221 protein-coding genes, 1 tRNA gene, 1 pseudogene, 1 riboswitch and 4 other annotated features (2 of these 228 cut by a window edge) are annotated in these 230,686 nt (G+C 36.7%); of the genes and pseudogenes, 173 read left to right on the forward strand and 50 right to left on the reverse strand.

Annotation, left to right across the window (positions count from 1 at the left end):
- The 5 genes from IGL48_RS02740 to IGL48_RS02760 all read right to left on the reverse strand — a co-directional run.
- On the reverse strand, positions 1-194 hold the 5' portion of the coding sequence (locus IGL48_RS02740; RefSeq protein WP_002383054.1) for a DUF3955 domain-containing protein. The gene continues 31 nt to the left of window position 1, outside the view; 194 of the gene's 225 nt are visible here — the first part of the coding sequence; it begins with the start codon at positions 192-194; the stop codon falls past the left edge of the window.
- Between the two features lie 96 nt (positions 195-290).
- Positions 291-734 carry a hypothetical protein gene (locus IGL48_RS02745; RefSeq protein ID WP_002355676.1) on the reverse strand — a complete coding sequence of 148 codons (444 nt, stop codon included), beginning with the start codon at positions 732-734 and terminating at the stop codon, positions 291-293.
- A gap of 176 nt (positions 735-910) precedes the next feature.
- Positions 911-1,744: an amino acid ABC transporter substrate-binding protein gene (locus IGL48_RS02750; protein ID WP_430601656.1), complete on the reverse strand. Its 834-nt coding sequence runs from the start codon at positions 1,742-1,744 to the stop codon at positions 911-913.
- A gap of 10 nt (positions 1,745-1,754) precedes the next feature.
- Positions 1,755-2,390 (reverse strand): amino acid ABC transporter ATP-binding protein, encoded by a 636-nt coding sequence (locus IGL48_RS02755; RefSeq protein WP_002355681.1) that lies wholly within the window; start codon positions 2,388-2,390, stop codon positions 1,755-1,757.
- Positions 2,391-2,402: 12 nt separating this feature from the next.
- Positions 2,403-3,047, reverse strand: coding sequence for an amino acid ABC transporter permease (locus tag IGL48_RS02760; protein WP_002383057.1), 645 nt, complete (start codon positions 3,045-3,047; stop codon positions 2,403-2,405).
- 54 nt (positions 3,048-3,101) lie between these two features.
- Positions 3,102-3,344: a binding site (T-box leader), on the reverse strand.
- Positions 3,345-3,499: 155 nt separating this feature from the next.
- Positions 3,500-3,732: a binding site (T-box leader), on the reverse strand.
- 147 nt (positions 3,733-3,879) lie between these two features.
- Here IGL48_RS02760 and IGL48_RS02765 point away from each other — a divergent pair.
- The 6 genes from IGL48_RS02765 (at position 3,880) to IGL48_RS02790 (ending at position 12,039) form a co-directional block, all read left to right on the forward strand.
- Positions 3,880-5,511, forward strand: a complete 1,632-nt coding sequence (locus IGL48_RS02765; RefSeq protein ID WP_010709260.1) for a peptide ABC transporter substrate-binding protein — start codon at positions 3,880-3,882, stop codon at positions 5,509-5,511.
- Between the two features lie 106 nt (positions 5,512-5,617).
- Entirely contained in the window at positions 5,618-5,866 is a 249-nt protein-coding gene (locus IGL48_RS02770; protein WP_002355684.1) for a GlsB/YeaQ/YmgE family stress response membrane protein, read from the forward strand.
- 376 nt (positions 5,867-6,242) lie between these two features.
- Positions 6,243-7,982 (forward strand): DUF2264 domain-containing protein, encoded by a 1,740-nt coding sequence (locus IGL48_RS02775; RefSeq protein ID WP_048949529.1) that lies wholly within the window; start codon positions 6,243-6,245, stop codon positions 7,980-7,982.
- Between the two features lie 3 nt (positions 7,983-7,985).
- Positions 7,986-8,813, forward strand: a complete 828-nt coding sequence (locus IGL48_RS02780; RefSeq protein ID WP_048949530.1) for a hypothetical protein — start codon at positions 7,986-7,988, stop codon at positions 8,811-8,813.
- 271 nt (positions 8,814-9,084) lie between these two features.
- Positions 9,085-10,248, forward strand: coding sequence for a glycoside hydrolase family 88 protein (locus IGL48_RS02785; RefSeq protein WP_048949521.1), 1,164 nt, complete (start codon positions 9,085-9,087; stop codon positions 10,246-10,248).
- A 12-nt stretch (positions 10,249-10,260) separates the two neighbouring features.
- A complete protein-coding gene (locus IGL48_RS02790) occupies positions 10,261-12,039 on the forward strand; it encodes a glycoside hydrolase family 35 protein (protein ID WP_048949520.1) in 1,779 nt (592 codons plus the stop codon).
- A gap of 24 nt (positions 12,040-12,063) precedes the next feature.
- Here the strand turns inward: IGL48_RS02790 and IGL48_RS02795 are convergent, their stop codons facing one another.
- Positions 12,064-12,771 (reverse strand): GntR family transcriptional regulator, encoded by a 708-nt coding sequence (locus IGL48_RS02795; protein WP_002366233.1) that lies wholly within the window; start codon positions 12,769-12,771, stop codon positions 12,064-12,066.
- Positions 12,772-13,031: 260 nt separating this feature from the next.
- Between IGL48_RS02795 and IGL48_RS02800 the strand changes: the two genes are divergently transcribed.
- From IGL48_RS02800 to IGL48_RS02815, 4 genes are all read left to right on the forward strand, one after another.
- The gene (locus tag IGL48_RS02800) at positions 13,032-13,925 is read left to right on the forward strand and encodes a PTS mannose/fructose/sorbose transporter subunit IIAB (RefSeq protein ID WP_002383065.1); all 894 of its coding nucleotides are present in this window, start codon (positions 13,032-13,034) and stop codon (positions 13,923-13,925) included.
- 48 nt (positions 13,926-13,973) lie between these two features.
- Entirely contained in the window at positions 13,974-14,765 is a 792-nt protein-coding gene (locus IGL48_RS02805) for a PTS mannose/fructose/sorbose/N-acetylgalactosamine transporter subunit IIC (RefSeq protein WP_002358771.1), read from the forward strand.
- Positions 14,758-15,558, forward strand: coding sequence for a PTS system mannose/fructose/sorbose family transporter subunit IID (locus IGL48_RS02810; RefSeq protein ID WP_002383066.1), 801 nt, complete (start codon positions 14,758-14,760; stop codon positions 15,556-15,558). The genes IGL48_RS02805 and IGL48_RS02810 overlap by 8 nt, the downstream gene beginning before the upstream one ends.
- Before the next feature lie 114 nt (positions 15,559-15,672).
- Positions 15,673-18,687 carry a polysaccharide lyase 8 family protein gene (locus tag IGL48_RS02815; protein ID WP_010824440.1) on the forward strand — a complete coding sequence of 1,005 codons (3,015 nt, stop codon included), beginning with the start codon at positions 15,673-15,675 and terminating at the stop codon, positions 18,685-18,687.
- 69 nt (positions 18,688-18,756) lie between these two features.
- On the opposite strand, the gene IGL48_RS02820 is transcribed toward IGL48_RS02815, so the two are convergent.
- Together IGL48_RS02820 and IGL48_RS02825 are read right to left on the reverse strand one after the other, a co-directional pair.
- Entirely contained in the window at positions 18,757-19,080 is a 324-nt protein-coding gene (locus tag IGL48_RS02820) for a DUF960 domain-containing protein (protein ID WP_002355697.1), read from the reverse strand.
- A gap of 251 nt (positions 19,081-19,331) precedes the next feature.
- Entirely contained in the window at positions 19,332-19,940 is a 609-nt protein-coding gene (locus tag IGL48_RS02825) for a 50S ribosomal protein L25/general stress protein Ctc (protein ID WP_002358773.1), read from the reverse strand.
- Positions 19,941-20,270: 330 nt separating this feature from the next.
- Here IGL48_RS02825 and IGL48_RS02830 point away from each other — a divergent pair, with 330 nt between their 5' ends.
- A complete protein-coding gene (locus tag IGL48_RS02830; protein WP_002361308.1) occupies positions 20,271-21,053 on the forward strand; it encodes a pseudouridine synthase in 783 nt (260 codons plus the stop codon).
- Positions 21,050-21,730, forward strand: a complete 681-nt coding sequence (locus IGL48_RS02835; protein ID WP_010712054.1) for a YjjG family noncanonical pyrimidine nucleotidase — start codon at positions 21,050-21,052, stop codon at positions 21,728-21,730. Before IGL48_RS02830 ends, IGL48_RS02835 begins: the two co-directional genes overlap by 4 nt.
- Positions 21,731-21,765: 35 nt before the next feature.
- Here IGL48_RS02835 and IGL48_RS02840 read toward each other — a convergent pair whose 3' ends face one another.
- A complete protein-coding gene (locus IGL48_RS02840; protein ID WP_010712055.1) occupies positions 21,766-22,221 on the reverse strand; it encodes a GNAT family N-acetyltransferase in 456 nt (151 codons plus the stop codon).
- A gap of 174 nt (positions 22,222-22,395) precedes the next feature.
- Here IGL48_RS02840 and udk point away from each other — a divergent pair, with 174 nt between their 5' ends.
- From udk to cshA, 21 genes are all read left to right on the forward strand, one after another.
- Positions 22,396-23,025: a uridine kinase gene (gene udk / locus IGL48_RS02845; protein WP_002355702.1), complete on the forward strand. Its 630-nt coding sequence runs from the start codon at positions 22,396-22,398 to the stop codon at positions 23,023-23,025.
- A 168-nt stretch (positions 23,026-23,193) separates the two neighbouring features.
- The gene (locus IGL48_RS02850) at positions 23,194-23,535 is read left to right on the forward strand and encodes a type II toxin-antitoxin system PemK/MazF family toxin (protein WP_002355703.1); all 342 of its coding nucleotides are present in this window, start codon (positions 23,194-23,196) and stop codon (positions 23,533-23,535) included.
- Between the two features lie 102 nt (positions 23,536-23,637).
- Entirely contained in the window at positions 23,638-24,603 is a 966-nt protein-coding gene (locus IGL48_RS02855; RefSeq protein WP_010824441.1) for a Gfo/Idh/MocA family protein, read from the forward strand.
- Between the two features lie 369 nt (positions 24,604-24,972).
- Positions 24,973-26,892, forward strand: a complete 1,920-nt coding sequence (locus IGL48_RS02860) for a BglG family transcription antiterminator (RefSeq protein WP_010824442.1) — start codon at positions 24,973-24,975, stop codon at positions 26,890-26,892.
- Positions 26,858-27,181 carry a PRD domain-containing protein gene (locus IGL48_RS02865; RefSeq protein WP_161797703.1) on the forward strand — a complete coding sequence of 108 codons (324 nt, stop codon included), beginning with the start codon at positions 26,858-26,860 and terminating at the stop codon, positions 27,179-27,181. Before IGL48_RS02860 ends, IGL48_RS02865 begins: the two co-directional genes overlap by 35 nt.
- A gap of 14 nt (positions 27,182-27,195) precedes the next feature.
- Positions 27,196-27,552, forward strand: a complete 357-nt coding sequence (locus IGL48_RS02870) for a glycine-rich SFCGS family protein (protein ID WP_002355707.1) — start codon at positions 27,196-27,198, stop codon at positions 27,550-27,552.
- Positions 27,553-27,582: 30 nt separating this feature from the next.
- On the forward strand, positions 27,583-27,939 hold the full coding sequence (locus tag IGL48_RS02875) for a DUF4312 family protein (RefSeq protein WP_002355708.1): 357 nt from the start codon (positions 27,583-27,585) through the stop codon (positions 27,937-27,939).
- A 15-nt stretch (positions 27,940-27,954) separates the two neighbouring features.
- The gene (locus IGL48_RS02880) at positions 27,955-28,734 is read left to right on the forward strand and encodes a DUF4311 domain-containing protein (RefSeq protein ID WP_002355709.1); all 780 of its coding nucleotides are present in this window, start codon (positions 27,955-27,957) and stop codon (positions 28,732-28,734) included.
- 19 nt (positions 28,735-28,753) lie between these two features.
- Positions 28,754-29,449, forward strand: a complete 696-nt coding sequence (locus IGL48_RS02885) for a DUF4310 family protein (RefSeq protein ID WP_002361314.1) — start codon at positions 28,754-28,756, stop codon at positions 29,447-29,449.
- 130 nt (positions 29,450-29,579) lie between these two features.
- Positions 29,580-30,893: a PTS sugar transporter subunit IIC gene (locus IGL48_RS02890; protein WP_002358780.1), complete on the forward strand. Its 1,314-nt coding sequence runs from the start codon at positions 29,580-29,582 to the stop codon at positions 30,891-30,893.
- Between the two features lie 25 nt (positions 30,894-30,918).
- Positions 30,919-31,218 (forward strand): hypothetical protein, encoded by a 300-nt coding sequence (locus IGL48_RS02895; protein ID WP_002363233.1) that lies wholly within the window; start codon positions 30,919-30,921, stop codon positions 31,216-31,218.
- An 8-nt stretch (positions 31,219-31,226) separates the two neighbouring features.
- Complete coding sequence (locus tag IGL48_RS02900) at positions 31,227-32,315, forward strand: DUF871 domain-containing protein (RefSeq protein ID WP_010827206.1); 1,089 nt, start codon at positions 31,227-31,229, stop codon at positions 32,313-32,315.
- Positions 32,316-32,323: 8 nt separating this feature from the next.
- Positions 32,324-33,433 (forward strand): amidohydrolase/deacetylase family metallohydrolase, encoded by a 1,110-nt coding sequence (locus IGL48_RS02905; RefSeq protein ID WP_002373486.1) that lies wholly within the window; start codon positions 32,324-32,326, stop codon positions 33,431-33,433.
- A complete protein-coding gene (locus IGL48_RS02910; protein WP_010824445.1) occupies positions 33,423-34,529 on the forward strand; it encodes a DgaE family pyridoxal phosphate-dependent ammonia lyase in 1,107 nt (368 codons plus the stop codon). The genes IGL48_RS02905 and IGL48_RS02910 overlap by 11 nt, the downstream gene beginning before the upstream one ends.
- A 3-nt stretch (positions 34,530-34,532) precedes the next feature.
- Positions 34,533-35,276 carry a 2-dehydro-3-deoxy-phosphogluconate aldolase gene (gene dagF / locus IGL48_RS02915; RefSeq protein ID WP_010824446.1) on the forward strand — a complete coding sequence of 248 codons (744 nt, stop codon included), beginning with the start codon at positions 34,533-34,535 and terminating at the stop codon, positions 35,274-35,276.
- A gap of 9 nt (positions 35,277-35,285) precedes the next feature.
- Positions 35,286-36,296, forward strand: coding sequence for a sugar kinase (locus IGL48_RS02920; protein ID WP_002358787.1), 1,011 nt, complete (start codon positions 35,286-35,288; stop codon positions 36,294-36,296).
- Positions 36,297-36,389: 93 nt separating this feature from the next.
- Positions 36,390-37,418: a hypothetical protein gene (locus IGL48_RS02925; protein ID WP_002363239.1), complete on the forward strand. Its 1,029-nt coding sequence runs from the start codon at positions 36,390-36,392 to the stop codon at positions 37,416-37,418.
- Positions 37,415-37,861 carry a YaiI/YqxD family protein gene (locus tag IGL48_RS02930; protein ID WP_010775653.1) on the forward strand — a complete coding sequence of 149 codons (447 nt, stop codon included), beginning with the start codon at positions 37,415-37,417 and terminating at the stop codon, positions 37,859-37,861. Before IGL48_RS02925 ends, IGL48_RS02930 begins: the two co-directional genes overlap by 4 nt.
- 140 nt (positions 37,862-38,001) lie before the next feature.
- On the forward strand, positions 38,002-39,072 hold the full coding sequence (locus IGL48_RS02935; RefSeq protein WP_002355721.1) for a D-alanine--D-alanine ligase: 1,071 nt from the start codon (positions 38,002-38,004) through the stop codon (positions 39,070-39,072).
- A gap of 78 nt (positions 39,073-39,150) precedes the next feature.
- Positions 39,151-40,524 carry a UDP-N-acetylmuramoyl-tripeptide--D-alanyl-D-alanine ligase gene (locus IGL48_RS02940; protein ID WP_002366255.1) on the forward strand — a complete coding sequence of 458 codons (1,374 nt, stop codon included), beginning with the start codon at positions 39,151-39,153 and terminating at the stop codon, positions 40,522-40,524.
- Positions 40,525-40,826: 302 nt separating this feature from the next.
- On the forward strand, positions 40,827-42,374 hold the full coding sequence (gene cshA, locus IGL48_RS02945) for a degradosome RNA helicase CshA (RefSeq protein ID WP_048949310.1): 1,548 nt from the start codon (positions 40,827-40,829) through the stop codon (positions 42,372-42,374).
- A gap of 60 nt (positions 42,375-42,434) precedes the next feature.
- Here cshA and IGL48_RS02950 read toward each other — a convergent pair whose 3' ends face one another.
- On the reverse strand, positions 42,435-42,701 hold the full coding sequence (locus IGL48_RS02950) for a hypothetical protein (RefSeq protein WP_430601657.1): 267 nt from the start codon (positions 42,699-42,701) through the stop codon (positions 42,435-42,437).
- A gap of 304 nt (positions 42,702-43,005) precedes the next feature.
- On the opposite strand from IGL48_RS02950, the gene acpS reads away from it, so the two are divergent.
- The 7 genes from acpS to lepB all read left to right on the forward strand — a co-directional run bounded on the left by acpS (position 43,006) and on the right by lepB (position 48,344).
- Entirely contained in the window at positions 43,006-43,359 is a 354-nt protein-coding gene (gene acpS, locus IGL48_RS02955; protein WP_002355727.1) for a holo-ACP synthase, read from the forward strand.
- A 29-nt stretch (positions 43,360-43,388) separates the two neighbouring features.
- Positions 43,389-44,504: an alanine racemase gene (alr, locus tag IGL48_RS02960; RefSeq protein WP_002355728.1), complete on the forward strand. Its 1,116-nt coding sequence runs from the start codon at positions 43,389-43,391 to the stop codon at positions 44,502-44,504.
- 15 nt (positions 44,505-44,519) lie between these two features.
- Positions 44,520-44,897 (forward strand): type II toxin-antitoxin system PemK/MazF family toxin, encoded by a 378-nt coding sequence (locus tag IGL48_RS02965; protein ID WP_002355729.1) that lies wholly within the window; start codon positions 44,520-44,522, stop codon positions 44,895-44,897.
- 317 nt (positions 44,898-45,214) lie between these two features.
- Positions 45,215-45,910, forward strand: a complete 696-nt coding sequence (locus IGL48_RS02970) for a hypothetical protein (protein WP_002378072.1) — start codon at positions 45,215-45,217, stop codon at positions 45,908-45,910.
- A gap of 24 nt (positions 45,911-45,934) precedes the next feature.
- A complete protein-coding gene (locus IGL48_RS02975) occupies positions 45,935-47,230 on the forward strand; it encodes a hypothetical protein (protein WP_010824448.1) in 1,296 nt (431 codons plus the stop codon).
- Positions 47,211-47,537, forward strand: a complete 327-nt coding sequence (locus IGL48_RS02980) for a hypothetical protein (protein ID WP_002366259.1) — start codon at positions 47,211-47,213, stop codon at positions 47,535-47,537. The genes IGL48_RS02975 and IGL48_RS02980 overlap by 20 nt, the downstream gene beginning before the upstream one ends.
- A gap of 57 nt (positions 47,538-47,594) precedes the next feature.
- A complete protein-coding gene (gene lepB, locus IGL48_RS02985; RefSeq protein ID WP_016630533.1) occupies positions 47,595-48,344 on the forward strand; it encodes a signal peptidase I in 750 nt (249 codons plus the stop codon).
- 52 nt (positions 48,345-48,396) lie between these two features.
- Here lepB and IGL48_RS02990 read toward each other — a convergent pair whose 3' ends face one another.
- Positions 48,397-49,875 (reverse strand): helix-turn-helix domain-containing protein, encoded by a 1,479-nt coding sequence (locus tag IGL48_RS02990; RefSeq protein ID WP_010824450.1) that lies wholly within the window; start codon positions 49,873-49,875, stop codon positions 48,397-48,399.
- Between the two features lie 173 nt (positions 49,876-50,048).
- Here IGL48_RS02990 and IGL48_RS02995 point away from each other — a divergent pair, with 173 nt between their 5' ends.
- The 5 genes from IGL48_RS02995 (at position 50,049) to IGL48_RS03015 (ending at position 57,441) form a co-directional block, all read left to right on the forward strand.
- Positions 50,049-50,801 carry a tyrosine-protein phosphatase gene (locus IGL48_RS02995; protein ID WP_010824451.1) on the forward strand — a complete coding sequence of 251 codons (753 nt, stop codon included), beginning with the start codon at positions 50,049-50,051 and terminating at the stop codon, positions 50,799-50,801.
- Positions 50,802-50,879: 78 nt separating this feature from the next.
- Entirely contained in the window at positions 50,880-51,110 is a 231-nt protein-coding gene (locus IGL48_RS03000) for a hypothetical protein (RefSeq protein ID WP_002355737.1), read from the forward strand.
- A 120-nt stretch (positions 51,111-51,230) separates the two neighbouring features.
- On the forward strand, positions 51,231-53,930 hold the full coding sequence (locus IGL48_RS03005) for a YhgE/Pip domain-containing protein (RefSeq protein WP_010824452.1): 2,700 nt from the start codon (positions 51,231-51,233) through the stop codon (positions 53,928-53,930).
- A 220-nt stretch (positions 53,931-54,150) separates the two neighbouring features.
- Positions 54,151-55,320: a cation diffusion facilitator family transporter gene (locus IGL48_RS03010; protein WP_002386999.1), complete on the forward strand. Its 1,170-nt coding sequence runs from the start codon at positions 54,151-54,153 to the stop codon at positions 55,318-55,320.
- 297 nt (positions 55,321-55,617) lie between these two features.
- Positions 55,618-57,441, forward strand: coding sequence for an APC family permease (locus IGL48_RS03015; protein ID WP_002379167.1), 1,824 nt, complete (start codon positions 55,618-55,620; stop codon positions 57,439-57,441).
- A 34-nt stretch (positions 57,442-57,475) separates the two neighbouring features.
- Here the strand turns inward: IGL48_RS03015 and IGL48_RS03020 are convergent, their stop codons facing one another.
- The 6 genes from IGL48_RS03020 to IGL48_RS03045 all read right to left on the reverse strand — a co-directional run bounded on the left by IGL48_RS03020 (position 57,476) and on the right by IGL48_RS03045 (position 62,950).
- On the reverse strand, positions 57,476-57,940 hold the full coding sequence (locus IGL48_RS03020) for a GNAT family N-acetyltransferase (RefSeq protein ID WP_430601658.1): 465 nt from the start codon (positions 57,938-57,940) through the stop codon (positions 57,476-57,478).
- 71 nt (positions 57,941-58,011) lie between these two features.
- On the reverse strand, positions 58,012-58,674 hold the full coding sequence (locus IGL48_RS03025) for an ABC transporter permease (protein ID WP_002363261.1): 663 nt from the start codon (positions 58,672-58,674) through the stop codon (positions 58,012-58,014).
- A 3-nt stretch (positions 58,675-58,677) separates the two neighbouring features.
- Entirely contained in the window at positions 58,678-59,598 is a 921-nt protein-coding gene (locus IGL48_RS03030; protein ID WP_002355743.1) for an osmoprotectant ABC transporter substrate-binding protein, read from the reverse strand.
- 2 nt (positions 59,599-59,600) lie between these two features.
- On the reverse strand, positions 59,601-60,236 hold the full coding sequence (locus tag IGL48_RS03035; protein WP_002355744.1) for an ABC transporter permease: 636 nt from the start codon (positions 60,234-60,236) through the stop codon (positions 59,601-59,603).
- 3 nt (positions 60,237-60,239) lie between these two features.
- Positions 60,240-61,433 (reverse strand): betaine/proline/choline family ABC transporter ATP-binding protein, encoded by a 1,194-nt coding sequence (locus tag IGL48_RS03040; protein WP_002397965.1) that lies wholly within the window; start codon positions 61,431-61,433, stop codon positions 60,240-60,242.
- Positions 61,434-62,059: 626 nt separating this feature from the next.
- Entirely contained in the window at positions 62,060-62,950 is an 891-nt protein-coding gene (locus tag IGL48_RS03045) for a ring-cleaving dioxygenase (RefSeq protein WP_002366267.1), read from the reverse strand.
- Positions 62,951-63,115: 165 nt separating this feature from the next.
- Here IGL48_RS03045 and queA point away from each other — a divergent pair, with 165 nt between their 5' ends.
- Positions 63,116-64,147, forward strand: a complete 1,032-nt coding sequence (gene queA, locus IGL48_RS03050; RefSeq protein WP_002355747.1) for a tRNA preQ1(34) S-adenosylmethionine ribosyltransferase-isomerase QueA — start codon at positions 63,116-63,118, stop codon at positions 64,145-64,147.
- Positions 64,148-64,490: 343 nt separating this feature from the next.
- On the opposite strand, the gene IGL48_RS03055 is transcribed toward queA, so the two are convergent.
- Positions 64,491-64,796: a helix-turn-helix transcriptional regulator gene (locus IGL48_RS03055; RefSeq protein ID WP_002355748.1), complete on the reverse strand. Its 306-nt coding sequence runs from the start codon at positions 64,794-64,796 to the stop codon at positions 64,491-64,493.
- An 822-nt stretch (positions 64,797-65,618) separates the two neighbouring features.
- On the opposite strand from IGL48_RS03055, the gene IGL48_RS03060 reads away from it, so the two are divergent.
- Complete coding sequence (locus IGL48_RS03060) at positions 65,619-68,264, forward strand: calcium-translocating P-type ATPase, PMCA-type (RefSeq protein WP_002355749.1); 2,646 nt, start codon at positions 65,619-65,621, stop codon at positions 68,262-68,264.
- 333 nt (positions 68,265-68,597) lie between these two features.
- On the forward strand, positions 68,598-70,604 hold the full coding sequence (locus IGL48_RS03065; RefSeq protein ID WP_010712076.1) for a KUP/HAK/KT family potassium transporter: 2,007 nt from the start codon (positions 68,598-68,600) through the stop codon (positions 70,602-70,604).
- Between the two features lie 69 nt (positions 70,605-70,673).
- On the opposite strand, the gene IGL48_RS03070 is transcribed toward IGL48_RS03065, so the two are convergent.
- On the reverse strand, positions 70,674-71,372 hold the full coding sequence (locus IGL48_RS03070; RefSeq protein ID WP_010712077.1) for a helix-turn-helix domain-containing protein: 699 nt from the start codon (positions 71,370-71,372) through the stop codon (positions 70,674-70,676).
- A 125-nt stretch (positions 71,373-71,497) separates the two neighbouring features.
- Between IGL48_RS03070 and IGL48_RS03075 the strand changes: the two genes are divergently transcribed.
- The 16 genes from IGL48_RS03075 to IGL48_RS03150 all read left to right on the forward strand — a co-directional run bounded on the left by IGL48_RS03075 (position 71,498) and on the right by IGL48_RS03150 (position 92,474).
- Complete coding sequence (locus tag IGL48_RS03075) at positions 71,498-73,642, forward strand: heavy metal translocating P-type ATPase (RefSeq protein WP_002361337.1); 2,145 nt, start codon at positions 71,498-71,500, stop codon at positions 73,640-73,642.
- A gap of 123 nt (positions 73,643-73,765) precedes the next feature.
- On the forward strand, positions 73,766-75,190 hold the full coding sequence (locus tag IGL48_RS03080; protein WP_010712078.1) for a helix-turn-helix domain-containing protein: 1,425 nt from the start codon (positions 73,766-73,768) through the stop codon (positions 75,188-75,190).
- Between the two features lie 68 nt (positions 75,191-75,258).
- Positions 75,259-76,170 carry an aldo/keto reductase gene (locus tag IGL48_RS03085; RefSeq protein WP_002355754.1) on the forward strand — a complete coding sequence of 304 codons (912 nt, stop codon included), beginning with the start codon at positions 75,259-75,261 and terminating at the stop codon, positions 76,168-76,170.
- A gap of 187 nt (positions 76,171-76,357) precedes the next feature.
- Positions 76,358-79,006, forward strand: coding sequence for a DNA polymerase I (gene polA / locus IGL48_RS03090; RefSeq protein ID WP_002355755.1), 2,649 nt, complete (start codon positions 76,358-76,360; stop codon positions 79,004-79,006).
- 99 nt (positions 79,007-79,105) lie between these two features.
- Positions 79,106-79,948, forward strand: coding sequence for a DNA-formamidopyrimidine glycosylase (gene mutM, locus IGL48_RS03095; protein WP_002355756.1), 843 nt, complete (start codon positions 79,106-79,108; stop codon positions 79,946-79,948).
- The gene (gene coaE / locus IGL48_RS03100; protein ID WP_002385031.1) at positions 79,945-80,544 is read left to right on the forward strand and encodes a dephospho-CoA kinase; all 600 of its coding nucleotides are present in this window, start codon (positions 79,945-79,947) and stop codon (positions 80,542-80,544) included. The genes mutM and coaE overlap by 4 nt, the downstream gene beginning before the upstream one ends.
- A 179-nt stretch (positions 80,545-80,723) precedes the next feature.
- Positions 80,724-81,206 (forward strand): transcriptional regulator NrdR, encoded by a 483-nt coding sequence (nrdR, locus tag IGL48_RS03105; RefSeq protein ID WP_002381296.1) that lies wholly within the window; start codon positions 80,724-80,726, stop codon positions 81,204-81,206.
- A 15-nt stretch (positions 81,207-81,221) separates the two neighbouring features.
- Complete coding sequence (locus tag IGL48_RS03110) at positions 81,222-82,631, forward strand: replication initiation and membrane attachment family protein (RefSeq protein ID WP_010712079.1); 1,410 nt, start codon at positions 81,222-81,224, stop codon at positions 82,629-82,631.
- Positions 82,631-83,560 (forward strand): primosomal protein DnaI, encoded by a 930-nt coding sequence (dnaI, locus tag IGL48_RS03115; protein WP_002355760.1) that lies wholly within the window; start codon positions 82,631-82,633, stop codon positions 83,558-83,560. Before IGL48_RS03110 ends, dnaI begins: the two co-directional genes overlap by 1 nt.
- An 81-nt stretch (positions 83,561-83,641) precedes the next feature.
- Positions 83,642-84,850: a hypothetical protein gene (locus IGL48_RS03120; protein WP_002385036.1), complete on the forward strand. Its 1,209-nt coding sequence runs from the start codon at positions 83,642-83,644 to the stop codon at positions 84,848-84,850.
- 13 nt (positions 84,851-84,863) lie between these two features.
- Positions 84,864-86,384, forward strand: coding sequence for a hypothetical protein (locus IGL48_RS03125; RefSeq protein ID WP_010712080.1), 1,521 nt, complete (start codon positions 84,864-84,866; stop codon positions 86,382-86,384).
- The gene (locus IGL48_RS03130; RefSeq protein WP_002355763.1) at positions 86,374-87,957 is read left to right on the forward strand and encodes a hypothetical protein; all 1,584 of its coding nucleotides are present in this window, start codon (positions 86,374-86,376) and stop codon (positions 87,955-87,957) included. The genes IGL48_RS03125 and IGL48_RS03130 overlap by 11 nt, the downstream gene beginning before the upstream one ends.
- Positions 87,954-89,216: a glycosyltransferase gene (locus IGL48_RS03135; RefSeq protein WP_002355764.1), complete on the forward strand. Its 1,263-nt coding sequence runs from the start codon at positions 87,954-87,956 to the stop codon at positions 89,214-89,216. Before IGL48_RS03130 ends, IGL48_RS03135 begins: the two co-directional genes overlap by 4 nt.
- A gap of 14 nt (positions 89,217-89,230) precedes the next feature.
- Positions 89,231-91,297 carry a cellulose biosynthesis cyclic di-GMP-binding regulatory protein BcsB gene (locus IGL48_RS03140; protein ID WP_002373524.1) on the forward strand — a complete coding sequence of 689 codons (2,067 nt, stop codon included), beginning with the start codon at positions 89,231-89,233 and terminating at the stop codon, positions 91,295-91,297.
- Positions 91,287-92,147 carry a hypothetical protein gene (locus tag IGL48_RS03145; RefSeq protein WP_002385041.1) on the forward strand — a complete coding sequence of 287 codons (861 nt, stop codon included), beginning with the start codon at positions 91,287-91,289 and terminating at the stop codon, positions 92,145-92,147. The genes IGL48_RS03140 and IGL48_RS03145 overlap by 11 nt, the downstream gene beginning before the upstream one ends.
- 15 nt (positions 92,148-92,162) lie before the next feature.
- The gene (locus IGL48_RS03150) at positions 92,163-92,474 is read left to right on the forward strand and encodes a hypothetical protein (protein WP_002355767.1); all 312 of its coding nucleotides are present in this window, start codon (positions 92,163-92,165) and stop codon (positions 92,472-92,474) included.
- Between the two features lie 46 nt (positions 92,475-92,520).
- Here the strand turns inward: IGL48_RS03150 and IGL48_RS03155 are convergent, their stop codons facing one another.
- From IGL48_RS03155 to IGL48_RS03165, 3 genes are read right to left on the reverse strand one after another with little or no spacing between them, the layout of a single operon-like run.
- Complete coding sequence (locus tag IGL48_RS03155) at positions 92,521-93,675, reverse strand: pyridoxal phosphate-dependent aminotransferase (protein ID WP_010824456.1); 1,155 nt, start codon at positions 93,673-93,675, stop codon at positions 92,521-92,523.
- Positions 93,676-93,690: 15 nt separating this feature from the next.
- Positions 93,691-94,413 carry an amino acid ABC transporter ATP-binding protein gene (locus IGL48_RS03160; RefSeq protein ID WP_002355769.1) on the reverse strand — a complete coding sequence of 241 codons (723 nt, stop codon included), beginning with the start codon at positions 94,411-94,413 and terminating at the stop codon, positions 93,691-93,693.
- Positions 94,406-95,869, reverse strand: coding sequence for an ABC transporter permease subunit (locus IGL48_RS03165; protein WP_010712083.1), 1,464 nt, complete (start codon positions 95,867-95,869; stop codon positions 94,406-94,408). The genes IGL48_RS03160 and IGL48_RS03165 overlap by 8 nt, the downstream gene beginning before the upstream one ends.
- A 170-nt stretch (positions 95,870-96,039) precedes the next feature.
- Here IGL48_RS03165 and IGL48_RS03170 point away from each other — a divergent pair, with 170 nt between their 5' ends.
- The 5 genes from IGL48_RS03170 to adhE all read left to right on the forward strand — a co-directional run bounded on the left by IGL48_RS03170 (position 96,040) and on the right by adhE (position 102,231).
- A complete protein-coding gene (locus tag IGL48_RS03170; RefSeq protein WP_430618661.1) occupies positions 96,040-97,146 on the forward strand; it encodes an iron-containing alcohol dehydrogenase family protein in 1,107 nt (368 codons plus the stop codon).
- A gap of 158 nt (positions 97,147-97,304) precedes the next feature.
- A complete protein-coding gene (gene tgt / locus IGL48_RS03175) occupies positions 97,305-98,450 on the forward strand; it encodes a tRNA guanosine(34) transglycosylase Tgt (protein ID WP_002373528.1) in 1,146 nt (381 codons plus the stop codon).
- Positions 98,451-98,510: 60 nt separating this feature from the next.
- Positions 98,511-98,909 (forward strand): preprotein translocase subunit YajC, encoded by a 399-nt coding sequence (gene yajC / locus IGL48_RS03180; protein WP_002383336.1) that lies wholly within the window; start codon positions 98,511-98,513, stop codon positions 98,907-98,909.
- A gap of 261 nt (positions 98,910-99,170) precedes the next feature.
- Positions 99,171-99,476: a post-transcriptional regulator gene (locus IGL48_RS03185; protein WP_025189321.1), complete on the forward strand. Its 306-nt coding sequence runs from the start codon at positions 99,171-99,173 to the stop codon at positions 99,474-99,476.
- Positions 99,477-99,633: 157 nt separating this feature from the next.
- Positions 99,634-102,231, forward strand: a complete 2,598-nt coding sequence (adhE, locus tag IGL48_RS03190) for a bifunctional acetaldehyde-CoA/alcohol dehydrogenase (protein ID WP_002388933.1) — start codon at positions 99,634-99,636, stop codon at positions 102,229-102,231.
- Between the two features lie 44 nt (positions 102,232-102,275).
- Here adhE and fni read toward each other — a convergent pair whose 3' ends face one another.
- The 6 genes from fni to IGL48_RS03220 form a co-directional block, all read right to left on the reverse strand.
- Complete coding sequence (gene fni, locus IGL48_RS03195) at positions 102,276-103,319, reverse strand: type 2 isopentenyl-diphosphate Delta-isomerase (RefSeq protein WP_002381302.1); 1,044 nt, start codon at positions 103,317-103,319, stop codon at positions 102,276-102,278.
- Positions 103,303-104,409 carry a phosphomevalonate kinase gene (locus tag IGL48_RS03200; protein ID WP_002355777.1) on the reverse strand — a complete coding sequence of 369 codons (1,107 nt, stop codon included), beginning with the start codon at positions 104,407-104,409 and terminating at the stop codon, positions 103,303-103,305. Before IGL48_RS03200 ends, fni begins: the two co-directional genes overlap by 17 nt.
- Positions 104,410-104,411: 2 nt before the next feature.
- Positions 104,412-105,407 carry a diphosphomevalonate decarboxylase gene (mvaD, locus tag IGL48_RS03205; protein WP_002355778.1) on the reverse strand — a complete coding sequence of 332 codons (996 nt, stop codon included), beginning with the start codon at positions 105,405-105,407 and terminating at the stop codon, positions 104,412-104,414.
- Positions 105,407-106,351, reverse strand: a complete 945-nt coding sequence (gene mvk / locus IGL48_RS03210) for a mevalonate kinase (protein WP_002397947.1) — start codon at positions 106,349-106,351, stop codon at positions 105,407-105,409. The genes mvaD and mvk overlap by 1 nt, the downstream gene beginning before the upstream one ends.
- Before the next feature lie 269 nt (positions 106,352-106,620).
- Entirely contained in the window at positions 106,621-107,256 is a 636-nt protein-coding gene (locus tag IGL48_RS03215) for a pentapeptide repeat-containing protein (protein WP_002397946.1), read from the reverse strand.
- Positions 107,253-108,326: an FUSC family protein gene (locus IGL48_RS03220; RefSeq protein ID WP_002355782.1), complete on the reverse strand. Its 1,074-nt coding sequence runs from the start codon at positions 108,324-108,326 to the stop codon at positions 107,253-107,255. The genes IGL48_RS03215 and IGL48_RS03220 overlap by 4 nt, the downstream gene beginning before the upstream one ends.
- Before the next feature lie 243 nt (positions 108,327-108,569).
- Here IGL48_RS03220 and opp1A point away from each other — a divergent pair, with 243 nt between their 5' ends.
- Positions 108,570-110,240 (forward strand): oligopeptide ABC transporter substrate-binding protein Opp1A, encoded by a 1,671-nt coding sequence (opp1A, locus tag IGL48_RS03225; RefSeq protein WP_010816372.1) that lies wholly within the window; start codon positions 108,570-108,572, stop codon positions 110,238-110,240.
- Positions 110,241-110,318: 78 nt separating this feature from the next.
- Here the strand turns inward: opp1A and IGL48_RS03230 are convergent, their stop codons facing one another.
- Positions 110,319-110,669 (reverse strand): DUF3899 domain-containing protein, encoded by a 351-nt coding sequence (locus tag IGL48_RS03230; RefSeq protein WP_002355784.1) that lies wholly within the window; start codon positions 110,667-110,669, stop codon positions 110,319-110,321.
- A 90-nt stretch (positions 110,670-110,759) separates the two neighbouring features.
- Here IGL48_RS03230 and opp1B point away from each other — a divergent pair, with 90 nt between their 5' ends.
- The 17 genes from opp1B (at position 110,760) to IGL48_RS03315 (ending at position 131,755) form a co-directional block, all read left to right on the forward strand.
- Positions 110,760-111,701, forward strand: a complete 942-nt coding sequence (gene opp1B / locus IGL48_RS03235) for an oligopeptide ABC transporter permease Opp1B (protein WP_002381304.1) — start codon at positions 110,760-110,762, stop codon at positions 111,699-111,701.
- A complete protein-coding gene (gene opp1C, locus IGL48_RS03240; protein WP_002355787.1) occupies positions 111,701-112,753 on the forward strand; it encodes an oligopeptide ABC transporter permease Opp1C in 1,053 nt (350 codons plus the stop codon). Before opp1B ends, opp1C begins: the two co-directional genes overlap by 1 nt.
- A 9-nt stretch (positions 112,754-112,762) precedes the next feature.
- Positions 112,763-113,821, forward strand: coding sequence for an oligopeptide ABC transporter ATP-binding protein Opp1D (opp1D, locus tag IGL48_RS03245; RefSeq protein WP_002355794.1), 1,059 nt, complete (start codon positions 112,763-112,765; stop codon positions 113,819-113,821).
- Positions 113,821-114,777, forward strand: a complete 957-nt coding sequence (gene opp1F / locus IGL48_RS03250) for an oligopeptide ABC transporter ATP-binding protein Opp1F (RefSeq protein ID WP_002355795.1) — start codon at positions 113,821-113,823, stop codon at positions 114,775-114,777. Before opp1D ends, opp1F begins: the two co-directional genes overlap by 1 nt.
- A 40-nt stretch (positions 114,778-114,817) precedes the next feature.
- Positions 114,818-115,888, forward strand: coding sequence for an RNA-guided endonuclease TnpB family protein (locus IGL48_RS03255; RefSeq protein WP_010824459.1), 1,071 nt, complete (start codon positions 114,818-114,820; stop codon positions 115,886-115,888).
- Between the two features lie 213 nt (positions 115,889-116,101).
- Positions 116,102-116,233: a sequence feature (ribosomal protein L20 leader region), on the forward strand.
- Between the two features lie 54 nt (positions 116,234-116,287).
- Positions 116,288-116,809 (forward strand): translation initiation factor IF-3, encoded by a 522-nt coding sequence (gene infC, locus IGL48_RS03260; protein ID WP_002355797.1) that lies wholly within the window; start codon positions 116,288-116,290, stop codon positions 116,807-116,809.
- A 113-nt stretch (positions 116,810-116,922) separates the two neighbouring features.
- On the forward strand, positions 116,923-117,123 hold the full coding sequence (gene rpmI, locus IGL48_RS03265; RefSeq protein WP_002355798.1) for a 50S ribosomal protein L35: 201 nt from the start codon (positions 116,923-116,925) through the stop codon (positions 117,121-117,123).
- 60 nt (positions 117,124-117,183) lie between these two features.
- Positions 117,184-117,543, forward strand: a complete 360-nt coding sequence (gene rplT / locus IGL48_RS03270; RefSeq protein WP_002355799.1) for a 50S ribosomal protein L20 — start codon at positions 117,184-117,186, stop codon at positions 117,541-117,543.
- Positions 117,544-117,903: 360 nt separating this feature from the next.
- Positions 117,904-118,584: a class B sortase gene (locus tag IGL48_RS03275; RefSeq protein ID WP_010819806.1), complete on the forward strand. Its 681-nt coding sequence runs from the start codon at positions 117,904-117,906 to the stop codon at positions 118,582-118,584.
- Complete coding sequence (locus IGL48_RS03280) at positions 118,547-119,200, forward strand: hypothetical protein (protein ID WP_010824460.1); 654 nt, start codon at positions 118,547-118,549, stop codon at positions 119,198-119,200. Before IGL48_RS03275 ends, IGL48_RS03280 begins: the two co-directional genes overlap by 38 nt.
- A 63-nt stretch (positions 119,201-119,263) precedes the next feature.
- Positions 119,264-128,632: a DUF6531 domain-containing protein gene (locus tag IGL48_RS03285; RefSeq protein ID WP_430601663.1), complete on the forward strand. Its 9,369-nt coding sequence runs from the start codon at positions 119,264-119,266 to the stop codon at positions 128,630-128,632.
- Positions 128,633-128,657: 25 nt separating this feature from the next.
- The gene (locus IGL48_RS03290; RefSeq protein WP_025190687.1) at positions 128,658-128,882 is read left to right on the forward strand and encodes a hypothetical protein; all 225 of its coding nucleotides are present in this window, start codon (positions 128,658-128,660) and stop codon (positions 128,880-128,882) included.
- Positions 128,883-128,919: 37 nt separating this feature from the next.
- Positions 128,920-129,351 (forward strand): DUF4279 domain-containing protein, encoded by a 432-nt coding sequence (locus IGL48_RS03295; protein WP_010824463.1) that lies wholly within the window; start codon positions 128,920-128,922, stop codon positions 129,349-129,351.
- 120 nt (positions 129,352-129,471) lie between these two features.
- Positions 129,472-130,326: a hypothetical protein gene (locus IGL48_RS03300; RefSeq protein ID WP_010824464.1), complete on the forward strand. Its 855-nt coding sequence runs from the start codon at positions 129,472-129,474 to the stop codon at positions 130,324-130,326.
- A 19-nt stretch (positions 130,327-130,345) separates the two neighbouring features.
- Positions 130,346-130,687, forward strand: coding sequence for a hypothetical protein (locus IGL48_RS03305; RefSeq protein WP_430601659.1), 342 nt, complete (start codon positions 130,346-130,348; stop codon positions 130,685-130,687).
- Positions 130,688-130,703: 16 nt separating this feature from the next.
- Entirely contained in the window at positions 130,704-131,009 is a 306-nt protein-coding gene (locus IGL48_RS03310; RefSeq protein ID WP_010824466.1) for a DUF6980 family protein, read from the forward strand.
- Between the two features lie 323 nt (positions 131,010-131,332).
- Positions 131,333-131,755: a hypothetical protein gene (locus IGL48_RS03315; RefSeq protein ID WP_010824467.1), complete on the forward strand. Its 423-nt coding sequence runs from the start codon at positions 131,333-131,335 to the stop codon at positions 131,753-131,755.
- A 143-nt stretch (positions 131,756-131,898) separates the two neighbouring features.
- On the opposite strand, the gene IGL48_RS03320 is transcribed toward IGL48_RS03315, so the two are convergent.
- The gene (locus IGL48_RS03320; protein ID WP_002385048.1) at positions 131,899-132,279 is read right to left on the reverse strand and encodes an MmcQ/YjbR family DNA-binding protein; all 381 of its coding nucleotides are present in this window, start codon (positions 132,277-132,279) and stop codon (positions 131,899-131,901) included.
- A gap of 67 nt (positions 132,280-132,346) precedes the next feature.
- Here IGL48_RS03320 and IGL48_RS03325 point away from each other — a divergent pair, with 67 nt between their 5' ends.
- From IGL48_RS03325 to IGL48_RS03335, 3 genes are all read left to right on the forward strand, one after another.
- Positions 132,347-132,706, forward strand: coding sequence for a DUF1304 domain-containing protein (locus IGL48_RS03325; RefSeq protein ID WP_430601660.1), 360 nt, complete (start codon positions 132,347-132,349; stop codon positions 132,704-132,706).
- Between the two features lie 65 nt (positions 132,707-132,771).
- Complete coding sequence (locus IGL48_RS03330) at positions 132,772-133,266, forward strand: GNAT family N-acetyltransferase (RefSeq protein WP_002364710.1); 495 nt, start codon at positions 132,772-132,774, stop codon at positions 133,264-133,266.
- 17 nt (positions 133,267-133,283) lie between these two features.
- A complete protein-coding gene (locus tag IGL48_RS03335; RefSeq protein WP_002378095.1) occupies positions 133,284-133,799 on the forward strand; it encodes a GrpB family protein in 516 nt (171 codons plus the stop codon).
- A gap of 15 nt (positions 133,800-133,814) precedes the next feature.
- On the opposite strand, the gene IGL48_RS03340 is transcribed toward IGL48_RS03335, so the two are convergent.
- Both IGL48_RS03340 and IGL48_RS03345 read right to left on the reverse strand, forming a co-directional pair.
- Positions 133,815-134,990 (reverse strand): SulP family inorganic anion transporter, encoded by a 1,176-nt coding sequence (locus IGL48_RS03340; RefSeq protein WP_048949308.1) that lies wholly within the window; start codon positions 134,988-134,990, stop codon positions 133,815-133,817.
- A gap of 229 nt (positions 134,991-135,219) precedes the next feature.
- Positions 135,220-136,248: a YeiH family protein gene (locus IGL48_RS03345; protein WP_002355805.1), complete on the reverse strand. Its 1,029-nt coding sequence runs from the start codon at positions 136,246-136,248 to the stop codon at positions 135,220-135,222.
- A 112-nt stretch (positions 136,249-136,360) separates the two neighbouring features.
- Between IGL48_RS03345 and IGL48_RS03350 the strand changes: the two genes are divergently transcribed.
- The 9 genes from IGL48_RS03350 to IGL48_RS03390 all read left to right on the forward strand — a co-directional run bounded on the left by IGL48_RS03350 (position 136,361) and on the right by IGL48_RS03390 (position 145,444).
- Positions 136,361-137,191 (forward strand): LysR family transcriptional regulator, encoded by an 831-nt coding sequence (locus IGL48_RS03350; protein WP_048949355.1) that lies wholly within the window; start codon positions 136,361-136,363, stop codon positions 137,189-137,191.
- Between the two features lie 64 nt (positions 137,192-137,255).
- The gene (locus IGL48_RS03355; protein WP_048949354.1) at positions 137,256-138,128 is read left to right on the forward strand and encodes a VOC family protein; all 873 of its coding nucleotides are present in this window, start codon (positions 137,256-137,258) and stop codon (positions 138,126-138,128) included.
- A gap of 274 nt (positions 138,129-138,402) precedes the next feature.
- Positions 138,403-138,627 (forward strand): hypothetical protein, encoded by a 225-nt coding sequence (locus IGL48_RS03360; protein ID WP_002368169.1) that lies wholly within the window; start codon positions 138,403-138,405, stop codon positions 138,625-138,627.
- A gap of 88 nt (positions 138,628-138,715) precedes the next feature.
- The gene (gene sapR, locus IGL48_RS03365; protein ID WP_002355809.1) at positions 138,716-139,390 is read left to right on the forward strand and encodes a two-component system response regulator SapR; all 675 of its coding nucleotides are present in this window, start codon (positions 138,716-138,718) and stop codon (positions 139,388-139,390) included.
- Between the two features lie 13 nt (positions 139,391-139,403).
- A complete protein-coding gene (gene sapS / locus IGL48_RS03370; RefSeq protein WP_002355810.1) occupies positions 139,404-140,429 on the forward strand; it encodes a two-component system sensor histidine kinase SapS in 1,026 nt (341 codons plus the stop codon).
- A gap of 147 nt (positions 140,430-140,576) precedes the next feature.
- A complete protein-coding gene (locus tag IGL48_RS03375; protein ID WP_002355811.1) occupies positions 140,577-141,440 on the forward strand; it encodes a GRP family sugar transporter in 864 nt (287 codons plus the stop codon).
- Positions 141,441-141,480: 40 nt separating this feature from the next.
- Entirely contained in the window at positions 141,481-142,872 is a 1,392-nt protein-coding gene (locus IGL48_RS03380; protein WP_002364708.1) for an amino acid permease, read from the forward strand.
- A 187-nt stretch (positions 142,873-143,059) separates the two neighbouring features.
- Positions 143,060-145,069 carry a methionine--tRNA ligase gene (gene metG / locus IGL48_RS03385; protein ID WP_002355813.1) on the forward strand — a complete coding sequence of 670 codons (2,010 nt, stop codon included), beginning with the start codon at positions 143,060-143,062 and terminating at the stop codon, positions 145,067-145,069.
- A gap of 99 nt (positions 145,070-145,168) precedes the next feature.
- Positions 145,169-145,444 (forward strand): hypothetical protein, encoded by a 276-nt coding sequence (locus tag IGL48_RS03390; RefSeq protein WP_002361374.1) that lies wholly within the window; start codon positions 145,169-145,171, stop codon positions 145,442-145,444.
- Positions 145,445-145,502: 58 nt separating this feature from the next.
- Here IGL48_RS03390 and IGL48_RS03395 read toward each other — a convergent pair whose 3' ends face one another.
- Positions 145,503-146,108 (reverse strand): hypothetical protein, encoded by a 606-nt coding sequence (locus IGL48_RS03395; protein ID WP_002383359.1) that lies wholly within the window; start codon positions 146,106-146,108, stop codon positions 145,503-145,505.
- A 120-nt stretch (positions 146,109-146,228) separates the two neighbouring features.
- A complete protein-coding gene (locus tag IGL48_RS03400; RefSeq protein ID WP_025190688.1) occupies positions 146,229-148,451 on the reverse strand; it encodes a HelD family protein in 2,223 nt (740 codons plus the stop codon).
- Positions 148,452-148,585: 134 nt separating this feature from the next.
- Here IGL48_RS03400 and IGL48_RS03405 point away from each other — a divergent pair, with 134 nt between their 5' ends.
- The 4 genes from IGL48_RS03405 (at position 148,586) to IGL48_RS03420 (ending at position 151,588) form a co-directional block, all read left to right on the forward strand.
- The gene (locus IGL48_RS03405) at positions 148,586-149,356 is read left to right on the forward strand and encodes a TatD family hydrolase (protein ID WP_002358846.1); all 771 of its coding nucleotides are present in this window, start codon (positions 148,586-148,588) and stop codon (positions 149,354-149,356) included.
- The gene (gene rnmV, locus IGL48_RS03410; RefSeq protein ID WP_002358848.1) at positions 149,353-149,937 is read left to right on the forward strand and encodes a ribonuclease M5; all 585 of its coding nucleotides are present in this window, start codon (positions 149,353-149,355) and stop codon (positions 149,935-149,937) included. Before IGL48_RS03405 ends, rnmV begins: the two co-directional genes overlap by 4 nt.
- 18 nt (positions 149,938-149,955) lie before the next feature.
- Entirely contained in the window at positions 149,956-150,843 is an 888-nt protein-coding gene (rsmA, locus tag IGL48_RS03415; RefSeq protein WP_002358849.1) for a 16S rRNA (adenine(1518)-N(6)/adenine(1519)-N(6))-dimethyltransferase RsmA, read from the forward strand.
- A gap of 127 nt (positions 150,844-150,970) precedes the next feature.
- Positions 150,971-151,588 carry a hypothetical protein gene (locus tag IGL48_RS03420; RefSeq protein WP_002355821.1) on the forward strand — a complete coding sequence of 206 codons (618 nt, stop codon included), beginning with the start codon at positions 150,971-150,973 and terminating at the stop codon, positions 151,586-151,588.
- Between the two features lie 50 nt (positions 151,589-151,638).
- Here the strand turns inward: IGL48_RS03420 and IGL48_RS03425 are convergent, their stop codons facing one another.
- On the reverse strand, positions 151,639-152,742 hold the full coding sequence (locus tag IGL48_RS03425) for an ABC transporter ATP-binding protein (protein ID WP_002355822.1): 1,104 nt from the start codon (positions 152,740-152,742) through the stop codon (positions 151,639-151,641).
- A 185-nt stretch (positions 152,743-152,927) separates the two neighbouring features.
- Between IGL48_RS03425 and mgsA the strand changes: the two genes are divergently transcribed.
- Positions 152,928-153,350, forward strand: coding sequence for a methylglyoxal synthase (gene mgsA / locus IGL48_RS03430; RefSeq protein WP_002355823.1), 423 nt, complete (start codon positions 152,928-152,930; stop codon positions 153,348-153,350).
- A gap of 66 nt (positions 153,351-153,416) precedes the next feature.
- Positions 153,417-153,584, forward strand: a riboswitch (THF riboswitch).
- 30 nt (positions 153,585-153,614) lie between these two features.
- Entirely contained in the window at positions 153,615-154,163 is a 549-nt protein-coding gene (locus IGL48_RS03435; protein WP_002385065.1) for a folate family ECF transporter S component, read from the forward strand.
- 51 nt (positions 154,164-154,214) lie between these two features.
- Here the strand turns inward: IGL48_RS03435 and IGL48_RS03440 are convergent, their stop codons facing one another.
- Positions 154,215-155,981: an ABC transporter ATP-binding protein gene (locus tag IGL48_RS03440; RefSeq protein ID WP_010824470.1), complete on the reverse strand. Its 1,767-nt coding sequence runs from the start codon at positions 155,979-155,981 to the stop codon at positions 154,215-154,217.
- Entirely contained in the window at positions 155,971-157,698 is a 1,728-nt protein-coding gene (locus IGL48_RS03445; RefSeq protein ID WP_002363303.1) for an ABC transporter ATP-binding protein, read from the reverse strand. The genes IGL48_RS03440 and IGL48_RS03445 overlap by 11 nt, the downstream gene beginning before the upstream one ends.
- A gap of 125 nt (positions 157,699-157,823) precedes the next feature.
- Here IGL48_RS03445 and IGL48_RS03450 point away from each other — a divergent pair, with 125 nt between their 5' ends.
- The 3 genes from IGL48_RS03450 to IGL48_RS03460 all read left to right on the forward strand — a co-directional run bounded on the left by IGL48_RS03450 (position 157,824) and on the right by IGL48_RS03460 (position 160,717).
- On the forward strand, positions 157,824-158,591 hold the full coding sequence (locus IGL48_RS03450; protein WP_002387023.1) for a putative ABC transporter permease: 768 nt from the start codon (positions 157,824-157,826) through the stop codon (positions 158,589-158,591).
- Between the two features lie 248 nt (positions 158,592-158,839).
- Positions 158,840-160,057 carry a 3D domain-containing protein gene (locus tag IGL48_RS03455; protein ID WP_025190689.1) on the forward strand — a complete coding sequence of 406 codons (1,218 nt, stop codon included), beginning with the start codon at positions 158,840-158,842 and terminating at the stop codon, positions 160,055-160,057.
- Positions 160,058-160,153: 96 nt separating this feature from the next.
- Entirely contained in the window at positions 160,154-160,717 is a 564-nt protein-coding gene (locus IGL48_RS03460) for a GNAT family N-acetyltransferase (RefSeq protein WP_002355832.1), read from the forward strand.
- A gap of 45 nt (positions 160,718-160,762) precedes the next feature.
- On the opposite strand, the gene IGL48_RS03465 is transcribed toward IGL48_RS03460, so the two are convergent.
- Positions 160,763-161,287: an LURP-one-related/scramblase family protein gene (locus IGL48_RS03465; protein WP_002355833.1), complete on the reverse strand. Its 525-nt coding sequence runs from the start codon at positions 161,285-161,287 to the stop codon at positions 160,763-160,765.
- A gap of 51 nt (positions 161,288-161,338) precedes the next feature.
- Entirely contained in the window at positions 161,339-162,208 is an 870-nt protein-coding gene (locus tag IGL48_RS03470; RefSeq protein WP_002383369.1) for a Cof-type HAD-IIB family hydrolase, read from the reverse strand.
- A gap of 133 nt (positions 162,209-162,341) precedes the next feature.
- Here IGL48_RS03470 and IGL48_RS03475 point away from each other — a divergent pair, with 133 nt between their 5' ends.
- From IGL48_RS03475 to IGL48_RS03495, 5 genes are all read left to right on the forward strand, one after another.
- Entirely contained in the window at positions 162,342-163,022 is a 681-nt protein-coding gene (locus tag IGL48_RS03475; RefSeq protein WP_002363309.1) for a uracil-DNA glycosylase, read from the forward strand.
- Positions 163,023-163,177: 155 nt separating this feature from the next.
- A complete protein-coding gene (pta, locus tag IGL48_RS03480) occupies positions 163,178-164,161 on the forward strand; it encodes a phosphate acetyltransferase (protein WP_002355836.1) in 984 nt (327 codons plus the stop codon).
- A gap of 141 nt (positions 164,162-164,302) precedes the next feature.
- On the forward strand, positions 164,303-164,797 hold the full coding sequence (gene tsaE / locus IGL48_RS03485) for a tRNA (adenosine(37)-N6)-threonylcarbamoyltransferase complex ATPase subunit type 1 TsaE (protein WP_002387026.1): 495 nt from the start codon (positions 164,303-164,305) through the stop codon (positions 164,795-164,797).
- Positions 164,790-165,311, forward strand: coding sequence for a GNAT family N-acetyltransferase (locus IGL48_RS03490; protein ID WP_002366315.1), 522 nt, complete (start codon positions 164,790-164,792; stop codon positions 165,309-165,311). Before tsaE ends, IGL48_RS03490 begins: the two co-directional genes overlap by 8 nt.
- A gap of 169 nt (positions 165,312-165,480) precedes the next feature.
- A complete protein-coding gene (locus IGL48_RS03495) occupies positions 165,481-165,690 on the forward strand; it encodes a hypothetical protein (protein WP_002355840.1) in 210 nt (69 codons plus the stop codon).
- A gap of 73 nt (positions 165,691-165,763) precedes the next feature.
- On the opposite strand, the gene bopD is transcribed toward IGL48_RS03495, so the two are convergent.
- Genes bopD through IGL48_RS03515 form a run of 4 tightly spaced genes read right to left on the reverse strand, consistent with a single transcriptional unit; the run spans position 165,764 to position 170,750 of the window.
- Positions 165,764-166,774, reverse strand: a complete 1,011-nt coding sequence (gene bopD / locus IGL48_RS03500) for a LacI family transcriptional regulator BopD (protein ID WP_002358859.1) — start codon at positions 166,772-166,774, stop codon at positions 165,764-165,766.
- Positions 166,775-166,797: 23 nt separating this feature from the next.
- Positions 166,798-167,805, reverse strand: a complete 1,008-nt coding sequence (locus IGL48_RS03505; RefSeq protein WP_010777460.1) for an aldose epimerase family protein — start codon at positions 167,803-167,805, stop codon at positions 166,798-166,800.
- Positions 167,795-168,463, reverse strand: coding sequence for a beta-phosphoglucomutase (pgmB, locus tag IGL48_RS03510; protein WP_002355844.1), 669 nt, complete (start codon positions 168,461-168,463; stop codon positions 167,795-167,797). The genes IGL48_RS03505 and pgmB overlap by 11 nt, the downstream gene beginning before the upstream one ends.
- Positions 168,456-170,750, reverse strand: a complete 2,295-nt coding sequence (locus IGL48_RS03515) for a glycoside hydrolase family 65 protein (protein WP_010824471.1) — start codon at positions 170,748-170,750, stop codon at positions 168,456-168,458. The genes pgmB and IGL48_RS03515 overlap by 8 nt, the downstream gene beginning before the upstream one ends.
- Before the next feature lie 280 nt (positions 170,751-171,030).
- On the opposite strand from IGL48_RS03515, the gene IGL48_RS03520 reads away from it, so the two are divergent.
- Positions 171,031-173,199, forward strand: coding sequence for a PTS transporter subunit IIBC (locus IGL48_RS03520; RefSeq protein ID WP_048949353.1), 2,169 nt, complete (start codon positions 171,031-171,033; stop codon positions 173,197-173,199).
- Between the two features lie 65 nt (positions 173,200-173,264).
- Entirely contained in the window at positions 173,265-174,089 is an 825-nt protein-coding gene (gene mapP, locus IGL48_RS03525; protein ID WP_002355847.1) for a maltose 6'-phosphate phosphatase, read from the forward strand.
- A 59-nt stretch (positions 174,090-174,148) separates the two neighbouring features.
- On the opposite strand, the gene proC is transcribed toward mapP, so the two are convergent.
- Complete coding sequence (gene proC, locus IGL48_RS03530) at positions 174,149-174,964, reverse strand: pyrroline-5-carboxylate reductase (RefSeq protein ID WP_002355848.1); 816 nt, start codon at positions 174,962-174,964, stop codon at positions 174,149-174,151.
- Between the two features lie 126 nt (positions 174,965-175,090).
- Here proC and IGL48_RS03535 point away from each other — a divergent pair, with 126 nt between their 5' ends.
- From IGL48_RS03535 to IGL48_RS03615, 17 genes and pseudogenes are all read left to right on the forward strand, one after another.
- On the forward strand, positions 175,091-176,053 hold the full coding sequence (locus IGL48_RS03535) for a helix-turn-helix domain-containing protein (protein ID WP_010777464.1): 963 nt from the start codon (positions 175,091-175,093) through the stop codon (positions 176,051-176,053).
- Complete coding sequence (locus IGL48_RS03540) at positions 176,034-176,333, forward strand: hypothetical protein (RefSeq protein ID WP_002358867.1); 300 nt, start codon at positions 176,034-176,036, stop codon at positions 176,331-176,333. The genes IGL48_RS03535 and IGL48_RS03540 overlap by 20 nt, the downstream gene beginning before the upstream one ends.
- Positions 176,326-176,643, forward strand: a complete 318-nt coding sequence (locus IGL48_RS03545; RefSeq protein WP_002361393.1) for a nucleotide pyrophosphohydrolase — start codon at positions 176,326-176,328, stop codon at positions 176,641-176,643. Before IGL48_RS03540 ends, IGL48_RS03545 begins: the two co-directional genes overlap by 8 nt.
- A gap of 144 nt (positions 176,644-176,787) precedes the next feature.
- Positions 176,788-177,219: a VOC family protein gene (locus IGL48_RS03550; RefSeq protein ID WP_002355856.1), complete on the forward strand. Its 432-nt coding sequence runs from the start codon at positions 176,788-176,790 to the stop codon at positions 177,217-177,219.
- A gap of 452 nt (positions 177,220-177,671) precedes the next feature.
- Entirely contained in the window at positions 177,672-178,073 is a 402-nt protein-coding gene (locus IGL48_RS03555) for a hypothetical protein (RefSeq protein ID WP_010824475.1), read from the forward strand.
- 343 nt (positions 178,074-178,416) lie between these two features.
- Positions 178,417-178,818 carry a hypothetical protein gene (locus IGL48_RS03560; protein WP_025190690.1) on the forward strand — a complete coding sequence of 134 codons (402 nt, stop codon included), beginning with the start codon at positions 178,417-178,419 and terminating at the stop codon, positions 178,816-178,818.
- A gap of 270 nt (positions 178,819-179,088) precedes the next feature.
- A complete protein-coding gene (locus tag IGL48_RS03565) occupies positions 179,089-179,502 on the forward strand; it encodes a hypothetical protein (RefSeq protein ID WP_025190692.1) in 414 nt (137 codons plus the stop codon).
- Positions 179,495-179,770: pseudogene (locus tag IGL48_RS03570) on the forward strand (hypothetical protein); the annotation flags it as partial. The gene IGL48_RS03565 and the pseudogene IGL48_RS03570, both read left to right, overlap by 8 nt.
- Positions 179,771-179,851: 81 nt before the next feature.
- A complete protein-coding gene (locus IGL48_RS03575) occupies positions 179,852-180,217 on the forward strand; it encodes a hypothetical protein (RefSeq protein WP_025190693.1) in 366 nt (121 codons plus the stop codon).
- Positions 180,218-180,229: 12 nt separating this feature from the next.
- Positions 180,230-181,786, forward strand: coding sequence for a cutinase family protein (locus tag IGL48_RS03580; protein WP_010824480.1), 1,557 nt, complete (start codon positions 180,230-180,232; stop codon positions 181,784-181,786).
- Positions 181,787-181,805: 19 nt separating this feature from the next.
- On the forward strand, positions 181,806-182,090 hold the full coding sequence (locus IGL48_RS03585; protein ID WP_010824481.1) for a hypothetical protein: 285 nt from the start codon (positions 181,806-181,808) through the stop codon (positions 182,088-182,090).
- A 7-nt stretch (positions 182,091-182,097) separates the two neighbouring features.
- On the forward strand, positions 182,098-182,403 hold the full coding sequence (locus IGL48_RS03590) for a hypothetical protein (RefSeq protein ID WP_002373607.1): 306 nt from the start codon (positions 182,098-182,100) through the stop codon (positions 182,401-182,403).
- Between the two features lie 177 nt (positions 182,404-182,580).
- On the forward strand, positions 182,581-183,636 hold the full coding sequence (locus IGL48_RS03595) for a lipoprotein (protein WP_010824482.1): 1,056 nt from the start codon (positions 182,581-182,583) through the stop codon (positions 183,634-183,636).
- Between the two features lie 687 nt (positions 183,637-184,323).
- Positions 184,324-185,319, forward strand: a complete 996-nt coding sequence (locus IGL48_RS03600) for a tyrosine-type recombinase/integrase (RefSeq protein WP_048949476.1) — start codon at positions 184,324-184,326, stop codon at positions 185,317-185,319.
- Between the two features lie 180 nt (positions 185,320-185,499).
- A complete protein-coding gene (locus IGL48_RS03605) occupies positions 185,500-186,786 on the forward strand; it encodes a hypothetical protein (RefSeq protein ID WP_231420049.1) in 1,287 nt (428 codons plus the stop codon).
- 264 nt (positions 186,787-187,050) lie between these two features.
- A complete protein-coding gene (locus tag IGL48_RS03610) occupies positions 187,051-187,623 on the forward strand; it encodes a tyrosine-type recombinase/integrase (RefSeq protein WP_010776240.1) in 573 nt (190 codons plus the stop codon).
- Between the two features lie 48 nt (positions 187,624-187,671).
- Complete coding sequence (locus tag IGL48_RS03615; protein WP_048949478.1) at positions 187,672-188,319, forward strand: EcsC family protein; 648 nt, start codon at positions 187,672-187,674, stop codon at positions 188,317-188,319.
- A gap of 19 nt (positions 188,320-188,338) precedes the next feature.
- Here IGL48_RS03615 and IGL48_RS03620 read toward each other — a convergent pair whose 3' ends face one another.
- Together IGL48_RS03620 and IGL48_RS03625 are read right to left on the reverse strand one after the other, a co-directional pair.
- Entirely contained in the window at positions 188,339-189,265 is a 927-nt protein-coding gene (locus IGL48_RS03620; protein ID WP_311921538.1) for a hypothetical protein, read from the reverse strand.
- 541 nt (positions 189,266-189,806) lie between these two features.
- Positions 189,807-190,667 (reverse strand): leucine-rich repeat domain-containing protein, encoded by an 861-nt coding sequence (locus tag IGL48_RS03625; protein ID WP_282853322.1) that lies wholly within the window; start codon positions 190,665-190,667, stop codon positions 189,807-189,809.
- 347 nt (positions 190,668-191,014) lie between these two features.
- Between IGL48_RS03625 and IGL48_RS03630 the strand changes: the two genes are divergently transcribed.
- From IGL48_RS03630 to IGL48_RS03670, 9 genes are all read left to right on the forward strand, one after another.
- Complete coding sequence (locus IGL48_RS03630; RefSeq protein ID WP_002364685.1) at positions 191,015-191,587, forward strand: recombinase family protein; 573 nt, start codon at positions 191,015-191,017, stop codon at positions 191,585-191,587.
- 199 nt (positions 191,588-191,786) lie between these two features.
- Positions 191,787-192,011 (forward strand): hypothetical protein, encoded by a 225-nt coding sequence (locus IGL48_RS03635; protein WP_016615348.1) that lies wholly within the window; start codon positions 191,787-191,789, stop codon positions 192,009-192,011.
- 17 nt (positions 192,012-192,028) lie between these two features.
- A complete protein-coding gene (locus tag IGL48_RS03640; protein ID WP_048949481.1) occupies positions 192,029-192,949 on the forward strand; it encodes a hypothetical protein in 921 nt (306 codons plus the stop codon).
- A gap of 9 nt (positions 192,950-192,958) precedes the next feature.
- Positions 192,959-193,195, forward strand: a complete 237-nt coding sequence (locus IGL48_RS03645) for a hypothetical protein (protein ID WP_002364680.1) — start codon at positions 192,959-192,961, stop codon at positions 193,193-193,195.
- A 475-nt stretch (positions 193,196-193,670) separates the two neighbouring features.
- Positions 193,671-193,913 carry a hypothetical protein gene (locus IGL48_RS03650; RefSeq protein WP_010776247.1) on the forward strand — a complete coding sequence of 81 codons (243 nt, stop codon included), beginning with the start codon at positions 193,671-193,673 and terminating at the stop codon, positions 193,911-193,913.
- Positions 193,914-193,915: 2 nt separating this feature from the next.
- A complete protein-coding gene (locus IGL48_RS03655) occupies positions 193,916-195,850 on the forward strand; it encodes a hypothetical protein (RefSeq protein WP_002364678.1) in 1,935 nt (644 codons plus the stop codon).
- Between the two features lie 1,404 nt (positions 195,851-197,254).
- Entirely contained in the window at positions 197,255-198,550 is a 1,296-nt protein-coding gene (locus IGL48_RS03660) for a hypothetical protein (RefSeq protein WP_048949482.1), read from the forward strand.
- Complete coding sequence (locus IGL48_RS03665) at positions 198,507-199,028, forward strand: hypothetical protein (RefSeq protein WP_002364676.1); 522 nt, start codon at positions 198,507-198,509, stop codon at positions 199,026-199,028. Before IGL48_RS03660 ends, IGL48_RS03665 begins: the two co-directional genes overlap by 44 nt.
- A complete protein-coding gene (locus tag IGL48_RS03670) occupies positions 199,025-199,588 on the forward strand; it encodes a hypothetical protein (protein WP_002364675.1) in 564 nt (187 codons plus the stop codon). The genes IGL48_RS03665 and IGL48_RS03670 overlap by 4 nt, the downstream gene beginning before the upstream one ends.
- Before the next feature lie 956 nt (positions 199,589-200,544).
- Here the strand turns inward: IGL48_RS03670 and IGL48_RS03675 are convergent.
- Positions 200,545-200,618: transfer RNA gene (locus IGL48_RS03675), tRNA-Arg, on the reverse strand.
- A 172-nt stretch (positions 200,619-200,790) separates the two neighbouring features.
- Positions 200,791-200,866, forward strand: a sequence feature (ribosomal protein L21 leader region).
- Between the two features lie 19 nt (positions 200,867-200,885).
- Here IGL48_RS03675 and rplU point away from each other — a divergent pair.
- From rplU to psiE, 4 genes are all read left to right on the forward strand, one after another.
- Positions 200,886-201,194 carry a 50S ribosomal protein L21 gene (rplU, locus tag IGL48_RS03680; protein ID WP_002355866.1) on the forward strand — a complete coding sequence of 103 codons (309 nt, stop codon included), beginning with the start codon at positions 200,886-200,888 and terminating at the stop codon, positions 201,192-201,194.
- 32 nt (positions 201,195-201,226) lie between these two features.
- The gene (locus IGL48_RS03685; RefSeq protein ID WP_002355867.1) at positions 201,227-201,571 is read left to right on the forward strand and encodes a ribosomal-processing cysteine protease Prp; all 345 of its coding nucleotides are present in this window, start codon (positions 201,227-201,229) and stop codon (positions 201,569-201,571) included.
- 12 nt (positions 201,572-201,583) lie between these two features.
- Positions 201,584-201,871, forward strand: a complete 288-nt coding sequence (gene rpmA, locus IGL48_RS03690; protein ID WP_002355868.1) for a 50S ribosomal protein L27 — start codon at positions 201,584-201,586, stop codon at positions 201,869-201,871.
- 199 nt (positions 201,872-202,070) lie between these two features.
- Positions 202,071-202,523, forward strand: a complete 453-nt coding sequence (gene psiE, locus IGL48_RS03695) for a phosphate-starvation-inducible protein PsiE (protein ID WP_002355869.1) — start codon at positions 202,071-202,073, stop codon at positions 202,521-202,523.
- A 70-nt stretch (positions 202,524-202,593) separates the two neighbouring features.
- Here psiE and IGL48_RS03700 read toward each other — a convergent pair whose 3' ends face one another.
- On the reverse strand, positions 202,594-203,409 hold the full coding sequence (locus IGL48_RS03700) for a metallophosphoesterase (RefSeq protein WP_010824483.1): 816 nt from the start codon (positions 203,407-203,409) through the stop codon (positions 202,594-202,596).
- Between the two features lie 171 nt (positions 203,410-203,580).
- Here IGL48_RS03700 and IGL48_RS03705 point away from each other — a divergent pair, with 171 nt between their 5' ends.
- From IGL48_RS03705 to recN, 11 genes are all read left to right on the forward strand, one after another.
- A complete protein-coding gene (locus tag IGL48_RS03705; protein ID WP_010824484.1) occupies positions 203,581-204,645 on the forward strand; it encodes a M24 family metallopeptidase in 1,065 nt (354 codons plus the stop codon).
- A 13-nt stretch (positions 204,646-204,658) separates the two neighbouring features.
- Positions 204,659-204,979 (forward strand): MazG nucleotide pyrophosphohydrolase domain-containing protein, encoded by a 321-nt coding sequence (locus tag IGL48_RS03710; protein WP_002355872.1) that lies wholly within the window; start codon positions 204,659-204,661, stop codon positions 204,977-204,979.
- A 332-nt stretch (positions 204,980-205,311) separates the two neighbouring features.
- Positions 205,312-205,743 (forward strand): Asp23/Gls24 family envelope stress response protein, encoded by a 432-nt coding sequence (locus IGL48_RS03715; RefSeq protein WP_002355874.1) that lies wholly within the window; start codon positions 205,312-205,314, stop codon positions 205,741-205,743.
- The gene (nusB, locus tag IGL48_RS03720; RefSeq protein WP_002355875.1) at positions 205,736-206,188 is read left to right on the forward strand and encodes a transcription antitermination factor NusB; all 453 of its coding nucleotides are present in this window, start codon (positions 205,736-205,738) and stop codon (positions 206,186-206,188) included. The genes IGL48_RS03715 and nusB overlap by 8 nt, the downstream gene beginning before the upstream one ends.
- 103 nt (positions 206,189-206,291) lie before the next feature.
- Positions 206,292-207,137 (forward strand): bifunctional methylenetetrahydrofolate dehydrogenase/methenyltetrahydrofolate cyclohydrolase, encoded by an 846-nt coding sequence (locus tag IGL48_RS03725; RefSeq protein ID WP_048949282.1) that lies wholly within the window; start codon positions 206,292-206,294, stop codon positions 207,135-207,137.
- A 9-nt stretch (positions 207,138-207,146) separates the two neighbouring features.
- The gene (gene xseA, locus IGL48_RS03730; protein WP_048949281.1) at positions 207,147-208,493 is read left to right on the forward strand and encodes an exodeoxyribonuclease VII large subunit; all 1,347 of its coding nucleotides are present in this window, start codon (positions 207,147-207,149) and stop codon (positions 208,491-208,493) included.
- A gap of 1 nt (position 208,494) precedes the next feature.
- Positions 208,495-208,725, forward strand: a complete 231-nt coding sequence (locus IGL48_RS03735; protein WP_002355878.1) for an exodeoxyribonuclease VII small subunit — start codon at positions 208,495-208,497, stop codon at positions 208,723-208,725.
- Positions 208,725-209,606, forward strand: a complete 882-nt coding sequence (locus IGL48_RS03740; RefSeq protein WP_002355879.1) for a polyprenyl synthetase family protein — start codon at positions 208,725-208,727, stop codon at positions 209,604-209,606. The genes IGL48_RS03735 and IGL48_RS03740 overlap by 1 nt, the downstream gene beginning before the upstream one ends.
- Positions 209,607-209,619: 13 nt before the next feature.
- The gene (locus IGL48_RS03745; protein WP_048949280.1) at positions 209,620-210,435 is read left to right on the forward strand and encodes a TlyA family RNA methyltransferase; all 816 of its coding nucleotides are present in this window, start codon (positions 209,620-209,622) and stop codon (positions 210,433-210,435) included.
- A 138-nt stretch (positions 210,436-210,573) separates the two neighbouring features.
- A complete protein-coding gene (locus IGL48_RS03750) occupies positions 210,574-211,023 on the forward strand; it encodes an arginine repressor (protein ID WP_002355883.1) in 450 nt (149 codons plus the stop codon).
- 17 nt (positions 211,024-211,040) lie between these two features.
- Complete coding sequence (recN, locus tag IGL48_RS03755; RefSeq protein ID WP_010823474.1) at positions 211,041-212,714, forward strand: DNA repair protein RecN; 1,674 nt, start codon at positions 211,041-211,043, stop codon at positions 212,712-212,714.
- 91 nt (positions 212,715-212,805) lie between these two features.
- On the opposite strand, the gene IGL48_RS03760 is transcribed toward recN, so the two are convergent.
- Both IGL48_RS03760 and IGL48_RS03765 read right to left on the reverse strand, forming a co-directional pair.
- Positions 212,806-212,916 carry a DUF4044 domain-containing protein gene (locus tag IGL48_RS03760; RefSeq protein WP_002383399.1) on the reverse strand — a complete coding sequence of 37 codons (111 nt, stop codon included), beginning with the start codon at positions 212,914-212,916 and terminating at the stop codon, positions 212,806-212,808.
- 67 nt (positions 212,917-212,983) lie between these two features.
- On the reverse strand, positions 212,984-213,949 hold the full coding sequence (locus tag IGL48_RS03765) for a magnesium transporter CorA family protein (protein WP_002383400.1): 966 nt from the start codon (positions 213,947-213,949) through the stop codon (positions 212,984-212,986).
- 244 nt (positions 213,950-214,193) lie between these two features.
- On the opposite strand from IGL48_RS03765, the gene IGL48_RS03770 reads away from it, so the two are divergent.
- From IGL48_RS03770 to ileS, 17 genes are all read left to right on the forward strand, one after another.
- Positions 214,194-214,586: a DUF3397 domain-containing protein gene (locus tag IGL48_RS03770; protein ID WP_002383401.1), complete on the forward strand. Its 393-nt coding sequence runs from the start codon at positions 214,194-214,196 to the stop codon at positions 214,584-214,586.
- Between the two features lie 233 nt (positions 214,587-214,819).
- Positions 214,820-215,305, forward strand: a complete 486-nt coding sequence (gene mraZ, locus IGL48_RS03775; RefSeq protein WP_002383402.1) for a division/cell wall cluster transcriptional repressor MraZ — start codon at positions 214,820-214,822, stop codon at positions 215,303-215,305.
- Between the two features lie 14 nt (positions 215,306-215,319).
- Entirely contained in the window at positions 215,320-216,276 is a 957-nt protein-coding gene (rsmH, locus tag IGL48_RS03780; protein WP_002355891.1) for a 16S rRNA (cytosine(1402)-N(4))-methyltransferase RsmH, read from the forward strand.
- A gap of 16 nt (positions 216,277-216,292) precedes the next feature.
- A complete protein-coding gene (gene ftsL, locus IGL48_RS03785; protein ID WP_002358883.1) occupies positions 216,293-216,700 on the forward strand; it encodes a cell division protein FtsL in 408 nt (135 codons plus the stop codon).
- The gene (locus IGL48_RS03790; protein ID WP_010777493.1) at positions 216,700-218,928 is read left to right on the forward strand and encodes a penicillin-binding protein; all 2,229 of its coding nucleotides are present in this window, start codon (positions 216,700-216,702) and stop codon (positions 218,926-218,928) included. The genes ftsL and IGL48_RS03790 overlap by 1 nt, the downstream gene beginning before the upstream one ends.
- Before the next feature lie 27 nt (positions 218,929-218,955).
- Complete coding sequence (gene mraY / locus IGL48_RS03795) at positions 218,956-219,921, forward strand: phospho-N-acetylmuramoyl-pentapeptide-transferase (RefSeq protein WP_002368238.1); 966 nt, start codon at positions 218,956-218,958, stop codon at positions 219,919-219,921.
- Positions 219,922-219,943: 22 nt separating this feature from the next.
- Entirely contained in the window at positions 219,944-221,314 is a 1,371-nt protein-coding gene (murD, locus tag IGL48_RS03800) for a UDP-N-acetylmuramoyl-L-alanine--D-glutamate ligase (protein WP_010777494.1), read from the forward strand.
- A gap of 4 nt (positions 221,315-221,318) precedes the next feature.
- Positions 221,319-222,410 carry an undecaprenyldiphospho-muramoylpentapeptide beta-N-acetylglucosaminyltransferase gene (gene murG, locus IGL48_RS03805; RefSeq protein ID WP_002355896.1) on the forward strand — a complete coding sequence of 364 codons (1,092 nt, stop codon included), beginning with the start codon at positions 221,319-221,321 and terminating at the stop codon, positions 222,408-222,410.
- A gap of 8 nt (positions 222,411-222,418) precedes the next feature.
- On the forward strand, positions 222,419-223,543 hold the full coding sequence (locus IGL48_RS03810) for a cell division protein FtsQ/DivIB (RefSeq protein WP_002368241.1): 1,125 nt from the start codon (positions 222,419-222,421) through the stop codon (positions 223,541-223,543).
- A 173-nt stretch (positions 223,544-223,716) separates the two neighbouring features.
- Entirely contained in the window at positions 223,717-225,039 is a 1,323-nt protein-coding gene (gene ftsA / locus IGL48_RS03815) for a cell division protein FtsA (protein WP_002355898.1), read from the forward strand.
- Positions 225,040-225,065: 26 nt separating this feature from the next.
- Positions 225,066-226,298: a cell division protein FtsZ gene (gene ftsZ, locus IGL48_RS03820; RefSeq protein WP_002355899.1), complete on the forward strand. Its 1,233-nt coding sequence runs from the start codon at positions 225,066-225,068 to the stop codon at positions 226,296-226,298.
- Between the two features lie 16 nt (positions 226,299-226,314).
- The gene (locus IGL48_RS03825) at positions 226,315-226,992 is read left to right on the forward strand and encodes a YggS family pyridoxal phosphate-dependent enzyme (protein ID WP_002358890.1); all 678 of its coding nucleotides are present in this window, start codon (positions 226,315-226,317) and stop codon (positions 226,990-226,992) included.
- A 13-nt stretch (positions 226,993-227,005) separates the two neighbouring features.
- Positions 227,006-227,650, forward strand: a complete 645-nt coding sequence (locus IGL48_RS03830; RefSeq protein ID WP_002358891.1) for a cell division protein SepF — start codon at positions 227,006-227,008, stop codon at positions 227,648-227,650.
- A gap of 28 nt (positions 227,651-227,678) precedes the next feature.
- A complete protein-coding gene (locus IGL48_RS03835; protein WP_002355902.1) occupies positions 227,679-227,936 on the forward strand; it encodes a YggT family protein in 258 nt (85 codons plus the stop codon).
- Positions 227,937-227,962: 26 nt separating this feature from the next.
- On the forward strand, positions 227,963-228,745 hold the full coding sequence (locus IGL48_RS03840) for an RNA-binding protein (RefSeq protein ID WP_002355903.1): 783 nt from the start codon (positions 227,963-227,965) through the stop codon (positions 228,743-228,745).
- 151 nt (positions 228,746-228,896) lie between these two features.
- A complete protein-coding gene (gene divIVA, locus IGL48_RS03845) occupies positions 228,897-229,598 on the forward strand; it encodes a cell division protein DivIVA (protein WP_002355904.1) in 702 nt (233 codons plus the stop codon).
- Between the two features lie 310 nt (positions 229,599-229,908).
- A protein-coding gene (gene ileS / locus IGL48_RS03850; protein ID WP_010824487.1) for an isoleucine--tRNA ligase crosses the window boundary here: on the forward strand, positions 229,909-230,686 show its beginning. It continues 2,003 nt past the right edge of the window; only the first 778 of its 2,781 coding nucleotides appear in the window; its start codon is at positions 229,909-229,911; its stop codon lies off the right edge, out of view.

The raw sequence follows: 230,686 nt of genomic DNA on the forward strand, positions 1-230,686 counted from the left end.
ATATGTTCTTTACATGTGATTGTTATAACTGAAAGCAAGGCAATGAAGAGAAAAAAGTAACCGAGCGGCGTACAGAAAAAGGCGGGTTCTTTTAAAAGTCCATCGCTAGATAATGTTGATCCAACTAAAATAGAGATCATAAATAATAAAAGACTAATCAAGCCAAGAAATAAGCTAATACGATATTTTTTCAACTTCAGTTCCTCCTTTAATGAACTATCACTAAGATAAATCAAAAAGGTTAACTTTTTTTTAGGCAACTGTTAAAACTTAGATAAGAAATCTATTTTCTAAGTTTGTCGTTGTTGGTAATTGGTTAAGATCATACGTGAAAAGGGACCGACAATCAGCAATTGATAAGGAAGGGCAACAATAAAGTTCAGGCCCCAAGCTTGGAAATACGCACTTAGTGACAACGTCTGGCCTTCCATTAATAAGCCAAATAAAGACATACAAGTCACCATGCCGATAATCATGAGACTCGAAATGGTCAGAATAAGTAATAGCCGTTTTTCTTTATTAAAGGGTAAAGAAAAAGCGATTTTCTTAGCTAAGACACCAACGATGAAAACGTCTAAAATAAAAGCAACGATAAATCCAGGAAGCAAACCTTTTGATAAGGCGTACAATGAAAATTCTCCGTGCAATAATAAATTATAGGTGCTCATTCCGAAAACCATCAGAAAGCACATTAACGTAGTAAAAAGCATTCCTTCTTTTTTATTAGTAGGCATTTTTTTCTCCTTTCATTTATTGAGAGTAATGATTGTTCTAGGCAGAAAAAGGACAAATTCTCTCGACTTTTACTAGTGTAGCAAAAATAAAAGTTCTTCATAAGTTAGAATTTGCTAAGAATTTGATTCAAATAAAAAGGTGTACTAAGTCAGCAGTACACCTTTTTATTCGTTATTTAGTTTATTTTTGTGTTATTTGTAACATCCTCTCCAAACCATTTTTGAGAAATTTTACTAAGGGTGCCATCTTTTCGTAACGTTTCAAAGGCAGTATTGATTTTTTTGACTAATTGATTGTCTGATTTGCGGACGCCCACAGCAAAATCTTCATTGTCATAGCCGACATGAGAAATAGTATAGTTTTTTAAATTATCTTCGTGGGAAAGATAGTAGTTGGCGTAGACGCGATCAATTAGGAGCCCATCAATTCGGCCAGATTTTAAATCTAAGAAAGCTTCATTAAAGCCGTCATATAAAATAGGTGTTTGGTCTTTAACAAATTTTTTCAAAACGTCAGGCTGACTTTCGAAGCCATCATAGCCAGAAGAGCCATTTTGAACCCCTAAAATTTTGCCTTGCATGTCGCTCGCTGTTGCAATGTTTTTTTCTTTTAAAGAAACAAGTACTTGGTCGTTCGTCATGTAAGGTTGTGTGAATTGAACTTTTTCGGCCCGCTCGCTCGTTTTAGTGTAGCCGTTCCAAATAAGATCAATGGTTTGATTTTGTAATTCTGTTTCTTTCATAGACCAATCAATCGGTTGGAAGTCAACGGAAATGCCATAAAGTTTAAAAACCGCTTTGGCTAAGTCGACATCAAAGCCGACAATTTTGCCTGATTTATCTTGAAAACCCATGGGCACAAAGGAGTCATCTAAGCCAATAATAATCCGTTTTTCTTCGTTAATCCGTGTCCATTGATCTTCGTTGCTTTTTCTTCTACCACAACCTGCAAATAGGAGTAAACTACAACAGATAACCAGCAAGGCTAAAGAATATTTCTTTTTCATCATAAACTCCTTTCTATTGGACGGGGGCAACCGTCAAAAGATTGTCTGCAATTTTTTCAGCGAAAGCCATATCGTGGGTCACGACAATCTGTGTCATGCCTTGTTTCCGTAAATCTAAAATAACTTCTTCCACTTGTTGGCGTAAAGCTGGATCTAGCGCGCTCGTTGGTTCATCGTACCCAAGAACTTTTGGCTTCATTGCTAAGGCACGAGCAAGTGCAACTCGTTGTTTTTGTCCACCGGAAAGTTGGTACGGATAGAGTTTTTCTTTACCAGCCAAGCCCAATTTTTCCAGTAATTCTAAAGCTTCTTGCTGACTTTTTGCTTTTTCTTCTTTTAGTACTAATGTAGGTGCTAAGGTAATGTTTTCTAAAACTGATAAGTGAGGGAAAAGTTGGAAATCCTGGAAAACGACCCCAACCACTTGATCGGCATTGTCCATTTCAGCAGGATTGAAAGGAACACCATCCAACAAAAGCTCACCAGAATCAATGGTTTCTAAACCAGCCAAACAACGAAGTAAAGTGGTTTTTCCGCCGCCTGAAGGACCAACAATCGTTAAAATTTTACCCTCTGGAATTTCTAAATTTAAGTGATCAATAATGGTCCGGTTGTCAAAATGTTTGGTTAAATTTTTAATAGTTAACATGGTAGAGTCCTCCTATTTATAATATTGATAGAATTTTTCAATTTTCTTAGAAGCAACAGTCAAAATTGCCGTAAAGAGTAAATAAATCACTCCCACTAAAGCTAATGGCACTAATGTAACATCGCGGCTCATCGCAATTTTACCAGCACGTAAAAGATCGCCTAAGCCAAGAACATAAATAAGAGAAGTATCCTTGACCAAATTGATAATTTCATTTCCTACGGAAGGCAGCACGATTTTAACAACTTGTGGCAAAATAATCCGCGTGACTGTTTGAAAACGTGTTAAACGTAAAACCTTAGCAGCTTCATATTGACCTTGGGGAATTGCTTGAATCCCCCCGCGGAAAATTTCAGCAAAGTACGCAGCATAATTTAAAATAAATGCGAATAAGGCCGCATCGTAACGTTCAAAGACAATACCAATTAATGGTAAGCCGTAAAAAACAAAAATTAATTGTAACAATAGCGGAGTGCCGCGCATTAACCAAATGTAGAGGTTAATTAAGTAACGTAAAGGTTTAAACGAACTTTGTAAAATAAAGGCAATGATGATCCCCAGTGGAATCGAGCCAAGGAGCGTAAAGAAAAAGACTTTCAGTGTCATGCCAGCTCCGCTAACTAAAGCAGGTAAAATTTCTAAAATATAATCCATCATTTTTTCCTCCAACAATTTTTATTAAAAAAACAAAAAAGCCTCTTGGCTGTGAGCCAAGAGGACGAATCGCATTCGTGGTGCCACCTCAATTTACTTATCTTTCACAAGATAAGCCTTATGTAGTTGCGTTGACAACTACTCTCTGTTAACGATAGAGTCACCGGTTTTTCTTACTAAAGGATTCAGAAAAACATCTTTTAGGTGTGAGTAAAGAAGAATCCATCTTTTTCTTTCAGCCAATGAAAAAGTCTCTGTAAAGGAAGAGCTAAATTACTATGTCCTAAGCCTTGATTGTAAGTATGAAATTGTTCGAACGGAACAGAAAACCTGTTGCTTTTCTAGCTTATCCCATTAAGCATATAGAAAAGAGGACAACAGACTTGAGCAGTTGAGGCACTCTCTCAGGTTGAAAAGCGCATCTAAAAAAACAAAAAAGTCCTTTGGCTGAATAGCCAAAGGACGAATAATCAATTATCGTGGTTCCACCTTAGTTTATTCGTGTTTCGCAACACGAACCTTATGAAGTTCATAACTTCGCCTGTTAACGAGTGGTCCCGGACTTTCCTACTAAGGGTTCAAAAAGTCAACTCCCAGATGTGGTTCGCTGTTTCTTTACGTCTTTTTCCACCAACCAAAGACTCTCTTCACTAAAGGAAACAGTTACTCTTCTGTTCTCTGTTTTTCAATACTTTACCACCAGAAAAAATATCTGTCAACTCTTATTATTAAAAAAATATTTTTCTTTCAAAAAGTAAGTGCTGAAAAAGGACAAATGTATGGAAAATCATGTAAAATGTAGGTAAGTTGTTTGAACAGAAGGAGGAGTTTTGGTATGAAACAGAAAAAGTGGTTAATCGGACTTGTTGCACTGGGCTTGGTTTTAGCAGCATGTGGAAGTGGCGGTTCGAAAACGACCTCAAACGAACCAGCTACACAGAAAATTAACGTCGCATCTGGTGGTGAACTCTCGACATTAGACAGCGCTCATTATACAGATGTCTATAGTTCCGATATGATTGGTCAAGTAGTTGAAGGCTTGTATCGACAAGATAAAAACGGAGATCCTGAGCTAGCTATGGCGAAAGCAGAGCCACAAGTTAGTGAAGACGGGTTAGTCTATACATTCAAGTTACGAGAAGCAAAATGGACAAACGGGGATCCAGTTAAAGCAGGGGATTTTGTAGTTGCGTTTAGAAACGTGGTCGATCCAGCATATGGTTCAAGTAGCAGTAATCAAATGGATATTTTTAAAAATGGGCGTGCGGTGCGGGAAGGACAAGCCACGATGGAAGAATTTGGTGTCAAAGCAATCGATGACCAGACACTAGAACTAACATTAGAAAATCCAATTCCTTATTTAGCCCAAGTCTTAGTTGGAACACCTTTTATGCCTAAAAATGAAGCCTTTGCCAAAGAAAAAGGTACTGCCTATGGGACTTCTGCAGATAATTTTGTTGGCAATGGACCGTTTGTAATTTCAGGTTGGGATGGCAATTCCGAAACTTGGAAATTGAAGAAGAATGATCATTATTGGGATAAAGAACACGTAAAATTGAATGAAATTGATGTTCAAGTAGTGAAAGAAATTGGCACAGGAGCCAATCTTTTTGATAATGGCGACTTAGATTACACTGTTTTAGCAGATACTTATGCACTTCAGTATAAAGAGTCAAAACAAGCGCATTTTGTGCCTAAAGCCATGGTGGGTTATTTAAGCCCAAATCATCGCCGTGAAATTACCGGCAACGAGCATGTTCGAAAAGCTTTTTTACAAGCGATTGACAAAGAAACTTTTGCAAAAGAAATTTTAGGAGATGGCTCGACAGCTTTAAATGGTTTTGTACCAGCTAATTTTGCAAAAAATCCAGACACAGGTGAAGATTTCCGTAAAGAAAATGGTGATTTATTGCCATATAATATTAAAGAAGCCCAAGCTAACTGGAACAAAGCGAAAGAAGAGTTGGGCAAAGATAAAATTGAATTGGAACTAATCTCAGCGGACTCAGCGATTGCCAAGAAAACCATTGAATTTGTTCAAGGGCAATTGCAACAAAATTTACCAGGTTTAACAATCAAATTAAAATCATTGCCTTTGCAAAATCGTTTGGATTTACAAACAGCAGGTAATTACGATTTAGCCTTTGGAACATGGACGCCTGATTATGCTGACCCCATTAACTTTTTAGAATTTTATGACTCAAAAAGTGGCTTAAATACTTCTGGTTATAACGATTCAGCGTATGATGCGGGTCTCCAAAAAGTTAGAAAAGATTACGCTAATGAACCTGAAAAACGCTGGAATGAATTACTAAGTTTAGAAAAAACATTAATTGAAAAAGATGCCGGTGTTTTACCCTTATTCCAAGGAGCCATTGGTTACTTGAAATCAGATCGCTTACAAGGTTTGCAAGTATTTTCTTTTGGTCGCACAGTATCCTATCGTTTAGCTTATGTAGAAGAATAAATTGACTTCTGAAAAGTCCTATCTTTTGAAAAAGTCTGCTTTCTGTTTTATCCTTAAAGTAGGAAAATTAACTAAAAAAATCAACTATGAAAGGTAGGTTTTTCAAATGTTTAGCTTTCTATGGGCATTAATTGTCGGAGGAATTATTGGCGCAATTGCTGGCGCAATTTTAGGAAAAGACGTGCCAGGTGGCATTATTGGAAATATTATCGTGGGCTTTTTAGGAAGTTGGGTAGCATCACTCTTGTTGCCTTCTTTAGGACCAGTCATCGGCGGTTTTCCAATTATCTCAGCGTTGCTAGGAGCGATTATCTGTATCGCTATTTACTCTTTTATTGTAAATCGCAAGGCGTAAAATTGTATTAAAATGATATCTTAAAGCATCATAAAACTTGTGAAGGTTGATCAAACCATTACTTTTGATGTCTTTTCTCTCATATTTTAAGTCTATGACAAAAATCTCTTTGGATTTTTGTCATAGACTCTTTTTTTAAAAAATATTTATTATGAGAATTTCCTGCGTTAGACTGCTTATTTTTCATTTATTATTCATTTTTGATAATGGAAGTTTTGTTGGATAAAGTGAATAGCTCAAGGCTCAACAAAAATAAAGAAAAAATTAATATGTTAAGTTTGGGGAAGGTGAAATGCTGCTCTCATAATATGCCGTTTTATTCATTAAACGATAGTTGAAAAAAATATGTGCCCTTGTTATTCTTTGAATTAAACTAATGGAGGCGAAAAGCATGGAATCGTTAAAAAGTAATCTTTTTTTGACCAGAGAAGCATATTTGGAAGCTTTTGAAACAATCATGACACCTTTAAAAACGGCTATTTTAACATCAGAAAAACCTGGCGTGAATTTCGGGTCCAGTGGTGCTGTCTATGATCAGCAACATGCTGAAATGGAAGCGCTCATTCGACCATTATGGGGAATTGGACCGTATTGGGTTACTTGTAAAGATGATGTTTTAAGAGATGCTTATGTGGAAAAATTAATCGCAGGAACTGATCCGTCATCCCCAGACTATTGGGGCGATATTGTTGATTATGATCAATATATTGTGGAAGCAGCAGCATTATCTTTAACTTTATTGCTTCATAAGACATATTTTTGGTCCTGTTTTTCTGAGAAACAGCAAGAAAATATCATGGTTTGGTTAAATAAGGCACTTGGTTGTAAAATTCCTAAAAATAATTGGACGTTTTTCAAAGTGCTCATTCGTTTGGCACTCGAGGGATGTGGACAAGTGATTAACCAAGCGGAACTAGAGGAAGAATTGGCGTTGATTGAACGCATGTATTTAGGTGATGGTTGGTATATGGATGGTAAAACTACGCAAAGAGATTATTATATTTCGTTTGCTTTTCATTATTATAGTTTGATTTATGTCAAATTTATGCGAGAAAGAGATCCTGTTCGTGCGAAACGTTTTACAGAACGAGCCGTTATGTTCGCGCAGGACTATCTGTACTATTTTGATGAGGAAGGCGAAGCGTTACCTTACGGACGTAGTCAAACGTATCGGTTTGCTCAAGGAGCGTTTTTCGCAGCTTTGATATTTGCAGAAGTAGAGGCGTTACCTTGGGGACAAATAAAAACGCTGTTAGCAAAACATTTACACTGTTGGATGCAACAGACTATTTTCACTTATGATGGTCGGTTGTCCATTGGCTATCATTACGAAAATTTAGTAATGGCAGAAGGCTATAACGCACCAGGCTCTCCGTATTGGGCTTTTAAAACATTTTTGTTGCTCGCAGTGGATCAAGACCATCCGTTTTGGCGTGCTGAACCGCTGGCGATAAAACGAGAAGAAAAGCGTTTGATAGAAAAGGGAAACATGTTATTAATCCATCCTAAAATGAAAACGCATGTCCTCGGCTATCCTGCAGGACTATGGCTTGAAAATCAAGCGCATGCCGCGGCTAAATATAGTAAATTTGTCTATTCTAGCCGCTTTGGTTTTAGCGTTCCCAAAGCTGGTGCGCGTTATGAGGAGGGGGCTTTTGACAACGTATTGGCTGTTTCTCGTGATGGTGAATATTTTCGTGTTAAAGGGAAAGTTCATGATTTTTATTTAACAGAGGAGCAAGTTTATTATAAATGGCTACCATTTCAAGAAGTAGAAATTGAAACAACCATTTATCCTTTTGGAGAATGGCATGTTAGAGTACATGAAATAGTGACATCGGTTCCATTAAAAGTGCGCGAAGGAGGATTCAGTCTACCGTTACTTGGAAAATTTTCAGAAAAAGAACTTGGTAAAGAGTGGGCTAGAGTCGATTCAGGAGAATTGTGTTCGCAAATAGTTACAATTGAAGGGTATGACCACGCAGGTATTCTTCAACCTGAACCCAATACATCGTTGTTTTTCCCAAGAACAAGTTTACCTTATTTGCAAAAAGAGCTACCAATAGGAACGCATCGCCTGATTTGTTTGGTAGGTGGTGTGACAAGGGAGGAATAAAAAATGATAAAAATCGAATTGAAAAATAAAGACAATCAGATTATTACTGGCCGAATCGATCACGAGAAGCCAGAAGCGCCATTCATGGCGGAGGGAGACACGTTAGCGGTATTAGCAATTAAACAGTACCTTTATCAAATTGGAGATAAAATTGTAGTGACTTATACAGGGGCTACCCCTTATTTGATGGTTCAATTAGATGAAACTTTGGCTCCTTCATTGATTTATCTAAAAGAAAAAGTTTGGGAATATCAAATTCCATTAGAAGAATCTGCTCGAAAAGCTTTTGTTGATACGGCCTTTCATTCAGCAAGGCACCAAATAATGGTTCGACAAGCGCACACGTTTGAAAAAGACAATTATCAAAATCTTTCTATGAATACACATGACCAAAAAGAATATTCAGGAGCCTATCCTCATGCGTATGCAAACGTTGAAACGAGAGACGATGCTGTTTTCTTTGCGAAAAATGCTATTGATTCTAAGTTTGGTAACCTTTCTCATGGCTCGTATCCATTTGCTTCTTGGGGAATTAACCAACAAAAGGAGGCACAGTTAACGATTGACTTTGGCAGACCTGTAGAAACGGACTGGATCCGCTTGCTATTTCGGGCGGATTACCCACATGATAGCTATTGGGAGGAAGTCACTTTAGCCTTTTCAGATGGAGAGGAACGAGTAGTTGCCACAACGAATACCGCTTGTTTTCAAGAAATAAAGTTCCCAATGAAAACAACACAAACTTTGACATTAAAATGCTTACGAAAAGCGCTGGACTCTTCTCCATTTCCAGCGTTGACCCAAATTGAAGTATTCGGTCGGAATAAATAACAAGAGGTCGGGACAGAACCGTTTAGCTCCGAGAAATAAGAAGAAATTTCCGAAAATTGATCTTTGATTTTTGGAGAATTTCGGCTTATTTCCGAAGGAGTTGGTTCTGTTCCCGCCGTTTATCAGTTTTTGAGCGTGGAGCAAAAATCCAAAGTGATTTTTGTCCCACGCTCTTGTTTTTAAGAGAAATAATCAAGAAAGGTCGCTTTTTATTTTCTTTTACGTTATAATACAATAAGTTAATATGTTAACAAGTTAAGGAGTGGTGGAGATGTGTAGTCAAGAAAATAAACAAAGACTGATCTCTCTAGGAGAAAATGTCACAGATGAATGGATTCAAACGCAATTAAATGAATGCGTTTCAAAAATTGCTAAAAATATGCAGCGTTTCGGAACACAGTTTCCTTCAGCTTGTGCTACGAATGGTCGATATCGTCTCAAAGCTAACGATGATTGGACCAATGGCTTTTGGACAGGCATGCTTTGGCTGGCATATGAGTGGTCTCACCAAGAAAAATTTCGTTTACTGGCAATGGAAAATATTGACAGCTTTAAACAACGATTAGAGGAGCATTTTGTTTTGGACCACCATGACATTGGTTTTTTATATAGTCTATCGGCGGGTGCTGGGTATAAAATTACCGGTGATGAGCGCTGTAAACAAGAAGTGCTAGCTGCCGCTGAAGTATTGTCAGCACGATTCCAAGAAAATGGCTCCTTCATCCAAGCGTGGGGCCATTATGGTGATCCCAAAGAATATCGATTAATTATCGACTCATTAATGAATTTACCGCTTTTATTTGAAGCAACTAAATTATCTGGAAATAGGGTTTATGAGGAAATTGCCTCACGTCACTATCATACGTTAATGAAAACGGTGATTAAATCCGATGCGACAACTTATCATACCTATTATTTTGATCCAGAAACAGGCAAATCAAAACATGGAGCTACGCATCAAGGACATAGTGATACTTCCATTTGGGCACGAGGCCAAAGTTGGGCAATTTTAGGGATTCCCCTAAACGAAACATTTCTCCATTCCCAACCATTTCCAGAAATGTATCCACAAATAGTGGAGGTTTTTCTAGCTCATTTGCCAGCAGATTTAATTCCCTATTGGGATTTTGATTTTAATGACCAAATGCCATCTGACAAAGATAGCTCGGCACTGGCAATTGCGGCATGTGGTTTATTGGAAGCAGACAAACTACAGGCTTTTCCTCAAGCAAAAGAGCTTGCCAAAGGAATGATTTATCAATTAGGAGAATATTATCGTACGAAAAATGATTCCGAAAATGAAGGACTGCTACTCCATGGTGTTTACGCACATGCAGAAGGAAAAGGGATTGATGAACCCAACTTATGGGGCGATTATTTTTACATGGAAGCCTTAATGCGTTTAGCAAAACCATCATGGCAAAGATACTGGTAAAGGGGAAAAATGATGCAAACGTTTGAGATTAAAGAAGACTTTTTATTAAATGGACAACCAATAAAAATTATTAGCGGGGCGATTCATTACTTTCGAATGACACCTAGACAATGGGAAGATAGCCTCTATAATCTGAAAGCTTTAGGAGCTAATACAGTAGAAACCTACATTCCTTGGAATATTCATGAACCAGAAGAAGGCGTATACGATTTTGAAGGAATGAAAAACATTGAAGCATTTGTCCGCTTGGCAGAAAAACTGAATTTACTAGTTATTCTGCGTCCTTCGGCTTATATTTGTGCAGAATGGGAGTTTGGTGGCTTACCAGCATGGCTTTTGAAAGAAAAAGGTGTGCGATTACGTTCGACAGATCCTATTTTTATGACTAAAGTTCGTAACTATTTTCAAGTATTATTGCCTAAACTAGCACCGCTGCAGATAACACAAGGTGGACCAGTGATCATGATGCAGGTTGAAAATGAATATGGGTCCTATGGCATGGAGAAAGCGTACTTGCGACAAACCAAGCAGATAATGGAAGAACTGGGGATTGAGGTTCCTCTTTTTACATCTGATGGCGCTTGGGAAGAGGTTCTGGATGCGGGGACGTTAATTGAAGAGGATGTTTTTGTGACAGGAAATTTTGGCAGTCATTCGAAAGAAAATGCTGCTGTTTTGAAAAAATTTATGACTCGTCATGGTAAAAAATGCCCATTGATGTGCATGGAATACTGGGATGGGTGGTTCAATCGTTGGGGCGAACCAGTGATTCAGCGAGAAGGTACCGACTTGGCGAAAGAAGTAAAAGATATGCTGGCAGTGGGTTCTTTAAATCTCTATATGTTTCATGGAGGAACAAATTTCGGCTTTTATAACGGGTGTTCGGCGCGAGGTGCAAAAGATTTACCTCAAGTCACTAGCTATGATTATGATGCTTTATTAACAGAAGCAGGAGAACCAACAGAAAAATATTATGCCGTTCAAAAAGCAATTAAAGAAGTATGTCCAGAAGTTTGGCAAGCACAACCACGCACGAAAAAACTGGGGAATTTAGGAAGCTTTCCAGTAACTGCTAGCGTATCCTTATTCGCAGTAAAAGATCAAATGATGACACCGAAGACCACCGCGTATCCATTAAGTATGGAAGAAGCTGGCTCAGGCTATGGCTACTTGCTTTATTCGTTTGATTTAAAAAATTATCATCATGAAAATAAACTAAAAGTGGTCGAGGCCAGTGATCGTTTACACATTTATGTAGATGGAGATTTAGCTGCTACCCAATATCAAGAGACAGTGGGAGAAGAGCTACTGATTTCAGGGCAAACTGAAAAAGACACACTTGCGTTAGATATCTTAGTGGAAAATTTAGGTCGCGTTAATTATGGCTTTAAATTAAATAATCCGACACAAAGTAAAGGAATTCGAGGTGGAGTGATGCAAGACATTCATTTTCATCAAGGCTATCAACACTATCCCTTAACTTTTTCACAAGAGCAATTAGCCAAGATTGATTACACAGCTGGAAAAAATCCATTGCAGCCTTCATTTTATCAAGTAACATTTGAATTAGAACAGCTAGCAGACACGTATATTGACTGTCGAGGCTACGGCAAAGGATTCATTGTGGTCAATGGTCATCATCTAGGTCGTTATTGGGAAATAGGACCCATTCATTCGCTGTATTGTCCCAAAGAATTTTTACAGCAAGGACAAAATGAAGTAGTAATTTTTGAAACAGAAGGAATTAACATTGAGTACTTGAAATTTACGAATCAAGTAATCATAGATTAAAAAAATAGAAGTAGAAGCTGAAATTTATTCGGCTTCTACTTCTATTTTGGTTTTGAAATATTTCCAATGTTTATAACTAATAATATATTCAGCAACACTACCATCTGCGAGATAGGAATGTTTAACTTGTTTAACAGCGGGTTCACGAAAACTTAATTGAAGTAAATTCAATAACTCAGCATCTTCGGGAAAGACAATTTCATTTGTTTCTACAGAAGCCAACGAGAAGAGGTCTACTGAAAAATCTTTACGGACTCGTTCATACACACTTGCATAAGCTGTGAGGTCCTTTGAGAGCGGCTCTTTAACAAGCTTTTTGGGAAGATGTGTGATATGTACGAGAAAGGGTGTATCTTCAGAATAGCGTACACGCTTGATTCTATAATAAGAAGCGTTAGCTGGTAAGCCTAATTCCTTTAAAATTTCGGCTTGATTTTCTTCTTCAATTGAAAGGACTTTAACTTTTTCAGAGTCTAAAGAATGCAACTCGATATCAGAAAATTTTACATTTTGAGAAACTTTTGATTTCGAAACAAAGGTCCCTTTTCCTTGGATACGATACAAGTAACCTGCACTGGTCAGCTCATTCAGTGCTTTGACAGCTGTGATAGAGCTAACAGCATATTTTCGTTTAATATCGGCTTCAGAATAAAATTTATCACCAGGAATAAAGGTATGATTTTTTATTTCACGTAAAAGGTCTTGTTTAATTTGTTCATATTTAGGTAACATGCGATTGCCTCCATTCTAGTAATCGAATGAATTAAGCATAACATGTTAACTAGCCTTTAGCAAACACTTTGAAAAAGAGGAAAGACAATTTTTATTTAAAGAATTCAAAAAAATAAATTCAATATATTAAGATATTAGGTTTACGGATAACTTAGTATGTGTTATAGTAAGTTCGTAGAGAACATAACATGTTAAGTAGGGTCACCTACATCTAGGGAGGGAAATTCGTGGAAAACATTGTATTAATTAGTCATGGTAGCATGGCTGAAGGCGTCAAAGTTAGCTTAGAAATGATCGTTGGTCGGCAAGAACACGTGCATACAGTCTCATTACGACCAGATAGTGACAATCTTCAATTTGAGAAAGAGCTAAATGAAAAAATGAAAGCCCTTAACGGTACGACACTGATTATTGCTGATTTACTAGGAGGAACGCCATGTAACGTGGCAACTAAGAATTATTTGAACGTTGACGGAGTGGAAATTATTGCAGGGATGACACTCTCTGTTGTGATTGAAGCAGTGGTTAATCAACAGGCTTCGATTAAAGAATTAGTTTGTTTAGCACAAGAAAATATTGTTGATGTAAAGGCTGGAATGAATCAAGCAGAACAAGAGATTTCAGAAGCCAGCAAAGAAAAAGAATTAAGTAACTATAGTCAATATGCTGGAAAAGAAAATATTGTAAACACACGGATTGATGAACGGTTAATTCATGGACAAGTAGCGGGAATTTGGTCGACAAGTCTTAGTACACAGCGAATAATTGTAGCCAATGATGAGGCGGCTACAGATCCTTTACAAAAATCATCTTTGAGAATGGCAGCGCCTTCTTCGATGCGTTTATCTGTTCTTGGAGTAGAAGCTGCCGCTAAAAATATTCAATCAGGAAAATATGGTAAACAGCGTTTATTTTTATTATTTAAAAATCCGAAAGATGTGCTCCGCTTTATCGAAGCGCAAGGACCTATCAAAACTGTAAATGTTGGGAATATGAGTTACAAAGAAGGAGCACGCGAAGTAACAAAAAGTATTCAAGTTTTACCAGAAGAAGAACAAATTTTTGAAACAATCGCTTCAAAAGGCGTCACGGTGACAGCCCAATTAGTTCCAAACGATCCAGTCGTTGATTTTATGAAAAAATTACGCGGCTAAAACAGTCAGACTAAGAAAGAATATTTTTAAATTTAGGAGGAAATTTCAATGCATTTAGCAGCGTATCAAATTATTTTAATTACTATTTATGCGTTTATTGCTATTAATGACTCACTTATTTCAAATACGTTGACGCAACCAGCTATTGCTGGAATGATTTCTGGAATGATTATGGGAGATTTAAAAACTGGTTTAATGGTTGGCGGCACTCTTCAATTAATGCGTTTAGGAATTGCTGCTTTTGGTGGAGCATCGGTACCTGATTATTTCACAGGGGCTGTTTTAGGAACCGCTTTCGCTGTAATCTCTGGAAAAGGAGCGGAGTATGGTATTGGCTTAGCTGTTCCTGTTTCTCTGTTGATGTTGCAACTAGATGTAGTGGCCCGTTTTTGTAATGTCTTTTTACTTCATAGTGTCGATAAAGCGATTGATAAGATGCAAGTAAAACGGATTCCACGCTTAGTTTTATCTGGTTCTGTTCTATGGGGACTGTCTCGTGCCATTCCGATTTTATTAATGTTATTAGCGGGGGATGCTGTAGTAACAACGATTACCGATAACATGCCAGAATGGCTAATGACGGGCTTAAAAACAGCTGGAGGGGTATTACCTGTTGTCGGTGTAGGAATTTTATTACGTTACTTGCCAACGAAGCAATATATCCCCTATTTACTATTAGGCTTTTTCTTAGCGGCTTATTTAAAAGTTCCAATGTTAGGTGTTTCGATAGTTGGGATGGTAGCAGCGATGCTTGTATTTAAACGTGATGGGGCAAAAAGCACGACGCAAGCAACAACAGGAAATGGTGATTTTGAAGGAGGATATGACGGCGATGAGTAAGCATAAACTGACAAAAAAAGAATTAAATGCAATTAGCTGGCGTTATATTTTAGGAAGCCAATTAAACTGGAACTATGAACGTATGATGAGTTCAGGATATTTATACGGCATCTTACCTGTTTTAAAAAAATTCTATGGTCATGATGAAGCACAATTTCAAGATATGATGCGCACACACAATCAATTTTTTAACACCAATGCTATTTTTGGGAATTTAATTATGGGGATTGATGTTGCGATTGAAGAGCAAGATGGCTATAAAGCGAAAGAAACAATTATTGCGCTAAAAACAGCTCTGATGGGTTCTTTGGCAGGCGTTGGAGACTCTTTATTCCACGTTATTTGGGGGACGATTTTCGGCTCTGTTGCAGGGACACTGGCTCAAAATGGTTCGGTGGTGGGCTGTGTTATTTGGATTATTGCAAATATTGCACTATTGTTTGGTCGGGCCGCGCTCTTACCACTTGGTTATAAGCAAGGGGTCAAACTAGTGACGACCTTAAAAGACAAGTTATCTGCCTTTACGAATGCAGCAACTGTTCTTGGTGTGACTGTGATTGGTGCCTTAATTCCTTCAGTTATCAAGGCGACAGTTCCTTTTGTTTATAAAAAGAACGGGGTCGAATTAGTTATTCAAGATACGTTAGATGCGATTTTGCCTTCCTTAGTTCCAATCTTACTTGTTCTTTTGACTTATTGGATGTTAGGTCAAAAGAAACTAAATTCCACACGAGTGATTTGGATTATTTTAATTTTATCGATTGTTTTGAGTGCCTTTGGTATTTTGGCGTAAAAAGTATATTAAGTGATTTTCAGAGAGTCGGAGAGTGTAGAAAGTATTTTTCTTCACTCTTTTTCTCTAATTTGGATGTAAGCGTTTTACAATAATTTTTTAGGAGGAGAAAGAATGAAAAACAGGAAAATATGGTTAATGCTGGTCGGACTGTTTACTGCTTTGACGAGCGGATTTATGGGAACCACTCTTACTTTTGCAGAAGAAAACGAAGCGAGCCAAACGATTGAGCAACCCTCTTACATTTCAGATTTCCCCAATCAAGTTGGAAATTGGCAAGATTTGGTGGGAACAGCAGAAAAAAAGAATGATTCTGCTGGTTTATGGATCGCAAACACGAAGCAAGGGGCAAACCTCGAATCTGTCTCTATCAATCTTGATGCACGCGAACAATCTTCAGGAGATCTTGAACTAACCTTTTTATATGAAGGGCAAAGTAACTTCGGATTGGTTTTTCGCGGAGATAAACAAAAGACGAGTCAATGGCAATCTTTTGCTTATAATCGTGACGGCCGCTGGCAATTAGGACAACCAGGCGGTAAATGGCTAACTAATATTCCGGGACCAACATTACTAAGTGGCCAACAATATAAACTGCTGGTTCGCTATGATGGGAAAAAAATTCAGACATTCCTGAATGATCAATTATTTTATGAAAATGAAGAGGTTCATTATCCTGATGGTACGTCCATTAATGATGACTGGACGGGTGCTGTAGGAATTAGACTATTTGGTAATCTTTCAAAGCTGAATATCATTTCTATGAAAAGTGGCTCCGTTGGTAGCATTCCTGTTATCGATTCATCTGCAGAGTACCGAGAATTAAAAGAAAAATGGCGAAATCAGCTTGTTTCAAAAGAATATGATTCAACTAACCAAGCGCTTGTAGACTACGTCCAAAAAATCTCCAATGAAGCAACAGAACTCGATCAAACGATGAATAAAGAGCCGAACCGCAACTATTTATGGCCACTAGAGCCTGGCAATACGCCATCGGCTGATTTAACGACTCAATTTACCAAATTGCAAAAATTAGCGTTAGCCTATGGAACGAAGGGGAGTACGCTTTACCAAGATGACAAATTGGCAGCAACCATTATTGATGGCTTAGATTTTATGGTAACGCAAAAAGGATATGATGGGAAAAAGTACCACGGAAATTGGTGGGACTGGCAAATTGGTGTGCCACAGAAGTTTCTTAATATTCTAATGATTTTAGAGGATAAAGTTTCTCCGGAAAAGCAACAAATCTATACAAATGCGCTGAGCAGTTATGTCCCAGATCCGTTTAAACAGTTGTATACAAAACCACAAGGAACGTTTGTGGATTTAGCTTTTATCCCAAATTTTGTGACATCAGGAGCGAACCGAACGGACTTAGCTTTAACTGTTTTGGGGTTAGGAATTTTACAAAAGGATAGCGGGAAAATTAACCAAGCATCCAGTAGTATCGTCGATGTATTTAAATTAGTCACAAAAGGTGATGGTTTTTACCAAGATGGTTCTTTTATCCAGCACAATAACATTCCTTATACAGGTTCGTATGGCAATGTTTTGGTGAAAGGGGTTGGACAAATTTTGGCCATTACAGCAGATTCATCTTTTCAAATGGATGCAACTCTTGTGACAGAATTTGTTGAAAATGTTGATCGTGCCTTTTTTCCTTTGATTTATAAAGGTGAAATGCTACCAACTGTGAATGGCCGTTCCATCTCAAGAGCCCCAGCAGTTGGAAAAACAGGCTATGGCTCAACTACCATGTATAATTTATTAATTGTGGCTAAATTTGCCCCTAATAATTATCAAAAGAAATTTCAAGAAGCCGTTAAATATTGGATGAAGGAGAACCCAGATTATTATTTGACAAATGCTCGTGATTTTAATGATTTACAGATGACTATGCAACTTTTAACTAATCCAGAAATTACGGGAGGGCAACTTCCTTTTACAGGCACGAAACTTTATGCTTCGATGGATCGATTTGTCCAACGAACACCTAGTTATATGTTTGGGCTAGGCTTGTATTCAAAGCGCACTGCATCTTTTGAAGCAGGGAATAAAGAAAATAAACGTGGCTGGCACACTGGTGACGGAATGATGTACGTATATAATGATGACGAGGTTCAATTTAATTCCAGCTATTGGCCAACTGTAGATCCCTATCGATTACCAGGAACAACGGTAGATACCATTTCTTTGGCAGATGAAGTTTCAGCATTTACAACAATCACATCGAAAGAGCAATGGGTTGGTGGAGTAACGTCAGACAATCAGGCAGTAGTAGGAATGGCTCTTAATAAAGACGGGACCAAAAATAATGGGAAACTTTTACCTATGAACCTACAAGCTAAAAAATCTTGGTTTGTATTAAATGGGCAAATTATCGCATTAGGCGCAGGAATTAAAGGAGATACAGAGGCTTCGATTGAGACAGTTGTTGATAATCGTTTGTTAAATGATGCGTATCAGTATCAAGTGCTATCAAATATTGGGGAGATTCATGAGAAAAATGAAACGAGTAAAAAACAATGGTTATTACTAAAGTCGGATCATTCCAATGCTAATATGGGTTATTATTTTCCAGAAGAAACAACGGTTAATGTTAAAAGTGAAACTAGAAAAGGAACCTATAAAGCAATTAATGAAGCATTTCCAAGTGATAAAGAATATGTAGGTGATTATCGAACATTTACGATTCAACATGGTCAACACCCAACGAACGAGCATTATGCTTATGTAGTTTTACCAGGAATCGATGAAACTGATTTAAAAACATATGCGGCCAAAAAAACAGTAGAAGTTCTCTCAAATACAGAAGAAATTCAAGCAGTTAAGCAAGAAGAAGAAGGCTATCTTGGGGTTAACATTTGGTCAGAAACTGGCGGTACAATAGCAGGGATTACCTCAAATAAAGCTATTTCTTTAATGAGAAAGACACAACAACACCAAAAAACGTATACTTTCTCTGATCCCACACAAACAACTAAGACACTGACTTTAAAAATACCAAAAGATTACAGCACAGTAATTAGTCAAAGTGACGGAATCACTTATGATGATGCAACAGAAACCTTTACTATTAATTTTGAAAATGCCGCAGGAAGTAGTAAACAAATTATTGTAGAATAACTCAAAGAAATTAAAGTAGCCTCAAATTCCGATTAAAACTGGAATTTGAGGCTACTTTGTAGAAATTATTTAAGATTCTAACATTTCTGCAGGTAATAAAATCGTTTCACGATGGCCATCATCAAAAGCAAAAATTCGCGACGGATATGCCGTAGAATAACTAAATGGTAAGTCGATGGCCATTTCTACTGAACTATTTTCTTGAGAAAAATGGACAGTCACTTTGCCATTATTGTTCAACAAATCAAAGTGAAGTAAGTCGTTTAAAGGGATAACCCCTTTTAGATTTAAGTCAATAATCAACCAAATACTATCAATTAAGCCACTAGGTAAGCTAGAAACAACACCTAATGAAGCATAGCGGCTACGGTCACTATCAAAACGTTCAAACATATGGATGACCTCCTTTTTGTTTACTTACTTTTAGTATACTGCAAATTTTAAAAAAAGAAATTGTTTCGTTTGAAAATATTGCGTAGATTAGCAAAAATTTAATATTCCTCTGTAGCTTCCTAGCTTTGCAGGTGTCATCATTTATGTGAAGAAATCAAGACATGCAGTAAAAAGAAAATGGGACGTACGTTGTTTCAACGCACATCCCATTTCTAAAACGTAAGAGAATCAGCTGAACAAAAGTGTACTCTTTATTCGGCTAATTCTGGTTCAGTCGTTTCAGCAGCTGTTCCTTCTTCTTCTTCAGGAGCAGTTTGTGCTTCAACAATAGCAACTAGTTGTTCTTCTGGATCAGTTAAAATTTCATAGTCTTTGTGTTCAGGTAAATCAGCGATTGTAAGAGCATCACCAATTTCTAAGTTTGTAATATCTACTTCAATTGATTCTGGCAATTTATCTGGTGTGGCTGCCACTAAAACAGTGTACAAGTTTTGAGCTAAGGTACCCCCAGCTTTCACACCTGCAGATTCACCAATTAATTGAACTTCTGCTTCGACTTCTGTTGTTTCTTTCATATTTACAGATAAGAATTCAACATGAAGCATTTGACCAGTAAAGGTATCTAATTGTGCTTTAGACATTAATGTGTTGATGTTTTTGCCATCAACTGTCATTTTAATAACGGTGTTAGCACCATGTTCGCGTAAAATTTTTGATAAGTCTTTTTCTTCAAAATAGATTGGTGTACTTTCAATTTGGTAACCGTAAACAATGGCAGGTACTTTCCCTTCGTGACGTAGCTGATTTCTTAGTGAACGTGGACGGATAGCTCTTTCTTTAACTTCTAATTGTACTGACATAACCTAATTCCTCCTTGAAATAATGAGTGATTTGGTTAAACTCAGAAACAAAACATAATGGAAAAAAGAAACTCTTTTTTCAGTTGTTCTTGTCTAGAAAAATGCTAACAATAATCAAAAAATCCCCACAAATATTGCCAGGCAACACTCATGGGAATGGTTCATTGTTATCGTTGTTCTCTCCCAGGTCATTACGCTGTTTTTGAGAAACCTTTATTTACTTTACTTATTAACCGTAACACTTATATTTTTATACGTCAAGGAATTACCTTTTTCCACTTTTCATCTTTAACGGATTCCACTATACTAATACCAGAATGGAGCGGAACAATGCGATTAGATAAATTACTAGAAGAACTTCAGTTTGGATCACGCAAAACGGTGAAACGATTAATCAAAGGCAAGCAGGTCACTGTGGATGGCATCGTGACTTTAAATGAAAGTCAAAATGTCGATGCGCAATTACAAATGATTAAAGTAAAAGGACAATTAATTTCGCATAAGACACATGTGTACTACATGTTGAATAAGCCAAAAGGTGTGGTTAGCGCTGTCTCAGATGCATCTAAAAAAACAGTCATTGATTTGATTGCGCCGCAAGACAGACGCCCTGGTCTTTATCCAGTGGGAAGACTCGATGGCGATACGGAAGGGTTACTTCTATTAACAGATAATGGACAATTAGGGTATCAATTAATTCGGCCAAATAAAGAAGTAGCGAAATGTTATGAAGTGAAAGTCAATGGTTTGGTCTCTGCAGAAGATTGTGCTAAATTTAAAGATGGGATTGTTTTGCAAGGAGGCATTCAATGTAAGCCGGCAAAAATAACTGTTCTTGCAGCGACTGAAACGGAGAGTCATGTTTTCCTGACTATTCAAGAAGGAAAATTTCACCAAGTGAAAAAAATGTTTTTATCTGTGGGGAAAAAAGTGACTGCTTTAAAACGCCAAACTATGGGGCCGTTGCGGCTAGATCCGCAATTACCTTTAGGTGCTTATCGTTCATTAACAAGAGAAGAGTTACAATTGCTATTGCCTTATTTTTTTATTGAAAAACAACAAACAAGCAAAGCGTTACCGAGTAATTTGAAAAGAGAAGAGGAACGGAAATGAAAACATTGCTTTTTGATGTTGATGATACATTGTTAGATTTTAAATTGGCTGAAAAGAAGGCGCTCCATGCCTTATTTGAAGAAGAAAATGTACCATTTACATCTGAAGTCGAGTCAACATACCACCGAATTAATCAAGGATTATGGCGTTCATTTGAAGAAGGAAAAATAACAAAAGATGTTCTCCTTGATACACGGTTTGGTTTATTGTTTGACGCGTTTAATCGAGAAGTTGATAGCGTTAAAATGGGAGAAAACTACCGAGAATATTTAAGTCAAGGACATGACTTGCTTGGCAATAGTCAACGTATCTTGGAAAAATTAGCACCCCATTATGATTTATATATTGTGACAAACGGAGTGGCAAAAACACAGTATCGTCGGTTGGAAGAGTCGAAATTAATGCCTTATTTTAAAGATATTTTTGTTTCAGAAGAAGTGGGTTATCAAAAACCGATGAAAGAGTATTTTGATTTTGTTTTTGAGCGGATTCCTAATTTTAGTCGAGAAAAAACAATGATTATTGGTGATTCTTTGCATTCAGATATTCAAGGAGGCCAACAAGCGAAAATTCAAACTGTTTGGCTCAATCCGACCTCCGCTCCAGCAACACCAACCATTCAACCCAATTATACGATTCAACAGCTAGATGAGTTGTTATCAATTCTTGGGCATTAAAAAACAACATTTCCTGTACAGGAAATGTTGTTTTTTTAACTTAAATGTAACCGTAAGCGAACCATATCCTTTAAAGGCAAGCCGTTTTCTATAATGGGCTCATCATAATGATGGATAAAAAAATCTGATTCAATATGTGTCATTCGAAAACCGACTTTTTGGTAGAGATATAGCTGTTGAAAGCCTGTGCTCCCAGTCCCAATCTCCAAGTAATCATACTTTTCTTTTTTGGCAAAATCAATGGCAAAATGTAATAATTCTTGCCCGATGCCCCGCCCGCGGCTTTCTTCTGAGACAGCGATGTTTACGATTTCCAATGTCCGTGGGTGAGTCGGCAACAGGACTAAAATTCCTTGAAGTTCTTCAGTCTGATAGTCAAAGCAAATACCGCGGGTAATGTAATCTGCCACCATTTTTTTTGATGGATCTGCCTCATAAAGAAGAGCGTAATGCGCAGTTGTAAGTGCTTCTTTTTTGACTTTTTTAATCATAGGTAGGATTCTCCTTTTATTGATAAGTATACTGTAATTGAAAGAAGTGTGGGCAGATTTTTCATAAGAAGATAAAAATCACATGAAAAGTCTTGGAAAAGGTCTGGCATTCTTCAGAGTTTTCATTATAATAGTAAAAGACAATGAAGTTTTTGAAAAGAAAGAGGTTTATACATGAAAGATAGTCAGCCAATTATCATTGGTGTTACTGGCGGATCAGGAAGCGGAAAAACCAGTGTTAGCCGTGCGATTTTTAATAATTTTCCCGATCATTCAATTATGATGTTAGAACAGGATTCTTATTATAAAGATCAGAGCCATTTGAGTTTTGAAGAACGTTTAAATACCAATTATGATCATCCTTTTGCGTTTGATACAGATTTATTGATTCAACATGTTGAACAACTGTTAAACTATCAAGCCATTGAAAAGCCAGTTTATGACTACGTTGCGCATACAAGAAGTACAGAAACGGTGATACAAGAACCGAAAGAAGTAATTATTCTTGAAGGGATTTTAATTTTAGAAGATCGCCGCTTAAGGGATTTAATGGATATTAAAGTGTATGTGGATACAGATGATGACATCCGTATTATTCGTCGAATCAAGCGTGATATGGAAGAACGTGGCCGTACGTTGGATTCTGTGATTGAACAATATTTGACAGTCGTGAAGCCCATGTATCACCAATTTATTGAACCTACGAAACGTTATGCAGATATCATTGTGCCAGAAGGTGGCGAAAACCACGTAGCTATTGATTTAATTAATACAAAAGTGGATAGTATTTTAACAAAAATGTAATAGTCAGCTTAAATAGCCGTCTCTATATCAGAGTCGACTGTTTAAGCTTTTTTTGACTTTTAAAGGGTGGTTTTATCAAATATTTTAAGGGATAGCTAAAAAGTTGAAAATATTGCAAGAAACAATATGCTATAATTTTTTAAAGGAAAAGGAGGGAAGGGAATCTGAATGATAAAAAGAGGTGAGGTTTTTTATGCGAATCTCTCACCAGTTGTTGGTTCCGAACAAGGTGGGATTCGACCTGTCCTGATTATTCAAAATAACAAAGGTAACTTATTTAGTCCAACGTTGATTGTTGCACCGATTACCCGTAACGTAAGCAAGCGGCTGCAACCAACGCAAGTCCTCATCGAAATTCCCCATAACGAGTGCAGGACGCCATCACTTATTTTGTTAGAACAAATTCGAACATTGGATAAAGAACGAATGCTACACAAGGTTTGTCAACTTTCTCGTGAAGAGATGGAACAGGTCAATCAAGCTTTAAAAGTTAGCGTTGGTATCCGTTAATTTACATATAAAGAAATCGTTTTGGGGAAACGGTTTCTTTTTTTTGTTGAAATGGTTTCCAAATATTCGTTTTTCTCGTATAGTGAAAGAGGAGGCGATCACATGGATAAAATTCGTTATGGAATTATGAGTACTGCCCAAATTGTCCCAAGATTTGTAGCAGGGCTTCGAGAAAGCGCGCAAGCTGAAGTGCGCGGGATTACATCAAGGCGTTTAGAGAATGCTCAAAAAATGGCTAAAGAATTAGCGATTCCGGTGGCTTATGGCAGTTATGAAGAGTTATGTAAGGATGAAACAATTGATATTATTTATATTCCCACCTACAATCAAGGACATTACTCAGCAGCTAAGCTTGCGTTATCACAAGGAAAACCCGTCCTACTGGAAAAACCATTTACATTAAATACTGCTGAAGCAGAAGAACTCTTCGCAATCGCACAGGAGCAAGGGGTTTTTCTAATGGAAGCTCAGAAGTCTGTCTTTTTACCAATTACCCAAAAAGTAAAGGCGACAATTCAAGAAGGGAGATTGGGAGAGATTTTATGGGTTCAGTCAGTTACTGCCTATCCCAATGTGGACCATATTCCCTGGTTTTACTCGAGAGAAGCGGGTGGTGGAGCGCTTCATGGCTCAGGAAGTTATCCATTACAATACTTACAATACGTATTAGGGAAAGAGATTCAAGCGGTTACGGGAACCGCAACATATCAGCAAGGGGCGACGGATAGTCAATGTAATTTAGCTTTGAAATTTGCTGAAGGGACGCTGGGCAATATTTTTATTAATGTTGGTTTAAAGATACCTAGTGAAATGACCATCTGTGGGACAAAAGGGCAAATCGTTATTCCTAATTTCTGGAAAACAGACTGTGCTTATTATACAGATGCTCAAGGCAACACTGTCAAATGGTCTGAACAATTCACTAGTGAATTTACCTATGAAATCAATCATGTGAATCAATGTTTACAAGATAAAAAGTTAACTAGCCCCGTAATGACGAAGGAATTAACGATAGCAACCGTTAAAATTGTTGAAAGTTTTTATCAAGAATGGTTTGATAACGAATAATTACCATCACTTGCTATCCAAACTATTCTGTGTTAAAGTGTGTTTTATGCGACGAGTTGACTCAATCAGATAGCTTCGGCTATTCCGTTTTGACGGCTAGTGATTGTCAAACACAACGACACCAGATAGTACGGCTATCAGTTACCGGATTTGTAACGTGTCGGACAGAATACTTTTGTGGAGAAGGTTTCTGTCTATTTATGCAAATAAATAGTGTGGTATCCCTTAACAGTTACTACTGTTAAGGGATTTTTTTGTATGAGAAGAGAAGTGTTGCACTTTTATAAGTGCAACTTTTTTGTGTTGTGGAACAGATAAAATAACGCTATAGTTTTAAGTGTAAAGGGAAAAGAAAAGAGGTGACAAGGTATGACCGTGTTGTTGTCCAAAAGAGCGATAAATATTTTATTGATGCTTTTGGATTTGGAAGGGAGTATTACCACGCAAGAATTAGCTGAGAACTTTACTGTCAGCGTTCGAACAATTAAGTATGATTTAGAAGATATTCGTGCTTGGTTTGAACAGCACGATGAGACACTTTATTCAAAACGAAATAAGGGAATCTGGCTAGATTTACCTGACTCTAAACGCTTACTGTTAAAAAATGAAATTATCGATGTCGATCGATTTGAAACCTATCCTGATCAAAAAAGACGAGTCAATGTATTGATTTTTCAGTTATTGTCAGTCAAAGGGTACTTAACGGCACAGCAGCTAGCAGATGAATTATTAGTGAGTCGAAACACAATTGTCAGTGATTTGGAACAGGTCGAACGGTTGCTGAAAGCATATGATTTAACCTTAATTCGCCAAGCACGGCAAGGGTTTACAATTAGTGGTGAAGAAAGCAATGTACGATTACTGATGGAATTTATCACTCAAAAAGAACTTACAGAATACGATATTTACCAAATTATGAACTATGTGACAAAGACAAAAGGGGCTGAAAAGATCCCTAAAATTAAATTTGGGTCAGGGACATTGTTTCAAGGTTGTTATCGTAGTGCATTGAAAAAAATGCGAAATTTAATTAATCCACTCGATCAAAATCAATTTGATTATGCCGAAATATTATCTATTACGTTGAGAGTGGCAATTGCCGCAGCACGTATGCAGATGGCACATACAATTGGGACTTACCGAGTATTATCGCAAAAAACACGCTTTGAACAACGGAACGAAGTACCACTTTTACTTTTACAAGAGGTGTTTGAACGGTATGACTTGCCTTTATTAGCGGATGAATATTTTTATATTTATAGTGATTTATTCGGAACCCATCAACGGCAAGATATGGTTCAATTAACAAAGCAAGTGATTGAAAGCGTTTCAAAAGAGCTGGATTATCCTTTTGTAAATGATCGCCAATTATTTACGAACTTGTTTGCACACCTGTCCTTACGTTTTACAAAGAAACATTTATTTATTAATGAATACAATCCGTTTTCTGAAGAAATCAAAGGAAAACACCCAGCGTTATTTTTAGCTATTCAAAGTGCCTGTAAACAATTAATTCAACGTTCTGTTTTGTTAGTCAACGATTCTTTCTGCGCATATATTGCGTTGCATTTTTTGGCAGCTCAGGAACGACAACAGCAGGAAGCTAAAGTTGTTAGGATTGTGTATGTTTGCTCGACGGGCTTAGGTGTGACCAGTTTAATTGAACAAAAAATTTTAGAGGAAGTACCAAACGTTGAACTCGCAGGATTTGCTTCTGTTTTAAATGCAACTGAAGTGATTCAAGCAGAAAAGCCCGATTTGGTATTGAGTATTTTCCCAATTGAAGAAATGACATACCCATTTATTAAAGTTAGTCCATTGTTGACGGACACAGACTTAAGTTTGATTCGGGAAGAGGTCGATAAAATTTTATTAGGGAAACGTCAAGGGAAAGGTACCGCTCGCTCCACGAAATCTGATGTAATTGAAAAAAATGAACGGATACAAAGCCAAGATTTGTTAGTAAAAGCGTATATTATTTATGAAGAGTTAAAACGAATGTTTCAAACAAAGTTACTGAGCGAATATCAAGAAGCCTTTTTACTGCACGTTTTATTAATGACACATCGGATTACGTTTAATAAACAATACGAAGAGATTCCTTGTAATAGAGAAGTATCTCATGAAAGGCAAGAAGAAATTCGGCAAATTGAATGTTTATTTGCTAAAAATGAGTTACCTGTCAATCATGCTGAAATTTCAGCATTACTTAATTATTTAGAACAACCAAAGGAGGAAGAGGATGGAACTAGCAATGGAAGCACAGGAGATCATTCAACAAAGTGCTGAACCAGAAAAGCTACAATCGATTATCAAACAAACCAGTGCGCGATTAGCAGAAGCACAAATTGAACCAACGGAATTACAGTGGACGATTTTGATTAACCATCTCAATGAGATGCTGAATCGTTCAAGAGAAGGAACGACATTATCTGGTGTTGATCGGACGTTATTTACGGAACTAACACCAGAAACGTTGAAAATTGCACAAGAAACAACAGAAGCAATTGGTCAGTTATCAGAAGATGAATGGTATGTTTTAGCTGTTCATTTTGAAGTTGCTAAACAAAACAATTAATAGGAGGAAAAGTTATGATTACAGTAGTTATCGCAGATCGTTTAGGAAAAGGACAAAATGTTGCAAAAGGAGTGGAGCAAGCCGGTGGTCGCGCGGTTGTTGTTCCAGGAATGGGCGCTGATATGCGTTTAGGAGATGTGATGCAACAAGAAAAGGCTGATTTAGGCATTTCTTTCTGTGGCAGTGGTGGTGCAGGAGCGTTAACGGCTGCTACCAAATACGGGTATCCCGAAAGACATGGCATGCGATCAATCGAAGAAGGGGTAACAGCAATTAACGATGGGAAAACTGTTCTTGGATTTGGTTTTATGGATCAGGAAGAACTTGGTAAACGAGTAACTGAAGCATTTATTAAGAAACACGGAGCATAGAAAGTAGTAACTTAGAAAGGAGCGGTAATTATGGATGCCACAAAACGGTCAACACAAACCGTGATTGTTTCTGGAAAAGGTAATAAGAAGAATGAAGCTTTTGCAAGTGCATTGAATGATGTTTCAAAAAAAGTATTAAAAGAAACAACAGAGGTTCTCATCCGGATTGAACCGAAAGAAGTAACTATTCGTCAGGCAAAAGAACAAGTTTATACAGAAAAATTTCTGTTCTTCTTCTTTCCTAGAAAGAGAGTGATTTATCATGTCGAACTAGCTGTAGAAGTGGAAATCCAAGCCATTGCAGTCGAAGAAGTTGATTTTTTAACGGAAACAATTAAAGAACCGAACGCAGTAGTAGTTCCGTTTCTTTCAAAAAGAGGCGTATAAAGGGAGGAAGAAGGAATGGAATTTGTAATCATTTTGCTGAAGTCATTGCTTATTGGTGGTTTACTAGGTTTTGCAGCTGGCGCAGGCGCTGCTCGGATGTTTCATGCACCACAAACGCAAGGGTTAGGGGCATTTAGAACATTAGGAGAAATGAACGCGGCACAAGGAGATCCAGCATCACACTTTTCTTTTGGTTTAGGTTTTTTCTTTAATGCTTGGGCTTCGGCCGTCGGAGCAGGGGCTTTTACACAAGATGTGACCCACCGGATTGTGCCTAACTGGGCTGCAGCAATTTTATTGGTAAAGGATAAAGATGTCACTAAAACGATGCATAATCCCAAAAAAATGGGGATTGTCGGGGCCTTTGTAGGAATGGCGACTGTGGCTTTCTTAAATAGTACAGCTGCAGCAATTCCAGAATCGCTACAAGTAACAGCAGTTGCGGTGTTGGTACCTGCAGCAACGATTTTAATCAATACTGTGATGCCCGTTTTATTCTGGCTAGCGGCTTTAGATGCAGGAAAACGGACGGGTTTCTGGGGAACGTTATTTGGCGGATTATCTCAATTAGTCATGGGCAATGCTGTCCCAGGAGTTGTATTAGGGATCTTAATCGGTAAAGGTGTCGATGATTTAGGGTGGACCCGAATGACACGCGGCATGCTTGGTGCCATTATCTTATTATTTATTTTAAGTGGCTTCTTCCGAGGGTTCGACTTAGAAATGATCGAAAGTTTCCGCTTGTCTATTCCTCAATGGTTAAATAATTTACACAATGTCTTCACCGTTAAATAGAAAAAAGGAGGTCTCATAGATGGAACAGCAAGAAAAAAATGAATGGGCACAACAAGAACAAGAAATTCAAGAAGGTTTAAAAGGCAAAAGTTTTTGGTATGCTGATTGGGGCTTTCCCATTTTAGTCGGGATTATGTCAGCGGCAATTTTTGCAGGAACACATATGTATGTAGTTTATGGTGTGGGCGCCTTTAATGAAGTTTCAATTGTTGCGATGCTAAAAGCTGGTTTAGATGGTGGTTCTTATGGCGCTGCCGCAGCATTTGGTGCAAGTTTCCTGTTTGCACGAATTTTAGAAGGTTCTTTAGTCGGGATTTTAGATTTAGGTGGCTCAATTTTAACGGGGATTGGGATTGGCGTACCTGCAATTTTCCTCAGCATGGGTATTAAAGCACCTGTAGAAAACTTTGGCTTAGCACTTTTAACAGGTGCGCTACTAGGATTAGCAGTTGGTGGCGTAATTGTGTTGATTCGGAAATTTACTATCAATCAAGGAAATTCCACTTTTGGTGCGGATGTGATGATGGGTGCTGGTAATGCCTCAGGACGTTTCTTAGGCCCGTTAATTATTTTGAGTGCGGCGGGTGCTTCGATTCCTATTGGGATTGGTGCCACATTAGGAGCTTTAGGTTTTTACATTTGGAAAAAACCAATCGCTGGGGGCGCAATTTTAGGCGCAATGATTTTTGGTGCAATATTTCCGGTTTCTTTATAATAAGAAAAAGCCTTTTGATTTGCACTTTCTCTGTCACAAATAAGAATAAGCGTTTACATTATAATGTTACTATGTTATTATAAATGCGAAATAATTATTATTTTTATTAGTTGAACGGAGGAATTAACAAATGAATGGTTTTGTACAGTGGATGGAAGTTAAGTTAATGCCGATTGCGAATAAATTTGGTTCGCAACGCCATATGACAGCGATTAGAAAAGGATTAATTGCAACGATGCCTTTAACAATTGTGGGCTCATTCTTTACAATTTTTCAAAATATTCCAATTGAGGCATACACAAAATTGATTGAACCTTATCAAGCAATTTTAGATATTCCTTCCCGCTATACGATGGGGTTACTTGCACTTTATGCAACATTTGGGATTGCTTCATCATTGGCCAAAAGTTATAAGCTTGACTCTTTGACGTGCGGAATTTTAGCATTAATGGCCTTTTTAGTAACAGCGGCACCACCAACACGTGTCTTTGAAGATGTTGACAACGTCATTACAGCAGGGCGCTATATTAATTTAGCAAATTTAGGTTCAGCTTCTTTATTTGGTGCGATTGTAACAGCGCTGTTATCTGTTGAAATTTATCGCTTCTTTATTGAAAAAGATATTATGATTAAGATGCCAGATGGCGTACCGCCTGAAGTGTCAAATTCATTTATTGCGTTAATTCCAGGAGCAGTTATTCTTTTATTATTCTGGGTTATTCGCCACGTAATTGGTTTTGATTTGAATGGTTTCTTGAGTACGTTATTAATGCCACTTAAAGGTATCCTTGCTGGTAACAGTTTATTTGGCGGCTTACTAACAGTCTTCTTAATCTGTTTCTTCTGGGTTTTAGGGATTCATGGTCCAGCGATTATGGGCCCAGTTATTCGTCCTTTCTGGGATATGTCGATTGCAGAAAACCTTGAAGCTTTTACCAATGGCGCAAACGTTCATCAGTTACCTAATATTTTTACAGAACAGTTTTTACAATGGTTTATCTGGATTGGTGGCGCTGGAACTACGCTTTCTTTAGTTGTTTTAATGATGTTTTCTAAATCAACGTATCTGAAAAGTCTTGGCCGTTTATCGTTCTTACCAGGCTTGTTTAATATTAATGAACCAGTTATTTTTGGAACGCCTATCGTAATGAATCCTATTTTAGGTATTCCGTTTATCGTGGCACCGTTAATTACCACAACGTTATCTTATTTCTTAACAGTCGCTAATATAATTCCGATGATGGCTGCACGCTTAGCGTTTGCAATTCCAGCACCAATTGCTGCTTGGATGAGTACCAATTGGAGTTTCTCGGCCGCAGTATTAGTGATTGTTAACTTCTTAATTACAATGGCTATCTACTATCCATTTTTCAAAGTTTATGAAAAACAACAATTGGATAAAGAAGCAGAAGAATTAGCAGCTGAACAAGCAGCAAAAAATTAAAAAATGTTAGGGCGGGTGTTCTGATATGAATATCCTGCCCCTTCTAAGTCAGAGAAGAAAGTCAGGAGCGTATAAGATGATTATTTGGTTCATTTTCTTTTTTATCGTTAGTCAAATTATTATAGAAAAAGGGCAGTTGCCTACTGTTGTTTATCAATTTGGTTTGGTAAAGACGTTGGTTTTTACGGCAGTTTGTATTACTCTTTCCATGATAATTGGCGGATTTCTAAATCAACCAGTATTGCTCGTTGGCTCTACAACAATCTTGTGTAGCTCGGTGATTGCTTGGAAATTTCGAAATAAATTTGAAAATAGCGGAGTGTGAGAACGAAGATGAAAAGAGCATTAGGTGTATCAGTTTATCCAGATCATAGTGATATCAATCAAGATAAAGCGTATTTAAAAAAAGCCAGCGAATGTGGGTTTACTCGAATTTTTATGAGTATGTTAGAAGTGACCGATGGCAAAGAAGCGGTTCAGAAAAAATTTAAAGAATTAATTAGTTATGCGAAAAATTTAGGATTTGAAACAATTTTAGATGTCGTTCCAAGTATCTTTGATGAATTGGAAATTTCATATGATGATTTGACTTTTTTCAGCGAATTAGGAGCTGATGGGATTCGGTTGGATACAGGGTTTGATGGAAATAAAGAAGCCATGTTGACGTTTAATCCATTCGGCGTGGCTATTGAGTTGAATATGAGTAATGATGTTGCTTATCTTGATAACATTTTGACGTATGAAGCGAATCGACCTTTCTTATATGGTTGTCATAACTTTTATCCACAAGCGGGAACTGCATTGCCGTATGATTTCTTTGAAAAATGTAGCATCCGCTTTAAAAAGGAAGGGATTCGGACAGCTGCTTTTATTTCATCACAGGTAGGTGAAATTGGTCCTTGGGATGTGAATGATGGGCTACCTACTTTAGAAATGCATAGACAGTTGCCAGTCACTGTTCAAGCTAAACATTTATTTGCAACAAATTTAATTGATGATGTTGTTATTGGAAATGCTTATGCTTCCGATGAAGAATTGGAAGCGCTGGGTCAGTTGAATCGTTATCAAACAGAATTGACCATTGTTTTTGAAGAAGCGACTTCTGAAATTGAAAAAGAAATCGTAACAAAAAATCAACATTTTCGCCGTGGAGATATCACTCAGCAGATGATTCGTTCCACAGAAGTGCGTAAAAAATATAAGAATGAAGCTAATCCCCCACATGATAATCAAGCAATGCTACAACCTGGAGATGTTGTTGTGGGAAATGATGCATTTGGAAAATACAAAAATGAATTACAAGTCGTTTTAGAACCACATCAAGACTCACGCAAAAACCGAGTAGGGCGTATTATAGAAGAAGAACTTGTATTATTAGAATTCATTAAGCCTTGGACAAAATTTAGATTTATAGAAAAGTAGGGAAGAATATGGACTACGATTTACTTATAAAAAATGGACAGACAGTAGATGGTATGCCTGTTGAAATTGCAATTAAAGAGAAAAAAATAGCTGCTGTTGCAGCAACTATTTCAGGTTCTGCAAAAGAAACTATCCACTTAGAACCAGGTACTTATGTATCCGCAGGCTGGATAGATGATCACGTTCATTGTTTTGAAAAAATGGCTCTTTATTATGATTATCCAGATGAAATTGGGGTCAAAAAGGGTGTTACGACAGTGATTGATGCTGGGACAACAGGTGCTGAAAACATTCATGAATTTTATGACTTAGCGCAGCAAGCAAAAACAAATGTTTTTGGATTAGTCAATATTTCTAAATGGGGCATCGTTGCTCAGGATGAACTCGCAGATTTAAGTAAAGTACAAGCGAGTTTAGTCAAAAAAGCGATTCAAGAATTACCAGATTTTGTTGTAGGGATTAAAGCCCGTATGAGTAGGACCGTTATTGGCGATAACGGCATTACGCCTTTAGAATTGGCCAAACAGATTCAGCAAGAGAACCAAGAAATTCCCTTAATGGTTCACATTGGATCAGCACCACCTCATCTAGATGAAATTTTAGCCTTGATGGAAAAAGGGGATGTCCTAACCCATTGTTTTAATGGGAAAGAAAATGGCATCTTAGACCAAGCAACGGATAAAATAAAAGATTTCGCTTGGCAAGCGTACAACAAAGGGGTCGTATTTGATATCGGGCATGGTACGGATAGTTTCAATTTTCACGTAGCTGAAACAGCGTTGCGCGAGGGAATGAAAGCTGCATCAATTAGCACAGATATCTACATCCGTAACCGAGAAAATGGTCCTGTTTATGATTTAGCCACAACGATGGAAAAACTCCGTGTGGTCGGCTATGATTGGCCAGAAATTATTGAAAAGGTAACCAAGGCTCCTGCTGAGAATTTCCATTTAGCTCAAAAAGGCACGTTGGAAATAGGTAAAGATGCTGATTTAACGATTTTCACGATTCAAGCAGAAGAAAAAACATTGACTGATTCTAATGGATTGACACGAGTAGCCAAAGAGCAAATTCGCCCAATCAAAACAATTATTGGAGGACAAATCTATGACAATTAGTTACGAAAAATTTCACTTAAAAGAAGTCATCAATGCTTCTGGGAAAATGACCATTCTAGGTGTCTCCAAAGTTTCGGAGGCAGTCCTCGCGGCGCAACGATTCGGCGGCGAACATTTCTTTGAAATGAGTGAACTTAGTCTGCAAACAGGGGCCTTTTTAGCCAACTTATTGAAGGTAGAAGATGCCCAAATCGTTTCCTCGGCTTCGGCGGGGATTGCCCAATCGGTGGCTGCCTTGATTGGAAAAGGCAGCTTGTACCACGCGTATCATCCCTATACAGAAAAAATTGAACAGCGGGAGATTGTTTTACCTAAAGGGCACAACGTGGACTACGGCACGCCTGTAGAAGTCATGGTAGCGCAAGGCGGCGGCCAAGTGGTGGAAGCTGGCTACGCCAACATGTGCAGTCCAGAACACGTGGAAATGATGATTTCCGAAAAAACAGCGGCCATTCTATACATCAAAAGCCATCATACCGTGCAAAAAAGTATGCTGACGGTGGCCGAAGCGGCCAAAGTGGCGCAACGCCACAAGGTGCCGCTAATTGTTGACGCGGCAGCAGAAGAAGATCTTTTCAAATACACCGAAGCAGGCGCTGATTTGGTGATTTACAGCGGCGCCAAAGCCATTGAAGGGCCAAGTGCCGGTTTAGTGGTCGGGAAAAAAGAATACATTGACTGGGTGCGCCTACAAGGAAAAGGCATTGGTCGAGCAATGAAAATTGGCAAAGACAATATCCTGGGCTTTACCCAAGCAGTGGAAGAATACTTGGCGCATGGCAGTGAATCAGGGTCTTCGATGCAAGAGCGCTTAAAACCGTTTGTTGAAGCCATCAACAACTTGTCAGATTTAACCGCCAAAATCGTCCAAGATGGCGCCGGACGAGACATTTATCGCGCCAGTGTCAAAGTGGACGGCAGAAAAACCGCTAAGGAAGTCATCCAAGCATTAAAAGCAGAAAGTCCGGCCATTTATACGCGTGAATATCAAGCCAACAATGGCATTATTGAGTTTGACATTCGTTCTGTCAATCAAGAAGAAATGAACAAAATCGTGCAACGATTACAAGAAATTATGGACACAAAGGAGAAATAAGTCATGTCATTAAAACCTAATTATTTAGAAGAACGCATTTGTTTAAACGTCTTAGCCAATTCAGTAGAAAATGCCCAAGCCTGTTATGAAGCAGCAGAAGGGCATGTTGTGTTAGGCGTTCTTTCAAAAAACTATGAAACCGATGAAGCAGCCATTGACGATATGAAAAAATACCAAGCAGCAACCAACAACGCTTTATCTATCGGCTTAGGAGCTGGTGATCCAAATCAAAGTCAAATGGTGGCTCGCTTATCAGAAGTTTTACAACCGCAACACGTGAACCAAGTCTTCACAGGTGTCGGCGCTTCGCGGGCCTTACTTCGTCAAGACGAAACAGTAATTAATGGCTTGGTTTCACCCACAGGCAAAGTTGGCTATGTCAACATTGCGACAGGTCCGTTAAGCTCGGGTGCGCCAGCGGCGGAAGTACCTATCGAAACCGCCATCAAATTGTTGAAAGACATGGGAGGCAGTTCCATTAAATATTTCCCGATGAAAGGCTTGGCTCACAAAGAAGAATACCAAGCAGTAGCAGCAGCTTGTGCCAAGTATGACTTTTATTTAGAGCCAACAGGGGGCATTGATTTAGAAAACTTTGAAGAAATTGTTCAAATTGCGGTGGATGCCGGCGTTAAAAAAATCATTCCTCATGTTTACAGCTCAATTATCGATCAAGAAACAGGGGACACTAGAACAGAAGACGTGAAAACGTTACTAACCATGATGAAAAACACATTGAATAAGTAGGTGGCAAAGATGAAAATTGCTGCGTTTGGTGAAGTCATGCTTCGTTTCACTCCGCCAGAGTATCTAATGTTAGAACAAACAGAGCAGTTAAGAATGAACTTTGTAGGGACTGGCGTAAATCTCTTAGCAAATTTGGCTCATTTTCAACTAGAAACAGCATTGATTACGAAATTACCTGCCAATCGTCTTGGTGAAGCTGGCAAAGCAGCGTTAAGGAAGTTAGGAATTTCAGATCAATGGGTAGGAGAAAAGGGCGACCATATTGGTAGTTTTTTTGCAGAAATGGGTTATGGAATCCGCCCCACACAAGTAACTTATCAAAATCGCCATCAGAGTGCTTTTGGCATCAGCGAGGCGAAGGACTACGATTTTGAGGCCTTTTTAGCGGAAGTAGATATGGTGCATATTTGTGGTATTTCGTTAAGTTTAACTGAAAAAACTCGTGATGCTGCTTTGATACTTGCGCAAAAGGCGCATGCCTGTCAAAAGAAAGTTTGTTTTGACTTTAATTATCGACCTAGTTTGAATACAGCAAATAGCGCACTCTTTATGCGTCAACAGTACGAACGCATTTTACCTTATTGTGATATTGTTTTTGGCAGTCGACGTGATTTGGTCGAGCTATTAGGTTTCATTCCGCGAGAAGATTTAGAAGGTGAGGCACAAGAAACTGAACTGATTCAGCGTTTCATGTCTCAATACAATTTGGAATGGTTTGCTGGGACAACGAGAAGTCATTCCCAAAATCAAAACTACTTAAGTGGGTATTTATATACCCAAAATGAGTACCAACAGAGTGAAAAAAGACCGCTTCTTAATCTTGATCGAATTGGCGCTGGTGATGCTTATGCGGCGGGAATTTTATATGGCTATAGCCAAAATTGGTCGTTAGAAAAGGCAGTTACCTTTGCCACAGTCAATGGGGTCCTTGCACATACGATTCAAGGAGATATTCCTTTGACAACGGTCAAACAAGTGAATCACGTTCTTGAACATCCGAATCTTGATTTAATTCGTTAAAGAAGAAAACCAGAAGAAAAGTCGTGTGTGGCTTTTCTTCTGGTCTTTTTTTCATTATAATTAAAAGAAACAGATTGCAAAGGAGGCAGCAGGATGAGTGTTGCACATCTTTTAACAGTTTTAGAAAATGATGAATTTATTGAACGGATTCAAAAACGACCAGAAGCGTTCATTGGAACGACTGGCTTAGTCGGCTTAGAAAATTTACTTGTTCAGACAATTAACGGTTTATTAGAGTTTTTCATTGAAAAGAATCAAGGGAAAATTGCTATACAGTTATCGCGTCAACAAATCTCTTTTCAGGTATCTTCCACACGACCGCTTGTTTTTGAACAAAAGCAAGTCGATTTAGAACCACCTTTTCTGTATTTATCTGTTTTACAAGCCTTCTCAAAACAAGTAGGAATCAGTATCGATCAAGAAAAACAGCGGACTATTTTTATTTATCATCAAGGGCAATTGAAAAAACGATTATTATTACCTATTGAAGAAACCCAGGAACGAATTGAAGTCTTGTTTTGGCCAGATACGCAAATTTTTGGTACAGAATCACTTTCTTATATGCGTGTTTTACAACAATGTCAACAGATTGCCATGTTGAATCCAGGCTTAAAGATTCTCTTAACACAAGAAGAGGAACAAAAAAATCTTTGTTATTACCCTAAAGGTTTAAGTAATTATTTATTTGAAAAAGATAACCCATTAACTAGAAAAGCCGCACCGATTATTCAAGCCAAGCAAACAGAATTGGCCCTTGTTCAATTTATTTTGAGTAAAAATCATGCGCCGCAAGTGCAAAAAACATTTGTTAATGGGCATTATCCCAGTCTTGGCGGAACCCACTATGAGGGCTTTCTTGATGGCGTAGTGGCCGCCTTCAATCAATTTTTAGAGGAGCAACATTATTCATTATCTGTGACAGCAGATAGTTTTTTAGCAGAATTTGATTTTGTTTTAGCCATTACGATACCAAAGCCCCGCTACACGGATGCAACGAAAACCATTTTAAGAAATACAGAGTTATATGAAGTGGTTAAAGAAGTCGTTTTTGACGAATTACAACACTACTTTCAACGTCATCCCAAATGGTTAGAGCAAGGAAGAATCGAGGGAAATGAATGAAAATTTTTGTCGATGGCGATGGTTCACCTGTGAAAGAGACGGTTATTGAAGTCGCTGTAGAGAAAGCTTTGGATGTGGTGATTGTTACTAGTGTAGATCATTATTCCTTAAAAGATTATCCAGAAAATGTCTCTTTTGTGTATGTTGATAAAGGAGCGGATGCTGCTGATTTTAAAATTGTGCAGTTAATAAAAAAAGGGGATCTTTTAATTACACAAGATTATGGCTTAGCTTCCTTGGTTTTGCCAAAAGGAGTGTCAGTTTTACATCAACTAGGTTATCAATATACGAAAGAAAATATTGATGGCTTGTTAGAACAACGCTATTTTAGTGGCCAAATTCGGCGAAAAGGTGGCCGAACGAAAGGACCTAAACCTTTTACAGACAAAGATAGAACAACGTTTAAACAAGCCCTTATTGAGCTGGTGGAACGGAGTCTTTAGTAAGGAAAAGGCAAGCAAAGAATTTTTCCTTCACTAAATTTGCTTCTATTATGAAACTGGGTTTTATGCTAAAATAAGTAAGGATAATTTGAAAAATAATTTTTTCTAAAAGACAGGAAAGAAACTAGGAGGACAAGCATTTGAAGATTATTTTGTTGTATGGCGGCAGAAGTGAAGAGCACGATGTGTCTGTTTTGTCTGCATATTCCGTTTTAAATGCAATCTATTATAAATATTATCAAGTACAGTTAGTCTTTATTAGTAAAGACGGTCAATGGGTAAAAGGCCCTCTCTTATCTGAACGACCACAAAATAAAGAAGTTTTACATTTAACTTGGGCACAAACGCCTGAAGAAACAGGCGAATTTTCAGGAAAACGAATCAGTCCTTCGGAAATTTATGAAGAAGAAGCGATTGTTTTCCCTGTTTTACATGGGCCAAATGGTGAAGATGGAACAATTCAAGGATTCATGGAAACCATTAATATGCCTTATGTAGGCGCAGGTGTCTTAGCTAGTGCTAACGCAATGGACAAAATCATGACGAAATATCTTTTACAAACTGTTGGCATTCCACAAGTACCATTCGTGCCAGTTTTAAGAAGTGATTGGAAAGGAAATCCAAAAGAAGTCTTTGAGAAATGTGAAGGTTCTTTAATTTATCCGGTCTTTGTTAAACCTGCCAATATGGGTTCTAGTGTCGGAATTAGCAAAGCGGAAAATCGTGAAGAATTGCAAGAAGCATTGGAAGAAGCTTTCCGTTATGATGCCCGAGCAATTGTTGAACAAGGGATTGAAGCACGTGAAATTGAAGTAGCCATTTTAGGAAATGAAGATGTCCGTACGACTTTACCTGGTGAAGTGGTGAAAGATGTCGCTTTCTATGATTATGATGCAAAATACATCAATAACACGATTGAAATGCAAATCCCAGCGCATGTTCCAGAAGAAGTAGCTCATCAAGCGCAAGAATACGCTAAAAAAGCGTATATTATGTTAGATGGAAGTGGCTTAAGTCGCTGTGATTTCTTCTTAACAAGCAAAAACGAATTATTCCTGAATGAATTGAACACCATGCCTGGTTTTACTGACTTTAGTATGTATCCTTTACTGTGGGAAAATATGGGCTTGAAATACAGTGATTTAATTGAGGAACTGATTCAGTTAGCTTTGAATCGTTTTAAACAACGCCAAGAATTTTATAATAACTAAGAAGAAAAAATCACACAAGACTGGGACATGCCAAGACTTTGGCATGTCCCAGTCCCTGTGTCAGAGGAGCAAAAAATAATGAAATTAACCTTCTGGGAAGTAGCGCAAGCGGTTGAAGCCAGTAATGATTGGCAACAATGGCCTGATTTTCCTTTAACAGGCATTGAATTTGATAGTCGTAAAATTGTGAAAGGAAACCTCTTTGTTCCTTTACAAGGTGAAAATGATGGTCATCGTTTTATTGAGAGTGCCATGGCTAATGGCTGTCAGGCCGCTTTTTGGGGACAGGATTTAGTCGATGCGCCGCAACAATTGCCTGTTTTGCATGTTACTGATCCACTGGTTGCTATGCAAAAATTAGCTACCTATTATTTAAATAAAATGCAACCGAATGTCATCGCTGTGACTGGCAGTAATGGAAAAACCACCACTAAAGATTTAATTGCTGCTGTGTTATCTGAAAAGTTTGTGACTTACAAAACGCAAGGCAATTACAATAATCAAATTGGCTTACCCTATACTATTTTACACATGCCTGATGAAACAGAAAAACTGATTTTAGAAATGGGCATGGATCATGCTCAGGAAATTTCTTTCCTTTCCAATCTGGCTCAGCCAGAAGTTGCCGCCATCACAATGATTGGCGAAGCCCATGTGGAAAATTTAGGCTCACGAGCAGGCATTGCACAAGCAAAAATGGAAATCGTAGATGGTTTAGCCAAAGACGGTAGTTTATTTGTGCCAAGCGATGAACCTTTGCTAGAACCATTGGTGGAAAAAGTCACGCAACAAGTGATTACTTTTGGTTTTAGCCAGGAAAGTCAACTTCAAGGAATCGTCACAAATGAAGCCAAAGAGCAAACCTCATTCAAAATCAGTGATACACAAATGACGTTTACGATTCCAGTGCCAGGAACCTATAATGTCACCAATGCATTAATCGCAATTGGTATTGGTCGGTATTTCCAATTAACGGATAGTGAGATTCAAAAAGGGTTGGCTACAGCGGAACTAACAAAGAATCGGACAGAATGGCTGAAAGCAGCGAATGGTGCCGAAATTTTAAGTGACGTGTACAATGCCAATCCGACAGCTATGGGTCTTGTTCTGGACAGTTTTAGCAAAATGTCCAAAGTAGGAAAACGAATTGCTGTTTTAGGAGACATGCTGGAATTAGGTCCTGATTCTGCTAGCATGCATCAAGCAATGGCGCAGCATTTAGCCCCAGATGCGATTGAAGAAGTCTTTTTATATGGTTCTGAAATGGCTTATTTAGCTGATAAATTGCAAGAAACCTATGCACCAGCTAACATTCATTCTTTTAAAAAAGAAGAAAAAAATGAGTTGATTGAAGCTGTCAAAAAAGTCTTACAGCCAGAAGACATGGTGGTTTTAAAGGGAAGTAACGGGATGGGACTTCGTGAAGTCATCGATGCACTTTTGGAAAAGTAAATAAGTTTCATAAAACTTGCTGAAAATAGGATTCTATGATAGAATGACCTATTGCCGGAAGATGACGAGAAAAATTGAATCGTAGTAAATAAAATAGATCTATTTCTATGTTTAATAATAAATGTGAAGCTGAACGACCACGTTTGGCTTTTCTAATGCCATAAGGTGAATTTTTCGGTGAAATCAGGAAAGAAGAAATAGTTGGCACACTATAATGGATTTCTTTTTAACAACTGAAAGTGAAGACACCTGAAACTAGGAAGAAATCGTTCTTTCCGAAACAAAATCTAGGAGGATATCATTTGAAATTTAAAGAACTTGGTTTAGCGCCAGAATTATTATCAGCGGTAGAACGCGCAGGCTTCGAGGAAGCAACCCCTATTCAATCAGAAACAATTCCGTTAGCGTTAGCAGGAAAAGACGTAATCGGACAAGCACAAACAGGAACAGGGAAAACCGCTGCTTTTGGCTTACCAATGCTTAACAAAATTGACGCAGACAACCGCGTTATTCAAGGATTAGTCATTGCACCAACCCGTGAGTTGGCTATCCAAACACAAGAAGAGTTATTCCGTTTAGGCCGCGATAAAAAGATTCGCGTCCAAGCCGTTTACGGTGGGGCTGATATCGGTCGCCAAATCCGTGGACTAAAAGATCGTCCACATATCGTTGTAGGTACACCAGGACGTTTACTAGACCATATTAACCGTCGTACCTTGAAATTAGAAACTGTTGAAACATTAGTTTTAGACGAAGCAGATGAAATGTTAAACATGGGCTTCTTGGAAGACATTGAAAAAATCATCTCACAAGTGCCAGAACAACGTCAAACACTTCTATTTTCAGCAACTATGCCGCCAGCAATCAAGAATATTGGCGTGAAATTCATGAAACAACCAGAACATGTGAAGATTAAAGCCAAAGAAATGACGGCTGATTTAATTGATCAATATTATGTACGTTCAAAAGACTTTGAAAAATTTGACATTATGACACGTTTACTAGACGTGCAAACCCCAGAATTGACCATTGTCTTTGGTCGGACAAAACGCCGTGTTGATGAACTTGCCCGCGGGTTAGAAGCGCGTGGTTACAAAGCAGAAGGCATCCATGGCGACCTATCACAACAAAAACGGATGAGCGTTTTACGTTCATTCAAAAATGGTAACTTAGATATCTTAGTGGCAACAGATGTAGCAGCACGTGGGTTAGATATTTCAGGTGTCACCCATGTCTATAACTACGATATTCCACAAGATCCAGAAAGTTATGTTCACCGTATTGGTCGGACAGGTCGTGCTGGTAAAGGTGGTATGTCTGTGACGTTTGTAACACCAAACGAAATGGGTTACTTACATGTCATCGAAAACCTAACGAAAAAACGGATGACACCATTACGTCCACCAACCGAAAAAGAAGCATTTAAAGGACAATTAAGTGCAGCTGTTGAAACCATCGAAAGTGATCTAGAAGAAAATGGTTTAGACAAATATCTAGAATCTGCTGAAGCATTATTAGAAAAATATTCAGCGACAGACTTAGCTGCGTTATTATTAAAAACAGTAGCGAAAGATCCAGCAGATGCGGTTCCTGTAAAAATTACCCCAGAACGACCATTGCCTTCAAATAAAAAAGGCTTTAACAAAAATGGCCGTGGTGGTGGCGGTGGGAACAACCGTAATCGCAACCGTGGTGGCAATGGTAAAGGTGGCAGCTATCGTGGCAACAAAAACTATAAAGATGGCGACCGTAATTACAAAAATAGCGACCGCAAAAATAAAGATCAACGTGGCGGCAAACGTCATAACGATAAAAAACGTGGTTTCGTCATTCGCGAAAACGCCAAATAATCAAAAGAGCGAGTGTTCCGTCTATGAACGGAACACTCGCTCTTTTTTTGTAGATAATCGTTAAATAGAAAAACTCAAAAAAAGTAAAAAAGGCATCAAAATGATATAAAAAAAGAAAAACGCCAAAATTATCCAAGTTTTCAACGGGGAAGTTAGATTGAAGAGTTTCATTTTTTGTTGTAGCAAATGAATGGTTACGATCCAAACGAGTTGCAAGAGAAAAAATAGGCTGGGATTTTTAAAGAAGATTGGAAATATGTAGAGCAACAAAGCAAAAATAAACAGGGCGCAACGAAGTAACTTTTTTTGCCGAGAAGTTAAAGTCATACGTTTTTCTCCTTTTTCTTTTTATTCTCCCATAAGTAGCCAAAATTTGCTATAAAATATCAGAACATCCACTTAGTTTCCTGCTTTTTTTCCGATACTTCTTAGTTGTTTTCTTACTTTTATAAAAATTCAGAAAAATTTTATAAAAATGTAAATAGGAAGAAAACGTATGGTACTTCAATTTGTGTGAGGATCTTGTAAAACATTCTTTATTTTTTTAGCGAATCAGTGGAAAAATTTTGAAATTTTGTTAAAATGAAAGGTAATTCGGAGTAACTATATTAAATAGGAAGTAAGGCGGAAAATGATAAAGGGAATTGGTATTGACGCAGTAGAATTAAGTCGGATAAAACCGATTGTTGAAAAACAAGGATCATTTATTCAACGGGTTTTAACACCTAACGAATTGACCCTTTTTGAAAAGTTATCTACAAAACGTCAAATAGAATTTTTAGCTGGTCGTTTTGCTTGTAAAGAAGCGTTTTCTAAAGCATGGGGCACAGGGATTGGTAAAGTTGGTTTACAAGATATTGAGGTGCTGACTGAAAAAACAGGTGCACCATACGTAGCAAACTCGCCCCATAATGGTAAAGTGTTTGTCTCGATTACGCACACAGATACTATGGCGATTGCACAAATTGTTTTAGAAAGCGAATAATAGAAGCAACGAAGAAAGAAGGATGTACAATGGTCGTTGGATGGCATCGTCCTACACGGTTACATATCGATACGCAAGCAATTACTGAAAATGTCCAAAAGGAATGTCAACGTTTGCCAGAAGGAACCGCTTTATTTGCGGTTGTAAAAGCGAACGGCTATGGGCATGGCGCCGTAGAATCCGCCAAAGCGGCGAAAAAAGGTGGCGCGACAGGTTTTTGTGTCGCCTTATTGGATGAAGCAATTGAATTGAGAGAAGCAGGTGTTCAGGACCCCATTTTAATTTTGAGTGTGGTAGACTTAGCTTATGTGCCTTTATTGATTCAATATGATTTGTCTGTAACGGTAGCTACACAAGAATGGTTAGAAGCTGCTCTTCAACAACTAACGCCTGAGAGTAACACGCCATTACGTGTTCACTTAAAAGTCGATACTGGCATGGGACGGATTGGCTTTTTAACCCCGGAAGAGACCAAGCAAGCAGTGCGGTTTGTTCAATCCCACAAAGAATTTTTATGGGAAGGGATTTTTACTCATTTTTCAACAGCTGATGAAATCGATACAAGCTATTTTGAAAAACAAGCAGGGCGTTTTAAGGCTGTTCTAGCAGTTTTAGAAGAGTTACCTCGGTATGTCCATGTTAGCAATAGTGCGACAGCGTTATGGCATCCTGATGTACCAGGAAACATGATTCGCTATGGGGTAGCCATGTATGGATTGAACCCTTCGGGTAATAAGCTTGCCCCAAGCTATGCGTTAAAGCCGGCCTTACGGTTGACCAGTGAACTTATCCATGTAAAACGCTTAGCGGCTGGCGAAGGGATTGGCTATGGCGAAACCTACGTGACTGAAGCTGAAGAATGGATTGGGACAGTACCAATCGGCTATGCAGATGGCTGGTTGCGTCATCTCCAAGGATTTACAGTGCTCGTGAATGGTAAGCGTTGCGAAATCGTCGGACGAGTGTGTATGGATCAATGTATGATTCGTTTAGCAGAAGAAGTTCCTGTCGGCTCAGTCGTTACATTAGTTGGAAAAGATGGCAATGAAGAAAATACGTTACAAATGGTAGCCGAAAAATTAGAAACCATTCATTATGAAGTTGCATGTACTTTCTCACAAAGAATCCCCAGAGAATATAACTAGATAGGAGGTTCCACTATGGTCAAACGCGGAGATATTTATTTTGCAGACCTTTCCCCAGTAGTGGGCTCGGAACAAGGTGGCGTCAGACCTGTCCTTGTTGTCCAAAATAACTTAGGTAATCATTTTAGCCCAACGATTATCGTTGCGGCGATCACAGCCAAAATGGCAAAGCCAAAATTGCCAACACATATCGGGATTAATTCTGATGAAACAGGCATTGAAAAAGATTCAGTGATTCTTTTAGAGCAGATTCGAACAATCGATAAGGGCCGCTTGAAAGAAAAAGTTTGTCATTTGAGACTTGATATTATGGAAGAAGTTGATCGTGCCTTAGGCATCAGTGTTGGACTTAGTAGCGATTCAGCCCCAGCAAAAGCAAATTCAGCTACATAAAGAACGATAGCTACTATGAAATCAACAAAGACTAATTAGATTTTTTAAAAAGCGACTGATTGAATTTGGTTCGCTAAACATAGTTTGAGTAAAAGCGAGAGAGATGGCCAAGTGGCATCTCTCTTTTTTGTTTTATATTTTAAAAATTAAAATATAAATATAAAATATAAAATTTTATCATCGCATTTTAAATAAAGTTGTTGGCAAGGCTCAAACGGAATGTTACAATCAATACTATATAGAGTTTTTAAAGAGCGTAACAGGTGATTTTACAAGTTTTGATTGTCGAGCGATGACATAAAGGAGATTATATTTGTATGATGATTGTTGTACTTTTAATGAGTAGTTGCTTATTTTTATTTGTAAGCTATCAATTGTATTTGCGATTACTTGTCGAAAAACTGGATTCAGAGGACCGGACATTAAAGAGGAAAATAAATTTCTATAAGTATCAGAAAAATAGTCGTTTAATGATTTATTTATTGTTTAGTGTTTGTCTACTTAGCGTATTATTGTTAGGAATTGTTTATACATATTATCAATTAAATCAACGAAATATCCGCATGGAACAGCGGATCGAGCGTTTGGCACAAGGCCAAGCTACTCAAGGTGACAAAATAAAAAAACAAGCGATTAAAAAAACAGCCTTAAATCAGTTTCCCTGGAAGCAAGCTGTTTCGGCAGAATCGGCCGCTGTCTTGACTAATTATGAATTACAATTAGCGCGTGAATGGCGTCCTTACCTCGGAGAGACGAGTATCACAATGATTAGAAGTGAAAAAACACAAACATTGACACTGTCTGTTTTTTCAGTTGGCTTAAGTTACCATGAATTTCAAACAGGCCAAGACAATATTGTAGCACTTATTGCAGCGTTGAATTCAGTTAAAGAAATTACCATGATTGATTTTAATTTTACTTATCGAGATCAAGAGCAAACCCTTGTCAAATCCATTGATACGTATGCTCGTGAGACGCTTGAAACAAATTTGGAGCCTGTCGTGATTAGTTAAAAGGATGAGAGAAAGGACATATATATGACAAAAAGACGTTTAATTAAAAAAATTAAAGATATTTCGGATGATACGCTTGAAAAAGAAGTCTTTTTTCAGCCAGGATTCGAACCAGAAAAAATAATTAGCGGAATCAAACCAGAACAACAGGAAAAAGAAATGGCGACGTTAAGAGAAAGGCTCGCCTACTATCAGAAAAAAGAAACAGCCTTTAAAAAACTTCAAGAAGAAAATGAGCAATTAAAGAACCAACAAGAAACGGAAAAACAAGCATTAGAAGAAAAAAATCAGTCATTACTTGAAATACTAAATCAAAAAGAACATGAAATTTTTGAATTGGAAGAGCAACTGGAAACGAACAGTGAAACCACGACAGAGGCTACCACTCTTCAAACAAATCTGCAAAACGCAGAAAAACAATTAACCACTGTACATAATCAAATGGAACGTTTAGAAAGTGAATTAACGCAGCAAGTGGCAGAATTAGAAAAAGAATCGGCTGAACAGCAACAACATATCCAGACATTACACAACCAGTTAGCAGAAGAAAAAGGAAAGTTGGAGAAAAAAGGGGATATTACAGGAATGGAAAAGCAAGTAGAAACGTTAACGACAGAATTAGAAGAAAGCAAAACGACTCAACAAGCATTGCAGGAACAAATTGAAAAACTAACTGTACAATTACAAAAAGTAGAAGTCGAAAAACAAGCCTTACAAGAGGCTGTCCAACAAGAAGTGATTGTGAAACAACGCATGGCGGAGTTAAAGAATGAGCTTCAAAATAGTTTACAGCAAAAAAATGAAGCAGAAGTAAAACTAGGTCGACTACAAGGTGTCAATGACAAACATCTTGCTGAAAAGCAAGTTTACGAAGGGGAATTAGCTGCTCTAAGAAAGAAAGTAGAGGCCAAAGAAGACAATTTAGAACAAGTTCAAAAAGAATTGAAGACACTACAAGCCGTTTCAAAAAATATTGAACCGAGTAGTGAGCAGTTAACAGAACTGCTACGCGCAAAACAGCAAATTAACGATTTATTAATGAAAAATCAGCAATTACAAGAAGAGGCTTTAAAATCGCAACAAGAAATTGGCGAAGTGATGGTTTCTGCCAAAAAAGAAGCTAATCGGATTGTTAATGAAGCGAAAGTAGAAGCAAAACACCTAATCAATTCTGCAGAATTAGAAATGTTAAATATTGGTAATCGAGCGAAAAGTATTTCGAATGAAGTCGAAGCGTCAAAAGTAGAAGTACTTGAGATTTATCGCGAATTAGAGGAACGCTTAACTAAACTGACACGTCTTGAACAAGATAACTATTAATAAAATGGTCAGTAAAAAGTTAATGGGAGCAAGGAAACTACATTGTCTCGGGGTCCTTTTTTTAGCTGTTACACTAAGTGGCTCTGCAGAACGATTACAGGCTGCTGTTGTCTCAAAGGAAGAGCAGTCACTAAGGCAACCGCTTATCAGGAAAAACATAGTAACAGAGAAGAGCGAATATCTTGTACAAGCAAATCAAAGTATCTGGGAGCTGGCACAAGATGCGCAGAAACCACTGAATCAGTTTATGAAGGAGAACCAGTTACGTAGTAGTTATATAAAAAAAGGAACGCAATTAGTTAAATAGAAAAAAGGAGCAAGAAAGGAAAAGTTTATTTAAGAAGCTTTTCCTTTTAAGAAAACGATGGAAGAATGGATAAAGCCAGTTATGCGAACAATTCGCCACATTAAGCGCGCCTTCTTGAAGCAAAAGTTGCCTGCGACATATCAGCTAAAAAAGCAAAATGCTAACACAGCAATGGAATATTTGCTTGAGCAAACAGATAACCATCAATCAATAAGAGGACCAAAAAGAAAAATGACTGCTGAAGAGATTAAAAAAAAGCGGCAAGCCTACCAAAAGAAACAACGCATCCAAGTCGTTAAATTTTTTATGCCAGCTATTCTTTTCGCCATTTTTGTGTTCTTTTTTGTGTTAAAGACATCTAGCTACCCAATTGCTGGGCAATCCATGAAGCCGACACTTAATGCAGGGGAACGAGTCTTAGTACAACGGACGAAGCAAGTAACAAGGTACGATGTGATTGCATTTAAAGCACCGCTAGCTAGCAAAGGTACGTACGTCAAGCGAATTATCGGGGTTCCTGGTGATCGAATTTGGGTAAATGAGGGAAAACTTTATCTTTCAGAAGAACCTATAGCAAGCGATAATGAGGCACTGCCTGAGAATGCCAGTCGTTTTGACTTATCAGAAGAAGCAGCAGCCCAACTTCGCCTGTTTCAGAAGATTCCAGCCGGTCATTACTTTGTCTTAGGGGACAATCGTACGCATTCAAGTGATAGTCGTACGTTCGGCTTTGTCGAGATACAAGCGATTGAAGGAATCGTGGTATTTAAAATGGCGCCATTTAAGGAAATAGGGAAAGTAAAATAAAAAGCTTAAGTCAGCCATCTGAGAGTAGGGTACTTAAGCTTTTTTTTGGAGATTATTTGCCCAATAACAATTGAATGATTTTTTCAATTGATTGCAGGTCATAACGATTACTAATATCCGAAAAAATATAGTAATGGTCATACTGGGCAACGAGCGGTTCATTATTGGTATTCATTAAAAGCAAATCATAATGGTTTTCTGCGTTGTAAGGCTCAATTTTCAGCGGATATTTTCCAACGATACTCTGTTGTATTTTTTGTGCTACCAACTCGCTATAAGCACTGCTCAGTGAGTGATAAACGCCAATGGTTATTTTTTTTTCATTTAATTCAGCAATGTGATTCAAAATAAGCGTATAATTAATTTCAGTAAATTGATTTTGGTACTTAGAAGCAGTGGCTTCTGTGGCAAAGTTCGTTGTAGCGATCTCCACTAATTCGTAAACTTCACTTTCGCTAAAAGGATGACGTAAGACTTTCAAAAGTGACTGAATCGTCCAATAATCAAAGGGTAAAATAAATCCTGAAAAATAATAGAGTTGCGCATGTAATTGGAAAAGTAAATTTTCAATATAAAGTAGCCGAATAGGCAGCACGTAATGGGATAAATAACCACGTGCTTTAAGGTACGTTAAAATGACCCGGTTCATTTCGTTAAGATACGTTTTTTCAATTCGTTGTTGTTTTGCTAAACGAAAGGCGAAAGCAGCATTCGCAGAATAATTATGCATGGAACAAAAAAAGTCATAAAACATATAGGCTTCATTGATTGTATATGGACGGTCGATTCTTTTCATATATGTATGTATAGATAAATTAATTTCTTCAAATAAAGGTCGATCGAGTTGGACATCATGCGGACTAATCGTTGGCAAAGGTTCTAAAACCATACGACGAAAAGAAATTTTCATCCAAAGCTTAATTTGAAGAATTTCTGTATGGTCAAAGGTAATTCTGGGGATTTCTTGTAATATCTCGATTAATCCTAGGTATTGATTGGCCAGTTCTTTTTCTAAATCTGTTTTTTCTTCAAAGATAAACCAGAAAAAATTAAAAAAGAAAAAGCGAATTTGTTTTTCTTCGCCGATAAGTTTTCCTCGTTTGATACATAAATTAAACTCATTGAGTAAGTCATTTAATTCAACGATTTTTCGATAATAGGTAGCAGAGCTGATGGCATAATTCTGTTGGAAATACCCGCCATTTATTTTATTTTTATGAAAGAGTTGCTGAACCATGTGAAACTTAATAGATTTATTCAAGAACAACATGATCATTGCTTTCATGGAAAAGGTTGGTGCTTTATTTAGATAAAGGGTATCACCTAGTACAGTCACGGTGAGGCTTTCTTGAAGTTGCTCTTCTTTCAAAAATTGTTCTAAAAAAGAAAGATACTCATTCAATGTTGGTAAACTAATATTGAAAAAATCTACTAATTCATTTCGTGTCGCTTGGCCTTTATTATTATATAGGAACAATAGAATATCATTCATATAATCATACGGTTTTTCTAAAAAATCTCGTTTTAACATCGTTGCTCACCTCTCTTTTAAGAATACTGTATCTATGATAAAATGGCAATAAACAACTGATAAAAAGATTGTTTTTTGAAGTGTTTTTTATTATCATTTAGAAAAAGAAATAAAAAGAAAAAACAAAGTATTTAAATGACAACAAAATAATTAAAATGAAGGAGTGACAGAACATGAACAGCGTAGTAAATTTTAGAGATATTGGAGGATTTCCAACGCAACAAGGTACATCCGTCAAGACAGGGCATTTTTTTCGGAGTGGTGAACTCGTCAATATTGCACAAGCGGATCAACAGAAACTGGTAGAGGACTATCAAATTAAACGAATCTATGATTTTAGAAGTGCAGCAGAAACGCAAGAACGACCAGATGATTCAATTCAAGGAACCAACTATCTACATATAGATATTTTGGCCGATATTCGGGCGCAGACTGCTTCATTAGAAGGAATGCTTAAAACGGTTGGTTCACCCGATGAAGCAATGGACATGGCTTATAAGGAAATGGTTCTTTCCAATTCGGGGCGCAAAGGTTACCAAACATTTTTTGAAAACTTTTTAAGTTATCCACAGGAAGCTATTTTATTTCATTGTTTCGCAGGAAAAGATCGAACAGGAATCGGCGCAGCCTTGATATTAAGTGCTTTAGGTGTGGAACATTCTTATATTTTAGAAGATTATTTAAAGACGAACGAGCAAAGAAAAGCTGCTAACGAGCAAATTATTGCACAGTACCAAGCAAATGGAACACCTCCAGCAGAAATTCAACAATTAGAAACGCTGCTTTATGTGAAAAAAGAGTACTTAGCGACCGCTTTACAGGCGATTGAAAAAGAATTTGGTTCGGTAGAGGGCTATTTAAAAGAGGGACTCGGCTTACCTTTATCCGCCAAAAAAGACATGCTAAGTCTGTACACAAAATCATAGATCCTAAAAAAAGGACTATCCTTTCTAAAAAAGAAGTTTTATAATAGAAAAGAATCTGTTTGTAAGGAGGGATAGGGAATGAAAGAAGGACAAGAACAATTCTTAACGTTCATACTAGATCGAACAAAAGAAGATAAAAAAGAAAAAATGCAAGCGCTACTTGCAGAAATGTTTGAACGCCAACAAACAGGCAAATTAGATAAAATGTACTTGATGACAAAAGCACCAAAACTTTTGGCTTATTTAAAACCAGAAGCCATTGATGAAGTTAAACAAGTCGTTTCGGAATTTTCTAAAAATATGAAATAAACAATCTTAGCTTGAACTTACGACATTTTAAAAATGTGTCGTAACATTCAAGCTTTTGTTTGTTATTCTCTTGTATTTTATGCTAAAGTTATTCAGGCACAAAAAAAAGCAGGTGATTTTATGAAACATATAAAAAATACATGGGAACTATTTATTTTAGATTGGAAAAGAATTTTTAAAAACCCAGTAGCAACATTTTTGATTGTTGCCTTAATGATTATTCCATCATTATATGCATGGTTTAACATTAAAGCACTATGGGATCCGTATTCAAATACAGGAGAGTTACCAATAGCGGTCTATAGTGATGACCAAACAGCAACTTTTCAAGATAAATCGGTCAATATTGGTGATGAAGTCTTGAAAAACTTGAAGAAAAATAAGCAATTAGGTTGGCGTTTTGTTGATTCGAAAAAGGAATTAGACAAAGGAGTCCAATCAGGAAAATATTTTGCCGGGATTTATTTACCTAAAGATTTTTCCAAGGATTTGCTAAGTTTTACTTCTGGTGATATCAATAAACCTAAAATTGAATACTCAATTAACGAAAAAATTAATGCAATTGCGCCGAAAATTACGTCAAAAGGCGCTTCTTCCATTCAGTCACAAATTTCGGAAGAATTCATCAAAACGGCAAGTAGTACGTTAATCAAAACATTCAATGATATTGGCTATGATATTGATAAAAACATGGTTAGCATTCAAAAAGTTAAGAGCATGATTTTAGATACAGATGCCAACATTGGAACCATTGATACGTACGCAAAACAAGTCACAGACTTACATGGTAAGATGCCTGAGCTAAAAGAAAAATTAGCGAAAGCCAACGATGCGATGAAATATTTACCTGAAGTTGATGCTTTAGGAGAGAAGATTGTTGAGCTAAATGGCAAAATGCCAAGCATCAAAGAACAAGCTAGTGTTATTTTGACGTTACAAGAAAAAATTCCAGAAATTCAAAACGCTGGCCGACAAATTGCTATGATTGATGAAGACTTTGCCTCTGTGGAACAAACAATGAGCGAAGGAATCCAAGAAGCAAAACAAGGATTAGAAATCATTCAACAAGTTCAAACGGCGTTACCAGATATTCGTAAACTAGGTGATCAAGCCAATGATTTAGGGAATGTCACATTAGATGGCGCCAATAAATTGCAAGAGGCGTTACCAAGCATTACGAATAGCGTGAATGTAACAATTGAATCATTACAAACGATTAGTTCAAATATAAATTCAATTGCTGGCCAAATTAACCAATTAATCGCAGACGGTGAATTAACACCAGAAGAAAGACAACAATTAGGTGAAATTTTAAATCGCTTTTCTGAAAGTTTGACCAATCAAATTGTAGCGGCCAATCAATTAATTGATACATTAACAAAATTACAAGAAGCTGCTGGAAATAATGATTTAGCAATACCTATTCAAGGGTTAAAAGATTTAATTAGCGTTCTTACAGGGCTACAAAAACGTATCGATGAAATTGATGTAAATTCAACAACTGTAGAGGATATAAAAAACGTAGTTAAAGAAATCCAAATCGTTTCTAAGGAAGTTTCAAAGTCTCTTTCAGGTGTAACTGCCAATAACGTAAGCAACACTGTTAGCAACATTACAAGTAAATTAATTGCTACCATCCAAAACGCTCAAGGTCAACTAAACAAAGCGCAACAAATTGACTTTGAAGGGTTATTGAGTTCAACAAGTCAAACGGTCACTAATGCGATTTCTTTATTAGAAAAATATCAAGCCGAAATGCCGGCAATTAAACAAGAAATTCATGATGCGAATACGATGTTGAATGGCAATATGGAAACCATTGTCAATGGCATTAATCGTGGTGCTGATTTGTATAAAAACGATTTACCAGTCATTCAAGACAAAGTCAGCAAAGCGGCAGCCTTTATGCAAAATGACTATCCAGGTATCCGAAAAGATTTAACGAATACCTTGAAAACAGTCAATGAGAAAATGCCAGATGTTGAAGCGGCCTTAGACAAAGCCAACGAGCTGATTATTAATGATTGGCCAAATATCAAAACAGGATTACACAAAGCAGCGAATGCAATCCGTAAAGGTGAAAAAGAAGTTGATTTAGGTGAAATTCTTAAATTACTAAAATTAGATGCCAATAAAGAAAGTGACTTCTTTACACAACCAGTTGAAGTCAAAGAACATGCTGTTTATCCGATTGCTAATAATGGTTCGGCAAGTACGCCATTCTATACAGCTTTGTGTTTATGGGTTGGTGCTGTATTATTCTCAAGTGTTGCGACAACGGATGTTTATCTTGAAGGAAAAGATAAAAAACGCTTCTCTAAACGGGAACAATTTTCAGCACGGATGTTTACCTTCATTGTCATGGGGATTGGTCAAGCGCTGATTGTAACGCTAGGTAATTACTTTGCGTTAGGCGTAGATGTCCGTAATCCAGCGTATAGTGTCTGGTTTGCGGTATTGATTGCCATTACGTTTATGATAATGGTTTATGTGCTCGTTGCTCTCTTTGGCAATGTAGGGAAAGGAATTGCGATAATAATCTTGGTACTATCCATCTCTGGTGGGGGTGGGAACTACCCAATTCAAGTCTCAGGTAAATTCTTCCAAATGATTAATCCGTTCTTGCCGTTTACGCATGCCGTGAACTTGCTAAGGGAATCAGCAGGAGGCATTTACTGGCCAAATGCTTGGTTTGCAATTTGGATTATGGTGGGGATTTCAGTCATCTTTAGTATTGGCGGTGCAATTCTTTATCCACATCTGGAACACAGATCGAAAAAATTTGCGGCTTTAGCACAAAAGAGCCATTTATTCCATTAAAAAACAAAAAGCTGAAAACGTCTCTAGCGTTTTCGGCTTTTTGTTTTTCTTTATTTTCAAGGCAACCCTAACAAAGAAGTTTTGGGGGCTCTTGCTTTTGACTTTTTGGCAATGCTAAATAATAAAATCTCCCTCAGAAAGTGAGGTTTTTTGTGTACAAATGTATAAAAAGGTTTTATAGTATTTTTTTAAGAAATAAAAAGTGGGTAGGGGTTGTAAAATGATTCAAGCATTGCTTCAACGATATGAGAAAAAAATTGAACGTCGTAAATTGGAAAAACGAACAGCATTCGGTGCTTTTGCCGGGCGGATTGGGCTTGTTTCTAATTTATTTTTATTCGTTAGTAAATTTATGATTGGCTTGCTTTCAGGTAGTGTTTCAATCATGGCAGATGCCATTAATAGCTTGTCCGATACTATTTCTTCAGTTTTAACATTAGTCGGTTTTTATATTGCTGGTAAGCCAGCGGATAAAGAACATCCCTATGGCCATGAACGTTTTGAATATATTAGTGGAATGCTTGTATCATTAGTGATTACGTTTATTGGGTTTGAGTTTCTAACGACCTCCGTGGATCGCATCCTGCATCCAGAATCAATCAAGGTGACACCCATTTTATTTGCTGTTTTAGCTTTATCAATTGGGATTAAAATTTGGCAAGGGCTGTTTTACAAAAAAGTATCAGCAAAAATTGATTCTCAAGCATTAGTTGCTTCTGCTAAGGATAGCTTTAATGATGTTTATACTACATTAGCTGTTTTGATTTCTGCATTTATTGAAGGCGTCACTGGTTTGCGAATTGATGGATATATTGGTTTTTTAATTGCTGCATATATTATTTATAGTGGCTTGCAGTTAATTCGCGAATTTATTAATGAGTTGATGGGCATGCGTCCGAGCCAAACAGAAATTGATGAAATGAAGAATGTCTTATCAAAAATGGAAACAATTGTAGGGTATCACGATTTACTGATTCATAATTATGGTCCCAGCCAAACGTTTGCGTCTGTTCACATTGAAATTGATGATCGCTGGGATTTAAATAAAGCCCATCAGACAATCGATGCGATTGAAGCGAAGTTTAAAGAAGAGTTGGATGTTAATCTTGTTTGTCATATTGATCCAGTGAATTTATATGACCCAACACAACAATTTGTTCATCAAACAATCAAAAAGATTATTCGTTCTTTTGATGCGTCTTTAAAAGTCCATGATATCCGCTTAGTTACCCATGGTGAAGAACCGAAGATTTTGTTCGACTTGGTTTTACCTACAGAATCAAAATTATCTGAATTTGAACTGGGTGTGGAAATTCAGCGGCAAGTTTATGAAAAAATTGGTCGTTATAAAGTGGAAATTACCTTCGATCATACGTACTTGTTACAATAAAAGGGAATAATTAACTAAGTTTTTAAGCGTGAGCCAAAAGGTCAAATAGACTTTTAGCTCTCGCTTTTTTGTTTAGAGAATGCAAATCCTTTTGTTATCTGGATTCTCTTGATAAGATAAAGGAAGCGGGGGACTTTAAATGAGTGTCTGATTAAAAAAAGATGGTGATTTTTTTATCTTTTTCAGTAACAAAAATCAATTGACTTTTCATTGTGAGAAGCGTAGCATATGGATTTGTTTGATAAAAAATAATGAAAAAAGTGAGCGGGTCACTCTAGAGAAAAGGAGTAGAAAAAAATGGCGGATTTAAAACGACTGTTCATTGGGAAACCATTGAAATCAGCCGAAAATGATGAACATAAATTAAGCAGATTTGCAGCGCTTGCGTTGTTATCTTCTGATGCACTTTCATCCATTGCGTATGGTACAGAACAAATAGTGGTGGTTCTGGTTACTTTGTCGGCGGCTGCGATTTGGTATTCATTGCCAATTGCTGCATTTGTTATTATTTTACTTATTTCTTTAACATTGTCGTACCGACAAATTATTCATGCGTATCCGCATGGCGGCGGCGCATACGTTGTTAGTAGTGAAAACCTCGGCAGAAATGCCGGTTTATTGGCTGGTGGTTCGTTGTTAGTCGATTATATGCTAACAGTAGCCGTTTCAGTTTCAGCGGGTGCAGAGGCGATTATATCAGCGATTCCAGCGTTATATGGTCATCAAGTAGCAATTTCTATTGGGATTGTGATATTGATTACCTTAATGAACTTGAGGGGCCTGAGAGAATCAGCTTCGTTCTTAATGTTGCCAGTGTATAGTTTTATCGCAATTATTACCTTACTGATTGTTGTTGGGCTATTTAAAATTGTGACTGGCGCACAGCCATTGAATGCGACAGCTTTACCAGGAGCCGTGGTTCCAGGAATTTCTATTGCCTTAGTTCTACGGGCTTTTTCATCTGGTTCTTCTTCCTTAACAGGGGTCGAAGCAATCAGTAATGCAGTGCCATTCTTTAAAAAACCACGAGCAAAAAATGCTGCTGGGACGTTAGCGTTAATGGCAACGATTTTAGGGTTCTTCTTCGTGGGGATTACGTTTATTAACTATTGGTATGGGATTGTGCCAAAAGAAGAAGTGACAGTTCTTTCACAAATTGGGAAAGCGGTCTTTGGCCAAAATATTTTATATTATTTATTACAGTTTGCGACAGCCTTAATTTTAGCGGTTGCCGCTAACACAGGATTCTCAGCCTTTCCAGTGTTGGCTTATAACTTAGCAAAAGATAAGTTTATGCCGCATATGTATATGGATCGTGGCGACCGTTTAGGCTATTCAAATGGTATTTTAACTTTAGCTGCTGGTTCCATTGTTTTATTATTGATTTTCCAAGGTTCCACAGAACGTTTAATCCCATTGTATTCAATTGGTGTGTTTATTCCGTTTGCTTTGTCTCAATCGGGGATGGTTGTAAAATGGCGAAAAGAAACTAAAAATTGGTTGCCAAAATCAATTGCTAACATTGTCGGCGCCTTTATCTCTTTCGCGATTATCGCCATTTTGTTTATTTATCGATTAGGGGACATCTGGCCGTTCTTTATTATTATGCCGGTGTTGATTTATGCATTTTATCGGGTCAATACTCACTATAAAAATGTGGCGGAACAGCTACGTTTAGAAGATGGGGCACAGTTGCATGAGTTTGACGGGAATACAGTTATTGTTTTAGTAGGGAACGTAACCAAGGCAAATGTCGGCGCCTTGAACTATGCGCGTTCCATTGGTGATTATGTTGTTGCCATGCATGTCTCAATGGATGAAAACGTTGAGAAGGAAAAAGAAATTCAGGAAGAGTTTAAAAAACACTTCCCGGACGTTCGTCTATCAATTGTCCATTCTTCGTATCGTTCACTGCAAAATCCTATCTTACGTTATGTTGATTTGGTTAGTAAAAATGCCACGAAGCATAACTACAGTACAACAGTTTTAGTACCACAATTTGTACCAAATAAACGTTGGCAAAATATTTTGCATAATCAAACAAGTTTACGCTTGCGGATTCGTTTAGCGTGGCGGGAAAATATTATTGTGGCTACCTATAGTTATCACTTGAAAAAATAAATAAAAGTCTGCCATCTTTTGATGGCAGATTTTTTTATTGACGTAATTGTTTTTGATAAATTCTAGCGCAAGACTGCTCTTCGGTGGTTACCATTGTCAAAAATTCCCAGTCATATCTTTCATAAAAAGTAGTATGGTCTGTAAGCAAATAAAGCTTTTTAAATCCAGAATTAGCAAGAAAATCACCAACTGTTGTTAAAAGAATTCCTGCTAAGCCTTGGTGACGAAATGTTGGTTCGACATACAATGCACAAAGGTTTGGCGTAAGGTCTGCACGATTGTGGAAGTCATTATCAATTACGCCCACGCCTGCAACGATGTCCTGTTGTTTATTCAAGCAGACCCACCAATGAGGTACGTGGTTTTCGCTAGTTAGCATTTCCTGCATACTTGCTTGATACGCTTCAGCGGGGATTTGCCACTTTTGGCTAAACCATTGAGCAGCTGACGGAATTAAGTGTGGTTGTTGGTTTAAATCGATAACAGTATAGTTAGACATTATTGATCTCCTAGATAAAAGAACAGATCCCATTGAAAAGAAACAATGTTGGATCTGCTCTGTATTTTTTATTAATTGGAATGTTTGCTAGCTGGGTCTAAACGACGTTCAATAATCCCTAGAACCCAATCTGTGATAATCGCCATAAAGGCCGTTGGTAAGGCACCGACTAAAATGATAGAAGCACCATCTGTGGCATTGGTTCCACGAATAATAATATCCCCTAAACCACCAGCACCAACGAAAGCACCAATCGCAGTAATCCCGATTGCGACGACTAACGCATTTCGAATACCTGCCATGATTACTGAAACAGATAAAGGTAACTCGACCATATAAAGAAGTTGTACTTTTGTCATACCCATTCCTTTACCAACATCTAAAATATTGCGATCCACTTGAATCATGCCAGTGTACGTATTCTTGATAATTGGCAGGAGAGAATAAAGGAAGACTGTTACAACCACCGTGTTGACACCTAAGCCCATCCCCAACATTAAAATCGAAAGCATTGCCAAAGCTGGTACTGTTTGGATAATGTTCGCTAAACGGATAATCCAGTTGGCTAAGCTACGTTTACGTGAAATCATAATCCCGATAGGAATCCCGACAATTGCAGCAAAGATTACGCCATAAATCGAAATTAAAAAGTGACGTAAAAATTGTTGAAAGACGTAGCCGCCATTTTGTTGGAAATAGTAGATAAATTGTTGGAATAAATTCATATTATTCATCTGTTACTCCCCCTCAAAATAGTTATTTTCTTTTAAGAAACGTTCGGCTACGACAGCAGGTTCAATTAAATCATTATCTGCTTGATAGTTCAATTCTTGCATTTTTTTGGTAGAAATTTTACCATCTAAGCGATTTAAGACATCTTTAATTTCCGGCGTTTCTTTTAATAATTTGTCACTAACCACAGGAGCGGCATCATAAGGCGGGAAAAAGCGCTTGTCATCTTTTAACATGACTAAATCGTAACTACCAATCCGGCCATCTGTTGAGTAACCTAAGATAACGTCCATTTTTCCAGCGTTGACTGCATCGTACACCAAGCCAATTTGCATTGGTAAAATAGATTTAAATTGGAAGTTGTATTCCTTTTTAAAGCCTTCATAACCGTCGCCTTCACGTGTGATCCACGCAGTATCGACACCAGCAACTAATTTGTCTGCGACTTTCCCTAAATCACTGACTGTTTTTAAATTGTATTTCTCAGCCGTTTCTTTTGTAACTAAGAATACATAAGTATTTTCAAACCCATATGAAGGGAACCAAGTTTGTTGATAACGTTTTTCAAATTCTGATTGAACTAGGTTAAACGCTTTTTTAGGGTCTTTTTCCGCTGGTAAGCCCAGCGTAGTGGTCACGTCAGTACCAGTATAACGAGCTGCAGAAATTGAGGCATCTCCGTTTAACATTGCTTGGTGATTGATGGTAGTAGTGGCTAAGTTGTTAATCACATTTGTTTTTTTATCTGTGTAATGCTCAACCATATCCGCTACAATGCTCCCTAAAATCTGCGCTTCTGAAGTAATCCCACCTGTAATGGCGACAGTGTTATCATCAGAAGTTGAAGCGAGACCAGGTAAAGAACAACCTGCCAATAAAAGTAAACTGCTTAAGAAGAGTAAGCTTAACTTGAGTTTCTTTTTCATCATTATTCGCCCTCCCTTAAAGCTTTTGGCGTTAAACGATTTTCTAATAATCCAAGAAGAACATCTGCTAAAAGTGCTAAAATAGTTACTGGAATAGTCCCGCCAAAGATTAATTCTGGCTGATAGTTATTTAATCCACTGAAAATCATATCACCAAGACCACCTGCACCAATATAAGAAGCCAGTGTAGCCCAAGCAATGACATAGACAGCAGCTAAACGAATGCCGGCCATAATTGTTGGCATGGCAATGGGTAATTCAACACTAAAAATAGACTGTAAATTGGTCATGCCCATGCCTTTAGCAACATCTCGGTAATTTTCATCGACATTTTTCATTCCGATATACGTGTTTCTTAAAATAGGTAGAAGGGAATAGATGAATAGCGCGATAATAGCGGGTGTTTTGCCGACACCAAAAATTGGAATCATCAAAGCTAATAAAGCCAACGAAGGAACCGTTTGTAAGGCACTTGTTAAACCAATGACAATATTGGCTACTTTGGGCAAACGTGTTAACCAAACGCCAACGGGCACAGCGATAGCGACCCCTAATAAAAGTGCAAAGAATGAAATATAAATATGTTCAATACTTTTTGAAATCATTTCTGATCCATATTCTTGAAAGAAGCTACTCATTGCTTACGCCTCCTCTTTATCAGTTTCGGACTCGCTTTGTTTTGCTTCTACAGCTTCACTAATCGTTGTTTCATCGCCCCAGATAACATCATAAACAATGTCAACAAGGGAAGCACGTGTTAAGATGCCCACCACTCGTTTTTGTTCATCAACGACTGGCACATATTTTAAGCCACGTTTTAAGATTCTTTGTAAAGCATCACGTAAAAGAGCGGTTTTTTGAACAAAGAAGACATCTTTATTCAAGATATCACCAACACTAGAAGCTTTGCCACGTTGCTGATCTAATGTTTCAACATCGATAAAGCCTTTAAGCACATGGGAATTATCAACAACTAATAAGGTATCAACCCGTTTTTCACGCATCAATTTAATCGCTTCTTGTAAAGATTTTTCCGGCGTGATAGTAATTGCTGAATTTAACATGACTTCATCCACTGTGGTGAAATCAGGTTTGGCTTGTAATAGGCGATCTTCTCCGATGAGTTCTTCTACAAATTCATTGGCTGGATGACGTAAAATATTATCTGGTGTGTCAAATTGAATTACTTTGCCTTCGCTCATAATGGCAATTTTATTTGCTAATTTCAACGCTTCATCCATATCATGGGTAACAAAGACAATAGTTTTTCCTAAACGTTCTTGCAAATCTTTCACTAAATCTTGTAATGAATCACGGGTGATAGGATCTAAAGCACCAAAAGGTTCATCCATTAGAATAATATCTTGATTGGCAGCTAAAGCCCGCACAACGCCGATTCTTTGTTGTTGTCCGCCAGAAAGTTCATTGGGATAGCGGTCCAACATTTCTCGTGATAACTCAACCAAATCAATCATTTTTTCGGCTATCTTATTGCGTTCTTCCACAGGTACTTTTAATAATTTAGGCACTAAAACGATATTTTCACGAATGGTCATGTGAGGCATCAAGCCGATATTTTGAATGACATAGCCAATTTGGCGACGTAGCTCTACAGGATTGATTTTTTGAATATCTTGGCCATCAATTAAAATTTTTCCTTTTGAAGGGTCGGTCATGCGGTTAAGCATCCGCATTGATGTTGTTTTTCCACTACCACTTGTTCCGATGAAGCAGATAAATTCACCTTTATCGAAAGACAAATTAATGTCATCAACGGCGACTTTTCCGCCTTTATAAAATTTTGATACATGCTGAAATTCTATCAACTTACTCACCTCAACTAAATATTTTGAAAATGTATCTTATTACTAGTATGCTATAAAAATGCGATTTCGACAAATGTAATCTATTTTTAATGGGAAAAAGAAGGCGGTAAAATTTTTTTAATTCGTTCTAAAAAAAAGAAAAGATAACTATTGTTTAGTAAAAGTTATCTGAACGAAACAAGATGTTAAAAAGAGTATTCTGAGAAGGGGAAAAAGCCGCTATAACAAAGAAAAGTGTCCTTTATAGCAAGTTGACGGGAGCTGAGTTTTTCATTAGAATGGAAAGAGAACAAGGGAATAAAATAAAAAAAGGCGCTTCATGATTTAGCGGCAACTAAATCACGAAGCCTTGAATAGTCACCTGTGCAAGTGGACCATCAAGTTGCCCGTTCAATCAATGGAAACCATTGATCACTTTTATTTTACTGAATTTTTGAAAAAATTACCAGTTTTTTTAAGGAGTAAGAAGTGGAAGAACGAAGGATGCTTTTTATGGAATGTGCAATGACGTTCAGAAAAATCTGAAGGTCATTTTTTATTCTCTTGTTCAAACATTCAAACATAGGGGAAGAGAGACGGACGTAATTTTGTCACCGATTATTACGTCCGTCTTCCGTTGTTTTCTAAAGCGTTGGTTACATGTCTTTGTAGAGGTTGGCTTCAATTGCAGTCCGTTTTGGTTCTAAAAAAGGTGGTAAAGCCAACGTTTCCCCTAAATGTTCCAGAGGCTCATCCAATGTAAAGCCAGGAGTCAAAGTAGCAAATTCAACCCGATTCCCGCCTGGTTCACGAATGTATAAACTTTTAAAATATCCACGACTTACATACATTTCAATCTCCCAGCCTTGTGCTAAAGCGCGCGTGTGTAGTTCTTGTAATGCTTCATCATCAGCTACAGAAAAAGCAATATGATCCATACTGCCACGCCCCATTCGGCTTGTTTTATCCGACGTTGTTTGATGAACAGAAAAGCTTTCCGTCTCACTTAAAATAATCGTATTGCCAACTGCTTGCCAACCAAGAAATGTTTCAAAAAAGGCCAAGGTTTTTTCAGAATCTGGCACATGAAATTCAGTAGAGGTCAAACCGATAATTTGAACCGCTGCTGGAATGTCGTTAGAAACAACGAGTGTTTCTTTTAATGGATTTTCAGGAACTTCTGTCAGGATAATATGCGTATCATCTGGATCACTGAAATGTAGGCTCTTTTCTTTTTTGTTAAATGGAATTTTGTTTTCTGTTAAACGTTGTTCCCAAAAGGAAAGGCTGTTTTGGGGAATTTTTAAGCCAATCGTGGCTAAATAATTTTTTTCTTCATAGCGGTTGCCTAATAAGGGCACGATAAAAAAAGTTACTAAGCTTCCCGGTGTGCCTTGATAATCGCCATAAAAATAATGAGGCATGCGATTGTTGTCTTGATTGACGGTATTTTTGACAAAGCGTAAGCCTAACAATTTTGTATAGAATGATTGGTTTTCTTGACCATGACGCGCTAATAGTGAAACATGATGAAATTGAGCATGCATTTTGAGTTCCTCCTCTAAATAACTATGTATACTTACTTAAAGTAAGTATAGTGCTTCTGACATTTTTTGACAACTATTTAGTTTGATTCAGAAGGCTGACATAGCCAGAAACAAGAAAAAGTGTTAGAATAACCAAGATAAAAACTAGTAGAAAGAGTGACGGAAATGCTAAGTACAGAAGATTTTGATTTTGATTTACCAGAAGAATTAATTGCTCAAACCCCACTAAAAGATCGCGCTAGTTCACGATTATTAGTTGTAAATAAAGAAACAGGGGACATGGAGGATAAACATTTCCATGATATTCTTGATGAATTACAGCCTGGGGATGCATTAGTCATGAATAATACACGGGTACTGCCGGCCCGTTTATATGGAGAAAAACCTGAAACAGGCGGTCATTTGGAAGTTTTACTTTTAACAAATACAGAAGGCGATACATGGGAAACCTTGATTAAACCCGCGAAACGTGCAAAAGTCGGCACGGAAATTCAATTTGGCGATGGTCGCCTAAAAGCGGTGGTTAAAGAAGAGTTGGAACATGGTGGTCGAATCATTGAATTTAAATATGATGGTATTTTCTTAGAAATTTTAGAATCGTTAGGAGAAATGCCATTGCCGCCATATATCAAAGAACGTCTAGATGACCCAGATCGTTATCAAACGGTTTATGCTGAAGAAAATGGTTCAGCTGCAGCACCAACAGCGGGTTTGCATTTTACAAAAGAACTATTAGAAGAGATCAAAGCAAAAGGTGTTCATCTCGTTTATTTAACTTTACATGTCGGTTTAGGAACATTCCGTCCCGTGAGCGTTGATAATATAGAAGAACATCATATGCATAGCGAATTCTATCGTTTAACTGAAGAAGCGGCTAAGCAATTAAATGAAGTACGCCAAGCAGGCGGTCGGATTGTTGCGGTTGGAACAACTTCTATTCGTACGTTGGAAACAATTGGCACAAAATTTAATGGTGAAATCCAGGCTGACAGTGGCTGGACCGATATTTTTATCACACCAGGGTATCAATTTAAAGTCGTAGAGGCTTTTTCAACGAACTTCCATTTACCAAAATCTACGTTAGTGATGCTTGTGAGTGCCTTTGCAGGAAAAGACTTAACATTGGCTGCTTACCAACATGCAATTGAGGAAAAATATCGTTTCTTTAGTTTTGGCGATGCAATGTTTATTAAATAAGCGACACTTTGTGAGCAGAATACTTGGGATTGAAACAAAAATATATTATGATAAACACGTGATTTTTGGAATCACAGTAAAGGTGTGCTTTATTTTTTCTTCCCCTGTAAATAATAAAGTTAGAAACCAAAACGCTACTAGGACAAAAGTGCTTAGTAGACAATCTTAGAATAAAAAGAACGGCGCAACCACGGTTGCGCCGTTCTTTTTTATGTAAGCAAAGATTAATTATTGAAACAACAATACGAAGAAGGGCTTTCTTCGTATTGCCGGTACTAAGTTGTACCTCGGCAACTCCAAGTACAATCAGAAAAATTGTCTTGTTAAGTACAGCTTATACTGTTTAGGCTTCTTGTTCTACATCGTCATTCAGTGTTTCTTTGAAGGTGAACACATCATCAATGGTTACGCCAAAGACGTTCGCGATGTCATGCGCAAGAAGTAATGAAGGATTGTACTTGTTTCGTTCCAGTTGAATAATTGTTTGTCGAGAGACACCGACTCGATTGGCCAAATCTTGCTGGGTCATACGAGCCATAGCACGATAAACATGAATTGAACTTTCAAACGAAGATTTTTTCTTTTTTCGCATAGCATTCCCTCCTTTAAAAGAAGATAAAATAGAATGTGCACCTTGAATATAACACATATGATTATTTGATACAAATATATTTTATTGCCTAAAAGAAAAAACCGAGCTTAAATTTAAGCTCGGCCTTGTTAACGGGAAGACATCAATTGGTTGAATAAGTGTTTACATTTCGCGATACATGTAAAGCAAAAGGTGAACGTGATGTGGTGAAACTAAAACCTTGTTTTCATACAGTTTCGACGCTTGGATGGTGGATAACTTGCGTTAGGTGATAACAGATAGGGTAAATGCTTTATAGAAACTCCATCCTTCTATAACCTTTCCCTATTTTCCGATACGAGTTATCACTAACAATTACTCTACACGTATTGTTTACAGGTGAATCTTGCAATTCTAACAACTTTGAGTTTACCGATTTTTATCTACTGAGAAAATCTTCAACCAATTGATTTGCATGTCCTCCTTACACTTAAAGAATAGCACTTTTTGGAAGCGTTTGCAAATTATAACACTTATTAATAAGATTAAATATAATATTTTTCTGGTTATTTTATAACATGTAAAATAAATAATCATGCGAACCAAATAACATTGTATTTTTTGTTGTTTTTGTGTTGAATATATAGAAATAAACTATTTTTTTATCAGACAAAATGAAAAAAATGTCCATTGCTTTTTGGCTGAATTCGTTTCTTTTTTCATAAAATTCCCATAATCAAATAGAAACATTGCTGTAGCAACAACGAAAATACCAGTTTTTTCTGGACATATGAGAGAACGCTAAGCCAAAGATGAAAAAAGTTGCGTGTTCAAAAAAAATCATGTTATATTTAATAGAGACACTATTATATAGGAAGAAAAAATTAGAGGGGGAATAGGATGGAAGCTTACAAGCAATCTGTCGATACTGTCACAAAAGAAGTTTCAGTCAATACTGAAACTGGTTTAACACAACAAGAGGCCCAACAACGGCTGAAAGAAAATGGCCGCAATCAATTTGAAGAGGCTAAGAAGGATTCTGTGTTAAAGAAATTTATTCACAGTTTATCTGATTTTACAACGATTATTTTATTAGTTGCTGCGGCAATTTCGTTTTATACAGCAATCGTAACAGAACATGGCGAATATTTTGAAGGAATCTTAATTATTGCAATTGTGATTATCAATGCTGTTTTAGCCATTGTTCAAGAAGGAAATGCTGAAAAATCTCTGGCGGCTTTACAAGACATGAACAAGCAAAGTAGTGCAGTCTTACGAGATGGCAAGGTAATCGAAGTCGATGCTGAAGAACTAGTAGTAGGAGATGTTCTAGTTCTTGAAGCTGGTTCAATGATTACAGCCGATGCACGACTTATTCAAGCTTCTCAAATGCGCGTAGAAGAGTCAGCACTAACAGGTGAAAGTGAACCTGTTGAAAAAGATCCTACATACGTGGGGCATGACGATGATGGCTTAGGAGATCAAATAAATATGATTTTCAAAGGCTGTACCGTTGTGAATGGCCGCGGACGAGCAGTAGTAACTGCAACAGGAATGAATACAGAAATGGGTAAAATTGCTGGGTTACTGAATAACAGCGATCAGCAAAAAACACCATTACAAAAACGCTTGAATCAATTAGGCAAACGTATTAGTTTGTTAGCCTTAGGGGCTGCAGCAATTGTTTTCATTATTGGTGAACTGCAAGGAGAACCGCTTCTTGAAATGTTTATGACAGCCGTTTCCTTAGCGGTGGCAGCTGTACCAGAAACACTAACCGTGATTGTAACGTTAACCTTAGCATATGGTGTTCAAAAAATGGCTAAGAAACATGCGATTATTCGTCGATTGCCAGCAGTAGAAACGCTAGGAACTGCGAATGTTATCTGTTCTGATAAGACAGGAACACTGACACAAAATAAAATGCGCGTCCGCCGAGTATGGCATCGTGGTGATGAAGTAACGGATACGGAAGATGCCATGACCGATGAAGCCATGGAAGTATTGAAAATGGCTGCTTTATGTACAGATGTCATTGTGGAAAAAGAAGGCGATGAACTAACTGTTACAGGGAATCCGACAGAAGCGGCAATTGTTCGTGCTGTCGAAGAAAATTATCATACTAAAGAAGAACTTGAAGAAAAATATCCTCGTATTGGTGAAATTCCCTTTGATTCAGAACGAAAAATGATGACTACGGTCCATCAATGGGGGAAAAAGTACATCTCAATTACTAAAGGAGCCTTTGATGTGTTACTACCTCGTTTTGGTTTCGGAGATGTCGATCAAGCGGCTATTGTTAATGATCGTTTCGGAAAACGAGCGTTACGAGTTATTGCTGTCGGTTATGCCGTATATGATGAACCACCCAAGGAAATTACATCAGAGGCTTTAGAAAAAAATCTTCGCTTGTTAGGCTTAATTGGCATGATTGATCCACCACGTCCAGAAAGTAAGGGCGCCATTGCTCGTGCGAAAAAAGCTGGAATTAAAACAGTCATGATTACTGGTGATCACGTGGTAACAGCCAGTGCAATTGCTAAAGAATTAGGAATTTTAAAAGATAAAAGTGAAGCCTTATCTGGTTCAGAACTGAAAAAAATGAGTGATGAAGAATTAGATAAACGGGTTAAAGATTTATCCGTTTATGCACGTGTAACCCCTGAAGATAAAATTCGAATTGTTCAATCATGGCAACGTTCTGGCGCTGTTGTAGCAATGACCGGAGATGGCGTGAATGATGCGCCAGCCTTGAAAGCTAGTGATGTCGGTTGCGCAATGGGGATTACTGGAACAGATGTGGCCCAAGGCGCTTCAGATATGATTTTGACGGACGATAACTTTGCAACTATTGTTGATGCGGTTGCGCAAGGACGTGCCGTGTACCGAAATATTCGTAAAGCCATTAACTTCTTGTTAAGCTGTAATATTTCTGAGATTTTTATTGTTTTAATTGCCATGTTACTTGGTTGGGGTGCGCCATTTACTGCAGTTCAACTGTTGTTTGTTAACGTGGTCGCAGATGGGTTACCTGGTTTTGCATTAGGAAAAGAACCAGCGGAAAAAGGAATTATGGATGAGGCACCAATCCCTAAAAACGAAGGGATTTTTGCACGAGGCTTATGGCAAAAGATTGGGATTAATGCAGCAGTGTTCACAGTCATTACTTTGTTTGGTTTTTACCTAGGTGCCTTTGTACCAGGTGTTTCAGCCTATGTTTCAAACAGCTATGAAGTTGGACAAACAGTGGCATTTTTAATCTTAGCTTATTCCTCTATCTTACATGTCTTTAATGTTCGTAGTGCGAACTCTGTTTTCCGTGTAAAATTATCAAGCAACAAGTCGCTCTTTGAAATGGTCGTTTTAGCATTATTAATTACCACAACCATTGCTTTATTACCATTCACACAAGAACTATTTGGATTAGTGCATATTAGTTTAAATCATTGGATGTTAGCAATTTTCCTATCCTTTGTGCCAATTTTCGTCAATGAAATGATTAAGTTCCATTTCTCTGAAGTCGAAGAGGAAGAAGAAGTGATTTAAATTTAACAGGAATAAAAGAAGCTACCTTTGTTCAGAAAATTATCTTAATAGTTAGCAAGTGGGGCAGCAGTCGTTTCGACTGCTGCCCCACTTATTTTTGATTTTCCTTTTTTCAAAATAGGTGGGTTTCTTATCTAAGATGGACATTCTCTAATAAAAAGACTTGCTAAACGATTTAAAACGTATTATAGTGAGTAGCATCGTTAGTCAAAAAGCGCTTTTTGACTAATGAAAAAGATATATAAAACGTTATATAATAAAGAGTTTTAAAAGTTTTTATGGAGCTGTTGGTTAAACTAAACGAAGTCATTTCTTTTGTAGGAGGAAAGTATTGTGTTACACAAAGCAGAGGGGTTTGATCGTCGGAAATTTACGATGGCAGGGATCTTAGTTGCCATGGGCGTTGTCTATGGAGATATTGGAACGAGCCCTTTATATGTAATGAAAGCCATTGTAGGAGATAATGGTGGCTTGGCACGGGTTTCTGAATCGTTTATTTTAGGTTCGGTCTCGTTAATTTTTTGGACATTGACTATCTTAACCACGATTAAATATGTTGTTATTGCTTTAAATGCTGATAACCATGGAGAAGGTGGGATTTTCTCTCTTTATACATTGGTTCGTAAAAAAAGTAAGTATTTGATTATTCCCGCAATGATTGGCGGTGCCGCTTTACTGGCTGATGGCGTTTTGACCCCAGCTGTGACAGTGACGACAGCGATTGAAGGCTTACGGGGAATTCCGGCATTTTTTGAACGTTTTGGCAATGACCAAACGATTATAGTGGTTATTACGTTGACGATTATTTTAATTCTTTTTTCTGTTCAACGATTTGGAACAGAATTGGTCGGGAAAGCTTTTGGGCCGATTATGTTCTTGTGGTTTACTTTTTTAGGCATCATTGGTTTAATGAATTTTAGCCAAGATTGGACGGTTATTCGTGCATTAAATCCATATTATGCTTTGCAATTACTAGTCAGTCCAGAAAATAAATTAGGTCTATTTATTTTAGGGAATATTTTCTTGGCTACAACTGGTGCTGAAGCTTTATATTCTGATTTAGGGCATGTAGGAAAAATGAATATCCGCATTAGCTGGCCGTATATTAAGATTTGTTTGATTCTTAATTATTTAGGGCAAGCTGCGTGGTTGTTAACGGTCAAAGAAAACCCTGAAATGCAGGCATTAGCTGAAATTAACCCATTTTTCCAAATGATTCCACAAGGTATTCTCGTATTTGGCGTTGTTTTTGCAACAATCGCCGCAGTGATTGCTTCGCAAGCGTTAATATCAGGTTCGTATACTTTAGTTTCTGAAGCGATTAAATTGAAGTTATTACCAAGACTTAAAATTATTTATCCTGGGAGCAATATCGGTCAAATGTATATTCCAGCGGTAAATTTAATTTTGTGGTTAGCTTGTTCAGCAATCGTGCTGGCTTTTAGAACATCGACACACATGGAAGCTGCGTATGGTCTATCGATTACGATTACGATGTTAATGACAACCATTTTATTGTTGTTTTATCTTTTGGATAAAATTCCAGCTTGGTCTGCGTATCTAATTTCCTTGTTCTTTGCTGCCATTGAAGTTGTCTTTTTCTTTTCAAGTGCTGCGAAGTTTTTCCATGGTGGATATGTTGCTGTGGGAATGGCAGTCTTCTTGTTATGCATCATGATTATTTGGGAACGCGGCAACGAGATTAAGGAAGCGACGGCGGAACAAGTGTCGTTGGAAAAATATGTACCACAACTTAAAGCTTTGAAAGAAGATACATCTGTACCAATGTATCAAACCAACGTGGTCTTTTTAACCTCCGATCGAGTGGACGGCGAAATTAATCGTAATATTATTTATTCGATTTTGGACAAACAACCAAAACGAGCGAATGTTTATTGGTTTGTTAATGTTCAGGTAACAGATGAACCCTTTACTCAAGAGTATTCTGTTGATATGTTAGGAACTGATTTTATTGTGCAAGTTCAGCTATATTTAGGCTTCCATATTTCTCAAGAAGTGAATGTATATTTAAGACAAATTGTTCATGACTTGATGAAAACAGGCCGCTTGCCAAAACAGCCACAACGTTATTCATTAACGCCAGGGAGAGAAGTTGGCGATTTCCAATTTGTATTAATTCAAGAAGAATTATCTAACGTTTCTGAACTGAAAAAATGGGATCGACAAATTATGCAGGCAAAATTAGCTATCAAAAACTTAACTACCTCTCCTGAAAGTTGGTTTGGCTTGGAATACAGTGAAGTCAAATATGAATCCGTTCCTTTAATCATTGGCCCACAACGGAAAACGCACTTAGTCGAACGAAAGAATCGTTCATAAATAGAAGAAATTTAACTAAAAGATTGAGCCTAAGTCCTTGAGATACATGGCTCAATCTTTTTTGTAGAATCAGAGTAAATACTGTAATTCCACAAAGAATTCATTTAAAAGCGTTTGGTCTTTAAAGGAATTCATCCGCTTAAAGATAGCCAGTAAGACTTCTTTTTGTGGTTCAGTTAATTGATTTACTTTTAACAAAGGAAGAAAAGCGATAATCAGAGAATAATCCAATTCTGGATTTTGAGAATGTGTAAATAATTCATGGAGTTCTGACAAAATAAACGGATGATAATAAGATTGGTCAGACTGTTCTTCTGCAGTTGTTGGATCATAAATAGAAATACTCTCTTGGGAATGAGAGGGGGCTTCTACTGTTAAAGGAAAAGCATAAAAGGACTGCTGTAACTTTTGCGCTTGAATCATAATTTTTAAGGAATCGTGATAGGATAGCTGTTCTTCAGATAAACGTCCCATCAACTGAGTAAAAAAAGGTGGTTTTAGCAGTTGTTTATTTTGAAAATTTTCTTTTAATAGCTGGCGCACAAATCGATCGAAATCACCATAAAGTAGCCAATCTACTGTTGTATCGCAGGCTTTAGCGATTTTTTTTAAGTATCGTTTATTGGGTAAATTCAAACCTAGTTCCCAGTTACTAATTGTACTTCCACTAGATAAACCAATTTTATTGGCTAAATAACGTAAAGTGTACTTCTTCTTTTTTCGAGCTTCACGCATGCGTGCCCCGACTTGCTTTGTAGTAATTTTCATTGAAACACTCCTTTTGTAATAAATATGAGGATAAGGTGTTCTTAAAATATACATACGCAAAATTCGGCTCTTTTTTTTTCTAAACTAAAAAAAGTAATTATTTCTAACAATTTTCATCTTGTGCTATGCTTAAGATGAAAATACTTAAGAAGAGAAGGGATCATATGTCAGCAAAACATAATCATGAACAACACCAGGAAAAACAGCCAACAATGTCCCACGATAAAATGAATCACATGAATCATGATATGGCGCATGAACAAATGGCTATGTCACACCAACATGAAGGAATGAAGGGAATGGATCATTCAATGCATATGGGGAATTTTAAACAAAAATTCTGGCTGTCATTGATTTTAGCTATTCCGATTATTGTTCTTTCACCAATGATGGGTTTTCAATTACCTTTTCAATTTACTTTTCCAGGTTCTGATTGGTTGGTCTTAATTTTAGCAACTGTGCTATTTTTTTATGGTGGACAACCATTTTTAAGTGGCGCTAAAATGGAACTACAGCAAAAGAGTCCAGCAATGATGACGTTAATTGCGATGGGGATTTCGGTATCATATTTTTACAGCTTATATGCGTTTTACATGAATCATTTTACGAATCAGGCCCACGTGATGGACTTTTTCTGGGAATTAGCCACTCTGATTGTTATTATGCTTTTAGGCCATTGGATTGAAATGAATGCTATTTCTAATGCTGGTGATGCCTTGAAAAAAATGGCTGAACTGTTACCTGACACAGTCAAACGAATGACTGAACATGGGGAAGAAGAAATTCCTTTGCAAGATGTTCAAGAAGGCGATCGCTTGATTGTTCGTTCGGGAGATAAAATTCCGACAGACGGTAAAATTTTGAAAGGAAGCACAACAGTCGACGAATCGATGGTTACAGGGGAATCAAAAACAGTAGAAAAAAACATTGGCGACTCCGTGATTGGTGGAGCTGTCAATGGCAACGGAATGATTGAAATTTCGGTAACTGGCACGGGTGAAAATAGTTACCTGTCAAAAGTTATGGAGATGGTTAAACAAGCGCAATCGGAAAAATCAAAACTAGAATCCATTTCAGACCGTGTAGCCAAGTGGTTATTCTATATTGCCTTATTCGTAGGTGTGTTAGCATTTATCGGTTGGTTACTCGTAACGAAAGATTTGTCGCTAGCATTTGAACGAATGGTTACAGTTTTTATTATTGCCTGTCCCCATGCGTTAGGCTTAGCAATTCCTTTAGTGATTGCTAGAAGTACCTCCATTGCTGCTAAAAATGGCTTACTTTTAAAAAATCGGAACGCATTAGAACAAGCCAATAAGGTTGAATATGTGTTGCTGGATAAAACTGGTACTTTAACAGAAGGACAATTTACAGTTACTGGCTTAGAATTAATGAGTAAGCAATTCACTAGAGAAGAAGCACTTAAATATATTGGAGCATTAGAAAAAAATGCAAACCATCCGTTGGCAATTGGGATCATGAACTATTTAAATAAACAAGCCGTTCAACCTTATGAAGCCCATAATCTGCAAGCTTTATCAGGCGTAGGACTGGTTGCTACTGTTCAAAACCAAGAAGTCAAAATAGTCAATGAAAAAGAAGTTGCACGGTTACAGTTAACCTTCGATGAAACAATTAAAACAAACTATCAAGAGCAAGGAAACACCTTGAGCTATTTAATCATCGCTGGTCAATTAGTCGCACTGCTTGCTTTAGGAGATAAAGTCAAACCAGAAGCTAAAACATTTATTGCAGAGTTACAAGCGCAAGGAATTACGCCAGTCATGTTAACAGGGGATAATCAAACAGCTGCCAGTGCAGTTGCTAATTATTTAGGAATGAAGGAATACTACGCAGAGCTCTTACCAGAAGATAAAGAAAAAATTGTACAACAATATCTTACTGAAGGGCATCAGGTCATGATGGTAGGAGACGGTATTAATGATGCACCAAGTTTAGCCCGTGCTTCAATCGGCATTGCGATAGGCGCTGGTACAGATGTAGCAATTGATTCGGCAGATGTTGTACTGACGGATAGTGATCCTAAAGATATTTTAAGGTTCTTAGATTTAGCCAAACAAACACGACGTAAAATGATCCAAAATCTTTGGTGGGGAGCTGGGTACAATATTGTCGCCATTCCTTTAGCGGCTGGGGTTCTTGCACCAATTGGGATTGTTTTAAATCCAGCTGTAGGTGCTGTCTTGATGTCATTAAGTACAATTATTGTAGCAGCAAATGCTATGACACTGCATATTTCAAAAAAATAATTCGATATAATTGTAGAGAGCGGAAAGTAATCAATACTTTTTGTTCTCTATTTTTTTCTTCTTAAAAAAATTTTTGCCTTATTTGACGTATTCTTATAACAAGGGAGTGAAAGGGGACGATATATGGATTTCAAGGAATTATTGTCTTTTGAACATAAAAATATGTTGGAATTGTTGGATTTACTGCAACAAGAGCAGACATTTTCTGTTTTGATGGCTGCAGAAAAACTAAAGGTGAGCGACAAAACCATCCATTGTTACATTCAACGTTTTGAAAAAAAGCAGAAAACGTTTAAGATAGAAGGGCTTTGTAAGATTTATACAACGACCAAAGGAATTGTAAAATATCGTGAATTATGCGTTTGTGGCTTGGCTCGATTTAGACAAAAATTTTGTTATTTTATTCCCGAATTTTATATTTTACGTTGTCTAATTGAAGAGCGAATCAATTATGCGCAATTGACCCAGGTATTGGGATTACAGGAATCAACTCTTCGGAAGAAACTTTCTAATATTCGACGTTGGCTAGTTAATTTTGATATTATTGTACGTCAAAAACATTACGATTTAACTGGCAATGAATGGCAAATTCGACAGTTAATCCTTTGTTTTTATTTGTTTTTTCAAGAAAGCTGTCTGGAAGAAAACAGAGAAATGACTCGGAAAATCATTACCTTTTTTGAGTTGGATTTAAATGTAGCACAACAGAATCATCTTAGTTGGCTAATTTATATTTGGGAGAGACGATACCGAGGCGGGCATGAAATTTCAGTACCAAATGCTAATTTATTTCAACAAACAAGTGCTTTTTTTTATTTATTTCGTGTGGAAGTGTTGAGCACTTCTTTTATGTCTCTTAAAGAACAAAAAGCGTTATTTGTGATTCTTGAAGCACATTTTGGTGGTTGTTTTGGCAAGAGAGCGCGAAAGTATTTTATTCATGAGCAAATGAAAATAGAAAGTTTATGCTTAAAAACAGCTATTTTTATTATGAAAGAAATTAGGAGAAATTTTACACAACATCATTTTAACTATCAAGAAATTCATTTATGTCGATTTTTAAGTACGCATATGAATAGTTTATTAGACGGACAAGCATGGTTGCCAGCTCATAAACAGGAACAAACACTCGCTGTACGTTATCAGCAAACTTGGCACAGATTACAGAAACTAATTAGGCTTTTAAAACGCCTGTATCCAGTCTTTACTTCAGTAAAAGAAAGGGAATTGACGAGTTGCTATTTTTATCACATCCTAGATTTATTTGACCCGATTTTATATGAAAAAAAATATATTATTTGCCTATTGACGGACTTTCCTCCAGAAAAGGAACAAGCGTTGGGGCAATCTATAAAAAGCTATTTCAGTGAAAAAAAGAATATTACAATTATTCATGGAAAACCAACGTATCAACTTCACCAAGCACACCTCTTAATTGTCAATCATTTGTTTCAGATGAACGTAGCGCTTTCTTCTAAGACAGTGGTTTATTTGCCAGAGGAATTATCTCCTGCTTTTTTTGAAAAAGTCGAAGCGAATCTACCGTAAGAAGTCCAATTTTGTCTAAATAGTGTTAAAATGAAGAAGTAAGAGGAATGGATGAGGAGGATATTAAAATGAAACAACTGCAATTTGGTACAAGTGATGAAACAGTTTCTTCGGTTATCTTAGGATGTATGCGCTTAAATGGTGCTGAAAATCCTCAACAGGTAATTGAAACTGCTTATGATCATGGCATTACATTTTTTGATCACGCCGACATTTATGGTGGCGGCGACTGCGAAACCATTTTTGGTAAGGCCTTAAAAGAAAGTACCATTCGTCGTGAAGATATTTTTATACAAACAAAATGTGGAATTCGTCAAGGCTTTTTTGACTTTTCGAAAGCACATATTTTAGAAGCGGTCGAAGGGAGTTTACAGCGTTTAGGTGTAGATTCAGTCGATGCATTATTGTTGCATCGTCCAGATACTTTAGTGGAACCAGAAGAAGTAGCTGAAGCTTTTCATTTATTAGAAAAACAAGGGAAAGTTCGCTATTTTGGTGTAAGTAACCAAACGCCAGGACAAATTGAACTTTTAAAAACAGCTGTTAAACAACCATTATTAGCTAATCAATTACAATTTGGCATCAAGCATACTGGCATGGTGGATCAAGGCTTACAAACAAATATGGAAATATCAGGAAGCATTGATTATGATCATGGTATTTTAGATTATTCACGGTTGAAACAAATGACTATTCAAGCATGGTCACCGTACCAATATGGTTATTTTGAAGGTGTCTTTATTGGAAATGAAAAATTCCCTGAGTTAAATCAAAAATTAAGCGAATTGGCTGAAAAATATCAAACAACGCCAACTGGTTTAGCCAGCAGCTGGATTCTGCGCCACCCTGCTAATATGCAAGTCATCGCAGGAAGTATGAATCTTGGTAGAATTGAAGAAATTGCTAAAGCAGCAGACATTGTGATTAGTCGCGAAGATTGGTACGATATTTATCGTGCAGCGGGAAATGTTTTGCCGTAAAAAGATTTTCATACTTGTGAAGATCCAGCGTGTATTGCTGATTGATTTTGGTATTTGATATAGTTGTCACTAAGGAACTATGTCAAATACCTTTTTCTTTCATTCTGCAATCGCCGTCTACTGCAAATTCTGTAGTTTTTTGTTAAAATAGAAAGGAAACTAGTTTGCTAAAGATGAGGGGAAAAAAATGACCAAAAAAAAATTATTACTCGTTGATGGAAACAGTGTAGCCTTTCGTGCATTTTTTGCGCTACATAACTCATTAGAACGATTCAAAAATAAGAACGGCTTGCATACAAATGCTATTTATGCATTTAACAATATGTTTGAAAATGTAATGCAAAAAGAAATGCCTACTCATGTTTTAGTCGCTTTTGATGCAGGGAAAACCACATTCAGAACAGAATTTTATTCAGAATATAAAGCCGGACGTTCAAAAACACCGGGGGAATTTAAAGAACAAATGCCGTATATTCGTGAACTTTTAGAAGGTTTAGGCGTAAAATATTATGAACTACCTAACTATGAAGCAGATGATATTATTGGTACATTAGCCAACAAAGTTGATAAAGATGAATTTGATGTTGTCGTGTTATCAGGGGACCGAGATTTGACACAATTAGCGACGGACACTGTCAAAGTAGATATCACTGTTAAAGGAGTTAGCGATATTGAATCATATACGCCTGAGCATATTGCTGAAAAATATGATGGGTTAACGCCTAAGCAAATTATTGATATGAAAGGGTTGGCTGGCGACACGTCGGATAATATTCCAGGTGTAACGAAAATCGGTGAGAAAACCGCGATTAAGCTGTTAAAACAATATGGCTCAGTTGAAGGGGTTTATGAGAATATTGATGAAATGAAAAAAAGCAAAATGAAAGAAAACTTGATTAATGATAAAGAGCAAGCCTTTCTTTCTAAACGTTTAGCGACAATTGAAGTCAATGCACCAGTCGAAGTCAATGTGGAAGACTTGGCATATGAAGGAAAAAACTTAGAAAAATTGGTTCCTTTTTATAAAGAAATGGACTTTAAACAATTTTTAGCTAAGTTGGACATTACAGAAGAACCTGTTGAAATGGAAGATATTTTATTTGAAGTAGTCGAAGATCAGTTAACCAATGAAATGTTTACAGACGATATGGCTCTTTATGTTGAGATGATGGAAGATAACTATCATACGTCACCGATTGTCGGCCTTGCTTGGGGCAATAACAAGAAGATTTATACCACGAATAATTTAGCTGTTTTTGAAAGTCAGCCATTTATCGACTGGTTGATGGATGAGACACGTAAAAAAAATGTCTACGATGCAAAACGGACATATGTTGCGTTAAATCGCTATGTAGGAAAAATGACAGGGATTGCCTTTGATGTTTTATTGGCTGCTTATTTACTTGATACCAATGACAATAACGCGGATATTGAAGGCGTAGCACAACATTACGGATATGATGCGATTCAATCTGATGAAGCCATTTATGGAAAAGGGGCCAAAAAAGGCTTGCCAGAGGACGAAGAAGTTTTCTTTGGTCACTTAGCACGTAAGATTAAAGCAATTCAATTTTTAACAAGCAAATTAGATAGCGAATTAACAGAAAAGAATCAAGCTGATTTATTCTATAAAATGGAATTACCACTTTCTCGTATTTTAGGCGATATGGAAATAACTGGAATTCGTGTTGATGCCACGCGCTTAAAAGAAATGCAGGTAGAATTTTCAGAACGTCTGAAAGAAATCGAAGAAAAAATCTATGCAGAAGCTGGCGAAGAATTTAATTTGAACTCACCTAAACAATTAGGCGTTATTTTATTTGAAAAAATGGGCTTACCTGTGATCAAAAAGACGAAAACTGGTTATTCAACAGCGGTGGATGTTTTAGAACAACTAAAAGAACAAGCACCAATTGTGGCAGATATTTTAACTTATCGTCAAATTGCCAAAATTCAATCGACCTATGTTGAAGGACTCTTAAAAGTAATTCAGCCAGATAATAAAATTCATACTCGGTATGTACAAACACTGACACAAACAGGACGATTAAGCTCAGTAGATCCTAATTTACAAAACATTCCTATCCGTTTAGAAGAAGGCCGAAAAATTAGAGAAGCCTTCGTACCAAGAGAGGATAATTGGTTGATTTTCTCTTCTGATTACTCTCAAATTGAGTTACGTGTGCTCGCACATATTTCTAATGATGAGCATTTAAAAGAAGCGTTTGTGGAAGGACAAGATATCCATGCCAGCACTGCAATGCGAGTTTTCGGTGTCGAAAAAGCAGAAGATGTCACACCTAACATGCGTCGTCAAGCTAAAGCGGTGAATTTTGGAATTGTCTATGGTATCAGTGATTATGGCTTGTCCCAAAACTTAGGCATTACTAGAAAGCAAGCGCAACAATATATTGACACCTATTTTGAAAAATATCCAGGCGTGAAACAGTATATGGAAGAGATTGTCCGCGATGCCAAAGACAAAGGCTATGTGGAAACATTGTATCATCGCCGTCGTTATTTAAGTGATATTAATTCAAGAAACTTTAATCTACGTTCGTTCGCTGAACGTACAGCGATTAATACACCGATTCAGGGAAGTGCCGCAGATATTTTAAAAATTGCGATGATTGAAATGGCGCGTCGTTTAAAAGAAGAAAAATTACAAGCGACAATGTTATTACAAGTGCACGATGAATTAGTTTTTGAAGTACCAGAATCAGAATTAGAACAATTAAATCAACTCGTCAAAGAAGTGATGGAGCACGCAGTTTCCTTACATGTGCCACTTATCACCGATAGCAGTTGGGGAAAAACATGGTATGAAGCAAAATAATAGCTTACCCATTAAGAACGATGAATAAAATAAGGATAAGTAGGATCTGGACGTTGGTATCTAAGCGTTCAGACCTCTTTATATAAAGGAGCAAAAATAATGCCAGAATTACCAGAAGTAGAAACAGTGCGAAAAGGACTTGAAAAACTTGTTGTAGGAAAAACCATTCAAGAAGTCATTGTTTTTTGGCCAAGAATTATTGAATCACCAGAAGTTGATGTATTTCAAGGTCAATTAGCTGGTCAAACGATTGAAGGGATTGAGCGAAGAGGAAAATTTCTGATTTTTAAATTGTCTGATAATGATATGATTTCTCACTTACGGATGGAAGGAAAATATGAATTTCATCAGGCTGATGATGAAATTGCCAAACATACCCATGTAATGTTTACTTTTACAGATGGCACGCAATTACGTTATTTAGATGTACGGAAATTTGGGCGTATGACATTGGTTCCTAAGAATCAAGGTCATCAATATAAAGGGATTTTAGCTTTGGGCCCAGAGCCAACACCAGATGTTTTCCAATTAGCTACTTTTCAACAAGGCTTGAAAAAGCATCATAAGGCAATTAAGCCATTGCTGTTAGATCAAAAGCTAGTGACGGGCTTGGGGAATATTTATGTAGATGAAGCACTTTGGCAAGCGCAAATCCATCCAGAACAACCAGCAGATTCCTTAAAACCTGCGGAAGTTGCTACGTTGTATCAAGCAATCATTGACGTCTTGGCACGCGCTGTTGAAGCAGGTGGAACCACCATCCGCACCTATCTAAACGCGTTAGGAGAAGCAGGGACTTTTCAAGTAGCGTTGAATGTCTATGGGCAAACAGGCTTACCTTGCAATCGTTGTGGTACGCCAATTGTTAAAACAAAAGTGGCACAACGTGGTACGCATTATTGTCCACAATGCCAACAATTGAAAGGTCGTCGATTGAAATGACAAAAGTTTTAGGCATTACAGGAGGGATTGCGACAGGTAAAAGTACGGTTGTTGCTCTTTTTAAAAAAGCGGGTTATCCAATTGTTGACGGCGACATTATCGCCCGCGAAATTGTTGCAAAAGGGCAACCAGCCTTAGCCGCAATCGTTGAAACTTTCGGACCAGAAATAGTATTAACAACTGGTGAATTGGATCGGAAAAAATTAGGACAATTAATTTTCGCTAGTCCTCAAAAAAGAGAGCTGTTAAATGAAACGCTGAAACCTTTTTTAAGAAAAGAAATTTTACGTCAAATTGAAGAAGCTAAAAAGAAAGCCGCCCTGGTTATTGTTGATATTCCTCTGCTTTATGAAGCTCATTATGAGGCGATTATGGATCAAGTTGCTGTGGTATATGTACCAGAAAAGATTCAAAAAGAGCGTCTGATGGCCCGAAACCAATTAACAGAAGAAGAAGCGCAACAACGAATTGCTAGCCAATGGCCGATTGAAATGAAAAAAGAACGAGCAGATATCGTGTTTGATAATCAAGGAACTAGAGAAGAAACGGAACAACAAGTGAAGAAGTGGCTAGAGGAACAAACTGGAAAGAAGTGAATATTTTTTAAATGGCGTAAAATGTTTTGAAAATTTCAGAAAAAACAGTGAAAGTCTTTGTTTTTATTAAAGAATGGCAAAGATTCAACGAAGAACCAGTTCTAAAGACCTAGTAATAGCGCAATTTCATGTTATAATATAGGCAACAAAAATTATACAGAATAGAAGAGGTGAACGTTATGCGTTGTCCAAGATGTCATCATAATAATTCCCGTGTTATTGATAGCCGTCAAGCAGATGATGGACGTGCAATTCGCCGTCGTCGTGAATGTGAAAATTGCAGTTATCGGTTCACTACATTTGAAAGAATTGAAGCGGCGCCATTACTTGTAATCAAGAAAAATGGGGATCGTGAAGAATTTAATCGTGATAAAATTTTGCGTGGGCTCATTCGCTCTGCTGAAAAAAGACCCGTTGCTATGGAACAAATGGTTCAGATTGTCGATAATGTTGAAAATCGAGTGCGTAGTTTAGGGGAAAATGAAGTCTCTACAACGCTTATCGGTGAATATGTGATGGAAGATTTAGTCAATCTAGATGAAATTGCCTACATCCGCTTTGCGAGTGTTTATCGACAATTCAAAGATATGAGCGTGTTTTTGAAAGAGTTACAGGACATTGTCGACAAAGCAAAATCTTCTTCTCCTGACTCAGAAAATTAAAAAGGAGGTCTTTCTTTGAAAGGAAATCGGCAAAGAATCCAACCAAAAAATATTTTTCAAGCGGTTATTGATTCACCGCTTTCTGATCAAGAGAAAGAGGTTTTAACCTTTTTATATCAACCAATTGTCGGCGCCAATGCGTTTAGTTTATATTGGCTTTTGTTATCTGAAACAACAGACTCAGAGGAGAATGGCTCGCTGTTTCATGCAGATTTAATTAGTTTGCTGGACTTGAGTTGTCAACAATTAGAAGAAGCTTGCTACAAATTAGAAGGCATTGGGTTGCTAGAAACGTATAAAAAAACAGATCGGGAATTAGGAGATTGTTATTTATATTATTTAAAAGCACCTGAAACAGCCGCTCGTTTTTTTAAAGATGAAGTGTTAGCTTTAGTGTTATTTAATCGGGTTGGACAACGGAAATTTGATCAATTAGTGCAAAAGTTCCAACCGCATCCTACCAAAACAGAGGGCTATCAAAATGTTTCCGCTAGCTTTCAAGAGGTTTATGCCTTTAAAGAAGAACAAATTGTTTCCGAAGCGAACCGATTGACAACGATTCAAGAAACTTTTTCTCAACAAGAAAAAGCGAAGAAAATTTCTGTATCAACAGATTCTTTTGATTGGCACTATTTTGTGGAAGGTTTGCACCGTTTAGGTTTACAACTGCCTGAAGATGAGGCTAGTTTTCAAGAAGAAGTCTATGTTTTTCATCAATTATATGGCATCAATGAGTTAGATATGGTAGACTTTGCTTCGAAATCATTTGACTATTATACAAGTCGAATTTTGCCTAAGGAATTAGTGCGAACGATTCATCAAGCGTTTGATCCTGATAAAAAACCACAACCAACAAACGTAGTGACAAACAAGCAAGCACAATTGACGGTGGAAGAGCAACAAACGTATCGATATAACGCATTAAAAATGAATGGTTTTTCTGAACTGGATATTCAAATGATTATGGATAGTGAAAAGAATCCGCCTATTCAATATTTAGAAGCTTTAAAAAATAGTCGAGGCGGCTATACGACACCACAAGAACGTTCATTAGTGAAATATTTGGTTGCTAAATCAGGCTTACCGACTAGTGTGATTAATATTTTGATTAACTATGTTTACAATATTCAACAACAACCGACTTTAAAAGCGGAGTATGTGAATAGTATTGCGAATGAATGGGGACAAAGTGGCATTCATTCACCAGAAAAAGCAATTGAACATGTCAGAGAATTGGCAAAACAAAGCCAAACCAAACAAAAACAGCGACAACAAAATTATTCAGGGAAACGCCAAACTGTTCGACAAGAGCGATTGCCAGAATGGGCAGATCAGCCAAACGATGAAACAAAACTTTCCCCAGAAGAACAAGCCGAGTTAGATCGACAAATTCAAGAATTTTTAAACCAAGGAGGTGACCAATGATGGAAGACGTAGGAAAAGAAATGTCAAAAATTATCCAGAAGCGTGACATCAATGAACGATATGAAGAGCTGGTTAACGAAGTATTGAAAGATCAAGATGTTCAAGCCTTTATACAAGCAAACCGAGAGCGTTTAACCGATGAAGATATTCGTAAAAGTTATGCTAAGCTGTATGAATTTGTTCAAGAAAAAAAGAAATTTCAATTAAACGATCCGGCAATGATTGCTCCAGGCTATGAGCCAAGATTAATGTTGAATTTTCATTACATTGATGTAACGTATGTCCCAACGGCTGATTTAATCGCCCGTCAGAAGGAAGAAGAAATTCGTAATCGAGTAAGGGCAATGGACATGCCAAAAGATGTCCGAGAAGCAAATTTACGAGATTTCGATCCATCTTCTCAAGGTCGAGCCAAAGCGTTAGCAGAAGCAATGCAATTTTTAAGAGAATATCCTGCGACACCAAAAGAATTTCATAAAGGGCTCTATTTACAAGGCCCCTTCGGTGTAGGAAAATCTTTCTTATTAGGTGCGATGGCTAATGCTTTAGCAGAACGTGGATTTACTACGACAATTGTTCATTTTCCAACATTTACAGTAGAAATGAAGCAAGCCATTGGTCGCGATCAAGTTGGTGAAAAGCTCGATGCAGTAAAAAAATCCCCTATATTAATGATTGATGACATTGGTGCGGAATCCATGACTAGTTGGATTCGTGACGACGTTTTAAGCGTAATCTTGCAATACCGAATGCAAGAACAATTAGTTACTTTTTTCTCTTCCAATCTAGATTTAAAAGCTTTAGAAGAGCATTTAACCGTGACGCAACGAGGAGAACAAGAGCCGCTAAAAGCCAGACGAATTATGGAACGTGTGCGTTATCTGTCAAAAGAGATTACGATGACAGGAAATGATCGACGAAACGGTTAAAGCAATCCTTTTATTTTTATGGATTGCTTTTTTTCTTGCGCTTGAAGATGTAGCGTAAGTTTCGCAAAAACAAGTACTTTTGTGTACACTGACAATAAAGAAGTGAGGAAAAGAGGCGTAACAATGAAGAGAAAACTTTGGATTTTTATTGGGGTATTCGTGGTGCTTCTGGGAGGATATTTTCTTTTGTTTAGAGAAAAATCCTATAAAGTAGAGGTGGAAAAAGTGAATCCAAAAATTCAACGCTTAATGTCGACAGACAAACAACATTTTTTAACAAAACATGAATTTCACACAAAAGAAACCGCTGAACGCAAAGATTTGTTGAAGTTTTTTATTGAAACCCGGCTCAAAACAGACGGCGGCTTTTTAACCAATTATTTACCAGATGCTGAACGCAAAGATGTCGCCACAGGACATGAGTTGCTAAGTGAGTCTTCGGGTCTATATTTGCGTAATTTAGCTTTTGATACGCAGGGACGTTTTGATAATTTTTACAAGCAGACGAAAGACACCTTTTACGACGGCGTCCAATTTAGTTACCGAATTGACGAGCAAGGCAATAAGTACAATGTCAATGCCTCGATTGATGATTTACGGATCATTCGTTCATTAATTGAAGCAGGGGGTCATTTTAAAACAGATCAGTATGATCAAGAAATTAAAAAATTAGGCAAGAGTTTTATGAAAACCTCTATGAAAGATAATATTCTAATTGATTTTTATGATAGTAAATCAAAACAACAGTCTTCAGAAACTTCTTTGTTTTATATTGACTTAATTACGCTGGGTTATTTATACAAAGAATTTGGGATTTCAGCAGACTACTTGCAGTATCATTACCAATTAATAGACGATGGCTATATTTCTGATGATTTACCTCTTTATCAAACGAAGTTTAATCATCAAACAAATAAATACGAAAACAACGGAACACTTAATATTATTGAATCTTTATTAACGATTGTCCATTTAAGTGAAGTGGGTATGGCGAAACAGACTAGTATTGATTTTGTACGAAAACAAGTTCAGCAAGGAACGCTTTTTAACTCGTATGATTTAAATGGATCGCCCGTGGATAAAAATCAATCTGCAGCCAGTTATGCGATAGCGGCTTTAATTGGTGTTGCCGAAAATGACAAAGAGTTGTATCGTGCGGCAATTACAGTACTTAATAATTTTCAAATTATGGATTCAAGCAGTCCGATTTATGGAGGATTTGGTGATAAAGTTACGAAACAAGTCTATTCCTATAATAACTTAATGGCTCTTTTGGCCTATGATTTCTAGATGAGGTGAAAGCATGGAAAAGATCAAAAAACACATGAACTCGGCTTTTGAATGGTTGAGTCGTTATATTTCTCCAAGTCTTTTGGCCGTTTTAGGGATTGGGTTAGTGACAAGCATTTTGTTATTTGTTTATCCGATTAATGGCTTGGGAGATAATGGCGAGTATTTTCGTGTGTTAAATTCAAATAGTCTTTATCGTGTCAATGGTGATAGCTACGACAATGTGGCCTATTTTGTTAAGGACTTTTCAATTATGCGTTATTTTAATGAAACAACGACGCACTTTGTTTCCACTCAACAATTTTTCATCACCATTGCCATTTGGCTTAATAAACTTTTTTATAGTCAAACACTTTTCGATATTCGTTTCTTAGGTTTCGTTTATCTTAGTTGTTTTTTAGTGTCAATTTATATTCTGGTACGAGGCTTAACCGAAGGCGTATCTTTGAAAAAAAGTTATCTTATCTCTTTGTTGGTTATTTTCATCTTGGGGGATACCTCCTATACGATTTATTTTAATTCCTTTTATACTGAAGCGACGAGTTTTTTACTTTCTGTGAGTGTCTTAGCATTTTCAGTCTATTTTTATCGGGTGACGAAACCACGAACTTGGCTCAGAAGAATAGTTTTAGTTATCTTGGCACAAGCAGTAGTACTTTTAATAGGAACAACACGCCAAGAATATTTGCTGATTATTGGCGTAATTATTGCTGGATTAGGATTTTTTGTCTACTTATCACAACGTTACCAACGATTGTCAATGACGGCCTTTTTAATTGCGTTGATTGGTTTTACAACATTAGCGGCTTTTATCGTTCCTAACGATATCTATGAACGTGATGTCTACCACAGTATGACGCGCGGTGTAATGAAGGATAGTAAGGTTCCAGATAAACGGATGTCAGAGGGCGGAATCAACCCGCAATATGGGTTGCAAAAGGGACGTTCCTACTTTGAAGAATACAGTCCTGTGTCACCAACTTCTGAACAAATGAAAAAAGATTTTTTTGATAAAACGAGTTTTGGATGGGTGTTATTGAATTATTTAAATTATCCATCTGAATTATGGCAAGGACTGAATTCAGCGGTACCAAATGTTTACTTAGTAAAGCCTAATAATGTGGGGAATTTTGAGAAAACGACGGGGCGTGCACCGCTGGAACAATCTAAATTTTTTATGGTGTATAACCGTATTAAAGCCAGTTTTTTCCCTAAAAACTTTGCTTTCTATCTATTATTAGGCGTGATTCTGTTTGGTTTATATGGCGTTGGTTTATACAGAGGACTCAAGAGAAACGAACCCAGATTAGTTTTTCGCTTCTTTTTAATGACAGGGATTTATCTAAATTTATTAGTTGTTTTCATTTCAACAATTATTATTGATGGGGATAGTGACTTAGTACGTCATTTGTTTTTAGTCTCAGTATTTTTAGATTTTCTCTTGTTACAAATTGTTTCTGATGTTATTGGTAAACGAATGTGGCAAGATACAACACCACAAGTCATTGGGGAGGTAGAGGGAATTGAAAAATAAACAATATCTTATTGGCTGGGTGTGTTTCTTACTCTTTTTCGTTTTTTGTGGCTTTGCCAAACCGGCGCTGGCTGCACCAAGTAAACATGTCTTACTTGTCTATGACAGCTTGAATATTGCTGGGAAAAAAGAAAATGATGTGGATGCTTTACAACGAGTGTTGACGAGTTTTGGAGTAGAAGTTCAGAGTGTGGCGGTATCAGATTATGTACCTGGCGAATTGCTAAATGATGGCTATGACAGTTTGATTTCTATGGTGAATTGGCCTGAACAAGCCGGCGTTATTGCCTCTGATTTTCTAGCAGATCGAGTTCATTTTAAAGGTAAACAATTACACATTGGTCGAAACATGCGTGACGATGAAAAACAATATTTTAGCGGTACATGGAAAGAATTAAGTCATCGTCAATATCGGTTAGAAGATGAAAAAAACCGCTTTTCTCAAGTATTGCCTTTTCAAGATCAATCAGTTGTGCTGGAAAATACGCAAGGTCAGACAGTTGGTCGATTAAAAACACAAGAATTAGCACCAGAAGAATATCCATTTGGTGTAATTGAGAATGGGCATGCTTTTCTCCCAATGTTTGAACGCAAAGGCGCTGTTTTTTTAGAAAGCTTGGACGTAATTAGTCAATGGCTGGAAAGTGAAAAAATGTCACGGCCGTTTTTGACGATTTCTGATTTTAACCCGTTAAGAGATATGTCTGTGGCAACCTATTTGCAAGAAGAATTAGTTAAAACCACATATCCTTATATTTTATCCAGTACGAGCGTTTCACAAAACAATACGATTTTACCTTATAAACTATTTACGAATGCGTTACGTGCGTTTGCTTCGACAGGGGTTATTTTCTTAGAAACACCGGTCGTTAACAATGTTGATTTAAATGACCAACGTGCCTTGAAACAATTGATGGAGCAGCAGATTAGTTTATTGGTCGACAGACATGTCTATCCAGTAGGCATTTCTGCTCCAGGATACTGGAATCAAGACCTTCAATACCAAGAGGATGGTCTAGCAATTAGTGATACAGTGATTCTAAGAGAAAATCCGCCGATTGAACGCGTTTTTTATCGGAACCAAACGGGAGAATCAATCACTTATAAGAATGCTTTGTTTGATCTACCGTATGATTATTTATCGGGGATTGAATGGACAGATAAAGATAATCCAAATGACTATCGATTTCCAATGCCGACCACCATTAGTTTTTCATTTCCAAATTCTAAAAAAGAAGTGGATCATCTAATTCAAGAAGTCAAGGAAGCACCAATAGTGTTTAGCGTTTCAGAAGCGGATCAACATTTCACTGTTCAAACACAAACGCAGAAAATCGAATTTCGGAATAATCGGTTCTTCTTAAACAATCAAATTGTCAATGGTTTGGCTGATACAGGGGCCTCAACAGTTGAAAAACAACGATTTACAGGCTTATTTTCATTCTTTTTCAGTATCACAAACAATATTTTGATTGGCGTTGTTACGCTAACTTTAATCATCCTGATTATTTTGTTTATGATTGGACGAAAGAATTATCGGTCGAAATATATTAATAAGGAGGAAGACAAATGACCATTGCTGACATTGTAATGTTAACAGCAACTATCATTATTTGGAGTCTACTAATTGTAAATATTCTCTTAGTTATTTTTGGCTATGTTTATTATTTAAAAACAGATCCTGTCGCACCGCCACCTGTAGAGGACGAAGATGCACCGTTTGTTTCAATTATGGTGCCGGCCCATAATGAAGGAATTGTCATTGTGCGGACAGTTGAAGCGTTATTGAATTTTAATTATCCGCAAGATCGCTATGAAATTATTGTGATTAATGATAACTCAAGTGATAATAGTGCTGAACTTTTAGCTAACGTCCAAAAAAAGGCGGTTAATCGAAATTTGCAGATTATTAATACAGACAATATAACAGGTGGGAAAGGTAAGTCTAATGCTTTAAACATTGGTTTCAAGCAAGCCAAGGGGGACGTGATTGCCATTTATGATGCGGACAATACACCTGAACCGAATGCACTTCGTTATTTAGTCGGGGAGTTAATCGCTAGTGAGGAATACGGCGCGGTTATTGGTAAATTTAGAACGAGAAATCGCAATGCAAGCCTGTTGACACGCTTTATTAATATCGAAACACTTGCCTTTCAATGGATGGCACAAGCCGGTCGTTTTCAATTATTTAAGTTATGCACGATTCCTGGCACAAATTTCATTGTTCGTCGTAGTATTATTGAAGCCATTGGCGGCTGGGATGACAAAGCGTTAGCCGAAGATACAGAAATCAGTTTTCGCATCTATATGATGGGCTATAAAATTAAGTTTCAACCAAAAGCAGTGACGTGGGAGCAAGAGCCACAAACTTTGTCAGTTTGGTTCCGACAACGGACGCGATGGGTCAAAGGCAATATTTATGTCATTGTTAAAAATGCTAAATTATTGTTTAATCCTAAAGCGAGTCGGATCCGTTTTGATATTTTATATTTCTTGTCCATTTATTTTCTCTTAATGACATCGCTCGTTTTGTCAGACATCATGTTAGTTTTATCAATGTCTGGTTACTTAACAACGACCCTGCAAGGATTTAGCAATTCCTTGTGGTTGTTAGCGATTTTGTTATTTATTTTCAGTACTTTTGTCAGTATTACGACCGAAAAAGGCGAAATGACTTTAGAGAATATCTTAATTATTGCCTTGATGTATATTACATACAGTCAGATGTGGCTAGTAGTCGCCGCTTATGGCATGGTGATGTATATTAAAGAAAATGTTTTTCATAAACAAACACAAACAAAATGGTACAAAACAGAACGATTTAAATAAGGAGGAAACGTGCAATGAAACAAAAAACAGTCACTTTAATAGGGTTGTTCTTTCTGGCAATTCTGATTGGTGTCGCAAGTCCGACCGTATACGCCGAAAACAAAGAACAAGACAACCATACCTTTACACAACCTTTTCAAAATAAAACAATCTCTTTAACAGGTACTTCTGTCCGTAGCACCATGTATTTTACAAAAATTGATTATTGGGACGTAAAAAAAGCATCATTCAATATGACTTACCAAATCACACAATTAAAAAATAATCAGACCTCAGATTTAACTGTGGCAGTTAATGGTGTGAAGTTTTATTCTTGGCGTCCTGAAAATACGACTGGTATTCAACAAAAGACGATTGAAATCCCTTTGGAACTGATTAAAGAGACAAATACATTGACTGTTGAAGGCCAAATTATTAATCAGGCAGGAAACGACATGTATAATTTAATTGAAACTCCGGCAAATTGGTTAACGATGTATGAAGGATCTAACGTAAACTTCCAATACGATTTACAATTACCAGAGAATACAATTCATTCTTTTTATAATCATTTTGTGGGAGCAGACACGATTGCGAATAAACACAGTGTTATTTTGACACCAGAAAATGCATCGGAAAAAGAATTAGCTGCAGCGACCCATGCGTTAGCTGGTGCTGCTCGTTTGATTACTACTTCAGAAGAATTGTTGCCAATGGCTTCTTTGAACAAAGAACAGTCAGCACCCTATCAGTTGATTATTGCCAGCTATGATAAATTACCAGATCAGTATAAAAGTCAAATTGATAGCAAACGTGTGGAGGACCAGGCTGTCTTAAAATTTTTCAATCAACCAGATAAGCATGTTTTAGTAGCTACTTCTAAAGATGAGGACTTACTTGTTCGTGCGGGACGTTATTTAGCCAACTATGAATTAATGACCCAAACAGATAAAGAAGAGACAACAGTTGATGAGAATACCGATACGTTTAGTTCAACTTTAGAATTTGATGGTAATTATCCATTAACCTCAACGGGGGACAAGCTAGAAGGGGCCTATCACCAAGAACAAACGTACTTTGTCAATTTACCAGTGGATCGAAACAATGCCAATGGAAGTCGCGTACATTTACATTTTAAATATGCTGAAAACTTAGATTTTGATTCTTCTTTAGTGACGGTCTATGCCAATGATAAACCAATTGGCAGCAAGAAATTAACCGCTGCTCGTGCGAACGGTGATGAATTAAATCTCGAATTTCCAAAGAACTTAGAAATTGCTGATAGTTTTGTTTTAAAAGTTGCTTTTGATTTGAATGTTAAATCACCAGAAGTTTTACGAAATGGTCAGACTCCATGGGCCTTTATTGAAAATAATTCGAATGCGTTTATTCAAACAGAAGAACTGAATGACATATTATTTAACAACTATCCGAACATTTTTATCAGAAGCCGTTCTTTTGCTGATTTAGCGATTTTATTACCAGAAAAAATGGACGATAACTATTTTAAAGTGTTGACCAATCTATTTAACTTAATTGGTAATTATGCCGAAAGTAATGTCGGTGAGATTACGTATTATAAAAAAGCGCCTAAAAATGCGGCATTAGAAAATCATAACTTGATTATTTTTGGTACGCCTAAGGATAATCCGATGATTCGTAAGTTAAACGATCAATTATATTTCCATTATGATAAGGACTTCACACGTTTTGTTTCAAACGAGAAACTGAGTATCGAAAAAGATTATGGTAAACAAATCGGTACGGCGCAGTTAATGTTTTCTCCATATAATGCGAAAGCCGCGGCGTTAATCTTAACAGGAGCTAAATCACAAGGTGTCTTTTTAGCCTCTACACAAGTGAATACAGAGAAGAATACTTCTATGTACAAAGGAGATGCCATTGTGGTCGATCCGAACTATCGTCGCTATGATTATCGTTTCAAAAAACGTGTAAGCAACGTTAGCAACGAATCATTAGGTAAACGAATTGTCAATAATCATAAATTAATGATTTATCTATTTGTCTTCTTAATTGGTATGACTATTATTGGATTAAGTGCGTTCTTCATCGTGAAGAAGAATTTGAAAGGTGGGGAATAGAGTGAATCAAAAACGAGTGACCTTACTTTTGGATTTAACTTTGTTGGTAGGAATTGTTTTGGTTGTCGGCACAACCATCTTTATGGCCTTAGGAACGAATGATTTCTTTGTGGACTTAAGTTGTCTATTAATTTCAGTTATCTTAATTATCGTTACCTATTTTGTAGGAATTACAGCGGGGTTAACATTTTCGCTTATATTTATTTTTCTACAATTGACTTATGTTGTATATCAGTATGTCTATCATGATTTGTTTAGCTATGGCTCATTATTTTGGCTAATCATGCCGCCGCTCTACTGTTTAACAATCTATGCAGTGACTTATCAAATTCGTACGATTGAAGAAGAAAATATTCGCTTACGTAAAGAAACTTCACGGTTAAATGCGTTAGATGCAGTAACTAATTTAAGAACAGCAAAAATGTACGAGGAAGGATTCGATTTATTTTCTGACATTTCTACACGTTATGAAGCGCCGTTATATTTGGTCGTGATCCGAGTGGCCTATTGGGAAAGTATTCGTAACTTATTAAGTCCTGAACAAAAAAATGAATTGCTACAAATCGTGACAGCGGCGATTAAAGAGACAACGGATGATCGCTTCTTACCATACTTTATCGACGGCACACCGCCGACTTGGGCGTTATTAATTTTCCGCGATGGGGATGACGGATACACTACTAGAAAAGAATTCAAACAACAAGCTCAAGAGAAATTTGCCCATTCTGAAACCTTAAGAAATATTACTTTGACATTACAAGTTTCCTATACCAAATATGATCCTGCCGAATTTAACAACGCTTCAGAATTTTTAGGGGATGGAATTAATTCTCTTCAATATGATGTTTAAAAAGGAGGCAAACAAATGACTGAAAAACTTGCTGTTTTTACAGGGAAATTAGCAGAGGCTGGTGTGTTAAATGAGACGCAGCCATTGTCAATGCGATTACATTTAGAAAATATCCAAGCAGAAAGTGATCCAGAATCCATTGTGCCCTTATTTTCTCATGGGGTAATTTTAAACATACTTGTTGAACAGTTAGAGGAAAGTATCCCACTGTCTCACTTGAAAAAAGGGACCAAAGTCCGTTTCACAGTCGTGGGCTTGCCACCGATGACTATGTCGATTCCACCGCATGTTGGTGGGCAAGCGATTGAATTGATAGAAGAAATCTAAAAAGCTTCTGCATTAGCTAATAATCATAGCTAATGCAGAAGCTTTTTTATTCAAAGGTCATTCTTTCAATTCGATCGAACGCTTCCTTTAATAAATCTAAATTTTGTGTTGCGGCTAAACGAATGTACTCATCGCCCGTTGTTTCACCAAATGCTTTTCCAGGAATCACTAATACCTGTGTCTCTTTTAAAAGCTTTTCCACAAAAGGAACGGAAGTTAGTCCAGTTTTTTGAATATTAATGAAGGCGTAAATACTTCCTTTGACTGGATGAAGCGAAAGGAAAGGGATCTTTGCTACTCGTTGGGCCACATACTCTAAACGTGTTTGGAACACTTCAACGATCGGGTCTACAAATTCGTCAAAATGTTGTAACGCATAGATTCCTGCTTGCTGTGACAACGTAGGCGCAGAATACGTAACGCCTTCATTAATTAATTTGGCTACTTCGTTAATATAGTCTGGGGCAATCATATAACCAATACGCCAACCAGTCATTGCAAAGGCCTTTGAAAAGCTACCAAAAGTGATAGTATTTTCTGGAGCAAACGTAGCCATGGGAGTAAACGTTTCTTGGAAACAAAAGGCTTCATAAACTTCATCTGAAAGAATGTATAAATTGTGTTCAATCGCTACCTGTGCGATTTCTCTGAAAGTTTCTTCAGAGAAAACAGCGCCTGTCGGGTTATTCGGTGAATTTAGAATAATCGCTTTGGTTTTAGGCGTGATTTTTTCTTTCAAAAGAGCTACATCAATTTGGAAACCATCTTCTTCATAGGTTGGTAAAAAGACCGGAACGCCATCTGCTAAAAGAACTTGGTCTTTATAAGGAGAGAAATAAGGTTCATGAATAATCACTTCATCTCCAGGATTTAGAATCACTTGTAAGGCAAGGTACATTCCGTGCAGAGCGCCAACTGTGGCCCGGACTTGATTCGGTTGAAAAGATAATTGATAATGTGACTGATAAAACTGAATGACCGCCTCAATGAATGTCTCGCTACCATCAGAAGCGGTATATTTTGTATGCCCATTTTTGGCATCGTTAGCTGCTTGTTCGATAATCCGCTCATCGGTAATTAAGTCAGGGTCACCAATCGATAAATCGATTAAATTTGGGGTCTTTTTCGCCAATGTTGCAATATCCATGAGTAAATTTTCAGTAGGTTGTTGGTAACGTGTTGCGATATTCTTGCGATCCATACCAGGTGCTCCTTTTTATAAAACTTTTCTTAGAAAATCTTGTGTTCTTGGGTTTTGTGGCGCATCAAAAATTTCTTCAGGTGTGCCTTCTTCTTGAATGATTCCTGCATCCATAAAAATGACACGGTCCGCGACTTCTTTTGCGAAGCCCATTTCGTGGGTAACCACTACCATTGTCATCCCTTCAATAGCTAAATTTTTCATAACGGATAGCACTTCGCCCACCATTTCAGGGTCTAAGGCAGAAGTTGGTTCATCGAACAGCATTACGTCAGGGCGCATGGCTAAAGCACGAGCAATCGCTACCCGTTGTTGTTGCCCACCAGAAAGTTGAGCGGGATAATTTTCTTTTTTATCTGATAAACCAACTTGTTCCAGTAAAGAAAGAGCATGTTCTGTGGCTTCGGCAGCGGCTTCTTTTTTTACTTTAACAGGACTAATCGTTAAGTTTTCCAAGACATTTTTATGCGGGAAAAGATTGAAATTTTGAAATACCATTCCCATTTTTTGACGAAGTTGATCAATGTTGGTATTTTTATCTAATAAATTTTTTCCTTCAAATTCAACGCTGCCACCAGTTGGTGTTTCTAATAAGTTCAAGCAACGTAAAAAAGTACTTTTACCACTGCCAGAAGGGCCAATAATTACGACAACTTCACCAGCTTCAATTTCTAAGTCAATTCCTTTAAGTACTTCATTTTTTCCGAATGTTTTCTGTAAGTTTTTAATGTTAATCACTAGTACTCATTCTCCTTTCAGCAACACCTAATAGACGCGAGATAGTAAAGGTTAGGACGAAATAAATCAACGATACAATTAAGTAAGGTAGGAAGGGTTTAAAACTTGCTCCTTGAACGTTGCCAGCTTGGAAAATTAGTTCTGAAACACCAATGACTGAAACAACGGAAGATTCTTTAATTACTGTAACAAATTCATTGCCTAACGCTGGTAAAATATTTTTAATAGCTTGTGGGAAAATGATGTACCGCATTGCTTGGTTTTGATTCATTCCCAAAGAACGAGCAGCTTCCAATTGTCCTTTATTAACTGCCTGAATACCAGCACGAATAATTTCTGCTACATATGCACCACTGTTTAGAGAAAGGGCAATACAACCAGCTGCTACTTTTGATAAGTCCAAACCAAGAACGCCTGTCCCGAAATAGACAATAAAAATTTGAACAAGCAAAGGAGTGCCACGAACATATTCAATATAAGCAATGGCAATGCCACGTAAAATTTTGGAATTGGCTAACTTCATTAAGGCAAGTAATGCCCCTAAAATGGCACCAAACAAAACACCAATGAAAGCTAGGAAAATGGTATAGCCTGCACCGTTAAGGTAGAACTTTCCATACTTTTGTAAAAAGCTTTGATCTTTTTGGAACATTAATTGATTGGCTTCTTTTTTATAACCGTCCATTAATTTTTGATCATTAATTTGTTTAATAGAGGCATTTACTTTCTCCTTCAAAACGGGCGCATCTTTAGGAAAAGCAACGGCAGTATCTTTTGAGCCTTTTTCAAAGGTAACATCAGCAAAAGCTAAATCCTCATTTTGAGAAACATAGGCTTCGCCAACCGGTTCTTCCATAACGACTGCATCTAATTTATTATTTTTTAGATTCATAATTAAATCTGGAATTTTTTGAAGAGAAGTAGGGACAGCACCGGTTAATTCGGTTTTAATTAATTCTTCTTGTGTCGTTTGCTTTTGGGCACCTGCACGAACGCCTTCGAAATCTTTAGTGGAATGAAATTTATCTTTGTCTTCTTTCCGAACAATGACTCTTTGTTGAACGTTCATATATGGTTGAGAAAAAGCTACTTCTTTTAATCGTTCAGGCGTTGGCGACATGCCAGAGATGACCATGTCAATCTTGCCAGTTTTTAAGGCCCCTAACAGAGCATCAAAGCCTAGTTCTTCGATTTTTAATTTAACGCCTAAATCGTCGGCAATTTTTTGAGCAATAGAAATATCAAAACCGACAATTTTATCTTCGCCATCTACTTTTGCATGAAATTCATAAGGGGCATAGTCTGCGGATAAGCCGACAACTAGTTCTCCCTTTTGGATGATTTTGTCATAGACTGGATCGTTTTCGGCTGCAAAAGTTTCTTTAATAGGTAATAATGAGAGCAACAAGAATAAAATTGGTAAAATCGTCTGTAGCCATTTTTTACATTTGGTCATTTGCGTAAACTCCTTTTTGTATTATTTTTATAAATATTCAAAAAAAGCGAATAAATGTATAAAAATTTATTGTGTTATGATGTGGTTTATCATATCATAGAATATGTAAAAGGAAAAGTAGTAGAGTTGAAAAAATACAACTTTTTCAAAAAAATTTTCAAAAGTCAAAAATGAAGGGGATTTTCAAGATGGAACAATCATTAATTGTGAGAGGGACACCACAAGAGTATCTTTGCGAAATTGGTTCGTGGGAATTATTAGAAGGACAACTATTATGCAGAAATATTCATCGTGTATTCATTTTACACGGGACTGAGTCATGGCAAGCGGCAAAACCGTATTTTCCGACGTTTCAAAAAGTAACAGCTGTTTTTGAAAACTATGGAGGTGTTTGTACAGATCAACGTGTGCAAGAGTTAGAAGCGCAAGTGCTGGACAATCATTTAGAGGCCATCGTCGCTGTTGGTGGAGGAAAAGTGACCGACTTGGGCAAAGCCTTAGCACACAAAATGGCGTTACCGGTAATTATTTTACCCACTTTAGCAGCTACTTGTGCGCCGTGCACGCCATTGAGTGTAATGTATCGAGAAGATGGAGCAATGGAACGGTATGACGTTTTTCCGCAAGCAAACGCTTTGGTGTTGGTAGAACCAAGAGTGTTATTGCATTCGCCTCGGTCCTTAATGGTGGCAGGTATTGGGGATACATTAGCTAAATGGTACGAAGCAGATGCGATTATTTCGCAGTTAGACGTCCAAGTGTTACCTATTCAAGTTTCTCATTTTGCCGCAGAAAAATGCCGCGATATTTTGTTAAATGAAAGTATCAATGCTTTAAAAGCGATGGAAGAGCAACAATTAAATCAATCGTTTATTGATGTCATCGAAACAAATTTAATTATTGGTGGAATGGTGGGTGGCTTTGGCGATGATTATGGTCGGACAGCGGGTGCCCATTCCATTCATGATGCACTAACTTTGCTGCCAGCTAGCCATCAACAATTGCATGGAAACAAAGTGGCGTATGGTGTGTTTGTTCAATTAGCCATTGAAGAGAAATGGCAAGAAATCGCTGAATTGATTCCTTTCTATCACCAACTAGGTTTGCCTATTTCTTTAAAAGAAATGGACATGGACTTAACTGAAGCCGAGTATCAAGAAGTAGCAGAACGTGCTTGTATAGAAGGCGAAACGATTCATTATATGAAACAAAAAATTACCCCTGAAATTGTGAAAACAGCGATGCAAGATTTAGAAAAATATACAGCGACAAAATAAGTGCCAAACAGCAACTAGTTCATTTGAATTATTTGAACTAGTTGCTGTTTTTTAAGGATCCTTTTTTGAAAAAAGAAACCTTGAGAAATCCTTGCAAATTCAATAAAAAAAAAGTATGATGATGGGAGGACAAATTATAGTAGAAAGTAGGGAAATGAATGACGGAACCAGCCATTCGTTATCGTTTAATCAAAAAAGATAAACACACAGGTGCGCGTTTAGGTGAATTAATTACTCCTCACGGCACATTTCCAACGCCAATGTTTATGCCGGTAGGTACACTTGCGACAGTTAAAACAATGTCACCAGAAGAATTAAAAGAAATGGGTGCCGGTGTTATTTTAAGTAATACTTACCATTTATGGTTACGCCCAGGTGAGGATTTAGTCGAAGAAGCAGGCGGTTTACACAAATTTATGAACTGGGATCAACCTATTTTAACTGATTCAGGTGGCTTCCAAGTCTTTTCATTAAGTGATATGCGGAAAATCGAAGAAGAAGGTGTGCATTTTAGAAATCATTTAAATGGTTCAAAAATGTTCCTTTCTCCAGAAAAAGCGATCAATATTCAAAATAAATTAGGATCAGATATTATGATGAGCTTTGATGAATGTCCACCATTTGATGAAAGCTATGAGTATGTCAAACGCTCGATTGAACGGACTTCTCGTTGGGCTGAGCGTGGCTTAAAAGCCCATGCGAATCCTGATAGACAGGGATTATTCGGTATTGTTCAAGGTGCGGGATTTGAAGATTTACGTCGTCAAAGTGCTAAAGATTTAGTGAGTATGGATTTTCCTGGCTATTCGATTGGTGGCTTATCTGTTGGTGAGTCTAAGGAAGAAATGAACCGAGTCTTAGACTTTACGACACCGTTAATTCCTGAAAATAAACCACGTTACTTAATGGGTGTGGGTGCCCCTGATTCATTAATTGATGGAGTGATTCGTGGGATTGACATGTTTGATTGTGTGTTACCAACACGTATTGCGCGCAATGGTACTTGTATGACTTCACAAGGTCGCTTGGTTGTTAAAAATGCCCAATATGCAAGAGATTTTCGTCCGCTTGATGAAAAATGTGATTGTTATGTTTGTCGTAATTATACGCGGGCCTATATTCGTCATTTGATTAAATGTGATGAAACATTCGGAATCCGTTTAACATCGTATCATAATTTATACTTCTTGTTAGACTTAATGAAAAATGTCCGTCAAGCAATTATGGAGGACAATTTATTAGAATTCCGACAAGCGTTTTTTGAAGAATATGGCTTTAATAAAGCGAATGCAAAAAGTTTCTAAAAATTAGAGGAAAAAACTAGTTCTTCAAGCATTTTTTTGATACAGTTAGTAGTGTGAATAATGCAGAGTGAGGTGAAACAAATGGGTGGCGGATTTACAATGATTTTTACATTAGTCCTTTTAGGAGGAATGATGTTTTTCATGACACGTTCTCAAAAGAAACAACAACAAGAACGTCAAAAACAACTAAACGCAATGAAAACTGGCGATAGTGTTGTCACAATTGGTGGTTTACATGGTGTTTTAAGTGAAATCAACGAAAAAACAGTTTTAATCGATTGCGAAGGTATTGTCTTAGAATTTGACCGTGCAGCAATTCGAACTGTAACACCTGGAACTGCCGTTACAAATGATTCAGCAGTAACTAGTGTACCAGTCACAGAAGTTGAAGAGACAGTCACAGAAGAAGTAACTGAAGTTCCTGAAACATCAGATCCTTCAAAAGAAAAGAAAGACTAAACGAATCAACTAATTCATTTAATGGTTAGAGAGAGCGGAACAGGCTTTTCAAAGGCGAAACTGTGACCAGTAGTCACACGAGAAAGCCAATAAGAAGAGACAATTCCTATTCCGCTCGTGGCGTTTATCTTAAAATGTAGGACTAGGAATGTAGGTCATTTGGACTTACCTCCTAAGTCCTTTTTAACTATTAAGTTTACAAAAAAGGTTCCTTTTTATAGTGTCGAAAGATAGTTAAAAAGTGAGCAATATTTCGCTTGGTTGGAAGGAGAAGAGCCCATGACAAAGGAAAAATTAAGTTGGTTACAACAAAAAATGCTCAATAAAAGTATTAAAAAGAAGTGCCAAAATTTTCGTGAACTAGGTTATTCTTCCATCAACGAAGAAGATTTATTGACTTATTTACTCACCTATCGTTGGAAAAAGCAAGCCAGTTTATCTGTCAAAGACTGTCGTAAAGACATTCAGAAGGTTAAGCCGAATGAATTTTTTGACTATCAACAATTATTGGCACAGACATCAAAAAATCCTTTAAGGGACTGGCATGATATTGAAGACTTATTCTAGAAAAAAGAATAGGTCTTTTTTTTTTGAGATAAAAAAATTATAAATAGTTGTGAAAAATATCACAAAAGCTATTTACAAGATCCATTTTATGTTGTATGATGTGAATGTGAAATAGTTAACAAAGTTTTTTTAAAATGAAACTCTTAGGAGGATGAACATGGTTAAAACAGTAAAAAAAGAAAAGACAGAAACAGTTGATGTTTCATCAATGATTGATGAATTAGCAACAAAAGCGAATGTCGCTTTAAAAGCAATGGAAGATTTTACACAAGAACAAGTAGATCACATTGTCCATCAAATGGCGATGGCGGCGTTAGACCAACATATGCCTTTAGCAAAAATGGCTGTCGAAGAAACTGGCCGTGGAATCTATGAAGATAAAGCAATCAAAAATATGTATGCATCTGAATACATTTGGAATAATATTAAACATGATAAAACTGTGGGTGTAATTAACAAAGACGAACAAACCGGTTTAATGGAAATTGCTGAGCCAGTTGGCGTGGTATGTGGGGTCACACCAACAACAAACCCAACGTCAACAACTATTTTTAAATCACTAATTGCCTTAAAAACAAGAAATCCAATTGTTTTTGCTTTCCATCCTAGCGCACAAAAATGTTCGGCAGAAGCGGCACGTATTGTACGGGATGCGGCGATTGCAGCAGGTGCACCAGAAAATTGTATTCAATGGATTGAACAACCATCGATTGATGCAACATCTGCTTTGATGAATCATCCAGGGATTGCCATTGTTTTAGCAACTGGTGGCGCAGGCATGGTAAAATCTGCGTACTCAACAGGTAAACCAGCACTAGGCGTTGGTCCTGGGAACGTACCAGCTTATATTGAAAAAACGGCTAAAGTAAAACGTGCGGTTAATGATTTAATTGTTTCAAAATCATTTGATAATGGAATGATTTGTGCTTCTGAGCAAGCGGTCATTGTGGATAAAGAAATTTATGCTTCTGTCAAAGCTGAGTTTGAAGCACACAATGTTTACTTCGTGAAACCGAATGAATTACAAAAACTAGAAGATGCAGTGATGAATGAAGGCAAATACGCAGTAAATCCAGCGATTGTCGGTAACTCTGCAGAAAAAATTGCTGAATTAGCAGGAATTAGCGTACCAAAAGGCACAAAAATTTTAGTCGCTGAATTAGAAGGTGCAGGTCCAGAATATCCATTATCAAGAGAAAAATTATCGCCAGTTTTAGCAATGATGAAATCAAACAATGCAGAGCATGCTTTTGAACTATGTGAAGCGATGTTAAACTTAGGTGGTTTAGGACATACAGCAGTAATTCATACAGAAGATGAAGAGTTACAAGTTGCTTTTGGTTTACGTATGAAAGCTTGTCGTATTTTAGTGAATACTCCATCAGCAGAAGGCGGTATCGGTAACATTTATAACGAAATGATTCCATCCTTAACACTTGGTTGTGGTTCATACGGGAAAAACTCTGTTTCTAAAAACGTATCAGCCATTAACTTAATTAATATTAAAACGGTAGCGAAACGGAGAAATAATATGCAATGGTTTAAATTACCTCCAAAAATTTTCTTTGAAAAAAATTCTTTACAATATCTACAAAAAATGGAAAATGTTGAACGTGTCATGTTAGTTTGTGACCCAGGTATGGTTCAATTTGGCTATGCAGATATCGTACGTAAAGAGCTACAAAAACGTAAAAATGATGTGAAAATCGAAGTATTTTCTGATGTTGAACCAAACCCATCAACAAATACTGTTTATGCAGGTACCAAAATGATGGTTGATTTCCAACCAGATACAGTGATTGCCTTGGGTGGCGGTTCTGCAATGGACGCGGCGAAAGGCATGTGGATGTTCTATGAACACCCAGATACAGAGTTCTTTGGTGCAAAACAAAAATTCTTAGATATCCGCAAACGGACATATAAAATTGCCAAACCAGAAAAAACACAATTTGTTTGTATCCCAACTACTTCAGGAACTGGTTCAGAAGTTACACCATTTGCCGTTATTACTGATAGTGAAACACACGTGAAATATCCGTTAGCAGACTATGCGTTAACACCAGATGTAGCGATTGTTGATCCACAGTTCGTAATGTCTGTGCCAGCTTCAGTCACTGCAGATACAGGTATGGATGTTTTAACACATGCTATTGAATCTTATGTTTCCGTGATGGCTTCAGATTACACACGTGGTTTAAGTTTACAAGCAATCAAGTTAGTTTTCGATCATTTAGAAAATTCAGTGAAACGTCCAGATATGGAATCTCGCGAAAAAATGCATAATGCATCAACCATGGCAGGGATGGCATTTGCTAATGCATTCTTAGGTATTTGTCACTCTATTGCTCATAAAATTGGTGGGGAATATGGCATTCCACATGGTCGTACAAATGCGATTTTATTACCACATATTATTCGTTACAATGCGAAAGATCCATCAAAACACGCAATGTTCCCTAAATATGATTACTTCCGCGCCGATACTGATTATGCAGACATTGCAAAATTCTTAGGCTTAAAAGGAAATACCACCGCAGAATTAGTAGAAGCTTTAGCAACAGCAGTAGCAGACTTAGGTAAATCAGTCGGAATTGACATGAACTTGAAAGCCCAAGGTGTCTCACAAGAAACATTAGACACAACGGTTGATCGTATGGCAGAACTTGCATATGAAGACCAATGTACAACTGCAAATCCGAAAGAACCATTAATTAGTGAACTAAAACAAATTATCTTAGATGCTTATGTAGGATAAAAGAACTCAAATAAAGAGACCAGAACATTAATGTTCTGGTCTCTTTAACGTTTTGCGAAAACAGTGCTGTCGATACCACGGTTATGACACCAATTAACTAAAACTGGATCGAGGATAAGTGCGGTACTCGTTAATTCTTCTGTCGTCTTTTTTCCTAAAAGAGTATAAAGCATTTTCACTTCTTCTTGCCATTGCTGTACAAGGGCTAAGGTATTTTCTAAACCATTTTTACTCATAAGGGAAGCTAAGATAGTCCCAGCAACTCCCATGCTTTTGGCACCTAAAGCGAGTCCTTTGACAATATCAAGAGAGTTACGCACACCGCCAGAGCCGAGAATAGTTAGTTTCTTTTGCCAATTTTGTGATTCCAGAAGAGAGATGACCGTTGATTGCCCCCAATCATCTAAGAAAGAAAGTTCTCGTTTCTTCCGCCGGGCATTTTCAATTTGTGTAAAACTCGTTCCGCCTTGGCCGCTCACATCCGCTGCTTGAACGCCGATAGAGGTAAGTTTTTCTAAGGTTTCTTGGCTCATGCCAAAGCCAACCTCTTTGACAATGACAGGCACTTCTACGGCCTGTACGATAGCTTCAATCTTGGTTAGCCAATTAGTGAAATCACGATCTCCTTCAGGCATGACCAATTCTTGGGGCACATTTACATGGATTTGTAAGGCATTCGCTTGAAATAAATCAAGCGCTCGCTTTGCTTCTTCCACACCCAAGCCTGCACCAATATTGGCAAAAATGAGTCCATCTGGGTTTTCTTTTCGCATAATTTGATACGTATCCGCTAAACTAGCATCTTTTAACGCTGCCGAGACAGATCCTGTCGCAACTAAAAGGCCAGTTTCTTTGGCAATAATGCCTAATTGCTGATTAATTTCTTTTGCACGCTGGCTACCACCTGTCATTGCATTGACATAAAAAGGTTGGGGAAGTTGAAAAGAAAGAAACGAAGTGGAAATATCTACTTCGTTAACAGCGGATTCAGCAAACGATTGGTGAACAAAACGCACACGATCAAAGTCATTACTTTTTTCTTTGTGGAACGCTTTAGCTAATGATAGATGTTCATCTTTTCGATTCATGCTTCTCCTTACACTCCTTTTGACCATAGGTATAGACGTGAAGTGGCAGTGGGGTAATTCCGTCTTTTTCCCAAGCAGTCATTAATGGTAAAATCCCAGATTTTTGGCGGAAAATTACAATCCCACAATCGCCCCCGCCAGCGCCAGAAGATTTCGCAGCTCCTGTATAAGATTCAGCCAAATCACAAAGATTTTTCAAGGCTTCTGTTTCGATTACCACACCAGTCAGTGAAGATAATTCGGCGAGCAATTGGCGATTTTTAGTAATTTGTTTTTGAATAACAGAAATTTTTCCTGTGTTAAAGCCATTAATCATTGTTTCGACACAAAGCCGACTTTTCATTAAGAATTGCTCATAAGCCGCTTGTTTTTCTTCTTTTGATTGATGGACTCGATCAACTAAGTCTGAAGTGGACGCAGGGCTACCTGTCCAACCAATTAGTAAACGTAGTTGTTTCGGTACTTTTAACGGAAAAATCATTAATTCAGGCCAGTCCATTGCTAACAAATCAGTTAATGTTTCAGTGGCTACTTTTTGATTGACCCAATCATGATCGAAGGTTGAAAAGGCAATCCAGCCCCCGTAACAGCTGGCGGCGATATCTCCGCAAGAACCATTTCCTTGAACGGCTAAGTGAGCTAATGCTGATAATTTGAAAATTTCCTCATTTTCCAAACCTAAGTCATAAAAAATATTCAAGGCTTTGACAGTTCCAACGGTTACTGCACCGCTTGAACCAAGACCATATTTTCGTCCATTTGAACTATCTAATTCACTCGTCACTTTTAAATGATAAAATGACAATTCTTTGTTTTGCTCTTGCGCATATTTTTCAGTTAGATGAATCGCCGCTAAAACATAATGAAAAGGATTTTCGCGAATATCTAATACGAGCTCACCATTTCGGCGTGTCCAACGAATAGGTAAAGAGCTGTATTGTGCAGATTGAATACTGCCTTCATCTGTTGTTTCTTCGACAGTTACAGTTACGAATTGATCCACAGCAACGATAATGGCAGGGTGGCCAGGTTCAACAACGGCATATTCTCCTGCAATAAATAACTTTCCTGGCGTAGTAACTTCAATCATGCTTATTTATCCATTCCTTTCGTTTCAAACAATTCAATTCCGGGACCAGCAAAAGCTGGGACTAACTGCTCTTTTGAAAAATGTTCACTTAAAAATGTTTTTAATGCTTCTAAGTTTTTCTTTTCGACTAAGACCTTGACATTCGGACCTGCATCCATTGTAAAGTAACAAGGAATTCCTTTGGCCCGTGCTTGGCGAACTAAAGCCATCGCTTGTAAACTGCCTGGGGACCAGTAAGTAAATGGAGGGACAGCACCTAAGGTTGTTCCATGCATCCTTAACCCATTGGCTTCAATGATTTCTCCTAAACGAGGGAAGTCTTTTGTTTTAATTGCTTCATGAACTTGGGATAAATCTTTTTCCACATTGTCCAACCAACCTTGATAAAAGCTAGAAGTTTCTACTGTTCGTTTCATTCCATCACGGCTGGAAACATCTTTTTCGCCATCGTTAATTAAGATAAAGAGCATGGCCAATTCGTTTTCCCAATTATTGGCTGGAATATTTTCAGCAAACGAAGTTTCATCAGAGTGGCCTTTGTTCCATTGAGCAAAACCACCAAAAATGCTGCGACAAGCAGAACCTGAACCACGTCGCGCTAAACGTGATAAGTCTTTTGCTGAAAGATTTAATCCTAAGGCTACGTTACAGGCCCCTGCTAAAGCAGCTAGACCACTCGCTGAAGAAGCCAAACCAGCTGCAGTAGGCACAAAATTTTGACTTTCCACTTTTGCAAACCAAGTACAATCGGCTTGTTGACGAACAAGATTCAAAAATTCTTTGACTTTTTTTGTTTGTTTTTCGTTTTGCAAGATACCATCTAAAATAAATACATCTTCTGAATAATGGGCATCAAATGTCACAGTTGTTTCTGTGTAAAAGGCATCTAATGTTAATGATAAACTACTATTCATTGGTAAAATGTATTCTTCATTGGCTTTTCCCCAATATTTAATCAGAGCAATATTTGTATGCGCTCGTGCTTTTCCTGAAAGCATTACTTTTTCACCTCTAATGATTGAATCCATGTAGCAACAGCTCCATTTTCTTCTAAAGTCTGTGCAATGGTTTGTGCGGTCTTTTTATTATCTGTTAAGGCAATCATACAGCCACCGCGACCGCCGCCGGTTAATTTTGCTCCTAGAGCGCCATGTTCTAAAGAGAGAGCCACTAGTCGATCCAGCATATCGTTGCTGACGGATAATTGCTGGAGTTGCTCTTGCGCTAACGTCATTAGCTGACCTAATTTTTGTTTATCATCTTGTAAAATCGCTTGCTTTGCTTCTTTAGTAAAAGAACCTAATTGTTTCATTGTTTCAGCGATTGCTGTGGGATTATTTTGAGCTAGCTGCGCAATGTCTTTCACGGCTTCACGTGTTTGACCTTTAATTCCCGTATCAGCTACTACTAAGTAGGCATTAGATAAATTCATCGAGAAATGTGTGGGCGGAAATCCTCTAGTAAAAAATAAGGGATCAGCGCCGCTTGTTGCTGCGGCATCGATACCACTAGGATTGCCATGAGCAATTTTCTCACTTAAGGAAACAAGCTCAAACAATTCTTGATATGTATAAGCGTAATCAAAATAATCAAAAAGGCTTCGAACGATGGCCACAGCGGTTGCTGCGCTTGAGCCCATTCCTCGTTCAGCGGGAATCGTACTTGTTAAGGTCAAAGTGCCTTTAAACGTATCTTCCTTTAAAAAATGTAAGGTTTGCTGAACAACTTCCTTGATATTTGCTAGCTCTTGGGGCACGTCTTCAAGCAATCCTGTAAAATATGCACAATCAATCTGCATAGTTTTTGCCGGGGTAAAGACGGCTGTGATTTCTGTCGCTTGAAAAGGAAAGGCGATTGCTGGTTCGCCGTAAACAACGGCGTGTTCCCCCATTAAAATGATTTTTCCCGTCGCTTGACCGAGGCCTTGTTTTTTTATATTCATTCACTGACATTCCTTTTGAGTAGAATCGAGTATAGGACAAAAGACGTTCTTGGATTAGAAGAACGTTTGTCATAATCTCTTCATGATTTATAGGAAATGATTCCAAAAGTTTCTCTTGTTCCAAAAAAAGAGATTGCTTAACCTAAGATAGTTTACCTAAAAATAAGGCACAAGTAAAATGGTTCCGTTGGTTTTTCCAAAAAATTAATAACAATTTAATAAGAAAGAACCGACAGAACCAGTTATTCGGCTATTTTTTTAAAATTTTCTTAGGTAATCACCAAACCAAGGGCACTTGCCAAATAAATGGCTTGTTCAGGGGTGACTTTAAGACCTGATAAATAGTTTGGTGAGAAAGTCAAGCGTTCAAAGGTGTTTTGGGAAAAATCCAATCCTTTTAAAGAAGTATTTAGCCAATTACTTTCGGTTAAATCGCAAGCTTCTAGAAGGAGTTTCTTCCAGGTGACCTCGAAAAATTCACTTTCGACTAAACGAGTCTGATTAAAGTGAACAAGATTAAAATTTGCAAAACGAAAAGAAGCATAATCAGCTTTGCAATCCTCAAATAGACAATCTTTTAAATAGCTATCTGCAAAATTCGTTCCTGTCAAATTACAACGAAGGAAAGTCACTCGATGAAAACTTCCAGACAGCCATTCGATGTTAGAAAAATCGCAAGCTTCAAAACGCACATTACTACAATCAAAAGAAGCAAACTGGCCATTTGCTAATGAAAGATGATCGAAAACAGCATCCCGAAAGACTAAGTTACGAACTTCTTGATTCGGTAAATCAATCTGCTGATACAAATGATTTTCTAAGATTGCCTCATCTTCTAATTGACAGTTCGTTAATAGAGGAAGTTGTTCTGGTAGATTTGGTGGCAAGGGATAAGTTATTTTCATAAAACGCCTCTTTCTTCTTGTTGATTTTCAAAGGTTTCATCAATTGAGTAGGCCCGATTATAGAAACGTAGCGCAGTTGTGAAAACATAAGCGCCGGCAAAACCAAGTAAACTACCTAACACAATCCCGACTAATCGATAGTTTAAAAGATTACTAATGACTTGCTGTCGTGCAAGATTTGATAATAATAAGGACATCGGGGTAATAAAAAAGCTGGCAATCGCATAGTTTCTGTTAATGAATCCTTCAAAAGCTGCATATAGAATACTAATGATACCGATTGTTTGTAAAGGTGTAAAGGGAATCATTAATAAAATTGCAGAAAGCAACAACCCAAGACTCGTACCTAGAATCCGTTGCACATTTCGCTGCATCACAGAATGTAAATTTTCCCCTTGTAAAATGGCTGCGCAAGTAAACGTCATCCAATAAGCGTTGACTAAATGAAGCGATTGACTTAAATAAGCCGCTAAAAATAAAATGGCCGCATAATGCAAAGCATCTAATAAAGAAGCGGGATCAATATAAAGTCGTTCTTGAAGAGACATCCGTTTTTGAAAAACGTAGGGGCGCTTGTCGATGAAATGAAGCACAATGCCCATGATAATGCCGGTCACTACTCCTAAAAGAACAAAACTGGCCATGATGGGAATCTTATGTAAAGGAAAATTGTTGCTTGTTCCCATTGCGGTTGACATGATAACTAACAAAGCACCAGGCTTCTCAATGCCATACAATCTAAAAAGTAAGCGTGCAAGAAAAGCGACGATGGCAATTGTAATGGGAATCAACCAAGGTACATGGTGACTTAGCATTCCTAAGCTGTTGCCCAGAACAATAAAAAAGCCAACAATATTCAGTCTGCGCAATAATTGGGGCAAAGGAAGCGGCTGATAATAAATAAACGTATAAATGCCCATCGAGCCAAAGGTCCCAATGAGTAAATTATTGGAAAAATAACCAATTAATAATGGAATTGCCATACAAATTGCGACACCAACTAACCGAAATAATTCGTCATTTGCTTTATCAATAGCAAACAAATCCTTTAAAAACGTAGAATTTTTCATATTTTGTCACTCCTTTACTTCCTAATTTACCATAATGTTTAGAAAACTGACAAAAGAATTGCAATAAAAGACAGGAAGAAAAAGAGTGATTTCTGATAGGAAGAGAAGAAAAATTAAAAAAAGTTAACATTTTGACTTGCAATTTTAATATGAAAAATGTAAGATATATTCCATAGCAATAAATAATTATTAAATTCTGATTTTTCAGAAAATACAGATTGTATTATTTTAGGAGGCAACACTATGAAATTGAAAAAGTCATTAACATTCGGTGTGATTACATTATTTAGCGTAACAACTTTAGCGGCTTGTGGAGGCGGCGGAACGTCAGATAGCTCAAGCGCGTCTGGTGGCGGTAAGGCAAGTGGCGAACAAGTTTTACGTGTCACAGAACAACAAGAAATGCCAACAGCTGATTTATCACTAGCAACAGACAGAATTAGTTTTATTGCATTAAATAATGTATATGAAGGAATTTATCGTTTAGACAAAGATAACAAAGTCCAACCTGCAGGTGCAGCGGAAAAAGCAGAAGTTTCTGAAGATGGACTAACATACAAAATTAAATTAAACAAAGATGCAAAATGGTCAGACGGTAAACCAGTGACTGCGAATGACTATGTTTACGGATGGCAACGAACAGTTGATCCAGCGACAGCTTCTGAATATGCTTATCTGTATGCCTCTGTAAAAAATGGTGATGCCATTGCTAAAGGGGAAAAAGATAAATCAGAATTAGGAATTAAAGCAGTCAGTGATACAGAATTAGAAATCACCTTAGAAAAAGCAACACCATACTTTGATTACTTATTAGCTTTCCCATCATTCTTCCCGCAACGTCAAGATATTGTGGAAAAATATGGTAAAAATTATGCATCAAACAGCGAAAGTGCTGTCTACAATGGGCCATTCGTCTTAGACGGCTTTGATGGTCCTGGTACAGATACAAAATGGTCATTCAAGAAAAACGATCAATATTGGGATAAAGACACAGTGAAACTGGACTCAGTAGATGTGAATGTTGTGAAAGAATCACCAACCGCGTTGAACTTGTTCCAAGATGGACAAACAGACGATGTCGTTCTTTCTGGTGAATTAGCCCAACAAATGGCCAATGACCCAGCTTTTGTTAGTCAAAAAGAAGCATCAACACAATATATGGAACTAAATCAACGTGATGAAAAATCACCATTTAGAAATGCAAACTTACGTAAAGCAATTTCTTACTCAATCGACCGTAAAGCGTTAGTTGAATCAATCTTAGGGGATGGTTCTATCGAGCCGAACGGTTTAGTACCAGCAGATATGGCAAAAGACCCAAGTGGCGGCAAAGACTTTGCTAAAGAAGCAGGTAGTCAAATTGAATATGATACGAAAAAAGCTAAAGAATACTGGGAAAAAGCGAAAAAAGAATTGGGGATTTCAACCTTAACAATGGATATTCTTTCTTCAGATGCAGATTCTTCTAAGAAAACAGTTGAATTTGTTCAAGGGTCAATTCAAGATGCTTTAGATGGTGTGAAGGTAACGGTTAGTCCGGTTCCATTCTCCGTTCGTTTAGATCGTTCAAACAAAGGCGACTTTGATGCAGTAATCGGTGGTTGGAGTGCTGACTATGCTGATCCAAGTAGTTTCTTAGACTTATTTGCTTCAGATAACTCATATAACCGTGGACGTTATAACAATCCAGAGTTTGACAAGTTAGTGAAAGCAGCAAGTAGCGCAGATGCGACAAATCCTGAAAAACGTTGGGATGATATGTTAAATGCAGAGAAAACGATTATGGGAGACATGGGTGTGGTACCATTATTCCAAAAATCAGAAGCGCATTTACGTGCTGAAAAAGTCAAAGATGTCGCAGTTCATCCTGCTGGCGCAACGTATGACTACAAATGGGCATACATTTCAGAATAACCTGACAAAAGATCGATAGCAAACAAAAAAGGACCTTTGCCATGGAATAAAAGGCAACGGTCCTCTTGCTATCTTGTCTTAGACCAAGTAAAATAGTAGAAAGCCTAAAGACAGAATCAGTAAGATGCCCCCAGTTTTTAGCCAGAAAGAGCGATGTGCATCGCCAATGACTGAAAGCGGGATAAACTCTTTCGGTTCATTTTTCTTTTTAAAACGAAACGCGTTTTTCATTGAGCGCTGAAAGTTATCGAAAAAGCCAGAGGACATAATCCATAAAGCAATGCCGATAATTAAAAAGAAAAGCGAAACGATAAAGAAGGTATCTGATAATGAGGAGGTAGTGATAGGTTCTTTACTTATTAATAAGTAAAGAAAAATGCCGATACTGGAAATAACGGCTGTAATAATTGGCCATTTAAAAGTTTTCATGTGTTCACCCTATCTATTATTGTGGTCTATCTAGTCATTACTTTAACGAAAATAACTGAGGAAGTCAAAAAAATCTCGGAGGTGTCATTATTGAATAGTTTTGGAAAATATTTTCTTAAACGGATCTTTTTCATGATTATCACTTTGTGGTTAATCGCAACGATTACGTTTTTCTTAATGCAATTATTACCAGGTACGCCTTATACCAACCAAGAAAAACTTAGTCCAGAAACAATCGCTATGTTGAATAAACAATCTGGCTTAGATAAACCAGTGATTGTTCAATACGGAATTTACTTAAAGAACCTGGTAACAGGAGACTTTGGTATTTCATTCCAATTTAAAAACCAACCTGTTGCTAAGTTATTAGCTGGTCGAATTGGGCCATCCCTTCAACTGGGAGGACAAGCGATTATCTTTGGTACGTTAGTCGGTATTTTATTGGGGATTATCGCAGCGATGCGTCAAAATACTTGGGTAGATACGTTGGCAACATTGTTAGCCATTTTAGGTCGTTCTATTCCAAACTTTGTTTTCGCGGTATTATTACAATACATTTTTGCAATGAAATTAAGAATCTTACCAATTGCTATGTGGAATGGTTTTGCATACACAATCTTGCCAACTATTGCCTTGGCAATGAGTCCAATGGCCGATTCGGCTAGGTTTATTCGAACCGAGATGGTAGAGGTCTTGCATAGTGATTATGTCGAATTAGCCAAAGCAAAAGGCTTGAGTCGCTGGCAAGTTGCATTCCGCCACGGATTAAGAAACAGTTTAATTCCATTGATTACCTTATTAGGACCTTTAGCCGTTGGTTTAATGACAGGTTCTTTAGTAGTAGAAAATATTTTTGCCATCCCTGGAATTGGGGAACAGTTTGTAAAATCAATTATGACAAACGACTATCCAACAATTATGGCAGTAACTATTTTGTATTCAACAATGTTAGTTGTTGTAATTCTGATTGTTGACTTACTTTATGGTTTAATTGATCCAAGAATTCGCGTATCAGGAGGTGCAAAAGGCTAATGGAAACAGTCAATAAAAATAATCTACCACAAGCGATTAAAGATATTCCGGCAGATGAGTTTCAGCCTCTAAACACTTCAACTCTAAAAGAAAGAGAGCGTATTGCCACACCGTCTTTAAGTTTCTTACAAGACTCATGGCGTCGTTTGAAAAAGAATAAAGCTGCAGTTATCTCAATGAGTTTCTTAGCAGTTATTATCTTTATCTCTATTATTACCATTTGGGTTTCACCACATAACCCAACGAAACAAAATGTTTCTTACATTAACTTACCACCACGAATTCCTGGCTTGGAAAGCGTGAATGGTTTAAATGGTAAAACAACAGTTGCTGGTCAATTAGTTGATAAATATGCACAAGCAAACGTTCCAGATAACGTAAACTTTTATCTAGGAACAGATGGTTTAGGTCGTGATGTCCTAAGTCGTTTATTTATGGGAACACGTATTTCATTATTAATTGCGTTTATCGCGGCAATTCTAGATATTACGATTGGGGTAACGTATGGACTGATTTCCGGGTTAGTCGGCGGTCGTGTCGATACAGTAATGCAACGTATTTTAGAAGTTCTTTCTGGTATTCCTAACTTAGTTGTTATGATCTTGATGCTAACAGTCTTTGATCCAGGGATTGTTTCGATTGTTTTAGCCATGGTTATTACAAACTGGATATCAATGGCCAGGATTGTGCGAGCCCAGACCATGAAACTAAAAGACCAAGAGTTTGTCATGGCAGCAGAAACATTGGGCGAATCTCGTTGGAAAATTGCTATTAAACATATTTTACCGAATATCTCAAGTGTCATTATTGTCCAAATGATGTTCAGTATCCCATCGGCAATTTTCTTTGAAGCGTTCCTAAGTTTTATTGGGTTAGGCTTACGTCCACCAACCGCATCTTTAGGAACCTTGTTAAACGAAGGATACAAAACTTTCCGTTTCCTTCCATATTTAATGTGGATTCCAGCGGCAACACTTTCAGTTATCATGATTTGTTTCAACTTGTTAGCTGATGGTTTACGTGACGCATTTGATCCTAAGATGAAAGAGTAAGAGTGGTGAATGACTATGGAAAAAGTATTAGAAGTTAAAGACTTAAGAATCTCCTTTGATACGTTTGCAGGTAAAGTCAACGCCATTCGTGGTGTGAGTTTTGATCTTTATAAAGGTGAAACGTTAGCCATCGTAGGTGAATCAGGGAGTGGTAAATCTGTTACAACTCGCAGTATTATGCGGTTGTTGAGCAGTAATGCCAATATTGATAACGGGGAAATTTTGTTTAAAGGGCAAGATATTGTTCATAAAACAGAAAAACAAATGCAAGCCATTCGTGGTAAAGAAATCGCAATGATTTTCCAAGATCCGATGACTTCATTAGACCCAACGATGCCAATTGGCAAACAAGTGGCGGAATCATTAATCAAACATAATAAAGTCTCAAAAAAAGAAGGCTTAGCGCAAGCATTAGAATTACTAAAATTAGTCGGCATTCCTAATGCTGAAAAACGTTTGAAAAACTATCCGCACCAATTTTCTGGTGGGCAACGTCAACGGATTGTCATTGCAATTGCTTTAATTTGTTATCCCGAAGTTCTAATTGCAGATGAACCAACTACAGCGTTGGATGTAACCATCCAAGCACAAATTTTAGAGTTATTAAAAGATTTACAAGAAAAAATTAGCACTTCGATTATTTTCATTACCCATGATTTAGGGGTAGTAGCGAACGTGGCTGACCGTGTCGCTGTCATGTACGGTGGACGTCTGGTTGAAGTGGGAACAGCAGAAGAAATTTTCTATAATCCACAACATCCATATACTTGGGGACTTTTAGGGTCAATGCCAACGATGGAAGGAACAGAAGACAAACTTTATGCGATTCCAGGTTCACCTCCAGATTTATTAGATCCACCAACTGGAGATGCCTTCTATCCACGGAATGAGTTTGCTTTAAAAATTGATACAGAAAAAGAACCACCTTATTTTGAAGTATCACCAACCCACAAAGCAGCAACGTGGTTATTAGCACCACAAGCACCAAAAGTTACGCCTCCAGCAGAGATTGTTCGTCGTTGGGCAATTTATGCAGAGCGTCAAAAAAATCCAGGAGGTAGTAATTAATGGCAGAAGAGAAAAAAGTCCTATTAGAAGTCACTGGTTTGAAACAGTATTTCAATGTTGGTCGTAAAGACGAAGTAAAAGCCATTGATGACATTAGTTTTCATATTTATGAAGGCGAAACCTTTGGATTAGTTGGCGAATCAGGAAGCGGAAAATCAACAACTGGTCGCAGTGTCATTCGTTTATATGATCCAACTGCTGGTGAAATTCTTTTCGATGGAAAAGACATTAGCAAAATTAAATCAAAAGCGGACATGCAAGCATTCCGCCGCGATGTTCAAATGATCTTCCAAGATCCATATGCTTCATTGAATCCAAGAATGAAAGTTAATGATATTATTGCTGAAGGAATCGATGTCAATGGATTAGCTAAAACACCAAAAGAGCGGGAAGAAAAAGTCAATGAACTTTTAAAAACGGTGGGATTAAATCCAAGTCACAGTACACGTTATCCTCATGAGTTTTCTGGTGGGCAACGTCAACGGATCGGGATTGCTCGTGCTTTAGCGGTTAATCCGCGTTTCATTATCTGTGATGAGCCAATTTCGGCTTTGGATGTGTCGATTCAAGCCCAAGTAGTAAACTTATTACAAGATTTACAAAAAGAACAAGGCTTAACTTACTTGTTTATCGCACATGACTTATCGATGGTAAAACATATCAGTGACCGAATTGGCGTAATGCACAGTGGGAAATTATTGGAAATGGGCACAAGTGATGATGTCTATAATTTCGGCGTTCATCCGTATACAGAAAGTTTGCTTTCTGCGATTCCATTACCAGATCCAGACTATGAACGCACACGTAAACGGATCGTTTACCAGCCTGCAGCGGCAGATGGGAAAGATCGTGAGCTCCGTGAAATTCTCAATGGACACTATGTTTATTGTGCTGAAGACGAAGTTGCAATGTACCGTGAAAAAATTGAAGAGAAGAAAAGAAAAGCTGGTTTATAACCAGCTTCTTTTCTAACTATCTTGGTAGGGTGGTTATGAGATGAAGGCTCTGAAAGCTTATAAATACAGACTTTATCCAACCTCAAAACAAGAAGAGTTTATTCAAAAAACATTTTCTTGTGTTCGCTTGGTGTATAATTTAATGTTACAAGACCGGATTGATATCTACAAAGAGATGCGAAAAAATCCTCAACAAACGTTTAAAATGCCAACGCCAGCTAAATATAAGAAACAATACCCTGTCCTCAGAGAAGTTGATAGTTTAGCTTTGGCAAATGCACAAGTTTATTTGGATCGAGCCTTTAAAAATTTTTATCGGGAAAAAGGGATGGGCTTTCCAAAAAAGAAAAAGAAAGAAACGGTGCATTCCTACACTACGAACAATCAACATGGGACGGTCAAAATTTTGGATAATCGTTATTTGAAAGTACCTAAATTGAAATCTTTAATTAAAATGAAGGTACACCGCCAACCGCTGGGGGAGATAAAATCTGTAACTATTTCTATGAGTGCGAGTCACAATTATTATGTTTCCATTTTGTGTGAAGCGCCGATTGAAACGAAAACAAAGCAACAAAAAATGGTGGGAATTTGTAGCAGTAGGGAAAAATTTGCGCTGCTTTCGAATGGTGAAAGCTTCGAAAAAAGCTATTGTTCAAAGCATTTAAAGCAAAAACTACGTCAAGAAGAACGAAAATTAAACAAGCGTAAAATGATTGCTTTAGAAAAAGGTGTCGATCTTTCGCAAGCAAAAAATTATCAAAAACAAAAAATGAAAGTCGCAAAAATTCGCGAAAAAATAGCCAACCAACGAACGGATATTTTAAACAAAATTACAACGGAATTGGTTTCAAGTTACGATGTTATTTGTATTGAAAAAGCCCATCACAGTAATGAGCGGCCGCCAAAATATGATCGTTCTGAACTGGCTTGGTCTTTATTTTTAGCTAAACTGTTGTATAAAGCACAATGGTATGGCAAAGAACTCATTTGTATTGAGTCAGAGGAGATAGAAACAGAGTTGTCTTTTTCTGAAAGTACAGAAAATTCAGAGTATCTTAGAAGTCAAAAAATCTTAGAACGTGGCTTGTCTAAACGAGAAACCTTATAAATAGAAGAACTGTAGGGACTACAGGGATCGCCTAGGGGATAGAAAATGTACACCATGTGTTGAACCATTTGTTTCTAGGAAGTCACATTGGGACAGTCCACTAATTATTAATGATCAAAATACGAGTTCAAACGAATCTAGTGCTAGATTCGTTTTTTTTTGAGGAAATATATTGACAACTAGGATAATCTAAGGTAAACTAGTGAAGTTGAGAAATGAAAGCAGAAGCACCCGCTTCTCGCCTTAGTTGAGTATATCGCTGGGCTAGATAAAGTATTCCTTATTTTTTTAAGTAAGGCAGACTGTTGGCGGGTTCTGGATAGGAACCTGTTTTTTTATTGCATTTAGCAAACAAAGCAGACTTCCGTTAGGATTTTCTCTTAAAAATTTTGGAGGTGAATGACCATAGCAAAGGATATGATGGTTAACGACGGCATTCGTGCACGCGAGTTACGTTTGATCGGACAAGATGGTGAACAATTAGGTGTAAAAACCAAAGCAGAAGCATTACAAATCGCTGAATCTGCAAACTTGGATTTAGTACTTGTAGCGCCAGGAGCGAAACCACCAGTTGCGCGAATTATGGATTATGGAAAATTCCGTTTCGAACAACAAAAGAAAGAGCGTGAAGCTCGCAAGAAACAAAAAGTGATCAACGTCAAAGAAGTTCGTTTAAGTCCAACAATTGACGTAAATGACTTCAATACAAAACTTCGTAATGCGCGTAAGTTCTTAGAAAAAGGAGACAAAGTGAAAGCTTCTATCCGTTTCAAAGGCCGTGCCATTACCCATAAAGAGATTGGTCAGAAAGTTCTTGATCGCTTAGCTGAAGAAACTGCGGACATCGCCACAGTGGAACAAAAAGCGAAAATGGACGGACGCAGCATGTTTCTAACGCTGGCACCGAAAAACGACAAGTAAACGAAGAGACCGAGCATTCGGACTTTTGGTAATTTCTACAAGAAGGATATTCGACAGTTGTGACTGTTAGAGTCTTTCACTTGAAGCAAAGATTTTGAGGAGGAAAATTAGTCATGCCAAAACAAAAAACACACCGCGGATTAGCAAAACGTGTAAAACGTACTGGTGGAGGCGGCTTAAAACGTGGCCGTGCCTTTACATCTCACCGTTTCCACGGTAAAACTAAAAAACAACGCCGTCAATTGCGTAAAGCAAGCATGGTTGCAAAAGGCGATTACAAACGTATCCGCCAACAATTAGCAAGAATGAAATAAAACAACTCGGTGACTTTTAGATTACCGTCAAGAGAAACAAGATATTAGGAGGAATTCAACATGGCACGTGTTAAAGGTGGAACAGTAACCCGTAAACGTCGTAAAAAAGTCCTTAAGTTAGCGAAAGGCTACTACGGATCAAAACATACTTTATTTAAATCAGCAAAAGAACAAGTAATGAACTCTTATTACTATGCATTCAGAGACCGTCGTCAAAAGAAACGTGACTTCCGTAAATTATGGATTGCACGTATCAACGCGGCAGCTCGCATGAATGGCTTAAGCTATTCTAAATTAATGCACGGTTTGAAATTGGCAGAGATTGATATCAACCGCAAAATGTTAGCTGACTTAGCCGTTAACGATGCAGCAGCATTTACAGCGTTAGCTGAACAAGCAAAAGACGCTTTAAGCAAATAAGCTTAAATAATCTTTCACACCCTACTCCTTGAGTAGGGTGTTTTTTTATCTTTATTTAAATAGCCAAATATTATCATGCTTAAAAATAATTTTAATAAAATTATATAAATAATTAATTATAATTAATGTTTGTTGTTTTTATTTATCGAATAAAAACAACTAGGAGATGTTAATTTTAATCAATAAATATTTTTATTTATTTCAAAGGTTTTATAGCTGATTTTTTAAAGGTTAATTACTATTTCATTGTTTTGAATATTGTGATAATATTTTAAATGATTATATTTCTATTTTTTTAATTTTAGATGATAATGTTTTATTGGAGATGTATGAAGTTTATAACTAATTAGGAGGGATTTGTTGAAACAATTTCTAACGCTTGTTGTTTTAATTTTTGTTTTAGGAATCTGTTGGCTGAAATTTCTAGATGTAGAAAATATAAAGTCAGAATTAAGTGTTAATAAAAGCCAAACTGCTTTTCATAGTAATTCAGATGTGTATGCTCAGTTAGATGTTGAGGGTACAAGTATTCATTATCCTGTAGCACAACATTTAACAGAGGATAGTTATTATCTTACGCATGATGTTGATCATAATGAAACCATTTATGGTGCGGTTTTTACTGAGGGAGTCAATAGGAAAGATTTTAAGGACCCTGTCACGATTATTTATGGACATTCTACGAGAGATGGATCGATGTTTGGAACACTATCGAATTTTGCAGATACAAATTTTTTTGAGACGAATCGTAGAATTACCATTCGAACACAGCAAGAAGTGATTGAGTATGAAGTTTTTGCAGCCTATCGTTTTACAGATGAGCATTTGTTTGAAACGTATCATTTAGGGGATTTAAAGGCTGTGAATGATTACCAGGAAAGGATTGAGGAATATTCAAAACAAGCACAAGGCCATTATCGTAAATCTGTTGCCCAAGCGCACGGGAAACTTTTGATATTGTCGACTTGTGATGAAAAAGATGGGGAGAGAAGGTTTGTTGTTCATGCAAGAGAAAGGGAACGGAACAAAAGTGAAGAGTAGTCTAGGGGAAGGAATAAAGAAATTTTATTTTACTCTGTATGTTGTAGGAGTAATGTTTTATGGAATGGGAAGTTATTTATTTTTAAATGGAATAGTTACTTCTAGACTAGAAGACTCATTTAATAGAATTATTAGTTATGGGATTGGTGTAACATTAGTAAGTCTAGGCGTAGGCCTTTTCCTGTATTTATTTTATCTATTTTATCGTAAGGTATCTTCAAAGAAAAAAGTACGACGAGCTTTAAAAAATTATTTGTTGGTGATGCTTCTATCAGGAGTTCTTCTAGGGCTATTGGGAGAAATGCTCTACCGTACAACAGAAATTTCCTATGAAGGGACAAAGCGTTTAATTTGGATATTAACGACTTATATACAAGGAAGTGCACGGTTTATTTTTCTTTACTATTGCTTAGAAAACTTTTTAAATGAATCATTTTGTTGGAAAAATCGGTTATTTAGACAATTGTTGTTGGGGGTTTTCTTTTTATTAAGTATATCTATAGGGATACGAATATTTTTACCGAGTATTAGTCCGATAGTCATGTTTCTAACAGATATAGTTATTTCAATTGGAATTGTTTATAAAGAGCTATTTCAATCAAAAAAAAGGGAGTAGGGGTAAAAATTGAAAAAAAGGATAGAAAAAATTATTAAGTATGTTGTGTTGGTGCATTTATTAATGGGGAGTATGCCTTTCGCTTATGCGGAAGAGATTCAGGATACTGTTGAACAAAATAAGGCAAAAAATTATTATAAAGAAACGGTAGAGAATGTTCAAGAGTCAGTCGTTCCAGAGACCCAGAACCAAACAGAGGACACATTGGTCAAAGAAACAGAAACTTCTCCTTCAGAATTAGATGGCAAGAAAAAAATTGACGATGGCAACAAAGAATATGCGCTGCACTTGCCCGAGGTCGAAGAGAAGAAGCTTAATAAAGAGGAAGAATCGTTAAAAACAAAATATGGTGAGCCGATTTTAGAAAATGGTCAGGAACAGATTTATAAAGTAGATGACACACATTTTATCACCTATATTAACAGTGACGTCAAAACATATAAAAATGAAGAAGAAATTGAGGTTCCTGTCGATTTAAGTCTGGTGTCGGTGAACGAAGAGGATAAAACTATTTTTAAACCGAATAGCAGTCCTGTAGCAGTCGTTTTACCAGATAAAATGGATCAAAATCAAGGGGTTCAAGTATCAAAAGGCGAGGATACGTTAGAGTTAAAGCCAAAGGATAAGGTTTATAAAAATGTAACAGTTAAAGAAAATGCGCTTCTTTATAACAATGTTGACGAAGGTGATGATGTTCAGTACACGGTGACGGATAAAGGTGTCAAAGAAGAAATTATTTTAGAAAAATGGCGGGAAAAACATCAATTTGTGTATCAGTTTTCTACTGAAAAGTATTCAGCTTTTTTAGAGAGTAATCAAGTCCTAATTCGGAAAAAAGGTCAAAAAGAAGTGCTGTTTGTTTTATCGGCGCCACAAATGATGGATCAAGCTGGTGAAACAAGTGAAGACATTACAATGAGTCTTCAGAAACAAGAAGATCATTATGAATTAACGATTGACGCCAGTCAAGAATGGTTAGCAGATGAAGCACGTGTTTATCCTGTTCGGATTGATCCAACAGTAACTGTTCCTACCGAAAATTTAATTGATACGGTCACTAGTTCAGTACATGGAACCTATCAAGGGCGGGGCTATGGCTATGTTGGTTATATTACGCAAGAAATGACCGGTATCTGGAATGCAAAAGATGTTGGACGGACAAGGATTTATTCAAAAATTAATTATGACTTTTCGAAAATTCCTAAAGAGGCAAAGATTGATAGTGCTACCTATAATTTGTATCAATACATTCAGTATCCGCAAACCAATGCGACGTTTTCTAGTTATAAACTGACAGAAGACTTTAATATTGATACATTGACATGGGATAATTCAGTCGGCTTATCACAAGAGCCAACAGGCGAAAAAGCAATTAGTGGTGCCAAATATGGGCTGCATCAATTTGATATTCGTGATGCGGTTAATAGTTGGGTACAAGGAACGAGCAAAAATTATGGGATAGTCGTTCAGGCAACCAATGAAAATGATTATGGTGGAGCTTTTTATACGACTTATTCAACAGGTGGTCCAGGACAATTTGATTTTACACCTGATAAACGCCCAAGTTTAACGATTAATTGGTCGATTCCTGATCCAGTTGATATCCATTATCCAATTAAAGATACGACCGTTGCTTTACGATCCATGATGACAGCGGATAAAAAAGGGAAATTGCAGTTTCAAGGTGTTTTTGCAGACGGATTAACAACACCAGGTGCGATTTTGGATTATAGCTTGAGTGATAAAGGCAAAGACTTTGCTGGACAATCGTTTGCTAGTTATTCTTATAAGTATCCTAATTCAAGTCTGTTTGACTCTTATTTTCCAAAAGGAACCACGAAATACCGAGATAAACTTTCTAATTGGCAAACAGGGATTCCGTTTACCGCGCCAACCCACAATACGGTTTACACGATTGACGCAGAAAGTAAAAAAGATGGCCGTTCTAGCGGGAAAAAGAGTAGTGAAAAATTTGTCATTTACAAAGTGACGCAATATGATACGTTACCTAAAATCGCTGCTTATTATGGCGTACCATTAGCTCAAATTGTTTATGACAATCGAGTACAAGACATGTTGCTTTTACAAAATAATACACTGTTTATTCGCAATCCCAAGAAAAATGCGAACAAGCCATATAATCCACCGAAGCTTTCAGATGGAACCAAACAAGATATTGATAGCTTATTAATGGGACGTGGTCTGCATTGCGAGTTCGGTTTTGAACCGATTAATTTGAATACAGGCAATTTTTATCTAGATCGGACGGATGTTACGATTCCTAGCTTAACTAGCAATTTTGAAATTACGCGAACGTATAATTCCAAAGGAGCGGACATCAATAGTCTTTTTGGACGTGGTTGGTCTTTTGCTTTCAATGAACAAGTCACTAGTGATGAAAAAGAAAACCTTTATTATACACGAACAGATGGCAGTATTCTGAAATTTAAAAAAGAAGGCAACAAATACCTTGCGCCAGCAGGTTATGATTTAACGATGACAGTCAAAGAAAAAGAAACGAAAGAAGCCGATTTTGGCAATGGCAAAGAAAAATATAAGGTGAAAGAGTATCAAATCACAGACAATGATAACCAAGAGAAAACCTTTAATTATTTTGGTCTGCTAACTAGCCAAAAAGATGAAAAAGGCAACGTAACGAAATTTGATTACAATAAAAATGCTCAATTAACTGCTATTACTGATCCAACAGGCACCATGTACAACATTACCATGAACGAAGAGGGCTATATCAGTAATATTACGGTACCCAACGGCGCTAAATTAGCCTATGAATACGATAACGAAGGACATTTGATTGGTTTTACTGACGCGATAGGAGTCAAAACACGTTATGAATACAACAAAGAAGGTCTAATGACTGCTTGGTATGACGGCAATGGCAATAAAATTATTGAAAATACCTATGATAAAGAAGCTCGTGTTGTCAAACAAGTTGACGGAACAGGCGCTGTGTCAACGTTGGCGTACAGCGACGGACAAACAATTACAACAGACGGCAATGGTGCGGTCACAACGTATCACTATGACAAACAATACCGCACAACTCAAATCAGTTATTCTGATGACACAAGTGTTGTCAAAGCTTATGATGCCGAGAATCGTCTAATCAGTGAGACGAACGAACTAGGACAAACTTCTAGCTACACCTATGATAAAAAGGGGAATCAGCTGACGGAAACGCGTTTTGACGGCGCTGTTAAAAAAGCTACTTATGATGAGAAAAATCACATCACTAGTGAAGTCGATTTTGATGGAACCAAGACATTATATACGTATGACAAGGCAGGGAGTTTACTCTCTAGCCAAATCAATCAGCAAGGCAAAATGACCTTTGCTGTTGATAAACAAGGGCGTATAACGAGTACCACTGATTCTGAGGGTAACCAAACGACTTATAGTTATTCGGGTGCCTTTTTGGACAAAATTATCAATCCTCTAGAGGGTGTGACTAGTATCACCTATAATGCTCACGGACTTCCTGTTAGCATGACAAACCCATTAGGCGGCATCACAACGATGACCTATGATGGTGAAGGACGCAAAACCAGCGAAACGACCCCAGACGGACAAACGACCAGTTATACCTACGATGGTGCTGGTCAAGTAATAGCCCAAACAGACGGTAACGGCTTTACGTCGACATTCACTTATGATGCAGTTGGCAACAAGTTGAGTATGACCAATGCCACTGGTGGTAGCTATACGTATGCTTATGACGGTGTGGGTAATCAGATTAAGATGACCAATCCAGAAGGACAGACGACAACCTATACCTATGATCAACATCAACGCTTACTAAGTGAAACCAATGCGGCTGGCCAAACATTAACCTACCAAAGAGATGCATTAGGCCGTTTGCTAAGTGATACGAATGAAGCGGGAAAAACAACGACTTACACGTATGACGACATTACGAATCAAATCGCCACAATGACCGATCCACTGAAACAAGTGACCAGTAATACTTATGATGACACGGGTAATTTGGTCAAAGCAGAGAAACCTGATGGCACCCAAGTATCAAATGAATACAACGATTTAGGCTGGATTATTAAACGGACAGATGAAGCTGGAATTGTCACCACGTATACCTACGATGAAAATGGTAACAAATTAAGTGAAACAACTAATAACAGAACAACAAACTATACCTATGATTCGTTAGGAAATGTAACAAAAGTCACGTATCCAAATCAAAAAACAAGTACGTACACCTATGACAAAATGGGCAATGTTCTTTCGTTCATTGACGCTCGTGGCAAAGAAACTATTTATAGCTATACAAAAGGTGGCACCTTAACGACAATTACGGATCCGCTAGGCAATCAAACCAAAATTGCCTATGATGGCAACGGCAACCAAGCTAGTGTAACTGATGCAGCGGGCTATACCACCAGCACTACTTATAATGGTCATAATTTACCAGAAACAGTCACAGACGGCTTAGGCAACCAAACAAAGTATTCCTACAGTCAAATTGAGCAGATAACCAGCGCAACTGATGCTTTAGGTAATAAAAAGGTCTATGCATATAATGAACTAGGCTATCCGACCGCTATTACCGATGAAAATGGCAATGTCTACAAGCTTTCATATACACCGACTGCTCAAACAGAAAAAGTTGAAAATCCTGATGGTTCCACATTAACGAATACCTATGATGAATTAGATCGGTTAGTCAAAGAAACACACTCTAACGGTTTAATCACTGAATACGAATATGATGCAAGTAATCGTGTGATTCATTTAAAAGACAACCAGGGATTAGATGAAGCCTATACGTATAATGCATCGGGTGAAAGGCTGACAGAAACAAACAGCTTAGGGCAAGTCACAACCTATGAATATGACGAACAAAACAACGTTACAAAAATTGTTTATGCAGACAAAACCAGCGAAACATTCACGTATGACGTCATGGGCAATCTGCTGACGTCCACGGATGTCGAAGGGAAGAAGTCAACCTATACCTATGACGAAAATGGCAATTTAACCGAAACAACCGATGCAAAAGGACGTAGCACGGCTTATACGTATGATGCAATCAACCAAATTGTTACAGAAACAAATCCAGCTGGCGGGAAGATGGTTTACACCTATGATATTTTAGGGAATGTCTCGAGTATCACAGATGAAAAGGGCGAAAAAACTAGTTACGGTTACGATGCCAACCAAAACTTGATCCTTTATACCGATGCAAAAAAGAATACAACAGCCTTGAAATACGACCCTCTGAATCGTCTAACTGAAAAAGTTAGTCCCACAGGTGCTGTCCAAAAGTATTCTTATGATCATTTAGGCAACCTTTTAACTGAAACAAGCGGCGAAGAAAATCGTACTAGCTATACCTATGATTCAATGAACCGTGTTGCTAGTATCACGAAACCGACTGGTGGTATCAGTAAATATACCTATGATCAAGCAGGCGGACTTTTATCAGAAACAGATGAAAACGGCCACAAAACAACTTATGAAAATAATCTTTACGGTCAAGCCATCAAACGGACTTTACCAAACGGCGCTAAATACAGTTACGCTTATGATAAATTAGGACGTTTAAGCCAACAATTGGCACCGAAAGGTTTATCGCAAAGCTATACCTATGATGTTGCTGGGAATTTAATCAAACAAGAAGATCAATCAAAACGGGTCACAACTTATGATTATGACAAAGCGGGGCGCTTGCTGAAAACGACCAATCCAGCAGACTTAACGACTACGTTTACCTATGACGAAGCAGGGAATTTAGCGCAAACCGCCAGTCCAAGTGGCATCAAAACCAACTACAGTTATGATGTTTTAGATCAATTAAAAACAGTTGCTACACCAACCGGACGCAAGACTTCTTACGAGTATGATCCAGTCGGTCAGTTGACGACACGAACCATTAACGGTAAACGAAAAGAAACCTACAACTATGATCCAAACGGTAATCTAACCGAAACCATTAACGCATTAGGTCAAAAAAGTTCTAAGACCTATGATACAGGAGATCGCTTAACAAGCGAAACCAATACCGCTGGACAAGTCACGGCTTATCAATATGACCAAGATGACCGCTTAACGAAAATTATTTCAAGTGAAGGGGCTTTCAACGAATTTTCATACGACGGCAATAACAATTTAACTAAAGTTACTTCTGGCGGACAACGAGTGACTAGCTACAGCTATGACAAAGCAGATCAACTACTTGAAGCCACTACCGGAACTGTCGCAAAAGCGGCGACAACCAGCTACGCGTATGATTCTGTCGGCAATATTACCGAGATGACCAATGGCAATGGTAAAGTAACCAAATATAAATACGATGAACTATCGAATGTCGTGGAAAAAGTCAATAGCTTAGGTGACACCACAAAATACACCTATGATGCGGACGATCGTTTAGAAAGTGTCAAACAAGCCAATGGCAAAACGATTTCCTATGATTACAACAAGCTGGATCAACTGCTGCAAGTCAATTATTCAGAAAAAGCAGATGGTACCGTGATGTACACTTATGATTCAGAAGGACGTCGAATTTCCATGAATGACTTAACGGGACAAACCCAATACGAATACAACGACGAAGACGAAATAACTGGTGTCCGCCAAGGCGACGGCAGCTTGATTAAGTACACGTATGATGATTATGGCAACATCAAAAAAATGACTTACGCCGACAAGTCTGAAGTCAAGTACAGCTATGATGAATTGGACCGTTTAACCAAAGTCACTGACAAAGAGAACCAAACGACGACTTACGAATATGACGATGCTGGCAACATGACCAAAATCAAGCGCAAAGATGGCACGACTTCAACGCTAACTTATCGTTTGGACAATCGTGTTGAAGAAATTGTGCATCGTAACAAAAAAGGCAAAGAACTGGCATCCTATCGTTATGAATATAATGCCGATACCTTTATTTCAGAAGAAGTCATTACACAAGCTGGCAAAACCGTTGTACAAACTTATGAATACGATAGCTTAGGACAAGTCGTTCAGATGACCGTTTTTGATAAGAAGAAAAAACAGGAACTTGCAACGTATACCTACACTTACGATCAAGCAGGCAATAGATTAAGCAGTACGGAAACCATTGCTGGGCAAGAAGTAAAAACTGAGTTCACTTATGACGACAACAATCGCCTGTTGCGTATGAAAAACGATCAGGAGACCATCACTTATGAATACGATAAGAACGGTAATCGTCTGAAACAAAGTGGCACCGATGAAACACTAGACTATATTTATGACACAGAAAATCGCTTACTAGCAGTCAAAGATAATCAAGGATTACTATTAGCAGCACTTTATGACGGCGAAAATAATCGGGTCTTCACAGCGAGTCGCACAGAAAAAACGACCGCCTATCAACTCTTTAAACGTCAAGAGAAAAAAAGCAAAGTCGCAGCGAAAAACGTGCCAGCCGATCGCCGTAAATCCCCAGCGACTAGTCCCAACGGCGAAGAGAATTCTCTTTTCTGGTACGGATTTACAGGCAACGTTCTTCAAGCACTTTCAAGTTTACCAGAAACCGTTGGCGATCTTTGGTTGGAGGCTTTTGATACTATTTCACGTGCCTACCATCAAAAAATCGCGAAAGATCGAGCGAACGAAGAAGGGATTGTGGTCAATCCACCAAGCTTAGGCAAGCGACCTGGTGAAGGGAAAGTCACTTATTCTTCCGAAGTGAATGACGTGTTAATCCCTTATACAACTAGGGAAGATACGTACAATTACTACGAAGTGCGCAACTATGTCAATGATGTCAATCAAGAAAATACCCAAGTCCTGCAAACGTATGATGATGAAAAGAAAACACGAGAGACGTACACGTACGGCCATGAACGACTCAGTTATACCAATCATCAAACGAACGAAGATTATCAATACTTGACCGATGCCCGTGGCAGTGTCACCGGTTTAGTCCAAGGAGAAAAAATAACCAACACGACTCACTACAGCGTTTTCGGCAGACCAACAGAAAAAGATGACACTGGCAATCCTTATGGGTATACTGGAGAAGCACAGGACGTTACAGGTTATCATTACCTCAGAGCTCGTTACTATGACAGCCACAGTGGCACCTTCCTGACCCAAGACAGTTACGAAGGGGAAGAAGATAATCCATTAAGCCAAAACGGCTACACGTATGTCGAAAACAACCCAATCAACTATACCGATCCAACGGGACATAAGAAAAATTGGTTTCAAAACGTGTGGTCAGGCATCAAAAAAACGGCCAGTAAAGTAGTTAATAAAGCAAAACAAGTTGTTAGTAATGTGTATAATACCGCGAAAAAAGTTGTCAGCACTGTTTGGAATGGTGTGAAGCAAGTAGCGAGTAGCGTGTGGAACGGTGTCAAACAAGTCGCAAGTTCGGTTTATTCTGGTGTCACCAACTTTGCGAGAACTGCCTATAATACCGTAAGTAATTATTTCTCTGGAGGAGGAACTAACTATTGGCAACCAGCCTCCGCCAATTATAGTGGCTACAGCTACTATAGCGGCTATCCCGTCGCAAGCGGTGCACCAAGTAGCCAAAGTACTCTAAGCTATGCACAAATCCAAGCGATACAAACAGCCCAACGCCAACAACGTTTAACCGCAGACTACCAAAAAGCAACAGGTAGTAAAGGCAAACCGAAGACAAAAGAAGGCCAGAACTTACTGAGAAACTGGGGCCAATCTTTGAAGAATACTTTGACGAAGTTCTGTCGGACATCAGTAAAAGTTGTGAAAGATACCGCTAAAACGAGTGTTGCATTTGGCGTTGGCACAGTTATTCAAATAGGTGAAAATAATTTAATCAAGCCAGTTTTAGATAAGTTATTTGGAGAATGGCAACCGAAAGAGTGGATTGAAGAAGATCCAGGATATGCACGAGGTAGACGCCTAGGGAATATACTAGGGTTTTTCCAAGCAGCAGCAGAATATGTGGCTGCAGGTGCAATCTTTACAGGTGGAAATGGCTTAAGCATTGCTGGTGCGCCAGTTTCTGGGGGAGCAACTTTAGCAGGTTCTGCTGCTTCAACAGCTGCAGCAGCGGGAGTATTCACGCATGCGACCGCAGTGCTAGGAGCAAGTGTGAATAGCATGATGAGCGGGGATAATTATGGTTCGGGGAATAACAATACCGTAAACCAAGAAACTATTAAAAGTAATTTAGGTAGGGTTATAGACACTACTCCTGCTAAGAAACATTATAAAGTTAAAAAAAATCCTGGACCATTTGGGGAACCTAATAGTAGTGTAGATATTTTAAATTCCAAAGGAGAGGTTGTTACAAGAAGATTCTATGACAAATCTGGGAGAGCTATTCGTGATGTGGATATGACTAACCATGGGAACTCTAAGAACCATCCAGAGTATCCTCATGAACATAATTGGAAATATGATTCTAACGGTAACCCAACTAGAGAATAAAAGTTTTAATTAAGGGGATGAGCTTGTGGATTATAGAAAAATGGCAGATAGTATAGCGTATGGCGAAGAATATAATTTTCTATATAAAGGTAAAGAATTTTGGATTAGCCAAAATTCTGAAGGAAATTATTTAACTGAAGTTGGCGGGAAAACTCAATCGTTCAAAAACTCGCAAGAACTTTTAGCAAATGCGCGCATAAATGGAAAAACTATTGAAGATATTTGGGAAGACATCCAAGAGCAGTTCTAGGAAATTACAAATAGATAAATTATAAGGGAAAAATTTAATGGATGAGACTAAATTACCAATAATTGAGATATCTCTTGTTCTATCTAGTAGAACAATGGAGACTACTAAAATAACTGATTTACTTCAAATAGATCCTACTACAGAGAGAAGTATTGATGACTGGCCTGATGTGATTAAAAATAATACTAATTTATTTACAGAGCTGAAACCAAGAAATGAATGGAATTGGACTACGAAGTTTCAAAAATGTATAAGCGTTAATGAAGCTTTGTTAGAATTGATTAATCAATTTAATAAAAGTATAACTAAAATCAATGAAATATCAGAGGAATTCTCGATTGGAAAATCAGTAACAGTACTGGTACATGCAAAGTCATTTAATATGCCGGAAATAGGGTTAGAAATTAACACTATTGAATTTTTAAATAGAATTAAAGCGCCAATCTATTTTGATATTTATACCTATTAAAAAATTTTTAGTTAAATATTTCTAATCAACTTTTATAAACGGTATCATCAGTAAAGTAAAAAAATGATACCGTTTATAAATTAATCATATTTGAGCAAAGAACCGTTAGGTTCCACGAGCTTGACCTATGTACGACAAGTAACCAATGAATACCAACAAGCCACAGGCAATAAAGGGGAACCAAAAACGAAAGAAGCTCTGAACTTATTGAGAAACTGGGGCCAATCTTTGAAGAATACTTTGACGAAGTTCTGTCAGACAGCGAAAAAAGTAGGAAAACAAGTAGTAGAGAAAGCGAAGACAGACGTAGCCTTTGGTGCAGGATATATCAAGCAAACCTTATCCAATAATGGGATAATCTTGCCAATTAATTCGAGATTGTCAAGATGGTTAGAACAAGATTGGATTAAGCAGAATCCAGCCTATAATAAAGGTGTGTTTATGGGGCAATTGGCAGGATTAACGCAAGCTATATCAGAATATGTTGGAGCGGGTTTACTCTTTACAGCAGGGGTTGCAGGGACTGGTGTTTTAAATCTCTTTGTCGGCGTTGGTAGTGGGGGTACCGCAGTAGCTGCTGTACCAGCCATGGCAGTGGCGGAGATGGCCGCAGTTACTGCGGCTACTGCAGCAATTGGAGCACATGCCAGTAAGGTGCTGCAGAATAATTTTAATTCTAGGAATTATAGTTCGAGTAGTTCAAGTAAGGAGATTAAGACTGGAGACAAAACTCCAGGAGGACATTCTTTTTCGGAGCATGGAGCTGAACGAGCTAATGAACGAGGTTTTTCAAAAGAAGTCATTGACTCTATAATTACAAATAATAAAAATAATCGGAAGTCTAAAATAGACGGATTTGGACGGAAAACTTGGGAATATGTAGATAAAAGAGGAAATAAGGTAGTGACAAATGAATCTGGAGGAATTATATCTGTTCATTCCCCTAAAAAAGGCGGGTATTATATTCCGAAATAGTTTAAGGAGATGTAAATATATGGATTTGAATCAAATTAAAATGTTAAAAAGTGATTTAGACTGTAGTTATGAAATTGGTATTTGGTCCGAAATAGATTCTTTTTTAGAATGTAGGGAAGAGTACATTCTAGAAAAAAAAGTCAGCTATTTACAAAAAGAAAAACAATATTTAATTATCGTAAAATTAAAAGACAGTACAGAGCAAAAAGAAAGAATATTTTTTAAAGAATTAGTTGACTTTTTAGAATATGGAAGAGCAACATCATATTTGAAAAGCGTTTTAAAAAAACAAACTAGATATTATTTGCTTTCAGAAACAAATGATAAAAAAGGATTTTTCTTAGAATTAAATATCCTATAAAAGGAGACATGGAAATATGAGTTATTGTTGCGAAAATATGAATAATTTTACAAAAGATGATAATGGATTGAATTCTGAATTATATCAAAATCCAGATGTATTGATTGTTTATATTCCGAAATATGATGAATATGGGCTAATAATTCACGATGGTGAAGAATCATCAATAGAAATAAATTATTGTCCTTGGTGTAGTACAAAACTGCCAATTTCAAAAAGAAATTTGTGGTTTGATGAATTAGAAAATTTAGGAGTAGAAGAATTTAGTGAGGAAAACATTCCAAATGATTTTAAGTCGGATAAATGGTGGAAAAGTCTTTAGTTAAGATAGAGGCACTTGTATCTATTGTTGGGCTAAATAGTTAAGTCTAATATTTATAAACGGTATCAGTTTGTTTCGTTACTGATACCGTTTATAAATTATTGAAAAAGAATCACAAATTACCAACAGGCAGTAAAGGCAAACCGAAGACCAAATAAGACCAGTACTTACTACGTAATTGAGAAAAAACAAGACCTGTAAGGATTTGAACAGAAAGAACATCAATGAAAATTTTTCCAAGACTAGTCGTAGAATTAATTATATTAAATAGGTTGAGTAGACTTCAAATAAATTAATCAAATTAGCAAAAAAAGGAGTTAAAAATGAATAAGAATAAAATAATTGGGTTTAGCTTTATACTAATCATGGCAATTTTAGGAATCATCGCGGTTTTTTTCGAGTTAACTAGTTTAATTATTGTAATCGTTCCACTAGTCACGTATGTGTATCACGCTTTTTTTGTCGCTCCAAAACAAAAACAATTTCTAAACATAAAAGAAGCAGTCAAGAATTCAACTTTCTCCAATGAGCAACTCTCTGAACGAACAAATATTGAACCTGAAAAAATTAATTTATTACGAATAGAGTGTTCCTTTACAACGGAAGAACTTAAACGTTTAGCCACAGTATTAGAACTCCATGAAGATAAATCCGCTCAAAAAAATGGAAAAAGAGTACTACTAATTGTCGTGGGTTTCATTTTGACGCTTCTGATCGTCTATTTTGTCTTTGGCGAGAATGCTTAAACAAATGTTAGTATCAAAAATCCAGAGGAAAGTGCTATCTATCAACAAGGTTGGGGCAAAATATCAAGCCTTTATTATTTTCTATGCCTGAGACAAAAAGCCAAAGTGATTTTTATCTCAGGCTCTACTCTTAGTACGTTCCTTTAATAACTCCGTTGGTAACTTTCATCTATAAATGAAAAAACTTGTGAGAGCGGAATTTCTTCAGAAAGACTTAACCAATGCTCTTTATTCATATGATAGGCAGGAAAATAGCCAGGTTGGTTCTTTAATAAGGCAATCAATTCAGGCGCAAGTTTAACGGTTAAAATAGTGAGCTGCTTATTCTCGGTAGCGCCGAGCAGTTGTGCATCCAGTGGCATAATTAAAGCAAACCATTTTGCATTTCTAGGATGACGAAAGACGAGATAGTCTGGATGTTTTTTAAAAGGAAAATCGGGCGTTATCTGATAACGTTCTTGGATATAGGCGCTAATAGTTTCTTGAAAAGTCATAGGTTTCTTCCTTTCGTTAAGGCTAGGCATATCTATTTACATCATAGCAAAAATTACATAAAATTACTTCGTTCAAAGGAATGGGAGGAGGGAGCAGATGACATTAATTTCAACAATTTTAGTAACCTTGGTGGCTGTAGAATTTTTCTACATTATGTATTTAGAAACGATTGTACCAACATCTGAGACAACAAGCCGTGTTTTTAAAATGGATAAGCAAGAGTTACAAAGAAAATCAGTCACTACATTGTTAAAAAATCAAGGAATCTATAATGGACTAATCGGTGCAGGACTTATTTATAGTGTCTATTTTGCGCAAGCAACGATGGAGATGACAAAATTTTTATTGATTTATATTATTTTAGTGGCGGCGTACGGTAGCTTAAGTAGTGATAAAAAAATTATTTTAACACAAGGCGGTTTAGCTATCGTGGCTTTGATTAGTTTACTCGTTTAGCCATCAGAGTTAATAGAGAGACAGTCAAATCGACAGAAAAAACACGGTTGATTTGACTATTTTTTATGGAATTGAGAGAGACAAAATGTGGTATACTTTGTTTATTAGATAGAGAGGAATTAAAAATGCTGAACCAAAAAGAAGTAAAAAAAAACGATTATCCTCAATTAATTTCTCTATGGCGTTCTTCAGTAGAAGCTACCCATTTGTTTTTGAGTCAGGCAGATATTGATAAAATCGAAGTGGTTTTACCTGATTATTTTCAACAAGTTCAATTAAGTATGTGGTTAAATGAAGAACAGAAATGTGTGGGCTTTAGTGGAACAAATCAACAAACGTTGGAAATGTTATTTATTGACCCAGTCTATTTTCGTAAAGGCTATGGTGGAGAAATTATCAAAAAGTTAATAGAGCAAGAATCAATTATCTTTGTTGATGCTAATAAACAAAATGAAGGGGCAGTGAAGTTCTATCAATCTCAAGGGTTTCAAGTAATTGGTGAATCAAAGGAAGATCCTCAAGGAAATCCGTTTCCTATTTTACATATGAAACGGATATAGAAAAGAGGGAAGAAATCATGCGGGTAATCGTTACTGAATATCAACCAGCCTGGGTGGAACAGTTTGAAGAAGAAGCCCAAGCGTTGAAACAGATTCTAAAGGAAAATTGTCTTAAAGTTGAACATATCGGTAGTACCTCTGTACCTAATTTAGCAGCCAAACCAATTATTGATTTTTTGGTCATTGTTGAAGAAATTGAAAAAGTAGACCTGTTACAAGGGGAATTTGAAAGAATCGGTTATGAATATATGGGGGAATTTGGACTATCAGGACGTCGTTATTTACGAAAAGGCCCGATAAAAAGAACACATCATGTGCATATTTATCAGTTTGACAATACGCAAGAAATTTTGCGCCATCTTGCTTTTCGAAATTATTTACGAGAAAATCCGGCAATTGCTACAACCTATGGTACATTAAAAAAGCAATTGGCCCAAGCACACCCCGATAGCATTGATAAATATATGGATGGCAAAGATGCGTTCATTAAGAAAATAGAAAAAGAAGCGTTGAAGAAACATTGGGAAAAATAAAAAAAGTTGCTAAAGCTAGCAACTTTTTTTTGGTTCTTTTTTGAAAAAATGATAAAGAAGACCACTTAAAAGAACACCTAGAATAATTCCAATCGCTAAATTATGCGTATAGACGATCACACCCACTGTCACGAGTAAAATAACAATTTCAGTAACTTCAAAAGTTCGGAAAAGCTGCAAACTTTCCCAATCAAAGGTGTCGACTGCCACCGTCATCATGATCCCAATCAATGCAGCTGTAGGAATGGCTACCATCACAGATTTAAAAACAAAAATGAATAGAAGGAGGGTAATACCTGAAATCAAAGTAGAAAGCCGTTTTCGTCCCCCTGATTTAACATTAATGACCGCTTGCCCGATCATCGCACAGCCAGCTTGGCCACCAAAAAAGCCGGTAATTATATTAGCGAATCCTTGCGCCTTAACTTCTCGTTGGCTATCACTTTGGCTCGTTGTCATTTTGTCCACAATGGGGATCGTCAATAAAGATTCAATTAACCCGACCATTGCTAAGGCAACAGAACTAGGTAAAATAATCCACAACGTTTCTAAGTTGACGGGTACATTAGGCCAACGGATCGCTGGATGAAACTGGCTCATTTCACCAAGATCACCTACCGTTTGTAAATGACCTTTTAAAAAATAGGACAGGATAGTCATGAATAAAATAACAATTAAAGCAGGAGGCACAATTGTAATAAACTTAGGTAATAGATAAATAAGTAAGATACTACAGATAATCATGCCGTAGGACCACAGTGTTTGATGAGGCAATTGTTGTACTTGCGCCATGAAAATTAAAATGGCTAACGCATTGACGAATCCGTACATCACTGTCTTGGGAATAAAGCGCATCAATTTGTGGATACCTAAATAACCTAAAATAAATTGCAGAAAGCCTGTTAAAATAGTCGCAGCAAGCATGTATGACAAACCGTGTGCTTGAATTAAGCCTGCAAGGACTAAGGCCATTGAACCAGCAGACGCCGAGACCATTGCCGGACGGCCGCCCGTAAAAGTAATCACAAGTAAAGTAACTGCTGAAGCAAACACTGCAGAAAGCGGGTGAACACCAGCAATAATCGCAAACCCGATTACTTCTGGTAAAATGGCGACAGAAGAAACGAGACCCGCAAATAGATCATTTCGTTCATTGCCTAACCATTCGCTTTTTTTAAAACTAAATAACATCGAAAAACTCCTTTAAGTTAATAAAATCTTATTCATAATAGCATGAATAAGCTGAAATGAGCGTGGGACAAAAATCACTTTGGATTTTTGCTCCACGCTCAAAAACTGATAAACGGCGGGAACAAAAGCAACTCCTTCGGAAATAAGCCGGAATTCTCCAAAAATTACAGAACAATTTTCGGAAATTCCTTCTTATTTCTCGGAGTTAAACGCTTCTGTCCCGACCTCATTAGAACTGTAACAGTGCCAACAACAAAATGGCTAGGACGACTTGAACAGTTCCTACTGATAAACCATAGATTAAGAAACGTTTGCCTTCTTGGAAAAACTTTTTAAAATCGAGTCGTAACCCGATTGCTGCCAAGGCAGTAATTTCAAACCAAGAACTAAAGAAATGAGCAGTCTCACTGATCACGACGGGGAAATGAATCAAACTATTAAAGACACAGGCAATGAAAAAGCCAACTACATACCAAGGTAGGGCACTGCTTTTTTTGGTGACTTCTACCAACTCAGCCTCTGATTCTGCCGTCTTACTTTGCTTGAAACGTCCAAATAAATAGACAACTGCTACGAGTAGGACAATCCGCATAATTTTAAAGAGCATCGCAAGTTGAACTGCGTTCTCATTGACCATATTGGCACTGGCGACAACCTGACCAACTGATTGTAAAGTCCCTCCGATTAGTGCGCTACGAGCCAACAAATTGGTACCATAGAGAATCCCACTTAAAATGGGTAAGGTCAACATTAAAACGGTTCCTAATAAGTTTACTAAAGTAATGATTTGGCCTTTTTCTTCCTCATCTGCTTGAATTGCTGGAGCAATCGAAGCAATAGCAGAAGACCCACAAACGGCATTACCACCAGCCATCAATAAAGACATATTATCAGAAAAAGCCAGTTTTTTACCGATCAAATAGGCAAAAATAATGGTCAGCGACATTTGAATGAGAATAAATGCGACACCTTGTAAGCCAATTTGGGCAATCGTTTGAAAGGTCACGGTGGTTCCCAATAAAACAACAGAAAATTCTAGTAATTTACTTTCGGCTACTTTGGTTCCGCGATTTAAATTGGCACCGCGAACAAAGGTATTTCCCAAAAAGATTCCTAGTAAAATAGCTATCGTTGCGGCGCCTAAGCTAGGTAACCAGATGGCAAGAAACTTGCTAAGGCAGGCGACAAGGAAAGCTGTTAGCAAGCCGGGAAGAATTTGGAATAAAGATTGGATATAATCATTTTCTGAATTTTTCATTGAAAAAATCTCTCTTTCTTGTTCATTACTTCCAGTATAACGAAATTTTTTACATTTGAGAAATAAATAGTTAAAATAATATTTATAATAGAAAGTTATCGAAAGGATGCCTATGTTTAAATTATTAAAGACTTTTCAAATTGTGTATGAGCAAATGAACTTTTCCAAAGCAGCTACCTGCTTATATATCTCACAACCAGCCGTTTCTAATCAAATCAAACAATTAGAAGAAGAATTAGGCTGTTCATTGTTTTTAAGAAATGGTCGACAAGATGTAGTCCCTACTAGGCAAGCAGAAGTCTTGTATAATCGTTTGCTAAATTTAGCTGATGATTGGCAAGAAACATTAACAGCTCTTCATCAGGCGAGATTACCTAAAGAAACTTGCCGAATTGCTGCGTCTAATACTTTTGCAGTTTATTATTTGCCGCAACTGATACAGCATTTACAGACAGAGTATGCAACAATCAATTTTGTTTTAGAAATGAACAATTCAGAAGAAGTAGTGGAAAAAGTTGAAAAACATCAAGTTGATTTTGGCTTTATCGAAAAACCATTAATTACAAAAGGAGCCTCTCGTGAAGAAATTATTCAGGATCAATTGGTTTTAGCTGGGGACCCTGCCAATCAGAATTGGTTGGTACGTGAAAAGGATTCTGGGGTCTTTCATTATACCCAACAGTATTTAGAAGAAAGTAATCAAAGCCCAACACTCATGACGGTTAAAAATAATGAAATGATTGTTAAAATGTTGGAATTGGGCATGGGACAATCGTTGCTTTCAAGAAAGGCGATTACTGAAAAAATCCCCTTCCAAACGTTAGGTGAAAAGTACTGGCGTTCCTTTTATTTTTTGACACGGGGACATTTAAAATCCTCCTTGCTTCAAGAAGTAAAACAAGCAATTTATCGATTCTATCAGACGGAAATGAATAAATACTAAAACGTTCTCTTTGTTTATTTATCAATCTTTGACTACACTAAAGAAAACGAAGGAGGGAACCACAATGCCTAAATTTTCACCATGTTTATGGTTTGACACACAAGCGGAAGAAGTTGCTAACTTCTATACAACAATCTTTGAAAAAGGTGCGATTCTAAGTAAAACGAACTACGTTAATGAGGAGCACCAACCTCAAGGAACATCATTAATGACCATTGAATTTACCTTGGCGAACCAAACAATCATTGGTTTAAATGGCGGACCAGAATTTTCCTTTACGCCAGCTAGTTCATTTTTTGTTGAATGTAAAACATTATCACAAACAGAAACGTTGTGGAAAAATTTAACAACAGATGGACAGATATTGATGCCTTTTGGGGAATATCCTTTTAGTCCTTTATATGGTTGGGTAGTGGACAAATTTGGTGTCTCTTGGCAAGTGTCTTTTTCAGGAAAAGAACAAACAATTGTACCAACCTTTATGTTTGCTAATGAAAAATATGGCGAAGCAGCCAAAGCTCTATCAGAATGGTTGGCGATTTTCGGTCCAGGCGAAATAATTGAAAAAGTTGAATATGAAGATGGGAACATTGCTCAAGCACTTTTCACATTACAGGAGCAACCGTTTCGAGTAATGGATGCACGAGATAAACATGATTTTGATTTTACCATGGCCTTCTCCATTTATATTGATTGTGAAAATCAGGAGGAAATAGATCAGCTATGGCAACAAGTGACTGCTAAAGGGAAAGAATGGCCGTGTGGCTGGATGGAAGATCAATTTGGAGTCAGTTGGCAAACAGGCAATCCTGAACTGAAACGTTATTTATCTGACTCAAATCCAGCTAGAGCAAATGAAGTGACCAAAAAATTGTACCAAATGAAAAAAATAGATTTAAACCAGTTAAAAGAAGTGTATGACAAATATAATCATTAGAAAAACTGAGGTTGTCTGATCGACTACACTTCGTTACGTTGGTATCAATTCCAATACATGGAACATACTAGAGTTGAAGGACTTGTCTTTTAAGGATTGAGACCTTCAACTCTTAAAAAAGGCTCGATTCTTGCGAGTTCCAAAGAGGCTGCTTCTATTCTGTTGTTTATCTTAAGGGTTAGGACTCTGCCGATTTTTTTATAAGATTATGCTATAATTAAGAGTAGTAAATTATTGAAGGAAAAATGAAAAGTCCGAAATAGGAAGTGGTAAAATGATTGAGTTAATTGTGTTGTTAACAGTTTTTACTTATGGAACGAACTTTGTTTTATATCTTATTTTGAAAAATAAAAAGTCCATGCCAATTGTCGAAAAAGCTTCTATTATATTAGGAATTAATATGTCTGTGTTATTATTAGATGGTATTTTTGCTTTCGTTGGCAAATTCATCATGTTATCAGAATGGGAATTATTAGCGCCTATTTTTGAAATAGTGTAAAAATCATCATAAAGTCCTATATCCAAAAAGAATGAAGTTTGTTAGGATAAGAAAGATGAAAATTTAGAAATAAAAGAGGTGGGATTGCATGGCTAAAATCATGATTGTCGAAGATGAAACAACCATTCGAGAATTAATTAGCGAGGAATTACAAAAATGGCAATTTGAAACGATTGGAACAACCGATTTTAATGATGTATTGGATGATTTTCAAGAGGAGAATCCCCAATTAGTCTTGATGGATATTAATTTACCTGTGTACGATGGGTACTATTGGTGTCAAAAAATTCGTGAAGTTTCTAAAGTACCAATTATTTTTATTTCGAGTCGTAGTACCAATATGGATATGATTATGGCGATGAACATGGGCGCGGATGATTTTGTTACAAAACCGTTCCAGATAGATGTTTTAATTGCTAAAATCAATGCTTTGTTGCGCCGCTCTTATAACTATTCCGATACGGATAGTGAAGTGCTTTCACATAATGGCATTACTTTAAATGTGGACAATGGACGAATGGAAATCAAAGGCGAAATGATCGATTTAAGTAAAAATGAATACCGATTACTGTATCTTTTAATGAAAAAGCACGGAAAAATTTTAACACGTGAAAAACTATTGCGCGCTTTATGGGACGATGAACGTTTTGTGGATGACAATACGTTGACGGTAAATATCAATCGTTTACGAAAAAAAATTGAGCAAGCAGGGATTGCTGGCTATATTGAAACCAAAGTGGGCGTCGGTTATATGGTGCCCTAGATAGGAGTAGACAATGACCATTCTAAAGTATTTAAAAGATCGCTGGTTATTACTAATTGGTTGGTTATTTTTTCTGTTCTTAACTTGTTTTATTTTATGGTTGGCTCCTAATGTCCGCTTAGATTGGACAGTGGTTGGCTATATCTTTTTACTGCAAAGTGTTTTTTTATCGCTATTTTTAACAATTGATTATTATTTAAAACGTAAGTGGTGGCTTTCGTTGGCAACGGAAAAAGAGCCGCCTTCTTTACAAGAATATTTGAATACAGCAGAAAAAGAAGAAGAACTACTTGTCCAAACGTATATTAACGGTTTATTGCAAGAGCACCAACAAACCATGCAGCAAGCAATTAACAACCAACAGGACCAAAAAGATTACATTGACTCTTGGGTTCATGAAATCAAAGTCCCCCTAGCGGCTATCACGTTACTGGTACAATCTGTCGAAGATGATATTCCAGAGAAAAAATATTATCTATTGGAAAATGAGTTAGGTAAAATTGATGAATATGTCGAGCAAGTCCTATATTATGCTAGACTGGACAGCTTTTCTCGAGATTATTTACTCCAAGAATATTCTTTAAAAGAAATTGTGCAATCTGTTGTTCGTACGCAAGCAAATTATTTTATCCAAAAAAGATTGCAATTCTCAATTGAAGGGGAAGATGAAGCGGTTTTAACCGACCGAAAATGGGTCATTTTTATTTTCCGCCAATTATTAAGTAATGCAGTCAAGTATACGCCAGAAGGCGGCACGATTACGGTCCTAATTTCCAAAAATAAACAAGGTGTTTATTTATCTTTAAAAGATTCTGGAATTGGCATTCCGACGCAAGATCAACGACGCATTTTTGATAAAGGATTTACTGGTGAAAACGGGCGAAAAAGTGAACAGCATTCGACTGGTCTAGGCCTGTATTTGGCCCATAGCTTAGCGAAAAAGTTAGGTCATGATTTAACAGTCGAATCGACAGAAGGGCAAGGTACGACGATGACATTGTTTTTCCCTTCCCTCAGTTATTATAATGAAGTGAAATAAAAAGTAGGTCTATCAGCAAACTAAAGAGGTGATAGGCCTTTTTTTATTTATTAAAACTTTCTTGCTAACTTCTCTTACTCTTCTTAGTTGTTTAGAAAACGTTTTTATTGTTAGAATGAAATGAAATAAATTTGTTAGGAGAATATTATGAGTTTACTTATCGCTTTAGTGCCCATGATTGCGTGGGGCAGTATTGGTTTAGTCAGCGGTAAAATTGGTGGAAGCGCCAATCAACAAACGTTAGGTATGACAATCGGCGCATTACTATTTTCAATTGTTGTCTTTTTTGTCATCCAGCCTACGTTGACGACAGCCACATTAATTGTTGGATTTATATCTGGTTTATTCTGGAGTTTGGGACAGAATCAACAATTTCATAGCATGAAATATATGGGCGTTTCAGTTGGCTTACCAATTTCAACTGGGATGCAGTTAGTTGTTAATACCGTTGCAGGGGCTGTTTTTTTCCATGAATGGACAAAAACAAAAGACTTTGTTGTGGGCTTTATCGCTTTAGCCTTTTTAGTTTTTGGGGTGTATTTAACAGCTCGACAAGATGATGATAGTCAACCGAAAACCTCAAACAGTATGTTAGATTTTAATAAAGGGATTCGGGCGTTGATTTTCTCAACAGTTGGGTATGGTGTCTATACCATCATTATTAATGCCACTGGTTTAGATCCGTGGGGAATTATTTTGCCACAAAGTATTGGTATGTTAGTGGGGGCTAGTTTCTTTGCCTTCAAAAAAGTCAAAGTTGATCGTTTTGTTTGGATGAATATGACGACGGGTCTGCTTTGGGGCTTAGGAAATATTTGTATGTTATTAACCATGCGTGAAATTGGCTTAGCTATTAGCTTCTCTTTATCACAAATGGGGATTATTATTTCGACTCTTGGGGGCATCTTCCTTTTAGGGGAAAGAAAATCAAAAAAAGAAATGTTTTATGTTATTTTTGGTTGCATTTTTGTTATTCTAGGTGGTATTCTTTTAGGGTATATGAAAGCGTAAATAGTTTATTTACGCTTATTTTTTTTACGGGGGTAAACACATGTCTATTTTCAGAAAAAAAGAAATCACTGTGCCTGTCAATGACAGTGGTGGGATGAAAAAAAATCTTAAGACGATGGACTTAATTTTTCTAGGAATTGGGGCTGTAGTAGGAACAGGGATTTTTGTTGTGACAGGTGTCGCAGCGGAACGCTATGCAGGTCCAGGGCTCGTCTTATCATTTCTGGTAGCAGCAGCCGCGATTATTTTATCTGGTTTATGCTATGCAGAATTTGCATCACGTATTCCGGTCATTGGCGGGCCGTATGCCTACATGTATGTGGTCTTTGGAGAAATTGTGGCTTGGATGACTGGTTGGATGATTATTTGTGAGTTTTTCTTGGCGGTTTCATCCGTTGCTTCAGGTTGGTCAGGCTATGTTCATGGCTTTTTGGATAGCTTAGGTTTTTCTTTACCGCAAGCGTTAAGTGGCGCTTATAATCCAACAAATGGTACATATATTGATTTGATTGCCATGTTGGTCGTTGTAGCCGTAACTTTTTGGGTATCTTTAGAAGCGAAAACAGCGTTACGTTTAAATAACTTAATGGTTTTCGTGAAGTTTGGGATTATTTTATTATTTGTTCTCGTGGGAATCTTTTATGTGAAACCAACGAACTGGCAACCATTTATTCCTTATGGTTTTTCAGGCGTTTTCAGTGGTGCTGCTTTAGTTTTCTTTGCCTTTCTAGGGTTTGATGCGGTCAGCATGGCCGCGGAGGAAGTGAAGAATCCGAAAAAAGATATTCCCAAAGGGATTATTGGTTCCATTATTATTTCAACATTGTTATATATTGTTGTTACGTTAGTTTTAACTGGGATTGTTCCATTTACGGATTTAGGGGTCAAAGATCCGGTGGCTTTTGCGATGCGTTTCATTAATCATGGTGCAATCGCGACAATCATTTCAGTTGGTGCTATTTTAACCTTATTAACAGTGACGATTGCGATGATGTACAGTTTAGCCCGTGTGATTTATGCGATTAGTAAAGATGGATTATTGCCGCAGTTTATGAGCAAAATCGATGAGAAGCGGCACACACCTAAGAATGCAACCTATGTAGCTGGATTTTTAGCAATGGTTTTTGCTGGTGTTGTTCCAATGGAGATGTTGGCTGAACTTACAAATATCGTGACACTCTTTTATCTGATGTTTCTCGCTTTAGGAATTATCAAATTACGGACAATGAAAGGAGAACCGCAAGCAGGTGAATTTAAAGTACCACTTGTGCCGGTTCTACCATTAATTTCAATCGTGGTTTGCGCGGCTTTGATGTTCCAATTGTCTTTAGCTACTTGGCAAGTATTTGGCATAGCCGTAGTGATTGGTTTGGCTATTTATTTCTTTTATGGACGACACCATAGTATCGTTCGTTTCGAGACAAAAGAATAAAAATGAACAAAAAACGAGATGAATACTTGTCAATTAGACAGGTCTTTCTCTCTTTTCTTTCTGGCATTTTCTTCATTTTCAAGAGAAAACCGACAAGAAATATAGTTTAATAATGTCTAATTATGGTATACTGTTTAGGAGTAAATCCTGAGGGTTTAGGAAAATGACTAAAGGAGGTTTTTTCTGTATGTCACAGAAAGAAACATTTTATATTACCACCCCAATTTATTACCCAAGTGGGAAGTTACATATTGGGAATTCATATACAACAATCGCCTGCGATGCAATGGCCCGTTACAAGCGTTTAATGGGTTTTGATGTATTTTATTTAACAGGTGTGGATGAACATGGCCAAAAAATTGAAAAAAAAGCTGCTGAGTTGAATGTGACACCAAAAGAGTACGTTGATAAAATGGCAGCAGATGTTCAAAAATTATGGAAAACATTAGATATCAGCTATGATAAATTTATTCGGACAACGGATGATTATCACATGGCAGCCGTGCAACAAATTTTTGATCGTTTAGTAGAACAAGGAGATATCTACCTTGGAGAATATGAAGGTTGGTATTCAGTTTCTGATGAAGAATTTTTCACTGAAACACAATTAGCTGAAGTATATCGTGACGATGAAGGCAATGTCATTGGTGGGAAAGCACCAAGTGGTCACGAAGTCGAATTAGTTAAAGAAGAATCCTATTTCTTCCGCATGAGTAAATATGCGGATCGCTTGGTACAATATTACGAAGAACATCCAGAATTTATTCAACCAGAATCTCGTAAAAATGAGATGCTAAATAACTTTATCAAACCAGGATTAGAAGATTTAGCCGTTTCAAGAACGACTTTCTCTTGGGGAATTCCATTAAAAAATGATCCAAAACATGTGGTTTACGTATGGATTGATGCGTTATCAAACTATATTACAGCACTAGGTTATGGTTCAGAAGATGATTCATTATTCCAAAAATATTGGCCTGCGAACGTGCAAATGGTTGGGAAAGAAATCGTGCGTTTCCATACGATTTATTGGCCAATTATGTTAATGGCCTTAGATTTACCATTACCGAAAAAAGTCTTTGGACATGGTTGGTTATTGATGAAAGACGGAAAAATGTCTAAATCTAAAGGAAATGTTGTTTACCCTGAAATGTTAGTAGAACGCTACGGTCTAGATGCGTTACGTTATTATTTATTACGAGCAATTCCATTTGGTAGTGATGGCGTCTTTACACCAGAAGATTTCGTTTCTCGCTTAAATTATGATTTAGCTAATGACTTAGGAAACTTGTTGAATCGAACAATTGCGATGATTAATAAATATTGTGATGGCAAAGTACCAGCCTATGCTTCAAAAGTTACCCCATTTGATAGTGAACTATCGACAACTGCGGCGAATGTTATTGGAAAATATCATGAAGCAATGGAAAAAATGGAATTTAACACGGCCATTGCAGAAATCTGGACGCTAGTTTCTCGTGCCAATAAATATATTGATGAAACAGCGCCTTGGGTATTGGCTAAAGAAGAAGAGAAACGCAACGAATTAGAAAGTGTCATGATCCATTTAGCGGAAAGCTTACGAATTGTGGCAATCTTATTGCAACCAGTCATGACAGAAACACCAGGGAAAATTTTCGAACAATTAGGCTTAGATCCAGAAACAATGAACATGGAAAATATTCATTTTGGTGAGTTCCCAACAGACGTAACAGTAACAAGTAAAGGAACACCTATTTTCCCACGTTTAGAAATTGAAACAGAAGTAACGTATATTCAAAAGAAAATGTCCCAAAGCGAAAGTGCTACAGAAGAGGATATTAAATGGAATCCAGAAGAAACAACGTTGGTTTCAACGAAAGAAAAACAAATTAAGTACGATGATTTCGATAAAGTGGAATTAAAAGTTGCCGAAGTTATTGACTGTAAAAAAGTCAAAGGAGCAGATAAATTATTGCAATTCCGTTTAGATGCTGGAGATGAAAACCATCGTCAAATTCTTTCAGGTATTGCTGAATTTTATCCAGATCCAGCTGCGCTAATTGGCAAAAAAGTAGTCATTGTGGCTAACTTAAAACCAAGAAAAATGCGTGGTCAAATTAGCCAAGGAATGATTCTTTCAGCTGAATCACCAGAAGGGAAACTTCAAATTGTTGAAGCACCAAAAGAAATGCCAAATGGTGCAGGAATCGCATAAAAGCATAAGTAGTAAAGATAAAAGGTGAATTGTAACCTTTTATCTTTACTACTTTTTTTGTATACTAGAAGAAAAGTGATTTGATGTGGGGGAAGTTTGATGGCTTATCATAAATTTAAATTTTATGAGCAACGAAAAAATGATCCTAAATGGCGTCCGTATTATTTAGAAGCTATGAGAGTAAGGGAACAAGCACGGCTAACAGTTCAACGTAGAAAAAGAAGGGCAAGAATTAGAACCTTTTTAGTGGTTGCGATACTGGTTATTTTAGTTTTTCTGTTATTGGCTCATTGGACATATTCACAAACAAATGAACTCTCTTTCTCCAGTTTTATCGACGTCCTAAAATCGAAAATCAACGAATTTTTAAATTAAAAGAATCGCAGAAAAGCCTAGAAAAAATCATTTGCGATTTTTCCTAGGCTTTTTTATTTTAGAGTTTCACTTTTTTAGGTATTCGTTTTTTACCAAAACGGCCTTTCGTTAGGCGACTTGGTAAAATAATCAGTAAGAGTGAAAAAGGGACACTAATAATTTGCCACGTGAGTAAACGGCCTAAGCTATTATTTTTATAGAGCCACTCTAATATAAAATGCAGCCCTAAAATACTTAACAAAGCCAAGCCTGTCAGGAAATAAGGCGTTGATACCCAGTCGGTCGTTTTCAAAAGGCTAAAACCTAAAGGAATTAGATAAAAGTAAGCACTTGTTAAAGTAATCCGCCAACTTTTCATAACGGTGCCTAAATTAATTATAAAAAAAAGTAAAGATAGGACTAAAGCAAAAGGTGGAAACAAAGCCACTAACGCCGAATAGATGGTTCCCCAGACGAGCATTAAGGGACCTTTAACAATAGCGGCAATAAGTGTAAACAAGCCAATTAGGAGTAACTGCTGTGTCAGTGAGCCAAAGGTTAGCAAGCCAAATAAAATAAGCAGTAGCCAGTGCCAAATGGTTTGGTTTTGTTGTTTTCGCTCAATAGTTACATTTTTTTGGATAGAGGTTTTTAAAAAGTTTTCTAAATCAGGTGATTGTTTCACCTTCTCACGCTCCTCTCAACTTAAGAGACAACAAACGAGTAGGTCTGCTAATTAAAAAGCAGTGCCTACTCGTCTATTATAAGTGGTTTTTCTAAAAATAAAATCCGCCTTAAGTCTCAGTTACTGGGCTGCCAAGTAAGGTGTAAACCATTCGGAAAGTGTGCCGGTATAAGGTAAAACGACCCGTTTCATTCCACGAGAAATAGCAGTATACAGAATTTTTTTATCTCGTTTATTGTCGGAATAACGATTAACATTTGGGTTATGAAGAATTACATTATCAAATTCTAGACCTTTTGCCATATCAATTGATAAAACTTGCAGTGACGGATGCTCTTCCAATGAAAGAGAAGCACTAAGTTCTTTTGTTAATTGTTCTTTTTCTGCAAAAGTTTTAGTAATAATGGCGGTGCTTTCTTTCGGATCAAAAGTTGCAATGGAAGTGACGATTGCTTTAAGATAGTCAGACGCAGAGTCACAAGGAATAAATGTCGGCTTTTCTCCATCATGCCGGATGGGCACAATGGTTAATTGCTCTGGTTGAGTGCCTAATGTTTGGAAGAGTCGTGTAATTTCTTTACTTGAACGATAGCTGTTTAATAATTGATAGGTTCCAACAGAACGGCTGGTTTCGTTAACCAATAGATCATGGGCTTCAGAAAATTCAATGGCTGTATTAAAAATGGCTTGATTTTCATCACCAGCTAAAGTAAAACTAGCTTTAGGGAAAAGTGTCAGCAGTAATAATAATTGGGCTTCTGTATAATCTTGGACTTCATCGACTAGGATAAAAGCCATTTGCTGGTTGGCGAGGTTTTCAATAAATGCATGTTTCACCAAAATAAGGGCCACAATTTCATCGGCTGTGAAAACAGCTGTCTCTTTTTGATACGATTTTTCAGTGAATAAAGAATAAAACGTTTCAAAAAAGGCCCATTGATCTAGCCAAGCATCATTTTTAATAGCGGCAGTGATAGAGCGATATTTTTTCTTCAAACGTTTTAAAGCAAAATCAGCCAGATGTTTTTCATTATCTTCGGTAATCACTGTGCCAAAATAACGAACTTGTTCAGCTTCTGTTAAATCTTGGAATTGATCCAACATTTTTTTAGAATGGGCTTGTTTTAATAAGTACCGTGTCCAAAGACTGGTTAACTTTTCTTTTGTGGCTGAAATTCGTTGGCGAATACTCAAGTCAGCTGGTGTTTCTTGATAAAGTTTAAAAATTGTTTCTGAAGTAAATAAGGTCTGCTTTTTAAAAGTTAAAGGACGGAAAAAATGTGGCTGCACAACTGCTTTTTCAGGATTGCTTAAAAGAAACGTTGCAAATTCTTTTGAACGAATAACGTGCTCTTGCTCCGTTGCCTCAGAGCGAGTAATGCGTTCGAAATAGTCCGTTTCTTCTTCCATTGGCCATGCTTCTTTGGTAGTGAAGCGCAAAAATTGTAAAAGAGTCAAATTCAAGGGATTTCGTTCGCCTAAATTCGGTAAAACTTGAGAAATATAATCAATAAATGTTGAATTTGGTGAAAGTAATAAAATATTATCCGCTGTAATTTCTGCTCGATGTTGATAAAGTAAATAAGCAATCCGTTGCATAATCGCAGACGTTTTCCCACTACCAGCAATCCCGTTGACTAGTAGGAGTGGCTGCGTTTCGTCACGAATTATTTGATTTTGTTCTTGTTGAATGGTTGTCGTAATGTCCTTCATATAAGGAGAAGCATCTTCTTCTAAAGAATGCAATAACACATCATCTTGAATCGCAATGGTTGTGTCAAAATAGTTGATTAATTGATCTTTTTCAATAATTAACTGTCTTTTCAAATCAAGTTGTACAGGAATGGTTTGTTGATGTGCCATGTAGGCTGTTTTTCCTAAAACATTGTCATAAAATAACGAAGCAATCGGTGAGCGCCAATCGTGAATGCGCGTTTCTTCTTCTAAAGAAGTAAAATCGTTTACGCCAATATAAAAGTTTTCTGGCTCTTCAGGGCTGTCTTCAAAAGTCACGCCAATTTTGCCAAAATAAGGAACTTGTAATAGGCGTTTCACTTTGTCTAAATTTTTAGCCGTTGCTTCATTTTTTAAGTTCCACTGATCAATTTCACGGTTCTTCATTTCCAACATGGCAAACGTCTCTAGATTATCGGCATAACTATCAAAATTCAGCTTAGAATCGCGACCAAATTCCTCTAGCATATGTTTGCCATCTTTCATTGTGTTCGCCAATTGCTCTTCGTAAACTTTTTTAGCCGCTTGCAGCTCATGATAAACCATTGTTAAATGCTGTTGTTCATAAATTTTTTCATCGGTCATGGAGATTCCTCCTTTTAATAACATGACTGAATAGTATACGTTACTTTTAGCATAAATGCAAGCGCTGTTTATGAGGAAATGGCGAATCTTGTCGCCTAGTCATTCAGATTTTTCAAGAAATATGATAAAGTAGAGAGGAGATAAAGGAGGCAATCATAATGATTTTTGATACACATACACATTTGAATGCAGAACAATTTAATGATGATATTCCAGAAACGATTGCACATGCCCAAGAATTGGGTGTTACAGAGATGGCCGTGGTCGGTTTTGATGAACCAACGATTGAAAAATCTCTTTTACTTAGTCAGGAATATGCCAATATTTATAGTATCATTGGTTGGCATCCAACAGAAGCGGGTAGCTATACGCCAGAGGTTGAACGACGATTACAAGAACAATTAACGTTGCCAAAAATTGTCGCATTAGGTGAAATCGGTCTTGATTATTACTGGATGGAGGATCCTAAAGAGGTGCAAGAAAAAGTTTTTCGCCGTCAAATTGCGATTGCTCGGGAAATGAATTTACCGTTTAGTGTGCATACGAGAGAGGCATTAGAAGATACCTATCGAATTTTAAAAGATGAAAAAATTTCAGATATTGGTGGAATCATGCATAGTTTCAGTGGCGATGCTGAGTGGATGAAGAAATTTTTAGATTTAGGTTTGCATATTTCTTTTAGTGGCGTCGTGACGTTTAAAAAGGCATTGGATGTTCAAGAAGCGGCGATGGCGGTACCACTCGAACGAATGTTGGTGGAAACAGATGCACCCTATTTAGCTCCCGTTCCTTATCGTGGTAAACGGAATGAACCAGGCTATACACGATACGTAGTGGAAAAAATTGCTGAATTGCGTCAACTAACCTTTGAAGAAGTGGCAGAACAAACGAGAGTCAACGCTCATCGCTTGTTTCGGATAGATAAATGAAGGAAAAAATGAAAGTTGCAGAAATCATTGTCGTTGAAGGAAAAGACGACACACGCCGCATTCAAGAGGTAGTTGCAGCGGATACGATTGAAACGATTGGTTCTGCTATCAATGATGAAATTTTGACACAAATTGAACACGCACAAGAAACGAGAGGCGTGATTATTTTTACAGATCCAGACTATTCGGGCGAAAAAATTCGTAAAACAATAATGGAAGTCGTTCCTGATGCAAAGCATGCTTTTTTATCAAGAAAAGTTGCAGTGCCTAAAAAAAATGGCGGTAGCCTAGGGGTTGAACATGCTAGTGATGAAGCAATTATTGAAGCCTTAAAAAAAGTCGTAACACCTGTTCAAGCTGATGAAGACTATCAAGAAATTCCTAGACAAACACTAGTTGAATATGGTTTAATAGCGGGAGCAAATGCCAAAAAATACCGTGAATTATTAGGAGATGACCTAAGAATTGGCTATACAAATAGCAAACAGTTAGTCAAACGGTTAAGCATGTTTCGGATTACAGAAGCAGAATTGAAAGAAAGCATGACACGTATTTTAAAAGAACTTGCAAACGAAGAATAACTACATGGAGGAACAAGCGTGACGGACTATAAAGAAATTGCCACACCATCCAGAACCAAAGAAATACTAAAAAAACATGGATTTTCATTTAAAAAGAGTTTAGGTCAAAATTTTTTGACAGAGCCTAATATTTTAAGAAAAATTGTAGAAACAGCGGGAATTAATCAGCAGACAAATGTTGTCGAAGTCGGGCCTGGAATTGGTGCATTAACAGAGCAATTAGCGATGAACGCGGCACAAGTTGTGGCTTTTGAGATTGATGATCGCTTGATTCCTGTCTTAGCGGATACCTTAAGTCGCTATGATAATGTGACAGTGGTGCATCAAGATGTTTTAAAAGCTGATTTGGTCGAGACAACCAACCAAGTTTTTCAAGAGAAGTATCCGATTAAAGTGGTAGCTAACCTACCTTACTATATTACTACGCCAATTATGATGCATTTTTTAGAATCTTCTTTAGATGTAGCCGAAATGGTTGTGATGATGCAAAAAGAGGTCGCTGATCGAATTGCTGCTAAACCAGGAACGAAAGCTTATGGCTCATTATCAATTGCTGTCCAATATTTTATGGAAGCAAGTGTCGCCTTTATTGTGCCAAAAACAGTTTTTGTGCCGCAACCCAATGTTGACTCGGCGATTATTAAATTGACGCGCCGTGCTACACCAGCGGTGACAGTGACCAATGAAAAAGAATTTTTCAAATTAACCAAAGCCAGTTTCCAATTAAGACGTAAAACATTGTGGAATAACTTAACGCATTTTTATGGGAAAGATGAACAAACGGTGGCTTGGCTAAAAGAGAGCCTAGCTGAAGCAGAAATTGATCCTTCTAGACGTGGTGAAACATTGTCTTTAGAAGAATTCGCTCGTTTAAGTAATGCTTTAGAAAAAAATAAACCAGTATAAAAAAGAACTTTCTGTTATTTATGAGAAATAACAGAAAGTTTTTTTATGTGTCTTGACACATTGCGGCTGTTCAGCTACACTTGAGAAAAACAAAAAGGTGTCATGACACCTTTAGGAGGCAGTTTTAATGAAAACAAACTCAGTAAAACGTTTAACAATTTCAGCACTTTTAATTGCAATGGGGATTATCATTCCAATGGTTATGCCAAGAATTACCATTGGTCCAGCCAGTTTTACGTTAGCAAGTCACGTCCCAGTTTTTATTGCCATGTTTATTTCTCCAGTGGTGGCAATTGCGGTTAGTCTAGGAACAGGTTTTGGTTTTTTCTTATCCGCAACACCGATTATTGCTTTGCGGGCCTTATCTCATTTGATTTTTGCAGTCATTGGCGCAGTTATTTTACAAAAGCATCCAGAAATTTTAATCAATAAAGAGGGGAAATTCACTTTATTAAATGGGAAATTACAGTTGTTTAACGTGGGAATTGGAGTGATTCATTCCGCTGCCGAGCTAGTGGTTGTTTCTGTATTTTACACAATGGGCAACTTGCCAGGAACTTATTATACAGCCGGCTTCATGTATTCTATTTTTCTTTTGATGGGCGTTGGTGGATTAATTCATAGTTTGGTGGATTTCAGTATTGCCTACTTTTTAGCAAGTACCTTAAGTAAACATGTAGATATTCCAACTTTTACAGAAGCGAAACAACCCAAAGTGATAAAGAAGAAGGTTAAATTAGCATAAAGAGAAACAATCGAGGCATCCGTCATTGTGACGGATGCCTCGAGATTTTTTTATTTAATGACTTCTTCTGTTTGAGGGTCGAAGAAATGTCCTTTGTTTATATCAAAAGCTAAGTCAATCATTTCACCAGGATGGTGGAAGTCACGAGCATCTACTTTTGAGATAAACTCTGTATCACCAATTTTTGTATAAAGCATGGATTCAGCCCCTAATAATTCAGAAACAACGACTTCAGATTTAATCACCGCATCTTTCATTGCTGTTAAAGCCACTTGTTCGCTATGAATATCTTCTGGACGAATACCGAAAATTAATTCTTTGCCTTCATAACCATGTTCAACAAGCTCTTTGTTTCTTCCTTCAGGAATTGCTAGTTTTAAACCATGTTGGTTAGAAATAACCCCATTGTTTAAGGTAACTTTGAAGAAATTCATGGCAGGTGAGCCGATGAACCCAGCTACGAACATATTTTTTGGTGTATTGTAAACTTCTTTTGGTGAACCAATTTGTTGAATAAAGCCATCTTTCATAATTACGATTCGATCAGCCATGGTCATCGCTTCGGTTTGGTCATGTGTCACATAAATTGTCGTAGTTTCTAAACGTTGGTGTAGTTTAGCGATTTCAGCACGCATGGCTACACGTAATTTTGCATCCAAGTTTGATAAAGGTTCATCCATTAAAAAGACTTTGGCATCACGGACAATTGCCCGGCCAAGTGCAACACGTTGGCGTTGTCCACCAGAAAGCGCCGCAGGTTTACGTTGTAAGTACTCTGTTAAGCCCAGAATATCCGCAGCATTTTCCACCCGTTTTTTAATTTCAGCTTTATCATATTTTCTTAGTTTTAAACCAAAGGCCATGTTATCAAAAACAGTCATATGCGGGTAAAGCGCATAGTTTTGGAAAACCATGGCAATATCACGATCTTTCGGTGCAACGTCATTCATGACTTTGTCCCCAATTGATAATTCACCTTCAGTAATATCTTCTAAGCCAGCAATCATGCGCAATGTTGTTGATTTACCGCAACCAGAAGGTCCGACAAAGACGATAAATTCACGGTCTGTAATTTCTAAGTTAAAATCTGTAACAGAATAATGTTCTGCATTGTCATATTTTTTATACACATTTCTAAGCGCCATTTCCACCATTTGATACGTCACTCTTTTCTTTTTGATTTGTTACTCATAGTTTAAATGAAAACGCTATCTTTCGGCAAGGGAGAGTTGCACAAGAAAAAGAAGACTTTTTCGTCAAGGTGACAAAGGGCAAACACTCTCAGCGGATTTATCGATAAACTTTTGTTATAATATAACAAAGACAGGAGTTGGATAACATGAAAATCGCTTTAATCGCTCATGATCGTAAAAAAACATTAATGATCAAACTAGCAACCGCTTATAAACATATTTTAGAAAAACATGAATTGTATGCAACAGGAACGACAGGCATGAAAGTGATGGAAGCAACTGGCTTACCCGTGCATTGCTTTAAATCGGGGCCATTAGGTGGGGATCAACAGATTGGCGCAATGATATCAGAAGACAACATTGATTTAGTTATTTTTTTAAGAGATCCTCTTTCCGCGCAACCGCATGAACCAGATGTGACAGCTTTGATTCGTCTAAGTGATGTCTATGAAATTCCTTTAGCAACCAATATCGGCAGTGCTGAAATTCTTTTGAGAGGTGTCGAGGCGGGGTTTGCGGACTTCCGTGAGGTTATCCATGAAGGCGATCGTCGACCGTTAGCTTTTTAGAGAACCTTAATGGTTATTTTGACTATTTTGTGGTATATTTTATGAGGACTTTTGTCCAAATAAAATAACAGAGTAGGAGACAAAGCGTTAAGTGCTAAAAGGATGGGATGTTGCCTTTTGGACGAAGAACATAAACAGTGTGTTGCTAGAAAGTAAAGGTTCTTACTTTGCTTATCATCAGAACAACACGTTCAGCTTTTTAATGTTCGCGGTTTTGTTTTCGCATTCGCTGCATGGTTCGTCATGTAGCAGCTCTTAGAGGAGATGCTAAAAATGACAAAGAAAAAATTTGGCACAAAATCCATTGCGTTAATGGGCGTACTCATTGCGGTGGTCGTTGTCTTTTCGCGCTTTTTTGCGTATGAAACAACGTTTTTAAAAATCAGTTTCACGTTTATTCCAGAATCATTGATTGGGATGATTTTCGGACCTTTTTGGGCTGGAATCGGCACGGCGGTGGCTGATGTGGTAGGAATGCTGCTTTTTCCAAAGGCAGGCTATTTTCCTGGGTTTACTTTAAATGCCTTTTTGGCTGGTGCTATTTATGGTTATTTCTATTATAAGAAAGAAATGACATGGCAACGAGTGATTTTGGCGACATTGTTGGTCACCGTTTTAATTAATATCATTTTAACGCCTTTGTGGTTAAGTTTAATGTATGGAGTCAATCTAGCAAATTTTGCTTGGTGGGTGCCACGCTTAATTAAAACAGTTATTTTCTTTCCTATTCAAGTAATTGCCACTTATTATTTAGGCAATAAAATTCCCTTTAAACGTTTATTTGGAAAACCATTATCTGAATTAGATCAATAAATTTAAAATTAAAAGAGTCACTTTTCATCATCCCAGAAAAGTGACTCTTTTTTATTGTGCTTTTTGATTAAACTGCGCTTCGTAAAGGTCACGATAATAACCCTGTTCTTTTTGCAATAATTCGTCATGGGTGCCAATTTCAACCACTTGACCATTATCCATAACTAGAATTTTTTCAGCACTTTTGATTGTTGCTAAGCGATGGGCAATAACAAAACTGGTCCGGCCAGTCATCATTTGTAAAAAAGCATCCTGAATTTTTTGCTCGGTCAATGTATCAACTGAACTGGTCGCTTCATCTAAAATAAGCATCGGCGGATTACTAATCATCGTGCGTGCAATAGTCATTAATTGTCGTTGTCCTTCAGAAATTTTAACGCCTTGGGAACCAATCTGAGTATCTAGTCCTTGAGGTAAACGCATGACGAAATCAAAAATATGGGCTTTTTTCATGGCTTCTATAATTTCTTCGTCAGAGGCTTCAGGATTCCCGTATGTTAAATTTTCCCGAATGGAGCTATCGAATAGCCAAGTATCTTGGAGAACCATACCAAAACTTTTTCGCAAGCTATCCCGAGTAATTTGAGTAATGTCGTGAGTATCAACCGTAATTTGACCATGATCGACCTCGTAAAAGCGCATTAACAAATTCACTAATGTTGATTTACCCGCACCAGTTCGCCCAACAATGGCAATTGTTTCTCCTGGTTCAGCAATTAAATTAAAGTTTTCGATTAAAGGTCGCGTCGGCGTGTAAGAAAAATCAACGTCTTTAAATTCAACACGGCCTCGCGCTTCTTTCAAAACAATTGCGTTCGGGGCATCAGGACGTTCAACTGGTTGATCCATCATATCAAAAGTACGTTCCAATCCAGCTAAGGCTGCTTGGATTTGGTTGGTGATTCCTGAGAGTTCAATAAAAGGTTTAGAAAATTGACTAGAGTAAATGGTGAAACTGGAAATAACACCAACTGTGACTAAAGGATTGCCACTTAAAACTAACAAGCCACCGACTAATCCAATCGATAAGTAAGATAAATGGTCGATAAATCGAGAAAGTGGGTTGGTTAAGGAAGAAGAAAACTGAGCCTTCTGTCCTTTTTCATACAACGTTTGATTCAATGCTTCAAATGTTTCTTGTGTAGCTTGTTCTTGTTGAAAGGCTTTAACAATTTTTTGGTTGCCAACCATTTCTGAAACGAAGCCGGAAATTTCACCAACAATCGTTTGTTGTGCAGCAAAGTTTTTTTGTGAAGCTTTTGCAACAAGCCAGTTTACAATAAAAATAATCGGTGTACTGATAAGAACCACTAATGTGAGCAGGGGACTTAGCCGAATCATAAAGAGCAAAGCAACAACGACGGTGGCCATACCGGAAAATAATTGGTTGAAGACAGCCGAGCAAGCCATTGAAATATTGTCAATATCGTTGGTAAAGCGACTGACGATATTTCCGTGTGACGTTTGGTCATAATAACTTAACGGTAATTGATTTAAATGGGCAAAGGCATCTTTTCTCAGCTGTGTGGTCGATAAATAAGACACGCGATTACCGAGACGTTGAATCAGCCATTGACTTAGAACGGTTACGAGTAAAATCCCTGCTAATAAACCTAAAATTTTGATGAGTTGCGCAGCATTGACTTGTCCTTTACCAACCATTGTATCAACGGATTTACCTATATAATAAGTCATGAGGACAGTCGAAAAACCACTGAGAATTCCTAGGATTAAGGCGCCGATAATTTCTTTTGGATAGCATAGTAAATACGGCTTAAAACGTGAGAAGGCGCCAAAATGAATTTTTTTAGTTTGCATGGGTATCCTCCTCCTGTGACGCAACGATTTCTTGATACTCTTTAGAAGAAGTAAGTAATTCTTCGTGGGTGCCAAGGCCAGCGACTTTTCCACTATCTAGGACTAAAATTTGATTCGCCGTTGCAATCGAACTCACGCGTTGTGAAATTAAAATAACGGTTGTCTCTGCTCGTTCTTTTTGTAAAGCACGGCGCAGATTCAAATCTGTTTGATAGTCGAGGGCACTCAAGGAATCATCTAAAATAAGTAAATGCGGTTTCCTAATCAAGGCACGGGCAATGGTCAACCGTTGTCTTTGTCCACCAGAAAAGTTTTTTCCGCCTTCGTTAACAGGCGTGTCTAACCCTTGGTCTAATTGTTCAACAAATTCTTTACATTGGGCGATAGCTAATGCTTCCCAACAGTCTTCATCAGTTGCATTTGGTTTGCCCCATTGTAAGTTTTCTCGAATAGTCCCTGTAAATAAGACGGCAGTTTGTGGGACACTTGCCACTTGTTGGCGTAAAGTAAAGAGCGGCCAATCGCGCACATTTATACCATTAATAAAAAGGTTTCCTGCACTCACATCATAAAATCTGGGAATGAGTTGGGTTAAGGTACTTTTCCCGCTGCCGGTAGGTCCTGTGATGCCGAGAATTGAGCCTTTAGGAATCGTAAAATTGATATTTTCCAAAGCCAAACCGGCCTCTGGTTCATAGCGAAAATCTACATGGTCAAAGGTAATATCACCAAATTGTGGAGATGTTTTTGCTGATTCTGGTGTATCTGTTAACTGACTTTCTACAGTTAAAACCTCATTGACACGGTTTGCGGAAGCGGCAGCTCGCGTAAAAATTACCACGAGATTAGAAGCAACAATTAAAGCGAGCATCATTTGATTCATATAATTGATCAATGCTAAAACTTCCCCTTGTTGCAAGGAACCAAAAGAAACTTTTAAGCCACTAAAATAAAGTAAAAATAAAATTCCAACATTCATAATCAAAGTGGTTAAAGGCGTTAATAAAGCAGAGACATTCGATACGCGAATGTAAATATCGCCTAAATCATCGGAAGCTTTATCAACATGTCGTTGCTCTGTTTCCTTTCTAGCAAACGCACGGATCACACGGACACCGCTTAAATTTTGACTAATTTGACGGTTTAACCGATCCAAATATTCTTGGACTTTTTGATATAAAGGCACAGTCACTTTAATGATAATAAAGAGAATAAGGCTAAAAATTGGTAAAAGTAATAGGAAAAGAAAGCCCATCTGCACGTCAATGTAAAAAGCCATGACCACAGAACCGATACTTAAAAAAGGTGTCCGAATGACCAACCGAATAAACATCGCTAAAGCCAATTGAAGCTGATTGATATCGTTTGTGATCCGGGTGATGAGGGTATCTGTACCAAAACTATTCAATTCTTTGTGTGAAAGCTGATTAATTTTCTTCATTAATTGATTTCTTAGCTCCGTCCCAAAACCTTGCGAAGCGACTGAAGCATAATATTGACAAATCATGACAAAAAATAAACCAACTAACGACATAACAAGCATCCAGAGGGCCATTTCTATGACAGTCTGTCGGTCGTTTTGACGAATACCGACATCGACTAAGTGAGCCATGAATAAGGGCAAGACTAACTCGAAACAAGCTTCTAAAAATTTGAAGACTGGACCGAGGATAATTTGTTTTCGATAATTTTTTGCGTATTTCAATAAACCAAACATAAGATTCCTCCCTTTGCTGCTCTCATTGTAGCCTAATCTTTCAATGAAAGAAAGTTGTTCGCTACATTTTCTCAACTTCTGTTAAAATAGAAGAAAAGCGCAAAGAAGTGGAGTGTGACAGAAACGTGGAAAAAATGAGTCAGGTTATTTTGTTATTTTTTATTTATTCCTTTATCGGCTGGTTATGGGAAACGGTGTATTGTTCATTAAAAGCCAAAAAATTTGTTTATCGAGGATTTTTGGTAGGGCCTTATTGTCCTATTTATGGATTTGGGGTCTTAAGCGTTCTCTATTTTGTGGAACCCTTTGAGAACAATCTCTTGGTATTGTATGTCGGATCGGCTGTTTTAGTGACGATTTTAGAATATGTCACTAGTTATGGCTTGGAAAAACTGTTCCATGCCTCTTGGTGGGATTATCATGATGTACCTTTTAATTTAAACGGTCGTGTGGCATTACCAGTTTCTCTTTTTTGGGGATTGGGTTGTGTCTTGATTGTCAAAGTTATTCAACCAGAAATCGCCAAAGTTGTCAGCTTTTTACAAGCAACCTTTGGCAACTACTTAGCCCTTTGCATAGTGATTGTAATGGGGCTTGACTTAATTTATACGTTGCTGAACATGCAAGGTTTCAAAAAACTTATTACCGAGATGGGCCAAACGTTGGAAACGAACCAACAAGAATTTAAGCAACGGTTGAACACAAAAATGGAAATCGCTACAGCTGATTGGCAGAAGTTAAAAGAACGAACCAAAAAAGAGCATTTCCAAAATCGGTTAAATTTCCAACAACGTCGTTTTATTAACAATTACCCAAAACTAACTTTAAAAAACATTAAAAATTCCAAAGAAGTTCGGCATCTCTTAGAAGATTTGAAGAAAAAAGGCCAATAATTAACAAAAAATATTACAAAATATTTCAATCAATGGTCTAATGGGATGAAAAAAAGAAAAATCGTCAAAAGCTAGTTTTTAAGGCGTCTTAAGAAATTCTTAAAGAATTGAGATAGAAATGGACTAATGAATAAACGCAGGATAAAAAAAGAGTTGCACTTAAATTGTAACAAATTGTAACATTATTGAAATAAAACAAGCCCTCCTGACTAGTATAATGAGTAGGTGTTTTAGATAAGTTAGGAAAGGTGTTGGATTTAGTGAAGGTTAAAAAGTTGATACCATTTTTAACAACAATGATGCTTATCAATTTTGGACTTCCAGTCGCTGCGGCAGCAGAATCACTTGATTCGTTGCAAGAAAAAGAAGCGCAAGCGAAACAATCTGGGGAGTTAATTAGTAAAGAAATCAATTCAGCCTTAGACGATGTAAATGCTAAATATGCGGAAATCGAACGTTTAAAAACGCAAATTTCGAAAGCGGAAGATACGTTGAAAACTTCGAAAGAGGAAATAGAAAAAACAGAAAAAAATATTTCTCGTCGTAAAGAAGCTGTTGGCGATCGTATGAAGGATATTCAATTAAATGGCGACCAACGTACTTGGCAAGCCTTATTAGATGCAGAAAATTTATCAGATTTCTTTAATCGGGCCTACGCCATGACCGTTTTACAAAACTTTGAACGGGAAAAGATTGAAAGCTTAACTAGCGAAAAAGAAAAGTTAGCTGCATTACAAGAAAAAGTTGAAAATACGCAAACAACTTTAAAACAAAATGAAGAGAAATTACAAGTTGAAGCTTCTTCAATGAATAATAAAGTCTCTGAGTTAAAAGAAAAAATGGCGAATAATGAAGAATTATTGGCTCAAATTTCGACAGACAAACAGAAAGAGCAACAACGCTTAGTCAGCGAAAAAGCAGCAGCTGAGGCACAGAAAAAACGTGCGGCAGAAACTGCCAAAGCAGAAGCAGCGAAGAAACAAGCAGCTGCCGACAAACAAGCGCAAGCAGATGCGGCTAAACTAGAAGCCGAAGCTGCTGAAGAGTCAAGCAGTCAAGCATCAAGCTCTTCTACAAGTACGGAAAGCAGTAGCACTGAATCTTCAAGTTCTGCTAGTTCATCCGAATCGTCATCAACGCCAGAATCATCGACAGGCGAATCATCAACACCAGGAACTGGCTCTGGTCGTGTGCTTCAGATGGAATCAACTGCTTATTCTTGGCGCGAAGCTGGTGCAAGTAATCTAAGTGCTACTGGTATTGACTTAAGTAAACAAAGCAATGTAGTTGCAGTTGATCCAAGTGTAATTCCTCTAGGTTCATTAGTGAAAGTCTCTGGTTATGGCTTTGCTATTGCTGGAGATACAGGTGGCGCTATTCAAGGAAATATTATTGATGTTCATTTTGATTCAGTAGACCAATGCCGTCTTTGGGGACGACGTCAGGTTACAGTAGAAATTCAATAATAAATTTGTTATACTAAAGACAAGATAAAAGGAATTGGCTAAGTCAGTAATGATAGTAGCCAGTTCTTTTTTAGTTAAATGTAAAGGAGAATTACAATGATTCGCTCGGCAACAAAAGAAGACGGTCAAGCGATTGCTCGGCTGGTCTTAGTTATTTTAAAAGATATGGAGTTACCAATTTTAGAAGAAGTCTCAGAAGAACAAATGATTGACCTGTTAGCAGAGGCAACGGCGTATCCAACCTATCGCTATGGCTATCAACGAATTTTAGTTTATGAACATGCAGGTGAAGTTGCAGGGATTGCTGTCGGCTATCCTGCAGAAGATGAAAAGATTATTGATGAACCTTTAAGAGAAGTCTTTAAAAAACATGGCTTAGCAGAAGATGTTCGGCTATTTATTGAAGAAGAAACCTTGCCTAATGAATGGTATTTAGACACGATTTCTGTGGATGAACGTTTCCGCGGAATGGGAATTGGTTCTAAGTTATTAGATGCTTTACCTGAAGTAGCCAAAGCTAGCGGGAAGCAAGCCTTGGGTCTAAATGTTGACTTTGACAATCCTGGGGCGAGAAAGTTATACGCAAGCAAAGGCTTTAAAGATGTCACAACAATGACTATTAGTGGTCACTTGTACAATCATATGCAAAAAGAAGTGTAAAAATAACGAAGCTAAAGTCAATCACTTTAGCTTCGTTATTTTTCATTAATCCGTTAAAGGATCAAAATCTAATCCAAAATCATCGGAAGTTTTTTGTTTTTTCTTATTATATAACCAGTAGTCAAGGACAGCTGCTATACAGATGCACAACGGTGCGTCCTCATCATTGGCAACAGTTAAAACAAAATAGTCGCCTGTACAAAGCATGGTTTTATCCATTGACATAATTTTTTTATGGACTTGATAAATTGAATATTGATGCGCTTTGATATCACCAACAACTGCCCAGTGAAGGCCTTGAACATAATAGAAATCAGCATTCAAATTGAACAGTTTCCGTAGAGTACCCACTTTTTCAAAACGCTGATATAACTCAAATCGTGTGCCAAAAGTCCAAGAAACTTGTTTAATACTGGCTAAAATTTCTCCGTTCATTGCATATAAAGAAAGCGCATCTCCTCGTGTACCCCAGCGCCCCACCAATAGAAAAAGTGAACGGCCTGCTTGGTCTTTCACGATGGTTCGCGTAACTTTTCCTAACTGTTGTTCTTGAATAAAAAATTCAGACACGACACGATCTCCTTTCTATATATAAATGAGTGCTGTAACTGGTAGTGCTTATTACAAATCTTCTCTTATTGCACGCAGGATGGCTTCGCCAACACCATTTTCTAAATTAGTGGCTGTTTCATATTTAGCGTATTCTTTTAATTCCAGTTCGGCATTGCCCATTGCAAAACTTACCCCAGCCCATTGAATCATGCTGACGTCATTTAAATTATCACCAATAGTCATGACTTGTTCAGCGGGAATCCCACGTTCTTTAGCGACGCGCGCAACCGCAATCCCTTTTTGTGCTAGGCGGTGGTTAATTTCAATATTATTAAGCGCAGAAGAGGTGACAACCAAATCATCTAGTTCTTCTACTTCCATCCCAGCAGGACCTAATACTTTCGGCCCATCCATACTGAAGCCAATAATTTTAAGGACTTCAATCGAATCATCTTTTAAAATGTCGTCTAAACGATCAACATAGGTAATATGCAATAAAGATAGGTGTGCTGAAGCCATGGCAATCGCCACTTTATAAGTTAAATGGGGCATGGATTCTGCAATATGAGCGGCAAAGTTTTCAATTCTTTTTTCTTGATGTTCAGAAAAAATACCTTTATTTGTAGAGATTTCATAGTAAACATTGTGTTGACTCAAAATAGTTAGTACTTCTGTTACTGTTTCTTTTTCGATCCCAGCCGTGAAAAGTGAGTGTCCATCTTTGTCGAACACTTGGGCGCCGTTTAAAGTAATCATGGCGCAGTCAATTCCAGCTTCTTCTAACGCGGGTTTCGCTTCGGTATATGCGCGGCCAGTAGCAACCATAAATTCGATTCCTAAACGTTCCGCTTCGCGAATTGCTGAAGCGTTATCATTTGTGATGCTCATTTTTGCATCTAAAAGTGTTCCATCCATATCTGAAGCAATTAATTTAATCATCGATTCTCTACACCTCATTATCTATTTAAAGCTTACCTATAGTTTACCACGTTTTTCCAAGAGAAAGTACCCAGAAATTTCTTGTCAGGTTTGGAGAAATTCGTTATGCTTAGAGAGCGAAGGAGTGAGCATTATGAAAGAAATTATTCACAATAGTTGGCAAACCGTTTTATCTGCTGAGTTTGAAAAACCATATTATCAAGAATTGCGGGAATTTTTGAAAAAAGAATATCAGACACAAACGATTTATCCAGATATGTATCATTTATTTTCAGCGTTAGAACTAACCCCTTTTGAAGAAGTAAAAGTAGTAATTTTGGGACAAGACCCATATCATGGACCCAATCAAGCACACGGACTAAGTTTCTCTGTCCAGCCAGGTGTGAAAGTGCCGCCATCTCTTGCGAATATTTACAAAGAATTACAAGCTGATTTAGGGTACCAACCCGTCAACCATGGCTTTTTAGAAAGCTGGGCCAAACAAGGCGTGTTATTATTAAATACTGTGTTGACCGTTCGGGCAGGTCAAGCCTATTCCCATCGAGGTAAAGGGTGGGAGCAACTGACAGATGTCATTATCGAAAAGTTGAATGAGCGTGAAAAACCTGTTGTTTTCATTTTATGGGGACGTCCTGCTCAAGAAAAAATTAAAATGATTGATACGACTCGGCATGTGATTATCAAATCGCCACATCCAAGTCCATTGTCAGCGCATCGTGGTTTTTTTGGCTCACGTCCGTTTTCTCAAGCGAATGCCGCTCTAGAACGTTTAGGGGAAACGCCGATTGATTGGCAACTTCCTGAAACAGTGTAATGTAACAGTGCAAACTGTTATAGTGTAGAAGAGTTAGTTTGTGAAAAGTTTATCGGATTATTGGTTTTTTTGACTAATACAGCTAGAAAAAACTGTTATTTTCTTTGAGAATAGTGTATGATGGATTTTGTAAATATAAAACTGGAGGGTTTATCGTGGAATTATTCGATAGCTTAAAATTTAAAGTCGTACGCCGTAATATCAAAATTGTTTTCCCTGAAGCAACAGATCCTAGAATCTTAGGTGCTGCTGCCCGCTTAAAATCTGATGAATTAGTAGAACCAATCTTAATTGGTGATCCAACAGATATCGCAAATGCTGCTATGGCTCGTGGAATCAACACATCAAACTTTATTATTATCAACCCCAATGATTATGAAAAATGGGATGAAATGGTCGAAGCATTTGTTGAACGCCGTAATGGAAAAGCTACTAAAGAAGATGCTGAAAAAATCTTAAAAGATGTCAACTATTTCGGTACTATGTTAACTTACATGGGTATTGCTGATGGTATGGTTAGTGGTGCTATCCACTCAACAGGTGATACAGTTCGCCCTGCGTTACAAATCATTAAAACAAAACCAGGCGTGAGCCGTACAAGTGGTGCTTTCTTAATGATTCGTGGTCGTGACCAAGAAAGATATTTATTCTCAGACTGCGCGATTAACGTGAACCCAACTGCACAAGAATTAGCTGAAATTGCTGTTGATAGTGCTAAAACAGCTGAATTATTTGACATTGAACCAAAAGTTTCATTGTTAAGTTTTTCAACAAAAGGTTCTGCAAAAGCACCAGAAGTAACAAAAGTTGCTGAAGCTACAAAAATTGCGCAAGAATTAGCACCTGAATATGCGATTGATGGTGAATTACAATTTGATGCTTCTTATGTATCTTCTGTTGCACAATTAAAAGCGCCCAACTCAAAAGTTGCTGGAGAAGCAACAGTCTTTGTATTCCCAGATTTACAATCAGGAAATATTGGCTACAAAATTGCTCAACGTTTAGGTAACTTTGAAGCAATTGGCCCAATCTTACAAGGATTGAACAAACCAGTTTCTGACTTATCACGTGGTGCAAACGAAGAAGATGTTTATAAATTATCAATCATTACAGCTGCTCAAACATTAATGAACGACTAATTAACTATGTCGAAGCATGATAAATAAGCAAAGTAGAAGTTGAGGTTCCCAGGACACTTGGGCCTCAACTTTATTTTTTTGAAGCTGCCACTAGTCAACTTATTGAATTTTCGGTATACTTTCATACATAGATTCTTGCAGATGGGAGGCAAAAAAATGAACATTGTCCTGAACAATCCATTGGAAACAGAAGCGATTGCTAAAATCATTGGACAAAAGGCACAAGCTGGTGATGTAATTGTCCTGACTGGTGATTTAGGGGCCGGTAAGACGACAATGACGAAAGGGATTGCTTTAGGATTAGGCATTTCCCAAATGATTAAAAGTCCCACCTATACGATTATCCGCGAATATCCACAAGGACGACTTCCGTTATACCATATGGATGTCTATCGTGTTGAAGAGGGTGCGGATGAATTAGGGTTAGATGAGTATTTTGAAGGAGATGGGCTATCCGTTGTAGAATGGGGCAGCTTGATTGAAGAAGAATTGCCAGAAGATTATTTAGAAATTATTTTAAATAAAGATTCTCAAGAAGCGGACAAGAGAGTTCTTGAATTCCGCGGAACTGGTCCATTGGCAGAAGAAAGAATAGCAGAGATTCTGAAAACGTGGGAGGCTCGCGAATATGACTGAACAAACATTTTCTATTCGAGAAGCAGTGCCTACTGATGCGGATCAATTACTATCTGTGATGTCAAAAATTGGGAGTGAAACGCCCTATTTGGTGATGGATGAGCGAGGAATGGCCATGTCGACAACAGAATTGGCTGAAAATCTAGCAACACTCTATGAATCGCCAAATAATGTTTTATTGGTGGCATTAGCGGGAGAAGCGATCATTGGCACCGCTTCTGTGTCTGCTTCTTCTAAAAAGCGGATGGAGCATATTGGTGAAATTGGCATTAGTATTTTAAAAGAATACTGGGGCTATGGACTAGGCAGTATCCTAATGGAAGAACTTATTCGCTGGGCGCATGAAAGTCATGTTATTCGTCGCTTGGAATTAACGGTACAGGATCGCAATCAACGAGCGATTCATGTCTATAAAAAATTAGGGTTTGAAACAGAGGCAATTATGCCTCGGGGTGCCAAAACAGACCAAGGTGAATTTTTAGATGTTCATTTAATGCGTTTGCTGATTGATTAATTATTGGTTAATAATTTTAATTTCTTAAATAATCGAACGATAATTGCATGAAAAAACAAAATTTTCGCAATTATCGTTTGTTTCATATTTATTTTTCTGATATTTTTGTTATAATTATAGAAGAATTTAACGAAAAAATGAAAATTTATTTTAGGAAGGAATGTAAGAAATGGCGAAGGCAACGAAAATGAATGTTAACTATCGAGAGTCGATCTTGGATCGTGCGTATCGTTTAGAGCTAATAAAAAAAGATGAGTATGCAAAACATCAAGAAAAATTATCATTATTAAATGAAAAATTGTCTGACGGGGAACCAGCTCAATTTGATGCAAAAGAAGAAACGTTTTGGAAAAAAATTTCGCAAAAAGTTATTTTATAAAAGTAATACATACGAATAAGAGCGTACACATAGAAAGAAGCGTAAGCAGTGTTAAACTGCTTACGCTTCTTTTTTAATGAATAGGAATAACTGTTTCACGCTTAATTAATTTGTGAGGAATAACGAGACGGACACCATTTGTCAATTCTTCGTGGATTAATTCATATAATTTTTTCATCGCCATTCGACCTAATTCTGACGTGTCGATGTCAATGCTTGTTAGATAAGGATGTGTCAATGTTGAAAAGATTGAGTTGTTAAAACTAATAATGGATAACGTTTCAGGAACTTGATAACCATAGATTTGCGCAAGTTGCATCGTCCGCAAAGCAAAGATATCATCAATCACCACCAACGCCGTGGCATTATTTTGATGAAGAATATCATCGAAAGCCATGTAATCTTCAGGTTTTTCTAACGCAACGCTTGGTAAAACAGTTAATCCTTGCATCATCATTGCTTTTTGATAACCAAAGTAACGTTCAAAGTACAAACTTTCATGCGTTGTATTGGTCACAAATAAAATATTTTTATGGCCGTTTTCAATTAAAAATTCCGTCGCTTGTTTCCCTAATAATTGATTATCATTATCCACGTAAACTATTTCCGTTTCATGTTGGTAAGGTTGACCGATTAAAGTAAAGGGAATGTTGTTTTCGTATAAGTAATCAATGACGGGGTCCTTACTATCTGAATACACAAGAATAAAACCGTCCACTTGTTTTTGAAGATGCATTCTTTTAACGTTTTCCAATAGTACATCAAAGCTTTTGGCAGTTGCAATAGCAGTAGTCATATCATAAAGACGGGCTTCCTCGTTGATGGCTTCCATAATTTCTAAATAAAATGGATTCCCTAACCGTTCTTTCGAATCTAAAGGAGGTAAAATTACGCCAATGGCACTTGAAATTCGTTTACCCAAATTCCGTGCCGTCATATTTGGCACATAGCCTAAGTCATCCATGACTTTTCGCACTTTCTTTTTTGTCGATTCAGAAATACTTGGATGATCGTTAATGACACGCGAAACGGTTGAAGTTGCAACCCCCGCTTTCTTAGCGACATCTTTTACTGTAATTGCCATTTTTGCCACGCCTTTCTTAGTGATTATAGAAGGTTAAATTGATAAACCGTTTGGTAGGTTTGCTTTTTATTAGCTGGTAATAAAATAGAGCCCCACTGAGGATGATGAACAATGTCTGGATACTCTTGTGGTTCAATTGCTAAGCCATAGTTTGAATGCATAGCTTGTCCATTAATAGAAAAAGGAGCCTCAAAACCAGTCGTAGAAAATAATACCATACTTTGGTTCGTTGTTGCTATCGTCATTTTTCTTCCAGAAGTAGGTTCTTGTAAGCAAAATTGTGGCTGTCTTAAGTCAGAGCCAACTAAGGAGAAAACATCATCTAACCCAGTTGGATAGCGTTGGAGGATTGTTTCGATAGGTGTCAGTTCATTAAAACGTATGGATAGTTCAGAAGCTGGTAAAATCCGTCCAGTAGGCAGCTTATTATCGTCTAATTCTAACATACCTTGACAGTTCAAAGATAGCAAATGTGACAGAATGTCTAACTTTCCATCGCCAGATAAATTAAAGTAGGCGTGGTTCGTAGGATTAAAAAGTGTTTCCTGTTTACTCCGTCCAGTACTGATCATTCGTAAATGATTATCCTCTAGCTGGTAGGTGATGGTGGCCTCAATTGGTCCAGGATAGCCAGAAATGGTGTCGGTTAAATGAAAAGCAACGCCAATGATATCCTTTTTTTCAAAGGGTTCGACTGTCCAATATTGAAAAGACCACCCCTTTGAGCCACCATGGATATGATGATCGTCGCTATTTTGTTCTAATATTCCATTTTGCCAATGGCCATTACGAATGCGTCCAGCAACTGGTCCAACAGTGGCGCCAAAAAAGCTTTGATCCTTTAATACATCTTGATACGAATCATACGATAAAAGGATATTTTCCCAATGATTATTTTTGTTTGGCATCAAAAGTTGATGGAGGCGCGCGCCATAATTGAGAAGAACGACTTCTAAAAAGTCGTTCTTCAAAGTAATTTTCTTTAAGTTTGTGTTTGGAATATCGGTTACGGTGATACGATTATCCTTCATGATCAAGCCACACTTTTTTTAAGTAATCAAACGTTAAAGCGCTCGTCTCTGGCACGATGGGCAACCCTTCGCCTAACTCTTCTTTGCGGCCAACGCCAACAGGTTGCGCTCCACTAGCAAGAATCGCTTGAATCCCAGCTTTGGCATCTTCAATGCCAAGACATTCTGCTGGTGTCAAATCAATTTCTTTCGCAGCTAAAATGAAAATATCTGGAGCGGGTTTGCCTGCCTGAACGTCTGCTGGATTAGCAATGGCATCAAAAAGGGGCGTCAATTGCATTTTTTCTAAAAGGAAAGGCCCATTTTTACTTGCAGAAGCCAAGGCGATTTTAATATTGGCTTCACGTAATTCCGTTAATAAAGAAAGAATTCCTGGGTAGACATCTTCAGGCGTAATCGCTTGGATCATTTCCAAGTAATAATCGTTTTTCCGTTGCGCTAACTGGGCAAATTCTTCAGAAGAAAACGTGCCTTCTTTTTTTCCGTATTTTAACAGTAACTGCAGAGAATCTTCACGGCTTACACCTTTCAATTGTTCGTTGAAAACACGGTCAATGGAAATTCCAATTTCGTTCCCTAATTTTTTCCAAGCGTGGTAATGAAATTCTGCTGTATCAGTAATAACGCCATCTAAATCAAACAAAACGCCTTTAAACATGAACTTCTTCCTTTCTAATCGGTAAAACTAATCGATCTTTTAACGTGTATTTTTGATCGTAAACAGTTAATGGAATTGCAGGGCCGTCGAGTAAAGTGAAGGCCACTTTGTCTGCTGCAACTTCAACAAATAGTAAACGATTCCGATAATTAATGTGGAATGAGTAGGCTGTCCATGTCGCTGGTAAAAAGGGTGCAAATTTTAGTTGTTGATGGTCCGTTTTCATTTGGGCAAAACCTTGAACAATCGCTAGCCAACTACCAGTCATTGAGGTAATGTGTAAGCCATCTTCTGTATCATTATTGTAATTATCTAAGTCAAGGCGCGCTGTTCGTTGATACATTTCCACTGCTTTTTCTTCCATGCCTAATTCAGCAGCTAACACAGCATGAATGCTTGGTGAAAGAGAAGATTCATGGACAGTCATTGGTTCGTAAAAGTTAAAGTTCCGGCGTTTTTCTTCTAAAGAAAAGGCGTCATTGAAGAAATAAATTCCTTGAAGAACATCGGCTTGTTTAATGAAACAAGACCGCAAAATTTTATCCCATGACCAATGTTGATTTAAAGGCAGCTCACTAAGTGGTAAATCAGAAACAGGCATTAAATCTTTATCTAAGAAAGTGTCATGTTGTACAAAAATGCCTAATTCATTATCCACTGGGAAGTACATATTTTCTACAATGTCTGCCCATTTAGCTAATTCGTCGTCTGCAATTTTGAGCGTTGTTTCTTCTTGGAATTTTAAATAAGACTCACGGGTGTAACGTAGAACCCACGCAGCGATGGTATTGGTATACCAGTTATTATTGATATTATTTTCATATTCATTTGGCCCCGTTACGCCATGAATCATATATTGTTTATGACGTTGGGAGAAGTGGACCCGATCTGCCCAAAAACGAGCGATTGCTACAAGTACTTCTAGACCAGCATCTTTGAGATAGTCTTCGTCTCCTGTATAGTTGACATAATTATAAATCGCATAAGCAATCGCACCATTTCTGTGAATCTCTTCAAAAGTGATTTCCCACTCATTATGACATTCGACACCAGTAAAAGTAACCATTGGGTAAAGCGCACCCTTTAACCCTTGTTGTTGGGCATTATGAATGGCTTGAGGCAATTGATTGTGGCGATATTTCAGTAGATTTTTAGTAACTTCGGGCTTAGCCAACGCCAAGTAAAGTGGGACAGCATATGCTTCAGTATCCCAATATGTGGCACCACCATATTTTTCGCCAGTAAAGCCTTTTGGTCCGATATTTAAACGATCGTCTTCACCATAGTAGGTTGAGAAAAGTTGGAAAAGATTAAAACGAATGCCTTGTTGGGCTTCGTCATCTCCTTCAATAACAACATCAGCTAATTGCCAACGTTTTGCCCAAGCGGCAGCTTGCCCAGCTTTTGCTTCAGGGTACAAGGTAGTCATTTCTGCAAATAATTCGTTTACTCGTGTGATTTGTTGCGTTTCTGGCACATCACGACTGGTAACGACAAGCACTTCTTTTGTGATGGCGGTAGTTTCGCCTTCGTTTAAAGACACTGTCAATTCTGCGGTTAAGGCCAAGGGCTGTTGTGTATATGTAGGCACAACAGAGGCTCCACCGATGAAATGGCGCATGCCTGCAGTCACTGTAAAACGCTCTATTTCAAAGTTGTTAGGAATGGTCTTAGTCGTAACAAAACCAAGTGTTTCTTGTGTTTCAATAGCTATTTCTTCCCAAAAATGTTCTTCATAATTGCTGTCTTCATTTTGAACATCGCCATCCAATTTTGAGTGAAGAGTGATTGTGCCTGTACCTTCCAGCATTTCAATTGTTAAGTGGATGTAAGCTGCTTCTTTTTTTTCTAAGCTTAAAAAACGTTCAAAAGAGAAGTGCACTTTATTCTTTGGTGTTTGGATGGTGAATTGCCGAGAAAGGACCCCATTTTGCATGTCTAATTCTAAAGAAAAATCTTCGTAAGGTGTAGTGGCTAAATCAATTGTTTGTCCATCAATTTGTAAGTCCATTGCGATGAAATTAATTGCGTTAATCACTTTACCAAAATATTCAGGATAACCATTTTTCCACCAACCAACACGTGTTTTGTCTGGATACCAAACACCTGCTAAATAGGTTCCTTGATGGTGGTCGCCAGAATAGTGTTCTTCAAAATTTCCCCGCATCCCCATATAGCCGTTGCCAATGCTTGTTAATGATTCTTGTAAACGTAAATTTTCTTTATCTAAGTGTGTAGTACGGATTTTCCAAGGATCAATTTGGAATAAACGTTTGATTTGTTTCATGAGAATCCCCCTCAGTGATTTTATTGATAGGTCTATCATAAACGCAACCGATTGCATTAGTCAATAGTCAATGCTTAAAAAGTGTAATCTTATGAATAAAAGCTGAAACAAAGGTAGGATAGAAGGAGCTTTATTTGCTTTATCAAAAGACAAAATAAAAAGGGATTAAGTAGTAGGGAGTTGTTTTCCACAATATTTTTGAAATTAAAGCATTTACAAAAAGGAAACAGGAGTATATAATGGCAACATAACGAAACCGATTGCGTAAGGAGTGGCAGGAATGAAAAAAATGTTTAGTTTTGAGTTTTGGCAAAAATTCGGGAAAGCTTTAATGGTCGTTGTGGCAGTAATGCCCGCAGCGGGTTTAATGATTAGTATTGGGAAATCGCTTCCTTTAATCGATCCTAATTTAGGCTTGTTAGTAACAACAGGCGGAGTTCTAGAAAGTATCGGTTGGGCAATTATTGGCAACTTACATTTACTATTTGCGTTAGCAATAGGTGGCAGTTGGGCCAAAGATCGTGCAGGTGGCGCATTTGCAGCGGGGATTTCTTTTGTTTTAATCAACCGTATTACTGGAGCCATTTTTGGTGTAACAAATGAAATGTTGGCAGATGAACAAGCTTTCACGCATACCTTATTTGGCACCAAGATTATGGTGAAGGGATTCTTTACAAGTGTCTTAGAAGCTCCGGCATTAAATATGGGTGTTTTTGTAGGGATTATTGCTGGTTTTGTCGGTGCGATGGCTTACAACAAGTATTACAATTATCGGAAATTACCAGATGCGCTATCATTTTTTAATGGTAAACGGTTTGTCCCATTTGTCGTTATTTTATGGTCAACAATTGTCTCAATTGCATTAGCACTTATTTGGCCAAATATTCAAGCGGGAATTAATAATTTTGGGTTATGGATTGCGCAATCTCAAGATAGTGCACCTATTTTAGCGCCATTCTTATATGGAACGTTGGAACGTTTATTATTACCTTTTGGGTTACATCATATGTTGACGATTCCAATCAACTATACACAATTAGGTGGAACGTATGAAATTTTATCTGGCGCACAAGCTGGAACCCAAGTCTTTGGTCAAGACCCTTTATGGTTGGCTTGGGCAACAGACTTAGTGAATCTTAAAGGTGCTGGTGATATGAGCAAGTATCAGTTTGTCTTAGAAAATTGGACACCAGCTCGATTCAAAGTAGGCCAAATGATTGGTTCTTCAGGGATTTTAATGGGGATGGCTTTGGCGATGTATCGTAATGTCGATGCAGATAAAAAAGCTAAATATAAATCAATGTATTTTTCTGCTGCTTTAGCTGTTTTCTTAACTGGTGTGACAGAGCCGTTAGAATTCATGTTTATGTTTGCTGCAGTGCCGCTTTATGTGATTTATGCCGTAATCCAAGGTGCTGCTTTTGCAATGGCTGATATTTTACCATTGCGTGTGCATTCGTTTGGAAATATTGAATTGTTAACAAGATCACCGCTAGCAATAAAAGCTGGTTTAGGTGGCGATTTAATCAATTTTGTTTTAATGGTTATCATTTTTGGTGTTGTCACTTATTTCTTAGCGAATTTCTTAATTAAAAAATTTAATTACGCAACACCTGGAAGAAATGGAAACTACGACAATGATAACGGCGAAGAAATCGCATCTGGCGCGGCTGGTTCAGGCGTCGTCGATCAGCAAATCGCGCAAATTGTCTACTTACTTGGTGGTAAACAAAATATCAAAGAAGTTGATGCGTGTATGACACGCTTACGTGTCAGTGTAAAGGATCGAGAAAAAGTCGGTTCGGAAGAGGCGTGGAAACGGGCAGGCGCAATGGGCTTGATTGTGAAAGATAATGGCGTTCAAGCCGTTTATGGACCAAAAGCCGATGTTTTAAAATCCGATATTGAAGATTTACTAGCTTCCGGCGTTGACATTCCAGAACCAGTTATAGCAGAAAGTACAACAGGAGTGCCAACAACGAATTTCTTAGGCAAGAAAAAAGATTTCGTGGCTGTGGCGACAGGGGAAGTTATTCCAATGGCGCAAGTCAATGATCCTGTCTTTTCACAAAAAATGATGGGGGATGGATTTGCAGTTAAGCCTCTAGAAGGAGAGGTGGTGGCACCAATTTCGGGGAAAGTCCTAAGTGTTTTCCCAAGCAAACATGCGATTGGGCTACAAACAGAAGAAGGTATCGAAGTACTTGTCCATATGGGGATTGATACAGTCGAAATGGCAACACCTGCTTTTGAATCTTTTGTTAAAGAAGGACAATCATTGAAAGCTGGGACGAAACTAGCTAAAATGAACTTGGATGTGATTGAACAAGCTGGCAAAGAAACAACGATTATTGTCGCCTTTACAAACAGCGACAAAGTGGAACAAGTAGTTATTAACCAACTAGGAACCACCACTGCGGGAACTGTGATCGGACAGATTGAAATTTAAATGATTAGGTCGGGCACAATCAATAATTGTGCCCGACCTAATAACATGTAAGAGAAGGGGAAAAGATGAATCTTTTAACAATCAATACTCATAGCTGGTTAGAAGAAGAACCATTAAAAAAATTAGAGGAGATTGCCAAGGTGATTTTATCTTCTGAAAGTGAAATAATTGCTTTACAAGAAGTGAATCAGAAAGTCGCTTCCAAGAAAGTGCCGTTAGAACAGTTAACTACTTTTTGTCCCGTGGCGACCCAAACACCGGTCCATGAAGATAATTTTGCATATCTAATCGTTCAATATCTAGCTGAAAAAGGCCAACACTATTATTGGAGTTGGGAAATGAGCCACATTGGTTACGCTATTTATGAAGAAGGGAACGCACTACTTTCGAAATGTCCGTTGACTAGTGAAGCTCTCCTTATTTCAGAAAGCCAAGAACCAACGAATTATCGAACAAGAAAAATCTTAGTGGCGGAGACAGAGAGTTCAAAAGGTACGCTTACTGTTGTCTCTGGTCACTTTTCTTGGTGGGAAACACCCTGTACAGGTTTTGCCTATGAATGGCTACAATTAGAGAAATACTTAGCGATGGGGCAACAACCGTTAGTCATTTTAGGCGATTTAAACAACCCAGCTGGTACAACTGGCTATCAATTAGTGGAAAATAGTTACTTGCCGATTCAAGATGCATTTGTTGTAGCGGAAGAGACAAGCGGTGAAGCGACAGTAGAGAAAAAAATAGATGGCTGGGAAGAAAATGAAGCAGCCTTGCGGATTGACTACGCATTTGTTCCAAAACAGTGGCACGTACGAAAATATGAAGTAATTTTTGATGGAAGGAAAACACCGATAGTCAGTGATCATTTTGGCTTACTCATTCAACTAAAATAAGAAAAAGCGCTGAATTTTCAGCGCTTTTTCTTATTTATTCGCTCATGTAATTATTCTTATCAGTCTTGTTTGGCTAATTCTTGATCCCGAAGGATGGTGGCCTCAATCCCTTTGATGACTGTTGAAATAAACGCATTGTTTTCTAATTCGACAATCCCAGCAACCGTGGTTCCACCAGGAGAACTGACTTGGTCGATTAAAGTCCAAGGATTCTCTGTGCTATTTGCCAAAGTTTGAGCGCTGCCTAGTACAGCTTGTGTGGCAATTTCTAAGGCTAACTCTTTGTTCATACCATTTTTAACGGCTGCTCGGGCAATCGAATCAATAAATAAGAAAGCATACGCAGGAGTGCTACCTGCAATAGCAGTAAAAATCGAAAAATACTGTTCCTCTAATTCCCAGGCTTGGCCAACTGCTCGAAACAACGATAAAACAGTCTGGATGTCTTCAGGGGATGCAAAAGCGTTACCACAGACAGCTGCTGCACCCGCGCCAATCAATGCATTCATATTGGGCATCACACGAACGAGACGAAGCGGTTGGGTAGTCTCAAACAGTTGATACAATTCTGCAATAGTCGTACCTGCTGCAATGGAAACAATTAACGGTTGCTTGTCTAAAATTGCTTCTTTTGCTTCAAGTAAAGCTGCTTGAACGAATTGCGGTTTCACCGCTAAAATAACTAAATCAGCTACTGCAATAGCTTCTTGTGGTGAAGCAACCGCATGTGCACCAATTTCTTGTGCAAAAGCGGCGGTTTTTTCGACTTGAATATCATAAAAATAAAGGTTTTCTGCGGCAATAAATTGCTTTTTTAGCGCACCTTTGGCAATAGCGGATGCCATATTTCCAGCACCGATAAAACTAATTTTCATAAAAAATTCCTCCTAAAAACTGTTGAATCTCTTTTTTCGTGTTACCATGTATCTAGTATAGAAGGAAACGCCAAAGAAAAAAATAGAGGGAGTAAAGTAAAAAGTGTTGGATTATGAGGTGATTAATTGGCAAGCAAAGAAGAGCAATATGCAGCATTTTATCAGTTTTTAGAGACCTTAGATTGTTATTTAACCACTACCAATGCTCTTGAGAATGAAGTAGCGCAATTTAAGGAAAATCCACATCGAGAAATTGCGGGCTTTATGCTGGCATCTTCGGAAACCATTGACGTTCCGAAAGGATTTATTCGGATGCTCTATTGTTTAGAGCAAGACGGCTATGCTTATTTGGATCAACAAAGGTGTTCGTTTTCGGCTGGCCAAGTCATGATTGTCAATGAGGCCACCTCGGTTAGCTATCAGGGGCAAGGAATGTCTATGATTATATTTTATTTTAAAAAGCACTATTTTCTTGATACGCTCTTAAATCAGCTGGCGGAAGAACCAGTCATGTATCGTTTTTTTACAGAAATTGCTAGCAGTGAATTTGAAAACATTCCTCGATATTTCGTTTTTGCCAGCCAGCCAAATTCGGATGTTCACGTCTATTCGCTATTATTACTGAAACAAATTGTGAAAATGGCCTATTTTAATAATAAAGTGACCAAAGCGGCCTTTGTTTTGCTAGTGGTGGAACTAGGTCAACTGCCTAGAGAAGCTTTAAAGATGCAAGATAATTATTTGTCGAATCATCAACGTGTTGAGGTGATTTTAGCGTATATTGAGCAACAGATTGCACATGTCACTTTAGCAGAAGTCGCCGCTAAATTTCATTTTCATCCGAATTACTTATCGAATTTTTTAAAAGACAAAACAAACAAAACGTTTACGGAAATTGTCTTAGCCTACCGAATCCAATTGGCGAAAAACTACTTGAAGCAAACAGATTTATCGATTCAAACGATTGTTGAACGAATCGGCTATCAAGACAAAGCCTTTTTTTATAAACGTTTTAAAGAAGAAATGGGCATGACCCCAAAACAATATCGACAGAAAGAAGGAATGGCAGATGTACGAAGAAGTCTTTGAAGAATTTCAGTTAACTGTAGTAGAATTACCAATCGAATTTGTTGATGATTTGCCTGTCTATCGCGGACACTTAAAAGAATTAACGTTTCTTTCAGCGGAAGCCTCTTCACGAAAAAAACTTTACCAACAGCTTTTACAGGCTTATTTGTTGTATAGAGAAGAGAATCAAGCAGTTGTTGAAGAGGAAGAAATAACCTCCTCATTATTGTCTACAGAACAGTTATTAAAATACTATGATGGTGAAACGTTCGATGGGTTTCAGTTGCCATCAAATGAATAAGAAAGCAGGGGAACAGATGGATACAATGGCAAAAATTAATCAATTTCGTGATGAAAGAAATTGGCGCCCCCACCATAATGAAAAAGATTTGGCGCTCTCAATTTGTTTAGAAGCAGCAGAATTGTTAGAACTTTTTCAATGGAAAACAGCAGAAGAAGGCATCAAACAAGAAGAACGAATCAAAGAAGAATTGGCTGATGTTCTCATTTACTCCTACATGATGGCTGATAATTTAGGGTTTGATTTGGACGAAATTATCGAAGAAAAGTTGAAGAAAAATGCGTTGAAATATCCAGTGCCAGAAAAATAAGTGTTGAAACAAATGAATCGAAGAACTTCTAAAAAAGAATAACGAAGTGGAAAATAGCCAGTATTAAGAAATTCTGAAGGGTTTGCGGAAAACAGAAATAAAAAGTAGCTTTCTGCTGCAAAAAATTTTAAGGAGGAACAATCAATGATTACAGGCACAGAAATTGATTTTATTGTTAGTGATAGTTTAAAGGCATTAGCTTTATATAAAGAAATCTTTGAGGTCCATGTAGTTGAAGCGACAAAGTATCCTGTTGGAAGGAATGAAGTAGTGTTTAACTTATATGATACTCGGTTCCATATGTTAGATGCTAATGAAGAATTTGGTTTAAAAGCACCAGATTCAGAACATCCCAATACAATTTGGTTCAATATCACGGTAGCAGATATTGTGCAAACTCATAAAAAAGCCTTAGCAAATAAGTGCATTGAGATGCAACCAGTTACAGAAATGATGGAAGGAGCTATTCAAAATTCGTTATTTGTTGATCCATTTGGTTACATGTGGATGGTACATCAAATTAACCAGGAACTAAATTTTGAAGAGCGAACAGAAATTTTAGAAAAAGAAATGTAGTAAGGAGAGGTCGGGACAGAAGTGTTTAACTCCGAGAAATAAGAAGGAATTTCCGAAAATTGTTCTTTAATTTTTGGAGAATTTCGGCTTATTTCCGAAGGAGTTGCTTCTGTTCCCGCCGTTTATTAGTTTTTGAGCGTGGAGCAAAAATCCAAAGTGATTTTTGTCCCACGCTCTTTTTTTATTTTACAATAGAAGTAAAATACGAATGATCCTGTGGTGATCAACAAGACAGTAAAAAATTGGAGATAGAAAGTTAGTGTGTCATAGAAATACAGCAATATTCTCTAATAATTACTCTAACGTTAAAAAAATTGAGAAAATGCCAGATTGATTTTTGATAAACTGTAAACAAAGAAAAACTGGCTGTAAAAATCTTGATAAATCAATGGAATAAAAGGAGAAAGCGAAAGATTAATTCTTGTATGTAGATACAAAGGGAGACTAAATGAATGAAAAATAAAAAGCGAATAAAATTTGGTATATTAATCGCAACAATAATAGCAATAGCCATAATCGGCACGATTGGAGTGAAGAAGATGAATGAACCAACAGAAAAAGAAAGACAAATTGCTTTTTTGAAGGAGCATGAAGAAGAAATGACAAAGTATGTAAAATCGAAGTCATCAAATATTAAGAATATAAATTATCTTTGGGATACTACAGAAAAGTCATCTAGTAGCGTATTTACAAAAGAAAATCTATCATTACGTGTTGAAATAAAAAGTAAAGATGATTTAGAAACAGATACCTATTCTCTAGTGATTGACGTAGATGTAAAAAAACTGGATGAAATAAAAGGACTATTTTTAGTAAATTGGAAACAAGGAGAAGCTATCCATGAAAAATCTTGATAATTAGTATAACTTGTATGTGAGTTTATCAGAAGCTTCATATATTAAGAGACCTATAAATTTTAGCAATGATTTTCTTACAAAGAAACAGAGAATAAGGCTTGAGGAAGGAAGATCTGTCAAATTCCATTTTTCCAACGCCAAAGACGCCCATGGAAATGACGCCAGTACTGTCTATCTCCAACCTGACAACACTGTAAAAACAATCAAAGAAAAAAACTGGGTACGTAGGGAAACGGTTTATAAAAAAGGGTTATTAACATAGGAAAAGTCAATCAAAAATAATCAAAATCGAAAAAATCACATAGTAACTCTTCCCCATACATATTAAGGAGGTGAACAGGTGAAAAATAAAAAGCGAATAAAATTTGGTATATTAATCGCAACAATAATAGCAATAGCCATAATCGGCACGATTGGAGTGAAAAAAATGAACGAACCAACAGAAAAAGAAAGACAAATTGCTTTTTTGAAAGAGCATGAAGAAGAAATGACGGAGTATGTAAAATCTCAAAATTCAAAGATTTACAGTGTTCAATATGATTGGGAAAGTGTAGAGGTTGGAACTATTGGTAACGGGACACCTATAGGAGCTGGGAATTTACTGACTATTAAAGGAGGATTTAATAATATAAAAGAATCTAATTTTATAGTAAGCTTTGCTCTTGATACTAAAAAAATACCTAAGCTAGATACGGTAGGCTTGCTAAGTTCTTTGTATATTGGGGGTGAGATTTTTGAGTAATTTAGAGAATTTCAATAATATCTATGCTAACTTGGCAGAAAGTTCTTATAATAACCGACCTAATCCGTTCCCAAATTATCAAAAGATGAAAACAGAAAGGGAATTTGACTTTTCAAAAGATAAGAAGATTAGTCGGAAATTAACTAAAGGAAGTCAAAATCTCCCCAATAATGGAATTGTCTACCTCTGCCCCAACAACTAGGAAAAGTCAATCAAAATAGAAAAAACCACATAGCAACTCTTCCACATACATAATAAGGAGGTGAAAAATTGAAAAATAAAAAGCGGATAAAATTTGGTATATTAATCGCAACAATAATAGCAATAGCTATAATCGGCACGATTGGAGTGAAGAAGATGAACGAACCAACAGAAAAAGAAAGACAAATTGCTTTTTTGAAGGAGCATGAAGAAGAAATGACGGAGTATATTAAGGAATACAGTGTTCAAGATGAACAAATAGTATTTGATTGGGATACAGTGACAGTAGATACTAGTAGTGCCTTTTCTAAACCAGTCTTGACTATTAAATTTGATATTAGTGATAGTTCTGAGTCAGTTTATAACAATCAAGGATATGTTTTAAGAATTAAAACTGATGTGAAAAAACTAGAAAAAATAGACGGGTTAACAGTTTTAAATGACCCAATCTATTCTTCGATTCAGGAGGATATAAATGATTGATTTAAAAAATACTTTTAATATATATGCAAATTTATCTCAAAGTACTTATACAGGTCGACCGAGACCACTTCCTTACAAATCACTTTTGCAAAAAGAGCGTAAAAAATTAGATAAAAATCAATCGGTTCTATTCACCTTCCCAAACGCCAAAGACGCCCACGGAAATGACGTCAGTATTGTCTATCTCCAACCCGACAACACTGTAAAAACAATCAAAGAAAAAAACTGGGTAGGTAGGGAAACGGTTTATAAAAAAGGGTTATTAACATAGGAAAAGTCAATCAAAAACAATCAAAATAGAAAAAATCACATAGCAACTATTCCCCATACATAATAAGGAGGTGAAAAAGTGAAAAATAAAAAGCGAATAAAATTTAGTATATTAATCGCAACAATAATAGCAATAGCCATAATCGGCACGATTGGAGTGAAAAAAATGAACGAACCAATAGAAAAAGAAAGACAAATTGCTTTTTTGAAAAAGCATGAAGAGGAAATGACGGATTATATTAAACAATCAGAGTTAGATAAAGTGTCCAGTGTTGAGTACCTTTGGAATACGGTTAAATCAGATAAAGGCATGGCATTTACAAAAGAATTTTTAACAATTAAAACCAATATTTATGACGGAAGAAATATAAAAATAAATGGTTTTTGGATTAATATTTTTGTAGACAATGTGAGAGATCCTAAGAAAATTAGTAACATAAATTAAAGGAGAATATATATGAGTGATTTAGCAAATTATTATAATGTTTATGCCAATTTATCCCAAGCTTCGTATAAAGGGCGACCTCAGTCTAAATCGTTAGCTAAACTTGACGATAATCAATTGAAAGAAATGGAAATAAAAAAATATGCTACATTCCATTTTCCCAACGCCAAAGACGCCCATGGAAATGACGCCAGTACTGTCTATCTCCAACCCGACAACACTGTAAAAACAATCAAAGAAAAAAACTGGGTAGGTAGGGAAAAGGTTTATAAAAAAGGGTTATTAACAGATGAGAAAGCTGGCTATAATTCTTATTATGTAACAGATACGCCGACCTTGAGTCCAAAAACGCAGCATACATATTTTGCCACTCGCGGTAGTGACGGCGTTTCAATGGACGTGAAAAAAGGTTGGGCAGGGAATAATTTGAATGACTGGGTCAATAATAATGGATCCTTTACGTTATTTAATGCCTATTTGCCTCAAGCAAAATTAGCCAATGAAGCCATGCATCAAAAGATAATGGAGATGAGTGCTAAAGCCCCTAATGCGACTATGTCGATTACAGGTCATTCTTTAGGAACCATGATTTCTATTCAAGCGGTGGCCAATCTCCCCCAAGCAGATCTCGCTAAAATTGATAAAGTAGTATTGTTTCAAGGGCCTGATGCGCGAGAAAGCATTAATAAAATGTCTCAACAAGCTCAGGAAAATATTCAACAATTAGAAGAACAAGGGAAAATCGATTATTATGTGAATGCGTTTGATATTGTCTCCATGTTGAATCGAAATAAAAAAGGGGTAGATGAAATTGGTCGGGTGCATTATCTATTACCGAAAACGTTCACCACTACTTTTGATCTGACGGACAAATACGGTTCTAGTCATGATTTTGGTCAGTATCAATTAAATCCTGATGGTACGCCCAAAGAAGCCAATCTAAAGGAACATGGCTATATTTTTGCGGCAGGAGTAAAAGTTTCCAAACTTATTGATAAATATTTAGGGAAAATCGTGGATGCTTCAGGTGAATCCTTAGCTAAAAACAGTCTCCAATTTTTGTTAAGTCTGCTATCTGAAGAAAATCGCCAGAAAATCATCAAAGAATATGAAAAAATCATTCACGAAGCAAAAATTGCCAGCCAATGGCAAGGGAAAGTGAGTCGTATTCAGAAAAGTTTAGCCAGTGCTTCAGGTAGTCAAAAGATTGAATTACGTAGTGAATTAGCAGAACTAATTGCAAAACAAGCTCAGCAAGCTGGAAAAGAATACGAACTACTTGTGAAAAATATCCTCCAAGAAGCAGAAGATGAAGTCCAGACAGTTTCAAAGGAAATTCGTGAAAGTGCAATGAGTATCCGACAGTATCTATCCTATGCAGAAGTTCAAGCAATGATTGCTCCTTACGAAAAAAGTCGTCTTTGGGATAGCGCTGAAGCAACAAATACTAGCAACCAAGCCAAGCAATACAAGCAAAAATTAACTGATTTTAGCGGAAAATTAACAACTGTTGCTAAAAATATTCAAGCATACGATCAACAAGCAAGAAGTAGTTTATTTCAAAAATAATAAATGAAAGGGTTTTCCTATGGATGAAAGAGAATTTCAAGAAAAATTAGAAGTAGAACAAAAAGCTCGTGAACGAGTAGCAATCCAGACAGTAATTACTGCTAAAAAAACACGAATTGCTACAACCAAACAAAACACAACCGCAAGTTTGAAAGAACTTTCAGAAGCCATGTTTCAGCAAACAAATAGTGCCCTACCTAATGCCTTGAACGGAGCTTTACAGGGGAAAAGTGCAGAATCAGCAGAAAAATTTTTAAAAGGAAGCCAGAGACCAAATTTAAAAACACCTGTCAAGGGAGAGTGACCGACAAATGGATGAACAGCGAAGAAAACGGCAATATTTAGAAGAACAATATTATGAAGAAAAAAATAAAATTCACCGCCAACAAGAAGTGCTGAGTAATCAATTAGTAAACTTTAGAAGAGAAACTGGACAATTGGTAGATAAAGTCAATTATTTAACGAAAAATGATCAATGGCACAAACAGCAATTTTACCATGCAATGGAACAAAGTGATCATCTGATACGTCAAGAAGGAAATCGTTATAGACAACAATTAGAGGAAAAAGAACGTGAATGGACGAGAACATATCAAAAAGAATTGGATAAACTCTAAAAAGAATAATGACAGAATTGCCTTTAAAGGTGATTCTGTCTTTGTTTATATCTTTGGATAAATAACAAACAGACATAATCATTTATCTGTCTGATTTTTTGAATAATCAGTTGCTTTTACAATTTAATATTTATATATTTGATAGGGTATAATTATTTTTAGATTGGGGAATAAATAATGAAAAAGTTAATTTTATTTTTAGGGAGTCTTTTTTTATTAAGTGGATGTGGTTCCGCTAAAGATTTAACAGAGTATGTGGATGTAGAATTTATGGGGATGGATACTCAAGGAACAGCTACTTATACTATTGATACAGAAAAATTAAATAAGGATGTTTTCAAGTATGATTCAGAGTCCGATTTTTTAGATGAAAAAGAACAGGAAGAAATGTCTGATTTTTATAATTCTTTTAAAATTAAGCTTGATAAAACAGATAAGCTATCTAATGGCGATAAAGTGAAAGTCATAGCTAAAGTTAATGAAAAGAAAACGAAAAAAATAAAATCTGGTGAAAAAGAAGTTGTAGTCGAGGGACTTGAAGAGCCACAAAAATTAACATCAGAGGATGTAGAAAAACACTTAGTAATTAATTTTAATGGTGTAAGCGGACGAGGTGTGGCACAAATTGATAACACATTTGATTCGCCACTAAATACTATAACATTTACGATTGAAAATGATGGTAAACTGAAAAATGGTGACAAAGCTAAAATTGAGAAAACAAAGGAATTAGAAGAAGCGCTGAGTAGTGAAGGATATGTACTTGATAAGAAGTTTGCCCCTGAATTTGAAGTTAAAGGATTAGCAAAGGTTGCTGAAGAAGCAACAGACATTGCCAACTTAGAAGACATTAAACGGATGATTGATGAAGAAGTCAAAAGACAATACAAAGACTCTGAATATTTTTCTAAATATGAAATAACATTAAACAAATTAATGTATCGTCAATTTGCTAAAGAAAATTCAGATGAGGATAACGGTTGGTACTCTAGTTCTAATACAGATGGTAATCTAATTGGCATCTATACTATAAAAGAGTATTCTACAGGAACGGATAGCAAGTTAAGAGATACCTTCACAGCAATTATTGGATATTCTGATATTGTTTTAAATGATAAAAATGAAGTGAATGTAGCAGAAATGGAAAAAATTTCTACGACAAAAGATGATACGTATTCATTAGAATCAGTTATTAAACTTTATGAAGGATATGGTTATACGGAAGTCAAATAGTCGAAGTCGTTAACTTAGTAGTGAATCGTGATAGAAGAACCTGATTTCAGGTTCTTCTATTTTCATGTTTCTTCTTATCCACTAAATACCAAACGATATGATTAAAAAAATTAATGAATTAGAAAAGCTGCGTATAGAGGAAGAGTTTGTGAAAGCAAAATTAAAAATAATCTTAGTATGTTTCATGTGAATAGTTTGAAGGATTGACTCGTTGAGCTAAAAAAAGAGAGGAACAATTAGGAGAGAGTATCCGCCTTCGTTAGGAATGACCAATTGAGCTAAACAACCATTACTAAAGACAAAATTGCTCAACGTCAAGCTACTAAAGGAAAAAAAATTCCTATTTACTATACAGAAAAATTAAATAATATTACTATGATCCAAAACGTGAGAGATACTCGTTCTCAGTTCGTCTTTACAATAACAAAAAAACCTACCAAAATAGCTGAAAAAAGCTTTTTTGGTAGGTTTCAATACTAAACCCTTTACGTCACAGGAGGGATTCGAACCCCCGACGTCACGCAATAAACGTTGATATTACAACGTTTTAGCTGGTGGTTAGGAATACTTTGGGTTCGCTATTTTCCCTTGTTTTTCCCGCCTATTTTTGTAAGTTGTGTAGTCGAACTTGACTCGAACTAGCACGTTTTTTCAATAAAATAACATTTTTTGGAAGGATTGAGTTAGATGAGTAAAAAAAAGAAAAGCTTATTTAAAATTGACCACATTGCACAACAAAAATTAGATTTATCAGAATTTGAAAAATTTAAAGAAACTTCTTCAAAGAAAAAGACACAAATAGAAATTAGAATGGCTCTAAAGAGGATTTTTAGACAGATGGAATTGAATGGAAATAGAGCTAGGACTATTAATGATTATCAAAAATACATGAACAATTTTATTGAAGTATGTAATATTGTTTATATATCAGATATTACTATAGATTCAATTTATGAATGGCTAGAAACAATGGGAAGTGTTCAAAATAGCACAAAAAGAATACGATACAAAGCTTTATCAGCAGTTTTGAATCGCTTTTTTGAAAATGGTTGGATAGAAACTAAGTTTTGGAGAGTTATAAAAATTAAAGTGGATGAAAAAGTAAAAGAGGCAGCTACTCAAGAAGATATAGATAGATTATTCAGAATACTTGATTTATCCAATTATTATGAATTCAGAGATGCATGTGCTGTGTTATTGATGTTTCAAACAGGAATTAGGATTAATACATTAAGCCAGTTAGAAAATAAACATATTAATTTTGAACGAAAGTGCTTAATTTTAGATGGTAGTATTATGAAAAACCATAAATTATCTATACTACCTATTTCTGATGAAGTATTACAAATGATAGTAACGCTTATAAAGCAAAATAACTTAATTAGAGAAAGTAAGAATGTTGAAAATAGTTTGATATTTATAACTTATGAAGGAACTAGTATACAAAAATCAGATAAATCTAATGCGATTCGTAGAAGGATAGGGCAGTATTCTAAAGATTTTGCCATTCCTAATATTAATCCTCATGGGCTAAGAAGAGGATTTGCTACTAATTTGTTAAAAAAAGGTGCTTCAGTTCCCTTGATTTCAAAAGCCTTAGGGCATGCAGATTTAGAAACAACATCAAGATATTTATATTTAGACAGTACAGAAGCTGCTAATGAATTGAGAGAGTATATATAAAATTCTGCATTTGTTAGAAAATGGATAATATGTTACTGACTAGGAGAGACAAAAATACTATAATAAAATTAAGATAGTTTTTTGTGTATTAAACATTGAATGTTTATAATAATCAATGTATTTTTCTGAAGGGATTTTTGAAAATATTTTACTAAATTTTAAATGAAAAGAGGAATTAAATTGGAAAAAAATTTTGACTACGACCTGATAAATAATCAAATTCACAATCTAATGGATGAACTTCTTGTAATGAAAAGTATTAAAATGATTGGTAAATTTCAAAAAAAACTTATGAACAAGGCTTTTAGAGTTGGTGAACAGGAAAGTAATTATATGGTTAAACTTAATAATGAAGAAGTAGAAATTCTTATTAAAAATAAAATAGCCAAAAGAAATGATAGGGTTTTTAAAAAGTCAAATATAAAAGATGGTGTTCGTTATTATGTCAATTTTATTAGTAGTAGTGGAGCGTTACTTGAAAGTAAACAATTCGGAGTGGTAGTAATCGATATTATTAAAGAAACTGATAATTTAACTAACTTAAATGTAACAGTTTTTTCAAGAAGTTCTATTGGTATGCATGAATTACCATTAGAAGTAGTTGAAGAAGAGTATGTATTATCCATAAAAAATAAATTGAAAAAAGAGGAACAGAAAACATCATCAAAGGAAAATTTTGAATATTCCCCAGAGTTATCCGCAGATGAAGATGTAGAGAGTATGTATCATCGAGATTATATAAGTTCACAAATTCTTTACAATAAAGAATATTTATCTCCATATGCTGAACAAACATTTAGACATGAAATGGATGGTGACAATAAGCTAAAACGCAAGTTAAAGAATACTTTTGTTATGATGAACAACAGAAATATTTTTTCCTCTACCTTAGGGCAGCCAACTAATGCTTATCAAGAAAAATTATTTCCTCCGATAGACAAAAAAGTAGATTTTCAAGAGTTTACTGCTGATTATGCGTGGGATGATGAAATTTGTTATTTTTATTCTATGTCAAAGTATTTGGATTATGAAATTGATGGTGGGGATAGAATCTATATGTCAACAAGCTTTAATCTAGGATACTCAAATATAGGAACATATTCTGAGATTGATACAGGAGCAGATGATATGATTTGGCGTGAGAAAGCATGTGGTGAGTTATTTATTACAGAAAATGGTATTACAATTTTTGATAAGGGGTATCAAACAAAATTAGAAAAACTAACTGGTCTTACAGGATATATGCGTAGAGTAATCCAAATTTCATTTTCAGACATTGATGTAGTTCAAGGAGTGATTCAGGATAATATAATAAAAATTATATTGAAAGATGGAAGGATTATAGGTTTACAAAAAGCAAATTCTAGAAGACAGGGAATAGGGTTTACTGAAGATGAAAATATATATATTGTGAATCTAATTGCATCAATAATACTAAATGAAAATAGCTATGATTCAAACCAATAAAGTTTGTGTTTGAATTTTATACAAAAATTGTAAATTGTTCGTAATGTAGTTTTGTATATAAAATAATTGTTTTTACGTTCTACAAATTTGCAACCTCCTAACAACGATGCTATAACGGTCCTTGTAAGAGGGATACTTTTGTAATTAGTATCCCTTGAAGATGTTGATTTATCAACATCGAAACAGACCACAAAGATGAAAAGGATACTTTAACTATTATTCAATGTAAAAGTATCCCTTTAAAACAGCATAGGAGGAGGTAAAATGACACGAAATATTATTAATGTAAAACCTATAAAAGATAAACAAGTGATGTTAGATTTTTTAACGGAATTGAAAAAAGGAAAACATGGAAAAAGAGACCATCTGATTTTTGTCATTGGTATTTATACAGGTTTACGAATTTCTGATATTTTGAATTTAAAAGTGTCTGATGTTCAAAATAAGACTACTACAGTCATTGTCGAGAAAAAGACAAATAAACAAAGAGAATTAAATCTATCCAATTTGACTAGTTTAATAATTGATTATTTAAATTCTTATCATGATGGACAATCTAATTGGTTATTTTATAGACCTTCTGACCATTCTAAACCGTTAGGAACCCATCAATACTATAAAGTCTTGCAAAGAGTCGCAGACACCCTTGAATTAGATTATATTGGCACGCACACGATGCGGAAAACATTCGGATATAAATACTACCGACAGTTCAGGGATATTCCTACGCTGATGAAAATACTAAATCATAGTAGTCAAGCAATCACGATTCGGTATATTGGATTAGAAGAGGAAGAAATTCGAGCAAGTTTAGACAAGTTTAATCCGTTAAATTAAAAACATGATATAATTAAGTAAAATTTGTAATTAATTAGGAGTGTTTTTGTGGAAAATCTTGTTGAAGATAATAAAGGACTTCAGTTGTTAGATACTTTATATGAAAAATGTTTGAATGGTATCCCTAGAGTATCTAAACCAGTCTCGGAATTAGCAGATGAGTATATAAAAAAATATGGTCGGACAGATAAAGCTATTGATAAATTAGTGAGAAACCAATTAAGTAAAAATAGCTTGAATGGCTTTGTGACAAGCTTCGGTGGGTTCATAACGATGCCAGTAACTCTCCCAGCTAATATCACTTCTGTTATTTATGTTCAAATGAGGATGATTGCTGCTATTGCATTAATCAGAGGATACGATTTAAGAGATGATGAAGTTCAAACTTTTGTTTATAGCTGTTTAGTAGGGCATGCTGTGGCAGATACGTTTAAAAGTGCAGGTGTACAAGTAAGTAATAAGGTTGCTTTAAATGCAGTGAATAAAATTCCAGGTAAGGTTTTAACTAAAATAAATCAAAAAATCGGCTTTAGATTTATAACTAGAGCAGGAACAAAGGGAACAGTTAATTTGACAAGAGCGGTTCCAGTTGTAGGAGCTGGAGTTGGAGCAACTATTGATTTTTCGACAACATGGGTAATTGCTAAAAGAGCAAAAAAAGTTTTTGAAGGTAATGATATAATTAATTTAGGGTAAATAAAAAAAGCACAGTCAATTAAGATTGTGCTTTTCGTTTCTCTTTTTTTAGCTGAACTGTATTAAACTTTTCTTTATTTTGTTGACTTCTAGTATAGAGCCTATGTGCATAATTGAATTCTTGTTTATTTGAAGTAAAGTATAGTGAAGTCTTTGACTTAGAAAATTTAGCGAGATAATAATAGAAATCCATCAAAGAATGAATCACATGAACATCATATTGTCTGTTTTGCTTCATTTCATAGAAAATAAGTTTATCTAGGTTTTCAACGTAAACTAGTATATCGTCACGTATGTACTGACTATTCTTTTCCAAATTTCTATATGAAAAACTATCTAATTTTTGTTCAATTAATGGTAAATATTCAAGGGTAGGAACAACTGAAATATCAATCATATCTAATGATTGTGTGTGATAGTTTATGTCTAATTTGTTACTAAGACATGAAACTCGAATAGGAAATTTAGTTAATACATTTTTGATACATTCGACAAAAAAATTATATTCTTCAGATTGTGGTGGTAATTGATTCACTAATTTATTCGCTTGTAGTTTTAGATGTTCATTAGTTTGAAAAGTATCTCTACCTGAAGAATAACAAGATAAATACAATTCTTTTTGATGGTCACAATTCGTTACAATATGAATATTTTCTGTAAAAATACCATAAGTTACAAGTTTTTGAACAACATTAGTTTGTCTATCTAAAGGTTTCATATTTTTAAAATCAAAAGTATTTGTATAGAAAAAATGTTTTTTTATTTTTTGCTTAGAAATCATTTTATTTTTTTCTAAAGTCTTTAAACGTGCTTCCAAGCTGATTCTGTTACATTGTAGTAATTTAATTAAAGTAGATTCATATATACCTTCTGAGTTATTTATTATCTGAAATAATTCCTCTGTGTCAATTGCTCGTTTGTTTACAAATTGAGTTGTCAAGTTCACTCCCTCCATATATTTTTTTGTTTTATTTTAATTGATTTAGTATTCTAAAAACTATCCCTTAGTGTATCTTATTCTCGTAAGTATCCATTCAACCCATATACTTATTAAGTAGTGTTGTCAAAGTGACGTATTTAAAAAAATTTTCATAGAGCTGCTGTTTAAAAAAATTCACGGAGGTTTCCATTGCATTTTTCAAAAATTCTTTCAAAAATGACCTAGTTTTAAAAAAGTTCTCGCAAAAGTTCTCAAAAAGTTCTTATCTAGGAATTCAAAAAATACCTCCATGTAGGGTTGATGTAGGGTTTGTGAAGGGTAGAAATATTGAAGATGTAGGGTTAACGTAGGGGTTCATTTTTAAATAAAAAAATATTAATTCTTATAAGTATCCATCTCGTAACTATCCTTTTTTACGCTCCCTATAATTCTATTATAGCATCGTTATTTTGGTGATGGAAATTTGAACGTTATGTATAAAATTTGTTGACAAAAAATGTAATTAATAACAAAACTCCTTTGATAATTTGTCAAAGGAGTTTTGAAATTAACGTGAAAACCAAGTACCATCCTGCATTTTAATACTATTGTTAGCTATTTTTGTGTTATGATTTTTTATAGTTACTTTACTAAATTTAGTAATTGGAAAAGCTAAGCTCTCTATACTTTCTACATTTTTAGGGATAATTAATTCCCCTGAATAATTTGAATTTGCAAATGCCCCTCTACCAATTGTTTTTAGATTTTCAGGAAGTTTTAATTCTCCACGAAGCATCATAACAGTACTAAACGCATTATTACCAATATGTTCTACAGAATCAGGTAAATTTATTTCAAAAGAGGAGTATGCTTTACTAAAAATACTATCGCCAATAACCTTTAAACCATCATTGAAAACAACTGAGGTTGGTGCAGATTTTTCAAATGAAGAACTCCCTATTTCCGTCAAGAATTTTGGAAATTGTATCTTACCATTTAAATTGGTTGATTGAAAAGCATTATTTTTAATTTTTGTAACTGGGATATCATGAATCTTATCTGGAAATACTAATGTTCCAGTCATTTTAGAATTTCCGTATAGATAATCTCCATTATAATTAGAACTCTTATCTATAGATAGCGTTCCATCTTCTAGTTGAGAAATTTCAACCCAGATTTCTGTTTCACCTGCTCTATTATTTTCACTTCTAATTTTAACGTACTTTTGTTCTTCTGTAATTTTTGGATATTGAGGGGAAGGAGTCTTTCTTGTTAAGTTACCTTCTGCTTGCTCTAAACTGTCAGTAAATATTGTCGATAAACTAGGTTTTAAAGTATCTCTAAATAGTAAATAGCTAATAGCTATAAAAATTCCAAATATAATTATTGCAACAACTATAAATAGTCCTTGACTTGTTCCATTTGTCATAAAAAATGACCTCCTTTTTGTTATTTTATTGTAGTATAAATTATAGCAAGTACTTATCAGAAATCAATTTTATAGAGTGTTTTTAATTTTGCTTATTCCTTTATTATAAGAGTTTTTGTGGTGTTTTCTGAATAATAATAGAAAAGTAAAGGCACAAATGATTTACTCGACAACTTCTTATCAGGATGTAATAATATAAGTATCTTGACGATAACCATTTTAAATAACCTCTATATTTAAATGCGTTTCAAATACCGTAGCATTGAAAGAATGTTACGGTATTTTTTATAGGTAAAATAGGTATTTTAAAATAAACTAAAATTTATAAAAGAAGGGAGGAAACTATTATGACAAAAATAATTGGATACATTCGGACTAGTAAGAATAATCAAAACTTAGGAGTAGAGGTTCAAAAAGAAGCTCTTAATCGTTATGCAATTGATTCTTTTTTCGTTGAACAAGTGAGTGGTCGGAAAGAAAATAGAAAAGAGCTAAATAAAGTTCTGAAAGTGTTAGAACAAGGAGATACATTAGTGATTTATAAAATCGACCGTTTGGGACGTTCTACTAAACAGCTGGTCAACATTATGAGTGAATTACAAGAAAGAGGAATTAATTTAATCAGTATTAAAGAAAATATTGATACGTCAACAAGTATGGGAAAGGTTATTTTTACAATACTTTCAGCGATTGCTGAACTTGAAGCAGACTATATATCTGAACGAACCAAAGAAGCATTAGCTGTCCTTAAAGACAACGGTGTTCAATTAGGGAACAAAGGATTAGACCAAAGAACGATTCATAAAATTAAAAAGTTATATGTAGAAACAGATTTAACGCAAAAAGAAATTGCAGAAAAATGTGACGTTTGTGTTAAAACAGTATATAATATAAAAAAACGGTATCAGTTAACCAGATGATGGTTTCATCATTATATAGAATCTGATATAATGATTGCCGGTAATGAACGTTCGTTTGTTACCTATGAAGCACAAAAAAATATAAATACATAGAATGGTTGATAAATCTGAATTTTTGTATTCGGAAATATCAGCTTTTTTTGTTTGTTTTTAACGAACGTTTGATTCACGCAGCAAAAGAAGAGAAAGGATTGAAAAAATGGCATTAAAAGATGGGGTAAAAATAATTATTCAAGATGCAGTAGAAGTTCCCGATAAAGATGAAAGTGGTTGTCTGGTTGGGTGTATTAGCTGGTTAATTGGGTTTGCAATTATTATAGGTATCTTAATTTTAGGATTTAAATTTTTGATGAATCATCCGATTTTCTTGTTTTGTTTTATCGCAGTAGCGTTGTTCATTGGTGTGAAAGTAAATAAAAAATAACAGGAGAGGTGAATAAAATGAAAAATTGGATACAGAAGGGCGTAGCTTTAGTGGGGATAGTTATAATAAGTGGCGGAGCAGGAGCTTATTTATATTCACAAGTAAAAGAACCAGTAAAAGCAAAAGCAGTTAGTAGTAGTTCTTCGACAATTACAGAAGAATCTATTGAAGATGAAAGTAGTTCAATTAATAGTATCTCTGAAGAACCAAATGAAAAAGTTGAAGAATTAAGTATAGTAGATAAATTTAAACAATTGAAAAACAATGAAAGTAAGTTTCAAGTGTTATTAGAAGGTAAGATAAAAACTGAGGATGACAGGTTTAATACCGATATTGTTGTGAAACAAAAAGATATTTACGAAGCATTTGAGATGGACGGTTTAAGTGTAGGTACTTTATTTTATAATGGTAAACCTAGTGCTTCAAATCCATTCTTTTATATAAGTAACTCTAAAGCCGAAGTAGTAGAGCCAACCGAAATTGGTTCAAATTTACAAATAGACAGTAGTAAATATGATAAATTTGTGACTCTGCTTTTAAATCAAGGTTCTGGTGAAACAAACTATTATTTGGTGACTAAAAAATCTGATGAAATAATGATAAGCTTGCACACTGTGAAAGACTTGGTAACAGAAGAAAATCGTGTAGAAAAAGCTTTACTGGCAGTAAAACCAATACACGCGAAACAGGCGACAGATACAAGAGATATAAGTAAAATGTTAAGTAGTTTAGAAAATGAAGAAGCTCCATCGCTTGCGGTTTTGAACAATCAAGTGAGTATTAATGGAAAAAATACTTCTCATTTAGATAACGTATATGTCTCATTAACAGATAATAACGAAACGATTTATTTGTATAGACAGATATTTGATGGAGCTTTAGATAAATTTGAACAATATTTCTTTACTATTGCGATATTTGACCACTTTTTTATGTAGGAAGACGTAATGGATAGTTTGACAGAGAAAAAATATGTACTAAATAAAGTAAAAAGAACGTTTATCAAAGCGAATGTGTCTATACCTAAACAAGTGATAAATAGTATAGCTAATCAATTGTATAATGAGTTTACCCAATGTTCAGAAAAAGAACAGGAATACTTATTGGATTCTGGTGAAATGGTAAAATTGCTTTGGAATAAACATGTGATAACAAAAGAAAAAGAATTATTAAAAGAGATATGATTTTATTCATGTCTCTTTTTTTATAAAAAAGTATCTTAAAAATTTTGTAAAAAGTCACTTAAAAAATGACCCTCGAAAAAGTCAACAAAATCAAGGGTTTTCTCTTTGTTGACAAAATTAACAGATTGTTGTTATATCAACGTTTTAAAGAACTATTTTTGAAAAAACCCCTCTCAAACGCAACGAAAAAATTTTTATGGGGAATTATCCACTTATTTTTGTCTGAGAGGTGTTTTTTAGTATGTAGATAGATTTAAAATTTGAAAAAATACCGATATATCAGCTTTTTTTAAAGATTTTACTGTTTCTAAGAAAGTGCTAGGAAAATAGGAGATAGCAAAATGAAATTTCTGATAAAAATAGACTACTTATTTTTTAGTGTCCAATTATGGTAGATTTACTTTACTTCAGTGTTGGATGATGGTAAGGTCCTATCGTGATTAGAAAATTAATAACTATGAAGGAGAAACTTACAATGAGAAATAAAAAATTTACAGAAGAAACTATTCAAAGACAAGAAAAAGTAAAAGAATGGTTAGATACTTTAGAAGGATATTATGGAGTGAAGATGACTAGTGTAGCTAACGCTGTCGGGATTCATTATCAAAATTTACATAACTTCAGAAAAGGACAACGAACGATAAGTGAAGAAAAATTAAGTGGATTAGAAGAATTGTTGCAAGTTAAGTATGGAAAATTATTTGAGGAGGAGTTATAAGTATGAAAATTGAGCTTTGTATAGAAGATATTCAAAGAAAGAGTAAACCTAATTCTGATGAAGTCAGGATGATTCAAAATGTGTTATATAAAAAAATAAAGAAAAAAGAAATTGATGGTATTGCTGAAAGTATTGCTGTTAATGGAAAAACAAGTATGTTGGCAACCTATTTTGAAACAGATGAATACACCGAACGTATTCACTCGATTAATTTTAAACAACAACAACTGATTATGCTCGATTTTGATAACTCTAAAGTAGATGTAGAAAAATATGGAATGACCACTTATGACTATATAAGGAATCATGATTTTATTAAACAAAATGCTTGTTTTATATATCGAACCTTTTCTGATAAAGAATCATCCGTCGATAAATTTAGAGTAGTTTTTTTACTGAATAATCCTGTGATAGATTATTTGGAAATTAGTAATATTTATACCAAATTATTTCGTTTATTTCCATCGGCGGATAGAAAATGTTCCAATCCTAACCGGTTATTTTTTGGAAGTAATCGAGGATATGAAGAAATTCATTTTTCCAATCTTTTAAATGTAAAGGAATTTACAAGTGATATTGTTCCAATTAAAAAAACAGTAAACAAAATAGTAAAAAAAGAGATTTCTAATGAACAATATGAAATTCAAGATAGAAAGCCAGTATGGCAATTGATTAAAGAAAATACGAAAGAATCAATCGATGAAGCAAGAGCTATTATTTTAAATAAATTTGATTTAGAAGTTTCTAAAGTGTATCCCTCCTATACGAATGCAAGGGTTATTTTGAGACAAACAATTGGCATGAGAGAATTTTTAGAATTACCTACGACAGAGCCATTTCACGATATTTTAGAAAAAGATGAAAAGCCAAGTGCGAGTGTGATAGAGTGGGAAGATGGTACTCAAATTTATCATAGATTTAATAAGGATTCTTTTGCAAATTTAGATATTTTGCGAGTAATTTCTAAACTGCTAAATTTAACAGGATATGAAGCACATCATAAGTCACTAGATTTATTGTTATATTTGACTGGTAGTGAATTAGACAGAAATTCTGAAACAGCAGAAAAAATTGATAAAATTCAATTTTTTAGAAAAATATTGAAAAATGAAAAATTAGCTGTTGAGTACCCTAAATTTACAAAGTTTTTAGGGAGTGACTTGCGTATTTCTATTGCATTACTAGATACTTTGTCCGAGTATATGTATGAGGATTTTAAGACAGGTGAAGTTCGTCACTTACTTTGTCTAACAAGTGAGAATATTGCTAAAGAAATAAATCATATTCTGGGAACAAAATATGACAGTAAAAGAATACAGCGAGTGATTAATAAATTGGCAATCACAGAAAATATTGAAAAACTAGAAGAATCTCAAATACCTGCTGAATTGTTTGCGAAGTATACGGAAAATTCGTATGAGAAAATAGTAAACAATAAATACCATCATACGAATTTTATCGAATTCAAAGATACAGATATGGAAAAATCAGAGAATATATCTAAAGAATTGTATGCTAATAATTATACATTGAATGCTTTGAATTTTGAAGGAATTGCTAGGATTCTGGGAAAAGATATTGCGAGTAATGTTTTTAAACAAAGAGAAACAACCGTATCATCTAAAAAAATTAAGGTAGATAAAAATTTATTGTCAGAGTCAAAGAAAGAGAATGAAATGAAGATAGCGAAGTATATATTGAAAACAATTGAAAAACAAAATTATGTATCTGAAAAAGACGTAATTTTTTATGTTTATAAATATATGTTGAAGAAAAAAACAAAGAAAGATGCTGAATATTTGGTAAAGCAATGCCGTGCGAATATCTGTAAAGACTATGATTTAGAACTTATCAGAATAACAAATAGTATTAGAGATAATTATAATATACCTAAAGAAATAACGAGTAGAAGTATCATGTACGTAAGGAATTACTAGTATTATTGAGGGAAGTGTATGAGTTATACACTACCGATATTGAACTGTAACTTTCATTCAATTTCCTTAATAAAACTAGGGGTAAATAACCTCTTTTATAATCATACCTCAAAGAACTTATTATTTATATATTCTTCTTTGAGGTATGATTATAAAACCTATAAAAAACACCCATAAAAAGGGAGTTTTCTTAATGAAAGTTTCAATTCAATATTAATGGTACATAACATGTAGGTTTATAATCATAGATACTGATTTAGTATTAGCAAAGCTATGCTTTGCTAACTTAATAGAGATTCTAGGTTTAGTAAAATAGCTAAAATTTGCTTTCTATAATTTTATATATAATAAATAACTATAATTTTCTCTCGTATTTATTGATAAAAAAGTATTTGCTATCCTCTACCCCATAGGTATATATAGTTAATCATTTCGAATTTCATATTTTGAATCATTAAAATAACTTATATACAATTCTGAAACTCTTATCCCCTTATTTAAGAGTCGTTAGAATAGTATTTGATAAATTATTAATGGAAAATCAAAACGGCTTAGAATACATTTTAGGCAGCGTGAAATTGATTTTTTAAAATATGTATAAGTGAAAACATTTTTATCTGATTTAAAAAGAATTGAGAAATGGTATATATATTAAACATTTGTTTTGCTTGTTTAATATATATACTAAAAAATATTTTTTAGATACTTTTTAATAGTTAATTACCCATTAAAGAATTTTCGTGTTGTTTGAGAGGTGTTTTTTGGAAAAATAATACATTGAAACGTTGATATAATAATAATCTGTTGGTTTTGTCAACAAGTAGAAAAATATTAATTTTATTGACTTTTGAAGAGGTCATTTTTTAGTTTGATTTGGTGGGAATTTTGAGATAAATATAAAAATTAAATTAATTTCTTTAATCCTTTTTGGCAATTGTCCTATTTATTGTCCTTTTTTGATTTTTTACTTGGTATTAAAAGATTGTCATAATATAATTGTCTTGTAGGCTTCTCAATTTATAATGTGAACCTATTTAAAAATATTCTGGAAAGGGGAATTAAGTGAATTGCAACAGTAAAAAATTACAATAAATTGATGAGGATTTTAGATTTAAGAACAAGGTTACTGGGTGAAACATAATGATAAAAAATCTTTAAGTTCTACTTGAATTGCTTCTTTTAAATGCAAAATTATATGAACTTGGAGGTATATGCAAACGCATTTAGAATAGAAGCAATTGTAGATTTTTCTAATAGAGAGGTTAAGATAATCTTGTAAATAGTACATTGCATAATGGAAAATAGGATTTTACTAGAGGAGAATGATTATACAACGCAATCTACATAGTCCTTTGAGAAAATTACTATTTTAAACATTAATTATAAAGAGGAGTGCATGTTTTTATGTTAGATGTATCAGAAGCTATTAAAAAGCAGACTAAAGAAACTATTGTTCCATTCTATTTTTATGACAAGTTAGATGATAAACAAATAAATACTTTATTGGAAAATATTGGTTTAAAAGTTTCTGGAGGAAAAGAAGCTAAGGTTTATCGTCTGTTTTCTTTTTTACAAAATGAGAAGGAACTAAGTAGCGAGTTATCGGATTGTTTAAATGATTTTTTCCTAGATACAATTAAATATACCAGTAATAGAATTATGATTGAAGTTCCAATCAAGTTTTCTAATAATTCTATATCATTGAAAAAAAATACTTTATTAGCAAATGTTAGAGAATTAGAAGTCAATCACATAATGAGTCTAATAATTAATCCTGAAAATAATATTCTGGTTAATGATTTGAGTGGAGAGTTTAAATTAATTTATAGGCATGCAAAATTTGATGGAGCTGATGTAGAACAGATTGAGCTAGCATATGTTAGACACGTTGAATATGCTATAAAAAATGGAAACAATATAAAAAAAGTAAATAAGTATGAATATGTGTGGTGCGACATAAATATTTCTAAGGCAGAATTAAAAATATTCATATCCAATAACAGAAAAACAACAGATGATAAACAAGAAGACGGAACTATACATTCAATGAAGGAGTTTTTCTCAAATAAGTTATCTAAAGAATTTGATTTTCGAATAGCTTCTGTTAATGACAGCCAAACTCTTTTTAAAATTTATAGAGAGCTAACTTCAGAAACAGAAAATAAGTATAGTGCTATGGTAACACCCTATGAACCAATAATAAATGATTTTGTAGAAGAAATGAAAAATAATTTAAATATTGAGGATAACGAAGATATTGATTTAGCTAATAGAATTACTAAGCTTTTAGAAAGAAATTTAATTCAAAAAGATTTTGAAAAAATACGTAAAGACCCTCAAGCTGATGGGAGAGTTATCAGCTTGGATTTTCATGATGGAACAGGTAGTAGTGTTAAGGCAACTACAGGTGGTGTAAAGCATACAGATGATGGATTAGTATTATTAGACATGCAAGATAGTGATGTTTATTTTGACACTAAAGAAACGATTTATTCTTTAAAGAGTTTAGGGATTTTGGTTGTTGAATGGAATGCTATTCGTGATTTTCCAAAACTTGAGGATAGATATCAAAAACCAAAAGCAACCTACATTGCTTATAAGGATTACTATGTATGCTCTATAAATAGAATAAATCTTAATAAGGAGATTAGTGATTATGTACTATCAAAGTTTGAAAGATATAGAAATTTGCCTATCTAACTCAAATAGAACTGAAGATAAAATGATAGCAAAATATGTTTGCGAATTGGACGAGTGGCTGATTTCAAGGCCTACAAGATATAAAAATAGATTGAATCCTTTGCAATTTTCATTTGATAATAATATCAGTATAGAAATAGTTGAATATTTATTTGAATTAGGATTAGAGAAAAATTTATTTGAAGTCTATTACGAAGCTGAGACTGATTTTAAGGAACCATTAGGGCTTATTACTCAGGATAATTTCGATGAGTTAATTGAAAAAGGCAACATAAAAATTGAACATCCATTTAAAGATGAAATTTGCTTAATTAATATAAACAACGTTGAAATTTTATTTTCACTAAAAGAGAGACCCACTAAAATTTTGGATTTTAAAAATTTTCCATCAAAAAAAGCTATAGCCCCTGCCTACACAGGGGATAAAGCAGGAGAAAGTTTACGTGAAGCACTACTCAATAGGGGGACTAGGAAATGAATAAAAAAACTTTAGAGTTGAGAACATTAATTTTAACAGCTATAGTATTGACCCTAACTATTGTATCAATTATAGGAATGATAATTTTTTTTAATAAGGTAACCAGCGAAAAGCAAGCTAATTTTTATTTTGATGTTTGTTTATCTTTTATTACATCGTTATTCTCTGCAATGATAGCTTATATAGTAGCAGTTATTCAGGTTAAATCCTCTTTGAATTTGGAAAAAGAATCTAATTTAAGGCAGAATATAAAGGATATTGGGCTAATTCTTATCGAAATGGAAGACAATATTGAGGTTTTGGATATATCAATCAATTGTTTAAAAGAAGAACCTGATGAAACCATATCAGAAAATCAATTTTCTTCAGATATGTGGGAAAGATTAATCAATAAGATTGATATTCCAAATGATTTAATGGCAGACTTTCTAAGAGTAATGAAAAAGAAAGAGTTGATTTTTTGTAATGAGAAAGTTAGTTTACAAGAGTTAACAGACTTTAAAAAAGAGTATATGGAAATATATAATAATTTAGAAAAATTAAAGCAACAATTTAATTGATATCTTGGAGTGTATTAGTTTAGCAAATTATAAGTGTGAGCTGAATTTATCTTAAACTAAAAATTACCATTTACAAATACTAGGATACGTTTTTTTATAGGTAATACTATGGCTAATTTTTCTGATAAATTTTATCTTTCAAAAGAATTAATGTTTAAATTATCTGGCGGTTCAGATGCAATGATTGAATATGACTTTTCTTATTAATAGATTGACATTGTTCATTTAAGTGATAAATATGAACAATGTTAAATAATAAATTCATGCCTATCCTTATATATCTTTCTTGGATGTAAAAAAATTTTGTGCTAAATTTATTGATTCGGTACTATCTGAAAATCAAAGAAAACATGAATATTATGCTATTTTATAGAAAGTCTTTTTTTTATCAAAATTCGATGAGAGGGGACTTTTTAATGAATTACACTGATATAGCGTTTTTATTTTTATCTTGTTATAATTAATATGAGATATTTCTTTTTGCTATTATGTTTATAAAGAAATTTTATCCTTTAGCAATCTTATTTAAGTATTTAATTCTGAGGTATTAAATAAAAAATAGAGTAAAACATTAAGTAATTAGAGGTGGATAATTTACCCCACCTTTTTTCTTCGTTAATAAGTAGTATTAAAAGTTTTGAGGGTTGAAAAGGTGGTCTAAAAATTTTTGAGTACAGCAGGATAGAGCATCCGCCTTCTATAGGACTGGTCGGTCGAACTAAACAATCATTAATAAAGATAAAATTGCTCAAAGTCGAGCTACTAAAAGCATTTAAAAGTACAAAATAATCACTATACAGAAAAATTAAATAATGTTAATATGGTCCAAAACGTGAGGGATACTCGTTCCCAGTTCGAATCCTAGTTCGTCTTCACGATAACAAAAAATATACAAAAAAACCTACCAAAATAGCTGAAAAAAGCTTTTTTGGTAGGTTTCAATACTAAACCCTTTACGTCACAGGAGGGATTCGAACCCCCGACCGTCCGCTTAGAAGGCGGATGCTCTATCCTGCTGAGCTACTATGACAATAGTTGTAACACAACAAAGCTAATTATAATGGAAGTAGTGTTAGAAAGTCAATCGGAAATTTAAATAACAGAAGAAGTTTTTTTGGAGAGAGAAAGTGAAGAAAATATAGAGTTTATATTGACGAGGTTTTCTGGTTCTGTTATTATAGTTAGTGTTGTAATTGTGGTCTCCACAGCTACAACCGCACAGAACAAGTTTTTAAGCATGAGTAATCATCACTTGGGATGGCGAGTCTAAGTCTAGAAGAAGGAGGTGCTGTATAGCATGTACGCAATTATCAAAACTGGTGGTAAACAAGTGAAAGTTGAAGTAGGTCAAGCAATCTACGTTGAAAAATTAAACGTTGAGGCTGGCGAGAAAGTTGTTTTTGACGAAGTTATCTTAGTAGGTGGCGAATCTACAAAAGTTGGTGCGCCAACTGTTGCAGGCGCAACTGTTGAAGGAACTGTTGAAAAACACGGCAAACAAAAGAAAGTCGTGACTTTCCAATACAAACCTAAAAAACACTCTCACCGTAAACAAGGTCACCGTCAACCGTATACAAAAGTTATGATCGAAGCAATCAACGCTTAATCTCTCTTGTTGACAGGAAAGAAGGCCTATCAATGATTAAAGGTTCTTTTAAACGAACAGGCTCCGGCCGAATCGTTTCATTCGAATTAACCGGGCATGCTGAAGCAGGTCCTTATGGCAGCGATGTGGTTTGCGCGGCAGTTTCTGCCTTAGCAATTAGCACAGTCAATGGGATTGATGCCTTAGCAGGTTTTGAACCGATTGTCGAAGTTGATGATGTAGAAGGTGGCTACCTTTATGTCGAGATGTTAACAACTGTCAATCAGGAACAAAAAAATATTGCCCAAATTCTATTAGAAAATCTTTTATTAGGTTTACAATCAATAGAGAACGAAAATACTGAATTTATTCAAATAAAAACAATCACTGAGAAATAGGAGGTGCAGACTATGTTATTGACTATGAATTTACAATTATTTGCCCATAAAAAAGGTGGCGGTTCTACATCAAACGGCCGTGACTCTGAATCTAAACGATTAGGCGCTAAAAGTGCTGATGGCCAAACAGTTACAGGTGGTTCAATTTTATACCGTCAACGCGGAACTAAAATTTATCCAGGTGTGAACGTTGGAATCGGTGGCGACGATACGTTATTTGCAAAAGTTGACGGTGTGGTACGTTTCGAACGTAAAGGCCGCGACAAAAAACAAGTATCAGTTTATCCAGTAGCTAACTAATACGATTAAAAAGCTGAATCTGCGGATTCAGCTTTTTTTGTCTTGCATAAAGGGTTAGCCGGAAAATAAAGAAACGTCTCAAAATAAAAAAAATCTCACATTGGGTTTAACTGCTTGTCTGACAAGGTTAATTGATGATATATTTAATGTAATAACAAGCATGTTATAAAATAATTGAGTCAAAAGAAAGAAGGGTATTATGCAGAAGAATTTTAGTGTAGTAAAGAAGTACGTGAATTTGATTTTGGATATTGTATTAGGGATTTTAGGAGTTTTCTTATTAGTATTTATGGCTAGTTATTTAGTTGACCTCGCTACATATCTCATGAAGCCAATGACGCCGGATAATTTTTCAGTTATCATGCAAGAAATTATTTCATTCTTTATGTTATTTGAGTTTATTATGATGATTCTTCGCTATATTCAAGAAGGACACCATATTCCGATTCGTTATTTGATTTTAATTTGTTTAACCGCAATTTTACGTCAATTAATGGTTGCACATGGCGATGGCTTGCAGACTTTATTGTTATCTTTATCAATTCTTTTACTAGTGGTTGTGCTATTTATTCTCGGGTTAAATGGCAGCAAATTTTATACGCTAGGAAAAGCGAAAGTAGAAGAAGATCACGAGCAAGATTTTCATCATTAATCGAACATAATCAAAGACCGTCCAACGTGAGAATTTTTCTCTAACGTGGGGCGGTCTTTTTAATGCATAGTTAAATAGTTAACTCAATCAGTTCAATCGTGGGTAAGACACCAAAGCGTGCGCTGATTTTAGTGGTTCCGATTCCTGGGTGAACAATTAGCGGCGTTTCATCTTCTAAATGATAAAGCCCATGTGTATATTTTTTAGCAAGCTGATTTTTGTAAGTGAAAAAAGGCAAGCGAATCTGTCCGCCGTGACTATGTCCTGCTAAAATGAGGTCAATGTTTTTGTTGACTGCTGAGTCTGCGACATCTGGCTCATGGGTTAGTAGCAGAGTGGGCGTTCCAGTAGGGCGGTTGACTAAAGCTGCAGCTAAGTCGGTTTGTCCATATAACGAATCTTCTAAACCAGCGACGTACAAGGAGATGCGGTGTGAGACAGGCAGTAATTTGCCCGTGTTTTTTAGTACGGTAAAGTCGGCAGCTTCTAAGATTGTTTCGTAAAAATTGGTATCTAACCCGCTATACTCGTGGTTGCCATAAATAGCGAATTTGCCATAAGGGGCGTTAATTTTACGGAAAAGTTGACTCACTTCATCCTGAATTTCGCTACCGAAACGGGCATAATCATCAAATAAGTCTCCTGTAAAAACGACTATGTCTGGTTGTAATGTATTTGTTTTTTCAACAATCTGTTTTAAGGCCTTCACAGAATAATTCTTTTTTAAATGAATATCAGAGAGTTGGACAATCCGTAAGGTTTTCCCTGATTCTGTTACTTTAATTTGATTTTTGTGTATGACTAAGCAGTTAGGTTCAATAAAAAAACTATAGCTTAAAATGCCGATAATAATGAAAAATAGTGCCAGAAATAAATAAACGTTCATAATTTCCTCCTTGAAGTCGCTAAATTAGTTTACTACAAAAGTGTTAAGCAAAAAATAAGGAAAGGTAAAATTTTCAGTAAACTTTCTCGATGAAGTTTTTTGGTGATTCATGCTTTTCTGAAGCAAATTTGCTATAATGAAAAATGAGAAAAAAGAAAGAAGGTCGAACCAATGATGGCAAGAGTCGAAAAGCTACGGGAGTTAATGAAAGAAAATAATTTACAAGGATTTTTAGTGACAAGTCCGTATAATTTACGTTATTTAACCAATTTTACTGGGACAACAGGCTTGGCAATGATTACATTAGATAAAGCTTTTTTTGTAACGGATTTTCGTTATACGGAACAAGCTGCGGAACAAGCAACTGGTTTTACTATCGTTAAAAACACAGGACATATTTTTGACGAAGTAGCAGATTTAGCTGAACGTTTGCAATTAGATAATTTAGCTTTTGAAGAAACGCAAGTTAGTTTCGCTGATTATAGCTTATTGGAAGAAATTTTACCATGTGAATTAGTTCCTGTAATGGGTTTGATTGAAGAATTAAGAGAAGTGAAAGATGAAGAAGAAGTAGCGATTATTGAAAAAGCGTGTGCCATCGCGGATCAAGGATTTGCCTTTGTCTTAGAGATGATTAAACCTGGAATGACAGAGATTGAAGTGGCTAATCAATTAGATTTCTTCATGCGTTCAAAAGGAGCCAGTGGTGTTTCTTTTGAGACAATTGTGGCCAGCGGTCTACGTTCAGCGATGCCACATGGCGTTGCTAGCCATAAAGTCATCGAAAAAGGTGAGTTAATCACTTTAGATTTCGGTTGTTATTATGAAGGCTATGTTTCTGATATGACACGGACATTCGCTATTGGTAGTATTCAGCCAAAACTAAAAGAAATTTATGAGATTGTTTTAGAAGCACAATTAAAAGTGTTAGCAGAAGCTAAACCTGGGTTGACGGGCATTCAATTAGATGCGATTGCACGGGATCATATTGCTTCCTATGGCTATGGCGATGCGTTTGGCCACAGTACTGGTCATGGCATTGGATTAGAAATTCATGAAGGACCAAATGTTTCATTCCGAGCAGATAAACAGTTTGTACCAGGGAATGTGATTACGGACGAACCTGGAATTTATTTGCCAGGAATTGGTGGCGTGCGTATTGAGGACGATTTATTAATTACTGCTGAAGGTAATCGTGTATTAACACACGCGCCAAAAGAATTAATCATTTTATAAAGGTTGGGAGAACATGGATATCCAAGAGTATCAGCGGTTTATTAGCGCGTTTTATAAAAAACGTAACTGGTATCAATATGATCCGTTTATTCGTTCCAACTTTTTAACAGAAGAAGTCGGCGAAGTTTGTCGAGCCATTCGGACAATTGAAATTGGCCGTGATCGACCGGATGAAACAGTTTTGGCGGATGAAGAGAATCTGGAAAACTTAACGGAAGAGTTAGGCGATGTGTTGGATAATTTATTTATTTTAGCGGATAAATATGACATCTCTTTAGAAATGATTATGCAAAAGCATCGGACGAAACTAATGGAACGTTATCCTGAAGAATAAAGACGTAAAAATAAGAAAGCCAAAATTACTTGGTCTTTCTTATTTTTACGTCTAAAGGCTTGAATTAGAAATTTATGACAAGAAATTATCTGTTCTTTTAGTCAGAACTTAGCTTTTCTGGTAGCGAAATAGGCTAATTAATGATAAACTAAGAACGAGTATTGATAAGCAAAATTTGGACGTTCTTTCACAACTAACTGAAGAAACCAGTGTTGTTTTAATTTTTAAGAATCATCCGTTGCTTAAAAGAGAATCCTTAAGAGACTTAGTGATTCATCAAATAAATCGTTTATTTAACGATTTTGTGCGTAATAGATAAGGAGGACAACCAAATGTCAGAAGAAAAAAATCTTGTAATCAATGCAAACGATTCTTTAGGAGAAATCGTGATCGCTCCTGAAGTCATTGAAGTAATTATCGGAATCGCTGCTTCAAAAGTAGAGGGCGTTTATGGGATGCGTGGCACGTTTGCCAATAATGTGAATGAATTATTAGGCCGTGCAGCACACGGCAAAGGTGTATATTTACGAACAGAAGAAGAAGGCTTAAAAGTCGATATCTATTGTTACTTGAACTACGGTGTTTCTGTGCCAAAAGTTGCATTAGAAATGCAAGACCGTGTGAAACAACAAGTCTTATTTATGACAGATATTGATTTAGTTGAAGTGAATATTCATGTTGTAGCGGTAGTACCTGAAAAAATCCCTCAACCAGACTTAAATGAATTATTCCCAGAAGATGAAGATGGAGAAGAGAATGAGTAAAACAGAATTAACCCGTCACGAGATTCGTGAAAAAGCGCTCCAAGCCCTTTTTCCTTTAGATTTTAATGCTGATTTAACCAAACAAGATGCCATTGATTATGCATTGGCTTATGATAATCGGGAAATCGTCAGTGAAGATGGCGAAGACCTAGTCCCTACGTATTTAGATTTACTTGTCGGCGGTGTGTGTAGCCGCAAAGCAGAACTAGACGAAGTGATTACGAACCATTTAGGTAATAACTGGTCTATGCAACGCTTAGCAAAAATAGATATTGTTATTTTACGTTTAGCTATTTTTGAAATGCTATACGTTTCAGATGTGCCAAACATTGTGGCATTAAATGAAGCCGTTGAGTTAAGTAAAAAATACAGCGACGACCGTTCACGTAAATTTGTTAATGGTGTGTTATCAAATGTAATGAAAGAAATTGATTCAGAGGCGTAAGCTCTGAATCTTTTTTTACTATCTAACTGGTGTTAAGATACTGGGTTATATGCTAAAATAAATACTATTAAAGAAGTAAAGAAACAATAGAGGGAGCGAAGGAATGAGTACAGTAATTAACGGTCGTGAATTAGCAGATCAAATGCAAGCAGAGATTCAAAAAGATGTAGAAAAGATGACACAACAAGGCATCCAACCAGGATTAGTTGTTTTATTAGTTGGGGAAAATCCTGCCAGCCAAACGTATGTGAGAAATAAAGAACGTGCAGCAGCCAAAATTGGCATTCTGTCAAAGGTCGAAAAACTGCCAGAAACTATTTCAGAAGAAGAATTATTGGCTGAGATTGACAAATATAATCAAGATTCACGCTTTCATGGCATTCTTGTACAACTACCTTTGCCAAAACATATTGATGAAGAAAAGATTTTATTAGCGATTGATCCCAAAAAAGATGTAGATGGGTTCCATCCAATGAATTTAGGCCGTTTGTTTGTAGGCAAACCTGAAATGATTCCTTGCACGCCGTATGGAATTATGAAGATGTTTGAAGCCTATGATATTGATTTAACAGGTAAACGTGCGGTGGTTATTGGTCGAAGCAATATTGTTGGCAAGCCAATGGCACAATTATTGTTAATGAAAAATGCGACCGTGACGATTGCCCATTCTAAAACTGAACATTTAGCAGAAGTTGCAAAAGAAGCGGATATTTTAGTTGTAGCAATTGGACGCGGGCATTTTGTCACCAAAGAGTTCGTGAAACCAGGTGCGGTAGTGATTGATGTGGGTATGAATCGCAATCAAGAAGGAAAACTGATTGGTGATATAGCATTCGATGAAGTTTCTGAAATTGCAAGCTATATCACGCCGGTTCCCAAAGGTGTTGGCCCAATGACGATTACCATGTTAATGTATCAAACAGTCGAGGCAGCAAAAAAACAAAAGTAAGGTGAAAAAATGACGCAACAGTATTTAACAGTAACAGCCTTAACGAAGTATTTAAAACGTAAATTTGATGCAGACCCTTACTTAGGACGTGTCTATTTAACAGGTGAAATTTCGAACTTTCGCTTCCGAGCGAACGCGCATCAGTACTTCAGTTTAAAAGATGACCATGCGAAGATTTCTGCAATTATGTTTAAATCAGCCTTTCAAAAATTGAAGTTTCAACCAAAAGAAGGCATGAAAGTCATGGTGGTGGGGCGGATTTCGCTTTATGAAAACAGCGGCTCCTATCAAATTTATATTGAACATATGGAACCAGATGGTGTAGGTGCACTTTATCAAGCATTGGCAGAATTAAGAGAAAAACTAGGAAAAGAAGGACTTTTTGAAGGGCCTAAACAACAGTTGCCTCGTTATCCCAAACGAATCGCTGTGGTTACAAGTCCTAGTGGTGCTGTTATTCGGGATATCATTACGACAGTTAAAAGACGGTATCCGATTGCACAACTGGTCCTTTTTCCAACCTTGGTCCAAGGCGAGCAGGCGGCGGATGACATTGTGCGGAACATTCAGCGAGCCGATGCGCAAGGCGATTTTGATACGATGATCATCGGCCGTGGCGGTGGTTCAATCGAGGATTTATGGCCATTTAATGAAGAAAAAGTGGCTCGAGCCATTCATGCTGCCACCACACCGATTATTTCATCGGTTGGTCACGAAACAGATGTGACAATTGCCGATATGGTAGCAGATGTTCGTGCAGCAACGCCAACGGCAGCAGCGGAACTAGCGGTACCAGTTTTAAATGAAGAACTATTAAGAATTAGTGAACGGTGTAGTCGTTTAGAACAAAGCTTTTTATATCTCTTACAACAACGAACAGAACGTTTCCAACGACTACAAAATTCTTATGTGTTTAAGCAACCTGAGCGACTTTATGAAGGTCAAACGATTAAATTAGATCGAATGACGCAACGTCTTTTCCAAGCAATGACAACGATTCATCACCAAAAACAACGTCAAGCCCAAGGAATTATCGCTCAATTGCAACAACAGACACCAAAGGGACAATTAAGAGAAAGTCAGCAACAATTGGCATTTTTACAACGAAACTTGCAAACACAAATGACACAATTGTTCCTAAACAAACAAAAGCAATTCACGTCTGCTGTTCAACAATTAGACTTACTCAGCCCACTCAAAATTATGGGTCGAGGATATAGTTATACTACAAAAGAGGACCGTGTCGTTAAAACTGTTACCGAGTTACAGCCAGCAGATCAATTAACGATTCATTATGCTGACGGTACAGTTCAAGCAAACGTCGAAACAATAACAGCGAAAAAAGAGGAGTTTTAACATGCCAGCAAAAGAAAAAACGTTTGAAGAATCATTAAATGCCTTAGAAGAAATCGTTCAGCGCTTAGAACGAGGAGATGTTCCTTTGGAAGAAGCCTTAGCTGCCTTTCAAGAGGGCATGGCATTAAGTAAACAATGTCAAGATACATTGGAAAAAGCGGAAAAAACTTTAACGAAAATGATGACAGAAAACAATGAAGAAATTGTTTTTGAAGAGAGCGAGGAAGCGTAATGACGAATTTTAGTCAACAGCATTTACCGTTGGTTGAAAAAGTCATGGTCGATTTTATCGCAGAATATACTGAAAATGAGCGTTTGAAAGAAGCAATGCTCTACTCAATACACGCAGGTGGCAAACGATTACGCCCATTATTAGTGTTAACAACAGTGGCCGCTTTTCAAAAAGAGATGGAAACACAAGACTATCAAGTGGCTGCCTCTTTAGAGATGATTCATACGTATTCATTAATTCATGATGATTTACCAGCAATGGATGATGATGATTTACGTCGTGGCAAACCAACCAATCATAAAGTGTTTGGTGAAGCGACTGCCATTTTAGCAGGGGACGGCTTATTAACAGGTGCATTTCAGTTACTTTCTTTGAGTCAATTAGGCTTAAGTGAAAAAGTTTTACTGATGCAACAACTGGCAAAGGCAGCGGGGAATCAAGGCATGGTTGCCGGCCAAATGGGTGATATTGAAGGAGAAAAAGTCAGCTTGACTTTAGAAGAGTTAGCGGCTGTTCATGAAAAGAAAACTGGAGCGCTAATTGAATTCGCCTTAATTGCCGGGGGCGTATTAGCCAATCAAACAGAAGAAGTCATTGGTTTACTGACACAGTTTGCGCATCACTATGGCTTGGCTTTTCAAATTCGTGATGACTTATTAGATGCCACAAGTACAGAAGCAGATTTAGGTAAAAAAGTAGGCCGAGATGAAGCGTTGAATAAAAGTACGTATCCAGCTCTTCTAGGGATTGCTGGCGCGAAAGATGCGCTAACACATCAATTAGCAGAAGGTAGCGCTGTTTTAGAAAAAATCAAAGCAAATGTTCCCAACTTTTCAGAAGAACATTTAGCAAACTTGTTAACTCAGTTACAATTGAGATAGAAAGAAGGCACTTATGAAAAAAGAACGCATTGATGTCTTGGCGTTTAATCAAGGACTATTTGAAACACGAGAAAAAGCCAAACGTAGTGTGATGGCTGGTTTGGTTTACAATGATAAAAATGAACGTTTAGATAAACCAGGGGAAAAAATTTCTGTGGAGACACCCTTACATACTAAGGGCCAAGTAATGCCTTATGTTTCTCGTGGGGGCTTAAAACTAGAGAAGGCACTAAATGTTTTTGCAATCAACGTTCAAGGCAAAACAATGCTAGATATTGGTTCCTCCACAGGTGGTTTTACCGATGTTGCTTTACAAAATGGGGCTCGTTTGAGTTACGCTTTAGATGTTGGCTATAACCAACTAGCATGGAAAATTCGGCAAGATGAACGCGTGGTGGTAATGGAACGTACCAATTTTCGCTATAGTAAACCTGAAGATTTCACTGAAGGGGTGCCGGATATTGCAACGATTGATGTTTCCTTTATTTCATTACGCTTAATTTTGCCACCTCTTCATGATATTTTGAAAAAAGGCGGTAGTGTGGTGGCGTTAATTAAGCCGCAATTCGAAGCTGGCAAAGAGTTTGTTGGGAAAAAAGGAATCGTGCGTGATCCAGAAACCCATCAAATGGTTGTGGAGGAAATTACACGCTTTGCCATGAATAACGGTTATGATGTGAAAAACTTAGATTTTTCACCAATCACTGGTGGCGAAGGAAACATTGAATTTTTGGCACACTTAGTTTCTGTTGAAGGAGAAGGATCCTATCAAGCAACAGAATCCATTGAAGAAGTTGTCGCGCATGCGCATCAAAAATTAGCGGAATGATGAGAAAAGTTAGAAGAAAGAAGTGGACGCCTATAGGTGAAAGCTTCTTTTTTGTATAAATCTAGTAATTCATCTTTTAAAATGCATAAAAATAAGCTATGATGAGGGCAAGAGTAAACTGAAAAGGAGAGCGGCGCCATGAGAAAGCAAGATAGACACCGTTTAATTACACGTTTATTGACTGAAAAAAATATTCAAAAGCAAGAAGATTTTGTCCACTATTTACAAGAAAAGGGCGTAGCTGTTACACAAGCAACGATTTCTCGCGACATTAAAGATATGAAACTGATTAAAGTTCCTTCTGCAGAAGGGGGTTATCGATATAGCCTTCCGTTAGAAACACAAGCTAATACGAGTGCTAAACTTGCAAAGCTTTTAAAAGATGCCTTTGTAGCTGCAGAACAAATGGAAAAATATGTCGTATTACGAACCATTCCTGGCAATGCAGCGGCGTGTGGTAGTTTAATCGAAAAGAATTACCAAGAGAAACTTTTTGCCGTCATCAACGATGATGATAGTGTTCTCATGATTGCACGAACTGAGGAGGCGGCAGAAAAACTTCATAAAGAGCTGCTAAGCTATCTATAAAGAATGAGGTGAACAAGATGTTACAAGAACTTTCCGTGAAAAATTTTGCGATTATCTCTTCGTTACAATTAGAGTTTCAAATGGGTATGACCGTTTTAACGGGAGAAACGGGTGCGGGGAAATCCATCATTATTGATGCAATGGGATTACTCACAGGCGGACGCGGCTCCAGTGACTATATTCGTCAAGGAGCAAATAAATGCACCTTAGAAGGACTTTTTTCAATGCCGAAAAGTCAAGAATTAAAGCAATTATTAGAAGAATTAGGTATTGAAACAGAAGAAGATTCTTTAGTGATTCAACGAGATATTTCCGCTTCTGGTAAAAATGTTTGCCGTGTCAACGGACGGATTGTCAACATTACTAATTTAAAAAGAATTGGGGAATATTTAGTAGATATTCATGGCCAAAATGAACATCAAGAATTGATGCAAAGTGAACGCCATATTGATATGTTAGATGAATTTGGTGGGAAAAAACTTTTAGCAGTCAAAGAAAAATATACACAGGCATATCAAGAGTATCGCGCACTCGAAGCCAAAGTCAGAAAGCGACAAAAAAATGAAAAAGAATTTGCCCAAAGAATGGACATGCTTCATTTTCAAAGTGATGAAATTGCTAGTGCACAGTTAGTCGCTGGCGAAGAAGAACAATTGTTAGAAGAACGCAATAAACTGAACAATTTTCAAAAGATTGCTGATGCACTGACGATTAGTTATGCCGCGCTAAATGGTGAAGACGATAGTAGTTTGGATAAAATCGGAACAAGTATGAATGAACTCGCTTCGATTGAATCCCTTGATCCAGAATATAAAACATTGTCAGATACTGTTCAAAATGCCTACTACTTACTACAAGAAGCTAGTGGAGATCTTTCTAGGTTGATTGATGGCTTAGAACTAGACGAAGGTCGCTTGAATGAAGTAGAAAATCGTTTGGAATTAATCCGTCAAATGAAACGTAAATATGGTGATTCGATCGAAACGATTTTATCTTACTATGAAGAAATCACCAAAGAGTTAGCAGAGGCTGATTTTTTGGAAGGTGGTACAGGTGACTTAGAAGCGTTGCTTGCAGAGAAACAACAAGCCGCTCATCAACAAGCATTAGCTTTACGAAAAGAACGAAAGCGCCTAGCCAAAGAGCTTGAACAACAAATTTTAACCGAATTAAAAGAACTATATTTGGAGCGAACTGAATTTGAAGTCCGCTTTACAGAACTTGAGCATTTACAAGAAAATGGCTTAGATGGAGTAGAATTTTATATTACTACTAACCCAGGGGAACCATTAAAACCGTTAGTTCGGGTGGCTTCTGGCGGAGAACTTTCGCGAGTGATGCTGGCTATGAAAACAATCTTTTCTCAAACGCAAGGGATTACTAGTATTGTTTTTGATGAAGTAGATACAGGAGTCAGTGGCCGAGTAGCACAGGCGATTGCCGATAAAATTTATCAAATTTCAGAAAATTCGCAGGTGTTGTGTATCACGCACTTGCCACAAGTGGCGGCCGTTGCTGATGAACATTATTTTATTGAAAAAGAAATCGTGGCGGGTCGGACAGAAACAAGCGTCCGAATTTTATCTGAAAAAGAGCGAGTAAACGAAATTGCGCGTATGCTCGCAGGAAGTGAAATTACGAAATTAACCATTGAACATGCACAAGAGCTGTTGGCGATGGCGAAAAAATAGCCGCTCTATTTGAGCAAGTAAAAAAAACAGCCCCTTCAATTGATAGAAGGGGCTGTTTTTTTACTTTTAATGTGTGAAAAAGTTCTCCAGTTTAAAGACTAAGAATCGCTGTTAAAACAGTTGAACCTACAATTGCGATCAGCATTAGCCAAACCACGACTTTCGTGATTTTTGAAAAGCGACTTTGTTCTTTGTCGTTCATAAATGACACGTCCTTTTTAATTTCTGCTAATAGTGTACAACCTTTTCCTGAAAACAGCAACCTAAAGTTATAAGAGATTCTTTTTCTTTAAAATTCGAATACTAATTACGCAGATTAAGGTAGTGATGGCAAAAATAATCCAAAAGGAATATTCATGCTCTGCAAAAGGGAGTTTCACATTCATGCCGTAAATTCCTCCGATGATGGTCGGAATGGTCAGGACAATTGTTAAGGATGTTAAAATTTTCATGACATTATTTAAGTTATTTGAAACGATTGCTGAAAAAGTATTACTAATGTTATCAACTAATTTTAGTTGTATTTTAGTCGTATTCAGTCCTTGTTCTAGTTCAATCAGAATATCCCTTAAAAATGGCAAATGTTTTTCTGGATGATTAAAAATTTCAGCGCTATATAAACGTTTTAATACTTTTAAATTATCCGTTAAAGCTGCTTCAAAATAGACTAGACTTTTTTGAATGTCCATAATCTGATACAATTGACTATTTTCTGTGGCTACTTGGAGCTCTCCTTCAAGTTTGTTGGTTTGTTGGATAAGTGCTTGTAAGTTTTTATTGAAGGAAAGGGCCATCTTCCATGAAAGGGCTAAAATTAAGGCCTTCTCAATAGAAAGATCTTGATGCGTGAACGCCTCTTTTTGAATCCCATGAACGATGTCGTTAGGCCCATTGCTAACAGTAATTAGTTTGTTATCGACGGTTGCGATTAAAGCAATCGGCACCGTTTCTACTTGCAGATAGCCACTAGGACTGATACTAGCTTTGGGATAACGAAATAAAAGTAACGTAGGCGTTTGTAATTTTTCGTGGCGGAAACCTTCCACTCGAGCATTTTCTTCATCATCTAAAACGCCGGTAAGATAATCTGTTGGTAAGTGGTATTGATTGACGAGACGTTCGATTTCTTCTTCTGTAGGAGATTCTACCGAAATCCAACTTAGGGCTTCATCGTCTGGTGAACAAGGTTCAAAATAGTCATTTTTCAATAATAAATAATTAATCAAAAGATTCACCCCGAATCAACATTTTTTGTTCTAAATCCATTATAATAGAAGTATGACACAATACGAGAAGAAAAGCTTATAAAAAACATTCAAAAATAAGTGGCCGCGATAGTTGAGGCCTCGTTTTGAAAATGGTTTGATAAGTAATCCGTTTTTTATATGAAAAAGCAAGCAAAAAGGGCTTTTAGCACATATATTTAAACGAAATGAAACATCTGTGTAACGTTGATGAAGTATAGTTATAGCAGGTGGAATGAAAGGATTTGTTGAGAGAATGGTGTCGTTTTCGGCAATAATGTTATTTTGGTATATTTTTCCGGTAATTGTGCTCTTTGCGTGCAATTTTCTCGTGTCCACTTTTTCCCTAACGGAACGTTGGAAAATAAAAGCACCGGATTTGGCCATTCCGTTTTTATTCATAGGGATCCATGAGTTATCCAAAGATAGTTATGATGAATCGATTATGCCGTATTTTGTGATTTCTATTTTGTTATTAGGAGTCGCTGTTGCCCTGTTTCAAGCTTATTATTATGGAGAGATTTTATATAGACGATATTTCAAGATGTTTTGGCGGTTGACGTTTTTACTAACGTTTGTGTTGTATGTGTTGCTTATCTTGCTAAATATCAGTCATTATCTACTGTAATAAAGCGTGGAGACAATAGGGGAAATACGCTGTGGGAAAATGTCCCCCACAACTCCCCACTCCGTGGGGTTTTTTTGTTATTTGTGGGGTTATTTTATAAAAAACATAGTAAAAACCTTGTTATAATAACATTTTTTGTTGGGTGATGCTTGTTACATAAAACCCTGTAAATATTACAGAAATTTTAAATAACAGTTAAAAAATAGAAGTTTTTAGATTTATAGTGGTAGAAAGTGGTGGGATGTGGTAGACTTGTTCTATCAAGTGGAAAAGCGGGTGTATTGGCTATGCTTATGGGTGAATACCAACATAATATCGATGCCAAAGGCCGCCTAATCGTTCCATCAAAGTTTCGTGAGGAACTTGGTGAAAAATTTGTGGTAACGAGAGGGATGGATGGCTGTTTATTTGGTTATCCTTTAAATGAATGGTCACAACTTGAAGCAAAACTTCAAGAAATGCCCTTAGCTAAGAAAGATGCACGTACATTTGTACGATTCTTTTATTCCGCTGCAACAGAATGTGAGATTGATAAGCAAGGTCGTATCAATATTCCGGCGAATTTACGAACACATGCCAGTTTAGAAAAAGGCTGTGTTGTTATCGGCGTCTCTAACCGAATTGAAATTTGGAGTGACGAACGTTGGCATGCATTCTCTGATGAAGCTGAAGAAAACTTTGATGAATTAGCAGAAACAATGATTGATTTTGGATTTTAGGAATGAGGCAAATGATGACTGAAGAATTTCGCCATTACACCGTTCTTTTAAAAGAAACAGTGGATGGATTACAAGTGAAGCCGGATGGCGTATACGTAGATTGCACACTCGGTGGTGCCGGACATAGTGAATACTTACTGACACAATTGAATGAGCACGGTCATTTATATGCCTTTGATCAAGACCAAAAAGCGTTGGCACATGCTAAGACTCGTTTGCAGAAATATGTAGACAAAGGTCAAGTGACCTTCATCAAATCAAATTTTAGAAATATTAAAGAAGAATTGGCAGAACACGGGGTGTTCCATGTTGATGGAATTCTATACGATTTAGGTGTTTCTTCACCACAATTAGATGAAGCAGAACGTGGTTTTAGCTATCATCAAGACGCGCCCTTAGATATGCGCATGGATCAAGACGCACCCTTGACGGCTCGCGAAGTGGTGAATACGTATAGCTATAGTGAGTTAGTAAAAATTTTCTTTCGTTATGGGGAAGAGAAATTTTCGAAACAGATTGCTCGAGAAATTGAACGTGTTCGCGAAAAGCAACCAATTGAAACAACAGGTGAACTCGTTGAGATTATTAAGACGGCGATTCCAGCTCCAGCAAGACGCAAAGGTGGACATCCTGCAAAACGAATTTTCCAAGCAATTCGCATTGCCGTTAATGATGAATTAGGGGCAGTTGAAGAGTCGCTAGAACAAGCAATTGATTTGCTAGCGAAAAATGGCAGAATCAGTGTGATTACGTTCCATTCGTTAGAAGATCGTATTGTTAAAACAATGTTTAAAGAATACAGTACGGTACAAGATTTGCCACCAGGCATTCCAGTGGTACCAGAAGAATTTCAACCAGAATTAAAAGTAATTACCAGAAAACCAATTTTACCAAGTGACAGTGAGTTATCTGAGAATAATCGTTCACGAAGTGCGAAGTTACGCATTGCCGAAAAAATAAAATCTAGATAGAGAGAGGGGTAGACACATGGCTGAATTGAAGAAAGTAAATGATTTCCATTATGAAGCACCAGAAATGGATCAGCCAACTGTGGCAACAGAGCAAGACAGAAAAATGCAAGAGGAAACACTACCTGTCCCCACTCTATTACCCAAAAAGAAACTAAAAAATGTCTCTTTACTAGAAAAATTAATCGGTGTTGTATTAGTTTGTGCAACGATTGGTATTGCAATTGCGACAATTCAAGTAAGAACGACAATTGTCCAAACCATGAACGATATTACAGAAACACAAGCAGTCATTAAAGAAAAGGAAGATAACGCTTTGAAATTGGAACAAGAAAGAAGCGAACTTTCTAAATCAGATCGAATCAAAGATGTCGCTAAAAAACAAGGACTAGAAAATAACGGCGACAATGTTAGGACTGTTAAATAATGAGTAAAAGACATAAATTTAAACAATTCATGAAAAAGAAAAACTTAAATCCGATGAACAATCGTAAAAAAGTAGGCATCATTTTATTCGCTACGAGTATTGGATTGTTCTTTTTATTTGCCTTTAGAACGACATACATTGTGGCAACAGGCAAAGTAGCCGGTGTGTCACTAAAGGAAAAAACAGCTTCTTTATATGAAGGAAGCCAAGTGGTAAAAGCTAAGCGAGGATCAATTTTAGATCGATATGGTAATCCAATCGCAGAAGATGCTACTTCCTATTCGTTATATGTCGTATTATCAAAAAAATATACGGGACAAAATAATGAAAAGCTATATGCGGAGAAAAAAGACTTCGATGATATTGCTGAAATTTTAGCGAAATATACCAAACTAGACAAAAAAACAGCATTGAAATACTTGAATAATGGGATCCATGAAGATGGGTCAACACAATATCAAGTGGAATTTGGTACGGGTGGTCAAAACATCACCTTGGAAACACGCCAAAAAATTGAAGCAGATTTGAAAAAGAAAAAAATCTCAGGTGTTTATTTCAATGAACATCCAGCCAGATTATATCCCAATGGGCAGTTTGCTTCTCACTTTATTGGCTATACAAAAGCAGCCAATCCAGATGATGATAAAGAAGGCTTAGTAGGCGCGATGGGACTAGAACAGGCCTATAATGATATTTTAAGCGGAACCGATGGCCGTGTGTATTTTGAAAAAGATATTTACGGTAATGCCTTACCAGGAACTGTGGCGGAAGAGAAAAAAGCAGTGGATGGTCAAGATATTTACACAACGCTAGATAGTCGCTTGCAAAATACCTTAGAAGATTTGATGACGCAAGTTAATGAAAAATATGAACCAGTTTCCATGACTGCCATGTTAATGGAAGCAAAAACAGGCGAAATTGTTGCCATGTCTCAACGGCCAACATTTAATCCTGAAACGAAACAAGGATTAGACAATAATGGCACGTGGCAGAACCTATTGGTTGAAAGTCCGTATGAACCTGGCTCAACGCTTAAATTATTTACGTCGGCGGCTGCCATTGAGCAAGGATTGTTTAATCCAAATGAATCATTTAACCGTATAGGTGGTATCACTGTTGGTGACACCACGATTAACGACCATGATGTCGGCAATTTAAAAGACAAAACGTCTTTAACTTATCGTCAAGCTATTTCTTGGTCTAGTAATATCGGAATGGTGAACTTGGAACAACGAATGGGTGGCGACAAGTGGGTCGAATATTTGAAAAAATTTGGGTTTGGTTCAAGCACACATTCAGGTTTAACTTCAGAACACACTGGGAAACTTCCAGATAATAATATTGTTGATCGGGCCAATTCAGCTTTTGGTCAAGGGATTACGGTTACTAATTTCCAAATGATGAAAGGTTTCTCAGCTATTGCAAATGACGGTTCAATGTTGCAACCTCATTACATCAGCAAAATTGTTGACAAAAATACAGGAAAAGAAACGATTACGGAACCACAAATCGTAGGAACCCCAATCAAAGCGCAAACAGCTCAACAGATTCGTACGTACATGATTGATACTGTTGAAGACCCGACTTACGGGATTGCGTATGATATTTATAAAGTACCAGGCTATCATGTTGCTGCCAAAACAGGAACTGCCCAGATTTCAGATGGTAAAGGGTACGTTGATGGAGCAAGTCAAGTCTTGTCTTCTGTAGTGGAAATGGTCCCAGCGGATAATCCTGAATATGTTTTGTATATTACACTTAGACAAGCAAAATCAGGTTCGCCTTCAGAAGCAATGGCGGCAATTGCAAACCCATTAATGAAATTAGCGTTAGACATTAAAGAGACAGATCCGGAAACAACGAAAGTAGCTTCTGATAAAGTCACAGTTGCTGATTATAAAAACATGACACCAGCGGAAGCGTTGGCCAATGCCAAAGTGAACGGGGTGGATCCTGTGATTATCGGTGATGGTGAAAAAATCAAGAAACAATCAACACCGTCTGGTCAAACATTAATGCCTAATCAGAAATTGATTTTGATCACAAATGGAACGAACTATATGCCTGATTTAACCGGCTGGTCGAAGAGCGATGTTACCAAGTTTGGTGATCTATTAGGTTTGACTGTCGAGTTTAAAGGTGAAGGCTATGTGACGAAACAAAGTATCGCTGCTGAAACTGAAATTACGGAGAAAAAATTAACCGTGACTTTAGAAGGCACAGAATAATAACGTAGAATAATTAGGAGAGATAACATGGAGTGGACACAGATTTTTATTCCCATAGTGGTGAGTTTTGCCATTACAGTGAGCGTAATGCCACTATTCATTGGCTATTTTCAAATGAAAAAACAAGGGCAGGTTACTCGTGAAGATGGCCCAACTTGGCATAGCGTGAAAACAGGTACCCCTACAATGGGGGGAGTCGTTTTCCTTGTAGCCAGCTTGATTACTTCATTAGCAATGGGGTTGTTCTTCCACCAATTTACGCCGTCTCTACTAATTATTCTATTTATTTTAGTATTATACGGTTTGTTAGGATATTTAGATGATTTCATTAAAGTCTTTAAAAAACGGAACATGGGCTTAAACTCTCGTCAAAAATTAATTGGTCAAATTTTTGGTGGGTTGGTTTTCTACTTTGTTTATCGAAGTGAAGGCTTTTCAGACACCTTAGATTTGTTTGGATTAGCAGAAGTTCCGTTAGGTATTTTTTATGGCGTGTTTATTATTTTTTGGTTAGTCGGTTTTTCTAATGCCGTGAATTTGACAGATGGGATTGACGGCTTAGTTGCTGGTTTAGGAACAATTTCATTTGGTACTTATGCAATTATTGCCTGGAAACAACAACAATTTGATGTTGTGATTATCTGTCTAAGTGTGATTGGTGGGCTGATTGGCTTTTTCCCTTATAATAGAAAACCAGCAAAAATTTTCATGGGTGATGTTGGTTCATTAGCATTAGGTGGATTGTTAGCAGCAATTTCAATTATTTTGCATCAAGAATGGACGCTACTTTTAATTGGACTTGTCTACGTTTGTGAAACAGCAAGTGTTATTTTACAAGTTGCTTCATTTAAATTATTTGGTCGACGGATTTTTAAAATGTCACCAATTCATCACCATTTTGAAATGTGTGGTTGGTCTGAATGGAAAATTGATTTTGTCTTTTGGTCTGTCGGTTTAATCTGTTCAGGAATCACATTATGGATTCTTTTCTAATCTATCAAAGGGGAAATTGACAATGAAAAAAATAACAACCTATCAAAACAAAAAAGTGTTGGTTTTAGGACTAGCTAAAAGTGGTGTCAGCGCAGCGAAACTCTTACATGAGTTAGGTGCGCTCGTTACCGTTAATGACGCAAAACAATTTGATCAAAACCCTGACGCCCAAGATTTATTAACCTTGGGTATTCGTGTTGTTACAGGGGGGCATCCAATTGAATTGTTGGATGAAGAATTTGAACTAATCGTTAAAAATCCTGGTATTCCTTATACAAATCCACTTGTGGCAGAAGCACTAACTCGGAAAATTCCTATCATAACTGAGGTGGAATTAGCAGGTCAAATTGCCGAATGTCCAATTGTCGGCATTACGGGCACCAATGGCAAAACAACCACGACCACGATGATTGGTTTACTGCTAAACGCTGACAGAACGGCTGGTGAGGCGCGTTTGGCGGGAAATATTGGTTTTCCAGCGAGTACGGTGGCTCAAGAAGCAACAGCCAAGGATGATCTTGTGATGGAACTTTCTAGTTTTCAGTTAATGGGAATTGAGACGTTTCACCCACAAATTGCAGTAATTACAAATATTTTTGAAGCACACTTGGATTATCATGGTTCGCGGAAAGAATATGTTGCTGCAAAATGGACCATTCAAAAAAACATGACCGCAGAGGACACCTTGATTTTAAATTGGAATCAAGTAGAGCTTCAAACGTTAGCCAAAACCACAGCTGCCAACGTATTGCCTTTTTCAACGAAAGAAGCAGTAGAAGGGGCTTATCTTTTAGATGGGAAATTATATTTTAATGAAGAATATATTATGCCCGCCGATGAGCTAGGGATTCCTGGTAGTCACAATATTGAAAATGCACTCGCAGCGATTTGTGTAGCTAAATTAAAAAATGTATCGAATGTTCAGATTAGACAAACTTTGAAAAACTTTTCGGGCGTTCCCCATCGAACGCAATTTGTTGGCGAAGTTCAGCAAAGACGTTTTTATAACGATTCAAAAGCAACCAATATTTTAGCTACAGAGATGGCGTTAAGTGGGTTTGACAACCAAAAGCTACTTTTACTTGCGGGTGGCTTGGATCGCGGTAACTCATTTGATGAATTGGTTCCTGCTCTGCTGGGACTCAAAGCAATTGTTTTATTTGGAGAAACTAAAGAAAAATTGGCGGAAGCTGCTAAAAAAGCGAACATTGAAACAATTTTATTTGCTGAAAATGTTCAAACGGCGGTTACCATTGCCTTTGATTATTCGGAAAAAGATGATACTATTTTACTATCACCTGCTTGCGCAAGTTGGGACCAATACCCGAATTTTGAAGTACGCGGGGAAGCCTTTATGCAAGCTGTTCAACAATTAAAAGAAAGTGAAATGTGAGAAAATGAAGATACTAGTAACTGGTGGTGGCACAGGTGGGCATATCTATCCTGCGTTATCCTTCGTCGAACACGTCAAAAAAGAAGCACCTGCAACAGAATTCTTGTATGTGGGAACAGAAAATGGTCTAGAAAGTCAAATTGTGCCAAAGGCGAAAATTCCATTTAAAACGATTAAAATTCAAGGATTTAAGCGTTCGCTAAGTCCTCAAAATTTTAAAACAATTTATTTATTTTTAACAAGCATTAATAAAGCAAAAAAAATTATTCGTGAATTTCAACCAGATGTGGTCATTGGTACAGGCGGTTATGTTTCTGGTGCAGTGGTTTATGCGGCCCACCAATTAAAAATACCGACAATTATTCATGAACAAAATAGTATCCCCGGAATGACAAATAAATTTTTAAGTCGTTATGTGGATAAAATTGCGATTTGTTTTCCGGATGTCGCTAGTTTTTTCCCGAAAGAAAAAACAATTTTAACAGGGAACCCGCGGGGACAAGAAGTCGTAACGGTGGAAAAGTCAGCTATTTTATCAGAGTTTGGCTTGGATCCAGCAAAGAAAACGGTGGTTTTATTTGGCGGAAGTCGTGGCGCCTTGAAAATCAATCAAGCGTTTGAACAGGCCTTTCCTTTGTTTGAAGAGAGAGAGTATCAAGTTTTATACGCTTCAGGAGAAAGATATTATCAGGAACTTCAAGAAAGTCTAAAGCTTTCTGAAAAGAAATTGACAAACATAAGTGTGCAACCGTATATTGATAAAATGGTTGAAGTGATGGCTAATACCGATTTAATGGTGGGACGTGCAGGAGCAACCTCAATTGCGGAGTTCACCGCATTAGGATTACCAGCAATTTTAATTCCGAGTCCTTACGTCACGAATGATCATCAAACGAAAAACGCGCAAAGCTTAGTAAAAGTTGGTGCTGTTGAAATGATTCCAGATGCAGAATTGACCGGCGCTCGTTTAGTTGCGGCAATAGATGATATTTTATTAAACAATGAAAAAAGACAACAGATGGCAACGGCGTCCAAAGGGGAAGGCATCCCAGATGCAAGTGATCGTTTGTATCAAGTTGTGAAAACGTTAGTCTGAGATAGGAGGTGTGGAAGATTAGTAACGAGAACGATATATTCAAAAAAAGAAAACCATTACCTCCAAAAAAATCGGAAGAGTCTCAACCTGAACTGACACCTTGGCAAAAACAAAACCAAGAATATTTGAAGAAGCAAGCGGAAGAAGCTGCTTCAAAAGGTGAAAACGAACAAGCAGAAGTCACCATCACTTTACAAGAACAAAGTCAAGAAGAGCCTCAACAACATCTTCCACAAGAAACAGTGGAAGAAGAGGAGCATTTTGCAGATCGTTTACCGAATGTTAAGAAAACACGGAACAAGCGTTTATATAGGCGTTTAGCCTTTATTTTAACTTGTTTAGGGACAGCCATTTTAGTGGCATTGTATTTTGTTTCGCCTCTTAGTCGATTGAGTGAAGTAACAGTTTCAGGTAACAAAAGTGTGGAGAGTCAAGCGATTATTCAGCAGTCAAAACTTGAAACGGGCAGTGGCTTATGGGAGCAGTATTCAAATAGAAATTATTTTTCTGCAAATATTCAGAAAAAGTTTCCAATTATAAAAAAGGCGAACATTAAGTTAAATGGTATTAATTCATTTAAAATTGATATTCAAGAGTACCAAATTGTCGCTCTTGCTGCGACTAAAGGCGGCTATCATCCGATTTTAGAGAATGGTAAAACTTTGGCGGAAACCACCAAAGCTGCTGAAAGTGGCAAACCAATTTTTGAGAATTTCAAAGAGGATAAATTAATCCCTGAATTAATGGCCTCTTACAACAAATTACCTCAAGAAATTAAACAAGGAATTTCAGAAATTAAATATGCACCATCAAAAACCAATAAAGACTTGATTAATGTCTATATGAATGATGGAAATCGAGTGATTGTTAATATTTCTGATTTAAGTGAAAAAATGGCTTATTATTCACAAGTAGCCGAGCAAATGGACAAACCTGGAATCGTTGATATGGAAGTCGGCATTTTTTCTTATCCGTATGAAAAAGAAAGTGAAGAAACGGGCAGTGAAGTTTCCGAAGATTCAGCGGTTGAAAATCAAGAAGTTGTGGACCCAAATGCAGGCGTAGCAACGGATGAAGCGAATAACGGTACGCCGACAAATGGAGAAAATCAAGAAGTGCAACAAGCAGAATAAGTTTTTTACAAAAATGTTTCAAAAATTAACGAACAAATTCGTATAATCTGCTTTCTAAAACCCCCATTTTTATGGTAAAATTGGAAGAAGTGAATAATACTAAAAAAGAGATAGTTAAACGGACGCCTTTGTCCGCTTAGATATTGGAATTAATAGGAGGAGGAATTCCGTTCATGGCAAAAACAGGAATGTATGTAGGCCTCGATATTGGTACAACTTCTGTCAAAGTAGTTGTCGCTGAATATATTGAAGGTCAAATGAACATCATCGGCGTTGGAAATGCAAAATCAGACGGTTTGAATCGAGGGATTGTCGTCGATATTGATCAAACAGTTCAAGCAATCCAACGGGCCGTTCGACAAGCCGAAGAAAAAGCCGGCATTCAAATTAAAAGCGTAAATGTTGGATTACCAGCGAATTTATTAGAAGTAGAAAGCTGTCAAGGAATGATAGCTGTTAGCAGTGAATCAAAAGAAATTACAGATGAGGATGTGCGCAACGTCGCATCTGCAGCTTTGGTTCGTTCAACTCCTCCTGAACGTCAAATTGTTGCAATCTTACCGCAAGACTTTACCGTCGACGGCTTTGAAGGCATCAAAGACCCACGTGGAATGCTTGGCGTTCGCATGGAGATGTTTGGCGTTGTCTATACTGGACCAAAAACAATCATCCATAACATCCGTAAATGTGTTGAAAAAGCTGGCTTAGGAATTAACGAATTAGTGATTACACCGCTTGCTTTAACAGAAACAATTTTAACAGATGGCGAAAAAGACTTTGGAACAATTGTCATTGATATGGGTGGCGGTCAAACAACGACATCTGTTATCCACGACAAACAATTGAAATTTACTCATGTTAACCAAGAAGGCGGCGAGTTCATCACGAAAGATATCTCAATCGTATTGAATACTTCTTTTAACAACGCCGAAGCCTTAAAAATTAATTATGGGGATGCTTATCCAGAAAGAACTTCAGCAAACGAAGAGTTTCCTGTTGACGTTATCGGTAAGTCAGAGCCTGTAAGAGTGGACGAACGTTACCTTTCAGAAATTATTGAAGCGCGTGTGGAACAAATTTTGAGAAAATCAAAAGAAGTTCTGGATGAAATTGATGCGTTTGAATTACCTGGAGGCGTTGTGTTAACTGGTGGCGCCGCTAGTATGCCAGGTATTGTCGATTTGGCGCAAGAGATTTTTGAAGCCAACGTAAAACTATACGTACCAAATCACATGGGCTTACGTAACCCAGTCTTTGCTAATGTCATTAGCATTGTGGAATATTCAGCGCAACTAAACGATATTTATCACATTGCCAAATATGCAATCCCTGGTGAAAAATCGAAACCAGCACAATCAGTCGCTGTCCAACAAGAAGTTCGCTATGACACATATGCTGAACAGCCTCAAGAAGAATACGAAGAATTCAACGAACGTGAGTCTGGTGAAAAAGTGACAGGCAAAATCAAAGACTTCTTCTCGAACATTTTCGACTAATCACACAAACAGGAGGATACGATATCATGGAATTTTCATTAGACAATAACATTAACAACGGTGCAGTCATTAAAGTTATCGGTGTAGGTGGCGGCGGCGGAAACGCTGTAAACCGTATGATCGAAGAAAACGTTAAAGGCGTGGAATTTATCACAGCCAATACAGACGTTCAAGCATTAAAACATTCAAAAGCAGAAACAGTGATTCAATTAGGCCCTAAATACACTCGTGGCTTAGGTGCCGGTTCACAACCTGAAGTTGGCCAAAAAGCTGCAGAAGAAAGTGAACAAGTGATTTCAGAATCATTACAAGGCGCGGATATGATTTTCATTACTGCTGGTATGGGTGGCGGAACTGGTACAGGTGCTGCCCCAGTAGTTGCAAAAATCGCTAAAGAATTAGGCGCTTTAACAGTTGGTGTAGTAACTCGTCCATTTAGTTTTGAAGGTCCAAAACGTGGTCGTTTTGCTGCTGAAGGAATTGCCTTATTAAAAGAAAACGTTGATACACTATTAATTATCTCAAACAACCGCTTATTAGAAGTCGTTGACAAGAAAACGCCAATGCTTGAAGCATTTAGAGAAGCTGATAATGTATTACGTCAAGGTGTTCAAGGGATTTCAGATTTAATCACTGCACCAGGTTACGTAAACTTGGACTTTGCTGACGTGAAAACAGTGATGGAAAACCAAGGAACAGCTTTAATGGGAATTGGTGTAGCGAGCGGCGAAGAACGCGTAATTGAAGCAACGAAAAAAGCTATTTCTTCACCATTGTTAGAAACATCAATCGATGGTGCGGAACAAGTCTTATTAAACATTACTGGTGGCTTAGACATGACCTTGTTTGAAGCACAAGATGCTTCAGATATCGTTACAAATGCTGCTTCAGGTGATGTGAACATCATCCTAGGTACATCAATCAATGAAGATTTAGGCGACGAAATTCGTGTAACAGTAATCGCTACAGGTATTGATGAATCAAAAAAGGATAGAAAACCGCACCGTCAAACAAGACAAGCGGTTCAACCAATGCAACAAACAACTCAATCTGTGGAAATGGATCAACCAAAATCACAAGAAGAAGCAAGTGCTTTTGGCGATTGGGATATTCGCAGAGAACAAAATACACGTCCAAAAGTTGATGAATCTTCATTAGAACAAGTAGACAAAAAAGAATTTGACACATTCCACCGTGAAGAACCAAATCACAATGATGACGAATTAAGTACGCCACCATTTTTCCGCAGAAAACGATAAGGAGCATCGATTAGAAATGATAGCTGAAAACTTAACAAATATTAATAATCAACTTCAGCTAGCATGCAAAAGCTCACAGCGCTCTGTTGCTGATGTGACAATGATTGGCGTCACTAAATCAGTAGGAATTGAGGAAGCAGCAGAGCTTGTTCAGCTTGGTGTCCAGAATTTAGCTGAAAACCGAGTAGATAAGTTACTAGAAAAGAAAGCTGGATTGGAAAAATTTAATGATATTCAGTGGCATTTAATTGGTAATTTACAACGTAGGAAGGTAAAATTAATTATTAATGAGATAGATTATTTTCATGCATTAGATAGTCTGAGTCTGGCCAAAGAAATTCAAAAAAGAGCAACGAAAGTTATTCGTTGTTTTGTTGAAGTGAATATAACTGGGGAAGAAAGCAAGCACGGCTTTCGTAAAGAAGACGTCTTACCTTTCATTCAAGAACTTGCTGATTTGGACAAAATTCAAATCGTCGGTCTAATGACTATGGCACCTTTTGGGGCAAGTGAAGAAGTATTACATGCAACATTTAGAGAATTAAAAGAGCTGCAAATGACCGTAAATGAGAAACATTTATCTTTTGCTCCTTGTACAGAACTTAGCATGGGAATGAGTAACGATTTCCCAATCGCAGTTGAAGAAGGTGCAACTTTTATACGAATCGGAACAGCGTTATTCAGAGATGCGTAAAGGAGAGGAATTTATGTCAATTTTTAACAAGGATGCGTTATCGAGCTTTTTTGGCTTATCTGGCGAAGAAGATGATTATTATGATAACTACGAAGAATATGAAGAGCGCAAAGCAGTTAATGAACCACCGCGTCGTGCAGCTCGGCCTAAACCACAACGCCCTGTTCAACAACAGGAAAGTTACAATCAGCCAGCTTATACACAACAAAGTGAGCCTGTAGTTGAAAAACCTTCTGCACGCTATCGTTCTGCTGAAGCGCATCAAGAAAGAGACACACAACAAGCTGCTTACACAGAGAAAAAAGTGGTTTCTATGCGTAGTTCTAATCAATCAGCGACTACGAATACAAGACGAGCACAAGAAAGCACCGCCAATGCAAAAACACATAAAATTACTATTATTGAACCACGTGTGTATTCAGAAGCAATGAGCATTGCGAAACATTTATTTGCTGAAGAAGCTGTGCTAGTTAATTTTACATTAGTAGAAGAAGACCAAGCACGACGCATCGTTGATTTCTTAACTGGTACTGTGTATGCTTTAGACGGAGATATTCAGCGCGTTGGCAATGAAATCTTCTTATGCACACCAGCGAATATGGAAATTGATAGTGCGACAGCACAATCTTTAGCCAACAAACAATTCTTTGATTTCTAAGCCTTAGGGAGGTGTTATTATCGCAACACTGATTACTCTATTATACAAAGGCGTTCAAATCTATTCAGGATTACTAGTGATTTACGCGCTACTTTCATGGTTTCCAGGAGCATATGATTCTGCTTTCGGGCGTTTGCTCTCTAGAATTTGTGAACCATACTTAAGTTTGTTTGACCGTTTGAATTTAAGGATTGGAATGGTTGGATTTAACGTAATGGTAGGGATTATTGTCCTTAACCTAGCAGCGGGTGGCTTAGCAGTCATTTTACGAGCTATTGTTTATTAATAACTTTTAGAAAGGATGATTTATCTATGAACGCAAATGTGTATCAACATTTCCGCAAAGATGAACATCCTTTTATTGACACTGTCGGGGATTGGCTAGAGCAAGTGGAGATGCAATACGCGCCTTATTTGACAGACTTTCTTGATCCTAGACAGGCGTATATTTTGGAAACTTTGATTCGACAAAACAGTGATTTATCGTTTACTTTTTATGGTGGTTATGAGCAAGCAGAACGAAAACGCTGCTTGATTTATCCAGCGTATTACATACCAGAAGAGACAGATTTTGGTGTTGTATTATTTGAAATTATTTATCCATCTAAATTTGCGACATTATCTCATGGGAAAATTTTAGGCACCTTGATGAATGTTGGGGTTCGTAGGGAAGCCTTTGGAGATATTATTTCCGATGGTGATAAGTGGCAGGTTTTTATAGCACAAGAAGTAGCTGGCTTCGTTGTTAACCAAGTCGACAAAATTGGTAAAATTACTGTTCGTTTAGAAGAGCGGGATTATACACAAATTTTGATACCGAAGGATGGTTGGCAAGAAGAGCGAACGACTATGAGCTCTTTGCGGCTGGATAGTGTGATTTCCGCCGTATTTAATATTTCAAGGCAGCGATCAAAACAATTGATCGAATCTGGTAAAGTAAAAGTCAATTGGACAGAAACGACACGACCAGATTTTGCTTTAGACTTATTAGATATTGTTTCGATACGAGGATTTGGGCGCCTTCAGATTCAAGAATTAGAAGGAAAAACAAAGAAAGAAAAATTTCGTGTCCTCTTAGGGGTATTGAGAAAATAATCTCGAACTTTTGTTTAAGAAAACCATTTTGGCTGTTCATTCAGACGAAGTTGTGTATAATAAAAAAAGTAAGATATTTGCTATTTCAGGATTAGTATGAGAATGTGTTCATAAGGGGTTTTACAAAAATAATCCAAAGAGGTGAAGGAATATGGCATTAACTCCATTAGATATTCAAAACAAAGACTTCTCAACAAAAATGAGAGGCTATAACCAAGACGATGTAGATGACTTTTTAGATCAAGTCACACGTGATTATGAAGATGCATTACAAAAAAATCGTGAACTTGAGAAATCATTAAAACACGCAGAAGAAAAATTACAATACTTCAATGAATTGAAAGATGCATTGAACCAATCAATTATTGTTGCACAAGATACCGCTGATAAAGTGAAATCAAGTGCCAATAAAGAATCAGAAATGATTATCACTTCGGCAGATAACCAAGCCAAAGAAACCTTGGTAGAAGCTGAACGTAAATCAAATGCAATGATTGCAGATGCTGAAGCAAAATCAACACAAATCTTAGCAGAAGCAATTGAACGTGCCCGTCAATTAGCTGGGGAAACAGAAGACTTGAAGAAGAAAACACGTGTCTTCCATCAACGCTTAAGCTTAATGCTTGAAACTCAATTAGAGCAAGTAAAGAGTGAAGAGTGGGAAGAGATTTTAAAGCCTTTTTCTAGTTATGTCGGAGACAAACATACAGCAGTTAAGGAAATTCTTGATGAACAAGACCTTGACAACGAAAATGAAACTGTTGTAAACTCTGAAGAGAACACAGATGCTGTAGTAGAAAAAAAGCCTGTAATTGAAGTCACTGAAGAAACAATTGAAGAAGAATCAAAATAGATAGAACAGAACGTTTAATGTTTATTCTTAGCAGCGAGTCAATGATAGTGAAAGTTTGACAGACACTGGCATTAAACAGATCCTCTATCCTAGATGCAGTTCTGAACACTTGAGTAGGAACTGCCGGATAATTACCGTTATCAATTTCAGAGAAAGTAGGGGCAACTCTACTTTGAATTTGGGTGGTAACACGAGTACTTCGTCCCTTGGGATGGAGTACTCTTTTTTTATCTACTTTTATCAGCTATCGTTCATCTTTAGTATGAACTAACACAATTAAATCGATAAAATGAAAGCGAGGCAAATGCATATGAAAATGAAAGAAACATTGCAATTAGGAAAAACAGCTTTTCCAATGCGTGGGAACTTGCCAAACCGTGAAGCAGAATGGCAAAAAGATTGGGAAGAAAAAGGCTTATATGAACAACGTCAAAAATTAAACGAAGGAAAACCAACCTTTGTTTTACATGATGGCCCTCCCTATGCAAACGGAAATATTCATTTAGGACATTCTTTGAATAAAATCAGTAAAGATATTATTATTCGTTCAAAATCAATGTCTGGTTTCCGTTCTCCTTATGTGCCTGGTTGGGATACTCATGGTTTACCAATTGAGCAAGTGTTAACCAATAAAGGGGTTAAACGTAAAGAAATGACTGTCGCTGAGTATCGCGAAAAATGTAAAGAGTATGCCTTATCACAAGTCGATAAACAACGTAACGATTTTAAACGTTTAGGTGTGTCAGGCGATTGGGAACATCCATACATTACGTTAGATCCAGAGTATGAAGCAGCAGAAATTCGTGTTTTTGGTAAGATGGCAGAAAAAGGCTATATTTATAAAGGCTTAAAACCAATTTATTGGTCTCCTTCAAGTGAATCTTCTTTAGCAGAAGCAGAAATTGAATACAAAGATGTAAAATCACCTTCTATTTACGTAGCTTTTAATGTGGTCGATGGTAAAGGTCTTTTAGATAACGAGACAGCCTTCGTCATCTGGACGACAACTCCTTGGACATTACCAGCCAACTTAGGTATTTCAGTTAATCCTGATTTTACGTATGTTGAAGTGAAGGCAGACGGTCGTA

Source organism: Enterococcus sp. DIV1090 (assembly GCF_050537975.1).
In the GTDB taxonomy this organism is placed as follows: Bacteria; Bacillota; Bacilli; order Lactobacillales; family Enterococcaceae; genus Enterococcus; species Enterococcus faecalis.

Excerpts from the sequence above, each read along its gene's own strand:
- IGL48_RS03595 (WP_010824482.1), top strand. The coding sequence starts at position 182,581 with ATGAAAAAGTTAATTTTATTTTTAGGGAGTCTTTTTTTATTAAGTGGA.
- IGL48_RS02815 (WP_010824440.1), top strand. The coding sequence starts at position 15,673 with ATGAAAAACAGGAAAATATGGTTAATGCTGGTCGGACTGTTTACTGCT.
- IGL48_RS03630 (WP_002364685.1), top strand. The coding sequence starts at position 191,015 with ATGACAAAAATAATTGGATACATTCGGACTAGTAAGAATAATCAAAAC.
- IGL48_RS03495 (WP_002355840.1), top strand. The coding sequence starts at position 165,481 with ATGGCGAAGGCAACGAAAATGAATGTTAACTATCGAGAGTCGATCTTG.
- IGL48_RS02780 (WP_048949530.1), top strand. The coding sequence starts at position 7,986 with ATGATAAAAATCGAATTGAAAAATAAAGACAATCAGATTATTACTGGC.
- alr (WP_002355728.1), top strand. The coding sequence starts at position 43,389 with ATGGTCGTTGGATGGCATCGTCCTACACGGTTACATATCGATACGCAA.
- IGL48_RS03715 (WP_002355874.1), top strand. The coding sequence starts at position 205,312 with ATGTCAGAAGAAAAAAATCTTGTAATCAATGCAAACGATTCTTTAGGA.
- IGL48_RS03230 (WP_002355784.1), bottom strand. The coding sequence starts at position 110,669 with ATGAAAACTTTTAAATGGCCAATTATTACAGCCGTTATTTCCAGTATC.
- IGL48_RS03355 (WP_048949354.1), top strand. The coding sequence starts at position 137,256 with ATGCCTAAATTTTCACCATGTTTATGGTTTGACACACAAGCGGAAGAA.
- ftsZ (WP_002355899.1), top strand. The coding sequence starts at position 225,066 with ATGGAATTTTCATTAGACAATAACATTAACAACGGTGCAGTCATTAAA.
- mgsA (WP_002355823.1), top strand. The coding sequence starts at position 152,928 with ATGAAAATCGCTTTAATCGCTCATGATCGTAAAAAAACATTAATGATC.
- IGL48_RS03650 (WP_010776247.1), top strand. The coding sequence starts at position 193,671 with ATGAGAAATAAAAAATTTACAGAAGAAACTATTCAAAGACAAGAAAAA.
- IGL48_RS02810 (WP_002383066.1), top strand. The coding sequence starts at position 14,758 with ATGAGTAAGCATAAACTGACAAAAAAAGAATTAAATGCAATTAGCTGG.
- IGL48_RS02900 (WP_010827206.1), top strand. The coding sequence starts at position 31,227 with ATGAAAAGAGCATTAGGTGTATCAGTTTATCCAGATCATAGTGATATC.
- yajC (WP_002383336.1), top strand. The coding sequence starts at position 98,511 with ATGCAGAGTGAGGTGAAACAAATGGGTGGCGGATTTACAATGATTTTT.
- IGL48_RS03135 (WP_002355764.1), top strand. The coding sequence starts at position 87,954 with ATGACCATTGCTGACATTGTAATGTTAACAGCAACTATCATTATTTGG.
- IGL48_RS03025 (WP_002363261.1), bottom strand. The coding sequence starts at position 58,674 with ATGAATAATATGAATTTATTCCAACAATTTATCTACTATTTCCAACAA.
- IGL48_RS02825 (WP_002358773.1), bottom strand. The coding sequence starts at position 19,940 with ATGTCAGTACAATTAGAAGTTAAAGAAAGAGCTATCCGTCCACGTTCA.
- IGL48_RS02770 (WP_002355684.1), top strand. The coding sequence starts at position 5,618 with ATGTTTAGCTTTCTATGGGCATTAATTGTCGGAGGAATTATTGGCGCA.
- IGL48_RS03770 (WP_002383401.1), top strand. The coding sequence starts at position 214,194 with ATGAAAGGATTTGTTGAGAGAATGGTGTCGTTTTCGGCAATAATGTTA.
- IGL48_RS03200 (WP_002355777.1), bottom strand. The coding sequence starts at position 104,409 with ATGATTGAAGTTACTACGCCAGGAAAGTTATTTATTGCAGGAGAATAT.
- IGL48_RS02795 (WP_002366233.1), bottom strand. The coding sequence starts at position 12,771 with ATGTTACCTAAATATGAACAAATTAAACAAGACCTTTTACGTGAAATA.
- IGL48_RS03840 (WP_002355903.1), top strand. The coding sequence starts at position 227,963 with ATGAACGCAAATGTGTATCAACATTTCCGCAAAGATGAACATCCTTTT.
- IGL48_RS03440 (WP_010824470.1), bottom strand. The coding sequence starts at position 155,981 with ATGCAAACTAAAAAAATTCATTTTGGCGCCTTCTCACGTTTTAAGCCG.
- IGL48_RS03825 (WP_002358890.1), top strand. The coding sequence starts at position 226,315 with ATGATAGCTGAAAACTTAACAAATATTAATAATCAACTTCAGCTAGCA.
- IGL48_RS03830 (WP_002358891.1), top strand. The coding sequence starts at position 227,006 with ATGTCAATTTTTAACAAGGATGCGTTATCGAGCTTTTTTGGCTTATCT.
- IGL48_RS03710 (WP_002355872.1), top strand. The coding sequence starts at position 204,659 with ATGGATATCCAAGAGTATCAGCGGTTTATTAGCGCGTTTTATAAAAAA.
- recN (WP_010823474.1), top strand. The coding sequence starts at position 211,041 with ATGTTACAAGAACTTTCCGTGAAAAATTTTGCGATTATCTCTTCGTTA.
- IGL48_RS03045 (WP_002366267.1), bottom strand. The coding sequence starts at position 62,950 with ATGCATGCTCAATTTCATCATGTTTCACTATTAGCGCGTCATGGTCAA.
- IGL48_RS02765 (WP_010709260.1), top strand. The coding sequence starts at position 3,880 with ATGAAACAGAAAAAGTGGTTAATCGGACTTGTTGCACTGGGCTTGGTT.
- IGL48_RS02905 (WP_002373486.1), top strand. The coding sequence starts at position 32,324 with ATGGACTACGATTTACTTATAAAAAATGGACAGACAGTAGATGGTATG.
- IGL48_RS02855 (WP_010824441.1), top strand. The coding sequence starts at position 23,638 with ATGGATAAAATTCGTTATGGAATTATGAGTACTGCCCAAATTGTCCCA.
- IGL48_RS03515 (WP_010824471.1), bottom strand. The coding sequence starts at position 170,750 with ATGAAACAAATCAAACGTTTATTCCAAATTGATCCTTGGAAAATCCGT.
- IGL48_RS03420 (WP_002355821.1), top strand. The coding sequence starts at position 150,971 with ATGAAAACAAACTCAGTAAAACGTTTAACAATTTCAGCACTTTTAATT.
- IGL48_RS02790 (WP_048949520.1), top strand. The coding sequence starts at position 10,261 with ATGCAAACGTTTGAGATTAAAGAAGACTTTTTATTAAATGGACAACCA.
- IGL48_RS03505 (WP_010777460.1), bottom strand. The coding sequence starts at position 167,805 with ATGAAGGATAATCGTATCACCGTAACCGATATTCCAAACACAAACTTA.
- IGL48_RS03750 (WP_002355883.1), top strand. The coding sequence starts at position 210,574 with ATGAGAAAGCAAGATAGACACCGTTTAATTACACGTTTATTGACTGAA.
- IGL48_RS03585 (WP_010824481.1), top strand. The coding sequence starts at position 181,806 with ATGGATGAAAGAGAATTTCAAGAAAAATTAGAAGTAGAACAAAAAGCT.
- IGL48_RS03665 (WP_002364676.1), top strand. The coding sequence starts at position 198,507 with ATGTACTATCAAAGTTTGAAAGATATAGAAATTTGCCTATCTAACTCA.
- tgt (WP_002373528.1), top strand. The coding sequence starts at position 97,305 with ATGACGGAACCAGCCATTCGTTATCGTTTAATCAAAAAAGATAAACAC.
- ftsA (WP_002355898.1), top strand. The coding sequence starts at position 223,717 with ATGGCAAAAACAGGAATGTATGTAGGCCTCGATATTGGTACAACTTCT.
- IGL48_RS03655 (WP_002364678.1), top strand. The coding sequence starts at position 193,916 with ATGAAAATTGAGCTTTGTATAGAAGATATTCAAAGAAAGAGTAAACCT.
- mraY (WP_002368238.1), top strand. The coding sequence starts at position 218,956 with ATGGAGTGGACACAGATTTTTATTCCCATAGTGGTGAGTTTTGCCATT.
- udk (WP_002355702.1), top strand. The coding sequence starts at position 22,396 with ATGAAAGATAGTCAGCCAATTATCATTGGTGTTACTGGCGGATCAGGA.
- IGL48_RS03030 (WP_002355743.1), bottom strand. The coding sequence starts at position 59,598 with ATGAAAAAGAAACTCAAGTTAAGCTTACTCTTCTTAAGCAGTTTACTT.
- IGL48_RS02930 (WP_010775653.1), top strand. The coding sequence starts at position 37,415 with ATGAAAATTTTTGTCGATGGCGATGGTTCACCTGTGAAAGAGACGGTT.
- rplT (WP_002355799.1), top strand. The coding sequence starts at position 117,184 with ATGGCACGTGTTAAAGGTGGAACAGTAACCCGTAAACGTCGTAAAAAA.
- rpmI (WP_002355798.1), top strand. The coding sequence starts at position 116,923 with ATGCCAAAACAAAAAACACACCGCGGATTAGCAAAACGTGTAAAACGT.
- IGL48_RS02965 (WP_002355729.1), top strand. The coding sequence starts at position 44,520 with ATGGTCAAACGCGGAGATATTTATTTTGCAGACCTTTCCCCAGTAGTG.
- IGL48_RS02800 (WP_002383065.1), top strand. The coding sequence starts at position 13,032 with ATGGCTGAAGGCGTCAAAGTTAGCTTAGAAATGATCGTTGGTCGGCAA.
- IGL48_RS03150 (WP_002355767.1), top strand. The coding sequence starts at position 92,163 with ATGACTGAAAAACTTGCTGTTTTTACAGGGAAATTAGCAGAGGCTGGT.
- IGL48_RS02990 (WP_010824450.1), bottom strand. The coding sequence starts at position 49,875 with ATGTTAAAACGAGATTTTTTAGAAAAACCGTATGATTATATGAATGAT.
- IGL48_RS02875 (WP_002355708.1), top strand. The coding sequence starts at position 27,583 with ATGGATGCCACAAAACGGTCAACACAAACCGTGATTGTTTCTGGAAAA.
- IGL48_RS02910 (WP_010824445.1), top strand. The coding sequence starts at position 33,423 with ATGACAATTAGTTACGAAAAATTTCACTTAAAAGAAGTCATCAATGCT.
- IGL48_RS03435 (WP_002385065.1), top strand. The coding sequence starts at position 153,615 with ATGCTAAAAATGACAAAGAAAAAATTTGGCACAAAATCCATTGCGTTA.
- IGL48_RS03760 (WP_002383399.1), bottom strand. The coding sequence starts at position 212,916 with ATGAACGACAAAGAACAAAGTCGCTTTTCAAAAATCACGAAAGTCGTG.
- IGL48_RS02950 (WP_430601657.1), bottom strand. The coding sequence starts at position 42,701 with ATGACTTTAACTTCTCGGCAAAAAAAGTTACTTCGTTGCGCCCTGTTT.
- IGL48_RS02920 (WP_002358787.1), top strand. The coding sequence starts at position 35,286 with ATGAAAATTGCTGCGTTTGGTGAAGTCATGCTTCGTTTCACTCCGCCA.
- IGL48_RS02925 (WP_002363239.1), top strand. The coding sequence starts at position 36,390 with ATGAGTGTTGCACATCTTTTAACAGTTTTAGAAAATGATGAATTTATT.
- IGL48_RS03445 (WP_002363303.1), bottom strand. The coding sequence starts at position 157,698 with ATGTTTGGTTTATTGAAATACGCAAAAAATTATCGAAAACAAATTATC.
- IGL48_RS03375 (WP_002355811.1), top strand. The coding sequence starts at position 140,577 with ATGAGTTTACTTATCGCTTTAGTGCCCATGATTGCGTGGGGCAGTATT.
- sapR (WP_002355809.1), top strand. The coding sequence starts at position 138,716 with ATGGCTAAAATCATGATTGTCGAAGATGAAACAACCATTCGAGAATTA.
- IGL48_RS03700 (WP_010824483.1), bottom strand. The coding sequence starts at position 203,409 with ATGAACGTTTATTTATTTCTGGCACTATTTTTCATTATTATCGGCATT.
- IGL48_RS03580 (WP_010824480.1), top strand. The coding sequence starts at position 180,230 with ATGAGTGATTTAGCAAATTATTATAATGTTTATGCCAATTTATCCCAA.
- pgmB (WP_002355844.1), bottom strand. The coding sequence starts at position 168,463 with ATGTTTAAAGGCGTTTTGTTTGATTTAGATGGCGTTATTACTGATACA.
- IGL48_RS03745 (WP_048949280.1), top strand. The coding sequence starts at position 209,620 with ATGAAAAAAGAACGCATTGATGTCTTGGCGTTTAATCAAGGACTATTT.
- IGL48_RS03640 (WP_048949481.1), top strand. The coding sequence starts at position 192,029 with ATGAAAAATTGGATACAGAAGGGCGTAGCTTTAGTGGGGATAGTTATA.
- dagF (WP_010824446.1), top strand. The coding sequence starts at position 34,533 with ATGTCATTAAAACCTAATTATTTAGAAGAACGCATTTGTTTAAACGTC.
- IGL48_RS02995 (WP_010824451.1), top strand. The coding sequence starts at position 50,049 with ATGAACAGCGTAGTAAATTTTAGAGATATTGGAGGATTTCCAACGCAA.
- IGL48_RS02865 (WP_161797703.1), top strand. The coding sequence starts at position 26,858 with ATGGAAGCACAGGAGATCATTCAACAAAGTGCTGAACCAGAAAAGCTA.
- IGL48_RS03325 (WP_430601660.1), top strand. The coding sequence starts at position 132,347 with ATGACATTAATTTCAACAATTTTAGTAACCTTGGTGGCTGTAGAATTT.
- IGL48_RS03705 (WP_010824484.1), top strand. The coding sequence starts at position 203,581 with ATGATGGCAAGAGTCGAAAAGCTACGGGAGTTAATGAAAGAAAATAAT.
- IGL48_RS02760 (WP_002383057.1), bottom strand. The coding sequence starts at position 3,047 with ATGATGGATTATATTTTAGAAATTTTACCTGCTTTAGTTAGCGGAGCT.
- opp1A (WP_010816372.1), top strand. The coding sequence starts at position 108,570 with ATGAAATTGAAAAAGTCATTAACATTCGGTGTGATTACATTATTTAGC.
- IGL48_RS03285 (WP_430601663.1), top strand. The coding sequence starts at position 119,264 with ATGGGGAGTATGCCTTTCGCTTATGCGGAAGAGATTCAGGATACTGTT.
- IGL48_RS03220 (WP_002355782.1), bottom strand. The coding sequence starts at position 108,326 with ATGAAAAATTCTACGTTTTTAAAGGATTTGTTTGCTATTGATAAAGCA.
- IGL48_RS03345 (WP_002355805.1), bottom strand. The coding sequence starts at position 136,248 with ATGAAAAATTCAGAAAATGATTATATCCAATCTTTATTCCAAATTCTT.
- IGL48_RS03540 (WP_002358867.1), top strand. The coding sequence starts at position 176,034 with ATGTACGAAGAAGTCTTTGAAGAATTTCAGTTAACTGTAGTAGAATTA.
- IGL48_RS02820 (WP_002355697.1), bottom strand. The coding sequence starts at position 19,080 with ATGTTTGAACGTTTTGATAGTGACCGTAGCCGCTATGCTTCATTAGGT.
- IGL48_RS03425 (WP_002355822.1), bottom strand. The coding sequence starts at position 152,742 with ATGGTGGAAATGGCGCTTAGAAATGTGTATAAAAAATATGACAATGCA.
- IGL48_RS03295 (WP_010824463.1), top strand. The coding sequence starts at position 128,920 with ATGGATGAGACTAAATTACCAATAATTGAGATATCTCTTGTTCTATCT.
- metG (WP_002355813.1), top strand. The coding sequence starts at position 143,060 with ATGTCACAGAAAGAAACATTTTATATTACCACCCCAATTTATTACCCA.
- IGL48_RS02860 (WP_010824442.1), top strand. The coding sequence starts at position 24,973 with ATGACCGTGTTGTTGTCCAAAAGAGCGATAAATATTTTATTGATGCTT.
- IGL48_RS03005 (WP_010824452.1), top strand. The coding sequence starts at position 51,231 with ATGAAACATATAAAAAATACATGGGAACTATTTATTTTAGATTGGAAA.
- rnmV (WP_002358848.1), top strand. The coding sequence starts at position 149,353 with ATGAAGGAAAAAATGAAAGTTGCAGAAATCATTGTCGTTGAAGGAAAA.
- IGL48_RS03520 (WP_048949353.1), top strand. The coding sequence starts at position 171,031 with ATGAAAAAAATGTTTAGTTTTGAGTTTTGGCAAAAATTCGGGAAAGCT.
- xseA (WP_048949281.1), top strand. The coding sequence starts at position 207,147 with ATGACGCAACAGTATTTAACAGTAACAGCCTTAACGAAGTATTTAAAA.
- IGL48_RS03590 (WP_002373607.1), top strand. The coding sequence starts at position 182,098 with ATGGATGAACAGCGAAGAAAACGGCAATATTTAGAAGAACAATATTAT.
- psiE (WP_002355869.1), top strand. The coding sequence starts at position 202,071 with ATGCAGAAGAATTTTAGTGTAGTAAAGAAGTACGTGAATTTGATTTTG.
- IGL48_RS03360 (WP_002368169.1), top strand. The coding sequence starts at position 138,403 with ATGATTGAGTTAATTGTGTTGTTAACAGTTTTTACTTATGGAACGAAC.
- IGL48_RS02940 (WP_002366255.1), top strand. The coding sequence starts at position 39,151 with ATGAAATTAACCTTCTGGGAAGTAGCGCAAGCGGTTGAAGCCAGTAAT.
- mvaD (WP_002355778.1), bottom strand. The coding sequence starts at position 105,407 with ATGCTTTCAGGAAAAGCACGAGCGCATACAAATATTGCTCTGATTAAA.
- murD (WP_010777494.1), top strand. The coding sequence starts at position 219,944 with ATGAAAAAAATAACAACCTATCAAAACAAAAAAGTGTTGGTTTTAGGA.
- mutM (WP_002355756.1), top strand. The coding sequence starts at position 79,106 with ATGCCAGAATTACCAGAAGTAGAAACAGTGCGAAAAGGACTTGAAAAA.
- opp1F (WP_002355795.1), top strand. The coding sequence starts at position 113,821 with ATGGCAGAAGAGAAAAAAGTCCTATTAGAAGTCACTGGTTTGAAACAG.
- IGL48_RS03635 (WP_016615348.1), top strand. The coding sequence starts at position 191,787 with ATGGCATTAAAAGATGGGGTAAAAATAATTATTCAAGATGCAGTAGAA.
- IGL48_RS03000 (WP_002355737.1), top strand. The coding sequence starts at position 50,880 with ATGAAAGAAGGACAAGAACAATTCTTAACGTTCATACTAGATCGAACA.
- IGL48_RS02975 (WP_010824448.1), top strand. The coding sequence starts at position 45,935 with ATGACAAAAAGACGTTTAATTAAAAAAATTAAAGATATTTCGGATGAT.
- IGL48_RS03610 (WP_010776240.1), top strand. The coding sequence starts at position 187,051 with ATGACACGAAATATTATTAATGTAAAACCTATAAAAGATAAACAAGTG.
- IGL48_RS03020 (WP_430601658.1), bottom strand. The coding sequence starts at position 57,940 with ATGTCTAACTATACTGTTATCGATTTAAACCAACAACCACACTTAATT.
- IGL48_RS03460 (WP_002355832.1), top strand. The coding sequence starts at position 160,154 with ATGATTCGCTCGGCAACAAAAGAAGACGGTCAAGCGATTGCTCGGCTG.
- IGL48_RS02890 (WP_002358780.1), top strand. The coding sequence starts at position 29,580 with ATGAATGGTTTTGTACAGTGGATGGAAGTTAAGTTAATGCCGATTGCG.
- IGL48_RS03140 (WP_002373524.1), top strand. The coding sequence starts at position 89,231 with ATGAAACAAAAAACAGTCACTTTAATAGGGTTGTTCTTTCTGGCAATT.
- IGL48_RS02805 (WP_002358771.1), top strand. The coding sequence starts at position 13,974 with ATGCATTTAGCAGCGTATCAAATTATTTTAATTACTATTTATGCGTTT.
- IGL48_RS03315 (WP_010824467.1), top strand. The coding sequence starts at position 131,333 with ATGAATAAGAATAAAATAATTGGGTTTAGCTTTATACTAATCATGGCA.
- IGL48_RS03670 (WP_002364675.1), top strand. The coding sequence starts at position 199,025 with ATGAATAAAAAAACTTTAGAGTTGAGAACATTAATTTTAACAGCTATA.
- IGL48_RS03735 (WP_002355878.1), top strand. The coding sequence starts at position 208,495 with ATGCCAGCAAAAGAAAAAACGTTTGAAGAATCATTAAATGCCTTAGAA.
- IGL48_RS03400 (WP_025190688.1), bottom strand. The coding sequence starts at position 148,451 with ATGTTATTAAAAGGAGGAATCTCCATGACCGATGAAAAAATTTATGAA.
- IGL48_RS02775 (WP_048949529.1), top strand. The coding sequence starts at position 6,243 with ATGGAGGCGAAAAGCATGGAATCGTTAAAAAGTAATCTTTTTTTGACC.
- opp1C (WP_002355787.1), top strand. The coding sequence starts at position 111,701 with ATGGAAACAGTCAATAAAAATAATCTACCACAAGCGATTAAAGATATT.
- IGL48_RS03085 (WP_002355754.1), top strand. The coding sequence starts at position 75,259 with ATGAAACAACTGCAATTTGGTACAAGTGATGAAACAGTTTCTTCGGTT.
- IGL48_RS03170 (WP_430618661.1), top strand. The coding sequence starts at position 96,040 with ATGAAGGGGATTTTCAAGATGGAACAATCATTAATTGTGAGAGGGACA.
- IGL48_RS03685 (WP_002355867.1), top strand. The coding sequence starts at position 201,227 with ATGATTAAAGGTTCTTTTAAACGAACAGGCTCCGGCCGAATCGTTTCA.
- opp1D (WP_002355794.1), top strand. The coding sequence starts at position 112,763 with ATGACTATGGAAAAAGTATTAGAAGTTAAAGACTTAAGAATCTCCTTT.
- infC (WP_002355797.1), top strand. The coding sequence starts at position 116,288 with ATGACCATAGCAAAGGATATGATGGTTAACGACGGCATTCGTGCACGC.
- IGL48_RS02745 (WP_002355676.1), bottom strand. The coding sequence starts at position 734 with ATGCCTACTAATAAAAAAGAAGGAATGCTTTTTACTACGTTAATGTGC.
- polA (WP_002355755.1), top strand. The coding sequence starts at position 76,358 with ATGACCAAAAAAAAATTATTACTCGTTGATGGAAACAGTGTAGCCTTT.
- sapS (WP_002355810.1), top strand. The coding sequence starts at position 139,404 with ATGACCATTCTAAAGTATTTAAAAGATCGCTGGTTATTACTAATTGGT.
- IGL48_RS02895 (WP_002363233.1), top strand. The coding sequence starts at position 30,919 with ATGAATATCCTGCCCCTTCTAAGTCAGAGAAGAAAGTCAGGAGCGTAT.
- IGL48_RS03490 (WP_002366315.1), top strand. The coding sequence starts at position 164,790 with ATGACTGAACAAACATTTTCTATTCGAGAAGCAGTGCCTACTGATGCG.
- IGL48_RS03625 (WP_282853322.1), bottom strand. The coding sequence starts at position 190,667 with ATGACAAATGGAACAAGTCAAGGACTATTTATAGTTGTTGCAATAATT.
- IGL48_RS03015 (WP_002379167.1), top strand. The coding sequence starts at position 55,618 with ATGGCGGATTTAAAACGACTGTTCATTGGGAAACCATTGAAATCAGCC.
- IGL48_RS03320 (WP_002385048.1), bottom strand. The coding sequence starts at position 132,279 with ATGCCTAGCCTTAACGAAAGGAAGAAACCTATGACTTTTCAAGAAACT.
- IGL48_RS02885 (WP_002361314.1), top strand. The coding sequence starts at position 28,754 with ATGGAACAGCAAGAAAAAAATGAATGGGCACAACAAGAACAAGAAATT.
- tsaE (WP_002387026.1), top strand. The coding sequence starts at position 164,303 with ATGGGAGGCAAAAAAATGAACATTGTCCTGAACAATCCATTGGAAACA.
- IGL48_RS03600 (WP_048949476.1), top strand. The coding sequence starts at position 184,324 with ATGAGTAAAAAAAAGAAAAGCTTATTTAAAATTGACCACATTGCACAA.
- IGL48_RS03155 (WP_010824456.1), bottom strand. The coding sequence starts at position 93,675 with ATGGATCGCAAGAATATCGCAACACGTTACCAACAACCTACTGAAAAT.
- fni (WP_002381302.1), bottom strand. The coding sequence starts at position 103,319 with ATGAATCGAAAAGATGAACATCTATCATTAGCTAAAGCGTTCCACAAA.
- IGL48_RS03255 (WP_010824459.1), top strand. The coding sequence starts at position 114,818 with ATGAAGGCTCTGAAAGCTTATAAATACAGACTTTATCCAACCTCAAAA.
- IGL48_RS03350 (WP_048949355.1), top strand. The coding sequence starts at position 136,361 with ATGTTTAAATTATTAAAGACTTTTCAAATTGTGTATGAGCAAATGAAC.
- rpmA (WP_002355868.1), top strand. The coding sequence starts at position 201,584 with ATGTTATTGACTATGAATTTACAATTATTTGCCCATAAAAAAGGTGGC.
- ftsL (WP_002358883.1), top strand. The coding sequence starts at position 216,293 with ATGGCTGAATTGAAGAAAGTAAATGATTTCCATTATGAAGCACCAGAA.
- proC (WP_002355848.1), bottom strand. The coding sequence starts at position 174,964 with ATGAAAATTAGTTTTATCGGTGCTGGAAATATGGCATCCGCTATTGCC.
- IGL48_RS03070 (WP_010712077.1), bottom strand. The coding sequence starts at position 71,372 with ATGAAAATTACTACAAAGCAAGTCGGGGCACGCATGCGTGAAGCTCGA.
- adhE (WP_002388933.1), top strand. The coding sequence starts at position 99,634 with ATGGTTAAAACAGTAAAAAAAGAAAAGACAGAAACAGTTGATGTTTCA.
- coaE (WP_002385031.1), top strand. The coding sequence starts at position 79,945 with ATGACAAAAGTTTTAGGCATTACAGGAGGGATTGCGACAGGTAAAAGT.
- rsmH (WP_002355891.1), top strand. The coding sequence starts at position 215,320 with ATGACTGAAGAATTTCGCCATTACACCGTTCTTTTAAAAGAAACAGTG.
- IGL48_RS03330 (WP_002364710.1), top strand. The coding sequence starts at position 132,772 with ATGGAATTGAGAGAGACAAAATGTGGTATACTTTGTTTATTAGATAGA.
- IGL48_RS03475 (WP_002363309.1), top strand. The coding sequence starts at position 162,342 with ATGAAAGAAATTATTCACAATAGTTGGCAAACCGTTTTATCTGCTGAG.
- bopD (WP_002358859.1), bottom strand. The coding sequence starts at position 166,774 with ATGGCAATTACAGTAAAAGATGTCGCTAAGAAAGCGGGGGTTGCAACT.
- IGL48_RS02785 (WP_048949521.1), top strand. The coding sequence starts at position 9,085 with ATGTGTAGTCAAGAAAATAAACAAAGACTGATCTCTCTAGGAGAAAAT.
- IGL48_RS03740 (WP_002355879.1), top strand. The coding sequence starts at position 208,725 with ATGACGAATTTTAGTCAACAGCATTTACCGTTGGTTGAAAAAGTCATG.
- IGL48_RS03380 (WP_002364708.1), top strand. The coding sequence starts at position 141,481 with ATGTCTATTTTCAGAAAAAAAGAAATCACTGTGCCTGTCAATGACAGT.
- IGL48_RS02750 (WP_430601656.1), bottom strand. The coding sequence starts at position 1,744 with ATGATGAAAAAGAAATATTCTTTAGCCTTGCTGGTTATCTGTTGTAGT.
- nrdR (WP_002381296.1), top strand. The coding sequence starts at position 80,724 with ATGCGTTGTCCAAGATGTCATCATAATAATTCCCGTGTTATTGATAGC.
- IGL48_RS03305 (WP_430601659.1), top strand. The coding sequence starts at position 130,346 with ATGGATTTGAATCAAATTAAAATGTTAAAAAGTGATTTAGACTGTAGT.
- IGL48_RS03035 (WP_002355744.1), bottom strand. The coding sequence starts at position 60,236 with ATGAGTAGCTTCTTTCAAGAATATGGATCAGAAATGATTTCAAAAAGT.
- IGL48_RS03215 (WP_002397946.1), bottom strand. The coding sequence starts at position 107,256 with ATGAAAATAACTTATCCCTTGCCACCAAATCTACCAGAACAACTTCCT.
- IGL48_RS03790 (WP_010777493.1), top strand. The coding sequence starts at position 216,700 with ATGAGTAAAAGACATAAATTTAAACAATTCATGAAAAAGAAAAACTTA.
- IGL48_RS03555 (WP_010824475.1), top strand. The coding sequence starts at position 177,672 with ATGAAAAATAAAAAGCGAATAAAATTTGGTATATTAATCGCAACAATA.
- IGL48_RS03080 (WP_010712078.1), top strand. The coding sequence starts at position 73,766 with ATGGATTTCAAGGAATTATTGTCTTTTGAACATAAAAATATGTTGGAA.
- IGL48_RS03545 (WP_002361393.1), top strand. The coding sequence starts at position 176,326 with ATGAATAAGAAAGCAGGGGAACAGATGGATACAATGGCAAAAATTAAT.
- IGL48_RS02880 (WP_002355709.1), top strand. The coding sequence starts at position 27,955 with ATGGAATTTGTAATCATTTTGCTGAAGTCATTGCTTATTGGTGGTTTA.
- IGL48_RS03125 (WP_010712080.1), top strand. The coding sequence starts at position 84,864 with ATGGAAAAGATCAAAAAACACATGAACTCGGCTTTTGAATGGTTGAGT.
- IGL48_RS03010 (WP_002386999.1), top strand. The coding sequence starts at position 54,151 with ATGATTCAAGCATTGCTTCAACGATATGAGAAAAAAATTGAACGTCGT.
- acpS (WP_002355727.1), top strand. The coding sequence starts at position 43,006 with ATGATAAAGGGAATTGGTATTGACGCAGTAGAATTAAGTCGGATAAAA.
- IGL48_RS03075 (WP_002361337.1), top strand. The coding sequence starts at position 71,498 with ATGCTTAAGATGAAAATACTTAAGAAGAGAAGGGATCATATGTCAGCA.
- IGL48_RS03390 (WP_002361374.1), top strand. The coding sequence starts at position 145,169 with ATGGCTTATCATAAATTTAAATTTTATGAGCAACGAAAAAATGATCCT.
- IGL48_RS03310 (WP_010824466.1), top strand. The coding sequence starts at position 130,704 with ATGAGTTATTGTTGCGAAAATATGAATAATTTTACAAAAGATGATAAT.
- IGL48_RS03280 (WP_010824460.1), top strand. The coding sequence starts at position 118,547 with ATGCAAGAGAAAGGGAACGGAACAAAAGTGAAGAGTAGTCTAGGGGAA.
- IGL48_RS03060 (WP_002355749.1), top strand. The coding sequence starts at position 65,619 with ATGGAAGCTTACAAGCAATCTGTCGATACTGTCACAAAAGAAGTTTCA.
- IGL48_RS03165 (WP_010712083.1), bottom strand. The coding sequence starts at position 95,869 with ATGACCAAATGTAAAAAATGGCTACAGACGATTTTACCAATTTTATTC.
- IGL48_RS03550 (WP_002355856.1), top strand. The coding sequence starts at position 176,788 with ATGATTACAGGCACAGAAATTGATTTTATTGTTAGTGATAGTTTAAAG.
- IGL48_RS03055 (WP_002355748.1), bottom strand. The coding sequence starts at position 64,796 with ATGTGTTATATTCAAGGTGCACATTCTATTTTATCTTCTTTTAAAGGA.
- IGL48_RS03335 (WP_002378095.1), top strand. The coding sequence starts at position 133,284 with ATGCGGGTAATCGTTACTGAATATCAACCAGCCTGGGTGGAACAGTTT.
- IGL48_RS03645 (WP_002364680.1), top strand. The coding sequence starts at position 192,959 with ATGGATAGTTTGACAGAGAAAAAATATGTACTAAATAAAGTAAAAAGA.
- murG (WP_002355896.1), top strand. The coding sequence starts at position 221,319 with ATGAAGATACTAGTAACTGGTGGTGGCACAGGTGGGCATATCTATCCT.
- dnaI (WP_002355760.1), top strand. The coding sequence starts at position 82,631 with ATGGAAGACGTAGGAAAAGAAATGTCAAAAATTATCCAGAAGCGTGAC.
- nusB (WP_002355875.1), top strand. The coding sequence starts at position 205,736 with ATGAGTAAAACAGAATTAACCCGTCACGAGATTCGTGAAAAAGCGCTC.
- IGL48_RS02830 (WP_002361308.1), top strand. The coding sequence starts at position 20,271 with ATGCGATTAGATAAATTACTAGAAGAACTTCAGTTTGGATCACGCAAA.
- IGL48_RS02840 (WP_010712055.1), bottom strand. The coding sequence starts at position 22,221 with ATGATTAAAAAAGTCAAAAAAGAAGCACTTACAACTGCGCATTACGCT.
- IGL48_RS02870 (WP_002355707.1), top strand. The coding sequence starts at position 27,196 with ATGATTACAGTAGTTATCGCAGATCGTTTAGGAAAAGGACAAAATGTT.
- divIVA (WP_002355904.1), top strand. The coding sequence starts at position 228,897 with ATGGCATTAACTCCATTAGATATTCAAAACAAAGACTTCTCAACAAAA.
- IGL48_RS03660 (WP_048949482.1), top strand. The coding sequence starts at position 197,255 with ATGTTAGATGTATCAGAAGCTATTAAAAAGCAGACTAAAGAAACTATT.
- IGL48_RS03470 (WP_002383369.1), bottom strand. The coding sequence starts at position 162,208 with ATGATTAAATTAATTGCTTCAGATATGGATGGAACACTTTTAGATGCA.
- mvk (WP_002397947.1), bottom strand. The coding sequence starts at position 106,351 with ATGAATATAAAAAAACAAGGCCTCGGTCAAGCGACGGGAAAAATCATT.
- queA (WP_002355747.1), top strand. The coding sequence starts at position 63,116 with ATGCTAAGTACAGAAGATTTTGATTTTGATTTACCAGAAGAATTAATT.
- IGL48_RS02755 (WP_002355681.1), bottom strand. The coding sequence starts at position 2,390 with ATGTTAACTATTAAAAATTTAACCAAACATTTTGACAACCGGACCATT.
- IGL48_RS02835 (WP_010712054.1), top strand. The coding sequence starts at position 21,050 with ATGAAAACATTGCTTTTTGATGTTGATGATACATTGTTAGATTTTAAA.
- IGL48_RS03405 (WP_002358846.1), top strand. The coding sequence starts at position 148,586 with ATGATTTTTGATACACATACACATTTGAATGCAGAACAATTTAATGAT.
- lepB (WP_016630533.1), top strand. The coding sequence starts at position 47,595 with ATGGAAGAATGGATAAAGCCAGTTATGCGAACAATTCGCCACATTAAG.
- IGL48_RS03725 (WP_048949282.1), top strand. The coding sequence starts at position 206,292 with ATGAGTACAGTAATTAACGGTCGTGAATTAGCAGATCAAATGCAAGCA.
- IGL48_RS03340 (WP_048949308.1), bottom strand. The coding sequence starts at position 134,990 with ATGTTATTTAGTTTTAAAAAAAGCGAATGGTTAGGCAATGAACGAAAT.
- IGL48_RS02850 (WP_002355703.1), top strand. The coding sequence starts at position 23,194 with ATGATAAAAAGAGGTGAGGTTTTTTATGCGAATCTCTCACCAGTTGTT.
- IGL48_RS02970 (WP_002378072.1), top strand. The coding sequence starts at position 45,215 with ATGATGATTGTTGTACTTTTAATGAGTAGTTGCTTATTTTTATTTGTA.
- mapP (WP_002355847.1), top strand. The coding sequence starts at position 173,265 with ATGAATCTTTTAACAATCAATACTCATAGCTGGTTAGAAGAAGAACCA.
- rplU (WP_002355866.1), top strand. The coding sequence starts at position 200,886 with ATGTACGCAATTATCAAAACTGGTGGTAAACAAGTGAAAGTTGAAGTA.